We start from the raw sequence: 227548 nt of genomic DNA on the forward strand, positions 1-227548 counted from the left end.
CAGCTCATCGTCGAGTTCCAGAAGGCCAACCCTGATATCACCGTCAAGCAGGTCACTTTCCCTTACGCCGACTATCAGACACGCGTCATCGCCGCGAACATGTCCGGCAAGGGTCCTGATGTCATGCAGCTTTTTTATGGCTGGCTCGACAAGTTCGCCGCCGGCGGTATCCTTCAGCCGCTCCCGACCGACATGTTTCCGCATGACAAGATCGAAAGTGAGTTTTTCCCGATCGTCTCTGCCATGAAGCGCGGCGACGACTATTATGGCCTGCCGACAGCAGTGCGCTCGCTCGCCCTGTTCTACAACAAGAAGCTTTTCACCGAAGCGGGCCTGGACCCCAACAATCCGCCCAAAACACTCGACGAATATGTCGTTGCGGCCCAGAAAATTGCCAAGCGCGACGCGGCGGGCAACATCACCGTGGAGGGATCGACCCTCGATATGGGCGGTCAGGACCACCAGTGGTGGCGTGAGGTGTTGATCCGCCAGTTCGGCGGCGAGCCCTATAGCGATGGCGACAAGAAGGTTGCCTATGACAGCGAGGCCGGCCTGAAGGCGCTGCAATTCTACACCAGCCTGCAGCTTGAGAAGAAAATCGGTCAGGTTGGTTTCATGGACGAAGGGCAGGCTGCGTTCCGCGGCGGCAAGGCCGGCATGACCATCGACGGCACCTTCCGCCTGGGCTCGTTCAGGTCCATCAAGGATTTCGAGTGGGGCGTCACCGAACTGCCAGCCAATTCCGAAGGCGTGCGTTCCAACTATGCCAGCTATTTCGCCAACGGCATCAGCGCCAAGACCAGCGGTGAGGAACTGGAAGCGTCGAAAAAATTCCTTGCCTATATCTCTTCCCCGGAAGCGATGGACATCTGGCTGAAGACAGTCGGCGAACTTCCGGCACGGCGTTCGGCCGCGATGACGGAGGCAAACCTCAAGGATCCGGTCTTCGGACCTTTCCTGAAAGGCCTCGAATACGCCCATACGACGATGTTCTCGGACGAGGCGGCGCAGCGGCAGAACGCGATCGACATGGTCAACCGCGTGTTTCTCGAAAAGCAGCCGGTTGAGGAATCGCTGAAGCAGGCAGCTGAGGCCGAACAGGACATCATCGACGCGGCGAAGCCTTAAGCGACGGAGCCGGTCATGGCAATGATTGAACGGCAGGGGGCGGCGCCGGGCCGCTCCGGTGGTGGCTTTGGCGACCGCCTCTCCATGCAGACAAAGCGACTGCTTTGGGTCTGGGGCTTTCTGGCGCTCCCGATCCTGTTCTACACGGTCATTCGCTTCTATCCGACGCTCCAGGCGTTCTACCTGTCGTTCACAAACTGGGACCTGATGCGTCCTGCAAAGCTTATCGGCTTTGCCAACTACATAAAGCTTTTCAAGGATCCCCAGTTCTGGAAGGTGTTCAAGAACACCTTCACCTATCTGATCGTCGGCACGCCGATCAGCCTGGTGCTTGCGTTCAGCATCGCCTATTTCCTCGATCGCGTCCGCTTTATGCACAACTTCATCCGGGCGCTGTATTTCCTGCCGTTTTTGACGACGGCCGCCGCCATGGCCTGGGTCTGGCGCTGGTTTTACCAGCCGCCGCCGATCGGCATCATCAACGACATGCTCGGGCTTTTTGGCATTGCGCAGCAGCCCTTCATTCGCTCGACCGATCAGGCCTTGTTCTCGATCATGATCACGGCGATCTGGGCCGGCCTCGGTTTTCAGATCATCATCTTCATGGCCGGCCTGCGCGCCATTCCTTCGACCTTCTACGAAGCTGCCCGCATCGATGGTCTCGGCGAATGGGCGATCCTGCGCAAGATCACGCTGCCGCTGCTGAAGCCGACCACGGTCTTCCTCGTCGTCTTCTCGTCGATCGGTTTCCTGCGCATCTTCGATCAGGTCTACAACATGACGACCAATGATCCCGGTGGGCCGCTCGGATCAACCAAACCCCTCGTGCTGATGATCTACCAGACAGCCTTCAACTCCTATGCCATGGGCTATGCGGCCGCCCAGACGGTGGTGCTGTTCGTGATCCTGATGATCGTCTCGCTGCTGCAGCTCTTCATCCTGAGGGAAAAGAAATGAGCGAAGCCCCGACACTTCACCGCGCCAACATCCGCCCCGGCCGCATCGTCACCTGGACATTGCTGTTCATCGGCGGGCTGATCATGATCTCGCCGCTCGCATTCATGTTCTCGACCTCGCTGAAGACCGCCGACCAGGTCTATGATCTGCGCCTCATTCCGGCTGCTCCGACGCTTGCCAATTACGTGGCGGTACTGGCCGACGGCCGCTTCATGCGCTGGTTCTTCAACTCGACGCTTGTGGCGGTCGCCGTTACAATCTCGAACTGCTTCTTCGACAGCCTCGTCGGATATACGCTGGCCAAGTTCCAGTTCCGTGGCCGCCAATTCGTGTTCATCGCCATTCTTTCGACTTTGATGATCCCGACCGAGATGCTGGTCATTCCGTGGTACCTGATGTCGAGCCAGCTTGGCTGGCTTGACAGCTATTGGGGCATCATGTTTCCCGGCATGATGACGGCTTTCGGGACGTTCCTGATGAAGCAGTTCTTCGAGACCGTGCCCAACGATTTCATAGAGGCGGCGCGCGTCGATGGCCTCAACGAGTTCCAGATCTGGTGGAAAGTCGCGATGCCGCTGGTGACGCCGGCCCTTTCGGCGCTTGCGATCTTCACCTTCCTCGGCAACTGGACCGCCTTCTTCTGGCCGCTGATCGTCACCACCAGCAAGGAACTTTATACCCTGCCGGTCGGACTCTCCAGCTTTGCCGTCGAGCAGTCCATCCAGTGGGAGATGATCATGACGGGCGCCGCGATCGCCACTCTGCCCACACTTCTCGTGTTCCTCGTCCTGCAGCGCTACATCGTGCGCGGCGTGATGCTTGCAGGCCTTAAAGGATAATCTCATGGCGGACATCAACCCGCGCCTTTCCGACACCAGCCAGTTCCCCGACCCTATCTACAAGGATACGGTGCTGCGCCCGCTCTTCGATGGTGCCAAGGGTCATCACGTCGAGGCGTTTCGCCGGATCGACCGTGCTCATCTGGTGATGCTGGTGGAAACCGGCATTCTCGACAGCGACACCGCGGCCAAGATTGCCGGCGCGCTCGTCGCCATCGATCGGGAGATCGATCCATCTGCGCTGGTCTACACAGAGGAAGTCGAAGACTTCTTCTTCCTGATCGAGAAGGAACTGAAGGCCCGCATAGGCGTCGACATTGCGGGTCGTCTGCATACGGCGCGCTCCCGCAACGATATCGACCACACGCTGTTCAAGCTCGGCTTGAAGGAAAAGATCGACGCGCTGATGGTCAAGGCGCGGGCGCTCCTGTCGGCCATGATCGACGCCGCCGATCGGAACAAGGCCACCCTGATCGTCGCCTATACCCACGGCCAGCCGGCCCAGCCGAGCACGTTCGGCCATTACCTGTCGGCGGCGATCGAAGTGCTGATCCGCGACATCGAGCGGTTCGCCGAGGCCCGGCGGATAGTCGACCTGTCGTCCATGGGGGCTGCGGCGATCACCACGTCCGGCTTCCCGATCGACCGCGCCCGCGTGGCGCAACTGCTCGGGTTTTCGGCGGCCCAGCGCAATTCCTATTCCTGCATCGCGGCCGTTGACTACACGACCTCGACCTATTCGGCCATCGAGTTGATGTTCCTGCATCTCGGTCGTCTGATCCAGGACTTTCAGTTCTGGACGAGCTTCGAGGTCGGCCAGATCTATGTGCCGAACGCACTGGTGCAGATCTCCTCGATCATGCCGCAGAAGCGCAATCCTGTCCCCATCGAGCACCTGCGCCATCTGGCCAGCCAGACGTTTGGCCGCGCCCGCACGGTAATCGACGTGATGCACAATACGCCGTTCACCGACATGAACGATAGCGAGGGCGAGACGCAAGGCATGGGCTATGAAGCCTTTGCCTCGGCCTCGCGCGTGCTCGATCTCCTGGCAGCCCTGATTGCCCAGATCAGCATAGATCCGGAGCGGGTCGACCAGAACATCCGGCGCTCATGCATCACCATCACCGAACTTGCCGACTCGCTGGTGCGGATCGAGAACCTGTCCTTTCGCGAGGCGCATGAAATCGCCGCGGCGACCGCCAGAAGCGTGGTCGCGGCGAAGGGCGATCTTCCCAATGATGGCTACCAACCCTTTCTGCAGGCCTTCGAGCACTTGGCCGGCCGCAGGACCTCCGTTGACATCGAGAAATTCAGGCAAATCGTATCGCCCGAGCATTTCGTTGCCGTGCGCAGCCGGTTCGGCGGGCCGGCTCTCGAACCGATGCAGGCGGCCCTGTCGGCCTACCGGGAGCAGCTCTCGGCATTCGAAGCCGATGCAGCCAGGGCCGCCGCGCTGCAGGCGGCAGCGGACGCAGAACTCCAGCAGAAATTCAACGCGCTGACGGGAGCCGGTTGATGGCGACGATAGAACTCGAAAAACTGGTCAAGCGCTACGGCAAGGTCGAAGCCGTCAAGGGGATCGACCTGTCGATTGCCGACGGCGAATTTATCGTTTTCGTCGGTCCGTCCGGCTGCGGCAAGTCGACAACGCTGCGCATGATCGCCGGGCTGGAAGAGATCTCCGCCGGCCGGCTGAAGATCGGCCCGGACGTCGTCAACGAGCGCGACCCCAAGCAGCGCAACATCGCCATGGTGTTCCAGAACTATGCGATCTATCCGCACATGACGGTGCGGCAGAACATCGGCTTCGGCCTCTATACCTCCAAGCTGAACAAGCAGGAGAAGGACAAGCGGATCGAGGACGCCGGGCGCATCCTCGGCCTGGAATCCTTCCTCGACCGTCGGCCGGCAGCCCTGTCGGGTGGCCAGCGCCAGCGTGTCGCGATCGGCCGTGCCATGGTGCGCGACCCTTCCGCCTTCCTGTTCGACGAGCCGCTTTCCAACCTCGACGCCCAGTTGAGGGCCCAGATGCGCATCGAGATCAAGCGCCTGCACCAGCGCCTGAAGACGACGACCGTCTACGTCACCCACGACCAGGTGGAAGCGATGACCATGGCCGACCGGATCGTCGTCATGAAGGACGGGCACATCCTCCAGGTCGGCACGCCATCCGAACTCTACGACAGCCCGGTCGACGTGTTCACCGCCCGCTTCATCGGCAGCCCGTCGATGAACCTGATCGCTGGCCGGCGCAGCGGAACGGGCGTCGAGGCGGCAAGCGATGGCGATATCCTGATCGGCATCCGTCCCCATGATCTGACCGCCAATCCGCAGCCGCAAGGCGACGGTATCCGCCTCACCGGCACGGTGACGGCGGTGGAACCGCTGGGCCCCGAGACGCTCGTGCATCTGGATGTCGACGACACCCCGATGATTGCGACGGCCCGCGACAAGTTCATGCCAGCTGTCGGCAGCCAGCTCACCTGCGCCGCGCCATCCGGCAGCCTTTACCTCTTCGATTCCGGCACAGAGAGATTTCTGGGCCGATCATGATTGAAAGCGATGAGAAACGATCCGCAGTGCTCAGCATCGGGCGGATCTACTGCGACCTCATTTTCACCGGCCTCGACGAGATGCCGGTGCTTGGACGCGAACTGTTTGCGGGAAGCCTGGACATCGCCGCCGGCGGTGGCGCTTTCATCTCGGCCGCGCATGTGGGGCAGGTGGGGCGCAGGGTGGCACTCGTGTCGCGGCTCGGAACCGATACGCTGTCGCAGGGCATCGGCGAGCAGATCCGTGACAGCGGCATCGACATGCGTTTCATCGAGCATGCCGTCGACGCCGGCCCGCAGATCACGGTCGCGGCAGTGGTCGGCAAGGAACGTGCCTTTCTCACGCGCCGCGCCGGGCCAGCTCAGCCGTCAACACTTGCGGCGGCACTGGAGTGGCCGCAAGCACAGCATCTGCATATTGCCGAATACGCCACCCTGTACGAGATGCCCGATCTCGTGTCGCGGGCAAAGGCGATCGGTCTTACGGTGTCTCTGGATCCGAGCTGGGATGCGAGCCTCATCTATGATCCCGAGCTGTTGGGCGCCTGTCGCGGCGTCGACATTTTCTTTCCCAACCTGGAGGAGGCGGAGGCCATCACGGGTAGTTCCGAGCCGGAACGCGCGATCAAGATGCTCGCGAAGACCTTTCCCATCGTCGCTCTCAAGGGAGGGGATCGTGGCGCGTGGGTGGCGTCCGGCGATGTGCTGATCCATCTGCCCGCGAAGGGCGTGCCCGTTGTCGACACGACAGGCGCCGGCGATGCCTTTAATGCCGGCTTTCTCAATTGCTGGCTTGATGAAGGCGCCATGCCGTCCTGCCTGTTGGCCGGGATAGAGGCTGGAAGCCTTGCCGTGCAGACTGCGGGCGGCGCCCCGCTCTGGCGGTAGAGCCATGGGAATGACTTTGCAAAGATCTCGTCTGAAGATCGAACGTTGCGGCTGAGCTGACTGTGTTTAAACTTGGCCGTCCGCAGGCATCAGACCATACGCCGGGTCAGGGATCATCTCATCAAGATGAAGAAGAGGGGCAACTCGGACGCGACATGCTCCTCGCATGCGAGCCGGGCGGCTCAGTCTGCCCTGGAGCGTTTCCGCGCTTTTCCGAATCGGCTTGGATTGAACTAAGCCCGATCCTCTTTGTTGCTGTCGGCTCCTCATCCCACGCATCAGCCAAAATTGAAATCTCCAGAGCACCGGCCAGTGGTCCGCGGGTTGCGTTCTCGGGCACGCGTAAGCCTGCCTGCACCCGAAACTCTTCACGATATCGGACATCTCCGTTGACGCAACGAAGGCGCGCCAGGGCCGGCGGTGCAGGTGGAGCCAAGGCCAAAGCCTGCCGCGTGCCCGGCGGGTGAGGGGGGAGCCAATCTTGAGAAACGATAGTCGCAATCACAATTTTCTGAGGCGCGAAAGGGGAATTATTAAGAACCACGCCCTCAAGATCGGTGAGGTTTTTGCGTCCGCAGGTCAGGACCGCCGCAAACAAGGGGTATGATGTGCGTTACAGAGAGGCCGACGAGCTGTTCAAGACGTTGGTGTCGGAGCTCGCCTCTACGTTCACCCCGACGACAATCATGGGACTCACGATCCTGACTGTCGGTCTGTATGCCTATCAGAGCCTTGGCAACTCCATCCTCTTGCTCGCCACCATCACTGGCATCATTGCATCCATTGCCAAGATCGTCGTGACGGTGGCCCACCGGCGGTCTGATGCAACGAAGCATACCACTGCCAAGGATGCCGCCCGCTGGGAGATGGCGCATGGGCTGCTGATCTTCACCATCGCCGCCTGTGTCGGAACGCTGGCGAGTGTGGTGTTTAACCACCGCGACCTTTCGGTGCAAATTCTGGCAACAGTGCTCGTATTTGGATATTCTGCCGGTGTGGCCGTGCGGGTATCGGTTCGCCCGTTCATTGCCGTTGCTGCGATCATGATTGCAGGTCTGCCAACCACGATTTTCATCATGCTGTCTGACGATCCGGCCCACCGGATAATGGCGGCGCTCTGTGTCGCCTTTCTGGTGGCGGCGATGCAGAGCGTCTGGCATGTCTATCGGACGTCCGTCAGGCAAATCGGCCTGCGTCTCGACATGGAGCATCAGGCGCGCCACGATTCGTTGACAGGACTGCGCAATCGCACGGCACTCAATGAGGCATTCAAATCGACGGGCCGCCCCGAGGATTCGCTGACCGGCGTTCATTGCTTCGATCTGGACGGCTTCAAACATGTCAATGACCGCTTTGGTCACGCCGTCGGGGATGAACTGTTGGCCCGTATTGCCGCCAGACTTTGTGAAACCCTCGTCTCACCCAATATCGCCGTGCGCGTGGGCGGCGATGAATTTGCCGTGCTTCAGCCTGAAGTCCGGCATCCCGTGGAAGCCGACGCCTTGGCCAGAACGATCGTCGAAGCTTTGAGCCTGCCGTATCGGATCGGCGGCGAAGAGATCACCATTGGCATCAGCCTGGGCTATACGATCGCACTGTCCGGCTCCGCAAAGCTGGAACATATGATGGTGATTGCGGATAAAGCCTCCTATCGCGCAAAGCGCAATGGCGGCGGCATCGACCGCGAAATCCCGCCAGACCTGGCTCCCGACGCATCCCCTTTCGCCGCCTGACCGCCAAAAGCGGTCATGCGCGCTATGGGCCGGGAGCCGACGTCTGCCCATGGTCCAGATACGTCGAATGCAGGGTGAATTAGTCCGCGTTCATGCGGAAGATCTTGACGGCATCTGCAACCAAATTGGCGTTTCATGCGGCTTGTCCCCCGTTTTTGAGTTGCCGCCCATCCTCCATTCCGACGAGCCAATGCGCTGAAACTAAACCGAAACATCGGTTATGTTCTTTGTGCCATCAGTCTTACTGACGGATGACAATCAGCGGCCCGAGGCGTGTCGCTTTCACACCGAGGGCCTTCGTGACGAAGGCAAGCGCATCATCGGTATCTGCAACCTTGATCGTGCCGCTGACGCGGCGCTTGGCCAGCCTTGGGCCGGCAACGACGATCCGGCCGTAGAAATGCCGATTCATCTCCTCAACCACATAGGAAAGCGGCGCATTGTCCACCGCGATCTGCCCGCGCTTCCAGGCGAGAGCCACGAGGGCATCGACGGGTGAGATGGCTGCCTTTTCATTCGCGCGGTCCAGAATTGCCTGCTCGCCCTGCGTGACGCGAACGGAGTGGCTGCGTTGCCCTTCGACATCCACCTGGACGGCATTTTCCGTGACGGTCACTTCCGTTTCGTCATTGCCGTAGCGAACATCAAACGCTGTGCCGAGCGCCGTTACCTTTGTCTCCCCCGCCACGACCGTAAAAGGTCGTTCGGGCGCGTGCGCGACCTGAAAGAAAGCCTGACCTTGAAGAAGGCGGATGACGCGGCGCTCCGGCGAGAAATCCACGGCAATCGCCGAGGAGGCGTTGAGCTGCACCACGGAACCATCCTCCAGTGTGCGAACCGGCATCTCGTCGGTGCCTGCGATCATGTCCGCCTGCAGGCGCAGCGGGCCGTCGAGCGCAAAGAAGGCGCCGGTCGCAAGCCCTGCAAGCACTATCGCTGCGGAAATCGGTTTTGCAACGCTCCTCGGCCGGATGTCGATATCGGCTAAAGCAGGATCGGACTGAATCGCTTGCCGGGCGTCACCCATCAGGCGTTCTGCCGCACGATAGGTGCGACAGTTCTCCGGGTCGTCCTTCAGCCATTCCTGGAAGCGTGCCTGCTCGGACGATGACTGGTTCCGGTTGCCATTGCGCAAGAGCCAGTCGGCCGCTTCGCGGTTCCGCTTTTTCTGGGGCCGACTGTCTCCCTTGACCGGCATAGATATCTCCAGACGTGTCCTTTGACCTTCAGACGTTTGAGGTCGTCGCTTTGGGACTCTTCGTTAAAATCAATCCCGGACATATAGTGATTTGCGCCTGAGATGGATGATCTTTTGTCGGTCTAGAGAATACGGTCCAGGCAATGGGCGAAGGCGCGGCGCAGGTGTCGGTCCACCATGTTCCTGGAAATATTCAGCCTGGCGCTGATCTGGTCCGGCGTGAGATGATGAAGGCGGTGCAGAATGAAGACGACCCGGCGTCGTTCCGGCAGTTCCACGATCGCCTCGCGCAGGGCCGCGAGACGTGCTTCGATCTCGAGCATATGGTCCGGTGCGTGCCCGCTGCTCGCCACCGACAGCGCTTCGCGCTCGGAGCCCGAGAAGAGACGAGCTTCCTTCGTTTCTCGGCGCTGGAGGTCTATGCCGAGATTGATGGCAGCCCGGCAGAGGAAGGCCTTGATGGAGCGCTTGTTCTGCAGCACTTCGGGCTTGGCGGCGAGTTTGACATAAAGATCATGCACAAGATCGCGGGCGGTGGAACTGGGATGGCCTCGCCGGCGCACTGCGTTCGTAATGTCGGCATAGTAGGTTTCCATGGCCAGATTGAGCAGGGCATCGCTATCAACACCGTCCCAGGCCAGGGGTGAGGAGGAAGAGCTCGACATTGTTAAACCGTTTCCAAACCAGCATTCGGGTTCACGCAGATCTGCCCGACCCGCCATGATGAATGTCGCTAATGGATCTCGAAAAAACGTGCAAGCGCAATAGGTTAGAAGAATTCAAAGCTGGCGCGCAGCGTTGCAGTAAATCAAGACTAAAAATGTCATCTTTACGTCTGATTTTGTTGATCGAATCCGGCTCCGCGCTTCTGCAAAAGCGGAGATGACGCCTGCGTAATCAGGGCAAAAGCTCCGATGGTGTGATATTTAGGCAACTTCTATTGGTGGGCTCACAGCGGGACACAGAGCGGCGTGCCGGCAACCGGATCGCGGATCACCATGGTCTTCACGTTGAACACGGTAAAGATCGTCTCGGCGGAGATAACCGCATCGGGCTTTCCCGCAGCCGTGATCCTGCCGTCCTTCAAGATGACGATGTGTTCGGCAAAACGCGCCGCCTGATTGATGTCGTGCAGGACGGCAACAACGGTCTTCCCGTGTTTTGCGACGAGCATCTTGATGAGCTTCATCAGTTCTATCTGATGTTCGAGGTCGAGATAGGTCGTCGGTTCATCGAGCAGAAGCGCTTCGCCCTGCTGCGCCAGCGTCATCGCAATCCAGGCGCGCTGGCGCTGACCGCCCGAGAGGCTATCGAGCGCGCGGTCGCCGAGATCGGTCGTGCCTGTCAACATCAAGGCCTCGTCACAGGCTTCCTGGTCATGGGCAGACCACCGCCCAAACAGCTGTTGATGCGGATAGCGCCCCTGCCGCACGAGATCTGCAACCGTCAATCCCTCCGGCGCGACGGGACCTTGCAACAGGACGCCGACCTTTCGTGCGACATCACGGGTGGAGAGCTTGGTCAGGTCGCGGCCATCCAGCAGCAGGCTGCCGCCAGAAGGCTTCATGAGTGCTGCGAAGGTGCGCAGGATCGTGGATTTGCCACTGCCATTGGGGCCGATCAGTGCCGTGAAATGTCGTTCCGGAATGGCGAGGTCGAGGTTCTCGACGATGCGGCGTTTGCCATAGGCAATGCTGACACCTTTGCCTTCGATCTTGCCAAATCGCGTCGTCTTATCTGTGGTCATGGCGGCGTATCCAAAGCAGATAGGCGAAGAAGGGGGCTCCGAGAAGCCCGGTGACGATGCCGGCTGGAAGCTGGACCGGGGGCAGGATGATGCGGCCGGCAAGATCTGCTGCAACGACAAGGCAAGCGCCGATGAGGGCGGCGACGGGAAGCAAGCGACCATGTGCCCCCCCGACCAGCCGGCGTGCCATGTGGGGTGCGATCAGGCCGACGAAGCCGATGAGGCCGCAGGCGGCGACGGCCGCGCCCGAAAGCACCGTGACTAGCACGATCATCAGGCCCCGCACGAGATCCACCGGCTGCCCGAGGCTCTTGGCCGATAAGTCCCCGAAGCGAATGAGATCGAGTTCGCGGGCGAAGAGGAGGGCAAGCGCGACGGGAACGATAAGCCAGAGAGCGAGCAGGCGAACCTTGACCATGCTCGCATCGTAGACACTGCCCGCCAGCCAGATCATCGCCCGCTGCACGTCACCGATATCGCCGAACGCGGAGAGGAGGGTGGTGAAGGCCGTGGCGAGCGCTGAAAGACCGATGCCGATCAGGATGATGCGAAGCGAGGATGTGCCGCTGCGCCAGGCGAGCGCATAGACTGCAAGCGCCATCGTCGCTGCCCCCAGAAAACCGGCTGCCTGCAAGAGGCCGATCGGTGGATCCCGAACCAGCACGATGACGGCCATCGCTGCGGCCGCCGCGCCGCTGTTGATGCCGAGGACACCCGGTTCCGCCAGCGGGTTGCGCATGATGGCCAGCGTGATCGTGCCGGCGGTCGCGAGCGCCACGCCAACGAGGAGCGCAAGAAGCACGCGCGGCAGGCGCAGGTTGAACACTATCATTGCGCTCTGTGGGTTGGGGGCGCCCGTACCGGTGAGGGCGTCGAAGAGTTCCCGCCAGGTCAGCGAGACGTCGCCGAAGGCGAGGCTCGCGGCAACCAGAACGGCGAGCAGCAGCGTGAGGCTGACGGCAAGGCGGATCATGTCTCGCCTCTCAACCGTGTCCGGGCGAGATGGAGGAAGAAGGGTGCGCCGACAAGCGCGATCGTGACGCCAACCGGAAAGCTCTGACTGCCGAAAACGAGCCGCCCGATCATGTCGGCAATGACGACCAGCAATGCACCACCGAGTGCGGCGAAGGGAATGACCCAGCGATAATCCACGCCGATACACATGCGAACGATATGCGGGACCACGAGACCGACAAAGCCGATCGGTCCGGCCAGTGCGACAGCGCCGCCTGCCAGCAGAATGACGATGGCGACCGACGCACCACGCCAGACGACCGGGTTCTGTCCAAGCGAGCGGGAGGCATCTGCCCCGAGACTAAGCGTCGTGAGATGTCGGCCGACAAGCTGCGCGGCGACGAGGCCGACGACGATGAACGGCGCAACGGTTCTTGCCTGCGCCATGGTTCGTCCCGTCACCGAACCGGCGGTCCAAAGGCGCACGGCATCGAGTGTGCTCTGGTCGAAAATGAGCATCGCAGTGGTGAGCGATGTCAGGAAGGTTCCAACGATGACGCCTGCGAGCACGAGCCCGAGCGGCGAGTGCCCAACGGAACCCAGGGAGCCGAGCGCGTAAACGACGACCGCCGCGGTGGCGGCGCCGACAAAGGAGAACCAGACATAGATGTCCCCGACACCTTCACCGAAGAGGGTCATCACCGTGACGACAGCAAAGGCGGCACCCGCGTTGATACCGACGAGGTCTGGCGAGGCGAGAGGGTTGTTCGTGACAGCCTGCATGATGGCGCCGGCAACGGCTAGCGCGCCGCCGGCCAGGACGGCTGCGATGACGCGGGGCAGCCGGATGGTCATGATGAGCAGATGGTCGCGGGAGCCGTCGAACTGAAAGATTGCGGCTGCGATGCGGGAAAATGGCATCGTCACGGTGCCGATTGCGGTGGCGCTCATGGCTGTGACGACGAGAAGACAGAAAAGCACCAGGAGCGTCACCATCCTTGCGCCATTGGTCCTTGCAAGGCGGCCGGTCCTTTGACCCGTCATCGGTCCACCAGGATGTAGCGCTCAATGTCGTCAAGGATGCGGTTTGCAGACCTGATGCCGTGAAAACTTTGCCAGGGGCCGCGCTCCACCCGACGGGCGCGTCCAGCCTGAACAGCCGGCAGCAATTGCCAGAGCGGGTTTTCTGTTACCTGCTTTTCCAGGGCGTCGTCTTTTGTGCTTTCGAAGCCGCTGGCGGAAACATAGAGCAGCACGTCGCCGTCCAGATTGGCGAGTTCCTCCCAGTCCGGCCGCTTTACAATCGTGCCATCGGTCACCGTTTCGTAATCCGTCCGCGTCACGCCTGCCTCATGCAGCACGGCGAAGGGAGCGTAGGCATCCGGTCCATCGACAAAAACGACGAAGCGATCCGGTGCCAGACGGACACTGGAGACCGTGAGCTTCCTGTCCTTCATGCGCTCACGAATGGCCGCAACGCGGGCCTCGTAAGCCTGAAGCGCGGCATTGGCAGCACCTTCGCGGCCGGTCACGTCGGAGAGGCGCTGCAGATACTTCTTCCAGTCCATATGTTTGAACAAGACTGTCGGTGCGATCTTTGCGGCCTGCTCATAGATTGCCGAATGAACCTCGGCCGAGCCGATGATGAGGTCGGGCTTCAGCACCGCAAGGCGCTCCAGGCTCGGCTCTTTGGGATTGCCGAGATCGACCATCTTTTCGGTCTTCACCACGTCAAGGATCTCATCCTCGGTGATTGCCATGTAGGGGGTTGCAACAACAGACGCCTTCAGCTCGATCAGCATTCCGAGCGTGATCAGTGGATCGAGCGTGACAATCCGTTTCGGTTCGGCCGGAATGCAGACGGGTGGGTTGTACACATCCTCGGTGACGGCCTTGCCGGAGCAAGCCGCCTGCACAAGTGATGCCGGCAACAGGAAAACGAGAAGTATGAGACAGAAGCGCAAGATGGACACCATGAGGTCGCCAGGATTGAGAACGGCTGCGGAGCACGCGCCCCGCAGCCGCGGCAATCAGAACTTCGCCCGGACGTTCAACCCGAAGGAGCGGCGCTTGCCGGCCTGACCGAAGGGCAGGGAGTAATCGGGGTCGATGAGCGTGAAGTACTTTTCGTCGGTCAGATTTTCCGCGAAGGCAGTGACTTCCCAATTGTCCTTCTTGAAGCCAACCTGTGCATTCAGGATAAGGCGCGGGTCGATCTCGTACATGCCCTTCGTGCCGAAGCGCGAATTGTAGCTGGTGGTGTACTTGCCGTCCGCACCGACGAAAATGCCGTTCTCAAACTCATAACGCCCGCCAAAGCCCAACGTCCACTCAGGCGCCTCGGGGAAGGATTTTCCATCCTGCGGTTCGCTGAGTGCCGCATGGTTGAAGTCAATGAACTTGGTGTTCAGATAACCGATGGATGCGAAGGCGGTGAACTCGTCGGTGACCTGCATGGTCGGCTCGATTTCGAAGCCCCAGGCGCGTGACGTGGCGGCATTCGAAATGATTCTGTAGCCTGGAATATTAGTATCCGGGCGGATTTCAACCTGCTGATCCTCGTACTTTGTGTAGAAGAGGTTGGCGTTGAGGGTCAGCCTGTCATCCAGAAGGGTTCCCTTGTAGGAAAGCTCGATATTCTGGGAATATTCCGGATCATAGGAGCCAAGCTTATTGGCCACCCGATCATAGTAGGACGCGCCCGAACGGAAGCCCTGGCTATAGGTCAGGCCGACAGTCTGGTTGTCGCCAAACTCCTTTGAAATTCCGACCTTCGGTACGAAGTTCAACTCGCTCAGCGACGACGGGTCGCCGGTCAGCACCGCCGACGGGTCGATGAGGCCGAAATAGTTTTTCTGGAGGTCCTTGTCCTTCAGGTAATCCAGGCGTCCGCCGAGCGTTGCGAACCACGTCGGTGCGAATTCGTAGGTTGCCTCGCCGAAAACGGCAAGGTTGGAGGTCTGGCGGCGCTGCGTGTCGCTCTGCTGGTAGGTATTGAACGCAATGATGTCCGTGGCACCATCCCACTTTTCATAGCTGCCATAGATGCCTGTGACCCATTTCCAACGATCGCCTTCGTAGTTCAGGCGAAGTTCCTGGGTGAAGATGGAGTTGTCATCTTCGCCGGTGATACCGTTGATGACGCCGTCTGTTCCATAATCGATGGAGCGGCGGTTGTTGATGCCGTACTGGAAGCCGGTCTGCGAGGTAAAGCGCAGGGTGTCGGAAATGTCATGTGTGACCTCCAGTCCCAGGTTATGCACCTCGGTCCAGCGGTACTCGGTGTAGGTCACGGGCGAATTGTTGAAATCGCCACGCCCGGAATAAAGCCCGACAAGCGCATCATTTGGCCGATCCTTCGAGTAGGAATAGGTGAGTACGGCGCGGCTGTCCGGCAGTTCCGAGGGGGTCAGCAGCAGTTTTCCCCGCAAGGTTCCGCTCAAATCGGTGATCAGGTCGTGGTAATTGTCGTAACCGCTGAAGTTCGAATAATCCGGCTGGGCGCGTGAACGCTCAAACGCGCCCGAAATCCTGAGCGCAACCTCGTCTTCGACGATCGGTGTGTTGATCATGAAGGCGCTGCCAACCAGATGGTCGGTGCCAACAGTGCTGGACAGCTCGATTTCCTTCTCGAAGGTCGGGTCCTTAGACTTGATGTAGACGGCGCCGGTCATGGCAGCCCTGCCGGAGAGTGTGGATTGCGGGCCGCGATAGACCTCGACCTGTTCGACATCCCACAGGTTGCGAGCACCGAAGCGGGCATTGTACCGGGTCTGGAGGATGCCATCGATGTAGATCGATCCTGCAGGTCCACCGGATGCCACCAATCCTTCGGAACTCATGCCGCGGATGACGAAGCCGGCATTGACGGTGGCGCTGTCCATGACGTTCGCCATGCGGCGATAGGTGTCCTGCGTGGTGCGGATCTGGCTGTTCTGAAGATTCTGGGCATTCACAACTGCGACGCTGCTTGTCGTGCCGCCAAGTGTTGACGCGTTGCGCGCGCCATAGATCAGGACCGGTTCAAGCAAGGTTCCATCCTGCTCGGAAACGCCGGAAGCAGAAGGCGCATTCATCAATGTGACCTGATTTTCTCCGGCAAAGCGGGCATCGATGCCGGTTCCGGAAAGCATGGCCCGCAACGCCTGTTCTGATGTCAGCGTCCCATTCACGCCGCGCGTCACCTTTCCCTGCGCAACCGATGCGTCGAAGAGAATCTGCAGGCCTGTCTGCGCGGCCAGGCTGTTGAGGGCAGCGGTGAGGGGGCCGGCCGGCACGGAGATGGATTGCGCCACTGCCTGTGCCCGCGCCTCTAGCGTCATCGCCGGCAGGACAGGTGTGACCATCGCAAGTGCCATTCCCGTCAACTGAAGCGTCCGCCTGAAGCCTGCACTGGTTCCCGCCCACGCAGCAATAGTCTTAGTCATCGAAACCCCCAAAATCCTTACGGTGCTCAAAGCTCGGTCGTCCACCACTCGAAGCAGCAACGCATGCCGCCTGTGTGTTAGACGGTTGTCTTTCCGGTTTTGGGACTGTGACTTTGAGAAAATTCTCGGGAATTTACGGTCAGGCCAAACCAAGGTGTTGGGTAAGGCTTTCGCTGTAGCAGATTCATCCCGATCGGTTCTATTTCGGTCTGCTGGCGCCAATAATCCTAAAATCATCCCGATAGGGGTGATTATGGAAAAGATCAAAGATACGAAAAGCCTCGGCATGCTGATCCGTCAGGAGCGCAAACAGCAAGGGTTAACCCAGGAGCAACTCGCACGCACGGGTGATTGGTGTGGGCGTACGGTTTCTGCGTGAACTCGAGGCCGGCAAAGAGAGCTGCCAGATTGGCCGTGCGATGCAAGTCTTGGCCGGTCTTGGTCTTATTGTTTCGGTCGGGCGTCGTCAGAGTTTGCGATCATGACCCGCGTATTGGACGTCTATTTTCGCGACAATAAGGCGGGCGTACTCGGCCGGCTTGACGACGGGCTGCTGACTTTTGCCTATGATGGCGCGTATCTCCTGGATCAACGATCGCGTGCGATCTCGTTCTCCATGCCCCTGCAAGAAGAACCCTTTGGTGATCAGGTGGTGCGCCCGTTTTCCTCCGGTCTCTTGCCGGACGAAGGCGCGCGGCAACGCCTCGCTGGAGCGCTCGGCCTTTCGGCAGGCAATGCCTTCGGGCTACTGGAAGTTATAGGGGGCGAATGCGCAGGTGCCTTGTCACTCTATCCCACCGGCACGGCGCCCCCACCTTCTGGCCAGTCCCAAGCCGAAATTCTCACTTCGGAACGTCTGGATTAAATTCTCAGCAAGCTGCGCACCCGGCCTTTGCTTGGCGGAGACGAGGGCATCGCCTATCGCTCGCCGTCGCGCAGGATAAACTGGCGGTCATTGTCGATGGCGATTCCATTGCCTTGGCAAAAGAAGGCAAACCAACGACCCATATCTTGAAACCAGTCCATAGCGAGGATCGCGGTGCGTAGTGCATTACATTGGCGGAGCGGAGGCGGGCAGCGTTCCATGGGTAAAGTCGAAGCTTGCTGGCTGGTCACGACTATACTAGATTTGTCAAAACGATATAGAGGCCAACGTGATTAAAGAGATTGACCTCATGTTTCGCACCATGGTCGCGGAACTCCAACAACGGGCATTTGATGACGATTGGGCGGAAGACTTCCCCCCATCGGGTAGATTCGTGCCTGTGGCGGTTGATGGTCGACGTTACTGGTATTTCGACCAACCCAACGGTGAGGGTGGGCAGAAGCGTCGGTATGTCGGGCCTGCCGACGACCCCTTGATTTCGGAACGGGTCGAAACCTTCCAGGGTGAGAAGTCAGACTATAAGGCTCGCCGCAAGTACGTATCCACGCTAACGCGCGAAGCCGGCTTGATTGCCGCTGATCGCTTTACCGGCGATATCGTACAGGCGCTTGCCAGGGCCGGTCTCTTCCGGTTGCGCGGTATTCTCATCGGCACTGTCGCTTTTCAATGCTACTCGCCATATCTTGGCATTCGTCTGCCTTCGGCGGCGATCCTAACAGGTGATGCAGACCTAGACCAGGATCTCGCGATCTCCGCCGAGGTGGCAGATACGCTGCCGCCGATCCTCGATCTCCTAAAAGGGCTTGATCCAACGTTCTGCGCAGTGCCGCATATCAGCGGCAGCTCTCGATCTCATGCCTTCCGGAATCAGAGCGGTTACAGGGTCGAGTTCATGACGACAAACAGGGGAGCCGACGAATATTCGGACAAACCCGCCAACATGCCTGCTCTCGGCGGCGCGTCAGCCGAACCGCTGAGATTCATGGATTTCTTGATCCGCGATCCCGTTCGTTCGATCTTGCTACATGGTGCCGGCATCTCAGTTGTTATCCCTGATCCTTGCAGGTACGCGGTGCACAAACTTATTATTGCCGGTCGCCGCCAGAATGACGCCGGCGGCCAAGCCAAACGGGATAAAGACCTTAGACAGGCGGGAATACTATTCGACGCCCTGCCGGTCACGGGCCATGGGCCGTCACTGGCTGACGCTCTGGAAGAGGCATGGGATCGGGGACCTGCTTGGAAGCTGGCGATCTCGGAAGCAGCAGAAACCATGCACAAGGAATATTGGGGCGCTATCAATCGAATGGTTGGCGTTCTCAAGAGATAAAGGTTAGGCCTGCTCAAAAGGAAGGCCCTATGACAATACTCATTCGCATCAGGTTGCGCTCGGCCTAACCTCTATCTGACAAAGCTCTTCATGCTGCTTTTCAGCGTGGTTCAAAAATCTTGGCGACCAATGTTGCCTTGTCTTGCAGGAGAAAGCGACCACAGGGCTGTTGCACGACATCAGGCCCACCACTCCTTATGAAGCCGGAATTCGCTTTGCAGTTCGTCCAGATTGGCAATTGCGGCTCCCCCGTTGAGATCGACGAGGGATGGCTGCTGTTCACCCATGGCGTGGGGCCGATGCGGCGCTATGCGATCGAGGTGACGCTGCTCGACAAGCACGACCCGAGCATCATCTTGTCGCGCACGGTCGAACCCATGCTGCAGCCGGAACCGACGGAGCGGGAAGGCTATGTGCCGAACGTCGTCTACTCTTGCGGTGCCATGCGGCACGGCGATCTAATCGCCCTGCCATATGCGGTCTCGGATACCTATTCCAACTTAACCACGATCAAGATCAGCAGGCTTCTGGAAAGGATGCATCCCACCGGGACAGCCTTGTGAATGCGGAGGGCAGGTGGGTCATGTCACCCGGCGTCCGCCAATGAGCGTCCAGCAATTGAAACGCGTCTTCCTCGATGACATTCTGCCCACCTGGAGCAAATCCGGTTCGACGTGTCAATCGGCACGCAATTTTGGCTCTGACTTGTTGGTTTCCACGCAGAACTGAGCCGGTTAGGCGCACCGGCTCAGTTCTGTGTGAAAACCAACAGTGGGGCATACTCTGAACAATAGCGACCAAATCGGTCGTAGAAACTTTGCAGCAATTTATAAATTGGCTAACATTCAACTCAGGGTAGGTTCGGGCTGTGCCGAGGAATCGGGGAAGGGCGCAGAGGGGCTGTCCGTCGGCGAACTCGTCGCCGTGTCGCCATCGCGACGCTGCCGAACTAAGGGGGGCGCCGATCGCATCATCAACACGCGGAAGTGCCGGAGGCGCTCGGTGCCTATTCGCCTGGCAAGGGGGTGCGACATTCTCTATGAATGCTCAGGTGCTGTTGCATTGACTGGTGGTATTGCCGCGCTTCGTGCGTGTGGTATCATCGTGCAACTGGGTCTCAGCGGCGACATGATACTCCCGATGATGGCGATCACCGCCAAGGAGCTCGAACTGCCCGGCTCCTTCCGCTTCCATGAGGAGTTTGCAACCGGCGTCCCGTTGATGCGCAAGGGGCCGATCGACGTCAAGCCGTTGATCACCCACACGGTGCCTCTCGAAGACGCTCTTTTAGCCTCCGAGATCGGTTCTGACCGCGGTCAGGCGGTGAAGGGGCAGATCGCCTTTTCGTAGCAGCCGTCGATCATTTGCCTGCCGCGGTCACCTGCGGCAGGCAGGTCCAGTGGCCTTCCTGCGCAAGCCGCCCGACCACGCCGAGCAGGATCCTGCGCACTTCAATGACGGCGCGGGTCGGCGGATGATTGACCGGCATGTCGAGCACCAGCCGCCGCGTCAGGTTCGGATGCGACAGCGGGACAGCGGAAAGATTGCCGGTCTCGTGATCGGCATAGACGGCGCCGCGGCCGAAAATTGTCAGCCCGTGCCCGGCGCGGATCGCCGCCTTGGTGCTGGCAACTCCCTCGATTTCCCGAACGATGTTCAGTTCCCGCCCCAGCATCAGCGCCTGCCGTTCGAGCAGGATGCGGATGCCGTGCCGTCGTGTCGGCAGGATCAGCGGCAGGCCAAGGGCCTCCTCGACCGTCAGAACCTCACCGGTCGAAAATCGTCCCTTCGGCCCCAGCGCATAAAGGGTCTCGTCAAAGAGCGGGACTGCCGTCGACTTGGCGACACTCTCGAGTGTCACGGCAAGATCGTGAACGCGGGTTTCCACCGCGGCACGCAGCGCTTGGCTGTCGCCTTCGCTGACCGTCAGGCAGATCTTTGGGAAGCGCGCGGCGCATTCCTCGATCACGGGTACCGTCAGCGTCGGGCAGATGGAACTGAGAATGCCAAGGGAAACATCGCCGGTTGGATATTTCGCCTGCTCCTTTGTCGCCTGCTCGGCCTGGTCCATTGCGCGCAGAATTGCCTGCGCATGCGACAGCAGCGTTTGCCCTGCCTCCGTCACCACCGCGCCTCTTGGGGTTCGGTTGAGCAGTTGCACCCCCAGTTGTTCCTCCAGGGCGCGCATATGCGAGCTAAGCGCTGGTTGTGCGACACCGAGTTCGCTGGAGGCTCGTGTGAACGAGCCCAGTTCGGCGATCTTGGCGAAATAGCGCATTTTCAGAAGGTCGAGTGCCATTGAACGTTTCGCATTGATATAACGAAGCAGTATAACAGATATCTTCAATATCTATTTGTTTGAATAGGGGGTGGTGCCTACAAATGCGTTCTGCAGCGGGAGGATGCTGCGAGGAGGACCAACCATGAGACTGAAGCACATTCTGGCTACCGCCGTTTTTGCCGGCGCCGCTTGCCTTTCGACCCTAGCTTCCGCCGAGCAGCTCGATGACATCAGGGCGGCGGGCACGTTGAACTGCGGCGTGCTGACCAATTCACCGCCGCTCGGATTTCAGGATCCCAAAACGCGTGAGCCTGCCGGTTACGAAATCGAAATCTGCCAGATGCTGGCAAAATATCTCGGCGTCACCCCGAAACTGACCGCAGTCTCGCCGCAGACCCGTATGGCTGAACTCACACAGGGGCGCGTCGATATCCTGGCTTCGCTGTTGAGCTACAGCAAGCAGCGTGCCGAGCAGGTCGATTTCAGCGGTGCCTACATTGCCGAGGATTTCAACTTCGTGGTGCTCGACAAGTCCGACATTGCCAAGGTCGACGATCTTGCCGGCCAGCGCATCGGCCTCGTCAAGGGTTCGGTTCTGATCCCGATCACCGAAAAGCGCATTCCCGACGCGCGCGTGCTGTCGTTCGAAACCAGCGCCGCATCCTTCCTTGCGCTGCAACAGGGCAAGGTGAAGGCCACTGTTTACCGGTATTCCGAGGGCAAGGCCGTCGAGCGCAATGCCGGCGCCGAGATCAAGCCGCTGCGGTTTCTCGACGAACCGCTGCTGTCGATGCCATCAGGTTTTGCTTTCCGCAAGGGGGCCCCGGAATTGGTCAAAGCAACCAACACCTTCCTCGCCGAACTTGAAACCTCCGGTGAAGGCCAGAAACTCTATGACAAGTGGTTTGGCAAGGATTCCGAGTTGAAGGCCGAGCGCCGGTTCGAATTCGGCAAGCCGCAGGAAACCTGGTTCAAGGAATAGCCTCAAGCGAAAGCCGTCTGGCGGGCCGCAGTGCCTGCCGGGCCAAACCTCCGATGATGACCGGCATGAAGAGTGAGCGCGGATGCCGGCTGTTCGTTTGAACGGGGCGATGCGCGAGGGTGAGACTGTATCCCATGGGCTATCAACTTGATTTCAGCAAAGTCCTGCAGGGGGAGTATCTCGATCTCATCCTGCAGGGTCTGCAGACCACGATGATCCTGTTTGCGATCTCCTGGGTGCTCGGCTTGCTGCTGGCGGTGTTTCTCACCGTCGTTCGTGCGATCGACTTCAAGCCGACGCAGTTTCTGGTCGCCGCCTTCGTGGAATATCACCGCAATGTGCCAATCCTGATCCAGCTGTTCGTCTGGTATTTCGGCTTTGCCGTGGTTCTGCCCGATGCCGTCAACGACTATCTCAACGATATCGGTGCGGAGATCGGTTATGCGATCGTCGCGCTTGCGCTCAACAAGGCCGCCTATATGTCGGAGGATTTCCGCAGCGGTCTTCGCTCGATCCATCCGGCGCAGATGGAGGCCGCCCGTTCGATCGGGCTTACCTATCTCGGTGCTATGCGCTGGGTGATCCTGCCACAGGCTTGGCGGCTGGCGCTTCCGGCGCTGCTCGGCCAGACGCTCATTCTGTTCAAGGGCACAAGCCTTGCGGCCGGCATCGGCGTTGCCGAACTGAGCTACCAGGCGCGTTATGTCGAGGAGCAATCCTTCCGTATTTTCGAAGCCTATGGCCTCGTGACGCTGATCTACATGCTGATCTCATTCGCGATCATGTGGGGCTCCTCGGTCCTGTCCACGCGTTCCCGGCTGAGGGTGAAATAATGCTCGAGATCCTGCAGAACTACGGCATCCTCTTGCTGATCGGCGAATTTCCGCACGGCAAGCTCGGCGGCCTGGCCATGACGCTGATCATCTCTTTCGTCAGCCTGATCGTCACCTTTCCCTGCGCCATCCTGATCGCACTTGCGCGCACCGGCAATTCCAAGCGGCTGAAATCTCTCGCCAGTGGGTTCGTCCACTGTGTGCGCGCCATCCCGCTGCTGATGCTGATCTTCTGGGCCTATTTCGCGCTGCCGGTGGCGATCGGCTTTCCCATTGACGCGACCTATACGCTGATCATTGCCATCGTGATCTATCAGACCGCCTATCTCGGTGAGATTATCGCGGCGGGCATCGAAGGGCTGCCGAAAGGCCAGCTGGAGGCTGCGAAGTCGCTTGGCCTCGGCTACATCCCGACGACGTTCAAGGTCGTGCTGCCACAGGCGCTGTTCAACGTCGTTCCCGGCATCGTCAACCAGCTGACAACGATCATCAAGGAATCGTCGCTCGGTTCGATCATTGCGGTGCCCGAGCTGTCCTATGCCATGCTGCAGGTGAACTCGAACGAGGTGACCAAGCCGCTGCAGATCTTCGGCATCCTGGCCGCCACCTATTTCGTCCTCTGCTTTGCGCTCAGCCAGGCTACCGGCCTGCTTGAAAGGCGCATCGCCAACCGCCGCACCGGGCGGGTTATCGTGGAGGCCGTGGCATGATCGAGTTCCAGAACGTTTCCAAATGGTATGGCGCCCTTCAGGTCATCCACGACATCAGCGCCACCGTCGAAAAGGGCACGACCATCGTGCTGTGCGGCCCGTCCGGTTCCGGCAAATCGACCTTGGTGCGTACCGTCAACAGGCTGGAGCCGATCCAGAAGGGCCTGATCACGCTTGCGGGCAGGGACATCCACGCAAAATCCGTCAACGTCAACGCGCTGAGAACCGGCATCGGCTTCGTCTTCCAGCAGTTCAACCTGTTCCCGCATCTCTCCGTCATCGACAATGTCATGCTGCCACTGCGCCGCCTGCGCGGGCAATCGCGAAAGCAGGCCTTGGCGCCGGCCATGCTGATGCTGGAGCGCGTGGGCCTCGCCGACAAGGCAGCCTCCCTGCCGGCAGACATTTCCGGCGGCCAGTCGCAACGCGTGGCGATTGCCCGGTCGCTGATCCTGAAGCCCGACGTGCTGATCCTCGATGAACCGACCAGCGCGCTCGACCCGGAAATGGTCAGCGAGGTGCTGAAACTTCTCAAGGAGCTGTCCGGCGGCGGCATCACCATGATGTGCGTCACCCACGAAATGGGCTTCGCGCGTGAGGTCGCCGATCGCATCTGGTTCCTGAAGAAGGGCCGGCTGACCTTCGATGCGCCCCCGGACCTGTTTTTCTCAAAGGACACGCATCCCGACGTTCAGGGGTTCATGTCCGCCATTCACCGCCACCACTGACATCAAAAATCGATACGGAGATCACCATGATCCACATCAAGCAGGTTCCAGAGCGCCCGAGCAAGGACGACATCGCCGCATTGGCACCGTTCTCACCGGCCACCATCCATGAGGCGCAGGGTCGTCGCGGCGCGCTGTCGTCGCGCATCAAGCCGGTCGATTACCGGATGAAGTTGTGTGGTCCGGCGTTCACCGTGAAAAGCGCCCCGCGTGACAACATCATGCTGCAACTTGCCATCAACTATGCCAATCCGGGCGATATCATCGTTGTCTCCGGCGGCGAATACGAGGAGGCCGGCTCGTTCGGCGACGTTCTCGCCAATGCCTGCCTCGCCAAGGGCATCGGCGGCCTCGTCACCGATACCGGCGTACGCGATACCATGCAGTTGCGTGACCTTGGCTTCCCGGTGTTTTCGCTCAGCGTCTGCATCAAGGGCACGGTCAAGGAAACGCTGACATCCGTCAACGATCCGATCATCGTCGGCGACGAACTGATCTACCCCGGTGACATCATCGTTGGCGATGCCGATGGCCTGGTCGTCGTGCGCCGCGCAGAGGCACAGGAGGTCGCAAAGCTGTCGCAGGCCCGCGAAGATGCCGAAGCCGGCTTTATCGCCGCCTACAAGGCCGGCAAGTCGGTGATCGAGGTCAGCAATCTCGAGCCGGTGCTGAAGGCCAAGGGCTTCAAGTCCGACATCTGATTCCATACGAAAAGACGAGAACGCGTCAGGCTTCCTGGTTTGCCGGCGCGTTCTCGGCCATCCGCGTGGCGCAAAGCGTCGCTGGCACTGTGAGCCCTTTCTCCCAATTCCCCGCCGCGCAAACGGCGGGTCGAGAGAGACCCGGAAAAGCGCTCCATCAAAACTTCGTCTGACCCCATTGCCCAAGCACTGATGTACTCAGAATGGCGCCTGACGCTGTCTCTGCCAGCGGAAATACCGGCGGCCTTGTGCATGGGTGACGTATGGACCTCTCGAAAATCAAGACGTTGATCGACTTCGTCGGCCAATCGAACATCACCGAACTCACGGTCACCCAAAAAGACACGACCGTGCGGATCTTTCGCAACGGCAGTCCCGCAGAGGTGAAGCCTGCTGCCGGCCCGACCAAAAACTTAGCCAATACAAATACGTCTGTATCCTCGCCGATCTTCGGCCTGCTGCACACGGCGCCGGCACCCGGTGAAAAGGCCTTTGTGGCGCTCGGCGATGCCGTCGTGGCCGGCCAGACCCTGTTTATCGTCGAGGCAATGAAGGTGTTCAACAGTATTGCCGCGCCGCGAGCCGGGCGCATCGTCAGCCTGCCTGCCGCCGATGGCGCGGAAGTCGAGGTTGGCGATCTTCTGGCGGAGATCGCCTGATGTCGCAGGTTGCGCGCGAAAACACCGACAGCAAGCTCGGTTTCGACACTGTTCTGATTGCCAACCGCGGCGAAATCGCCCTGCGCATCCTGAAAGCCTGCAAGGAACTCGGGCTGAAGACGGTGATGGTCTGTTCCGAGGCAGACCGGCAGGCAAGTTATGGTGAACTTGCCGACACATTCCTCTGCATCGGACCTTCCAGCGCCGGCAAAAGCTATCTCAACAAGGATGCGATCCTGCTCGCAGCACGCATGACCGGCGCCGGCGCGGTGCATCCGGGTTACGGGTTTCTGTCCGAGAACTCCGCATTTTCCAAAGCCGTGGAAGATGCCGGCATGGTGTTCATTGGCCCGACGGCGCAGTCGATTGCGACGATGGGCGACAAGATCGCCGCAAAGACCGCGATGATCGCAGCCGGCGTGCCCTGCGTGCCCGGGCCGGATTCCGAACTGCCCGAAGACCGGGCTGCGGTCGAGGCCATCGCTGCCGGCATCGGCTATCCGGTCATCGTCAAGGCGGCCGGTGGCGGGGGCGGGCGCGGCATGCGCGTGGTGTCGGACGCAAGCGCCCTGCATGAATCGGTTTCGACGACGCGCGAGGAAGCGCGGCAGGCCTTCGGCACGCCTGCGCTCTATATGGAAAAATTCCTGGAGCATCCGCGCCACGTCGAAATTCAGGTCTTGTGCGATGTGCATGGCAACGCCGTCTGGCTCGGCCACCGCGATTGCTCGATGCAGCGCCGGCATCAGAAGGTCATCGAGGAGGCCCCGGCGCCGGGCATTCCGCGTGAGATCATCGGGCCTGTCGCGGATGCCTGCGTCACGGCCTGCCAGCAGATCGGCTATCGTGGCGTTGGCACGTTCGAGTTCCTCTACGAGGACGGCGGGTTTTATTTCATCGAGATGAACACCCGCCTGCAGGTCGAACATCCGGTTACGGAAATGACCAGCGGCATCGACATCGTGCACGCGCAGATTAGGGCGGCTCAGGGCATTCCGCTGACGCTATCACAAAATGATGTCGTGACTGAAGGCCACGCCTTCGAATGCCGGATCAATGCCGAAGACCCGGACACGTTTCTGGCGTCTGCCGGCACGATCACTGGTCTGCAACTTCCCTCCGGTCCCGGCATTCGCGTCGATACCCATGTGCATGCCGGCTACAAGGTGCCACCCTATTACGACTCTCTGATCGGCAAGCTGATCGTTCACGCGCCGACCCGCATGCAAGCAATTGTCCTGATGCGGGCAGCGCTGGTGCACACGCAGATCGAGGGCATTTCCACCAATCTGCCGCTCTTGCGATCGCTCTTCGAGGACGAAGGTTTTGCAGCCGGCGGTACGGACATTCACTATCTCGAAAAATGGCTGAAGCGGCGGAGCCTTTAATGACCGATCTCAATCTCAGTGATCCCGCCGTCATCGCCGCAATTTCCGAAGCCCTGACGAAGGCCGGTGTCGATGGCATCGAGATCGAGCACGACAGGCAGAAGCTGCGCATCGTGGTCGAACATAACGGCGTTGCGTCGGTACTGGCTCCGGTTGCAAGGAATGCGCAAACCAGTCTCGCCAAGGCGCCACTGGCCGGCATCTTTCAGGCGGTTGAAGGCACGTTGCCCCGTCATGTCGCGGCCGGCGAAAATCTCGGATTTGTCCGGGTCGGCCCGATCCTGCTGCCGCTCAAGGCCGCCAAGACTGGCGCGCTGACCCGCGCTCTGGCCGAAAACAATGCGCTTGTCGGCTATGGCGATCCCCTCTTCGAAATCGAGCTGAATTCATGAATTCCGCATTGCATTCCATGACCAGGTCGACGCTCGGCTCTCCTCTCGTGCGGGAGCGGGTCCATATCTCGCCGATCGGCGGCCGCGCCTTCCTTATCGAAGCGCCGGGTGGTTTCGATCTGGCGACACAGCGCCGGATCTGGGCGCTGACGCAAGATGTGGGCCATTGGGACGACGTCATCGAGACCGTGCCGGGTATGACCAATCTGCTGGCGATCTTCAGGGCTGTCCCGGAGGATCCGCAGTCCGTGGTGGCACGGCTTTCCAATGCCTGGGATCTTGCACAAAGCGTGGATCTCCAGGGCAAGACGATCGAGATTGCGGTGACCTATGGCGGTCAGCACGCGATCGATCTTGGCTCGCTCTGCGATCTTTCCGGCCTCAGCGATCGGGAAATCATTCGCATCCATCACGAGGGCACCTATACCGTGTTTGCACTCGGCAGTGCTCCGGGTTTCGGTTATCTGCATGGGCTTGATCCGCGCATTCACATGCCGCGCAAGACCGTGCCGTCGCTGAAGATGGAAAAGGGATGCGTCACCATCGGCGGCATGCAGACCGGCGTTGCCGTGCTCACCGGCCCGAACGGCTGGAACTCGATCGGTTTTGCCGACCTGCCGATGTTTGACCCGACTGCTGCAACGCCTGCCATCATGGCACCCGGCGATATCGTGCGTTTTATCCCGGAAAGGATCGAGCTGTGATCGAGGTGATCGACACCGGACCGCTGAACACCATCCAGGATCTCGGCCGTACGGGGTTTCGCGATATCGGCGTGACCGTCAGCGGTGCGATGGATCCACTGGCCTTGAAGGTCGCCAATCTTCTGGTCGGGAATGAAGAGGGTGCTGCGGGCATCGAACTGCAGACCTTCCCGTTCCGGGCTCGTTTTCGAAAACAGGTCGCCGTTGCCGTCACCGGCGGCGGCAATGCCACGCTGGATGGCGTTGCCATGCCACCCTGGTGGGTCCAGACGGCGCAGGCCGGTCAACTCCTTGAAGTCACGCCGGTTGCCGGATCGGCCCGCGGCTACATTGCCTTTGGCGGCGGTGTGGACGTTGAGCCCGTGATGGGCTCGCGCAGCACATCACTGCGGGGTGCCTTCGGCGGCTTGGAAGGTCGGGCGCTGAGAAAGGGCGATCTGCTTCCTCTAGGGGATGCGCCGGTCTCCGATTTGGCGATGACCGGCTTCGGTGTCGTTGCTCCGATGCGCGAAATGGCCGCGCTGTTTCCCGTGGCAGAGGATGGAACGATGCTGATCCGGGCGCTGCCCGCCGGCGAGCACGACCTGTTTGGCGCCGATACAGATCGGTTCTGGCGCCAGACATGGAAGATTTCTCCCCAGAGCGACCGCACCGGATACCGGCTTGCCGGCGATCCTATCCACCCCGTGTCGCCGGTCGAGATGCGCTCGCACGGCATTGTTGCCGGCGTTGTGCAGGTGCCGCCGGCCGGTGAGCCGATCATCCAGATGAGTGACGCCAATACCGCCGGCGGCTATCCGAAGATCGCTGGCATTGTGGAGGCGGATCTGTGGCGGCTTGGCCAGGCGCGCGCTGGCAGCGGCGTGCGCTTCGTGCGCTCCAGCCATGCCGAGGCGCGGGCCCTCGACAAGGCCGTGGCCGATTATCTCGAGGATGTGAGGGTGACATCGCAGATGGTCGCGCGTGCCCTGAAGACCATTGCCGGCCATTGAAATCCGGGGAGAGTGTGATGAAGATCGATTTGAATTCCGACATGGGCGAGGGCTTTGGTCCCTATAGCCTTTGCGATGACGAAGCGATGATGAAGGTGGTTTCCTCGGCCAATATCGCCTGCGGTTTCCATGCCGGAGATCCGGACACGATGGGGCGTATGGTGCGGCTCGCCAAAGCCAATGGCGTCGGCATCGGTGCGCATCCGGGTCTGCCGGACAGGCAGGGTTTCGGCCGCAGGGAAATTCCCTTCTCCAACGACGAACTGCGCCAGCAGATGCTCTATCAGCTGGGTGCGCTGACAGCCATTGCTAAGGCCGAGCAGGTGCCGCTTGCCCATGTCAGCTTTCATGCGGCCATGGGCAACATGGTCAACCGGGACCCCGTGCTTGCCGACCTGATGATGGATGCGATCCGCACCATCGACGCAGGCCTCATCGTGTTTGCCATGCCCGGCAGCATCATTGCCGATGCGGCAGCACGGGCGGGGCTGAAAATGCTGCTGCTTTTTCTGGCTGACCGCGCCTATGACGGGGAGGGCAGGCTTGTTGCCCGCGGCCTGCCGGGTGCCGTCATCAAGCAGGAAGAGGCCCTGCGCGCCCGCGTCCGGCAGTTCCTCAAGGACGGAACGGTTACCACCATCGAAGGCGCGACGCTTGCCGTACCGGCCCGGTCCATTCTCGTCCACAGCGATACGCCCGGATCGCTCGAGCTTGCGCGGATCGTCCGCAGCGAGATCGAGGCGACAGGGGCGGTTCTCGCCCCGGCCTCTCAGATCGTCGGTTAAGCCCTCGTATCCATCCTTTTATTCAACGCGACCGAAAGCCCAGTCCGATGCCAACAATCGCCGATCGTCTCAAGAACGTCTCCATCTCCGCTTCCGCCGCAATGACGCAGCGGGCGCGCGATCTCGCCGCGCAGGGCGTCAACGTTATCAGTCTGTCGGCCGGCGAGCCGGATTTTGCCACGCCGTCGAATGCAATAGAGGCCGCCCATGCCGCAGCGCTTGCCGGTGACACCAAATATCCGTCGATGGACGGCACGCCGGCCCTGAAGGCTGCGATCTCGCGCAAGTTCAAGCGCGACAACAATCTCGATTATGATGCAAGCCAGATCATCGTCTCCGGCGGCGGCAAGCAGGTGATCTTCAACGCCATGCTGGCGACCGTCAATCCGGGCGACGAAGTGGTGATCCCGACGCCCTCGTGGATCAGCTATGCAGACATCGTCAGGTTTGCCGGGGGCGTTCCCGTGCCTGTTGCCTGCCCGCAGCAGGCGGGTTTCAAGCTGCGCGCCGAAGATCTCGAAGCAGCGATTACCCCGCGCACCAAATGGCTGTTCCTCAACTTTCCAAACAACCCGACCGGTGCTGCCTGCTCGCGTGAGGAGATGAAGGCGATTGCCGACGTCATGCTGCGCCATCCGCATGTTTGGATCATGACCGACGACATCTACGAACACCTGATCTACGATGATTTCGAATTCTGCACCATCGCCGAGGTGGAGCCGCGCCTTTATGACCGCGTGCTGACCATGAACGGCGCCTCGAAAGCCTATGCGATGACCGGTTGGCGGCTCGGCTTCTGCGGCGGTCCGAAGGATCTCATTGCGGCGATCAGCAATGTCAACGGCCAGAACGGCGGTGGCACGGCAACCGTCGTGCAGGCGGCAGCCGTCGCCGTGCTTGACGGTCCGCAGGATCTTTTGAAGGAGCGCGCCGCCATCTACAAGCAGCGCCGCGATTTCGTGCTGTCGCAACTTGCCGGGATCGACGGCCTGCGTTGCCACAAACCGGAAGGCGCCTTCTATATTTTCCCGAACATGTCCGGCCTCATCGGCAAAACCTCGAAGGCCGGCCACAAGATCGAGACCGATACGGACTTTGTCATGGCGCTGGTCAACGAACATCATGTCGCGACCGTGCAGGGAGCAGCCTACGGTATGAGCCCCTTCTTCCGGATTTCCTACGCCACAAGCATGGAAAAACTGACCGAGGCCTGCGCCCGCATCAGCCAGTTCTGCGCCGAACTGCGCTAAGCGCTGCTATTGGCCGCGCGGCACCTTCAGGCGCGCGGTCAGTTCCAGCAGGATGTCGCGCACCGCAATGGCCGGTTCTGACAGCGACACACCGTCGGCCACACACAAGGACAGCGTCTCGTCGATCCGCGGCGAGACCATGCGGCAGATCAGCGGCTCGCCGGACTCGGTGAGGATACGGTCGGCAATCGCTCTGGGCATGATCGTCGCGCCAAGCCCGGCACTCACGGCCCGCGTCAAGGTCCGAACGATTTCGACCTCACCCACCACTTTCAGATTAACCCGGCTGCGGGTGAAGGCCGTATCAACCGCGCGCCTGACGAAATTATAGGCCGGCGGCATCAGCAGCGGCAGACCATCGAGTGCGGAGACGTTGATCGGCTTGTCGCCGGCCTCGATGGCAAAATCGGGATGCGCAACGAGAAAGAATTCCTCGCTGAGGATCGGCTCGAACTTGACGCCCTTGATCGGACCGGTTCCATGGATCAGCGCCATTTCCAGCCGGCCGGTCATGATCATCTGGCTATAGGTCTGCCCGACGCTTTCCGTGAGGTGGAGCAGGATGCCCGGATGGCGCTTGCGGGTTTCGGCAAGCAGGTCGACCGACAACGTCGCTGCGCTGCTGAACGGCACCAGACCCACCGAGACACGGCCTGCCAGTGAATTTCCGGCGGCCGAAGCGTCCGCCTGTGCCTGTTCCATCTGCCGCAGGATGATCTGCGCGTGGCGGTAAACGGCATGTCCGGCATCCGTCATACTGACGCCCTGCTGGCTGCGCAGCAGGAGTTTTTGGCCGAAATGTTCCTCAAGGGCGACGATCTGCTGGCTGAGAGCCGGCTGCGCGACATGCAGGATATCGGCGGCACGCGTAATGCTGCCGGTGTCGACAATAACGATAAAGGATCTGAGCCGTCTGATATCCATCGCGCTGCAGTCTGCCCTTCCATATAGCTCACTGGCCGGGAATCGCCGTTACGTCTTCGCTTAAGTTAAAATCAACATATTTCAAATGCTTACGAATGCTATGGGATTTTTCTGCAAAAATAACGGTCATCTTTGCGGTGCGACTGCACAACTCTTCGCCGCCATAAGGCTTGCTTATCGCTCCAAAGATAATCGGTCTTATTCAGGCTGCGCAAGTTCCAGTAGGGTACTGAAAACAGACGGGGAATAAGAATGTCATTTTCCGATTACAGGACCGCATTGGTCACCGGAGCGTCGTCCGGAATTGGTGCTGCTGTCGTTGAACGCTTGCGCCGGGAGAATATCGAGGTCCACGCTCTCGCCCGCAGCGCAGAGCCGCTGCAGAGGCTGGCGGAAAAGACCGGCTGCATTCCGCACGCGATTGATGTGACCGACCGCGCAGCACTGGCAGAACTTACCGGCCGCATCCAATTCGACATCCTCGTTAACAATGCCGGTGTCGACCGCCCGAAGAAATTTCTCGAGGCCGACGAGGGCGATATCGACCTCATCGTCGACGTCAACCTGCGTGCCGTTTTGCATCTGTGCCGCATGGTCGTGCCGGGCATGGTGGCGCGCGACAACGGTCACGTCATCAACATTTCGTCGATCGCCGGCGCTTACAATTTCGGCGGCAATTCCTCTTATCACGCCACCAAGGCGGCGGTCAGCATGCTCTCCAACCAGCTGCGTATCGATGCCTTCGGCAAGCGGGTTCGCGTGACGGAGATCTGCCCGGGTCGCGTCGCCACCGATATCTTCACCCATGTCCATGGCAACGACCCGTCGATCCGCGAACGCTTCATCGACGGTTTCGAGTTGCCGGAAGCCTCCGACATTGCCGACGCGATCGCCTATGCCATTGGCGCACCGATCGCCGTCAATATCGGCCATATGGAAATTACCCCGACGCTCCAGGTGATGGGCGGCCTGCAGACGGCGCGGCCGGAAACGCCACGCGCCACATCCGCGGTCTCAAAGCCGTGAGCGGGTTCGATCTCTCGGCAATCCTGACCAATCCCGAGTATATCTCGATGCTTCTCCACGGCATCGAGATGACCTTCGTGATTGCGATCGGTTCCTGGCTGCTGGCAATGGCGCTGGCGATCCTGCTTCTGGCCCTTAGATTTTCGCCCGGTCGTTTCGGCAACGCATTTGTCGCAGGTTACGTCTCCTACCACCGCAATGTGCCGACGCTTGTGCAGCTTATGCTCTGGTATTTCGGCATTTTCACGCTGATGCCGGATTGGCTGACCTTTTGGCTGGCCGGCCACAATGCCGAGGCGATCTTTGCCGTCATCGGGCTTGGTTTGTGCCAGGCGGCCTATTTCAGCGAGGACCTCCGGTCCGGCCTGCGCGCCGTTAGTCCCGGGCAGATGGAAGCGGCAAGGGCGCTCGGCCATGGTTATCTGTCGGCCATGCGCTTTGTGATGATGCCGCAGGGGGTGCGCAATGCGCTGCCGCCGCTGATCAACCATAGCGTCTCCTTGTTCAAGAACAGCAGCCTGGGCATCGTCATCGGTGCGTCGGAACTGACGCATGCGGTGAAGGAGGTCGAGAATCTCAGCTTCCGCACCTTCGAGATCTATCTGATCGGCACCGTGCTTTATCTGTTCTTCTCGCTCATCATCATGGGTCTCGGCGCCTTCCTGTCGATGCGCGCAGATCCTGTCCGGAGGGCACGGGCATGATCCACGACATGATTGCGATTTTCCAGGACTACTGGCTGCTGCTGTTGATCGGCCAATATCCCAATGGTCCGCTCGGCGGTCTTGCCAATACGCTGATCCTGTCGGCGCTCAGCATCGCGCTCGCCTTTCCGGTCAGCATCCTGATGGCGCTGGCACGGATTTCCAGGTGGCGCCTGCTGCGCTGGCCGGTGACCGTGCTGGTCTATGTGACGCGCGGCGTGCCGCTGCTGATGCTGATCCTGTGGAGCTATTTTTTGGTGCCGCTCGTCACCGGAGCCGATGTGCCAAGCTTCGTCACCATGCTGACGACGCTGGTCATCTACCAGGGTGCCTTCCTCAGTGAAGTGGTGCGGGCGGGCATCGTGTCCTTGGGCCATGGCCAGATGGATGCGGCAAAGGCGCTTGGCCACAGCTATCTGGGAGCAATGCGCTTCATTATCCTGCCGCAGGCGCTCTACAACATGATCCCGAGCATCCTCTCCACCTTCGTGTCGACCATCAAGGACACGACGTTGGGTTACGTGATCAACGTTCCGGACCTGACGTTTGCGGCCAGCCAGGTCAACAACCAGCTGCTGACCCAGCCCTTCCAGGTTTTTCTCATTCTGGCGATTATCTATTACGCGATCTGCTGGAGCATCACTTTCCTCGCCAATCGCCTGGAGCGCCGGATCACCCGCAAGCGCGCAGGTCTCGGGGGAGGCCGCGCTGCTGAAGCCCTGGCCATGCCCGCCAAAATCGCATCGGAGCAGCTATGACAGGCACAGCATCGCCGCAGGATCCAACTGCGATCCGGATTTCCAAGGTTTCCAAGACATACGGCACCTATCAGGTTCTCAAGGAGATCGATGCCGAGGTCGCTCGTGGTGAAGTGGTGGTCGTTTGTGGCCCCTCGGGGTCCGGCAAATCGACGCTGATCCGCACCATCAACCGGCTGGAAGAGATCAACAGCGGCTCGATCCTGTTTGATGGGCAGAATATTCATGCGCCGATGAAGACCAGCGCGCTCAACCAACTGCGCAGCCGGATCGGTTTCGTCTTCCAGAGCTTCAACCTGTTTCCGCATCTGTCGGTGGTCGAAAACGTCTCCATGTCGCCGATCCGCGTCAAGGGGGTGCCGGCTCATCAGGCGCATGACAAGGCGCTGCTCCTGCTCGACCGTGTCGGCCTGGCCGACAAGGCTTTTTCCTATCCGGGCCAGCTGTCCGGCGGCCAGCAGCAGCGCGTGGCAATCGCTCGCGCCTTGGCCATGGAGCCGCCGGTGATGCTGTTTGACGAGCCGACGAGCGCGCTTGACCCGGAAATGGTCGGCGAAGTGCTGGCGGTGATGAAGAGCCTTGCCGCTGAAGGCATGACGATGCTGTGCGTGACCCATGAAATGGGTTTTGCCCGCGATGTTGCCGACCGCATCTGGTTTATCGACGCCGGCCGTATCCTCGAAATGGCGACGCCGGAAGAGTTTTTCAGCAATCCCAAACATCCGCGAGCGCAACGCTTCCTCGCAGACCTCAGACACTAGAACTTCAATAATAATCAAAGGAGAACAGCATGAACATGAAAAGCATCAATCTGGGCTTGGCCCTTGCGGCAGCAGCCTCGGTTGCTCCGGCCCATGCCGACCAGCTTGCCGACATCCTGTCGAACAAGACGCTGCGTTGCGCCACTTTCGCTGACGTTCCGCCGTTTGCCGCGCCGGACCCGAAGACCCGCGAAATGGCCGGTTTCGACGTCGACCTCTGCAATGCCATCGCCAAGCAGCTCGGCGTAAAAGCCGAGGTCAAGCCCGTCTCCGTCGAAGCGCGCGTTCCTGAAGTCAAGCTCGGCCGCGTCGACATTACCGTTGCCAACCTTGCCTATACGCTGGGCCGCGCCGAGCAGATCCAGTTCAGCGATCCCTATTATCTCGCCAAGGAAATGCTGATCGTTCCGGACGAGGACCCCGGCAAGTCGAAGGCCGATTTCGCCGGCCAGCGTATTGCATCCACCAAGGGCTCGACATCGGAAATGTCGATCAAGCTCAACAAGTCCGAACCGCTGACCTTCCAGGACACAGCGTCCGCCTATCTCGCCGTCCAGCAGGGCAAGGCGCGCGGCATGGTCGCCAACACGATGACGACCACGAAGTTCGTCAACGAGTCGCAGACCAAGGGCAAGAAAATGCGGATGATCCAGGATCCCATGCTGTTCCAGCCGATCGGCATTGGCATGGCCAAGGATCAGCCGGCGCTGACCGCCAAGATCAACGACGTGCTGCACACGCTCGATACATCAGGCGAACTCGGCAAGATCTGGGACAAGTGGCTCGGCCCGGACACCGAGTACAAGATCGTCCGCAACGACAAGGTCGTTCCTCTGAGCGAGCTGAAATTCGATCCAATTCCCTGAATTCGTTCGGGGACTAGGCCGGATCCTTAGTAGTTGAAGGGCGCAGGTTTCTGCGTCCTTTTCTAGTGTTAAACCAATTCCCGGGTGCGATGCACTTCTGTGCGGTGATGTCACGGTAGCGCCTTGTGAGGAGCGGCTGCGGTAGACGCATATGCATGAACACCTCGCCATTAACCAAAAGCGGCATCGCTTCCCACCCCAGATCATCGCCCATGCCGCATGGCTCTACTTTCGGTTTCCGCTAAGCCTGCGCCTTGTCGAGGAAATGCTGCTGGAGCGCGGCATTGCGGTGTCCGGCACTGTAAACCTACCCCTTCGAAGGGCACTGTAACGTTGACCGGGCATCGATCAAAATGTGGGATTTGGCGGCATGACCAGATTTGTCCGTGATCCTCTTTATCGTCGCCATCGATATCCAGCCGACGTGATTGCCCATGCCATTTGGCTCTATTTCCGGTTTTCGCTCAGTCTGCGCATGGTCGAGGATATGCTGGCAGCTCGTGGGGTTATCTTCTCTCATCAGACCGTGCGACTCTGGGCTGAGAAATTCGGCAGGCACTTCGCCAAGGATATCCGGAAGCGATCGACCGACTAGCTCGGCGAAAAATGGCACCTTGACGAGGTGGTAATCACGATCGCCGGCAAGAAAGCTGGCTTTGGCGCGCAGTCGATCAGGACGGTTTTGTCCTTGACGTTCTCCGAATGAAGCCAACGGAGAACCTTGTTAAGCTTTGTCTGATGCAGTGCCGGCAGGACCAACCTGCCCCGCAAGCCGACCACAAAACCGTCGAACGGTATCTGAGTTCAGTGCAGAACGCGCCATGGTCATGTCCGCTGGGAGAGGGCTGAACCGGCCAGGATCACATCCACGCCAGCTGCGGCAAGTGCGGTAGCCATTTCCAGAGTGGGAGGGCTGTCAGTGACCAGTCGCGTCACCTCTGTCAGGCCCGCCACCTCGAAGACGGCCGGACGACCCAGTTTGTCATGATCGGCCAGAACGGTTACGCTCTGCGCCTGTGCAATCATGGCGCGTGCCATCTCGGTTTCCCGCAGGTCGTAGTCCATAATGGCGCTGGTGGTGATTGCACCGACGGTCAGAACGACGTGCTCGGCTTTGAAAAAAGCGGTCTGCGCGATTGCCATCGCCCCCAAAGTCTCACGGCCTTCTGCGGCCACTTCGCCGCCGACTAAATAGACTCGGTGGCGCATCTCCGCCTTTGCCAGAATCCGGGCGATCTGCGGAGAATTGGTAATCACCGTCATGTTGCGCCGCCTTGCCAGAGCCTCCGCAAAGGCGATCGTGGTCGAACCAGTGTCGATAAACAGCACAGAGCCCTCGGCGAACAGGGATGCGGCCTGTCGGGCGATGGCGGCTTTTTCCGCCTTCCGTTCATTCATGCGCGCGTCGAACTCGCTCTCGTATAAGGAGGCCTCCTTGAATTTCAGGGCGCGCGCGCCGCCATGAAATTTTCGGATGTGGCCGCCGATGTCGAGATCGGAGAGATCCCGCCTGACCGTCTCGCGCGAGGCGCCAAAGCGTTCGGCCAGGTCCTCGACGGTGACTTCGCCGATTTCTTCGAGAACCCGAAGAATTGCCTCACGTCTGGCTGCCGGTCTCATCGTCTATCCCTTCATGGTCGCAGGCGCTTGCAGCAACTGCCGTAGCAAGGAGACCGGGTGTTGCAGCTCGATGCCGGTGACATGCCTGGTCTGACATCGGCAGGAAAAGCCCGTGGCCAGGATGGCGTCTACGTCGGGCGCATTCGCCGCCTTCCAGCTATGGTGAAAAATCTCGTCCGACTTGGCACGATTGACAGTTTCATGGCCCCACATTCCCGCCATGCCGCAGCACCCGGTGGGAGGCATGTGAAGCGAGATGCCGAAACGATCGAAAATAGCGCGCCACTCGGCGGTGACGCCGGTACCGAGAACCCGTTCGCTGCAATGGGGAAGAAGCCGCACTGCCATTTGCGACGTCCGGGCCGGCAGAGCGGCAATCAGCGGCGCGAGCAGTTGCTGCGGCAGCGCCACGGCCGGCGTGTCATCGGGATAATCGGTGCGATAGGAGAGTGTCACCGGCGGCTCGAGCCCCATCAGCGGCACGCCGCTTGCAGCGATCGCCTTGAGGCTGTCCTTTTGCCTTTCCGCCTGGCGGGAAAATCCGGCCAGCCGTCCGAGGACCTTCCGGGCCTTGCCGGAAGGTCGATAAGGGGCCAGCCACAGTTTTTTCTGCAGGTGGGTCACGACGAAGTCGAGATCCGCAACGACCTGCGGCTCGAAAAATTGGGTAAAAGCGTCGGGCACCAAAACCACGTCGATCTTTGGGTCTAGCCCAGCGATATCGGCATGTTTCAGCCAGCGAAGCCCTCGAACCTGTTTCGGCATGCTTGGCAGCGCCGTCAGGCCGATGGCGGACATCAATGCCGCGCCGGGGCCCTCGGTCATCAGATTGAAACCCCAGCGGAATTTTGCGGCAAGCGGAAGCAGGCCTTCCAGATGGGCGAGCGCGGTGTCACGTAAGGACCGGCGATGGCGCCGATAAAAACTGTTGAGAAACAGCGATCGGATGGAGGGTACGTCGACACGCACCGGACATTGGCTGGTACAGGCCCCGCAGCTGAGACAGCCGTCGATCGCCTGCTTGACCTCGATTTCGAACTGCGGATCGGCGCGACCCTCCGGGCCGCCTTGCCGCAACCATTCGCGCACCAGCCCGACCCGCCCCTTCGGCGAATGTCGTCGGTCGCCGGTGACCTTGTAGGAGGGGCACATGACGTCATCGAGGGTGCGGTTGAAACAGGCACCATTGCCGTTGCAGCCGAACGCGGAGGAATATTCGATGCGCAGATCGGCCGGCACGGTGCGGTCGTTCTGGCCGCGCAGTGCGACCTCGTCGATCCTCCACAAAGGCTCGTTGTCGGGCGTCGCGATCTTGCCCGGGTTCATCTGGTTGCGCGGATCGAAGGCGGCCTTGATCCGCTGCAGCGACGGGTAGAGCGGGCCAAAAACCTCGGGCACGAATTCGGAGCGGACGCCTTTGCCATGCTCGCCCCAGAGAAGGCCGCCATGGCTGCGCGCCAGCGCTTCGACGGCTTCGGTCACGCGCCGGATCAGCGGTTCCTGGGCGGGATCGGTGAGGTCGATCGCCGGGCGCACATGCAGGACGCCGGCGTCGACATGACCGAACATGCCGTAGGCCAGTCCCTCGCGATCGAGAATCGCCCGGAAACCGGCAATGAAGGGCTCGAGGTTTTCGGGCGGAACGGCGCAGTCTTCGACAAAGGGGATCGGTCGCTTGTCGCCGACGGCGCGTCCTAGCAGGCCAACGGCCGCCTTGCGCAGTCCCCAGACCAGCTCGACCTCGCGGCCGTTGGCAACCGTCATTGCCAGCCGCGCGGGCAGGCCTGCAAGTTGTGTCACCAGCGCTGCAATCCGCTCGGCAAGCGTTGCCGGATCGTCGTCGGTGAATTCGACGATGTTGACCCCTTGCGCACCGGCCTGCGGAAAAAGATGTGCGACGGCAGAAAAGGTCGGCTCCTCGCGCGCCAGGCCGAGCACGCGGCTGTCGATGGTTTCGACCGACGTGGCGCCGAGCACGGCCATTTCGCGCGCATCCCGAAGAGCCGACTGGAAATCGGGGTAGAAGATCAGGATCAGCGAGGCTGCCTTCGGAATGGGCAGGACATTCAGCCTCGCCTGGGCAATCAGTGCCAGCGTGCCTTCCGAACCGCATAGGACCGCCGCTGGATCGATCGTGTCGCCCTCACGGATATGGGCAAGGTCGTATCCCGTCAGCGAACGGTTAAGTTTCGGAAACCGCGCCTCGATCAGCTCCGCCTGGCTGGCCGAGATATCGTCGAGACAAGCGAGAATCTCGCCGGCACGGCCGCTGATCGTCCGGTCGAGCGGCCCCCGGCGGGTTTCCAGGATCTCGCCACCAACCAGCACAGCACGCAGGTTGATGACATGGTTGGACGTCTTGCCGTAGACGCAAGACCCCTGTCCGCAGGCATCGGTGGAGATCATGCCGCCAAGTGTCGCGCGTGACGAGGTCGACAGTTCCGGGGCAAAGAACAGGCCGAGCGGTTTCAGTGCTGCGTTCAGCTGGTCCTTGATGACCCCGGGCTCAACCCGTACCCAGCCTTGTTCAGCGTTGATTTCGAGGATCCCGGTCATGTGGCGCGAACAATCGACCACCAGGCCATTGCCAAGCGACTGGCCGTTGGTGCCCGTGCCGCCGCCGCGTGGGCGCAAAACGATGCCGTGGAAACGCGGCTCGTCGAGCAAACGTGCGATCAGAACGAGATCGTTCTCGTCCATCGGCCAAGCCACGGCATCCGGCAGAAGCTGGTAGATCGAATTGTCCGTCGCCAAAACCACACGGTCCGATGCCGCGACGGTCGCGTCGCCACGGAAACCCTTCGATTTGAGGGTGTCTACGAAGGTGTTGTAATCCGCGGATTGCAGGAGGGCGGGAGACGTCACTTACGTTACCTCGGCACAAGAAATGCGATCACAGCGCCGCATGCGATAATTCATGAGCATCTGAATGTGGGCGATTTGACCCACCGATCTCCGTCACTATCACGATTAATCGGCACACAAAACAACACATTCAGTCAATAAAATGATCGAACGTACAATTTGTTCTCGTCAAACAGCGATGACGACGGTAATCATGGGCGACGTTCTCGGCTGACCGCCACTCTAAGGTGTGCGCTGACAAGGAGACCGCTTTTGGTTGCTTTCGGCAATCCTGTGGACACAGCCATTATCGGTGCCGGTGTCGTCGGCTGTGCCATGGCGCGCCGTTTCTCGTTGGAAGGTGCCAGTGTCGTCGTTCTCGAGCGGGCACCCGACATCCTATCTGGCGCATCGAAAGCCAACAGCGCCATCCTGCACACCGGTTTTGATGCGCCGCCCGGCAGCGTCGAGCTGCAATGCATGCAGGCAGGTTACCACGAGTACATGAAGATCCGCGAGGATTTCAATCTTCCGATCCTCGACACCGGTGCGATGGTTGCCGCCTGGAGTGACAGCGAGGAGGCCCGGCTTCCCGAACTGCTGGAGCAGGCGCTCCGCAACGGAGTTGCCGACGCCAGGCTTCTCAGCCGCGCCGAGGTGGTTGCACGCGAGCCGGCATTGGGTGCCCATGTGCGGGCGGCACTTCTCGTCCCGCGCGAGGTCATCATCGATCCGTGGTCGGCGCCACTCGCCTATGCGATGCAGGCCAAGGCATTGGGCGCGCGGTTTCACTTCAATGCCGGCCTGTTGGCGGCCCGTTTCGATGGCGATCTGTGGCATCTTCAGACGCCCATTGGCACGCTGACTGCCCGCAGCGTCATCAACGCTGCAGGTATTCAGGGCGATAGCGTCGAGCGCATGCTAATCGGCGGCTCGCAGTTTGAGATTCGTCCGCGAAAAGGGCAGTTCGTCGTCTTCGACAAGGCTGCCGCCAAACATCTCCGAACGATCCTGCTGCCGGTGCCGACGGCCCGCACCAAAGGTGTGGTGCTGACCCGAACGATCTTTGGTAACCTGCTGGTCGGACCGACGGCGGAGGAACAGGAAGAGCGCGAGCGCCCCGACGTCACCCGTCCGCAACTCGACATGCTGATCGCCAAGGCCGTCGAGCTGGTGCCAGCATTGGCGCAGGCCCAGGTGACGGCCGTTTATGCCGGCTTGCGACCGGCCTCCGAGGAAAAACACTATCGCCTCCACAGCCTTCCGGAAAAGGGCTATTTCTGCGTCGGCGGCATACGCTCCACCGGGCTGACTGCGGCGCTCGGGATTGCCCGCCATGTCCATGGATTATGGGCGCAAGACCGAACTGCCGGCGGCAAACCGATCACGGCGCCGCCGATCTTCCCGCTGCCCAATCTGGCCGAGCACCTGCCGCGTGACTGGCAGGTGCCCGGGCATCACGGCATCGTCTGTCATTGCGAAATGGTGACCGGGCGGGAGATCGAGGCCGCGCTCAGCAGCCCCCTGCCTCCCGGCGATTTTGGGGGGCTGCGGCGGCGCACGCGCTGTGCCATGGGGCGTTGTCAGGGGTTCAACTGTCTAGCCCGTCTGAACAGCCTCACCGAAGGCCGGCTATCGGTGCCGATCGCACCGGAGGCCGACCGTTGAGCGCGGACCTTTACGACGTTGCGATCGTCGGCGGTGGTCCGACCGGGCTTTCCGCTGCCATCGAATTGAGAGCCCGTGGCGTGGCGAAGGTCGCGCTCTTCGAGCGTGGAGACGAGGCCGGCGGCATCCCCCGACATTGCGGCCATCCGCCTTTCGGCATGCGCGAGTTCGGACGCATCCTTACAGGGCCTGCCTATGCTCGCCGCCTCGTAGCCGCAGCACTGGCTGCTGGCGTCACCATCCTGACGAAATATACCGTCGTCCATACCAGCTCCGGCGGCCGGCTGACAGTCGCGAGCCCCAACGGCATCGAGACGATCCAGGCAGCCCGCATCCTGATCGCCACCGGTGCACGCGAGACCACCCGGGCGCAGTTGCTGGTTCCCGGCCTGCGGCCCCTGGGCGTGATGAATACGGCAGCGCTTCAGGCCTTCATCTACCAGGAAGGGCGGGTGCCGTTTCGACGTCCGCTCATCGTCGGCAGCGAACTGGTGTCATTGTCGGCTGTCCTCACCTGTCGAAGCCATGGCATCCGCCCCATCGCCATGGTGGAGAGTGAACGCGACGTCCAGGCCCGGCGGGCATTCTTTGCCTTGCCCCGTGTGCTTCGCGTGCCCGTCATGACAGGCGCGCAGATCCTTGCCATCGAAGGTCATCCGCGGGTGACCTCTGTGCGGTTGCGGCTGGCCGACGGTACGGAGACGCTATTGGCGTGCGACGGCGTGATCTTTTCCGGCCGCTTCGTTCCGGAGGCGGCTCTGGCGGAAGCGAGCGCCCTCGTGCTCGATCCGGCAACCGGTGGTCCGCAAATCGACCAGCATGGTCGAGGTTCCGATCCCGGCATATTTTTCGCCGGCAACATGGTTCACCCAATCGAGACGGCAGGTCATTGCTGGGCCGAGGGTCGCCGCGTTGCCGGGCTGATTGCCGCGGAACTTGCGGATCGGGCAAAATCTGAACCGAAAGAGACGCCGGGCCGCCGCGTCATTGCCGGTGCCGGGCTGAAGTACGTGGTCCCGCAACGCCTGACGACCGAAGGCACGGTCACCGCACCGGTTTTGAATGTGCGCGCGCTCGGGGCTGCCAACGGGCAATTGATCCTGTCGAATGGCAGCGGCACCATCCTGCGATCACAAAGCATCAACGCCGCACCGCAGAAACCAATCCGCTTTTCTCTGGCTGGGCTGGACCTTGCTGGCGAGAGCAGCGATCTTAGATTGCGACTGGAGCCGAAGGCATGAGCATTTTCCTGGCCCTTGATCAGGGTACCACCTCAACGCGCGCCCTCAAGGTCGCAGCAGACGGTACGGCCAGCATCATCTTTTCCGCGGCGCATGCGCAGCATTTCTCCGGTACGGATCGGGTCGAACACGAGCCTGAGGAACTGCTCGCCAATCTGCGCGCGGCGCTCCTCGCCGCGGGCGAAGTCACCGCGATCGGTCTGTCCAATCAGGGTGAAAGCTGCCTTGCCTGGGATGCGATCGATGGAAGACCGCTCTCGCCCGTCATCGTCTGGCAGGATCGCCGGACGGCGGCGCAGGTCGCCGCCCTTTCCCCTGTGCAAGCCGAGATCATGGCGCTGTCCGGCCTGCCGCTCACCCCCTATTTTTCCGCCGCAAAACTGGCCTGGCTCTTGGAGAACAATGACGACGTCAAGGATGCGCGGCGTGCCGGAAGACTGATGCTCGGCACCACCGATGCGTTTTTCCTGCAGCGGCTTACCGGACGCGCGGCAACCGACATCACCACCGCCTCGCGCACGTCCCTGATGAACATTGCAACCGGCGACTGGGACAACAGGCTCTGCCAACTTTTCGGCGTTCCGATCGAATGCCTGCCCCCCATTCTGCCGACCGTCGGCGATTTCGGAGACATTGACGGCACACCGCTGACGGCATCGGTGGTGGATCAGCAGGCGGCCCTTTACGGTCATGGCTGCCGGGTCGCAGGTGACACCAAGATTACCTTCGGCACCGGCGCTTTCGCGCTGTCGCTCACCGGCCCGAACCGGCGACGGGCTGGCCAGACCGGACTGCTGCCGACGGTTGCCTGGTCGATCCGTGGCGAAACCAGTTATGCGACAGACGGTGGCGTCCATGCCGCTGGCGCCGCGATCAACTGGGCTCAGAGAATAGGGCTTCTGAACGAACCGGCCGAACTCAATGCCTTTGCAGCAGGCCCGGCCATCGACCGCGGCCTGGCCTTCGTGCCGGCGCTGGCCGGTCTCGGGAGCCCGCATTGGGATGACAGCGCCGCCGGGCTTTTCATCGGCATGACAGGGGCAACGACCCGCCAAGACATGCAGCAGGCGCTGATCGAAGGCATTGCGTTACGAGCCAGCGAAATCGTCGTGGCCATGGCGTCAGATGCGCCGATCACACGGATATCGGTGGATGGTGGCGTCAGCCGTTCGCGTTATCTGTGCCAGTTTCTTGCCGACACGACGGGGTGCACGGTGGTCATCCCCAGTGTCGACGAACTGACCGCCTACGGCACCGCCCAGCTTGCCGCCTGCGCTCTGGGCGAAACGTTGGAGACCCCGCGGCCTTTGCAAACCATTACCCCCGACCCGTGTGATGGGGCAGCGCGGCTCGCGCGGTTTGCGAAAGCGGTTGATCGGTCCAAAGACTGGCACACGTTAGCCGTCGGATAGCTCTGTGGAGATGGCAAGCCGCTTGATGGAATTGCATCGTTCAGGCTGAAAACGCGTCATGCCCTGCCGCTGCAAGCTCCGCACGCCGTGGCCGCTCAGACATGCTGGCCGCCATTGATGTGGATTTCCGCGCCATTGATGTAGGCGGATGTTTCGCTGCAGAGAAAGTGGATTGTCTCGGCCACTTCCCGCGGCGTGCCGAGCCTTTTCATCGGCACACTGGCTTCCACCAGAAGGTCCGTGCCCTCCGACAGGATCGCAGTGTCAATTTCACCCGGTGCGATGGCATTGGCACGAACGCCATGCGGGCCGAACTCATGGGCGATTTCCCGCGTCAAGGCCGCAAGGCCCGCCTTCGAGGCCGCATAGGCAACGCCAGCAAACGGGTGCACCCGCGAGCCGGCAATCGACGTGACGTTGACGATCGATCCTTTCGCAGCCTCCAGTTCGGGCAGAAGCGCCCGCGCGAGCAGGGCGATGGAAACGAGATTGACATTCAGCACCGTCGTCCAGGTGGCGGCGTCGGAACCGATGACGCCGAGGCGGGCGCCACCGGCACCTTTGGGCGAAATGCCCGCATTGTTGACCAGCGCATGCAGCCCCGCGCCATCCAGTCGCTCGCGAACGTCGGCCACCAGCTTGTCGATCTGCGTCAGGTCGGCGAGATCTGCCTGAATATGGCTTTCACGCGCCGAGGGCCAAAGGCACTCCTCCGAAAAAGGTTGGCGTGACACGGTGAGGACACGCCAGCCTTTTTCGAGGAACAGCTTGACCGTTGCATGTCCGATGCCACGGCTTGCACCCGTCAGAAGGATAGAGGGTTGTGTCATGGGACATCTCCTTGGGATGGGGCAGTCGACGTTGTCCTTGCGGTGGTTCGATCATTTAGGGGTCAACGGATTTTCTGTCGTGCGGTTTGACCCGCATCAATTCTGGGCAGGCTTTGCCGGCGCCTTGTCCGGCCAGAACCGCACGCCTGGACGGGCCAGTCCGCCACCGAGCGCGGCCACGGTGCCATCAGCGCGCCAGCAGGCGGCACCCGTCATCGTGTCGCCAAAGGCAATGGCGTTCATGCCACCGCCGATATGCGGCATGACACGAACCTCGTGACCGAGTTCCTCAAGCTTTTCCCGCTGCGGTGCATAGGCCTGCTCGATTTCCACTTCCTGGCCTTGCGTCCAGACCCGCGGCGCTTCGACCGCTTCCTGCAGGCTCATCCCGTGGTCGATCAGGTTGACGATCGCCTGCATGGCCGAGGGAAAGATCCTGAGGCCTCCGGGCAAGCCGAGTGCGAACACCGGTGCGCCATCCTGCATCAGGATCATCGGCGCCATCGATGTCGGCACGCGCTTGCCGGGCACGACGGAGAGAGCGTTGCCCGGATGCGGATCGAAATTGCTCATGTAGTTGTTGGGGATGATGCCGGTACCGGGCACCGCCAGGCGTGCGCCGAACAGTCCGTTGATTGTGTGGGTGGCGCTGACGACATTGCCGTCGCGGTCGGCAATGGTGATATGCGTGGTGTCCTGGCTCTCATAGCCCGATGCATAGGCGGCCGGCAGGCTTGCCGCCTGGCGGATCTGGGACCGGCATTCGGCGGCATAGGCCTTCGAGGTCAGCCGCTCGACCGGCACGTCGACAAATGCCGGGTCGCCGGAATGCGCGCGGCGATCCGCAAAGGCAATGCGGATCACCTCGACGAGAAGATGGAGGGAGGCAACGCTGCCGAAACCCAAGCCGGCAACGTCATAGGCTTCCAGCATGTTCAGCATCTGGGTGACATGTACGCCGGACGAGGCTGGCGGCGGCGGTCCGGCAATCTCGAAGCCACGGTAGCTGCCGATGATCGGCTGGCGCTCGATCGCTCGATAGGCGCGCAGATCGGCTTCGGTAACCCAGCCGGCATCATCGCCGCCCGTCTTCATTCTTGCGGCGAGTGCCGCGCCGAGCGCGCCACCATGCAGGGCGGCGGCGCCTTCGCGCTGGATCAGCCGCAGGCTTTCGGCGTAATCGCCCATCAGGAGGCGGTCGCCCGGAGCGGGTGCCGCGCCGTCGGGCATGAGGATCTTGGCGATTTCCGCGTCCTGCGAAAGCTCGCTGGCGGCCTCGCCGATCGCACCGGAAAGGTAGTGGGTAACGGCAAAACCGCGTGAAGCCAGCCTGATCGCCGGTTCTACGACGTCGGCAAAGGGCAGCTTGCCGTAGCGCGCATGCATGTCGCACCAGCCCGCCAGGTTGCCGGGAACGGCAACGGAGGAGGCGCCGATGATGTTGCGGCGCCCCTTGGCATCCATGTAGCGGGCCGGCTCATCCGAGACCGGCTCGTAGATTTCGGGGTGCATGGTCGCGGCTGCCGAAGACAGCGCGTCGATTACCACATGCGGGCCGCCGGCCATGCGGATATGCGAAAGGCCGCCGCCGGCAATGCCGACCATCATCGGTTCCACCACGGTCAGCGCCAGAAGCGACGCAACGGCGGCATCGACCGCATTGCCACCTGCCGCCAACATCTCGAAACCCGCCGCCGAGCCGAGGGGATGGTTTGTTACCACCATTCCGCCAGCACCACTGGCCGGGGATTTTTCGCAGGTGAATGGCAGGCGGGGAGCGGTCATGTCGGTTCTCAATTCGGTAGGTATGGCCGGGCGCAGCAGACTAGCCGGCGAAGATACCCCGGCTAGAAAGCATGGTTCAGATCAGATTGGCCAGAACTTTGGCCGTTGCACCCGAAAGATCGCCGAGCTTGACGCCGGTTCCGCGAACACTGGCCTCGCGCGCCTTGCCGCGGATCTGGATGTCGATGGCTTTCTGTGCCTCCGAGGCAACTTCCTCCGGGGGCAGCACGATGACGCCGCTCTCATCGGCCAAAACGGCATCGCCCGGCATGACGACGGTGTTGCCGACCGATACCGGAACATTGATCGCTCCGCCGAGATCGTAGATGCGCGTGGTGATCGGCGAAATGCCGCGGCACCACATCGGGAAATCTGACTGGACGATCTCTTCAAGGTCCGTGCAGGGGCCGTCGACCACCGCGCCGACGGCGCCCGCGGCCTTGGCACCGACCGTCACGCCGCCGCCCCAGCAGGCGTAACGGTCATCGTGCAGTCGGTCGACAATGACGAAATCGCCCGGCCGGATGAGGCTGAGGATATGGTGCAGCAGCGTGGAGTCCGGTCCGGGGATGGCGATGGTGACGGCGGTGCCGACAACGCGGCGGCCTGGGATCAGCGGCTGGATCTGCCGGTGCAGGAAGCCGAAATGCCGCCAGTGGCCGAGCGTCGCTGTTTCGACCTGCGCCAGCAGGTCCAGGTCCTGCTTGGCGATCTGTGCCGGCATCGGGTTGATTTTGTAAGCCATTTTCGAATCCAATCTGGGGGGTGGAAGTTAGCGGCCAAAGGCCTTGGCGAAACCGACGCTGCGTTCGACGACGAGGACGATGGCAAGCGAAAGGGCGATCATCAAAACCGCCAGCACGGCCACCATGGGATCGGTGCGCTCGTCCACATAACGGTAGAGCGCGACCGGCAGCGTCTGCAGCCGCGGCCCGACGATGAACAGCGACAGCACGATCTCGTCGAAAGACAGGATGAGCGCGATGGCGCTGGAGGCGATCACGCCGGGCGTCAGCCGCGGCAGGGTGATCTGCATGAAGACCTGAAACGGACGGGCGCCGAGCGTCATCGCCGCCTCGTCGACATCGGTGCCGAGATTGCTCAGCGACGTCTGCAGGATGCGGATGCTGAAGGGCAGCGTCATCACGAGATGCGCCAGCACCAGGCCGGGATAGGTTGCCACCAGTCCGGCCGGCGTGAACACCATCAGGATGCCAAGGCCCAGCATCATCGCCGGTAAAACGAGCGGCGCGATGACCAGGCTGCGGATCAGGGCGCGGCCGGGAAAGTCCAGACGCACCAACGCATAGGCGGCCGGTAGACCAAGAGCGAGGCTGAGCGCCGCAACGATCACTGCGATGATGGCGCTGTTGCGGAAGCCCTGCATGAAGCTGGTATTGCCGAGCACTGTTCCATACCATTTCAGGCTCCAGCCCGAAGGCGGGAAGGACAGGTAGCTGTCGGCGCTGAACGAGATGACGAGGATGATCGCCATCGGCATGAAGACGATGCAGAAGACCAGCGTGACATAGGTGCGAGAGATGAAGGAGAGGAATTTCGTCATGCCTGTGTCCTCCGGGTCAGCAGTCGCAGCACGAGGCCGGTCAATCCCATGGCGAGGACGAAAAACGCCAGCATGAGGAAGGACAGCGCCGCCGCCGTCGGCCAGTCGAGCGAAACGAGGGCAAGGTCGTAAACCTCGGTTGCCAGCAGAAACACACGGCCTCCGCCCAGCAGGGACGGTGTGATGAAAGACGAGACGCACAGCACGAAGCCGATCGTCAGTCCGGCAAGGATGGCCGGCAAGCTGAGTGGCAGCGTGACGTGCCAAAAGACCTTCTGGGGTGGTGCGCCGAGCGACATGGCGGCATCGTCGAGCCGTCTGTCGAGTTTGCCGAGCCCGGCCGCGATGGTCAGAAACATGTAGGGCATGATGCTTTCAGACAGGCCGATGATCACACCCGAATAATTGTTGACCATCCGCAACGGCTCGCTGATCAGTCCCAGTACCCGCAGCAGGTGATTGACGGGGCCGGCATCTCCCAGGGTCACCAGCCAGCCGAACGACCGCACCACAGCCGAGATCAGCAGCGGCGAGGCAGCCAGCACGGTCAGCGGCGTGCGCCAGCGCGACGTCATCCGCGACAGCGAAAGGGCCATCGGATAGGCTAGGAGCAGTGCGATCACGGAGCAGGTGATCGATAGCTGCAGTGTCCGGCCGAGCAGATCCAGATAGTAGCTGTCCTGGAGGATGCCGATATAGGTCTGCAGGCTAATGGCCTTGGTAATGGCGCCGTAGTCGGAAATGTTCAGCGACATGCGGAACAGCCACAGGATCGGGCCGATAAAGGAAATCGTCAGCACGAGCAGCACCGGTGCAAGAAGCAGCCAGGGTGTCATTCTCGTGCTGGTTCCGGGAACGGTGAAGCGGTTCATGCGGCAAAGATCCGCATGTCGGTGGTGCGCCAGGTGAGTGCGACTTCTGCACCCGGTTGCGCAAGTTGCGCTTCCTCGCTGCCGGGCCGAAGTTCGGCCACCAGCTTCTGGCCACCGGCGAGCTCAAGCTCGACCTCGATCACGCTGCCGACGAACACACTGCGGTTGACGCGTGCCGTCAGGCCATCGCCATCCGGCCTGGAAAGCTGAATGACGTGTGGCCGCACCATGGCAGCCATTTTGGCGCCATCACCAGCATCTCCGGGCAATTGCGTTAGGTCCGGTGCGGGCAGCGCCTGTCCTTCGTGATCGAGGCGCGGCCCGCCCGTGCCGAAACGCAAGGTTGCCGGCACGCTGTTGGCGCGGCCGATGAACCCGGCGACGAAGGGCGTTGCAGGCTTGTCGTAGATCTCGACCGGCGTTCCAATCTGTTCCAGCTTGCCGCCGTTCATCACCGCGATCCGGTCGCACATGGTCAGTGCTTCCTGCTGGTCGTGGGTGACGAACAATGTGGTGATGCCGGTGCGGGACTGGATGTCACGGATCTCGAAGCGCATCTCGTCGCGCAGGCGGGCGTCGAGGTTCGACAGCGGTTCGTCGAGCAACAGGATTTCCGGCTCGATGACGATGGCGCGTGCAATGGCGACTCGCTGTTGCTGGCCGCCAGACAACTCGACCGGGCGGCGATTGCCAAACCCTTCAAGCCGTACCGCACGCAGCGCCTCGGCAACCCGGGTTGCACTTTCCTCCTTGCCGACCTTGCGCAGCCGCAGGCCAAAGGCGACGTTCTGCGCCACCGTCATGTGCGGAAACAGCGCATAGGACTGGAAGACCAAACCGAGATTGCGCTCCCACGGGGGGCGAGACACGATGTCCTCGCCGCCCATGATGATCTGTCCGGACGTCGGTGCCAGAAGCCCGGCAACCATCCGCAGCGTGGTGGACTTGCCGCAGCCGGACGGACCTAAAAGCCCGATAAATTCGCCCTTGGCGATATCAAAGGACAAGGTGTCGACGGCCGGGCGTTCGCCGCCATAGTCGAAGGTCAGCTTGTCGATGCGGATATGGGCGGGCGTTGAGGCGAGGGACATGGGCTCGTCCTGCTGTTTCACTTGCCGGCCGAGATGATCTGGCGCTTCCAGAGCTGGTTCCATTCATCCGATTTCGTGGCGGCCCAGGCCCAGTCGAGCGGCAGTGTCTTGTCGAGCTGGCCGGCAACCGTACGGGCCCTGGCCTCGGCGCTGACCTTTGCCTTGGTATTCACCGGCGCGTAGAACATCGCTTCCGTAAAGGCTGCCTGTGCTTCCGGCGACAGCGCATAATCGATGAAGGCTTTTGCCGCGACCGGGTTCTTGGCGCCCTTTACAAGATTGATGGTATTGATCTGCAGGATAGTGCCTTCCTTCGGCAGCATCACGCCCAGCTTGCCCTTTGATTCGTCAGCATAATACTGACCGCGGGCATTCCAGCCGGTCCCCAGCACATCTGTCCCGTTGATGACCAGGGTGTAGGCGTCAGGCTTGGGGTCGAAGGTCTGCACGCCGGGCGCCATCTCGGCAAGCTTGGCAACGGACTGTTTGACGGACTTGGTATAGTCTTCACCCAGCATGGCAGACGTCATCACCATCAGGCCGGAGCCGAGGATGGAGGGCATCGAGGTGACGGCCATCTTGCCGGCATAGGCCTTGTCCCAGAGAACCTCGAGCGAGGTCGGCGCCGTCGGGAAGGCTTCCTTGTTGTAGATCACCACCAGATTGTCGAAGGTGACGGCGGGACCGTAACCTTCCTTGACGATGGCCTGCGGCAGCAGGTCGGCAAGGTTGGGGACATCGGTCTTGGTCAAGGGTGCCAGCAGGCCTTCCTTGTCGCCGATCAGCGACGTGGAAACGTCGAAGATCACTACGTCGGTCTGCGGGTCACCGGCTTGCGAACGGAGGTTGCCCAGCATTGCCGAGGAGGCGCCGGCAGGAAAATAGTTGACCTTCACATCGGGATATTTCGCCAGGAAGGGCTTGATCACCGCTTCGTTATATTTGTCCTGAAAGATCCCCGAATAGGCGGTGAGGGTGATCTCCCCCGAGACATCGGCTGAGTGGGCCGGAGCTGTGGTGGTGATCAGCGCGGCGAAGATGACGGGGGCAAGAAGGCGGGTGATCATCGGCACATTCTCCTGTCGGGTGAAGCGGCCCGGTTTGTCGAGGTGGCTGCCAGGATGGCAGGCAGCACGGTGAAATGTGAATCTGCTGGAGCCTGCTCCGCGACGGTTGGTCTTATCCCGGCAAAGCTGAAGGGCTTATCGAACGATCCACTGCGCCTGATGCAACGATCTACGGCCATCGTTGTCCAATCGAATTTTCTTGTGTTTTGCATCAGAAAAATTTTGGATGAAAAACGGCCAATTATTTAATCCGATTGCCGGACTAAGAGACTGGATTATGATGATTATTTGAACAAAATAGCCCTCCGGTCACGCAGGGGTAACCGAAGGGCTGAGAGGGGCATCCAAAGAAAATCTATGTGTTAGTAGCCGCGCTTGGCGTCCGCGAGATCGGCGACCGTACCGGTTTCCTGGAAGGTCCGGATGTTCTTGGCGACAATTTTGCTGCCTGTCGGCGCGTCGATCAACGAGGCGACATGCGGCGTGACGGTGATCTTCGGATTGGTCCAGAAGGGATGCGTTTTGGGAAGCGGCTCAACATGGAAGACATCGAGCGTCGCACTGCTGATCTGGCCCGAATTGAGGGCGTCGACAAGGTCGCTGTCGACCAGGTGCGGACCCCGTGCCGCGTTGACGATGCTGGCGCCGCGCTTCAAGCGATTGAACGTGTCGGCATTGAGAATGCCGCGTGTACTTTCGGTCAGGGGCAGCAGGCAGACAAGGATTTCCGTGCCTTCCAGAAACGCCCCAAAACCTTCGCTTCCGGAAAAGCACTGGATGCCGGGCAGATCCTTCGGGGATCGTGACCAGCCGCGCACTTCGAAGCCGATCTGTTTCAAAATGTCTGCGGCGACGGCACCGAGATTGCCCAGTCCCATCACGCCGACGCGGCGCTGGGGGGCGGGTGGCACGACGATCTGCTCCCAGAGCTGGCGGGCCTGGTTGGCCTGGATAGCCGGCAGTTCCCGGTGGTGGCGCAGGACGTGAAGGGCAACATACTCCTTCATTCGCTGCGTCAGATCGGTGCCGACGGTGCGGATGATTGGCACGTGAATCGGCAATTGCTCGTCTGCCAGGACGTGGTCGATGCCGGCCCCCAGCGAAACGATCGCCTTCAGGTTTCGGAACGGTTTCATGGAGCCGGTCGCCGGCCGCCAGAGCACCGAATAGGTCACGGCATCGGGATCAGGCACTTTGTCTATCGGGTAGACATTCCAGTCCGGCATCAGATCGCGCAGCATCTGGCACCACCATTCCGTCTTGTCTGCGGCTGGTAGCGAAACGACAATGTTCATGGAGCATCCTCATTGGCTCATGCGTCACGGTATGCCTCCCATTCACTGCAGGACGGGCGTGCGGGTCAAAGCAAAAATTCCTGTCGCTCTCATAGAATTTTTTTATGGAGTTTTCCGGTCGGTTTCCGTTAGGTTCCAGTCATGAATTTCAAACAGCTTGAAGCATTCTACTGGCTGACGCGTCTCAAGAGCTATCAACGCGTTGCCGATCATATCGGTTTGACGCAACCGGCTGTTTCGGCGCGCATATCAGGGCTCGAAGATAGTTTGGGCATACCTCTTATTGATCGTGCCCAATCCGATTTCACTCTGACTGAACAAGGGTATGAGGTCGCTGAATATGCCGAGACCTTTCTCAATCTTAGTGAGACGTTGACGAGCCGTCTGAAGTCGAAGCAAAAGCGACGTTATACGATCGGCGTTGTTTCCATGGTCACCCAGACGTGGGCGGTTACGCTGCGCCACAAGATTGCTGCCCTTCCGGACCCCCCGCTGGTCGATTTCTATTCAGGCTCCAATCTCGATCTGCGACCGATGGTCAAGTCTGGCGCGCTGGACATGGCGTTCGTTACCGGAGAGGCTGGGTTGCCGCAGATCGAGGATAGCTTCTCGGTCCAGTATCATGTCGGTTGGGTGGCTCGGCCGGACGTGGTCGGCGAGATCAAGCGCCCGCTGACACCGGATGAATTGCGTGAGTTGCCTCTGGTACTCTACCCGCATACATCGCCACTGTTCGGCCCTGTCGCCGACCTGATAGAAGAGACGAAACGACGCCCCAATTCTCGCCACACCGGAAATTCGCTCGCCACCATCTGTGAGATGGTCAAGGCCGGTTATGGCGCCTCGGCAATGCCGTTGGTATCGCTAGAGCCGGAAATTACCACCGGAATGCTGGTCGAGATCCCTACCACCGTTCAGCTTGCCCCTCTTGATATCCGCTGCGTCCATCAGAACAGAGCGCGCAAAGCCCAGACGGCGCAGATATTCCAGCTGGCCCGACAGGCTGCCGAGGAATGGGTAGCGGCCCATCCGCGTTATGTCAGCTTTCGCAAGACCTGAATTTCCTGCAGAGCGCATTGCTACCCCGGTCATGGCACGGATGTTTTCTTGGAGTGCGGCACCAACCGGTGCCGCACTCCAGACTGCAAGCCATCAGGCGGCATAGCGCTTGGAAACGTGATCGCGTATGAAGCCGGAGCCGATTTTGACCAAGCGCTCGGTCAGCGCCGCGCCGGTTTCGGCTGAACAAAATACCGGATCGCCGCCCCATACGCCATGCGGCGCTGTTTCCATGGCCTCGATCGGTGCCTGCAGGCGAGCGCCAGCATATTTCAGCGCGGCAAAGCCCGCCACATCCACACCCATCGCCTTCTGGTCCTTCGGCGGTGACTTTGCCAGGTCCATGCGCAGGATATCGGGGTAATAATGTAAGCCGACCGATGTCAGCGGATCACCGCCATGGCCGGAGGACTTTGCAGCCGCTTCCGGGCCGAGGATCTCTTTCAGCAGTTCATAGCTGATCTGCCACAGATACATCGAAGCCACGAACATGCCGTTGGTCTGGCGCCATTTCAAAGAGACCTCGTTGATCGCTCCAACATTGCCGCCATGACCGTTGATGACCAACAACTTGGTCAATCCGTGACGGGCCAGACTGGCAAACATGTCGTCCAGCAAGGCAACGAGCGTTGATTGGCTGAGCGCGATGCCCCCATGTGAAGAACCAAAATAGTCGGCGCCGCCGAACGGGATGACAGGTGCGATGAAGGTTGGGATGCCTTCGGCACGTGCGGCGCGGGCTATGTCGAGTGCGACGGCTTCGGCGGCGAGATAGTCGCCCATCGGCGCATGGGTTCCCTGGTCTTCCAGCGAGCCCATCGGCAGGAGGATGACGGCATCGTCGTTGAGAAACTGGCGGGCTTCCTCGCTGGTCAGTTCAGCGATCTTGATCTTTTCAGTCAGCATGTTGATTTCCTTACAGTATGTCGGTTCTAAGGCAGGCCGACTGGTGGTGATCGCCAACCGTTTGCAACGGCGGGACGGTCTCGGCACAGGCGGGCTGGGCATAGGGACAGCGGCTGCGGAAGATGCAGCCAGAGGGTAGGGCGAGCGGCGAGGGGATCTCGCCAGTCAGCCGGATGCGGCGGTTCTCGCGGTGCAGGCTTGGTTCGGCCGAAACAAGGGCCGCCGTATACGGATGTTTGGGTGAAAAATGCACCTGATCGGCAGGACCGACCTCCATAACGCGTCCGAGATAAAGCACCATCACCCGGTCAGAGATGTAGCGCACCACCGAAAGATCGTGGCTGATGAACAGCAGCGATACACCCGTCTTGGCACGCAGGTCGGCCAGAAGGTTCAGAACCTGCGCCTGGATGGACACGTCCAGCGCAGACACGGCTTCGTCGCAGACAATGAAGCTCGGCTCGACGGCAAGCGCGCGGGCAATGCCGATGCGCTGCCGCTGGCCGCCAGAGAATTCGTGCGGGCGGCGGTCCAGGAAGCTCGGATCCAGGCCGACCAGCGTGACAAGTTCGATCAGGCGGGGCTCCCGGGCAGCACCCTTGTGCAACCTGTGTGCGTCGAGCGCCTCCGACAGCACCGCCCGGATGGTCTTGCGAGGGTCGAGGCTGGCATAAGGGTCCTGGAAGATGATCTGCATCTTCTTGCGCAGGCTGCGCATCCGGACAGGCGAGATGCTGTTCAGGTCCTCTCCGTCGAAACGCATCACGTCGCTTCGCGACTCGATCAGCCTCAGGATCGCGCGGCCGATCGTGCTTTTCCCGGAGCCGCTTTCGCCGACGAGGCCGAGCACTTCGCCCGGTGCGACGCTGAAGCTGACATCATGCAGCACATTGAGCGATCGCTTGGAAAAAAGACCACTGCGTCCGATCGAATAGCTCTTCTTGAGATTGCAGACGTCGAGAAGGGGTGCGGCTGTCATGCGGCCTCCGTCTGGTGGTTCATCACGCCCGCCGGTGCTTCCGGCGCCCGCAGACAGCGCACGGCGCGTTCGCCGTCTGCGCTCGGATAAAGGGCCGGCCGGATGTCGGCGCAGGCCGGCACCGCGATTGGACAGCGGTCACGAAACGTGCAGCCCGAGGGGCGGGCAGACGGCAGCGGTGGCGTGCCTGAAATTGCTGGAAGCCGATCACCTCGGGCCGAGTTCAACTCTTCATGCGAGGACGGCATGCTTTCGATCAGGGCACGTGTGTAGGGGTGGTGCGGATCGCGTAGGATCTGGGCGGCGGGACCTTCCTCCACGATCAGGCCCGAGTACATCACCGCCACGCGGTCGGCTATATCTGCGACGACGCCCAGATTATGGCTGATGAACAGCAGGCTGAGCCCGTTCCCCTGATCCTGCCGCAGGGTTTGCAGCAGTTCGATGATCTCCGCCTGGATCGTTACGTCGAGCGCGGTGGTCGGCTCGTCTGCGATCAGCAGGCGCGGTTCGCAGCTCAGCGCCATTCCGATCATGACGCGCTGGCGCATGCCACCCGACATCTGGTCGGGGTAGCTATCGACCCGCCGCTCGGCGTCGTTCATGCCCACACGCTTCAGGAGCGCGATTGCATCGGCGCGGGCGTCGGACTTCGACATCGGCCGATGCGCGGTGATGGCCTCGATCATCTGGTCGCCGATCTTGTGGATCGGATTGAGCGAGGTCATCGGCTCTTGGAATATCATGGCGATGTCGTTGCCGCGGATGTCCTCGAGCGTGCGGGCATCGAGAAAGCCGAGGTCAACAACCTCATCAGACTTGCGTCGCAGCTGCAGCGTGCCTCCTACCTGCCGAATAGCGCCAGGCAGGAGGCCCATCAGCGCCAGAGAAGAGAGCGATTTTCCTGATCCGCTTTCGCCGACAAGTGCCGTGCATTGGTTGGCACGTAAAGTCAGGGAAACGTCCTCGATAACGGCAGGTGTTCCGAAATGCGCAGTCTCGAGCCGTAGGTTGTTGATGACGGCAACCACGTCCAGGTCTTTGATGGTCGGCGCATCCGCCTGCGCCTTCGGCTTGGAAACCTCGTCCATGCCGCTGCCGGAAGCGCCTTTCGGGTCCAGTGTGTCGCGCAGGCGGTCGCAAAAGAAGTTGATGGCATAGATTGTCAGCACCAGGGCGGCGCAGGGGATCATGATGCCGAGCGGATCCTGGTTCATGAATTGACGCGCACCGCGGATCATCTGGCCCCAGGAGGGGGCCGGCGGCACCACGCCGAGGCCGAGGAAGGACAGGCCGCTTTCGATCGTGATCGCTGCTGCTGCCGTCAGCGAATACTGAACCGACAGGGGGCCGGCGATGTTCGGCAGAACAGTTCCAAGCACGATGCGGTGCGAAGGCGTGCCAAGCGCGCGGGACGCTTCGACAAAATCAAGGGAGGTGACCCGCAGTGCCTCTGAAAAGGTAATGCGCGCAAAGGTCGGAAAATACAGGACCGAAAGCACGGCAACCAGCGTGACGCTGCCCGGTCCGAACAGGGTGACGACGAGCAGCGCCAAAAGGATCGGCGGGAAACAGAGCACGATGTCGGATAGCCGGCTCGTCACGAATTCCGAGGGTCCACGGAAATAGGCGCCGACCAGACCGAAAAACGTGCCGATGATGCAGGCAATGGTGGTCGCCACGAAAGCGACGGTCAGCGATACTTGGCCGCCGTACAGCACGCGGGCCAGCCGATCGCGGCCGAATTCATCCCGACCCAGCCAATGTTCTAGGTCAGGGGCGGCGAGCCGATAGCGAACGGCGATCTTGACGGGATCGTCGGCAGTGATCAGCGGGGCGGCAAAGGGAATGATGATCAAGGCTGCCAGAAACAGGCTGGGCAGGATCATGCGCTTGGGAAAGTTCCGGACTGACATCATTGCAGGCGGATCCTCGGATCAAGCAGCGAGGACAGGATATCGATCGCGAGATTGATACCGATGAATATGGCCGCGACGGTCAGGATGACGGCGCGGACCGTTGGGTAATCGCGTTGTTCGACTGCCGAAACCAGCAGGCCACTGAGGCCGGGCCAGTTGTAGATGAACTCGACGAGGACGGTAGAGCCGAGAAGGATGCCGAGCTGCAGGCCGACGACGGTGATGATCGGTCCGAGCGCATTGTAGAGGATGTGTCGGCGAACCACCCGCTTGCGGCGAAGTCCTTTGGCCACCGCGGTGCGCACCCAGTCGTGACCGCGCATTTCCAGCACGCTGGCCCGGGTCATACGAAACACGATCGTCGCCAGGTGCAGGCCGACGGTCAGTGCGGGCAGAACCAGCATCTGAAGATGCTGAATCGGATTGGTCGCGAAAGCGACATAACCGCCGGCCGGCAGCCAGCCCAGGACCTGTGCGAAGAAAAAGATGAACAGCGTGCCGAGCACGAAGCCCGGAATCGAGGTCAGAAGCGCATTGATGGCGGAGGCGGCAATGTCGAATTTTCCGCCTGCCCGCAATCCCGCCGCCGTGCCTGCGGGAATGGCCAGCAACAGCGCGAAAATCGTACCGGCGATAATGATTTCGAGCGTGCGCGGAAGGCGCAGGGCGATGACCGAGGAAATCGAGCCGTTGTCGACAATCGACGTGCCGAAATCCAGCCGCGCGGTATTGTAAAGGAAGGTCACGTATTGCGTGAGGACCGGCTTGTCGAGGCCCATATTGACCCGCAGATTGGCGATGGCTTCGGCGGAAGCGGAACCGCCGCCGGTCGACAGCAGCAGTTCGGCCGGGTCACCCGGTACGATGATGAGAAGCGAAAAGATGATCGTGCCGATGACCAGCAGCATGGCAGCGGCTGCTGCCATGCGACGAGAAATGAAGGCCAGCATGCAGCGCTCCTTATGCGAATTTCGTCTCGTCGAGCGCGTAACCCGATGAACCGCTGAGGAAGCCCGGCAATTGCTCGAACCCTTCGACCGACTGCTTCATGGCATAGGCCTGGATGCGCCAGTTCAGCGGAACCTGCGGCACCTCCTCGTAATAGGCGACGACCAGCTGTTGGTAGATCGCTTTGCGCTTGTCCGGATCGACCTCGTTGCGGCCCTGTTCCAACAGCCCGTCTATGCGCGCACTCTTGAAACCGAAGGATTGCAGATAAGACGGATTGCCGGAATAGAGCAGCGACCAGAGTGCATCGGGGTCGTTGTAATTGCCCGACGTCCCGTGGACTGCGATGTCATACTTGCCCTCCTTGCCAGCCGTGACGCGGGTGCCCCAGTCGGGCAGATCGAGTGTCGCATTGATGCCGATGGCGCCGAGATAGGCCTGGACGACGGATGCCGTGTCCTGGTGCATGCCGTAGGTGGCCGTTGCCAGAAGGCGGCATTCGAAGCCGTTGGCATAGCCGGCCTCGGCAAGCAGCGCCTTGGCTTTCTCGACATCGTATTTCCATTCATGGGCCGGATCGGCGAGATCGAATTTGGAGCCGCGTGGGTTCGGGAAACCAAAGAGCGGTTCGCCACGTCCGGCAAAGGCAGCATCGACGACATCCTGCCGTTCGATTGCGTAGCCGACCGCCTGACGCACCTTGGGATTGGCGAACGGGCCGCTGGTGACGTTGAACAGCAGGAACATGAAGGGTCCCAGCGTGGCCTTCATCTTCAGCGTCTTGGATGCCTCGACCGTGTCGAACTGCGTCCAGGGAAGATATTCGATCAGGTCGACGTCGCCGGCTTCGAGTGCTGCATAACGCAGGTTTTCGTCGGCATAGGCGACAAAGCGGATGCCCTCGACCCGCGGCTGGTCGGCCATGTAGAAGTCTTTGAAGCGCGCAACTTCGATATAGACGTTCTTTTCGCTGCCCTTCAACGTGAAGGGGCCGGCGCCGATCGTCTCGCCGTCGGTGCTCTTCTTCGAAATCACCGGGCAGCAATAGCTCGCCAGCAAGTCAAGAAAGATGGCGCTCGGCGCCTTCAGGGTGATCTTGACCGTTTTGTCGTCGACCGCCTCGACAGCAGAAATGATCTTGAGATCGCTTTTCAGAAAGGCTGTGGAGCCATTCTTGGTGATCTCATTCAGCGAGAAGGCAACGTCCGCTGAAGTCACCGGGCTGCCGTCGTGGAAGACGGCGTTCGGGCGCAGCTTGAAAACGACGGTGGTCGGGTCGGTCCATGAGAAGCTGTCAGCCAGTTCGGGCACCAGCTTGCCGCTGGCGTCGTAACCCATCAATCCGCGGTACAGCATCAGCTTGACGGTGTTGGCGGCGCCCCCGGTATTATCGAAAGGCTTGATGGTTGGCGGGAAGGTCGAGAGGCCGAACTTCAACACGGAGGCCGGTGTCTGGGCAAGCGTGCCCTGCGGCAAGGTCATCGCGACGATACCAGCGCCGAGGCTGATCAGTACACTGCGTCTGGTGGGGGACAGGCAATCGGAAGGTGTCACAGATACCTCGGGTTTGTTGGAGGGAAAATGCGGCTTCGGTTGTTCCATCAGTCCAACTTCGAAGCCGTCTGCTGTCCAATCGAAAAAATTTTGGTGGAATATAGATTTCTTTGCCGGCCATCATCAGACGAGTTTGCCTGTTAATTTGCCGATTGATTCTTATGCACAAATCGTAATCAGATCGCGCGCCCTGGCAAACAAGAACGCCAGCATTATTTTCCTCGACCCATAGTTTGATGGGCCAATCGGTGCCGATATCTCTTGGGGGTGCTCCCGAAACGGAAGGTCTCGCGGCGGCGCGTTGGTCAAAACACCTGCGCAGAGGCGTTTCCGATTTCATGGTTTGACGGACGAGGCGGCTATCGCAATCAGCCGCAACCGACAGGGGAACAACTGGCCCGTTCTTTGCTTCGCAGATGCCATGAAGACTTTGAAAAACCAGCGCCAGCAATCGGTCACGGATGTCACATGGCGGCGCCTGTTCGGTGCGTTGAACAAGGACGGGCAGGCTCTCAACCTGCAGATCCGCCGCATGATCGTCAATGCCATCGAGACCGGTGTGCTCAGTCGCAATACGAGATTGCCATCGACCCGACAGCTCGCGGCCCTTCTGGGCATTGCCCGCAACACGGTGACGACGGCCTACCAGTTGCTGACAGACGAAGGTTTTCTGATCTCGAAGGAGCGCAGCGGCATTTTCGTGGCGGCCGGCGGAGCGGCACCGGTGGTCAACCAGCCGCCGTCGGCTTCGTTCGGCCAGTGGCAGGCACGGTTTGCCATCCAGCCTTCCGCACAGCGGCAGATCTGCAAGCCGCGGGACTGGCTGGATTATCCCTATCCCTTCCTGTTCGGGCAATATGACCCGGCGCTCTTTCCGACCAACAACTGGCGCGAGGCCGTGCGCGCTGCCTCTAGTGTCAGGGAGATCCAGGGCTGGGCGGGAGACATGATCGATGATGACGACCCGGATCTGGTCGAACAATTGCGCAGCCAGGTCCTGCCACGTCGCGGCATCTTTGCCGGTGCCGGCGAGATCATCGTGACGATCGGCTCGCAGCAGGCCCTGTCGATGCTCGTGCAGCTGCTGGTCAGCCGCCGCACTGCGGCCGGCATCGAGGATCCGGGTTACCCGGATGTGCGCAACATGGTCAGCCTAGCGACATCGAACATCGTCTGCCTTAACCTCGACCGCCAGGGCGTGATTCCGGATGCGGATTTTGCGCGCAGCAACGTCGCCTTCCTGACCGTTAGCCACCAATGCCCGACCACGTCGGTGATGCCGCTCGAACGCCGCAAAATGTTGCTGCAGGCGGCACGTGTCGATGACGTCCTGATTGTCGAAGACGATTACGAGGCCGATCTTTCGATCGAAAGCGATGGTGACATCCCCTCCCTTAAGAGCCTGGATAGCGATGGTCGCGTCATCTATGTCGGCAGCTTTTCCAAGGTGCTCGCGCCGGGATTGCGGGTGGGCTACATCGTTGCGCCGCGCCCGGTCATTGACGAGCTGCGGGTATTGCGCCGCCTGATGCTGCGCCACCCGCCCACCAACAACCAGCGTGCGCTCGCAAACTTTATCGCGCTCGGTCACTACCGCCAGCACCTCAACCGCACCGGAACCGTGATGCTGGAAAGGGCGCGGATCATCTCCGAATGCCTTCCGCATCTGTTGCCATCCTGCACGGTGACGCGAGGCGAGGGAGCGACGAGCTTCTGGATAGAGGGACCGAAGGATTTTGACGCCCGCCGCATGATGGAGGCAGCCCGGCAGGCGGGCGTCCTGGTCGAAGCGGGCGACATCTTCTTCAGCGACCCGGCGCACGGCCGCCGCCTCTTCCGGCTCGGCTTCGGTTCGATTGCGGCAAACCGCATCGAGGCGGGTCTGTCGCGCCTGGCGCCATTCGTCGAGCCGTCCCGACCAACCGTCTCGTCATCCGTGCCACGTCGAGCGGTCGCCTCCATCCATCCGACCTTGAGTGCCCCCTGACACTGTGGGTCCAGAACGGACATTCCATGGTGCCAGAGCGGGTTGCGCCATCACTAGGCTGCGGGGCCGTGCTATGCGAACATTCCACGTTCAAGGAGATGCCCCATGAATTCGGCGATATTGCCCAACGATATCCAGGCCGTGATCGAAGCCGACCGCGCCCATGTCTGGCACCATTTGACCCAGCACAAGACCTTCGAGACGGCCGATCCGCGCATTTTCGTCGAAGGACGCGGCATGCGGGTATGGGATGCGACCGGACGTGAATATCTGGACGCGCTTTCCGGCGGCGTGTGGACAGTCAATGTCGGCTTTGGCCGGGAAAGTATTGCCGACGCGGTCCGCGATCAGCTGGTCAAGCTCAACTATTTCGCCAATTCCGCCGGCTCCGTCGCCGGCGCGCTCTTTGCGCAAAAGCTGATCGAAAAGATGCCGGGAATGACCCGCGTCTATTATTCGAATTCAGGATCGGAGGCCAATGAGAAGGTCTTCAAGATGGTGCGGCAGATTTCGCATCGTCATCATGGCGGCCAGAAATACAAGATCCTTTACCGCGAACGCGATTACCACGGCACCACGCTCGGCACGCTGGCGGCCGCCGGCCAGCCGGAACGGCGCGAACAGTACGGACCGCTGCCCGAGGGTTTCGTCGAGGTGCCGCATTGCCTCGAATACCGCAGCCAGTATGGTGACATCGACAATTACGGCGAGCGTGCCGCCGACGCCATCGAAGAGGTCATCCTGCGGGAGGGGCCGCAGACGATCGGCGCACTCTGCCTCGAGCCCGTCACCGCCGGCGGCGGCGTCATCGTTCCACCCGACGGCTATTGGCCCCGGGTCCAGGAAATCTGCCGGAAATATGACATTCTCCTCCATATCGACGAGGTTGTCTGCGGGATTGGCCGCACAGGAAAATGGTTCGGCTACCAGCATTTCGGCATCGAACCGGATTTCGTAACCATGGCGAAAGGCGTCGCCTCCGGTTATGCGGCGATTTCCTGCACCGTCACCCATGAAAAGGTTTTCAACCTCTTCAAGGACAACCCATCGGACCCGATGTCCTATTTCCGCGACATCTCGACGTTTGGCGGCTGTGTTGCCGGCCCGGTTGCTGCGCTGGAAAACATGCGCATCATTGAAGAGGAAGGGCTGTTGGAAAACACCACCCGCATGGGTGAACGCATGCGCGCCAACCTGCGGGAGTTGCAAGAACGCCATGCGGTAATCGGCGATGTCCGGGGTCTGGGTCTTTTCTGCGGTGCGGAACTGGTCAGCGACCGGCAGTCGAAGACACCCGTCGATGAAAAACAGGTTCAGGCAGTCATCGGTGCCTGCATGAGCGATGGCGTCATTATCGGCGCGACCAATAGGTCGCTGCCAGGCTTGAACAACACGCTGTGCTTCAGCCCGGCCTTGATCGCAACGGCTGCCGATATCGACGCGATCACATCTACTGTCGATCGGGCGCTGACAAAAGTGTTCGGCTGACAGCTGCGCGCGGTTTCCGTTCCAGACAAGGGCTCGCCATGATTGGCCGAGCCCTTGTTCATTGGCTGATCAGGCCGTCTGTTCGCGATGAACCTGGAACGGCGCCCAGGACTGGCTGACCGGCATGATCTCAAGGCTGTTGATGTTGACATGCGCCGGCAGGCTGGAGACCCAGTAGATGGTCTCGGCGATGTCCTCCGGCTGCAGCGGATTGGCGCCCTGATACAATCGGTCGTAGGACGCCTGGTCGCCGCCGGTGCGCACCAGGGTAAACTCACTTTCCGACAGCCCCGGCTCGATCGACGTCACGCGTACGCCCTTGCTCGAAAGGTCGCTGCGCAGGCCCAGCGAGAATTGGCGCACGAAGGCCTTGCTGGCTCCATAAACGTTGCCGCCGGGATAGGGCCAGTTCGCCGCGATCGACGCCAGGTTGACCACAAGCCCGCGGCGCGCGACCAGCGTTTCCAGCAGAAGCCGGGTAATGGTGACGAGACCGGTGATATTGGTGTCGATCATCGTTTTCCATTCGGCAAGATCGCATGTGTCGGCCATTCCGGTGCCGAGCGCCAGGCCGGCATTGTTGATCAGGGCATCGATCGCCTGGAACTCCAAGGGCAGCGACGCGAGTGCAGCGCGCGTGGCTGCCTCATCCCGGATGTCAAAACAGATACCGATGGCGCGTGCCTTTCCTCCCAGTTCAAGGACCAGCTGATCGAGACGATCCTTTCGCCGGCCGGTAACGATGACGTTCCAGCCTTCGGCAACGAAACGCCGGGCTATGGCCTCGCCGAAGCCCGCGGTGGCGCCGGTAATGAGGGCGGTTTTCTGCATGATAGGTTCCTTTCGAGGGATCAGAGATCAGACGGTGAGGAATGCGCCGATGGCTTGGACAAGGCCGATGGTGGCGATCAAAACCAGACCACCGGACGATAGTCTGTGCCAAAGGTCCGGTGACATTCGCTGTGACAGGAAAAAGCCGACACCAAAACCGGCGAGCGTCAGCGGGAAATAGAAGGCGAGCAGTTGCATGAGCTGCAGATCAATCGTGCCGAGGAAAAAACGGCTCACGAGGCTGGCGAGATCGACGACGCCGAAAAAGACCGCCAGTGTGCCGCGAACATATGGCCGGTGCGTTCCGCCGGCCAGCAGCCATGCGGCCGCCAGCGGCCCGCCGACGGCAAAGGCTGATAAGAGCAGCCCGACGGTAAAGCCCAACAGCATGCCGAAGGATCGGCCGGCCAGCCAACTGGGTGGATTGCGGATCATGGCTACGCAGGCCGTAAGCGCGACGATGATCGCGATCATCATCCGGGCCATGTCTCCGTCGAGCCGTGCTGCCAGCAATCCGCCGCAGATGGCGCCGCAGAGACCCGAGAGAAGAAGAATGCGGCCCGCAACCCAGTCAATCGCGCCATGCTTGCGATTGAGCAATGTGAAGCCTGTCAGAAGCAAATCGTTGAGCAGGATGAATGGCACGCTGACGGCCGGCAGCATCATCGCTCCCGAAATGCCAAGTGAGGCGACCATCGCGTAACCGAAGCCGGTCACGCCGCGAAATCCGCCCGCGCCGATCGTCACGATCGCAATTGCCAGCGCCTCCATTCCCCCTCCAAAGCCAGAGCGGCTGCCGAACCACTTCGGCGGAGTGGTCTAGGCAAACGGGGCAATGCCGGTGAGAGCCAGACGGCATCAATGATGGGGCCAGTGTGCATGCACAGGGCCAGATGACTGGCGAATCGCCGCAACTGGCTCTTTCGGCATGGCAATTGCTTCACGCTTAATGCGGGTAGTTTCCGGTCCTCTTTTAGGAGTGAAGTTCATGAAGCGCCTGAGCAAAGCATTCGCATCCGTGGCCATGGCCTGCAGCATGGTGTTCGGCGCATCCTTCACCGCCTCGGCGGCGGACAAAAGCCTGACATTCGCCTATCAGGACATGATGACCCCCATCCGCGTGCTGATGGAATCCGGCAAGCTCGAGGCCGAAACGGGCTACAAGATCAAATGGGTAAAATTCGGTGGCGGTGGCGACGTCATCCGCGCCATGTCGTCCGGCGACGTCAATATGGGCGAAGCTGGTTCCTCGCCGGTTGCCGCGGCAGCTTCCCAGGGCCTGCCGATCAAGCTGTTCTGGATCCTCGACGACATCGCCAATGCCGAGCAACTGGTTGCCCGCAACGGCAGCAACATCAAGACGATCGCCGACCTCAAGGGCAAGACGGTTGCCGTGCCGTTCGTATCGACCTCGCATTACCAACTTATGTATGCGCTCTCAGAAGCCGGCCTTTCGTCCAAGGACGTCAAGCTGCTCAACATGCGGCCGCCGGAAATCGCCGCCGCGTGGGAGCGCGGTGATATCGATGCGACATTTATCTGGGCACCGGTTCTGGATGTCGCCAGAAAAAGCGGCACCGTCATTGCCAGTGCCGGCGATTTCGCCGCCAAGGGCAAGGCGACCTTCGACGGGATCGTCGTCACCGACGAATTTGCCGAAGCCAATGCCGAGTTCATGACGACATTCGTCAAGCTCCTGGCCGCCTCCGACGCGGACTATGCCAAGAACAAGGCCGCCTGGACGCCGGACTCCACCGAGGTTCGTGCTGTCGTCAAATGGACCGGCGCTAACGCCGCCGACGTTCCGGCCGGCATGGCCGCTTACAAATTCCCGCCACTCGAGGAACAGGCGTCGGCGGCCTGGCTTGGCGGCGGTGCCGCCAAGGCTCTGCAATCGACCTCCGAGTTCCTCAAGGAACAGGGCCGTGTCACCGATCTCGCTCCCGACTATGCGGCCTTCGTGACCGACAAATATGTGAAGTCAGCCGCCAAGTAGGCGACGGTTCCCAACGGCCGGACCGAGGATTTCGGTCCCGCACAGCTTCTGACGGAGTGATCTCGATGCTTCAGATCCGCAATGTAAGCGTCCACTACGGAGAAGGCGAAGGCGGCACGGTCGCGCTGTCGCGTATCGATCTCGATATCGGACCAGGAGAGTTTGTTGTGGCGCTCGGTGCCTCCGGCTGCGGCAAGACCACGCTTCTTTCCTGCATCGCCGGTTTCCAACCGGTGACCGACGGCACGATCTTGATCGACGGCCAACCGGTGAGCGGACCGGGCCCCGATCGCGGCGTGGTATTCCAGCGCCACGCACTAATGCCTTGGTTGTCCGTCGTCGAGAACGTGGCATTTGGCTTGCGCATGCAGGGCATGCCGAAAGCGGAGCGGCTCCAGCGTGCCCGCCACATGCTCGATCTTGTCAGACTCGACGGTTCTGCCGACAAGAAGATCTACGAACTTTCGGGCGGCATGCAGCAACGCGTCGGAATCGCCCGCGCGCTGGCAGCCGATCCGCGCATGCTTTTGATGGACGAGCCGCTTGGCGCGCTTGACGCCTTTACCCGCGAGCAGGTGCAGGAGTTGATCCTCGGCGTTTGGGCAAAGACCAGCAAGATGGCTTTCTTCATCACTCATGACGTGGAGGAGGCCATTTTCCTTGCCACCAGGCTGATCATCATGACGCCGAGACCCGGCCGAGTAGCCAGGATCATGCCGCTGGAGTTCAGCAGGCGGTTCCTCGAAAGCGGCAATGCGCGGGCTTTAAAATCCTCGCCGGACTTCATCGCTGTTCGCGAGGAAGTTCTTGCAGCCATCCACCAGGGAGACGGGATGACACGGGATGCCGCAGCATGAACGATTTCTCGAAAAGTCATTCGGTAACGGCAGCCATCCCGGCCCGCAGGCAGGCTAGGAAAATGCGTCGCAGGAGGCCGCTCAGCGGCGTGCAGATCGGCCTGATCAGCATGCTGGTGGTGGCCTTCATGCTGGCCGTCTGGCTGGTCGTCACCCATCTCGGCCTGGTCAAGCCGCTGTTCCTGCCAAAGCCGGAGACGGTGCTCAGGGCGTTTTCCGATGCGATCGATGGAAGAATTGACGGGGCGCCGCTGACGGAACATGTGGCGATGAGCCTGTTCCGGGTCATTTTCGCCTTTGTGCTCGCGGCACTGATCGGCATTCCCGTCGGCCTGGCCATGGGCATCAGTCCGGCTATCCGTGCCATGTTCGACCCCTTCATCGAATTTTACCGGCCGCTGCCACCGCTCGCCTATCTACCGCTGGTGATCATCTGGTTCGGCATCGGCGAGACCTCCAAGGTTTTGCTGATCTTCCTCGCCTGTTTCGCACCGGTGGCGCTGGCCGCGCGCGCCGGCGTGCTGGCCGCCTCGTCCGACCAGATCAACGCTGCGCGTGCACTGGGCGCCAGCCGCCTGCAACTGCTGAGCTTCGTGATCCTGCCGGCAGCGCTTCCCGACATTCTGGTCGGTCTGAGGATCGGCATGGGTGTCGGCTGGACGACGCTTGTTGCCGCCGAAATGGTGGCGGCCTCGACAGGCGTCGGCCAGATGGTCCTTAACGCTTCGAACTTCCTGCGCACCGACATCGTGTTGATGGGCATCTTTGTGATCGGCTTCTTCGCCGTGGTCTTCGAATTTGCCATGCGCTGGCTGGAGAAGAAGCTGGTTCCGTGGCGTGGCATGGCCTAGAAAACGCACCTGCCAGAGACGGCGGTCAGATCGACGGCCTTTGTCTAAAACAGTATCTGCACGTCAGGCACTTAACCACCCGAGGCGGCCAGCGCTATCGCATCTGCAACCTCTCCATATCGATCGGTGAGGTTGCTGGTTGCCACCCGCAGATGGTGGGTGGGCTGAACCGCGAATTTCTTGCCCGGGTGTACGGCAATGCCTCGCGCCGCAAGCGTGACGAGAGCAAATGGCTCGGAGGCGACAGGAACCCAGGCGCATAGACCACCCCCGGACGGCACAAACACGTCACGGTCTGCCAGAGCCCTCACAAGATTGTCGCGGCGCGCCTGATAGATCCGGCGTGCCTCTTTTAGGCCTTGTGCCGTCGTCTCGTCTCGCAGCATCCAGGCAGCTGCCCCCTGCAGGATGCGACTTGTCCACCCAGAGCTGAAGCTCCGATAAGACTGGATCTGATCGATGATCGTGCGCGTGCTGGAAAGAACCGCCAGGCGTAGATCCGGCCCTAAGGTCTTCGAGTAGGACAGGATATGGATGACCCGATCGGGGAAAACGCGCCCCAGCGACTGGCGTGGCGCGTCGGAAATATCCGCTAGGCCGTCATCCTCGATGATCAGCACGTCGCTATCACGAAGTTCCTCGGCGAGTTCCGCCATTCGCTGAGGCGCCACGGTCTGGCCAGTCACTGAGTGCAGCCTTGGCTGGAAGATGAAGGCGACTGGCTTGCTGAGCATTGCCTGCCTTAGGGAAGCGGGCAGGGGGCCGTCGGCATCGCAGGCGATCGGCACGATTTTGGCCCCGTGATCTTCCAGGATATCGAGAAGCCGCATAGCTGTTGGCTCTTCTATGGCAACGGCGGCACCTGGCGGCACGAGCGCATGGATCAGCGTGTAGACTGCGTTATATCCGCCGTTTGTCGCCAGAAATGCCTCTGCCTCGTAAGGCCAGGTCCGGCGAACTTCTGCCTCAAGCTCCGGTAGGATGCGACTGCGCTCATAGCTATTGAGCCTTTCCGTCGATGCCGCATGAACCAATGCATTCTCGAGCCTCGGCAGCAGCGCCCGGTCGGGCACGGCCATTGTCAGGTCGAGCACCCCGGCACCGTAATGGCCGACACTGGCCAGTCTCTCCGGCTTGGCGACGAAGCGGTCGCCGCTGACACAGGTGCCGTTGCGGCCGCGCCCGGTGATGATCTTCTGGCGACGTAGCTCGCTCCAGGCCGCCGAAATGGTGGCCGGGCTCACGCCCAGCGAAAAAGCCAGATCGCGGATTGGAGGCAGCTTTGCGCCCACGGGCAACGCTCCGACTCGGATTAAGGCGCTGGTCTCTAACGCGATTCCGCGAATTGAGCGATCGCTCAATTTTTCAGCAAACCAGGCCGAATTATAGGCATCGATCATTTCGTCATCATTTAAATGTTCAATAACGTAATAACATTTGATCATTTGGAATTGAACATTTTATCTTTGGCCTATCAGCATTTCTGCCGTGAGTAACTCAAATGACACTGCGCCTTCGTATTGCACTGCGTGACTGGGACTACATGACGCCGCTTGTTCTGGGCGATGTCTCTTCCGACAAGCTTGATCTTCAGGTCGATCGCATCGGAACGCTGGTGTCGCATATCGGCAAGGACCCGGACCACGAGGCGGCCGAGGTTTCCTTCAGCCGCTACACCCAGCTCCGTTATGACGGCGATGAAACCGTCGTCGGCATCCCCAACTTCATCATGCGCGGCTTTCGACACCGCTGCATCATGACCATGGCCGGCAGCGACATCACCACGCTTGGCCAACTGGCCGGCAAGCGCATCGGTGTCACGGGTTGGCGCGACAGCGGTAACACCTGGACCCGCGCCGCCATCCGCCGCGAAGGTGTCGGGGTCACGGATGCCATGTGGTATGCTGGACGGCTGACCGAGGCGCATCCGAACACCGACCGACTCGATGGTTTTGGCCAGCCCGGTCTGATCGAGGCATGCCCCGGCGAACGCCCGATGGTGGACCTTCTGCGTGAAGGCGCACTGGATGCGATCTTCACGCCCTTCATGCCGAACGGCTATTTCGAACCTGGTTCGCCCTTTCGTCAGGTCCTGCGCGATTTCCGCAGTGAGGAGCAGCGTTACTTCAATGACGTCGGTTATGTTCCAGGCATGCATCTTATCGGTATCAAGGCCGAGGTTGTGGCCGAAAACCCATGGGTGATTGCCGAGATCAGCCGTCTGATCGATGAGAGCCAGAAAATGTGGACGGAGAAGCGCCGCAAGTATGCGGAAACCACGCCGTGGATGTTCGACGAGGTGCTCAAAACCTCTCGCGACCTCCCTGAAGGGTGGGACGCTAGCGGCTTTGCAGCAAACCGCAAGATGATCGGCGACTTCGCCAGGGAGCTCCATGCGCAAGGCATCATGAAGCGCGAGATGATGCCGGAAGAGCTTTTCCAGTTCGATACGGACGGCAGCCAAATCTGATCTGTGGCCGAAACTGCAAGTTCCAAACAAACACGCATTCGTAAAACAAGGGGAATGACCATGTCGCATAAGAAATTTATTGCTCTTACCTTCGCCGGCGTCGCTCTGGCCTGTGTCGCCCAGGCGCAGGACGCTATCCGGACATTGGACGTGAACAAGGAACTGCACGACAGACTGCCGGAAAACATCAAGACCGCCGGCAAGATGATCTCCGTCAACAACGGCTCTTTCCCTCCCTATGAAATTGTCACCGGCACGGAGATGACGGGTGCCAGCGCCGATCTCACGGACGCCCTGGGACAGGTTCTCGGCGTCAAGATCGAACATGCCACAGTGGGCGGCCTTCCGGCGCTGCTGGCGGGTGTGAACTCTGGCCGCTACCAGTTCGCTTTCGGTCCGGTCGGCGACTACAAGGATCGCGAGACTGCCAACGACTTTGTCGACTGGGTTCAGGAGTTCGTGGTTTTCGCGACGCTGAAGGGAAATCCCAAGGGCATCTCTTCGCTCGACACGGCCTGTGGCCAACGGGTCTCGGTCATGGCGGGCGGATCTGCGGAACGGGTGATCAAGGTCCAGTCGGAGAAATGCGTCACGGAGGGCAAGGGCGCGGTTGAAGTCCAGTCCTACACGGACCAGCCGGCATCCATCCTCGCCGTGCGCTCCAAGCGCGCTGACGCCTTCTTCTCCTCCCAGGCGCCTTTGACCTACTTCGTCTCCCAGGCGAATGGCCAGCTGGAATTGGCCGGCGTCGGCCAGAAGAACGGCTTCGAAGACATCTTCCAGGGTGCGGTCGTTCCCAAGGGGTCGCCTCTTGGTCCGCTCTTCGTTGATGCTATCAAGGTGCTGATGGACAACGGCACTTATGGCGCAATCATGAAGAAGTGGGGCCTCGAGAACAACATGATCAAGCAGCCCGGCATCAATCTGGGTGGGCAGCTTCCAAAATGATCAACAGCACACGAAGTGATGCGGCGCCTCAGGGGGCTGCAAACTTTCGCGATGTGGCGACGGCCCACACGCCTTTCAGAACCGGCCGTCTGCTTCTTTGGCTCGTGATCGCTTTTGTCGTCATAGATTTCGGCTGGATCATCGCCAACAACGAAGGCTTCGGTTGGCCGGTCGTCGCCCGGTACTTCTTCGACCCGACCGTGATCAGTGGCCTTTACGTCAGCCTCGGCCTGACCGTGGTCGCTATGATCATCGGGGTCGTGGTCGGCCTGGTGATCGCCATCATGCGCATGTCGAATGATGGGCTCGCCAAGGGTTTTGCCTCCCTTTTCATCTGGTTCTTCCGCGGTACACCGCTGCTGGTTCAGTTGATCTTCTGGTACAACATGTCGACGCTGTTTCCGGCGATTTCGATCTCCATTCCGTTCGGCCCGACGCTGGCCAGCTGGGACACCAATTCGGTGATCACCCCGATGACGGCTGCCATCGTCGGACTGGCTCTCAACGAAGCGGCATACATGGCGGAAATCATTCGTGGCGGCCTGATTTCGGTCGATCGCGGACAGGCCGAAACCGCAGAGGCCTTTGGCATGACCAAGGGGCGTGCCCTTTGGCGGATCATCATTCCGCAGGCGATGCGGTCGATTGTGCCGCCAACCGGCAACCAGCTGATCAGCATGATCAAGGCGACCTCCCTGGTCAGCGTGATCGCCATGGCCGATCTGCTCTACTCGGTCCAGTCGATCTACAACCGCACCTTCGAAATCATTCCGATGTTGCTGGTCGCGGTCCTTTGGTACCTGCTCATCACCTCGGTCCTCAATCTTGGCCAGAGTTATATCGAGGCCTATTACGGCCGCAGCGAGCGCCGCAATGCCGGTGTCGCGAAGGTCGAAGCAGCGACAGGGGAGGCGAGCCATTGACCGTGAACGACACAGCAAAGCCATTGGTGCAGGCCCGTAACGTCCACAAGGCGTTTGATCATCTCGAAGTGCTGAAGGGCATCGATCTCGACGTCATGCCGGGCGAAGTTGTCGTCATCCTTGGCCCATCCGGCTCCGGTAAGTCGACCTTCCTGCGCTGCATCAACCATCTGGAGGCCATCCAGAAGGGCTTCATCGAAGTGGATGGCGAGCAGATCGGCTACAAGCTGAAGAACGATCGGCTGGAAAAACTGTCCGCCAACGGCATTGCAAGGCAGCGCCGCAAGATCGGAATGGTGTTCCAGCAGTTCAATCTCTATCCGCACATGACCGTTTTGCAGAACATCATCGAGGCGCCGGTCGGCGTCCACGGCGAAAGCCGCAAGGATGCAATAGAGAATGCCAGGCTGCTGCTGCAGCGCGTCGGCCTCTCGGAAAAGGCGGATGCCTATCCCCGCCAGCTGTCCGGCGGCCAGCAGCAGCGTGTCGCCATAGCCCGGGCATTGGCGATCAAGCCGAAGCTGATGTTGTTTGACGAGCCGACCTCGGCGCTCGATCCCGAACTGGTGGGCGAAGTGCTGGCGACCATGCGGGATCTGGCAAAACAGGGCCTGACCATGATCGTCGTGACGCATGAGATCAGCTTTGCCAGGGAAGCCGCCGATCGCGTCGTGTTCATGGATGGCGGCGTCATCGTTGAGCAAGGCAGGCCCGAGGATGTGATCGGCAATCCGCAGCATCCGCGCACGCAATCTTTCCTGTCGCGCTTCCTCTGAGCGAAATCCGCTTTAAGCCTCCGGTCGAAGGCCGGGGGACTGTCCTCCTAAATTCGAAAAGTCTGGAATCCGCATGCCAAGTCAAGACAATCTCTACGCTCGCGTCTCCGATTTCGAGGCCATGGAAGCAGGCCTGAAGGCGACCCGCCATCACCTGCATGCCCACCCGGAACTCTCGTTTGAAGAAGCCGAAACCGCTTGCTACGTGGCCGACAAGCTGGAAGCCTGGGGTTACGATGTCACGCGCAATGTCGGCGGGCATGGTGTCGTGGCGGTGCTGAAGAACGGCACGGGCACCAGGAGCATCGGCATCCGGGCAGACATGGACGCCCTGCCGATCGAGGAAGAAACCGGCCTGACCTATGCCAGCACGGTTCCCGGCAAGATGCATGCTTGCGGGCATGATGGTCACACGACCGTCCTTCTCGGTGCCGCCGAATATCTGGCCAAGACAAAACGCTTCAACGGCACCGTGACCCTGATCTTCCAGCCGGCGGAAGAAGCCGGAAAAGTGAGCGGCGCTCAGCAGATGATCGCGGATGGCCTGTTTGAGCGTTTTCCCATCGATGCTATCTTCGGTTTGCACAATCATCCCGGCATGCCTGCTGGTGCGCTTCTTACGCGTCCAGGTCCTATCATGGCCGCCGGCGATACGGTCAGGATCACCATCAAGGGCAAGGGCGGACACGCATCGCGGCCGCATCTGACGGTGGACCCTGTCCTGATCGCCTGCAACCTTGTTATGACACTTCAATCGATCGTGTCGCGCAATGTCGACCCGACCCAGACCGCGGTCGTGACCGTCAGTACAATTCATGCAGGCGAAGCCTCGAACGTCATTTCGAACACAGCAAAGATCTCGATGAGCGTGCGATCCTTCGATCCCGCGATCCGTTCCTTCCTTGAAGAGCGGATCCGCAAGCTGACGGCAAGCGTTGCCGAAGGGCATGGCGCCACCGCCGAGATCGACTACGAGCACGGCTATCCTGTCGTGGTAAATTCCCAAAAAGAAACCGCGTTTGCCCACGCCGTCGCAGAGGAGCTGATCGGCGCTGAAAACGTATCGACGTGTCCGCTTCTGCCCGGCAGCGAGGACTTCGCCTACTTCCTTGAACATCGTCCAGGCAGCTTCCTGCGCCTCGGAAACGGCAAGGACTCAGCAATTCTGCATTCCTCGGGATATGACTTCAACGATGGCAGCCTCACCACCGGGGCCGCGATGTGGGCTAGGCTCGCAGAGCGGTATCTCGATCAATAGGCTAAGCCGGCCACTGCTCCCCGTGACTCATTTTTTGGTTGGAGAGAGGTTTTCTTCGTCGGCGTCGAGTTTAAATCGTATCTCAGAAGGTGTTCTTAAAAGCCTCATTAGTCGTTTTTCGGTGATGTTTACGAGTACCCCTACATCGCCCAAGTTGACTGGAGCGAGCTTTATGGAGGGGCGACGCTTCCCGCCCACGCTCTTCGCAACCTGTTTTCCCATGCGGCGGTCCATCTCGATGTCGAATGGCGCGATACCGAGGAAATGGTTTGGAACGCGGTGTTCGCCGATCCGACAGGGTTGCCAATTGCCTTAAGGGCGATACCATCTCAGCGCGCCATAACCCTCTGGAGCAACGCGTTGGACCTCAACGTAGGAGGGCGGGTAGAAGATTTGCCGATCGACTTGCGCCAATTCCTGGTGCTGGGTGGTTTGCGGATGCAGTCGAACCTCGGCGGCTGACGTTTTCGCCTTTCCGCGTCCTGACACGGCGCTTGGCAAGATACGGATATCGTTGAAACCTTTTCGAGTCACACTCTTAGCATGACTGCGGCAAGCGGGAGTCACTCGGACACTCCCCAGCCCGCAATCTTTATCTCGCACGGCGGAGGGCCATGCTTCTCCATCGAAATTCCTGGCGATCCTTTCGGACCTTTGCGGAACTATTTGGCAGGCATTATTGGAAGCTTACCGCAGTGCCCCGACGCGATCCTGATCATTTCAGCGCACTGGGAGACTGAAACTACCACCGTAAGCACGGCCGCCTTGCCCGACATGATTTACGACTACAATGGCTTTCCGCCCCATACATATACGATCCGCCACGATCCGCCACGATGCGCCGGGCCACCCAGTCTTGGCGCGCGGCATTGCGCAGCGACTGCGCGGGTATTTCCGTCGCTGAGGATCCACAGCGCGGCTTCGATCACGGAGTGTTCGTGCCTAAGATGGTTATCGACCCGTCCGCGGCTATTCCCATCGTCACAATGTCGCTCCAGCGAGACCTCGATCCTGCTGCACATCTGGCGATCGGCCACGCACTGGCACCGCTGCGCGCCGAGAATATTCTTATTGTTGGCAGCGGCAACAGCTTTCACAATCTGAGCACGTTTACGAATGGAAAAGACGGGGGTTCTGCTGCCTTCGACACTTGGCTTACGGCGGCGATGATCGCTCCCGACACGCGCGAAAAGATGCTCATCAACTGGCTCGAGGCTCCCGGCGCGCGCTTAGTGCATCCAGACGCTGAGCATTTGCTGCCGCTGATGGTTGTTGCAGGCTCGGCATCGGGTGCCACCGCGCAAGTCGACTTCCATGACGCCCCGTTCGGCAAAACAATCGGCGGATATCGCCTCTTTGAACGGTACGCTACTGTTTAATTGCAGAGGAATACGGAATTATCGCTGTCAAGTGTGGCGGTCTCACCTCTGTTTCATCACCCTGAAGTCTGTGGGGCTTGCCCCCATAAGTTGATGAAACTGAGTGGAGAAATGGAACGCGGAGTGAAACCCAAGAAGACCGGCTATCTCTTTTACCGATTTGTCGGTGTTCACAAGAAAGTCGCCAGCCCGCTGGATGCGGACCGTCATTTGATATTGCTTGGCCGACATGCCGGTCTGCTCGCGAAACAGCCGCCGGAAGTAGGGGTAGCTGACGCCAAGTTCCTCAGCGAGATGCTCGACCGAAAGCGGCTGACCGCAACGCTCCATCAGAATCATCCGCGCACGATCGACGAGCCTGCCGGAAGCGTTGCTGTTAATATCCTTGGGGCGGCACAAAAGGGCGAGCAATTGCAGGCCGAGGGTCGAGATCAGCGGCTGATCGCGTAAGGGATCATCCTGAGACAGCGCGTGGATCGCCGCGAATACGCCGGACATTTCTGGGCTGCTCTGGTGAATAGGTCTTTCCGACTGCAGCAGGCCTGCATCGCAGGCAAAGTCGAAGGCGCTTCCCCGACATTCGATCCAGTGCTCAACCCATCCGCTGCGCCGATCTGGAGAAAACCGGTGCCAGACCCCGGGAAAGAGCAGGAAAATCGAGCCTTCGCCGATTGTGACCTGCCGACGCTCTGTTCCGAATTCCAGCCGCCCGCTGCCGGCGCTGATCTGCACCACCTGATAAGCATTGAGGATGCGGCCGCGCGACCAGCTGAAATGGTGATCGTCGGGATGACGGCTCGGTGGATAGTCGGAATAGGGCGCGATTTCTGTATAGCCGGTGGAAACGGCTGTACATCCCCAGGCCGCGCAAAGACGATTGTCCGGCATGTAAACGAAATAGTTCTTCATGTTCCCTACTGCGCCAGAGGATCATTTTTTGAATGCAAAAGATCATTTTTGCGGAATATGCTGTCGTGTCAACGAAAATGCTAGATGTTAACGTCAGTGGGTAAGGTCAGTTTTCGGATGACCTGAACATCTGCGCTGAGATTATCAGCGGCTGCCGCTGCCAGGGAGGGCAGGGGCCGGGAGGAGAGAGATATGAAACATCAAGCCAGACTGCTGGTGGTTGCCGCGTGCCTTGCGGCGTCTGCTTCCTATGCCGAGGATTTCCACGGGTTCGATCCAGTGAAATTTGACGGCAACATGCTATCGGCCGACAATCTGAAGTCGATGGCGGCGGAAGCGGCGAAGGTCACGCCGCCGAAGAACGGCAAGGGCTACAGCATCGGCTTCGCCAATTTGCAGCGCGACATTTCCTTCGGCGTGCTCGTCGAAAAAGGCATCCAGCAGAATGCTGACGCCGCGGGCGTCGAACTTGTTATCGCGGATAACCGTCTCGACGGGCCGACCGCGCTTGCCAACGCCAAATCCTTTGCCGAACGCAAGGTCGATTACGTCATCGAATTCCAGACCGATGCCAATTTCGGTCGGACCGTCATGGACGTGTTCAAAGCGGACGGCACGAAGGTGACGGCGATCGACATCCCGATGCCGGGCGCGAGCTTCTTTGGCGTCAACAATCCGAAGTCGGGCTTCATGGGCGGGTCCTATCTGGCGACGGCGGCTGCCAAGAAATTCGGCGCCGATGTCGTCAAGACCGGTTATCTGGTCATCGGTGCCCTGCCGCAATCGGGCGTCATCCCGCGTATGCGCACGGAAGGCCAGCGGGCCGGCTTCATGGCGCTGACCAAGGACTTCCCGGCCGATCACATCATCGAGATCGATACCAAGAACACGCTGCAGGAATCCTTTGCGCAGATGAACAACGTCATCGGCCGCATTCCGCCTGGCGTGCCGATCCTTATCATCGCGATCAACGACCAGGCGACGATGGGGATGCTGCAGGCCGTGCGGGCTGCGGGCCGCGTCGATCAGGCGATGGCTGTGGGCAACGGGGCGGACGAGGCCGAGGCGCTCGCGACCGATCCCAACCTGGTCGCGGCAACCGGCTCCTTTCCCGGCAGCTACGGCAACTACCTGATCCCGATTGCGCTCTCGGCTCTCGCCGGAAAGCCCGTTCCGGAAGCGACGTTTGTTACCCACCAGATGGTCACAAAGGCCAATATCTGCCAGTTCTACAAGGAGTTTCCCTGTGTCGGCGAGGCGGATGGCTATGTGTTTCCGGAAACGGAATTCGCAGCCTACCTCGCAGACCTGAAGAAGCAGGACTGGCTGAAGGGCTACGAGGCCATTCTCCCTCAGCAGTGAGCGGGATGCCGTCAAGGGGAGCGTTACATGACCGACGAGCGAACCGAAGGGAGCCGCAATCCGCGGCTCCAGATTGCCAATGTCAGCAAAGCCTTTGCCGGCGTGACGGTCTTGAAGGACGTATCCCTTTCGGCCCATGCGGGTGAGATCGTCGCACTTCTCGGGGCGAACGGTGCTGGCAAGTCGACGCTGATGAAAATCCTGTCCGGCGTCTATACGCTGGACAGCGGACAGATCCGGATCGACGACACCATCAGGAGCATCTCCACACCGCAGGATGCGATCGCGGCCGGCATAAGGCTGATGCCGCAGGAGCTTTCGGTGCATCCGGACCTCTCGGTTGCCGAAAACATCGCGCTTGGCTCCATGCCAAAGCGACGGTTTGCGGGCATTCCTTTGATCGACCGGCCGGCGATGGTCGGACAGGCGGACGCGCTGCTCAAGCGGTTGCGGCTCGGTCATGTCGCGCCCGGCCGGCGCATGGGCTCGCTGCCTTTGTCCGAGCAGCGTATTGTCGAAATCGCCCGGGCGCTCTCCGGCAAGGCGCAGATTCTGATTATGGACGAGCCGACGGCGTCGCTGGGCGAGGCGGACGCCGACAATCTGTTCGAGGTCATCGAGGCCCTGAAAGCTCAGGGTGTCACCATCATCTATATTTCGCATTATCTGGACGAGGTCTTCCGGCTCAGCGACAGGATCGTCGTGTTGCGGGATGGCGAGGTTCGTGGCCAGTTCAAGACGGCAGAGACCAATCGCGACCAGGTTCTGACGGCCATGCTTGGCAGCGATCTCGGCGACCTTTATCCGGCCAAATCGACGATGGTTCCGGATGCAAAGACCGTCCTCTCCGTCGAAGGCTTGTCTCTTCCCGGATGGCTTGACGGCGTCTCGCTGTCCGTGCGGCGCGGTGAGGTGTTCGGCGTTTTCGGACTGATTGGCTCGGGTTCTGAGAAGATCGGGCGTGCCATCTATGGTGCCGAACCTTCCGCACGCGCCAAAGCCGTTCGGCTGAACGATATCGAGATCGGCCTGTCGAGGCCGCGAAAGAGTGTGCGCAGCGGTATCGGCTTTGTTGCCGCCGAGCGCAAGCGCCAAGGACTGATCGGAAATCTGTCCGTGCGCACCAACACCACGCTGCCCTATCTCAGCCTGTTCACAAAATCTGGCGTCGTCGATGAGAAGCGCGAGGACGCATGCACCAGGGACTGGATCAAGACACTGCGGGTCAAGACATCGGGCCCGGATCAGGAGATCCGCCTCTTGTCCGGCGGCAACCAGCAGAAGATCTGCCTCGCCCGCTGGCTGCTCGGAAGTCCGAGTTTTCTTATCCTTGAAGAGCCGACGCGGGGTGTGGATCTCGGCGCCCGGCGCGAGATTTACGCGGAAATCCGCCGTCTGGCAGATGAAGGACTGGCGATCCTGATCGTCTCCTCCGACGCCGAAGAAGTTGCGGGGCTCGCCGATCGCAGCCTCGTTCTGGAAGATGGAAAGGTCGTGGCCGAGCTTGGGCGCGACGCGACTGCGGCGGATCTGATGCGGGCGGCCGAGCCTCGGTCCGCCGTGCGCGATACGAATGAACTGGAGAAAGCATGAGCAAGTCGTCCTCCATTCCCGCAGCGCCGGGTGCTTCGAAGAAGCAGGCAAGTTCGCTGACCGACCTTCTCGGCCGCCCCGCTGCCGGCATCGTGCTACTCCTGGTGTTTTACATCCTGCTTCTGGCAGCGTTCACGCTGCTCTCACCCTATTTCCTGACGCTGAGCAACCTGTCCAATATCGGCACCAACATGGCGTTCATCGGCCTGATGGCCGCCGCCGGTACGCCACTGATCATCGGCGGCGGGCTCGATCTTTCGGTTGCCGCCGTTGCCGGTCTAGCCGGCGTCATCGTGGCGCTGATGCATGCCAACGGCATCAATATCTGGGCGGGCTGCTTTACGGCGCTGGTCATCGGCTGCGCGGTTGGTGTGCTCAATGGCTTCATCGTTACCCGGCTGAAGCTTAATCCGCTCATCGCCACACTTGGGACGATGAGTATCTTTTCCGGTCTCTCCATGGTGATGACCGGCGGCTTGTCGAAGCCTCTCTTCGTTCCGGCCTTCAACTGGCTCGGATCCGGCCGCCTGTTCGGCATCCCGTTTCCGATCATCCTGATGCTTCTCGTGTTCGCCGCGCTCTGGCTGATCCTGTCGAAGACACCCTTCGGACGCTTCGTCTACGCCACCGGCGGCAACCCGGAGGCCAGCAGCCTGCTCGGCGTGCCCGTCGAGCGGACCCAGATGGTGCTCTATATCGTCTCCGGACTTTCGGGCGCTGCGGCCGGCATAATCCTTGCTGCAATGCTTGGCGCTGCAGCGCCGAATGCTGCCGGACAGCATCTGCTGACAATCATTGCGGCCATCATCCTCGGCGGCACCAGCCTGTTCGGCGGGCGCGGCAGCGTCTGGGGCACCCTTATCGCCGTTCTGATCCTCGGCACGCTGAACAACGGCCTGACGCTGATGAACGTGTCGTCCTTCTGGCAGGACGTCACCCGCGGCGTCGTCCTTTTAATGGCAGTCGGCCTCGATCAGCTGCGCGTGCGCCTGCAGAGCTGACGCTTTTCAATATTGCATCGGAGAAACAGAAATGACTGAACGCCCCTTGAAGGCCGGCCTTTTCGGCATCGGTCTGGAGGCCTACTGGCCGCAGTTCAAAGGACTGGAAACACGGCTGCGCGGCTATGTCGATACTGTCGAGGAAAAGCTTGCGCGCCCCGGCGTCGAGGTCGTTAACCTCGGGCTGATCGATACACCCGAAAAGGCGCTCGAGGCTGGGCATCAGTTTCGCCAGGCGGACGTCGATATCATTTTTCTCTACATCACCACCTATGCCCTGTCTTCGACCGTTCTGCCGGTGGTACGCCGGGCAAAGGTCCCGGTGATCATCCTCAACCTGCAGCCGACCGTGGCCATCGACTATGCCACCTTCAACGCACTCGGTGATCGAACCGCGATGACCGGCGACTGGCTGGCGCATTGCTCTGCCTGCCCCGTCCCCGAAATCGCCAATGTCTTCCATCGGGCAGGCATCAGCTTTCATCAGGTGACCGGTGTTCTCACCGATGATCCGATCGTCGAGGAGGAAATCAACGACTGGATCGAGGCCGCGCGCGTCGCGCATGTGATGGCGCATAACCGGCTCGGCGTCATGGGCCGCTACTACAACGGCATGCTCGATATCTATTCCGATCTGACCGCGCAGGCCGCTGCCTTCGGCACCCATATTGAAGTGCTGGAAATTGATGAACTGGCGCGGCTGCGGGAGGATGTCAGCGAGGCGGATATCTCCGCCTGTCTGGCGACGATCGAAGCGGAATTCGATGTGCAGCCGGATTGCGACCCGAAGGAACTGGCGCGGGCGGCAAAAACCGCCGTGGCGCTGCGTAAGCTGGTGACCAAGAAGTCGCTCGGGTCGCTGGCCTATTATTACGAGTCCCAGCCCGGCCACGAATACGAGGATATCATCACCTCGGTTATCGTCGGTTGCTCCATGCTGACGGCCAATGGCGTGCCGGTTGCCGGTGAGTACGAGATCAAGAACGCCCAAGCGATGAAGATCATGGACAGCTTCGGTGTCGGCGGCTCGTTCACCGAGTATTATGCCATGGATTTTGCGGCCGACGTCGTGCTGATGGGGCATGACGGGCCGGGTCATACCAAAATTGCCGAGGGGCGCACCAAGATCCGGCCATTGCAGGTTTTCCACGGCAAGGTCGGTTCCGGCGTCAGCGTCGAGATGTCGGTCAGGCATGGACCGGTGACGCTGCTGTCGGTTGTCGAGAGCGCCGGCAAGATCAAGCTGCTCTGCGCGGAAGGGGCCTCCGTCGCAGGGCCGATCCTGGAGATCGGCAATACCAACAGCCGGTATCGGTTTCCGCTCGGCGCCCGGCGGTTCGTCGAGGCGTGGAATGCGCAAGGACCTGCCCACCATTGCGCCGTTGGCGTCGGACATATCGCCGGACGCATCGAGAAGCTGGCGAAACTGCTCGACCTTGAGGTCGTGAAAGTCTGCTGACCTAAAACGGGTGTAAATATGAGAGAAGCGTCTGCAATCTTTTAGACGCCAATGCGCAATGGCCTGCGAAAGTTGGCCATTTACAAAGGCTAGGAACGGACACCGCCGTGTATCTCAATGTCGAAACAGAGCTGGCTCGGGAAATCTGCACCGCGGGGATAAGTGGAATTTCTGGTGCGCCAGGAGAAGCTGGCGTGATCCAGCCGGTGAAAGTCCGGCCCAGGTAAGGAGTAGCGTCTGCCTGGTAGCGAGTGTTGCGTGAGCCGCCGGCGACGGCGGCCGCGAAGCGTACACAGCAATCGTGGGGGGTGGGTTATTGAGCCGCGATATCCACAATGTCGCAGAGGCCGAGACGGTCAGAAACGTCGAAGGCGAAATGTGCGGGGCCGTTATGCGAGGCCCTGACGCTCTGCCGCGGTCGGAGATCCTATCACGCACGAAAGGATTGCGTTGGAACCTGGGATATCTCGCGTGTGACCGAAGGTGGGAAACCGCCTCGGCCCGCATTGGGAAGGTGAGGAGCCGGAGCCGATGATGCACGGACGCGAGAAGTCGGACCCCGCCATAGTAGTGAAGAAGCCGACGAACAAGGCCGGGTCACCGGCGGCGGAGCCGGTGGAACGAAGGGCGGGGGCCAAGGGGAATGCGGAACAGCACGGCACACTCCGGACGCAGGGACGGTACAGTGTGGCACATGGGCTGGACCGCATACGGCAAGTGGCAAGGCACAACAAGGCGACAAAGTTCACCGCTCTTTTGCACCATGTCAGCATCGCCCAGATGCGGGAAGCCTTCTACGCCCTCAAACGGAAAGCTGCTCCGGGAGTAGACGGAGTGACATGGCAAAACTACGAAGCCGATCTCGAAAGCAACCTCGCCGATCTGCATGATCGGGTTCACCTAGGGGGACCGTATCACCCGCTTCCATCCCGCCGGCAGTACATACCAAAGGCGGATGGGCGACAACGGCCTCTCGCGGTGGCGGCTCTGGAAGACAAAATTGTCCAAAGGGCGGTGCTGGAGGTGTTGAATGCGGTCTATGAGGAAGACTTCCTCGGGTTCTCGTATGGGTTCCGACCTGGACGTAGCCAGCATGATGCGCTGGACGCCCTTGTAGTTGGGATTGGCAAACGGAAGGTGAGCTGGATTCTTGACGCCGACATCCGGTCATTCTTTGACTCGGTAAGCCAGGAATGGCTCATCCGGTTCCTGGAACATCGGATCGGCGACAAGCGCATCATCCGCCTGATCCAGAAATGGCTGAAGGCGGGCGTCCTGGAAGATGGGGTGGTGACGGTCAGTGAAATGGGGACGGGACAGGGCTCGGTGATCTCGCCGCTACTTGCCAACGTCTATTTGCACTACGTCATCGACCTGTGGGCCGAGCGCTGGCGTCGTCGTGAAGCATCAGGCGACATGATCGTTGTGCGCTATGCCGATGATCTGGTCGTTGGCTTCGAGCACGAAACTGACGCAAGGCGCTTCCTCGATGCGATGCGAACCAGGCTTGAGGAGTTCTCGCTATCGATGCACCCGGAAAAGACCCGCACTATCGAGTTTGGCCGCCACGCGGCGGCAAATCGCGAGAAGCGCGGGCTCGGAAAACCGGAGACTTTCAACTTTCTTGGCTTCACTTTTATCTGCGGCAGATCTCGCCAGGGTAAGTTCCTCGTCAAGAGGAAAACTCGGACCGACCGCATGCGGGCAAAGCTCAAGGAGGTGAAGGCCACGCTGCGACAGCGAAGGCACCAGTCGACCCCCGAACTGGGGAAATGGCTGGGGCAGGTTGTCCGAGGATTTATAAACTATCACGCTGTGCCGACCAACTACGAGGCTAACGTGGCGTTCCGCCGCCAAGTCATATCACACTGGCGCCGAGCTCTCATTAGGCGCGGCGATCGGGACCGAACGACCTGGCAGCGGATCGAGAAAATCGCCGACGACTATCTCCCCAAGGTTCGGATTATCCATCCTTGGCCCGAGCAGCGCTTCGCCGTCAGACACCCGAGGTGGGAGCCGTATGCGGGAAAGCCGCACGTACGGATCTGTGCGGGGGGCGCGCAGTAATGCGCGTCCCTACCGCGACCCTGACTTCGGCTTAGATGCCGGGAACAGGAGATACCATGACAAGACGACCGCGCCGGAACCATCGCCCGCCTTTCAAGGCAAAGGTGGCGCTCGCTGCGATCCGCGGCGAGCAGACGCTGGTGGAATTGTCCCAGCGGTTCGACGTGCGCGCGAACCAAATCAAGTAATGGAAAGACCAGCTCCTTGAGGGGGCGACAGGCGTTTTCGGCGATGAAGCGAAGGCGGAACCGACGGGTCCGGCCATCGATGTCAAAACGCTTCATGCCAAGATTGGCGAGTTGACATTGGAGAACGATTTTTTATCCGGTGCGGTCGGCAAGGCGGGATTGCTGCGCGAAAAGAAATGATCAATCGCGAGCACAAACTCTCCGTGTCGCGCCAGGCCAGGCTTCTCGGCTTCAGCCGTGGCAGTGTGGTGGCTGCATCGCGGCCGGACTCGCCTATCCTACATTCGGATAGGCGAGCCCGGCCGATTATATCAGCGACAGTGTGCCCTCAGATGGCATTCTCCAGCTTGTGTGCGATGTAGAGTTCCCGAAGTCGCAGGGTCAGGGCTCCCGGCTTGCCGTTTCCGACAGGTTGGCCGTCGATCATGGTCACGGGCAGTACGAAATTGGTGGCCGAGGTGATAAAGGCCTCGGCCGCGTTCAGGGCTTCCTCTGGCGTGAAGGCCCGTTCCTCGCAGGCGATGCCTGCTCTTTCGGCGATATCGAGCACGCTGGCGCGCGTGATTCCGTGGAGGATGGCGTTGGACAAGCCACGCGTCACCAGCTTGCCATCCGCCGTGATGATGTGGGCGGTGGCGGAACTGGCCTCGGTGACGAAGCCGTCCTCCACCAGCCAAGCGTCGTCGGCGCCTTTGGACATGGCTTCCATCTTCGCCATCGAGGGATAAAGCAGCTGCACGGTCTTGATGTCGCGGCGCCCCCAGCGCTCATCCGGTACAAAGGCCACGGAAATGCCGGTCGCGACTTTCGGGTTATCGAGCACCGACTTTGCCTGCGTGAACAGTGTCAGCGTCGGCGTTGGGTTCTCGGGGTAGGCGAAATCGCGGTCGGCGGGTCCGCGGGAGATCTGCAAGTAGATCAGGCCTGAGTCCAGCTGGTTGCGGCGGATGATGTCGCGGTGGACGTCCAAAAGCGCATCCGGTGTCAGCGGGCAGGTGATCCCGAGCTCCGCCGTGGAGCGCTGCAGGCGCGCTGCGTGGCCTGCATATTCCAGCAGTTTGCCGCCGACCACGGCAGTGACTTCATAGATCGCGTCGGCGAACAGAAAGCCGCGATCGAAGATCGACACCTTGGCTTCGGCTTCCGGCAACCAGTCGCCATTCAGATAGACAATACGGGTCAAGTCGTTTCTCTCGTTCAAGTTTTCGGTCTTGTGAAGGGTGCGATCTCAACGCCCATTCCGGTGAGTTTGCCGCGCAGTGCCGCGGCCGTCGCGGCGGCGCCGGGCGTGTCGCCGTGGATGCAGACAGTTGCCGCCTCGACGGGCAGAAAACCGCCGCCGATCGTCGGGATGCGCTTGTCGCAGATCATCGACAGGACCTGATCGACGCTCTGCTGCAGGTCGTGAATGACAGAGCCCTCCAACTGGCGGGAGGCGAGCATGCCCTTTTCGTCATAGCGGCGATCGGCATAGACCTCGCAGGCGACGGCAAGACCTGCTGCCTGCGCGGCCTCCATGGTTTGCGAATAGGGGAGGGTGATGAAGACGAGCTGCGGGTCGACAGCCTGGATGGCGCGTACGCAGACCTCGGCAAGATCGGCATCCTCGGCGGCCATATTGCCTAGCGATCCATGCGTCTTCACATGCGTGATCGGCCAGCCAAGCGAATTCGCCATGCCCTGGATGGCGGCAATCTGGTAGATCAGCTGGGCCTCAATATCTTCCGGACGCTCGCCGGAGATGCGCCGGCGGCCGAAACCGTAGAGATCCATGAATGAGGGATGCGCACCGATGGACACGCCCTTTGCTTTGGCCGCCAGGATCGTGTCGCGCATGACGCTCGGGTCGCCCGCGTGGAAACCGCAGGCGATATTGGCTGTCGTGATGGTATCCATCATCGCCGCGTCGTCGCCGATCTTGTAGGCGCCGAAACTCTCGCCCATGTCGCAGTTGAGGTCGATGGTCGGCATGGTGCACTATCCTCAAATGTGTCTTTAAAGCTGTGCCGTGGCGGCAAAATCCCAACGAGTATCTTGACATACAGATGGTGTACTGAAATGACAAGCGGGTTGCGACGTTGCTGGACGGGATGACGTTCAGACGCAGGCTAGCCGATGACGGTTCGTTTGTCGGCAGGTCTTATCCGGGCGCGCAGAACGTTTTGGGCGCTGGCATTGGTAAGGGACGCCGTTGGGAATGGGAACGATGACATGACGGGGCACGATTGTGCGCCACGGCGCTTCCCTTTTATCGCTGCCTGCGGTGACAGCGCTCTCGTCATCGAACTTTCCGATGAGATCGACGAAGAGACCAATCGGCGTGTCGTCGCGCTCGCCGACAGTCTTGCGGCAGAGGCGATCGACGGGGTTGTCGAAACGGTGCCGACCTATCGGTCGCTGCTTGTCGTCTACGATCCGGCGGTGGTGCGTGGCAACCTGCTGGCACCATTGCTGCAGGCACGTCTGGCGGGAATTTCCTCGGCAAACGTTGCGCAGAGGCGGATTGTCGTGCCGGTGCTTTACGGCGGCGCGGTGGGCATGGACCTCAATGAACTTGCCGATATGAAGCACATGGGTGCCGATGCCCTGATTGCCCTGCATGCGGCGGCGGAATACCGGGTCTATATGATCGGGTTTGCCCCGGGCTTTGCCTATCTCGGCGGATTGCCCGACCGTCTGCACACGCCACGCCTTGCGGTTCCCCGCCAGCGGATCGAGGCCAGTGCCATCGGCATCGGTGGCAAGCAGGCCAGCATCAATTCCGTGCCCGGCCCGAGCGGGTGGCGCTTTATCGGCCGTACGCCCCTCAAGCTTTTCGATCCGGCGCGCGCGGATCCCTTTCTGCTGCGTGCCGGCGACCGGGTCCGCTTTCGCCCTATCGAGGCGGATGAGGCCGTTTCTCTGGATGCAGCCTCGTCGCGGGGCACACTTGCCGCAGAATGGGAAAGCCCATGAGCAGCATCCTCATCAGACAGGCGGGTCCGATGCTGACGGTTCAGGATCTAGGGCGTGTCGGGCTACAGCATCTCGGTGTGTCGGGCTCGGGACCCATGGATGGTCCCGCGATGCGGATGGCCAACCGCCTTGTCGATAATGGCGACGGGCAGGCGGTTCTCGAGTTCGCGCATGTGGGCGGGCATTTCGAGGTGGCCGAGCCCGTGCGGTTTGCGGTCACGGGCGGCACCGTCGAGATCACCGTCGATGACGAGCGCCGGCATAGCTGGGAAAGTTTTACGCTTCTGCCGGGCCAGGTGCTCAAGATCGGCGCCATGCGCGATGCCGTATGGGGCTATGTGGCGCTGTCCGGCGGTATCGAGACGCTTCCGGTTCTGGGTGCGCGCTCGACGCATTTGCGAACCGGCATCGGCGGGCTGGATGGGCGCCGGCTTGCGGCCGGCGATCGTCTGCCGCTTGGGATCACGCGTCCGGCACCGACGCTTGCGCTGACGCAGGCTTTTCGCCGTCCGCTCGGTCCGGTGCGTGTCGTCAAGGGGCCGCAGGCAGACCATTTCGATCCGTCCGCCTGGCGGCAATTCCTTGGAACAGGTTTTGTCGTTTCCGGCCAGCGCGACCGCATGGCGCAAATGCTCGAGGGGCCGATGGTGCGCGCCGTTGGGGGGCACGATATCGTGTCCGACGGAACGGTCAGCGGGTCCATCCAGGTGCCGGCATCCGGGCGCCCGATCGTGCTGATGGCCGAGCGGCAGACAACCGGCGGATATCCGAAGATTGCCACCGTGGCCTCGATCGATCTGCCGCGGCTTGCGCAGGCCATGACCGGTGCGCCGGTGCGCTTCAAGGTGATATCGCAGGACGAGGCGGAAACGCTGTATATCTCCCAATCTCGGGCGCTGGCTGCCTCCCTGGTCGGACTTGAGAAGAAATCGGATATGGGCTGTCTTCAAGGAGATCCGGGCCATGAATAAACCGCTCGCCAAGCAGGCTTATGGCAGCATCATCGAGATGATCCTGGCCGGCACATTGAAGCCGGGCGATCTGCTGCAGGAGGGTAAGCTTGGCGACCAACTCGCCATGTCACGGACGCCCGTGCGCGAAGCGATCAAGCGCATCGAGGCAGAGGGGCTTGCCGTCCAAGAAGGACGCTTTCTCAAGGTTCGTACCCTGTCGGCCGCCGAAGTCGAGGAGATCTTCTTCCTTCGTCGCGTTCTGGAGCGTCAGTGCGCCCGCAATTCGGTGGCCATCGATCAGCGTATCCTCGACGGTCTGGAGCGTCGCGTGCTCGACCTGCAACGGGAAGGTCCCGGCGAAGAGGAGGCGCAGCGGCAGGTGGACGACGACTTTCATTTCGCGCTGGCGCGTGCAGCGGGCAGCCAGATGATGGTCCGCACCATCGGCGATCTGCGCCGCCGAACCTGCATGTTCGACCACAGTCAGGTTCCAGAACGTTTCGGCAAGAGTTGCGAGGAGCATCTCGACATTATCCATGCGCTGCGCAGCCGCGATGGCGAGCGTGCTGCGACGTTGATGGACGAACATATTGCCCATGCCCGCGACGCGATCCTTGGTCGTCTCAGCCTTTCGAACCAGGGACTAAAGCGATGAGATGCCTGATCGTGCAGCCGATCCATGCGGACGGACTGGCTCTCCTTAAAGCGGCCGGGATCGAGCCGGTATTTTGCCCGACACCGGATATGAAGACTGTCTCCCGGTGGATCGCCGGCTGCCATGCCGTCATCACCCGTGACGCCGGCCTGTCGGGAGAGGCCATTGAGGCTTCCGACGTCCTCAGGGCGATCGTCGTCCATGGCGCTGGTCACGACCCCGTCGACAAGGCGGCCGCAGCGCACAAGGGCGTGCTGGTCTGCAATACGCCCGGCGCCAATGCGCGCTCGGTGTCGGAGCTTGCGCTCGGACTTGCACTTGCCGCTGCACGGCTTATTACCGCCGCCGATCAGGCGGTCAGAAATGGCAAACGTGGTTTTCGCGAGGACCACGCATTCCAGGAGCTGTCCGGTAAGACGGCGCTTATAGTAGGCTGGGGTGCGACCGGCGCCGGGCTCGGGCAGATGCTTCACAGCGCCCTCGGCATGCGTGTGATCGTCTACTCACCGCGCAACCGGGATACAGGTTCGTTCGAGCGCATGTCTTCGCTGGCCGAGGGGCTGGCGATCGCCGATCTCGTTTCGCTTCATACGCCACTGCGGGACGAGACCCGTGGCATGTTCGATGCCGCAGCCTTTGCGTCAATGAAGAGAGGCGCCATCCTGGTCAATACGGCCAGGGCAGGGCTGGTGGACGAGGCAGCCCTTGCGCAGGCGCTGGCAGACGGCACCATCGCCGCTGCCGGCCTGGACGTCTATTCGCCAACGGCGCCGACGGGGGCGCTCGCGACCTGCAACCGAGTGATCTTCACGCCGCATCTGGGGGGCACAACCGAGGAGGCGCTGCAGCGGGTCGCCGTGGGGGCTGCCCGGCACGTCATCACGGCGCTCGAGGGAGGCCGCCCGTCGACCACAATCGAATTTCATCCGGAGGCCAGCCTATGAGCCAAATCGTCAAGGATACCGTCGAGCGGCTGCTGGACCGCATCAACGCGATTTCCGCGGGTGGTCCGGGCTTCACGCGCCCGTCCTACAGCCCGCTGGAAAGCCAGGCGCATCGTGTCATCGAGGACGAGGCGACCGCGCTTGGCCTGACCGTGACCCGCGATGCCGCGCTCAATCTCTTCGCTCGGTTGCCGGGCCGGGACCGGAGTGCTCCAGCCATCTACGTGGGATCGCATCTCGACACCGTTGCCATGGGCGGCGCCTATGACGGCCAGGCGGGCGTTGCCGGCGCAATGGCGCTTGCCGCAGCCTTTGTCGAAAGCGGCGAGCCGCCGCCGGTCGATCTCGTCGTCACCGTCACACGTGCGGAGGAAAGTGTCTGGTTCCCGGTGTCCTATGCGGGTTCGCGCGCAGCGCTTGGTCGCCTGACGGCGCAGGAACTGCAGGCGGTGCGCAGCGATACCGGCCGCACGCTGTATGATCATATCCTGTCGGAGGGTGGCCGGCCGGACGACATCCTGACGGATCTGCCGCTTCCACCGGGACGCTTCATCGAGCTTCATATCGAGCAGGGCACGGTGCTTCACGCAGCCCATGAACCCTACGGGATCGTCAGCGGCGTTCGCGGCGGTCTGCGCTACCGGCAGGCCCGGATCGAGGGCACCTGGGCCCATTCCGGCGGCCCGGCGCGGTCGGAGCGATCGGACGCCGTCTTTGCGCTTGCCGACCTGATCGTCGCCATGGATCGTCGTTGGGACGAGGCACTGCGGGCGGGTGACGACCTTGCCATCACTTTTGGCCGCGTCGATGCCGCAACGCCGGAACATGCCTTTGCGAAAGTGCCGGGACGGGTGGATTTCTGTGTCGATCTGCGCAGTGACGATGTGAACGTGCTCGACCGGATGGACGCGATGTTTCACGCCGAAGCCTCCGCCATCGAGACGGCCCGTGGTGTGCGCTTCGCGCTGGGGGAACAGTCACGCAGCCAGCCGACGAAGCTTTCGGCGGCGCTCGCAGACCAGATCCTTGAGGCAGCCCGCGCGCTCGGCCACAAACCCCGCCGCATGCTGTCTGGCGGCGGCCATGATGCGGCGGCCTTTGCGCAGGCGGGGTGGGACAGCGTGATGGTGTTTTTGCGGAACTGGAACGGCAGCCACAATCCTGAAGAGGCGATGGACCCCGCGGATCTGGTCGTGGCGGTCAAAGCATTGCAGAGAGCCCTCGTCGCCATGGGGAGCACGTCAAGATGATGAGCGACAAGGAAACCCTGGCCCAGCAGTTCTACCGGGATCTCAAACAGCGCATTCTCGAGGGGCGCTTCTCGCAAGACGAGATGCTGACGGAGCGTACGCTGGCCGTCGAGTTCGGCATTTCGCGAACACCGCTGCGCGCCGCGATCTCCCGCCTTGAGAAGGAAAACGTGATCTCGCGGCTTCCGAACGGCGCACTGATGGTTCGCCCGGTCACCGTCGAGCAACTGCTGGAGATCGTACAGATCCGCAGGCTGCTAGAGGGAGCGGCGGCGGCCAAGGCGGCAGCGATATCGGCGCTTACGCCGGAGCTTGCCCGCTCCCGCACCCGTATGCGCGCCTATGCGGAAGGCGGCGATACCGCCTTCGACAACTTCTGGCTGGACGACGACGCGTTTCACCTGGCCGTTGCCAAGGCTGCAGAACTGCCCTTGCTTGCCGCCATGCTGACGGAAATGCGCAGTGTCGCCCGCCGCTGCACGATTACCCGTACCCATGACCGCTTCGACCAACAGGCCCGCGAGCATATCGCCGTAGTCGACGCCATCGAGGCTGGGGATACAGCTGCCGCTCAGGCGGCAATGGAACTGCATTTCGACAGCGTCAGGGGACGTTTCCTCGGCTGGCTCGCCCGCGATTGAGAACCAGTTCATGACATTTGCCGCATTCCCCGAGGATCTCCAGCGCTTGCGTGGTTGCGAGGCAGCCTTCCCGGAGGCCGAATTCCTCGATCGCCAGAAACGGGCACAGGCCGCCTTGCAGGCAAGCGGACAGGAGGCGATCATCGTCTCTGGTCCCGAAACGATCTACTGGCTGACCGGTCGCCAGACGGCAGGTTACTTTGCCTTCCAGGCGCTCCTGCTTCCTGCGCAGGGAGAGCCGACCCTCATCGTCCGGCAGCTGGAGCTGTTCGGTGCGGTGGCCAATACCTGGCTCGACGATGTCGTCGCCTACCAGGACGGTGAAAATCCCGTCGATACCTTGCTAGCGGTTCTCAAAGCGAGGAACATCCGCAAGCCGGCGATGGAGCTTGGTGGCTGGTTTCTGTCGCCGCGCGTGGCAGCCGAAATTTCAGAGCGGCTGGATGTCGGCGAACTGTTTGACGGCTCGCATATACTGCCGCCATTGCGCATGCTGAAATCCGCCGCAGAACTCAAGGCCATTCGGGCGGCGGCGCGCTATGCGCAAGCCGGCATCCTTGCCGGGATCGACGCCTGCGCCTCTGGCACGGATGAGAATGCGATTGCCGCGGCGATGCTGTCGGCGGCAACGCAGGCCGGTTCAGAGGCTATGGCCATGGAGCCGCTGGTTTCATCCGGGCCGCGCAGTGGCCTGCCGCACATGACATGGCGCCGCCGAACCCTGCGCGAGGGCGATCCCGTCTTTCTCGAGCTTGCCGGCAGCCACGCCCGCTATCACGCCGCGCTGATGCGCACGGTCTGGCTCGGAGCGCCGCCCGTCGAAGCGCAACGGATGATGGATTGCTCGCTTCACGCGCTGGATGCTGCGCTCGCATCAATCCGGCCGGGCGTGCCCTGTTCCGTCCCGCACAATGCAGCGCAGGCCGTCATCGACGAGGCTGGCTATACCGCAGCCTTCCGCAAGCGGATCGGCTATTCCATGGGGGTCGCCTTTGCGCCGGACTGGGGCGAGGGGGCTATCCTTTCCCTGTTCTCCGATGTTTCCCGCCCGATCGAAGCGGGCATGGTATTTCACCTGCCGGCCACGCTGCGCAGCTATGGTCACTGGACTGTCGGCGCCTCCGAAACCGTGATCGTCACCGAGCAGGGTGCCGAACCACTGTCGAGCCTGCCGCGCGGCCTCACCCTTCGCTGATTTTCCACCTTCCCTTCACCAACGGAGCCTTGCGCATGCGTTCTCTCTTCCATCTCGCCTATCATGTCACCGACCTCGACGAGGCACGCCGTTTCTACGGCGACGTTCTCGGTTGCCAGGAGGGCCGTTCCACTGAAACCTGGGTGGACTTCGACTTCTTCAATCACCAGATCTCGCTTCATCTGGGCAAGCCGTTCGAGGTGACGCGCACCGGCAAAGTGGGCGACCATATGGTTATGATGCCGCATCTCGGCGTGGCGCTGGAACTGGCCGACTGGCTGGCACTGGCCGAACGCCTGAAGGAAAAGGGCGTGGCCTTCGACATTCCGCCTGTGGTGCGCTTCGAAGGCGAGCCGGGCGAGCAGCGCACGATGTTCTTCTTCGATCCGAGCGGCAACCCGATCGAGGTCAAGGGTTTCAAGGATTTCGACGGTCTGTTTGCCCGCTGAGCAGGACGTATTTACGAAGAAGCCGGTCAGATGGATGCGCTGCCCGGCTTCTCTAATGATCGGTTTTCTTGGCCGTCTGGCCGGTGTCAGAACAGGCTTGGCGAACGGGTGAGCAGCTCGTTGCCCTGTTCGCCGATGATGAGGATATCTTCGTAGAAGGCTGCCCCGACGCCGTCGAGCGACAGGAACGCCTCGACGCCGAACACCATGTTCTGCTCGACGATGTCCTGCGGCGTCGACATCGACGTCGAGATGCGCGGCAGTTCGAAGCCGAGGCCGATGCCGTGGCCGTAGAATGGGAAATTCTTCATGATCGCGGAGATGGAGCCGCCGAAGGCTGCGGTCATGCGGTCGCCTTCGGCTGCCACATCCAGCAAGGCGACGCCCGGCCGCAGCATGTCGGACAGGCGGTGGACGATGCCGGCGGCGGCTTCGATCAGGCGGAGCTGATCCGCGTTCGCCGAGCCTCGGACTGCGGTGCGGCCAGGATCAAGATAATAGCCCTGATAGAGCGGCCCATGCAGCGTTCCTGTGACGATGTCGCCAACGGCAGGGGTATCGGCGCTATATCCGGTCAGGGGAAAGCGCTGGTCAAACCCGAGCGTTGCACCGTGATTGGTGCCGATCATCTGGATACGCCCCCCGCGCCGGACCGTTTCGCGGGCAGCTTCGCCAGCCGCCTCGCGCTCCGACATGCCGCTGACGAGGCTCTCCATCAGTACGGTCATGCCTGCGGTCGCCGTTTCGCCTGCTGTGCGATAACAGTCGAGTTCCCGCGGGCTCTTGATGCGCCGCACGGAGCGAACGAGATCGTCTTGAGGGATCCATTCGATCTCGGGGGCGGTCGCCTCCAACTGGCGATAGTATTTCACCGGAATAAAATTGGTGCCAACCAGGGCAACGCGTCCCTTGATACCGCGGGCCACGAGGGCCTTGGAGACGCTTTCGAACGGATGGTTGCTACAGTGAACGTCATCGATCGACACGAGATCGCGCCGTACCTCCGGCTCGTCGATGTGCAGTTGCGGCGCGTGACCCTCCTGCAGGATGACGCCTGCAAACGAGCGTGCGGTCCAGATGGACGAGTCCATGCCGCTGCTGATCGCATAGTGGTTGGAGAGGTAGAGAACGTCGCCACAGTTGTCGGTGGTGCCGCCAGCGCGTGAAAACACCACGGCAGTCTCATAGCCGCGCGCCTTCATCTCACGATGCAGGAGATCCCAACGGTGCTCATACTCGTCGATCGGAAAATAACGAACCATCATTCGCTCCAGATGCCGCCGCTTACGTAAGCGTCATAACGTCTACGCGCTGTTACAGGAAAAGACCATAAACCGGCCCTTGATTTCGGTACACCGACAGTATCCGTCGGTCAATCGGCGGTCCACGCTGTTTCGGTGAGACTGTCTGCGATCCGCTGAGATCGGCAGCGGATGCCGAAAAAGCATGCGACCCAAGCCTAGTTTGTAATCAATGTGATTGCTTTATGTGCTCTAAATTGTTGAAATTGCTACTTGAACTCCAATGGTATACTGAATAAGGTCTGATGGACCCATAAGAGATCGGGTCTCATCGCCCGCCGATGTGCTTCGCACAGGGGCAGATCATGCCGTGAAGACGAGTTGGAATGGATTTGGAAACACAGGTTGTACCCGCGAGCCAGGGACGTGCGTTTCGGATGCGGGCCGGGCAGTTCGTCCGCATCACCAATACCTACGGGCATCAGGTCGTTGATACCTGGGCGGTCGCCGAAAGCGATGCCCTTGAGGTCTCGTCGATGGATCATAGCCGTTCGGTCAACAGCAACATCTTTTTCACAAAGGGCATGAGCGTTCAGAGTTCGCGTCGGCGCTCGATGCTGACCATGGTGGCCAGTGCCGCGGTTCGCCACGATACCCTGCTCTGCCCCTGCAGCGCAGAACTCTATCAGCAGCTGGGTTGCAGCGAGTATCACCGCAACTGCACCGACAATTTCCACGAAGCGCTCGCGCAGGTGGATATCGACCACCCCTTCACGCCGGCCTCGCTTAACCTCTTCATGAACGTTCCGGTCGGGCCGGACGGAACCGTGGATCGCTTGCCGCCGGAAACATCCGCAGGCGACTGCGTGGTCCTGCGGGCAGACATGGATCTTGTGCTTGTGCTGTCGGTCTGTCCGCAGGACATCACGCCCATCAACGGTGCAGCCCGCACGCCGAAGGACGTTACCGTCTCCATCACGGACACCTTTTCCCCGCAGGAGGCCGCATGAGCGATCCGCTTCTGAAACTGAGGGAGATCCGCAAGAGCTTCGGTGACAACGAGGTGCTTAAGGGCGTCTCGCTCGAGGTGGCGGCAGGCGAGGTTGTCTCGATCATCGGCGCCAGCGGCTCCGGCAAGAGCACCTTTCTGCGCTCGATCAACGCGCTGGAAATGCCGCAGTCGGGGTTCATGGAATTCGAGGGACTGTCATTCGATTTTCGCCCGGAATCGCGTCTCTTCCCGACGCCGGCACAACTGCAGTCACTGCGTGCCCGCGTCGGCATGGTGTTCCAGAGCTATAATCTCTGGCCCCATATGACCGTGCTCGAAAACGTCACGCATGCGCCAATCCGGCTGCTGAAACTGCCGCGGGCGCAGGCCCAGGAGGAGGCGGAAGCGCTTCTGTCGCGGATCGGGCTCTATGAAAAGCGCCACAGCTACCCCGCGCGGCTTTCCGGCGGGCAGCAACAGCGCGTGGCAATTGCTCGGGCGCTGGCGATGAAGCCGCGACTGATGCTGTTCGACGAGGTCACCTCCGCGCTCGACCCCGAACTGGTGCATGAAGTGCTGGTGCTGATGGCCTCGCTTGCCGCCGACGGCATGACGATGCTTCTGGTGACCCATGAGGTCGCCTTCGCGCGGGATGTGTCGTCGCGCGTGCTGTTCTTCGACAAGGGCGTGATCGCCGAGGAGGGGTCTCCGGAGATTCTGCGGCGCCCCGAAAGTGAAAGGTTGCAGCAGTTCCTGCACCGCATCCTGCACGACAGGGTGGGTCATACCCTGTCCAATACCAGCGGCGAAGGAGTGCAGGCGTGATGGTCAACGTCTTCGACGAGATCAAGATCTACGGCCCGGGATTTCTGGAAGCCTCCTGGACCGTGTTCTGCATTACCATCCTCACCATTGCCGTCAGCTGGGTCTGCGGTCTGGTGGCAGCGCTCGCACAGCGCTCCGACTGGAAGGGCGTGCGCATGGCCGCCGGTTTCTACATCTGGTTCATCCGCGGCACGCCGACGCTGATCCAGGTCTTCCTCATCTATTTCGGCCTGCCGCAGATCGGCATCCGGCCGTCCCCCTTTACGGCGGGGGTGATCGCGCTCGGCATCAACAGCGGCGCCTATGTCGCCGAGATCGTGCGCGGCGGCTTGACCGCGATCCAGCGCGGGCAGACGGAATCGGCGCTTGCTCTCGGCTTCAGCCCTGCCGAGACGATGCGCACCATCATCCTTCCGCAGGTCTTCCGCATCATCCTGCCCTCGATCACCAACGAAGCGATCTCGACGCTGAAAAACACCTCGCTTTTGTCGACCATCACGGTCGTGGAACTGACCCTCTATGCACAGACACTGATCGCTTCGACCTTCCGGCCGTTCGAATTCTACATCGCGGTCGCCTTCATCTATCTCTTCCTGACGACCATCCTCACCTTCGTCGCGTCGTGGCTGGAACGCCGCTACGCCAACCTTGGATGATGCGGCCATGAGCGTGCTGACGCCGGATTCACTTGAAACTCTGCGCTTCCCGTCGATCCTCCCCGCCGGGTTGAAACCTACCGATTACCCAAATGCCGAACGACCAAATCCATTATAAAAAAGGGAACTGAAACATGAAAATGAAGTCTTTCATCCTTGCCGCTGCCGCCTTCGCGGGTCTTGCCATCACCTCGATCGCCCATGCGGCCGACCTTGAACTGCTGCAGCCCGGCAAGCTCATGGTCGCCACCGAAGGCACCTACGCTCCCTTCAGCATGCGTGCGCCCGACGGCAAGCTCGACGGCCTTGAAATCCGTGTGATGAAGGAAGTCGCCAAGCGGCTGAACCTCGAATACACGCCTGTCCTGATCAAGTGGGATTCCCTGCTCGTCGGCCTTCAGGCGGACCAGTATGATGTGATCAGCGCCGCCATGGACATCACCGAGGCACGCCAGAAGCAGGTCACCTTCTCCAACGGCTGGCTCGAATCCGGTGGTCGCGTCGTCACCGCCAAGGACAGCAAGATCACGAGCGCTGCCGACATAAAGGGCAAGGCCGTCGGCGCGCTCGTTGCTTCCAGCTGGACCAAGATCGCTGAGGAAAAGGGCGCAACGGTCAAGGGCTACAAGGCCGAGTCCGACGCTATGCAGGACCTGGTCAACGGCAATATCGATGCGGTGATTACCGATTCGATCGCGGCCGCCTATGCCATCACATCGGCCAAGATGCCCCTCAAGATGACCGATGATTACGTCAGCCACGTCCAGAAGGGATTTGCCTTCAAGATGGGCAAGCCGAACCTTGTCGATGCCGTCAACAAGGCGCTTGCAGACATGAACGCCGATGGCACCTATGCCAAATTGACAAGCGACCTGGTCGGCTTCAATCCGGCTCCGAAGGACCCTATCAAGACCATCAAGTAAACCCCGGGCATCCCGGAATGTTCGAGACGTCATCCGCGCCGGCAACGATCATCACGATCGCTGCCGGCGCAATACCTGGCACGGACATGAGACCGCACGACCTTGCCCGGTCCTGTGTTTCGCCGACGGGACCATTCTGACATCGCAAGGCTTCCCCGCATTCTGAGTGTGACCTCAGGTGGAACTGTATTGTTCTGGCTTGTGCTTGTTCAAGTACTGCAGAAATTCGATGACATCCGTAGCTTGACCAATACGCCTGCTCTGGGGTCGGGCGTCTGCCGGAGCGCGTCGCAAACGTCTGGCCTTTTCCCATGTGGAGTTGGATGACCGACCCTTATCAAGTCGTCGGTGTCACCCGAACAGTCTCGAGCGGTGAAGTCCGCAAGGACTACTGGCCTGTGCTCGTCTTCCGACACACCAACGGGATTGTGGGGCACAGACATTCAAGGGTAGCCGATTTTACACGCCTCCACGCCATCAGGCCCCCGCAACCAAATCAAAACAAAAAATCTCCCATCTTGGGGGCAGTTTTTGCGTTGAGGGAATGGACGGGTGCTGGCCGAGGTAGGGCGGCATACGCAGACGAGAAGTGGTCCTTCCAGGGCCTGAGGACGTGCCCAATCGTCCGCCTGCATGGATCAGCCAACGCTAATCACCGTTTTTCACAAAACGAGCGATGTCTGCGTGCGTACCGAACCAGACATCGTCATGATCCTGGATATGGCGGATCAGCTCTTCGAGGATGAAGATGCGCGAGCGGTAGCCGGTTACATGCGGATGCATGGTAAGCAGAAAGAGGCCGCCCTCCTTGTAGGCGCGGTCGAATTCGCGCTTGAAGATGTCGAGCACCGCCGGTGGCGGGGTATAGGGCCTGTGGGCGGTGAACCTGTTCATGTTGAAATAGACCGCGTCGTCGCGGATCCATTCGACCGGCAATTCAACCATGCCTGTCGGCTCGCCATTCTCTAAAAGCTCGTAAGGGTCGTCGTCGGCCATCAGTGAGCTGTCGTAGAGCAATCCGAGTTCGCGCTGGATCTGCAGCGTCACAGGTGAAAAATCCCAGGAGGGGGTACGCATACCGACGGCGCGTACGCCGGTGATCTTCTCCAGCGTGTCGGCGGCGCGCAAATGCAGCTCACGCTCCTTGTCCGCGGGCACCTTGGTATTCACTTCATGAATCCAGCCATGCAGGCCGATTTCGTGACCTTCGGCGATCACCTGCCGCTGTTCATCCGGGTAGAGGAGGGCAGCGACGGCGGGCACGAAGAAGGTGGCGGGAACGCCCGCCGCCCGCAGCGTCTCGAGTATGCGCGGCACGCCCACCCTGTTGCCGTATTGCCCCTGCGACAGGCGGCCGATGGATTCGCCGCCGTCGCGCAACTCGTTCGTCTCGTGGTCGCTGTCGAAGGAGAGTGCCACGGCACAGCGGGCGCCATCCTTCCATTCGTTCGGCTTTAGCGACCGGCCGGCGCGCACCTTGTCGATCTTGCCGCGCCAGGTCGCCTCGTCCCATTCCCAGGGTTCCATCGGTCTCGTCCTCTCGTTATTCGGCGGCCTGCGGCAGTACCGGTACCGCCGCCAGCAGGCGTTTGGTGTAGTCGTGCTGCGGATCGGCATAGATCGTGCCGGCTTCGCCCTCCTCGACGATGCGGCCGCGATACATGATGGCGACCCGATCACAGAGATGGCGCACGACCGACAGATCGTGGCTGATGAAGATCAGCGACAGGTCCAGTTCCGACCGCAACCGGATCAGAAGGTTGATGATCTGCGCCTGGATCGATACGTCGAGGGATGCCACCGGCTCGTCGCAGACGACGACATCCGGCTGCATGGCGAGCGCGCGGGCAATGGCGATGCGCTGCCGCTGGCCGCCGGAAAACTGATGCGGGAAGCGGTTGGCAAAGCCCGGATCAAGCCCGACGGCCGCCAGCCAGTCCCCGACATAGCTCGATGCATCGGACCGTGTCACCAGCCTGTGGGCAATCGGGCCTTCCGCAACGATGTCGCCGATGCGCATGCGGCCGTTCAGCGACGCGAACGGATCCTGGAAGATCGTCTGCACCCGCGTTGTGATCTTGGAGGGGCTGCGCCCGGCGCTCATCACCGGCTGCCCGTTGAGACGGATGGTGCCGGAGGTCGGAACGGTAATGCCGGCCGCCATGCGCCCGAGCGTCGACTTGCCGGAGCCGGACTCGCCGACAAGGCCGAGCACCTCGCCGCGCTTCAGCACCAGGCTGACGCCGTCCACCGCCTGAACCGAGCTTAACGGTTGGGCAAGACCCGATTTGATCGCCAGGTTGCGCATGAAGCCGGCCGGCTTCTCGAACCGCTTCATCACCTGGTTGATGGCGAGATAGGGACTGCCGAGCGGCGGCAGGTTGGCAGTCGCCGCCTTGCGCGGCGGCGGGGCGGCATCGGCAATGCCGCTTCCGCGCAGCAGCAACTGGCCGGGCTTTGCGCGCGACGGCAGGGCGTCGAGCAGCGCACGGGTATAGTCGTGCTGCGGCTTCGTCAGAACCGCCAGTGCCGGGCCGATCTCGACGATCTTGCCGGTCTTCATCACGGCGACGCGGTCGGCGATCGAGGAGACGATCGCAAGGTCGTGACTGATCCAGATCAGCGCCGTGCCAAGTTCGCACACCAGCTCCTTCATCTCGGTCAGGATTTCCGCCTGGATCGATACGTCGAGCGCTGTCGTCGGCTCATCGCAGATGATCAGTTTCGGACGGTGGAGTAGGGCGATGGCAATCGCCACGCGCTGGCGCATGCCGCCGGAGAACTGGTGCGGAAAGAAATCCACCTTGCGTTCGGGATCGGCAATGCGCACCTGCGTCAGCGCCTTGATCGCCCGCTCGCGCGCATCGGCAGCACTGATCGCCTCATGCGCGTCGAGCGCCAGCTTGATCTGGGTGCCGATGCTGAGCACCGGGTTCAGCGTCATCATCGGATCCTGGAAAACCATCGAGATGGTCTTGCCGCGGATGGCGCGCAGGTCATGCGCCGGAAGGCCGATCAGTTCACGCCCTTCCAGCTTGATCGAGCCTTCGACGATACGTCCGGGTTCGTCGATCAGCCCGATGATGGAGAAGCCGGTGATCGACTTGCCCGACCCGGATTCGCCCACGATCCCCAAAACTTCGCCGGGCGCCACGGAAAAGGACACGCCGTCGACGGCCTTGATCTCGCCGCGGGCGGTCGGGAACCATGTGACGAGATTGGTGACCTCGAGCAAGGGTGTGGTCTTTTGTGGCAGCGTCTCGGTCATCGGCGGAGCCTCGGGTTGAGCTGGTCGCGGATCTGGTCACCGACGAGGTTCAGCGACACGATGAACAGGATGAGCGCCACGCCGGGATAGATGGAGATCCAGTAGCGGCCTGACAGCAGGTACTGGAAGCCGTTGGCGATCAGCATGCCGAGCGATGGTTCCGTCGGCGGTAATCCGACGCCGAGGAAAGACAGTGTGGCTTCCAGCGAGATCGCACTTGCGACCTGTACGGTGGCGACCACGATCAGCGGCGGCAGCGAGTTTGGCAGGATGTGGCGGATCACGACCCGCAGCGGCGACAGCGGAATGGACAGGGCCGCCTCGACATAGTCCTTCTGCCGTTCTGCGGATGCGGCCCCATGCGCGGTGCGGGCGAAGTAGGCGTATTGAGCAAAGATCAGCGCCATGATGAGCTGGTAGCGGCCCTGACCGAGCATGGCGGCGATGACGAAGGCGAGCAGGATGGCCGGGAAGGACAGTTGCAGGTCGACGATGCGCATGACCAGGTTCTCGTAGCGCCCGCCGATATAGGCGGCCGAGCAGCCGACCATGGCGCCGATGACGAAGGCGATGGTGCCGGCGATCACGCCCATCTGCAGCGAGATGCGCAGGCCGTAGATGATCGCCGAAAGGAGATCGCGCCCTTGCGAATCCGTGCCGAGCCAATGGGTGTAGCCGCCCGTGCCGACATAGCCCGGCGGGCGGCGGGCATCGCGCAGCACGAGGTTGGCAAGATCGTAAGGATCCTGCGGCGTGACGAGCGGTGCAATGAGTGCGATCAGGACGATCAGGAAGACGATGATCGCGGCTGCGGTGGCAACCTTGTTGCGGGTGAATTCTTCGAGGAAGCGGCCAAACAGAGTGTCGCGCATGTCAGGCACGTCCCTTTCTCAGGCGCGGATCGAGCAGCGCATAGGTGAGATCGACCACGAGGTTGATGACGATGAACAGGAGCGCGACGAGCATGAGGTAGGCCACCATGACAGGACGATCGAGCGAGGTGATGCTGTCGATGATCAGCTTGCCGAGGCCCGGCCAGGAAAAGATCGTTTCCGTGACCACGGCAAAGGCGAGTGTCGAGCCCAGTTCCAGCCCGAAGACGGTGACGAGCGGGATCGAGATCAAGCGCAACACGTGGCGGCTGAGGACCGTAAACTCCGACAGGCCGGCGGCACGTGCGAATTTTACGGTATCGCTGAGCATCAGCTCGCGCGTACCGGCACGGGCAAGCCGGATCATCAGCGAGAACTTGAAGAGCGCGAGGTTGAGCGCCGGCAGGACGAGATGCTGCAGGCCGTTAGCGGTCAGGAAGCTGAAGTCGACGCCGAAGAGGCTGACCGTCTCGCCGCGTCCGCCAGCCGGCATGACCCCGAACTGCACGGCGAACACCATGATCAGCATCAGGCCGAACCAGAAGGTGGGCACCGAAAAGCCGAGGATGGAGATCGCCATGATGGCGCGTGATAGGAAACTTTGCGGCTTGTAGCCGGCATACATGCCAATGGGTATGCCGACGAGGCTGGCAAACAGAACAGCAGCCAGCGTCAGTTCCAGCGTTGCCGGGAGGCGCGAGAGGATGAGTTCGCTGACCGGCATGTTGTAGACAAGCGAGCGGCCAAAGTCCCCCTCGAACACGCGTCCGACAAAGGAGAAGTACTGGCGCCACAAAGGCTGGTCCAGCCCGTATTGGGCGATGACAGCAGCCCTGATATCCTGTGTCGCATCAGGCGAGATCAGCACGTCGATGGGATTTCCCACCGCATAGACGCCGGTAAAGACCAGCGCCGACATGGCAAAGACCACGATGACGGCCTGCCACAGGCGCTGCAAGATGAAGCCGAACATATATCCCCGTCCTTATAAGATCGTCCCGTCTTGGCGCGGGTTTGAATGGCGTGTGTGAAGCGAGGCGCAGCTAGAACCAGTCGACCTCAAGAAGCTCCCGCGTTTCGGCGACTGCGACCTCCCAGATCGCCAGCATGTCCTCATCCGGCCGCTGGTAGAGGCCGTGGTAGTTGCCGTCACCGAGCATCTCGCGCTTGCGCGCCGCATCGATTCGCGCCAGCCGGGCATAATCCGCCTGCGGCTTTGAGCCGGTTGGTTGACGCTGGTCGGTCGTGCGCGTCCACGGGAAGTTTTCCATCCAGGACGCATGCGAGGCAGCAGGATCCACCGCCTGCACCTTGGCCAGCGTCTTGGGCGCGCGCCACCAGTCGTGGAACTTCACCGAACTGTCGGGATGGGCATTCAGCCATTCCGAGATCACCACGGTCGCCGGCGCATTGCCGCCATGCCCGTTGACGATCAGGATGCGGCGGAAACCGGATCGGTGGATGCTGTCCATCAGGTCTCGGATGATGCCGATATAGCTGGAAAGCGACAAGGTCAGCGTGCCGGGATAGGTCGCGAAGGAGGAGGCAAGTCCGTACGGCAGAACCGGGAAAACCGGAACGCCTGATGGCTCGGCCGCATCGAGGGACACTTTCTCGGCAAGGATCATGTCTGTCGCAAGGCTGAGATAGGCGTGCTGCTCGACGCTGCCGATCGGGAGAATGCAACGGTCGTCCGTGGCGGCGCGCTCCTCCACCTGCATCCAGTTCATGTCGGCAATCTTCATCAAGAACTCCTGTCTTGCGGTGGCGGTCAGCTCAATCAGAGCCGACGCATATGCATAAAAAATAGGCTTCCGAACGCGCTGCATCATAGGAATGATGCAGTTCCATACGGAACTAAAAAAAGAGATTGACAGGCAAATATCAGCCGGTCAAGTTCCATACGGTACAAAAAAACAAGTGGAGACTGACGCGAACATGACGGTGCAGCTGGAACAAGCGTCCCTCGAAACGCTCCTTCGTCAGGGTGGAAAGACCTTGTCGGGATCCGAGCCCGTCGATGCACTGGTGGGCGTGAAGCTTTGGGAAAATCCATGCTGGCTTTCCTTCCGCATCAACTTCCTCGCACTGCAGTTCAATGTGCCGATCTACCGCTGGACGGAGAAGGAATTCGGTCTGCCGCGGCCGGAATTCGTCGTGCTCTATTCGCTTGGCCTCGCGGATGGGCTGACCGCAAGCGCGATCTGCATTTCCTCTGGCTTTCCGAAGAACACGATCAGCCGGGCCATCCAGAAGCTGATCGACAAGGACATCATCCGCCGCGAGGTCGATCCGGCGGATCTGCGCAGCTTCGTCCTCTACATCACAGATGAGGGCAAGCGCATCGTCGATGCGGCCATGCAGCCAATGGTCGAACGTGAGAGAGCCATGGTCTCCGCCCTGACCCCGGCCGAAATGCTGATGCTGTCCGAGCTTCTGGCAAAGGTCGTCGTGAATTCACCTGTCTCGCCACCAACGATAAATATAGAGGAGAACGAAGAATGAGAATTTCCAAGCTTCTGCATACCGTCGCGCTGGCTTCTGCCCTGCTTGGCGGCGTATCTTCCGCGGCACTTGCCGCCGATCTGACGATCGGGGTGCGGGCTGGCCCGCTCTCGGTCGACCCGCATTTCACGGCCGCCGGCACCCATGCCGAGGCTATGAAGCACATCTTCGACTCGCTGGTGAAATCCGGCAACAATCTCGAGCTGGAGCCGGGTCTTGCCACCAGCTGGACTGCCGTCGACGCCACGACCTGGGAATTCAAACTGCGCCAGGGCGTCAAATTCCACGACGGTTCGGACTTTACTGCCGAGGACGTCAAGTTTTCCATCGAGCGCATCCCGGCCGTGACGGGTCCTAACCCGACAACCATCTATGTGCGGCGCGTGCGGGGTATCGAGATCGTCGATCCCTATACGATCCGCATCAAGACTGACGGCCCTGCACCGACCCTGCCCAACGACTTCATCCGCCTGTTCGTTGTCTCGCACACGGCAGCCAAGGACTTTTCCGCCAGCGCCGACAAGGCGGCGGAAGGCTTCAATTCGGGCAAGGCAGCGATCGGCACCGGCCCCTACAAGTTCGTCTCCTGGACGCCGAAGGAACAGCTCGTCGTCGAGAAGTTCGACGGTTACTGGGGCGAAAAGGAGCCCTGGGACAAGGTGATCCGCAAGGAAATCCCCAATGACGCGGCCCGTGTCGCGCAGCTGAAGGCCGGCCAGGTCGATCTGATTGCCCGCATTCCGTCCTCGGACGTTCCGACGCTCGAAAAGGACAGCAAGCTTTCCGTCATCCGCCAGGACAGCGTCTACCTGTTCAACATGGCCTTCGACTTCCGCGACAAGCCTCCGCAGGTCAGCGCCAAGGACGGGTCGCCGCTTCCCAAGAACCCCTTCCAGGATGCCAAGGTGCGCGAAGCCTTCGATCTGGCGATCGACCGCGAGACACTCACCGAAATCGCCATGGAAGGCATGGGCACTGTTCAGTCGCAGCTGGTGACGCCGAATATCTTTGGCTGGAACCCGGATGTGAAACCGACCAAGTCCGATCCCGCCAAGGCCAAGGCGCTGCTCGCCGAAGCAGGTTATCCGAATGGCTTCAAGGTTACGTTCTCCTTCACAAATGACCGCCTGCCAGGCGACAAGGACGTCGGAACGACGATCGCCCAGATGCTGACGGCCGTCGGCATCCAGGTCGAAGCCAATGCCCAGCCGGGCGCGGTGTTCTTCCCGGCCAATACCCGCGGCGACTATTCCATGACCATGTCCGGCTGGGGAACGCTGACGGGCGAGGCGAACTACACGCTGTCGTCGCTGACGCATTCCAACGATCCGGCCAAGAAGCTCGGCGCCTTCAATCTGCGTGGCTACGTCAACCCGACGATGGACAAGCTGATCGAAGACGCGGCTGTCGAGATGGATACGGCAAAGCGGGAAAAGTTCCTGATGGATGCCAATGCGCTCGTCGCGAGTGATCGCCCATACCTTGCGATCGCATCGACGATTACCGCCTGGGGGATGAAGAAGAACATCAGCATCGTTCCCCGTTCGGACGAGGATACGCTGGCGATGAACATCCGCCCGGCCAAGTAAGGGCGGACGTCGAACTGCAACAATCGGCCGGGCGCGTTGCCCGGCTTTTTTGCTGGAAAGAACACAGACATCAATGGGAGGATACCGATGGGAAAGATCGCTCTTGCAATTCACGGCGGCTGCGGCGTCATGGCAAAACTCGACCTCAGCGACGATGATTGGGCGGCGGCGCGCATCGATCTCGGGCGCGCGCTGAAGGCCGGTTGGCAGATCCTTGAGGCTGGTGGTTCGGCGCTCGACGCGGTTCAGGCCGCAGTCGTCATCATGGAAGACAGCCCTCAGTTCAATGCCGGCTACGGCGCAGCTCTAAACACCGAGGGCCGGCACGAACTCGATGCGTCGATCATGGACGGAAGGACGCTGGAAGCCGGCGCCGTTACACTCGTTCAGCGCATCCGGAACCCGATCAAAGCCGCCCGCGCCGTCATGGAAGCCGGAGACGCTGTCCTTCTGGGCGGACCGGCAGCCGACGCCTTCGCCGAGAAGTCGGGTCTCGACATGGTCGAGCCCGACTACTTCACCACCGAGCGACGTACCAAGGCGCTTGCGGCCATGAAAGCGCATGCGGTGGCCGGCACTGCTGCGAAGGCGAGCGAAGCAGAGAAACATGGCACCGTCGGCGCGGTGGCGCTCGATGCCGACGGGCATTTGGCGGCCGCCACCTCCACGGGCGGCTATAACAACAAGCCGGACGGTCGCATCGGCGACACTCCCATCATCGGCGCAGGCACCTATGCGCGTGACGGGGCCTGCGCCGTGTCCGGTACCGGCAAGGGTGAGTATTTCATGCGCTATGCCGTTGGCCACGAGATTGCCAGCCGCTTCGCCTACCTCGGCGAAAGCCTGGAAGCTGCGGCCGCCAAGGTCGTCCAGCAAGACTTGAAGCAACACAATATCGGCGCGGGCCTAGTCGCCGTGGGGGCGGATGGGTCGATCACCGCCCCCTACAATACCGATGGCATGTTCCGTGGCTGGGTGACGCCAGAGGGCGAGTTCTTTGTCGGCACCCATTCGGACGTTTTCAGGATCCAGCCCGACTGACAGCTTGCGACAACGACACCGAGATCACCCTGCTCGGGTGGCACCGAGCATTCTACTTGCCGCCATCGACGCTGATGATCTGGCCGGAGATCCAGCTCGCATGCTCCGAGGCGAAGAACATCACCATGGCGGCAATGTCCTCGGCGCTGCCAAGGCGCTTCAGCGCGATGTTGTTCAAGAGCCGCTGCTGTCCGTCTTCGCCCATCGCCTCCCACTGGCGTTCCGTCGCGGGGTTGGACCGCACAAAGCCCGGCGCAACATTGTTGACGGTAATGTTCCAGGGTCCGAGCTCATGGGCGAGCTGGCGGGTCAGGCCGATCTGGCCGGCCTTGGCACTGGCATAGGACTGGATGCCCGTGAGCGAGATGCCAAGCCCTGCGCCGCTGGAGATGTTGATGATGCGGCCGGCCCGCTTCTTCTTCATGGCGGGTGCAATCGCCTGCGCCATGAAGAAGGCGCCCGACAGGTTGACGTCGAGAATGGCCTGCCAGTCGCTTTCGCTGATCTCCTCGATCGGGCGCCCGATCTGGCCACGCACGCCACCGGCATTGTTGACGAGAATATCGACGGCGCCGAAGGAGGGGACCAAGGCCTGGACGTCGGCACGATTGCCGACATCGAGATTATGGGCGATGGCATGGCCGCCGCACAGCGCGATCGTCTCTTCAAGGCCGACTTCGTTCACGTCGCATGCGTGGACGCGGGCGCCACGGCTCGCAAATCCGTGGGCGATCGCGCGCCCGAACCCGTGTGCCGCACCGGTCACCACGACGATCTTGTCCTCGAATGAAATGTTCATGCGCCGGCCTTTCCAAGCTCTTCCAAGTTGGCGAGGTCGAGCGGACGCCGACCCTCTTCGATCTCGTGGATCATCTCCACCAGTCTTGCCACCATCGGCGTCGGAACCTTGGAATCCTGGCCGATCGATACGACCGGCAGTACCTGGGCGTCCACTTCTGTCTTGCGCTTGCGCACCGCCAGATCGCGCCAGATACCGGAATGGGATTTCAGCGAGCGACGATTGTGCGCGACCATGTCGTCGAAGGAGCGATCGGTCTGCTGCTGTTGTGCAAGCGGACCGAAGGCCGAGGGATCGAAACCGTCAAAAGCTTCTGGTGTGATGTTGTTGATCGCCGCGACGGTTGCCACCTCAAGCGCGAGCTTGCGCAGGACCGGACGCGCGGCTTGGTTGTCCAGTACATCGGCAATGCTGTCATTGGTCAGCGCCGTGCCGAACAGCAGCGCCCCGTAGATCATCTTTCCCCACAGGAAGCCCCAGATGTTGTTGGTGATCAACGCCTTCGGCTCGAACTGCTTCAGCAGCTCATAGATCGCCTCGGCGCGATCGGAGAACCGACCATCGAGTTCGCCGATGACGACGGCGCCATGGCCGCTGTAGTGGACCAGGCCCGGCTCCAGGTAATCTGCACCGAAGTTGACGAAGCAGCCGACGACGCGATGCTCGCCGACGATACGGGCAATTACCTGCTCGTTCAAGCCGTTCTGGGCGGAGACCACGTAACCGTCCGATGACAGATGCTGCACCAGCGCCTGTGTGGCATCTTCCGTATGATGCGCCTTGACGCAGAGATAGATGCGCGAGAATTCTCCATGGAGGTCCTGGGGCAGGCAGGCCTTGGCCTTGAAGGCGCCCTCGAAGATCGGCCCGGCGATGCGAAGGCCGCCAGCGTTGATGGCATCCACATGGTCCTTGACGGTGTCGACGAAAATGACATCCTCGCCGGCCCGCAGGAAGGCGGCTCCAAGCGTGCCGCCAATGGCGCCCGCTCCCCAGATCACGATCGGCTGGCTCATTACGTCGTTTCCTTCTGCACAAGATCTTTATTGTGTTGGTCGGTCGCGTCCGACCGTGGCTCCTGGCCGACCAGACGCAGGGCCGGCACGATGATCCGCTCGATATCGGCGGTATCGGGGGCGTGGCGGTATTCGATGCTCGGCATGTCATGGGGGATCTCCGCCAGTATGGCTTCGGCCCCCGTGGCAAACACCAGAACAGTGGCCTGCGAGACCCTCGCCAGCAGCCCGGGACTGTCGATCGTGTCTGCGGCCACGTCGGCGACATGCGGTGCAAACCGCGTCACGCCGCTCTTCAGGATCGGAAGGAACTCGGCAAAACGGGAGACGGCTGCAATTCGTGCAAGCGAATCCAGCGACGCGAGCGATCGCCGGGTTTCCTGTGAGGGTGTAAATCGGATAGCCACCACGCGGGTCTCCGGCAGGAGCGCCTCGACCTGCTTCAGCCGGCTCATGATCGTCACCGCAAGATCCGCCGCGCGGGCACGCGCCCGTGTCGCCAAATCACTCTCTAGGGCGCCAATCGTCACCGGCTCGACGATCACCTCAGGTCCCAGGCGTTCGGCGATGAACCGGGCGTAGCTTTCCGTCGCCTCGCCGAACAGGCCGATCATGAGGATGCGCCGCTTGCGGTCTTGGGAGGTGCTGTGCGAAACGCGCCCACCGATGACCGCTAGCAGGTCGACCGATCGCATGCCCAGCTTGCGGCTCTGGTCGATCAGAGCGTCGATCTGCCTGTAGAGGGTCGACATTGCGCCCTGCGGTAATGCCTGCACCTGCTGGTGATTGCTGACAAAGGTGCCGGCTCCCGGGCGGGTTTCGACGAGGCCTGCGGCCTTCAGGTCGGCATAGACCTGAGCGACCGTCATCGGAGCAACGCCGAGCGTTTCCGCCAGCTCCCGCACGGATGGAAGTGCCTCTCCAGGCGCAAGATCGCCGCAGCTGATCCCATACTCGATCAGGCCGTGAAGCTGGCTGCGCAGGGAGACCGGCAATGTACGATCGATGGCGAGCTGCATGGCGAGCGTCGATATCCGTATTAAGAGAATGATACGATCTTTTCACTCAGACTGACCTCAGTCAATAGATCGCGTGGAACCGCAGGCAGCAGCCGCTATGTCCCAGGGAATCGTATCAATCTAATAGAACAATTAAAGAGTTTTGCCGGATCTCATAGTCCAATGGCCGTGACGTATGGACCATTCAGGCCCTATGCCGCCATGACCAGCCGACAGGATCAGTGCCCATGAGTTTCGATGCCTTCGAACAGCAGATCGCCAGGCTCAACGACGTTCTGTGTGCCGTCAACCTGCTGACCTGGGGCAGCCGCACGATGATGCCGCCCGGCGGCCTGGACGCCCGGAGCAAGCAGATTGCGACCCTCGTCGGTATGACTCGCGACATGGCCACAGGTGAGGGGCTGCAGCGGGCGATCGAAGATGCACGGGCGGAACTGGCCGGGAACGATCCCCACGACGCGCGTCTCCACGCCGTGGAACAGGCAGCGGCGGCGACAGCGGTTCTGGCGCGCATCCCCGCGTCGCTCGTCAGTGCGTCCGCCGAACTGAAAACGGTGGCGCAGGGCGCTTGGAGCCGGGCGCGTGGACGCCTCCGCGTCCACCGTTTTAAAAGGCCACCCGCACTGTCAGACTTGCATTGAACGGCTGGCCAACGGCAACACCATAGGCCGAATTGCCGATCGAGGATGTGTAATAGACCTTGTCAAAGATATTGTTGAGGTTCAGCTGGATCTCGACCGGGTGCTCTCGTTCGATCCGGTATGTCGCAAACAAATCGGCGACGCCGTATCCGGGCAGGTGGAAGCTGTTGGCGGCGTCCCCGGCCCGTTGGCCGACCGCGCGCACGGCGCCACCGAAACGCAGGCTGCCGCGGCCGCCGAACACCGCGCCGTAATCATAGGCCAGACGCAAGGCGGCCGTGTTGCTTGCGACGTTTGCTAAGCTGTTGCCGGCGTATTTGGGATCGTCCACCACCTCTGCATCGGTCAGGCCATAGCTTGCGATCAGTTGTACGTCATCCGTCAGCTGGCCGGCGAGATCAAGTTCGATGCCCTTGGAGCGGACCAGCCCGGCGGTGCGATAAACCGTCTTTCCGTTCACTGTTTCCGAATAGGCGACGTTCTTCTTTTCGGCGGAGTAAACCGCCAGCGTGCCACTCAGCCAGCTGTTGAAATCCACCTTCGAGCCGATTTCATAAGAAATGCCCTTTTCCGGATCGAGACTGCCATAGGGGCTGTTGATCGAGCTGTTGGGCCTGAAGGTCCGTGCAACATTGGCGTAGAGCGACGCTTCAGGGCTGAGGGACCAGACAAGCCCGGCATTGGGGATCAGCGCCAGCCCGTCCGTATCGCTGTTGACCGTGCTGCCGCTGCCGGCCACGACGTCATAATGTTCCAGGCGCAGGCCGGCAACGGCGATCCACTCGTCCGAAAGGTGGATACGGTCCTGGGCGTAGACGGACTGTGTGCGCAGGCGCTGATATTCCCGCGTCGAAGTCGCCGCATCGTAGGTGCAGGGCGATATGGTGTCGTAGACGGGCTGATTGACATTGAATCGGGTGCTGTCGTTGCACTGCTGCAGGGCCGCGCGGGAAATGCGCTCGTCCCGCACGGCCGCGCCGAACAGGAACTCGTTATTGAAGCCGAAAAGTTCCTCGCTACCCGTCAGGTCCGCCCGCAGCGAGTGGACGGTGGTATCGTAGTAGCCGCGCACGTCCGAGCGGCGGGTCAGCACACCGGTCGTTGCGTTGTAGGCGATGGCACGGGTCTGGTCGGCGGAAAAGCTGTCCTTGCTCCACCCGTAGTTCAGCGCCAGGTTCCAGTCGTCGCCCAGCTCTCGGTCCAGCGAAAGCTTGAACAGATCGGAATCGCCATCCACCTCCGACCAGTCTTCGTCCAGGCGCTGCCGGCGGCTGATGTCGAGGAACTGCCGGTTGGCGGTGTCGTAAACAGTGCCGCGATCATAGGGATTGAGGTAGTGCTGATGCGTGTAGGATATGCCTATCTTTGTGTCCTCGCCTTCCCATGACAGCGATGGTGCGACGAGCCAGTTGCGGTTCTTGCCGAAATTGCGCCAGTAATCGCCATCCTCGCCCTCGACGATCAGGCGGTAGGAAAGATCGGTATCCGTGATCGGCCCCGTGATGTCGAAGCCGGCCTTCTTGGAATATTGCCCGGCGCCATAGGCGGAGAATTTCGTCCAGGCTTCGGCGGCAAAGCTGTCTTGCGGCTTCTTCGTGACCACATTGATCATGCCGCCCGGATCAAGCACGCCGTAGAGCGTGGAGGCCGGCCCCTTCAGCACGTCGACATAGTCCGTCGTGGCGTTGAAGCTGTGGGGCAGGGCCGTGTTGAGGCCGTCGGTCAGGATGGAACCATCCCGGCTTTCGCCGAATCCGCGGCGGATGATGGCGTCGTTGGCCCCGGCAATGGTATTTCCCTGGGTGATCCCGCTGACATCCGACAGCGCGTCGTCCAGGCTGTTGGCCGCCTTGTCCTGGATGACTTGCGGGGCAACCGTGGTCACCGCCTGCGGTATGTCCTTGACCGGCGTCTGCGTGCGGGTTGCGGTTGCGGTGCGGGAGGTCTTGTATGCCGCCTTGTCATTCTCGCCATTGATGAAGATTGGGTCCAGTTGAAGCGCTGCACCGTCCTGCGCCAGGGCGCCAGGGCCGAACGTATTGAAGGTGAGGCCAAGCGACAGGGTCGTGCAAAGCAGGGCGATATGGTGGCGCATTCTCATCAAAAGTCACGTGTGGTTTGAATTGGGTTGACCGGTCATTCGATAGTGGAATGTAGTAGTCAAGTTTTTGTGCGCGACGACCGGGGAAACGGCGAGGCGAGCATGGAGGCGGCAAAGGGCCCGATCTGTCGGATGGACTGGTGCGATGCCTGGTCAAAACTACAGATTTTCCCAATGAAAACAAAAGACCTAATCGGAGGCGGGCAGGGCTGACGATTGCAGGACGGGCTGCAGGGTGCTGCAGACGACACTTCCAGCCTTGCATCGAAAGGGCAGCCTAACGGCCGCAAGGACCGGCGATGATGGGCTCTGACACAAAAAGCATGGGCGCTTATAGTTGACTACTACATTCAACTATGCAGACAAACCCGCTTCCGCAACGCGAGCATTTTCGAGCATGACCAGCAGATTCGGCGAAACGCCGACCAGAAGCAGGCTTACGGCAGAAGCGCTTTCCGTCGGACATGGCGGGCAGGCTGTGGTCCAGGATATCGAACTTGATATTTTCGAAGGCTGCATGACGGCTCTGCTGGGGCCCAATGGCTCTGGAAAATCGACCCTTCTTGCGGGTTTTGTCCGCCTGCTGCCGGCGCTTGACGGATGTGTGCGTCTCGACGGTTGCGACCTCGCGACGTTTCCTACCCGCCATGTGGCGCGCGTGCTGGGCCTGTTGCCGCAGCAGCCGCCCGTTCCGGAAGGTCTCAGCGTGTTCGACCTGGTTGCCCGTGGCCGTTTTCCCCATCAGGGCTTTTTCAGCCAGTGGAGCCGCCAGGATGAAGTGGCCGTTGGCGAAGCGCTCGCTCTCGCCGCCATCGCCGATCTGGCCGACAGGCCGGTGGAAACCCTGTCCGGCGGGCAAAGGCAGCGGGCCTGGATTGCGATGGTGCTGGCTCAGGAAACCCCGCTGCTTTTGCTCGATGAACCGACCACCTTTCTCGATGCCGCCCATCAGGTCGCCATTCTCGATCTGCTGCGCGATCTGGTTCGCCGTCATCGTCGCACGGTGGTCTGTGTCCTGCATGACCTCAACATGGCGCTTCAATATGCCGACCGGCTGGTTTTCCTGAAGGGGGGCAGGATCCGCCACGTCCTGACGCACCCGTCGCAATGCGATGGCCGGATCATAGAAGAGGTGTTCGAGATGCCGGTGGTCAGCCTGTCGCACCCGCAAAACGGGCTGCCTGTTTTTCTGCCCTGCACGTCGCGGCAGCCGGAAACCCAGCCATGATTGCCATGAGCCGCGCCGGTCATGGCCGCGAAAGGTACGTTCTGTTGCCGATGCTGACCGTTCTGGCGGTGCTGGCCATCCTCCACATCCAGCAGGGTGCGCGGCCCATTCCGGCCTCTGTCATGCTCGATGCCATCCTTTCCCCGGATCGCGACGCTTTCGACCATTTCGTGATCCTGTCCCTCAGGCTGCCGCGTGCCATCGCCTGCATCGTTGCGGGAGCAGCGCTCGGGGCGGCGGGTTTTCTGCTGCAGGTGGCGATGCGCAATCGTCTGGCGGAGCCGCATGTTCTCGGCCTCAATGCGGGAGCAAGCCTTGCCGTCGTACTGGTGACCACCTACCAGCCGGTCGGGCTGCCGGACATCCTGATGCCGCTTGCCGCAAGCCTCGGCGCAGCCGGGCTGTTCGGTCTTGTCCTCGCCCTGTCTGCGGTGGGATCAGGCAGGTTCGACCCCGTCAGGATGGTCTTCTTCGGGATTGCGCTTTCCGCACTTGCCAGTGCCCTTGTCTCCGCAATCCTCATCCTGAACGAGGATACGCTGGAGCAGTTGCGTTTCTGGCTGGTGGGAGACGCTGCCGGCGTTGGCGCCGCCGCCGTCTGGTCAACCTTACCGGCCGTCGCGCTCGGGCTTGTGGCTGGCTGCCTGCTGATGCCGCAACTTGCCACGTTCAGCCTTGGCGAGAGCATTTCCGTCGCGCTCGGCGCTTCGGTGCGCAAAACCCGTGTCGCGGCGCTCGTCGTGACGGCGTTGCTGTGCGGTTCTGCCGTTTCCCTTGTCGGCCCGATCGGCTTCGTCGGCCTGATGGCGCCGGCCCTCTGGCCCCGCCTGCATCAGCGTCCCTCATGGGGGGCCTTCCTGCTGGTTGCCGGTTCAGGAGCCGCGATCCTGCTTGCGGCAGACATTCTGGCCCTCGGACTTCTGGCGCCGACCGAACTGCCGACCGGGGCCTTGACCGGACTTGCCGGCGCCCCCGTCTTCATCTGGTTGGTGGCAAGGAGGCTCACATGAGCCGCTTCCTTATGCCCCCGCCCGCAAGGAATGCACGACGCCTTGCCCTGCGCCTCGGTCCGTTTTCCACCCGCCTTGCCGTGCGCGGGCTTGCGGCAAACCTTCTTCTTGCATTCTGCCTGCTTCTCGTCGTCTGGCTCGGCCTATCGCTCGGCAGCCGCCCGATCCCGCTTGCCACGATCCTTGCCTGGCTGCGACTGGAACAGGTCAACGAGACCGACAGCATCATCCTTGGCAGCCTGCGCGCGCCACGACTGTGCCTATCCATGCTGAGTGGCGCCATGCTGGCGCTATCAGGCGCCTTGACGCAGCATGTGACGCGCAATGGCCTTGCCGATCCAGGCCTCATGGGCGTGCGATCGGCTGCCGCCCTCCTCATCGTCGCCCTCATTCTCGCATGGCCTCAGGCGCCGCTCGCATTGCGGCCGGTCGTTGGCCTTGCCGGCGGCCTGCTTGCCGGGCTGGTGGTCAGCCTCCTTGCACGGGGTGCAAGTCCCCTCAAATTCGTGATGATCGGTTTCGGCATCTCCTGGTGCCTGTCCTCGGCGCTCGTCATCCTGCTGGCATCTGCCGATATCCGCAGCCTTCAACGCGCGATGATATGGCTTGCGGGGAGCCTGGAAGGAGCGGATTGGCCGGCCGTGCGCCTTGCCCTGGTCGTGTTCGTTCCGACAGCCATCGCATGCCTTGGCCTTGCCCGGCAGGCGGAGCTTCTGGACCTCGGGGCGGCCACCGCGTCTGCGCTTGGGATCAATCAGACACGGCTGCATGTTGCATGCCTTGCGATAGCCGTTCTTCTGGTGGCAACCAGCGTGTCGGTCGCGGGCGGGCTCGGCTTTGTCGGCCTGGTTGCGCCACACATGGCACGCTTACTGCCAAGGCAGGGGCTGGCGGGCCGACTGATCTGTGCCACGCTCATCGGGGCGCTGCTGGTCATGGTTGCCGATCTTGCCGGCAGCATCGCCTTTTCGCCCACTCGCCTGCCGGTCGGTATTTCGCTGGCAGCGATTGGCGCGCCGGTCCTGATCCTTCTTCTTTGGCTCCGTGGAAACAGGATATGAAGCCGTGATACGATCCGGCCTCCTTACGTTGATCCTTATCGCATTGGTGATCGCGCCGACTGTCGCAAGGGCGGTGACGATCGTCGACGACCTCGGGCGCTCGGTCACGCTGACGCGCCCTGCAGAAAGGATCGTCTCCAATTACGACATCGACGTCACGATCCCGCTCATCGAACTCGGCGCCATGCCGATTGCCAGCCACGGGCGGCTTACAGGCGACGGCAAGCCCTATCTGCGCTCGTCGAAACTGCTGACGGGCATCGATTTCGACAACAGCGACATTGCTTTCATCGGTGCCGCCGAGACCGATCTGGAGGCCGTTGCCGCGCTGAAGCCGGATCTGATCGTCACGGAGATTTCGCGTGCCACGCCGGTGGAGGCGCTCGAAAAACTCGCGCCGACCATTGTGATCAATTCCGATCTCGGTGCGCCGCATGTTTATGCCCTGCTTGCCGCTGCCACCGGAAGAGAAGCCGAATTCAGGCGGCTGGACAGCCGTTACCGCGCGCAGCTCGCCCTGATGAAGGCAGAGGTGCAGCCGGAAAAGCACCTGGTTTCCGTTTTCCAGCCCCTTCGTGGCAAGCTCAATGTCTACCAGAGCTACCGCGCGATCGGACAGGTGCTGCGCGATGCCGGCTTCCGCTTCCCGCCGCTGATCGATGACATTCCCGCAGGCCAGAGCATTGTCGTCAGCGTCGAGCGACTGCCGGATCTCGATGCCGACGTGATCTTTGACCCCTACCGATCCGACCGCAAACAGGGCGCCAGGGCAGAGATTGCCGCCATGGAAAGAATGGTGCCGGGCTTTTGCAGGTTTCTGTCCGCCTGCCGCAACGGGCGCTATATCCTGATCCCCCGCGAAGAGGCAATTTCGAACTCTTATGCGGCCCTGTCGCGCATGGTCGCCATCGTGCAGACAGCGTTTGGCCCCAGGCCGCCGGGTTCTGGAACGTCGCCGGAGCCATCCGGCCTCGCCATGCCGGCGCGATGACGGCGCAAGGCAAAACCGGCTGCCGGGCTTCGCTCTTGTCTTGGCTTTGCGGTCTGTTCTAAACGATGGACCACAGTGAAACGCAGGAGCGGTGAAAGACCGGATCGTCCCATGTCATCGCAGGAAAGACCCGTTCGCTTCAAGGACCGTTTCGCAGACCAGCTCGCAAAACGCCGCGCGCGCCTGTCTCCAAGCCTCCTGAAGGTTGTCGAGTTCATCGACGCCCACCGCCACCGGGTCCTCGGACTTTCCGCACTCGAGATCGGATTCGAGACCGGGGCGTCGGACGCGACCGTCATTCGCGCCATCCAGTCGCTGGGCTTCAGCGGGCTGCGCGAACTGAAGGATGTTCTGGAAGCCTGGCTCGGAGAAACGGATTCGCCGATCGAGAAGATGGCGGCAACGCTTCGTGATGTGGACGGCCACGTCAACAAGGCGCTGGACTTCGTGCTCCAAGCGACATCGACGACCGTCGATGCGCTTTCGTCTGCGCAGAACCGGCGTGCCATTGCGGCCATCGCGCAGCATCTGGGGGCCGCCGAGGGCCTGGGCGTTTTCGGTATCGGAGCCTCGGGCATCATCGCGGATTACGGTGCGCGCCTGTTTTGGCGCTCCGGCTTGCCAAGCTATTCGCTGAATGCAACCGGCATTGCACTTGCGGAACAGCTTCTGGCCATGCGCAAGGGGCACATGCTGATCATGCTTCTGCACGGCAGGGCTCACCGGGAGGCAATGGCCGCCATTGCCGAAGCGGAACGGCTTGAGATCCCCATCATGATGGTGCTTGGAAAAAGCGATACGCCACTGCGCAGTCACGCGACGGAGGTTGTTGTTCTTCCGCGCAGCAAGACGGAACTGATCGCCCTGCATGCGCCTTCCGTCTTCGCGATCGAATTGCTGCACATCGCCTATTGCGCAACACAGCCCGAGCCGACGCTCCAAACGCTTGAACGTCTTGTCGAGCTTCGAAACGTGATCCGTCCTCATTCAAAATAAGGCACTGGTTCGGACCGCAAGAATGCGCCATCTAGTTTATATCCCGCGGATATGACCCCGAGTAACGTGGACACGCTCTGGATGAGTTGGCAGGCCGGACAACCTTGCCGGTTACAATCGGCCACCGGCTGGAATCGGCGAAGATCATTGCGGATGCTGGCTCCAATCCCAGTAACCTTGCCGTTCGCTTCGCGTTAATCGTGGTCTCGACGCCGGCACTGTCCCAGCCAAGCTCTACGCCGGAGTGCAGGCCGCCACTGCCAAACATGGCAGCAGCCGTGGTGGCGGTCTGAGCCGCAGCCAAGTACCTTGCGTATGATGGAGGAGAGGAAGAGCGACCGCAGCAGGACTGGTGCGCAATCAGCCCTCATTTCTCACCCGCCTCCAATCAACTGTGCTCCTTGGCAACAGTAGCAGCCGGGTGCCTTTGCTTTTCGGACGTGGTCGAAAATCCTGGCCGGATCAAGAGGTCCGATTGCGGTTTTCCTCTGGCTGGCAGCCAAAACCGCTCAAGCGCAATTGGCACCGATCATCGACACTTGTTAATAGCCGGCCGATTTCTGTCCAGCCGCCCAGCTTCTTCAAACGGATAGGTGCAATAAAGAATTTGACCGCCTGACTCAGAATGATTAAACATGAATTTTATACTCATATTAAATCTGAACGATATGCTGTTCCACGCCAACAACCATGGATAGACTTGATGCAGTCTATCTGTCTCTCAGAGCGAGCCTTTCCCGCAGTATCGCCGCCATCATCGGTGATCGGGTGATGGCTGATGATCTTACGCAAGAGATCTATGTGCGAGCGCGCAAGTCGCTGGAGACGCGCACCCCTGATAATCTCGAAGCCTTTCTGTGGAAGATTGGGAGTAATCTGGCGCTGGACCATCTTCGCCGCAGCAAGACCGCGGCGCGCCGGATCTCGTCCGGCGTTGGCGTAGATCATCTTGAGGAAATTGCCGACACAGGGCCAACCGGTGAGCAGCGGTTGAACGCCCGTGATGAACTGCGGATAGTTATCCAGCACATGGAGAAGCTGCCGGCGCGGGCGCGTGAGGTGTGGCTGCTAAGCCGCCTGGAGGGCTGGTCCTATCCGAAGATCGCTCAGCATCTCGATGTCTCTCCCAACACGGTTTTCAACGACATGAAAATGGTCATGGGCCTTTTTGTGGATCTAAAAAGGCGAATGAATCGAGATGCGTAGAGAAAAACGTTCAGCTTATGGGGAAAAAATTGGGCGAATCCTTCGTCCCAAACGTCACCTACATGAGGCGCATTATGTCGTCCGATGCGTGTGGAGGCTGAACAATGAGTGAGACTGCTGTCGGCTCCGGCTCACCTGAGAGCTACTGTCATGCCGACCCTGATCTGGATGCAGCACTCGAGTGGTATGTGCGTCTTCACAGCGGGGACGCGGTGTCCGGCGACCTTGATAGGGCCTATCGCACCTGGCTGGCTGCGTCACCTGCCAACCGGGCAGCCTTCCAGGAGGTTGAGGCAATCTGGGGCGATCAGACCATTCTGGAAGCCTCCCGCCTGTGGCCGGTCTGTCCCGCCCAGCCGGAACCGGTCAGACGAAAACGGCAATGGATGCCGATACGCACGCGTCGCTGGCACTGGCAGGCGGCTGTCGCTTTCCTGCTTCTCACGATGGGTCTGCAGCTGTTTAGCCCTGACCTCTTCGTGTGGTTGCAGGCCGACTACCAGACAAGGGTTGGGCAAACCACAGACATCCGGCTGCCCGACGGGTCTCGGATGGTTCTCAACAGCAAGAGCGCCGTCAAACTGGATTTTAACAATAACCAGCGTGGCGTTAAGATACTTGCTGGCGAAGCATGGTTCGATGTCGTTCACGACGCGGCACACCCGTTTCGCGTCGAGGGACGTTTTACTGACACCTTCGTTCTGGGAACACAGTTTGCCGTAAAGGTCGAACCTGGCGACGACGTGATCTCTCTGGAAGCCGGTCGGGTTGATGCGGCCCATCACGATCCGTCTTTACCCCGCAGACATCTTTTGCCTGGTCAAATGGTCAAAGCCGATCGGATGATGATATCGGACGTATCTGAGTTCGATCGCGATGAAGTGCTTGGCTGGTTGGAAGGGCGCTATGTGTTCGCTGACAAGCGGCTGGAGGATGTTCTCGATGATCTTGCAGACAAGGTGCCGGAGCGCATCATAGTCCTCAACCGCACGCTCTTGAATGTCCCCATCAGTGGCAATTTCCGTCTTGAACGGTCACAAGCCATGATGACCGGAATAGCCGCCGCCGCAGGCGGTCGCGCCATCAGCCTTCCCGGGGGCTATATAATCATTCGTTAGTTACTCAACTTTCTTTGTGAGGTTTTGCAGGGTCGAACGTCATTGCTTGCGTAGGCAGTCGGAAGCTGCCGCCACCCCACAGGAAACGGGGTGACCAGAAGGGGGTGTCGCCATGAGGGATGGCGACGCATGCAGGAGACGGACATGCTGACCATGGGGATTTGCTCAAAGCGCGCAGGCCGGATGACAGCCTTGCTGGCGACATCGGCGCTGGCCACTTTGATTGCTTTGGCAGGGGATGCACTCGGCCAGACGGGGCCGCAAGCAACCAGTTCCAGCAGCCAGCGGGACTTTCTCATACAGTCTCAGCCCCTCGATCAGGCATTGAAGGCCTTCATCCGTGCGACGGGCTGGCAGATCGGTTATCCGGCAGGCTTAACCGCCGGAAAGCGCTCGCACGCCATCACGGCGACGGTGTCACCTGAACGCGCGCTTCAGATGCTGCTCGAAGGCACAGGTATCGGGTTCAGGCAGACGGGCACCGATGCAGGCGTCCTCTTTGATCGTGATACGCGCACTGATGCTTCAGGTGTCAATGATGGGGCTACGGTCCTGGATACCGTCCTCATTCAAGCCAATTCCAATGGCGTCATTCTCGGCACCGACAGCTTGGCAGATACCGGCACCAGCACCGTCGCCGGAGGCCAGATCGCGCTGCGCAGCCAGGGCGGCGACGCAAACGGCATCCTGCGAAACCTGCCGAACGCCCAGTACCAGAACGACATCAGCACTTCGGCAGGCGCAACCGACCAGACCGTGATCGACCTTCGGCCCAAGGAAGTTTCGATTTCCGGCGCGCGCATCTATGAGAACAATTTCATCCTGAACGGCATGGATATCAATACCGTGACCGGTAGCCAGGATCGCTATGGAACGAGCGCTGATCTGGAAGACGACAAATCGCCGCCCAATGCCGACCGCATGTTCGACCTGCACTCGCAGACGATCTATGTGCCGAGCGATTTCGTGGAAAGCGTTACGGTCATCGACAGCAATGCCTCGGCAAAATACGGCAATTTCCAGGGGGGCGTTGTTTCCTACGACCTGAAAAATGCCAGCAAGGACCGGTTGCGCGGCAGTGTCAGCACCGATTTCACGACAAGTGACTGGAGCGGCTTCATCCTCGGTACGGATGACGGGCTGAATCCGGCAAACGTGGCCAGAAACGAATATCTGCAGCGGCGGAGCGCGTTCACGCTCACCGGCCCGCTCACGGACAATATTGCGGTGCTCGGCGAATACAGCCGTTCGTCTGGCGTGACGAACAAGGAGCGCAACTATATCTACACACAGGACCGTGACATCGAGGAGAATTCCAAAAATGAATTCTATCGCGGTCAGGCTGTCGCTGAGAGCGATTTCGGCGATTTCACGCTGGAAGGGGTCTACACCCGTTACAACCGGAGCTGGGACAACACTGATTGGCGTGACATGGCGATCGATCTCAGCAAGCGTTCCTTTGTCTCCAAGCTTCAGAACGATTACGAGTTCGAGGATCTTGAACTGGGCGGTCTGGCGCTCTCCAACGTCAAGCTGCAATCCAAGCTGGGCTTCAGCACCTCCAATTCGCTGAACGATAAAAGCAGCAATATTGGTTACGTATATGATCAGGCGCTCTGGCGCGCGGGGCAGTTGATATGGCAGGCAACCGAACAGTCCAGTTGGTGCCAGACGGGCCTTCCGATGACGAGCGGCACGCAGGTTTGTTATGAAGGTGCCACTGGCGGGGATCTGGAACAGGGGCAGGAGAGGTGGGACTGGTCACAGGAACTGAACGGGGATGTGGGGAACGGCACGTTTCTGCTAGGCGCCGACTATTCTCATGTGACAGCCCATCGCCGTCGACCGGAAGAAGCCGTCTACTTCTCCAATTACACCACGCTTGGCGAGGTGACGGGTATCTCCGCGTTCAACTGCGGGAATGCCGAAGCCTGCTCACCGGAGCAATTTGCTGTCAGCAAGACGATCTACAAGGCCTTCAACACCAAGGCTTCTCTGAACAGCTTTAACACCTACGGCGAAGTCGAGCAAAAATGGGACTGGTTCACACTGCGCGCCGGTGCCCGCCTTTCCTACGACGACTACATGAAAAATCTGGACATTGCGCCGCGTGTGGTCGCAACGGTCACGCCATGGCAGGATTTTGCGGTTTCTGCCGGTTACAACCGGTATTACGATGCAAAGTCGCTGGCTTTCGCCATTCGTGACGGACAACCGCGCCCGCAGACATTTACGCGCTCCCGCACCGGTGCGACGGTTCCGGATACCTGGAAGCCAACCACTGCCACCTATTACGTCAACAGCGCCTCCGGTCTCGACACCCCCTATACCGACGAGTTCACCCTGTCCCTATCCGGCACGGAACCGCTCCTGGATGGCGACTGGCGTATCCGCTATCTCGACCGACGAGCGAAGGACCAATACGCGACGCAAAACCCCACCTCGTCGGGCCCGGCTATTCTCACCAATGATGGAACCGGTGCCTATCAGTCTGTCTCGGCGGAATATACCAGGGAACTCGCGACGCCCGGCATTGCCGGTCTGGACGGGCTTTCCGTCAATGCGTCGGTGACGTGGTCACAGCGCGAAGTGTCCAACAACAGTTATTTCGAGAGTGATCTGGACGACGATTATGTCTGGTACAAGAACCAGTCCTACACCAAGGAGGGGTTCAACGTCGTCACCGGCAACATGGATATTCCCGTGCGCCTGCAGGCGGGGCTTGCCAGTGCCTGGCTTGAGGAGCGGCTGGACGTCAATCTCTCCGCCAACTACAACTTTGCCTATACGGGCGTGAAGACGACCAACCAGAACATCAACGTGAACGGAATTTCCCACGAAATCTACGAGGATTTCGACTTCGATGGTCTGGTTACCTTCGATCTGGCCGCCAGCTACATTGCCTATAAAAAGGACGACCGTAGCTTCTCGGTGAACATCAAGGTCGAGAACCTGTTCAACGAGATCGGCAATTCCACTGCGGATGAAGATCACCCGTGGATCATCGGTCGCACGGTCTGGGTCGGCGCGAAGGCGACCTTTTGATGAGTATTGTACGCTTCTTCGCCGGGCGAAACTTGTGTTTTCTGTTGGTGGCAATCTTAACGGTGGCCACGAATGTGCCGGCCCATTGCAGTCCCGCGCATGAGCCTGAGTGGGATCCACGTCTGGTTCAAGGGCAGCTCCCCAATGGCCTGACGTATTACATTTACGACAGCGAGAAGCCGGCAGACCCATACAATATCCGCCTGATCGTTCGCGCGGGCTCGGTTGATGAGGAGCAGCCGAGCGGCATCGCTCACATCATCGAACACATGGTGTTTCAATCGACGGCATCCCATCCGGAAACTGTCCACCGCTATCTGGATCGGATCGGCTGGCGCACAGGGCGGGAGATCAATGCGATGACCCGCGAGACCGAGACCCAGTTCATGATCCGCACCCGCCCGGGCGATCGCAGCGGCGCAGACGTTGCGTTGTCGTTGCTGGCCGACATGGTTCTGTATCCAAGCTTCAAGCGGTCTGACTGGGAGAAGGAGCGGCTCGTCATTCTGGAAGAGTTGAGGCTTGGGGAAGGAGCGGCTGACCGTATCAATCGACAAAAGAAGGCCGTATTGCGGGCAGGTTCCCGCTATGTGGACAGACCGACGATCGGTACCCGCGAAGGGATCATGGCGGCAAGCGTGCACACGATGCAGGACTTCCATGATCGTTTCTATACCGCGTCGAACATGGTGTTGATCGTATCGGGTCAGGTTGATGCGCAAGCCGTCCGTTCCGCAATCGAACAGTCTTTCGGGCGCGCCCAAGCTCGTCCAAAACCGGACCGCAGCTATGTCGCCTTTCCCTTGAAAAACGAATTGAGTGGCGGCGTTGTCCAGGATGAAAAAGGTTCGACCTCGCAGGTCACTTACGCCTTTCGCCTGCCGATGCCGGACCGTGCCAGCAGTGCTGGTTCCAAGGCTTATCTCGAAAAGTATCTGCTGGACCGGCTGATCCGCCAAAAGATCGGAAGGCTTGCCACCGCCTATTCTGACAAACTGGATGGCCTTAGCTTCGTACTCCAGGAGCCGACCGAGAATCGACTGATTCTTGCTCTCAACGGAAAGACCAAGGATCATCAAAACGCCGCTGAACTGCTCATGGACGTCGCCGAGCGCCTTCGGCGAGAGGGTATCGCGCAAGCGGATTTCGAGGCTGTGATGGCCGATGCCAGAGCCATCAATGCGCGCAATCCAGACGCTGCCCGAACGCGCACCTTCACCGAGTGGGAAGACCGCATCGCTTCGGCCGTTCTCATGCAAGGCATCCTGTCTGATCCGCAACGACGTACTGAGCGCACAGGCGAACTGCTTGAACAGATCAGCCTTCAGACAGTGAATGACAGACTGGCTTGGATGCTGGGCGCACCCGATCAGGTGATGCTCTATCAGTTTCCCGGCGCGCAGCGCGCCATCGCGCCTGATCCTGCCGTCCTGTCGGCACAACGCGAGCGTCTTGCGCGTTTGGCGCAGCTGCCGCCTCTGCCCATGCCTGATAAACCGCTGCCAGCGGCAATGCCGGCGGCCATTCCCGATTGGCCGCAGAAGGGGGCAGCGCTGCCCTCTGGCGGGGTGATCAGCGTCGAGCAAGAGCCTCATTCGACGGTAACCGAGTGGCGTCTGTCAAATGGCGACCGCTTCGTCTGGCTGGATCATCAGACACCCGCGTCAAAAATCTATCTGTCCGGGCGTTCGTCCGTCGGCTACCGCAACCAGCAATTCGGCAGCCTGCTGTCTCAGGCGGCACTCCAGCTGTGGACGCAGAGCGGTTTTGGCTTCTGGTCGCAGGCCGAGTATGACCGGTGGCAGGAAAAACAGACGCAGACCTGGTCCTGGGCCCTGCATGCCGGCCATCTGGATGTCGGCGCTGTGGTCGAGCCTCAGCACTTGCCGGACCTGATGAGGAACTATGCGGCCACGGTTGAGCACGGTCTGGTGCGCGATGCGGCCGTTCCTGCCTTTGCCGAGTCTAGAGCGAATCTCAGCGCGAGGACCGACGCCTTCAGCGATCTGGTCTATGGTCCCGATACTGACGAACAGGACGACACGCAGGCCGTCACGGGTGAAAGGCTGGAGGCGGCTGCACAGGCCTTGCTGCGTCAGCCCGTAATCTGGTTTGCAGTTGGCCCCAAACCGGATGATGCGGCTCTTGACAAGGTCTTTGCAATGGCAGGCGGCCTGGACAGGCGGGCCGTTCTGACGGCATCTGCACCCCAGCAGAAGAGCGATATCAAGTGGCAAAATCTTCACACGAAGGGCGATGATCGGGCGCAGGTTCGGATCAGCTTTTCCTCGCGACACGACTGGACGCCGGAGGCCGGTTTCATCCTGTCGACATTCAACCTGCCGACCCAACAAGCGCTGAAGGCAGAGCTGCGGCACCGCCTGAGTGGCGTCTATTCTGTCAACTTTGACCTGAAGCTCGATAAAGATACCGACCGTGTTGTGGGGGAGCTGTCTTTTTCCTGCGCTCCGCAGCGTGCCAACGAGTTAAGCCATGCAGCCCTTGAAACGCTGAAACGCATGCCAGAAATTCTTGGCGATGCTGATATAGCAGCTTTGCGCAAAGATATTGCCGATGCCGAGCAGCAGCGAAAGACCGATCCAGCCACCTTGTTGCGCAGACTGGCGCTCAGCTACGAGCGATACGGGGACGCCGGTTATCTGAGGCGCGTGCAAGCGCTGGGTGACAAGCTGACCGCCGATGGAATGAGCCGTCATGCCCGGCATGTTTTCGATCTCACCAACCTTGTGGTGCTTATCGAAACTCCGGAATAACGGATGCCATGACGCTGGGCGTGCCCTGATCTGGGTGCGCGCTCGGCAATCTCTGAGGTCTATGCCAGGGAGGTGGCAACGTGACTTTGGCCCATGATCGTCGCTATTCAACATCAAGTTCCAAATTCCGCTAAGTTGACGATGCCTGCGTGCGGCGGTCGACATGAGCTGCCTGTGGGAACTTGGGTTCAAGATTGCATTTTTCGGCTTCAGTGCCAGTGACGGCACTTGGAGGTTTTACCGATCCCGGGATTGAAGGTGTTTGTGGGATCAAGGCTGCGGTAGAAGTCTCGCAAGGCTGACTTTGCCTCATAGAGGTGGCCGACATTGTGTTCGGCGGGGTATTCCGCGCCGCGCGCATCCAGCAGGGCGCAAAGCTCATGTTCGAGCGCCTCGCAGTCCTCGCCTTTCCGGACCAGATATTCCTGATGCATCACGTGGCAGAGAAAATGCCCGACATAGATCTTCAGCATCATCTTGTCGCAAATCGATTGTGGCAGGGTCTCGAACCAGTCAAGCGTGTCGCGCGGCAGGGCAACGTCGAGAGCGACGATATCCTCGACGGTGCGCCGGTGAACGGCCCGATAACGCACCACGGCGCTGCCCACGGTGAAGCGATTGAGGAACGCAGCCTTGCCTTCGGCCTCGCTGCATTCGATGAAATTGCCGCGGGCGCTCGGAAAGATCGAGGAAAGGTAATGTCGCATCTCGGCGATGCAGGCATCTCCCGCCCGGATCATCAGGTGATGCGGATAGGTGTTCCGGTAGTCGATCAACCGTTTGGGCATGTGTTCAGGCAGCAGGCGGCTGGCGAACTGGAGCAGATGGTCGGAAATGGTCTTGCCCAGGCCAAAGCGCTCCGTCAGGCCGTCGAACCAGCTTTTGGCGGCAAAGGCGCGCGGCACGTTGAGGGTGCCGAACGCGCGAATGAAGAGATAGAGATCCTTGCCCCAGACCTGTGCTGCCCGGAAGGCATCGGCATGCATGTATTCTCCGGCAATCGGCAGATTCTGGAGGTTTGCCAGAATGTGCCTGCGGATTGCCTCCAGTTCGGCGGGATCGCTGGTGCCGATGTAGAAGACTTTTTCCTGCTCTGCCAAGGCAAACGTGTCCAGCCGCACGGCGAACACGCCGATTTTTCCCGCCGAGCCAGAGGCCTCGTAGTGGCGGCGCGGGTCTGCGTTGAAGCGGGCAGGGGTGGAGGCGCGAATGTCGCGCACGTGGTTCTTGTATTCGATGTCCGATGCCTGCGCCCCTTGGGGAAAGTCCACTTCGGCGGCACTATAGGCACCACAATCAAGCCGCTCGAGGATTTCCGCCGGATTGCTGCCAAGGCGGATGCCGAGATGGTTTACCAGATGCAGACGGCCTTCGGCATCCACCTGGGCGAACAGGGAAAGTTCGGTATAGGCCGGGCCGCGCTGGACGAGCGAACCGCCGGAATTGTTGCAGATGCCGCCAGTGACGGAAGCGCCGATACAGCTTGAGCCGATGACGGAATGAGGCTCGCGGCCCAGCGGCTTCAGGCACCGTTCCAACTGGTCGAGTGTGGCCCCCGGCATGCAAAGCACCTGCCGTCCGTGATCCAGCAGATCGATCCGCTTGTTGCGAAGGGTGGAGACGATAACGATGGGCCGGTCATAGCCTTCGCCAAAGGGTGTCGAGCCGCCGGTCAGGCCGGTGTTCGCCGCCTGGAATATGATGACGACATCGGCGATGACGCAGGCTTGCAACACCTGCCATTGCTCAAGCAGCGTACCCGGTTCGACAGCTGCCAGCACCTCGCCGTCACCGTAGCGGTATCCTCGCCGGAAACGGCGGGTCCGGCGCGCACCGGTGTGGACGAAACGGTGGCCGACGATTTCCTGTAACTGGTGGATCAGGGATCCGCTCATGGCAGCGCAACTCTTGTTTTCGTGGGCATGGAGACCCGCCCCGCAAACGGGGCAGGTGATTTTCGACGGATGGGTGGCGTCAGTTTCCGATCAATGCCGGCAATGTCATGCTGATGGCGGGCACAAAGGAGATCACCATGAGGCACAGTACAATGACCGAGACGAATACCAGCAAGGGTTTTAGCATCTGGGTGAGGGAGCAATTGGCAATCTGGGCCGCCGCAAAGAGATTGACACCGAGCGGTGGCGTAATCATGCCAAGCGCGAGGTTGACGACCATCACCGTTCCGAAGTGCACCGGCGCGATGCCGACGCGGGCAGCGGCATCCTGGAGAATCGGCGCAAGCACGATGATGCTGGCTCCGGTCTCGATGAACATACCGATCACGAAGAGCATGGCATTGATCGCCAGCATCAGTGAAACGGGACCATCGAAGGTGCTGGTCAGCCAAAGGGCGGCGGCATCGGGAACGCCTTGCCGGTTCAGCAGGTAGCCCATCAGACTGGCCGTACCGATGATAAACATGATGACGGCCGAGGTGATGACGGATTTGCGGAAGGCGTTGAGCAGATCCTGCCAGGACATTTCCCGGTGCAGGAACAGACCCACGAGCATGGCGTAGACCACTGCAATGACGCTGGCCTCCGTCGGGGTGGTGATGCCGCCATAGATGCCGCCCATAATCAGCACCGGCATCAGAAGTGCCCAGACGGCACGCCGCGTTGCAGTGGCGCGCGGCAGGCTACCTTCGCCATCGCGTTTGCCCCAACCCTTGACCCTGCACCAGATAACCGCCGTCAACAGCAGCGCCCCGGCAATCATCAGGCCGGGCATGATGCCCGCGAGGAAGAGCTGCGGAATGGAGGTCTGGGTGGCAACGCCATAGAGGATCATCGGAATGGAGGGCGGGATGATGACGCCCAGCTCCGCCGACGTAGCCATGAGTGCCGCGACAAAGCCGACCGGATAGCCAAACTTGCGCATGGCCGGGATGAGAACGACGCCGACTGCAAACGTGGTCGCGACGCTGGATCCGGAAATGGCGGAAAACAGCATGCAGGTCAGCACGCAGGTGGCGGCAAGACCGCCCTGGATCTGCCCCACAAATGCGCGAGCAAATTCAACGAGACGGCGGGAAAGGCCGCCCACTTCCATCAGATTGCCAGCCAGAATGAAGAACGGAATCGCCGCCAGGGGAAACTTGTCGAGGGCGATATAGATCTGTTGGGGTATCACGATGGCTGGCAGGCTTGTGAAGCCGAAGAGCCCGATCATCGAGGCAAGGCCGATAGAGATAGCGATGGGCACCGAAATGGCGAAGAACACCAGCATCGCGGTGATAATTGCACCGGTCATCGCGCAGCATCCTTTCCGGTTTCGACGAAGTGAACGATTGCGCCAAGGGCTGCAAACAGTGCCCCTATGGGAATGGCGGCGTAGCCCCAGGCCATCGAGATCTCAAGCCCCGCCATTTCCTGCATACGCACGCGCTGGGCCGTGGCAATGCCGAACCAGAACAGCGTTGCAAACATGATGAGGCAGGAGATGAGCGTCGTCGTTTCCAGGCTTCGGCGCAGCCTGCCGGTTGCTGCTTCCCGGGCCAGGTCGATTGCGACCAGCGCGCCCTTGCGTATGGCCATCGAAATGCCAAGCAGCACCATCCAGACCAGTGCCAGACGGGTCAAGGCTTCGGACCAGCTTGCCGGTGCGTGAAAGACAAAGCGACCCAGTACCTGCCAGAAGCTTGCCGCCACGGCGATGGCCAGTGCAAGAGAGGCGGCAGCTGCCACCCCTCCTGCGATAATTGCGTCTGCGCGACGGATCAGTCTGGCCACTGAACTCATTGCGCTTTCCAGTCACGGATGCGCTTGATGAGGTCCGCGCCGAACTGCTTTTCAAAGCCTGCATTTGCAGAGGCCATGGCTTCACGATAAGCATCGCGGTCGTTGACTTCGATCACCTCGATGCCGCGCGAGCGCAGGGTCTCTATGCCCGCATTTTCGTCCTGCTCAACGCGCGCGCGGTTGGCGGCCGTTGCGGCTTTTCCACCCTCTTCCACCGCCTTCTTCTGTTCCTGCGTCAGCCCGTCAATGAAGCTCGGATTGCAGACGAAAATACCGGGCGAATAGACGTGGCGCGTGAGGTAGAGGTGCTTCTGCATCATGTCGAGATTGTTGGCGAGGATGACTGGAATGGGGTTTTCCTGTCCGTCGACCGTGCCTTGCTGAAGCGCCGAAGGCAGCTCGGAAAAGGCCATTGGCGTTGGCAGAACACCGGCTGCCTGCCATGCCTGCATATGCACCTGATTTTCCATGGTGCGGATCTTCATGCCACGCAGATCCGCGGGCGCATTCACGCTTTTGGCACCTGTCGTCAAGTTGCGGAAGCCGTTTTCCAGCCAGGAAACGCCATAGAGACCGCGTGCCGGGAAGAGCGCCAGCAATTCGCCTCCAACATCCGAATCCAGCACGCCGCGCGCATGTGCGTAGCTGTCGAACAGGAATGGAACGTCGAGAACACGGGTTTCGGGCACGAAGTTGCCGAGCGGACCGGCAGATCCCATGGCGCATTCCTGCGAGCCGAATTGAACGCTTTCGATCGCCTCGCGCTCGTTGTCCACACGTTGAATGACGACATCCAGCGTGCCGCCTGATTTCTCTTCGGCGATCTTCTTGAAGGCGGCAGCGCCAACGCCGAAGTGGCTATCGGCGGGCGAGGAATGGGTAAGCGTCAGGGTGGTCTGGGCCGATGCGTTTGAAACGCCGACAGCCAGCACCATACCCGCCAACACTGCTGTCCGGGCCAAGTCTCTGGATTTCATGAAAATTTCCTCCTCCGTTTTGGGTGCATGCCCCGTTGGGGCATGCGATTGATTGGGCAGTGCCGGAGGCCGTAAAGGCTACAGCACGCCTTCTGGCAGCAATTCTGCCGGGAAGTTCTGGTAGCTGACCGGGCGCAGGAAGCGCCGGATGGACAGCGTGCCAACGCTTGTGGCTCCGAAATTGGTGGAAGCCGGGTAGGGACCGCCATGCACCATGGAATCGACCACTTCCACGCCGGTCGGGAAGCCATTGACGAGCACGCGTCCGGCCTTTCTCTCCAGCACGGGAAGCAGCGTTTTTGCCAGCGGCAGGTCAGCGTCGTCCATGTGCAGCGTGGCCGTCAGCTGTCCCTGGAAGCTCAGGGCGATGCTGCGCATTTCTTCGGGCGTTGCCACCCTCACGACGAGCCCGAGCGGCCCGAACACTTCTTCGGACAGGCTATGATCGGCGAGGAACTGGCTGGCCGTGGTTTCATAGAGGTTGGGATTGGCGCTGCGGCCCTGCGAAACCGTTTCGTAGACTGGCTGAGCCGTGTCGCAGCCTTTCAGCCGGGCCTGACCGGCCTGATAGGCACGGGCAATGCCTTCGGTGAGCATCACCTGCGGCCCGGTCTTGCTCAGGGCTTCCTTTGCGGCTGCAACGAAGCTGTCGGCGTCGGCACCGGCAATCACCACTGCAATGCCGGGATTGGTGCAGAACTGGCCAGCGCCCATGACAAGCGATGCGGCCCAGCCCGCCCCCATGGCCGCCGCGCGTGCCTTAGCGGCTTCGGGAAGAACGAACATCGGATTGACGCTGCCCAGTTCGCCGAAGAAGGGGATGGGCTCGGGGCGGCTTGCGCACAGGTCGAACAGGGCACGTCCGCCCGAAAGCGAGCCGGTAAAGCCCACAGCCTTGATGAGCGGATGGGTGACAAGCGCGCTTCCAACGTCCCGATTGCCGCCCTGCACAAGGCTGAATACGCCCGGATCTATCCCGAGCTTGCCGATGGCTGCATGGATGGCCTCGGCGATGATCTCGCCGGTTCCCGGGTGGGCCGAATGACCCTTCACCACGACAGGGCAACCGGCAGCAAGAGCCGCTGCCGTGTCACCGCCCGCCGTTGAGAAGGCGAGGGGGAAATTGGAGGCTCCGAAGACGGCGACCGGCCCGACCGGGCGCTGCATCAGGCGAATCTCCGGACGCGGTGCCGGTTGACGCTCCGGCAGCGCAGCGTCGATGCGCCGGTCAAGATAGTCACCCTTCTCGATATGGCTGGCAAAAAGCCGGAGCTGAGCCGTGGTGCGGCCTCGCTCGCCTTCCAGGCGGGCAGCGGGAAGGCCGGTTTCAATGCAGCCGATGTCAGTGATGGCGGCACCGCGCGCCTCGATTTCGTCGGCAATGGTGCGCAGCAGGGCCGAACGTTCTGCCACAGAAGAGTAACCGTAGGACCAGAAAGCCTTTTCAGCGGCTTCTGCGGCAAGGTTGACCAATTCGACAGTTCCCAGCGAGAATGCCGTTGAGGCACCGGAAACGGGTTCGTTGGTGAATGTATCGGCTGTTGCCAGCCATTTCCCCGCAATGAGGTGCTTGCCGTGCGGCGTGTAGGTCATGCGTTTGCTCCAAGCGTTGTTGCGCTTACAGCGCTGCCTGTAACATGGCGTGATAGTCTTCGGCAGACGCCTCACGCGGGTTGGTGCGATGACTGTGGTCGGCCAGCGCACCTTTCACCACCCGGTCGAACAGGTCTGCGGTGACACCCAGTTCGCAGAGGCGGGCCGGCAGCCCGATGGCGCGGGTCATTTCCTCTATGGCGGCTCCAATGTCTGCGTTGGCGGCAAGCCCTATCGCATCGGCAAGGCGCGCATATTTGCCTTCCTCCACGCTCGTCCGGGCGCTCTGGTTGAAGGCAAGTACAGGCGGCATGAAGATGGCATTCAAAGTGCCGTGGTGCAGCTTGGGATTGATGCCGCCCAGCGCGTGACTGAGGCTGTGGACGCAGCCAAGGCCCTTCTGGAAGGCCATGGCGCCCATGGTCGCCGCAATGGCCATGTTGGCGCGGGCATCGCGATTGCCTGGTTCTTCTACCGCAAGGCGAATATTGGCCCAGCCGCGACGCAGGCCTTCGAGCGCAATGCCGTCGGCCGGCGGGTTGAAGGAGGGGGCGAGATAGGTTTCGATGCAATGGGAGATCGCATCCATGCCCGTCGCAGCGGTCAGCATCGGCGGCAGGCTCAGCGTCAGTTCGGGATCGACAATGGCCGCCTTGGGGATCAGGAAGGGGGAGAGTAGCCCCACCTTGCGGCCGTCTTCCAGGATGATGATCGCCGCCCGACCCACTTCGCTGCCGGTTCCTGCGGTGGTGGGGATCGCAATGGTCGGGAAGGTGCGGGAAGTGATCTTTTCCAGCCCGCCTTCGATGGCGGCATAGGTCTTTAATGGTCCTTCATGCGCCGCCATCACGGCCACGGCTTTCGCAAGATCGAGGGCCGAGCCGCCGCCAATGGCAATGATGCCATCGCCGTCAGCCTCACGGAAAACAGCCGTTGCCTTAATGGCAGCCGCTTCATTGGGGTTGCCGGGTGTCTCATCGAAAATGGCTGCAGGCGTTATACCCGTCGCCGCTTCGACCCGCTCCAGCATGCCAAGCGCGCGCACACCCTTGTCTGTGACAATGACCGGGCGGGTGATGCCTGCAAGAGCGAGTTCCGCTTTCAGATTTGCGATTTCGCCGTATCCGAACTGGACCCGCGTCACGTAGTTGATCAGGCTCATACGGTCCTCCTGCGTTGCTATTCCAATTTGATAACCCGCTTGGGCAAAACTTCACGTTTTACGGCGGTATTTTCATTTGTCACGGCAAAATAACGGCGGAAAGGCCGCTGTAAATACGCTATTGTTGGATACGGGTATAACAAAAAGGAAAATATGACGTCGATGCCGCGTACCCATTCCATGCCGATGTTCCGCCTTTCCATGCGGCAATTGCTGCTGATTTCCGCAATCGACGATAACGGTTCGTTGAAACGGGCATCCGAGCTGATCGGCATGAGCCAGCCCCGGGCCACCAAGGCCTTGCAGGAGGCTGAGGGTCTGACGGGAACGAAGCTTTTCAACCGCACCAATCGCGGCCTTATTCCGACGCCTGCCGGTGAATGCATGATCCGCCATGCCAAGACCATGCTGTCGCAGTTGACGGCCATGGCGCAGGAGATTCACACCGCTTCGGATGGAGAGTGGAGCAGGCTGCGCATCGGCACGATCATGGGCGCCGTGCCCTATGTAACGGAGACGATCAGCAATTTCCTGAGGCGTTTTCCCCGTACGTCGATTGAGATTCTGGAAGATACCAGTGTCGAACTGCTGCGCCAGCTGGACCGCGGACTGCTGGATCTGGTGATCGGGCGCAGTTCCATGAGCGCGACCCCGCAACTCTATAACGTCACCGCCTTTCACGACGAGTTGCTGGCCGTGGTCGCCAATCCGGCCCATCCGTTGATTGACCGCAAGCGGGTGCGCCTCAAGGATCTCGCGGATTCGCGCTGGATCGTCTACACCGCCTCCATGCCGATGCGCCTGTCGCTTGAGCAGGAATTCCGCCAGGCCGGGCTTGAAATGCCGCGCGCCCTGCTGGAAACCCGCTCGGCGCTGACCACGATGTCACTGATGCAGGCGGAACCGAACACCGTGGCCCTGCTTTCCAGCGACGTGGCGGCCTTTTTCGTCAATTTCGGCATGGCCAGCATCCTGCCCATGCACCTGCGCTCAAAGAGTGAGCCCTATGAAGCTATCACACGCCGTTCGGCGGAGCAGGCACCCCATACGCAAGCCTTTATCAAAGATCTCGTGGCCGGTACGACAAGACGTCTGTGAAAATCGACAAACCCATGGCCTGCCATTCTTGTCTTCTGATCAGTTCATGAAGATCCAGTTTCCCAAGACGCATCTAGGCCAGCAATCAAGGGTCCCCGGGTCAATACCCGTCAAGGCGAAGGCATTTACAAGTCTCCATGCGCTCAGGCCCCCGCAACCAAATCAAACATAAAAGTCTCACCGCTTCCATTTGATGAGGGCGGTTTTTGTGTTTCTGGGGCTAATTGACGGTGTGATGGCTGTGACCTCACGAAACGCGCACGAGACCGAAGCGGTGTTGGCAAAACCGAACTCGGAAGGAACGCGGGCACTGCATCCTCTCGTGCCAGCCTGTTCATGACCTGCACGATCCTTACAAGCTTTCGCCAGGCCTTCAGCGTCAGCCTCGTTTCCAATGGAAAAAGTCGGCTTACGGTCCGGACCGAGGTCGCGGCGCGTGACGCCAGGTCGTCGATGTTCAGCCGGTTCTGGCGGTCTTTGAAGGCTAGATCAGCAACGCGCCGCTCGATGGAGCTTATCGGCAGGAGCAAGACGGTCTGCGCATGAACTGTTTCGGTCAGTTCGTCGAGCATCAGCCAGGCGACAAGTTCGGCCTTGCCCGATCCGATGTTTGCTGGGAATGCCGCCTCAACGAGGGTGTGCATCAGCGGCGTGACCCGTTGCGTGAACGGTCGGTCTCTGCGTTGGGGACTTCGCCTGTCGTCTGACAAGGGGCGAAGCCGCCTTGCCTGTCGCCGCCCGTCCGTGCTTTGAGTAGCGCATGGCCTTCACATTCCGTCAGTTGCAGTATTTTGTCGCCGTTGCCGAGCAGGGTTCGGTGACCCGCGCGGCGCAGAACCTGTCCATTTCCCAGTCCTCCGTGACCGAAGCGATCAAGGAGCTGGAGGGCGATCTTGGCGTCGAGCTGTTCGAGCGTCACCCGCGCGGCCTTTCGATCACCCATAACGGCCACCAGTTCCTGCGCCACGCGACAAAAATCCTCGCCACCGTCTCCGATGCCCGCCATGTCTTTGCCGAAACGAAGAGCAATACCGGCGGCACGCTCAACATCGGCGTCACCTCGCTCGTTGCCGGTTATGTGCTCTCCGACCTGCTCGCCCGTTACCGCCGCGCCTGCCCCGGCGTCGAGGTGTCCGCCATCGAGGACAACGGGTCCTATCTCGAACATCTGCTGATCGGCGGCGAGTTGGACGTGGCCGTGATGGTGATTTCCAACCTGCGCGACCGCTTGGCGCTGCAGGCCGAAATCCTCGAAACCTCGCCCTACCGCCTCTGGCTGCCGATCGGTCATCCGCTGGTCTCGGCCGACATCATCTCGATTGCCGACATCGCCAAGGAGCCGCTGATCATGCTGACGGTGGATGAAATCGAGGAAAACACCGGCAAGCTCCTGTCGGCGCTCGGCGCCCGCCCGCATGTCGCCTTCCGCACCCGCTCGGTGGAAGCAGTGCGCAGCCTGGTGGCAACAGGCGCCGGCGTGTCACTGCTCCGATCTCGTCTACCGCCCGTGGTCGCTGGAAGGTGACCGCATCGAAAGCCGCGACGTATCTGGCGCACTGCCAGTGGTTCAGGTCGGCATGGTCTGGCGCAAAGGCTCAAGCCTGTCCCAGGCGGCACGGGATTTCGTCGGGATTGCCGAGGCGAGCCGAAGTGGGCGAGTGCGGTAGTCGCCGCTCTTAGACAAATGCTTCCGCCGCCGCTGCCATCGGAAAAACCGATAGCGGCATTCTGACGAATGAATTTGCGAAGGCAGGTCATTCGCGGCACCTTTCTCGCCGGGAACATAAGGCTGCGAAAACGCGGCCGCTCACAACGGGGAGATCTCGCGATGAAGTCGATATTGAAATCCTGCACCGTCCTTGCCTGCGTACTCAGCCTTGCCACCGCCGCCGTCGCCCAGGAACCTTTGAAGACGCTCGGCCCTGGCGAAGGCGCGCTCTCCATTGTCGCCTGGGCCGGTTATATCGAGCGCGGCGAAACCGACAAGAATTACGACTGGGTCACCGATTTTGAAAAGAGCACAGGCTGCAAGGTCTCGGTGAAGACGGCCGCCACCTCCGATGAAATGGTCGCCCTGATGAACGAAGGCGGCTTCGATCTCGTCACCGCCTCGGGTGACGCGTCTCTGCGGCTCGTTGCCGGCAAGCGCGTCCAGCCGATCAATACCGCCCTTATCCCCTCATGGAGCACCATCGACGAGCGCCTGCAGAACGCTCCCTGGCACACCAAGGACGGCGTCCATTACGGCACGCCTTATGTGTGGGGCGCCAATGTGCTGATGTACAACACCGATGCCTTCAAGGGCGAAGCGCCGAAGAGCTGGAAGGTTGTCTTCGAAGAGCAGACCCTGCCCGATGGCAAGTCGAACAAGGGCCGCGTTCAGGCCTATGACGGCCCGATCTATGTCGCCGACGCTGCCCTCTATCTGATGGCGCACAAGCCGGAACTGGGCATCAAGGACCCTTACGAGCTGAACGAGGACCAGTACAAGGCAGCCCTTGAGCTGCTGCGCGGCCAGCGCCAGCTCGTCGGCCGTTACTGGCACGATGCCATGATCCAGATCGACGACTTCAAGAACGAAGGCGTCGTCGCCTCAGGTTCCTGGCCCTTCCAGGTCAACCTGATGAAGTCGGAAGGCGCCAAGATCGCCTCGACCTTCCCTGAGGAAGGTGTGACCGGCTGGGCCGACACGACCATGCTGCATGCCGAAAGCGAACACCCGAACTGCGCCTATATGTGGATGGAGCACTCGCTCTCGCCAAAAGTCCAGGGTGACGTTTCCGCCTGGTTCGGCACGGTTCCCTCCGTTCCCGCCGCCTGCAAGGGCAATGCGCTCTATGGCGACGAAGGCTGCAAGACCAACGGCTTTGAGAACTTCGACAAGATCAAGTTCTGGCGCACTCCGACTTCGAAGTGCAGCACGGGCGAATGCGTGCCCTACCACCGCTGGGTTTCAGACTATATCGGCGTGATCGGCGGACGGTAATCTCTTCCCCTTCTCCCCAGCGGGGAGAAGGTGGTCCGCAGGACCGGATGAGGGGGAGGCGAAGCCTCTGGTCTCTCGTGGGGCCTCATGGTCTTCGGCCGCCCTCATCGCCTCGCTACGCTCGGCACTTCTCCCCGCTGGGTAGAAGAGGCCGCCTGTCGGCGACACATCCCACATACCTCTGGAGCCCCCATGACCGAAGCCGTCTCCTTCTCGAAGGTCTCGCGCCATTTCGGCAGCGTCAAAGCCGTCGACAGCGTCGATCTGACCGTTGCACCCGGCGAGTTTTTCGCCATGCTCGGCCCCTCGGGCTCTGGCAAAACGACCTGCCTGCGGCTGATTGCCGGCTTCGAGCAGCCGACCGATGGTCATATCGAAATCTTCGGCGAAACGGCCGAGGGCGTGCCGCCCTATCGCCGCAACGTCAACACGGTTTTTCAGGATTACGCCCTCTTCCCGCATCTCAATATTCTCGACAATGTCGCCTATGGCCTGATGGTCAAGGGTCTGGGCAAAGCCGAGCGCTGTCGTGAGGCCGAAAAGGCGCTCGAACTGGTGAAGCTCCCCGGCTACGGCGCCCGCAAGCCCGGCCAGCTTTCCGGTGGCCAGAGGCAGCGCGTGGCGCTCGCCCGGGCGCTGGTCAACAAGCCGAAGGTGCTGCTGCTCGACGAACCGCTGGGTGCTCTGGACCTGAAGCTGCGTGAGCAGATGCAGGAAGAGTTGAAGAGCCTGCAGCGCGCGCTCGGCATCACCTTTGTCTTCGTCACCCATGATCAGGGCGAAGCGCTGTCAATGGCCGACCGGGTCGCCGTCTTCAACGATGGCAAGATTGTTCAGGCCGGCACGCCTGAGGACATCTACAACCGCCCGAAGACCCGTTTCGTCGCTGATTTCGTCGGTTCCTCGAATGTGATTGCGCCTGCCGACATGAAGGCGCTGGGCGGCGAGGCGCGCTGGACGAGCCTGCGCCCCGAAGCCATCCGCATCGCAAGTGACGGAGGTGTACCGGCTCTCGTCCGCTCGACCAGCTTCCTCGGTGCTGCCACCCGCCTCTTCGTTAATGCCGGCGCGACGCCGCTGTCGGTGACGATCCCGGCCGGCCATCCCGTGCCGAAACCCGGCGAAACAGTTGGGCTCACCTGGGGCGCGACTGATGCCCACACCATGGAGGATGATGCATGAGCGCGTCCGCCTCCACCGTCATCCTCGATGGCCGTCAGGGCCTGATGGGGCGGCTCTCGGATCTGTTCTGGCGGCGGCCCAACCTGCTGCTGGCGCTGATGCTGGTGCCGCCCCTGCTCTGGCTCGGCATCATCTATGTCGGATCGCTCCTGGCTTTGCTCCTGCAGAGCTTCTTCTCGATCGACGAATTCTCCGGCCTGATCAATTACGAGTTCACGCTGTCGACCTACGGTCAACTGCTGGCGCCGGCGAATTTCGATATCATCCTGCGCACGCTTCTGATGGCCGCCGCCGTCACGGTCGCCTCGGTGGCGCTGGCCTTCCCCATTGCCTATTACGCCGCCCGTTACGCGCAAGGGAAATGGAAGGCCGTCTTTTATCTCGGCATCATGCTGCCGCTCTGGTCGAGTTATCTGGTCAAGGTCTATGCCTGGAAGCTGATCCTTGCCAAGGAAGGCATCCTCACCTGGATTTTTGCAAAGCTGCACCTGACATGGCTGCTCGATGGACTGCTCGCCATCCCGGTCATCGGCGGAAGCTCGCTGTCGATCAGTTATATCGGCACCTTCATCGTCTTCGTTTATGTCTGGCTGCCCTTCATGATCCTGCCGATCCAGGCCTCGCTGGAGCGCGTGCCCGGCAACCTGATCGAAGCCTCCGGCGATCTCGGCGCCGATCCGCGCCAGACTTTTCGCCACGTGCTTTTGCCGCTGTCGCTGCCCGGCATCGTGGCCGGATCGATCTTCACCTTCTCGCTGACGCTCGGTGACTACATCATTCCGCAGATCGTCGGCACCTCGCGCCTGTTCATCGGCCAGGCCGTTTATGCCCAGCAGGGCACGGCCGGCAATATCCCGCTCGCCGCTGCCTTCTCGGTCGTTCCGATCGTCATCATGGGCATCTATCTCACCATCGCCAAACGCATGGGGGCCTTCGATGCGCTCTGACCGTCCCCAATCCGCAAGCATCCCGCTGAAGATCGCAGCCGGCCTCGGCCTCGCATTCCTGCATCTGCCGATCCTGCTGATCTTCGTCTACGCCTTCACGACGGAGGAAAAGAGTTTTCAGTGGCCGCCGCCGGGCTTCACCACAAAATGGTTCGCCGTTGCCTGGAACCGCCCGGACATCTGGGAAGCGTTGGGCCTCTCGGTCCGCGTCGCCAGCATCGCGACCCTGATTGCGCTCGTGCTCGGCACGCTGGCGGCTGCTGCCGTAGCGCGTACAAAATTCTTCGGCCGCGAGGTGGTTTCGCTGCTCGTCATCCTGCCGATTGCGCTGCCCGGCATTATCACCGGCATTGCGCTGCGCTCCGCATTTTCGCTCGCCGAGATCCCCTTTTCGGTCTGGACGATCATCCTGGGCCACGCCACCTTCTGCGTCGTCGTCATCTACAACAATGCCGTCGCCCGCTTTCGACGTACCTCCGGCTCGTTGATCGAGGCCTCGATGGATCTCGGCGCCGATGGCTTCCAGACGTTTCGCCATATCATCCTGCCGAACATTGCGACGGCGCTGCTTGCTGGCGGCATGCTTGCCTTCGCTTTGTCCTTCGACGAGGTCATCGTCACCACCTTCACCGCCGGTCAGCAGACAACGTTGCCGATCTGGATGCTGGAAGAACTGATCCGCCCGCGCCAGCGCCCGGTCACCAATGTGGTGGCGATGGTGGTCGTTATCGTCACTTTCCTGCCGATCCTGGCCGCCTATTATCTGACCCGTGATACCGACCAGGTGGCCGGCAGCGGCAAATAGACCATCGAGAACAATAAGGGAGAACGACATGGACACCCAGATGCTGATCGGTTCGAAATTCGAAGCCGGCACCGAGACGGACGAAAAGATCCTCAACCCGAAGACAGGCGAGATGATCGTCGAGCTGCCGGAAGCCTCGCTCGCCCAGGTCGATGCTGCCGTCGATGCCGCCGACAAGGCCTTCGACAGCTGGTCCTCCACCACGCCCGGCCAGCGCTCGGCCTATCTGCTCGCCATTGCCGACGCGATCGAGAAGGATGCGGCCGGTTTTGCAGCGCTCGAAAGCCTCAACTGCGGCAAGCCGATCAATGCCGTGTTGAATGACGAGATCCCGGCGATTGTCGACTGCTACCGCTTCTTCGCCGGCGCGATCCGCACGCTGCAGGCGCCTGCGTCAGGCGAATATCTGCCCGGCTTCACCTCGATGATCCGCCGTGACGCGGTCGGCATCATCGGCTCGATTGCGCCGTGGAACTATCCGCTGATGATGATGGCCTGGAAGCTGGCCCCGGCGCTCGCCGGCGGCAACACGGTTGTCTTCAAACCCTCCGAGCAGACGCCGCTTTCGGCCCTGAAACTTGCCCGCACCATGGCGGAAATCCTGCCGGAAGGCGTAGTCAATGTCGTGCTCGGCCGCGGTGAAAGCGTCGGCAATGCGCTGATCAATCACCCGAAGATCGCGATGGTCTCGATCACGGGCGATATCGCCACCGGCAAGAAGGTGCTGACGGCAGCGGCCAAGACCGTCAAGCGCACCCATCTGGAACTCGGCGGCAAGGCCCCTGTCATCATTTATGACGATGCCGATGTCGACGCGGTCGTCCAGGCGATCCGCACCTTCGGCTTTTACAATGCCGGCCAGGACTGCACGGCCGCCTGCCGCATCTATGCGAGTGACAAGGTCTATGACCGCTTCGTCGCCGATCTCGCGTCCGCCGTCTCGACCATCAAGTTCAACCAGGCCGACGACACCGAAAACGAGATCGGCCCGCTGATTTCCAAGCGTCAGCGCGACCGCGTCGAAAGCTTCGTCACGCGCGCCGCCGAACACAAGCACATGGAGATTGTCGCCGGCGGCAAGATCGGCTCCGACAAGGGTTTCTTCTACACCCCGACGGTGATTGCCGGCGCCACCCAGGACGACGAAATCGTCCGCCGCGAAGTTTTTGGGCCCGTCGTTTCCGTCACCCGCTTCAAGGATGTCGGCGATGCCGTCACCTGGGCAAACGACAGCGACTATGGCCTGGCATCCTCCGTCTGGACCAAGGACATCTCCCGCGCCATGCAGACCGCCGCCAAGCTGCGCTACGGCTGCACCTGGATCAACACCCACTTCATGCTCTGCAACGAAATGCCCCATGGCGGCATGAAGCAGTCGGGTTATGGCAAGGACATGTCGGTCTACGCGCTGGAGGACTACACGGCCGTGCGCCACGTGATGATCAATCATGGTTGATTGAACGAAGAGGAGACTCGAGTCTCTTGTCTTGCTCAAAAAATGCCAGATGGCTGGGTCCCGGATCTCCCTCCCATGACAATCGAATCTGGTCTCCAACCGGGCATTCTCTTCAAGTTGCCCAGTTGGAAAGCTTCGAGACGGCAGCCTTCAGCGCAACGCCACTGACATTTGTGCGCAGCATGTCGCGCACGAGAGATGCGATGATGTCGGCGGCCTCGTGGATGGCAAGGCCGCCGTCGCGGATATTGGACACGCAGTTGCGGCTGGAATCGCTGGTGCCGGGCTTCGGATCGAGGGTCACATAGGCGCCGAGGCTGTCTGCGGCGGAAAGACCGGGGCGTTCGCCCACCAGAACGATCGACAGTTTTGCGCCAAGGGCCGCGCCCACCGGATCCCCGATCGCAACCCGCGCCTGGTTTGCCAGAACGACCGGTGCGGGTTTCAGCCCAAGGCTCACAAGCTTCGGGATCAGTGCTGCGATCAGCGGCACAGCATTGATATCGACAGCGCTCGATGACAAGCCGTCGGCAACGATGATGGCAATGTCATAATCTTTTCCCGCCACAAGTCCTCTCAGGCGCTTTTCGGCGTCCTCAGACAGGAGCCGCCCGAGATCGGGGCGGCGGACATAGATGCTGCGGTTTTCTGCCAGACTGTCGGCCCGAACGACGGCAAGCCCCGCCTGTTCCAGCCGCTCGGTGAGCACGGTCCACTCGACACTTGCCCAGACCGCTTCGCGGGCCCTTGCATGATCGAGCAGGAAGGACAGTTGCGCCTGCGTCGGAAGCCCCCCGCCATGGCGGCCAAGCGAGACGCGGGCATCCGTCATGCTGCGCAGGTCAGGAACCCGCCGGTCGTCTCGCGCTTCGGTTTCCACCGTGAGGACTGGTGCGGAATTAATCGGCTTTGTCATCTTACGCCCCGATCAATACGCTGCTGCGCACATAGTTTGACAGGGCAGCCGGCTCGCCAACCAAGGTGCCTTCACGATCCGTCAGACCTATCTCGGCAAGCCATGTCTCGAATTCCGGTGCCGGCGGCCGCTTTAATGTCTCGCGGCAGTAGACGGCATCGTGATGGGAGAGCGATTGATAATTCAGCATGATGTCATCGGCGCCGGGCACCGTGATGACGAAGTTCACATTGGCCGCACAGAGCAGCGTCAGCAGCGTATCCATGTCTTCCTGATCGGCATCGGCATGGTTTGTGTAGCAGACATCGACACCCATCGGCAGGCCGAGCATCTTGCCGCAGAAATGGTCCTCGATGCCGGCGCGAATGATCTGCTTGCCGTTGAACAGATATTCGGGGCCGATAAAGCCGACGACGGTGTTGACGAGCATGGGATTGAACTCGCGCGCGACCGCGTAGGCGCGCGTCTCCATGGTCTGCTGGTCGATGCCGAAATGCGCATCCGCCGAAAGCGCTGCACCCTGGCCGGTTTCGAAATACATGATATTCGCGCCCGGCATGCCGCGCTTCAGCGAGCGACCCGCCTCATGCGCTTGCCTCAGAAGCGCCAGATCGACGCCAAAGCCCCTGTTGGCCTTTTCCGATCCCGCCACCGACTGGAACACGAGGTCGACGGGAGCATGTCTTTCCATCGCCTCGATCGCCGTCGTCACATGGCCGAGGCAACAGGTCTGGGTTGGGATTGCGAGCTTTTCGCGCAGCTCGTCGAGCAGGGAGACGATGCGGATATAATCTTCGGTGCTGTCGGTTGCCGGGTTGACGCCGATCACGGCATCTCCCGAGCCCATCAGCAATCCATCGATTGCCGATGCAATGATCCCGCGGCTGTCATCGGTCGGGTGGTTTGGCTGGTTGCGGGTCGAAAGCCTTCCGCCAAGCCCGACGGTATTGCGAAAGCGGGTCACCACGCGGCGCTTGGCTGACACCGCAATCATGTCTTGCAGCCGCATGATTTTCGAGACGGCCGCCACCATTTCCGGCGTCAGCCCCCAGCAGACCGCTTCCAGGCGATCCTGCGTCGTCTCCGGCCTCAGCAACCATTCCCGCAATTCTCCGACGGTCAAGGTCGAAATCGCGGCAAATGCACGCGGATTATGCTGCTCCAGGATCAGCCGGGAAACCTCGTCCTCATCGGCTGGAATAAGCTCCTCGTTCAGGAACGCCTTGAGCGGCAGATCGGCCAGCGCCATCTGCGCTGCCAGCCGTTCCACCGGTCCATCGGCGGCAATGCCGGCCAGCTGATCGCCGGAACGTTCCGGCGTGGCCTTGGCCAGCAATGTCTTCAGGTCATCGAAGCGGAAAACCGTCTGTTCGATTGTCGTCTTGTAGGTCATGTTACGGCTCACCCGTTGATCAGCGCCAGCGCTGCGTCATGCAGTTTCGAGTTGGCCGATGCAAGAACCCGGCCATCTGAATGGACCGACAGAGCCCTTCCATCCCAGTCGGTAATGCAGCCGCCTGCACCCTCCACGACAGGCACAAGCGCCAGGTAATCATAGGGTTGCAGTCCGGTCTCCAGAACAAGGTCACAGTGTCCGGAGGCGAGAAGGCCGTAAATGTAGCAGTCGCCGCCGAAGCGGCGCAGCCGCGTTGCCCGTGAAAGCCGCTCGAAGCGTTCGGCATCGGTGCCGATGAACATGTCGGGCGAGGTGGTGTAGAAGCGGGCCTCCGACAGGCTTTCGCAGCCGCTGCTGCGGGCGATGCTTCCATCAAACAGTGTCTCGCCCGGTGAACCGATCCACCGCTCTCCGGTTGCCGGCATATCGATCAGGCCGCAGAACGGCTTTTCCTCATGGGTCAGCGAAATCAACGTGCCGAAAAGCGGAAATCCGGTGATGAAGCTCTTGGTGCCGTCAATGGGGTCTAGCACCCAGGTAAAGGCGTCACCCGGCTTGATGCCCATTTCTTCGCCATGGATGCCATGGCTCGGGAAATGGTCTTCGATCATGTCGCGAAGCCGCTTTTCGATTGCACGGTCAGCCACCGTGACGGGGCTTTCATCGAGCTTGGAGATGACGTCCAGCGGTGTGCGGAAATAGGAGAGGGCGAGGGGACGTGCGGCGTCTGCCAGTTCAACGGCAAAGGAAAGATAGGTCGCGGCATCCGCCGGCCTGATTGGATCGATGGGCATCAGAGAGCCTTCAGGAAAAGCGGCCAGCGGGGATCGTGGATGATGGAGCGGGCACGCATGTGCTTCCAGATCCCGTATTTGTAAAAGTCGAAGTCGAGCGTCGAGATGCGGTTCTGCACCATGGCCCAGGTGCTCCACTTGATATCGGCAAGCGCCTTGTGGACGATAAAGCGGGCATGCCGGGATTTGTCGTAACGGCCGAAATATTCCTCGATAATGGCGCAGTCGATGTCTTCGGAGAAAAACATCTCGCCGCTCCAGATCGCGAGATCGTAGAGGCGCTCGTTGTTCGAGGCATATTCGAAATCGATCAGCTTGATCGACTTGTCGTCGCCGATCAGGAAATTGCCCGGCATCGGGTCGTTGAAGCAGGCAACGAGATCAAGGCCTGAGGCTTCCAGCGCTGCGCGCGCCTGCTTGTAGGAGCGATAGAGCCAGTCGTGATCCAGCGGCCAGTAGCCACCGAGTTCGCGCACCTGGGCGAAATGTTCCTCGATCATGTCGAACACGGTCTTGGTGAGCGGCAGGGCCGGGGCCTGATGGAAATGGCGATAGACCCGCACGGCTTCGTTGCGGATGGCCGGATCTGCGAAATCGCGGTGGGTGGACGGTCGCCGTCCCTCGATGAACTCGGCAATTTCGATGTCGAGATGGTTGAGGTAGTCGAATGTTCGTGGGCCGACGCCAATGGTTTCCGCTTGCTTGCTTGCGGCGGCCGCTGCCTTGCGATCGATGAACATTTCCGTGCCGCGGCCGGGTATCTTCAGAAAGTAGCCGAGGTCTTCTCCCTCGACATCGATGCGGAAATTCGTGTTGCTGATCCCGCCGGATACGGCGCGGTAGCTGAGGCGTCGCCCCTTCCATGGCTCCACCTGCACGATGGCAGCTTCCACCGCCCGCTCGGCATCGGATCGCGCCATTCCCAGTTCCTTCATCACCATGTTCCCTTTTTTGTATTTTTTTAGAGAGCCCGCAGCTTTGCCTCGAAATCCGGATGGCCAAGCAACATCCGGCATCGAAGAAACCGCCAGCCGGCATATTTGAGGAATTCGATGCCGCGCGGTGGCAAGCGCAGTTCAAGAACCAGGCTGCGCAGCGCCCAGTAAAAATCGTCGGCGGCGGCATAAGCGCGGCATCGGTTGAAGGCGCGCTCGCTGAAGGTTCCGTCGTGCATGTCGAGCAGCGGCTTCATCTGGCTTTCGAACTGGTAAAGTTCGTTCATCTGCACGCCCAGCTGGTAATAGGGATCAATGTCTGCGGCCATGTCGAAGTCGACAAGCTGGATCGCGCCGTTCGGACCCAGCATGACATTCGATGAATGGGGATCGCCATGGGCGGGCTTCAGATCGATGCCGGAGGCTTCGATGGCCTGACGGATCGGCCCCATCCAGGACAGCAGCCACTCGGCATCGCCGGGCAGATCCATCGCGCCCTCCGTGACGATTTCCCAGAGCTGTGTGATCCCATCGAAAACGGACCAGTTGCGGCCGAACGATACGCCTGCGGCAATCTCTTTTTGCACACCGATAAGCCGCGCGACGGTTTCCGACGGCATCAGGTCGTCGATCTTCGCCGCTTTCCAATCCTCGCCGAGACCGGTGAAAAGCGTGCTGTGGCTGGCGGCGTCGTAGCCAAGCGGTTGTGGGGCAAAGCCCAGCTGATGAAGGCGCACCGCCGCGGCAAAGGCTGCCTCGCCGTCCACGAGATCGGCAACTTCATCCAGACCCAGCCGCAGAAAGAAAGGCGTCTCGCCATCCTTGGCTGAAACGAGGAAACTTTGCGATTCCACGGCGTGATAAGAGGGTGAGGCGACAGCCGGCATGGCCGGTGCGCAGGAGGGGGCGTCTCCCAGCCTATCGGCGAAGGCGGCAAGCGCCTTCTCGACCCGGCTTTGCACCCCAGTTACGGCAGATCCCGGTTTCGTCATTCGGCCGCCTCGCTGACTTCCATCACCTGAAGGCCCTCGCAGGCAATCCTGTAGAGCATGTCCGCCAGGATTTGCGTTCCCAGCGCCTGATCTTCCGGCGAGGTGAATTCGGTCGGATGATGGATGACGCCGTCACGGCTGTGGACGGCCAGAACCACCGAGGGGCAGGTATCCGACATGGCCACCGCATCATGACCGCCGATTGTATCGAGCGGGCGAGCCGTCTCGCCAAGCCGGGCGGCTGCATCTTGCGCCAACGCGATCAGGCCGGAGGAAAACGAGCCTGCCTTGCGGCGATCAATGGACCGTACCAGCGATGTCACGCCAGCCTTCAGCGCGGCGTCCTCGATCCGGGCCAGCATCTTGCGCTCGGCCTCTGCCAGAACCTCAGGGACGGCGGAGCGCAGTTCGATGAAAAGCACGGCTTCCGCCGGGACCACGTTGGGAGAATTGGGGTAGACCTCGAGGCGGCCGACTGACGTGTGCAGTTCAAGGCCATGTTCGGTAGAGATCTGCTTGAGATCGGCAATCAGATAGGCCGCGGCCAGCAGGGCATCTTTCCGGTCTGCCATCGGGGTCGCCCCGGTATGGGCCTGGCGGCCAAGGAAGGCGAGACGATATTTCGTCGCCCCCCAGAAGCGCGTGAAGATGCCGAACCGCTCTCCGGCATTGCAGAGCGTCGTGTCGCCTTCGATATGCAGTTCGATCAGCGCCTCTGGAATTTCCACTTGGTCGGTTCCGGCATAGCCGATCTCGTTCAGCGCCTCGCGCACGGAAATGCCATGGCCATCGGTGCGATCCAGTGCCCATTCCAGATCGGCGGCACCGGAAAAGACGCTGCTGCCGAGAAGGCTCGGCTGAAAGCGTGCGCCTTCCTCATTGGTCCAGTTGACGATCTGGAAATTGCAGGCCGAAAGGCGGCCTTCCGCCTTCAGCCGTTCCTGAACGGACATCACGGCCTCACAGGCAGCGATCACGCCGAGTGCGCCATCAAAACGGCCACCGTTCGGCTGGCTGTCGAGATGCGATCCGACCATGATAACAGGCGCGTTCTGGCCGGCGAGCGTCAGTTTGCCGAACTGGTTGCCGATGGGGTCCACGGCCTGTTCGAAGCCGTTTTCGGCAAACCAGCGGCCCAGCCAGTCGCGCGCCATGCCATCCTCGCGGGAAAGCGTCTGGCGGTTCATGGAGCCATCCGGTCCACCTCCGAAGGTGGAGACGGTTTCCATGAGTGACTGGAGCCGTTCGGCGTTGATCGGGGTCGGGGAGGCGGGGACGTCAGGCATGTATGATTTCCACATTGGATTGATTGAACTGGTCGGAAAATTCCCGGGCCATCACACCGCTCGTCACGACGGCATCGATATCGGTGAGGCCAAAGGTATGGATGGAACCGAGCCGTCCGAACTTGGAGCTGTCGGCCACCACGACGGAACGTTTCGCCTGCGCCTTGGCGACGCGGCGCAGGATCGCCTCGTCCTCACCGAAATCCATGAAGCCCCGCTCGCTGTGAATGGTGCTGATGGCGATGATGGCGAGATCGAAGAAATGCTCCTTCAGCGCGGTCACTGTCTCGTGTCCGTAGGTCGCCTGATATTCGGGGCGCATTCTGCCGCCGAGCACGCGGATGCTGGCCTGCGGCATGTGGAAGAAATGGGCGGCAACGGCCAGCGAATTGCTGACGATGGTGATGTCCTTGCGCGCTTCCAGGTGCTTTAGGCAGGCAAGCGTCGTTGTTCCGGTATCGATGAACACTTTCATACCATCCTGAACCAGCGCGGCGGCGGCTTCGCCGATCCGGGCTTTTTCCCGCGCGCCGAGGCGCAGGCGGTCCGAAAAGGGTTGGTCGCTTTCCTGCAGTTCAAGAACCGCCCCGCCGTACACGCGCCGAGCATAGCCGCGCGTCTCCAGTTCCTTGAGGTCGCGCCGGATCGATTCCTGGCTTACCTGCAGATGGTCGGCAAGCGCATTCACATGCACACGCTGCTTCTGCTTAAGCATGTCCAGAATGACCTTGAGGCGATTTTCCGTGAAACTCATGAATGCACCTTGGATGAGCAGTGGCGCGGCACCGGCAAACCGGGGCGCGACGATTTTCAGGCCGAAGCCAATTTCGGAGCGGGTGGCACGTCCCCGCCGGCAACGGATGGAACGAGATGACAGGCTGCGAAATCCTGGCTGCCGCGAACGGTGAGCACAGGTTGCAGGCTGCCGCATTTCTCCATGGCACGCGGGCAGCGGGACTTGAAGCTGCAACCGTCGGGAATGTTGATCGGGCTTGGGGGCTCGCCTTCCAGCAGGCAATCCTGCGGCTGGTATCGACGTTCTTCCAGCGTCGGCATCGCGCTCAGCAGGGCCATCGTGTAGGGATGGCCTGGGTCGAAGAACAGGCGCTCGTTATCCGCGAGTTCGAACACTTCGCCCAGATACATCACCGCGACTCGGTTGCAGACCTTCCGGACCATGGCAAGATCGTGCGAGATGAATATGTAGGTGAGATTGTATTCCTTCTGTAGTTTCTGGAAGAGATCCAGCAGCTTGAACTGCTCCGTCTGGTCGAGCGCCGAGAGCGTTTCATCCATGATGAGGATTTCTGGCTCCAGAACCAGCGCACGGGCGACATTGATGCGCTGGCGTTGCCCGGCACTCAGGCCCAGCGGCAATTCCTCGTAAAGATCGGCGGAAAGCCCGACCTCACCCATCACCTTCAGGATACGCTCGCGGATCTTTGCGCCGTCTTTCCAGCCATGCGTACGCAGCGGTCCCTCCAGCATCTTGCCAACCGAGGTGCGTGGCGGCAGTGAACCGAACGGATCCTGAAGCACCATCTGGAGCCTCTTGCGAAAGGCCAGAAGAGCCTTGCCGCCGAGCCCTGCGATATCATCCCCGCCGCACAGGATCTGGCCGGCACTTGGCGTTTCAAGCCGGCTCAGAAGTCGCATGAGCGTGGACTTGCCACAGCCGGATTCGCCGACAATCGCAAAACTGTCTCCGCGGCGGATATCGAAGGTCACGTTGCGCACGGCGCGCACGTGGTTGAAGCCGCCGAAGCCGGTGCGCTTGCGGACCTTGTAGACCTGCGAGACGTCGCGCAGGCTCAAGACCACGTCACGCTTGTCGTCAAGGCGCGGCATTTTGGTCTTGCCGCTCCATATCTTCGGCGTCTGTTCGACAAGTTCGCGCGTGTAGGGATAAAGGGGAGAAGCAATCAGCTGCTCCGTTTCCTGCTCTTCGACAATCCGGCCTTCCTCCATCACGAGGATGCGGTTGCAGGCTTCGCGCGCGACGGGCAGCGACGATGATACGAAAAGAACCGCCGTATCGAAACCGGCAGAAAGCTCCTTCATCAGCCGGATGACCTGGGCCGCAACGGTGACATCAAGCGGCTGGGTGACGTTGTCGGCAACCAAAAGGGCAGGATTGGTCGCCAGCGCATCGACGATCAGGGCCCGTTGCATCATGCCGCCGGAAAACTGCGAGGGATAATCGCCGAAGCGGCTGGCGGCCGAGGGAATGCGCACGGCATCCAGCAGTTCTATCGTGCGCTGCCGTGCCTCCTGCCGGGACGTGCCCGGCACCACGGCACAGATCTTTTCGACGATCTGCACGCCGACCGGCAAGGTCGGGTCAAGCGCGCCCATGGGGTTTGCCCCGACATAGGCGACGCGCCGGCGCAAGGTGCGCATCTCCATCTCGGAAAGGCCGTAGATGTCCTTGCCTTCGAACAGCACGGTGCCGGAGGAACGGGCAAGCGGCGCGTCCAGCCAGTTGACGACCGCCTTCGACAAGACGGTCTTGCCCGAACCGCTGGCGCCGACGACGCCGACGATTTCGCGGGGGGTGAGCGTGAAGGAGATGGCGTCCAAAATAGTCCTTGCCGTGCCGGCTCGACCGGCGGCAACGGACAGGTTTTTCAATTCGAGAAGCGGCTGGCTCATTGGTCGGACCCTCCGTGAATGGTGTTGCGGGCACGTTCCAGCGAGGCGCCGACAAGGTTGATGCTGGTGAGCGTCAGGCCGAGGAAAACGCCGGGCATGGTGGCAATCCACCAGGCATTGAGAAGGTATTTTCGGCCATCCGCGATAATGTTGCCAAAGGTGGGCGTGGGCGGCTGAACGCCGAGGCCGAGAAAACCGAGGATCGATTCGAAGATCATCATGCGGGCAACATCCAGCACCGAGGTGAAGATAACCGGCGGCAGAAGCAGCGGCAAAAGCAGGCTGAGGATGATGCGGATGTCCGTCGAGCCCCCGAGCTTTGCCGCGCGCACATATTCGCGCTGTCTTTCGGTCATGACGATGCTGCGCATGATACGGGCATAGACCGGCCAGCTCGACAGCCCGAGAACCAGAATGATGGCGGGAATGGTCGGCCGGGATACGCCAAGCACGGCGATAGCAAGGATAATCATCGGGATCGACAGCTGCGCATCGGTGAGGCGCATGATCAGCATGTCGATCCGCCCGCCGAAATAGCCAGCGATCGTGCCCAGTGCGCAGCCGATAAACAGCGTGACGGCGACCGAGGACACGCCGATCAGGAAGGAGTAGCGAAGCCCGACCAGCGAGCGAACCAGCATGTCGCGGCCGATCTGGTCGGTGCCGAGGGGGTGGAGCCAGCTCCATTTGTCGCCAAGGAAGAGGGGCGGCAGAAGCCGGGCGCGGACATCCATCTTCGTCGGGTCGATGCCGCTGATTTCCGGATAAAGGGCAGCGGCAAGCGCCAGAATGAGAAATATCGCAAGGCCGACGCGGAAGCCGGGCGCCGACACGGCGCGATCAAGGATACGCCGCGAAATGGAGCGGCTGGCAGCCTTGGTCACGACAGGGGTTTCCAGTGCGGATGTAAGGGCCATCAATATTCAAGCCTCGGATCAATGGTGGTTGCGACGAGATCGACGGCAATGTTGATGAGCACGAAGATGGCGCTCGTGACGATGGCGATGCCCTGGATGAGCGGGAAGTCGCGCTGGAGCACGGCATTGATGGTCAAAAGCCCAAGGCCCGGATAGTCGAAGATATATTCGACGATGATCACGCCGCCGAGCAGGCTGGAAAACTGCACGCCGAGCAGGTTGAGAAGTGGCACCGATGCATTGCGCAGGGCATGGTTGACGATGATGCGCGAACGCGACAGGCCGCGCACGCGCCCGACCGAAACATAGGGCTCCATCATCTGTCCGGATACTGAGCTTACCAGCGTGCGGATCAGCACCGGCGACAGTTCGACCGCAAGAACGATGGCGGGCAGGATTGTATAGGCAAAGCCCTGATATCCGATGGCAGGCAGCCAGGCGAGCTTGACCGAAAACAGCAGCGCCAGCACGATGCCGAGCCAGAAATTCGGCAGTGAGATGAAGATCGAGGATATGTAGAAGGCGAGCTTGTCGGGCCAGCGGCCGATGGCCAGCCCACCTGCAATGCCGATGATTGCGGAAAACACAAGCGCGATCACCAGCGTGACGGCTGCCAGCTGAAGGGTCATCGGCAGAGCGTCGAAGATCAGGTCGAACACTTCTGCCCGTTCGCCACGGGTGGTATCGTTGAAGTTCGCGCCGCCGGTCGAGGCGCCATTTGCGGGTCGCACGAAGGACTGTCCGAGGTCGCCGTGGACAACGCCGCCCATATAACGGCCGAATTGCACGAGGATCGGGTCCCGCAGGCCCATGTCGGTGGCAATCTTTTCGATCAGGGCTTCAGGCGCCATGCCGCCCGCCATCAGGCGCACCGGATCTCCCGGCACGACCCTCAAGAGGGTGAAGATCAGCAGGGAGACGAGGAAGATGATGATAATGCCCTGAAAAAGGCGCCGCAGCAGGAAATTCACGGTGAACATTCTATCGCTCCCCTCGAGGATTCACGGGAAAGACCGCACGCCGCGATGGCGCGGCGTGCGGGCGAGAAGCGTCTCAGGCCGCGGGCTTGGAGGCGTCGATCGACCCGTCCGGGTAGATGTACATGCCCTCAAAGTCCTTCTGCATCGCGTGAATCATGACGGAGGTGAACAGCGACAGGCACGGCATCTTGGAGGCGATAAGCGGCATCGTCTCTTCCTCAAGAACCTTCTTTCGCTCTTCGAGCGTGGGTGCATTGCGTTCCTTGTCGAGGCTGGCGTCGAGGTCCTTGTCCTCGATGCCGCAAATGCGGTGCGATGAGGAATGGAAATGCGTGCGCAACACGAGGTCGGGTTCCGGAGAGGCCGTCGACCAGCCGCAATCGACCATGTGGCCGGGACCACCGCCTGGGCGATGATAAAGCTGCTCGTTCCAGGCTGCCGGTTCAAGCACCGTCAGGCTGACGTTGAAGCCCTGCTCCTGAAGCATGGCGGTGACCAGTTCGCCATATTCCTTGGTCTTCGGATAAAAGCCGACGGAGGTGATGTATTCGAGCGCCGGCAGGCCCTTGCCCTTGGGAAAACCCGCTTCGGCCAGCAGGGCCTGCGCCTTTTCCGGATCGTATTTCGGGTAGTTCGGCAGGTCAACATAACCGAACTTCACCGGCGAAACGAAGTTGGACGAGGCGTGGCCGGCCGAGCCCATCAGTTCCATGATCATCTCACGGTCGATGGAGTGGCAGGCGGCGAGGCGAATGCGCGGATCGTCGAAGGGAGGCTTGGAGCAGCGGAACCACAGATACTTGTTTTCGACCGAGACGACCTTGTTGATGTAGATCGCCGGATTGTCCTTGATCGAATCCACCTGTTCCGGCTCTAGACGCTCCACGATGGAGGCCTGTCCGTTCATCAGCGAGAGCATGCGCGTGGTGGAATCGCCCGTGAAGGTGAAGTTGATGCCGGGTATGGCCGGCTTGCCTTTGAAGTAGCCGTCGAAGGCTTCCATCACCGTGTCATTGCCGCGCTGGGCGACGAACTTGAACGGGCCGGTGCCGTTGAGACGCTGCGACAGCGGGCCGCCGGGACCGCCGGCCACATCCTTGGCCGACATGATCGGCAGGAAGGAAGCGAGGAAGATGAAGAGGTGTGCCGGATAGCCGCCCTTGGAGGTGTCCACGATGACTGTGTAATCGTCGGGTGTCTCCACGGTCAGCGTTTCGCTTGGCCCCGGATACCACTGGGCCGGCCGGTCGGTGCGGGAGCCGTATTCGAACGTCGCCTTGACGTCCTCGGCCTTGAACGGCTTTCCATCGTGAAACACGATGCCCTGGCGCAGCTTGATCTGGAGGCGATGCGGGTCCAGCAGCTTGATCTCGGTTGCCAGCTCGTAGACGACCTCGCCGGGGTTGTCGAGCTTCATCGGCGTGCGGGTGAGAAAACCCATGACGAAGCCTTCGATATTCTTCTGCGACAGCGTCGTGTGGGCCGTCGGATCCCAGTTGCCCGTGATGTTTTCAGCCGACAGGAAGGTCATGGTCTTGCCGGTCTGTGCAAAGGCCGACGAAATGAAAAAGTCAGGATTGATCTGCATGTAACCTGCAACGGCGGCTGCACCCGCGGAGCCTTGCAGGAAGCGACGACGATTAAATTCCGAACCCATTGAGTTCCCCTTTTTCTTTTGGAAACCGTCAGATCACTCAAAACGGTCAAAACAGTCATTGCAAAAGACGTGCCAAATGGAAGAATTGGGGGATTTGCGATCTATCGTGCAATAGCAGCTGTGGTTTTTGACTGCTTAAGTGGCCGTATGACGTTTTTTTAAGCGGTGCAGCAGATCGACCTGCGCATGACGGGGGGCAGGAGCGTGCTTCGTCATCGGACTACGCCCGAGTGCTGTGCGAGGCATGATCCTGGCTACAACTCAGACAGCACCGGTTGCCCGTCCATGGAAAGGCGATCACGGATTAAGGCGGCGAGGACAACGTGGAAGCGGAACATCGGTTACCCTTCAATGCCAGCCAGCTCCATTGCGAGAGCAAGGAGCATCGGTTCAACCCACATCTCTTCATATGAAGGATAGCGCCATACCCGCTAGACGCCTCGCCGAAGAAACTTCCGGTCCTGCTGAGTACCGCCTTCGCAGCGTCGCAGATGCGCAATTACCCGGAAACATGCACGGTGGGACCAGTGATGACGATTTGAAAGCCGACATCAACAACCGGACATATGCGACGCCGGATGAAGCCTATCACGCGCTGCTCCTTACGCTTTGACCGGTTGATCGGGCCTGCTCAACACGGGAGGCGTGCGATGCGCCCATGGGCTCGCCTGTTCCAGTTGCGCCGCAAGCGCATACAGCCTGTGCTCGCCTGCAAATGGTGCGGCAAAATGCGAGCCGATCGGCAGGCCGGCAGCATTCCAATGCAGGGGAACGGACATGGCGGGCTGGCCGCTTGCATTGAACAAGGCGGTGAAGGGCGAAAACGAATGGAACGTCTCGATGAGATCGGACAGGCACTGGTCATCCTCGACGGTCAGTGTTCCGATCAATGCCGGCGGTTTTGCCATCGTCGGCGTCAATATGAGATCATATCTGTCCATCAGGGCTGCCATGCGACGGCCGAAGGCGTGAATATAATCAACCGCCGCCGCATAGTCCGCGCCTGACCGATCGCCCTTTTCGCGCAGGATGACGCGGTGGCGCGGCTCCAGCGCTTGCTCGTCCATCGGCTGGCCCGCCATGCGCGCCATCATGGACAGGAGGCTGCGGGTCTGGCAGCCGATAATGGTGAAGACGGTATCGTAAAATTCAAGAGCATCGACCGGCAGTGTAACTTCTTCCACATGATGGCCGAGATCCTCGCAAAGCGCCGCCGTGTTCATCACCGCCTGCACGCAATCGGGATGGCTGGCCCAGGGTGTCAGGTGCGTGACAAGGCCAATCCGCAGCCCCTTTGGCGCAGCGCCGGTCGCAGCGTTCAGGAAGCTTCCGTCGTAAAGCGGCGCGGCATAGGGCGCGCCTGGATCGGCGCCGGCCAGTTGGTCGAGCGCCGCGGCGCTGTCGCGCACCGAAAGCGTGATCACATGGCCGGTGCTCATTCCCGCCCAGCCCTCGCCAATGGCAGGTCCCATCGGCATCAGCCCGCGGGAGGGCTTCAGGCCGAACACGCCGCAGGCGGATGCGGGCACGCGCAGCGATCCGCCGCCGTCATTGCCATGCGCGACGGGAATGACGCGGGCGGCAACCATGGCGGCCGCACCGCCGCTCGATCCGCCGCAGATGTGATCGAGCGACCAGGGATTGCGCGTCGCACCGAACAGCCGCGATTCCGTCGTATACGAACTGCCGAATTCCGGCGAGGTGGTCGTGCCGAAGATCGTGAAGCCGGCCTTGCGGATGCGCGTGACAATTTCGGCATCGAAGGGCATCACGACCTGCTCCGACAGAAGCGACCCATTGGTCATCCGCGCGCCCGCAACCGGCGTGAACAGATCCTTGATGAGGATGGGAACGCCTGCGAAGGGGCCAGTGGGCGTGGGCGCGGACAAGTCTGCAACAGCCCGGTCCGACAGATCCTGCGCGAGTGCATTCAGCTGCGGGTTGACCTTGCTTGTCCTGCCGATGGCATCGGCAAGCGCTTCACCGGCACTGAGCGTGCCCTTTTTGATTTCTTCGGCAAGCGCCAGGCCATCGAGAGGTGGGGTCAGTTGCGACATATTCAGTCACCCATTCATTTGTTCATTGATCGGCCGCGCCGGCACCCCGGCGAGAGGATGCTGGCGTCATTGACGGTATGATCAGGACGCCGTCGCTCCATCGACCGGCCGTCCGCCCTTCGTAAGCCCAACCACCAGCCATGCGGCTGCAATCAGAAGCGTAAAGCTCGACCAGGTCATGATGCCAGCCGGAAGGCCTTGCGGCATGCCCCCGAAGGGAGCGGCGAGCGCCAGGACGATGAAAGGGCTGGCGAACTGCCCGAGATAGAGGAAGGATGCAAAACCACCGACACCGCGGGCGCGCAATCGGGGTGGAAGCTTGACCAGCAAGGGCAGCGATGCATTGGCAACCAGAAAACCGGCTCCAAAACCCTGGACGACCATTGCCAGCAAGACCACCGGATAGGAGGGGGCAAGCGCCAGGATGAACAATCCCGCCGCCATCGTCGCGACCAGAAAGGCATTGACGCCGGCGACACCGATGCGATTGCGCAGGATAGGCCAGGCAATGGAGCCGCCCAAGGTGGACAGGATCGACAAGCCGGCGGCAGCGCCGATCAGTGATGTGGACGTCACCCCCATGGCAACCAGCACGTTCGGTGTCATCACGGCAGCGATAAAGCTGGTGACCATTCCGGTAAAGATCAGGAAATAGGCCCCGGTCACGGTCAGCCAGAGACCGCTCTCTGCGCGGCCAGGCCCTTCGACATCCTCCTTGCGGCGTTCGGGCTCCCACAGCAGCAGCATGATCGCGGGAAGCATCAGGATGGGCGCGAGATACAGAAAGAAGGGTGTTCGCCAGGAGCCTTCTCCGGCGACCCCGCCAATGACGAAGAACAATGCACCGACGATACCAATCGTTACCACCTGACGGGAAATGTAGCGCATCCGCTCAGCCGGTTGCCAGTAATCGGCAATCAGCGTCGTGCAGCAGGTCATGATGATGGCTTCCGCGCAGCCAAACAGCAGGCGCGAGATGAGAATGAGGTTGATGTCGGCCAGAAGGGCCGGCATGACGCCGAAGAGGGCGTAGAGGACAGAGCCTATCAGCAGCATGGTCTTGCGCCCGACGCGGTCGGCAAGCAATCCGGCCAGCGGCGCAAACAGCGCAATCGCAAGCGCCGGCCCTGCAACGACAAGCGGGATCAGCTCGACCGACTGCGGGTTGATGGCGGCAAATTCGGCGGTGATTTTTGGCAGCATCGGGGCGATCATGACGGAGCCCATGATGGTGAGACTGCTGGCCAGTTGAATAATCAGCCCCTGCAGATGACCGGCCTGTTTGAGCGTGACGGAATGATGATCCATGATGCACTCCCTCAAAAAGACATGGCCACGCGCAGGGCAACGCTATAGCCTTCCGCATGGTTTTCGGCGCCGAATTCCTTGTAGGCATGCAGCGAAACCAGCGGCAGTCCAGGCTGGAAGAAGTTGATCGCAGGACCCGCCGCAAACACCCGTGACCGATTGCCATCCACGACACCTGGCCCCTCGTCGTCGGTCAACTGCTGATAGGCGTAACCTGCAAGCCCGATCGTCCAGGCATTGATATGCTGGCCTATGGCAAATTCCTGCATATATTCGACACCGCTCCGGTAATCGGTCGCCGGGTTGACGGTATTGAAGTTGACGCTCGCTTGCGTCGACACTTCAAAGCCGCTGTCGGAGAGATAAGTAGCGCCGACAAAGGGCGTGATTGTCCAGTGATTGACGCCACCGTTGAAGGCATTGGACGTATCGTAATGTCCGGTTGGCATCTGGACCTGCAGGCCCGCATTGACAAAGAGGTTCGGCGGCGCCTGCCAGCCGAGAAGGATCGGGATGATCTGCGCATCGCCCATCGAAAAGTCTTCGCCTGAGATATCCAGCGGACCAATCGGCGTTGAGACCGACAGGCTGCCATTGATCTTGATCATGGGAAGGACCCCGCCAAAGCCGACCTTGGCGCCGAGCAGTTCCAGGTCTGTCATGTAGAAATAGGCAAGACCCAGCGTTTCGACATCGAGGTTCAGATCGTTGTTCACGGTATGCCCGGAGGCATCCTTCGATTTGGTCGCGGAATAGTAGGTCGCGCGAAGACCGAAGGTGCCGTAGGGTGTCGAAGGTGGGGTCATGCCCGCACCAAAATCGGTGACACCCATCGGCGTGATGTTGCTACCCTGCTCGACGGCGTGCGCCGGCGAGACGGCAAAGGCGGTCACGGATAGAGCAGACACAAGCAGTGTGGTCGCGCACAGGGCTGTGCGTTGCAATTGAGACATCATCGTTCCCCAGGTTTCTTAAATGAACCGATGGAACAATTGTAGAAACGCAAATGCGCGAAGCGTTATCCGTTTTGGGAAGTCGTAAGGCTGTTGTCGAACTTTTTTCTCAGTCTTGTGCCTGGCGGACCGTTTCTGAGGGAAGTTCGCCGAACATGTCGCGGTAATAGCCTGCAAACCGGCTGAGATGCCAGAAACCCCAGTGGGCGGCGATATCACCGATTGAGGGGACACGACCGGCGTCTCGAGCCGAAAAGAGTTCGCGACGCACCAGGTTCAGCCGCTCGGCCTTGACGAATTCCGTTGCGCCAATACCGACGGACAGATTGAAGCAGGTCTGCAGATGCCGGCGGCTGATGCCAAGTTGCGCTGCGACATCGGCAACCGTTACCTGTTCGCTGGCCGTGGACATGAGCATCATCCGGGCGCGATCGATCAACTGCTTGCGGCTGCTGTCTGCCACCGGCTCCAGCTTCCGCGCCGATGTGAATGCGAGCAAAAGCTTGTCGAGGATCGCATTTTGCGTTGAAGCGCGCCCGGGATCTGTTTGACTGTCGCCTGCCAAGAGAGGTGTAAACATCTGGTCGAGCCGAATGCTGTGATCATGCCACAGCGCAATCGAATGGTGCTGCTGGAGATAGCTGGCGAGCTGTTCAAACCCGCGCGTCGCGATCTGCTCGATCAGCCATCGCCGGTCGACGGTCAGGTAGAGGAGATCGAAGGCGCGCGGTGTGAGGATTTCCGGAAGCCGCTGCCCGTCCATGAGAATGCTGACCCGTGGCGCCATTTCGTGACCGAAGAGCCAGCCCGTGCCGTCGGCCTGGACGGCAATGCTGAGCACCAGCACGCCCGGCGGGCCGCTGCCGCGCTTCAGAAGCGTCTTGTCGGTCGTCTCCCTCAGCATCTGAATGGCGCCGAACCTTTGCATGGTCAGCGAATAATTGATCTTGCCGGGCGACATCTGGAGCGTTTCCAGCTGCCAGTCCTTCATCATGCGCGCGGCCGCATCGAGGGAATGAACGGTTGTCGCACCAGCCTGGCCGAGGCCTGGATGTCCGACAACCTGCGCGTCGCCTGCATTCACGAATGCCTCCACTTGACGAGGAAGGGAACAGCTTGGGCTTTATAAGAGCATCGGCAAGGATCTTGCACGGGGTTTGGCTGTCTGCCGGCGCATTCCGTGCGTGCGGTCGAAGAATGGCCGGTGCCGCCATACACGACACCTTGATTATGTGAGAGGAAGCCCGTGGCCTTGCCACGCGCTTCCAGGCTTCCGGGCGTCGCCTCAGCGGCAGCAACCGCTCTTCGTTTCCGGTTTGGCAGCGCAGCAATCTGCCTCGCGATTGTCCTTGCTGTGGCCGTTTCTGTCGGCCGGCAGGTCCATGGCGATGTTGGCTGCAAAGAAGCCGTTCGGCTTCAGCGTGAAGCCCGCATATTCAACCGGCATGATCGGAAAATCCTCCGGCTTGCAGACATGGGTGTGACCGAAGGAATGCCAGAGGACGATGTCGGCATTTTCGATAGTGCGGTTCTGGGCCACATATTTCGGCAGGCCGTCACCGCCGGCATGGACGTTCGGATAGTCGCCGGAGGCGTATTTTTCCGCCGGGTCGAAGGCCGTCACCCAGATGTGCTTCTTGGCAAAACCGCCACGCTGGGCAACGGTCGAGCCTTCCTGCGCCAGCATCAGCGGGCTCGGCATCACCACCATCTTGTAGCCCGGTGCCTTGCCGACGGAATTTTGCACATTCGGGTTCTGCACCTTCCAGTAGCGCCCGGTCTCGCCATTGGCCACGGCGGGTGAATCCAGCTCGCGCTTCAACACCTTGGTCTTGGTGTCGAAGACATTGCCATAGGGGTTGTCATCACCCCATGGGCGGGGAGCGAATTCATGCTCGGTGACGGTATTGCCGCCGCCATCGACATCCATGTGCAGGCGGGCGTTGAAGAAATGCTGGTGGGTCGGGCCGCCAAGATTGTCATCGACCATGCCGCCCCAGGGATAGGTCTCGCCCGGTGCCACGGCTGCCGTCTGGATGATGCCGGTGAGCTTGGCTTCGAGCTGGATCGTGCCGTCCTGATAGAGATACCAGTAAAAGCCGTAGTCGTAATTGCCGACCGTGGCGAAGAAGGAGATGACGAGGCGGCGGGACCGGCGGACCTCGAAGATGCCATTGCGGAATTCGTAATGCTTCCAGAGGATGCCGTAATCCTCCTCATGCATGCAGATGGCATTCTTCATCACCATCGGCTGGCCGAAATCGTCGGCCGAGGGCACGTCGAAATAGTGGATGTGGCCGAGGCAGTCGCAGCCGAGTTCGAGGCAATTGGCGAGACGCCCGAGCCCATATTCGCCGGCGTCGAAGGCGCTCTTCCAGAAGTGGTTGGCGGTCGGGTCGGCGTAAGGCACGACCATTTCCGTCACCGAGGCGCGAAAGATGATCGGGCGGATCTTGCCGCCGTCCTTGATGCCCAGTTCATGCAGAACGAGGCCTTCGCGCGGGGTAAAACCGACGCGGAAGGACCAGTTCTGCCATTCGACCTGCCAGCCATCGACGGTGAAACTCGGCCCTTCCGCCTGGACGATATCGAGCGGCTTCAAACCCTGCCGCGTCTCCGGAAAAGCCTCCTGACCGTAATTGCGCTTCTTCTTTGGCACCGGAATGATGCGACCGTCATCAACGAGATCGACCACCTGGTTCTTCACCAGATCGACCACGGCAACGACCCCTTCGATTGGGTGGGAATAGCCGTTGTCGCGCTCGTCACCACGCCAGTAGGAGACCGCACGCACGATACGCTGGCCCTTTTCAAATTCCAGGCCGAAATAACCGGATGAGAAGGGGTCGATCTGGACGAGCGGAATGTCCTCGTCGGTGATGCCGCGCTTCTTGACCGCTTCAACCCAGCGGGGATCGGATTTCACCGTCGCCTCGACGGTTTCGAATTCGCACAGCATGACCGGCGGCTGGCCATAGGGCAGTTCGTCATGGGCCAGCCGCTTGTGGTCGGCAACGGTCTTTGCCGACAGGTCAACGATGCTTTCAAACGTCGCACCGCTCGAAATGTCGAGCGAGAGGACGAAGGCCAAACGCGCCAGCGGCTGGCCGGCCCGAAATGCCGCGAGATCCGCCTTGGTCGGCTCTTCCAGCCGGATGATCGGGAAGCGGATGGTGTCAGTCAGCGCCTTCTCTTGCCGGAGGATGGCAATGGCTTGCGCGATCTCGGAAAGGCTCAAGGGATCGAGCGGGTGGAAAATGGTGTCGACGACGGCGTCCATGGAACGGTCCTTTGGCAATCAGGCGGGAGGAGAGGGTGGCGCTCATCACGCGCCACCCGGAAATGTCAACCGCGGCTGGCGCAGATCTCGGTATCGACGACAGGCATGCCGTGGATGCAGAAGAGGGTGCAGAAGGCGTGTGCCTCGCCGGCGAGCAGGAGCGTCGATACGGTGAGGGCGACGAGCACGGCCTTGAGCAACCGGTCCGTCGGGCGAAAAGTCGAGAGCGCAGTCATTCGAAGGCCTTTCCGAGAGAAGCGTAGAGGGCAGGTTTTGCCTTCCTGATCTTGATGGCGAAGGCTGCCCCCAAGAGGCCGACCAGCACGATCAGAGTGGGGAAGGCTTTGACAACAAGGCTTTCGGACCCCGACAGCAGCGACAGGTTGTTGATGACCAATCCAAGGGCGCCAAGGAGGCCGATCAGCCCGAGTGACGGGGCGATCACCGTGGTCCAGAGACTGTAGCCGGTCTTCACCTTGCGGAAGAAGAGAAGGATAGCGACCGAAACCAGGGCCTGCACGGCAAGGATGCCGATGACGGCGAGGGCCGACATCCAGGAGAAAACGACCGTATAGGGATCGGCGCCGGCGAGGATGAAGAGGACGAGAACGAGCGCGGCAATCGCGCTCTGCAGCATGCCGGCGACATAGGGCGAGCCATGCATCGGATGCACCTTGCCGAGCAGCTTGAAGGCCAGGCCTTCGCGGCCCAGCGCAAAGAAATAGCGGTTCAGTGTGTTGTGGAAGGAGAGGATGCAGGCAAACAGGCTGGTGATCAGAAGGATGTTCATCACCTGCGAGGCCCAGGTACCGAGCACGCTGTCGGTCGCGGCGAAGTAGAAGCTCTCCAGACCGGCTGCTGCCGTCGGCTGCACGGCGGCCGGGCCGTAGAACTGGACTATTGCCCAGGTGGAGAAGGCATAAAAAACTGTGATCAGGAGCACGGCCAGATATGTGGCGCGCGGGATTGTCTTTTCCGGGTTCTCGGCTTCTTCGCCGAAGATCGCGGTTGCCTCGAAGCCGATATAGGAACCGACGACAAAGACCAGCGCCACGCCGAGGCCGGGCGCAAAGACGGTGGCTGGCGAAAACGAGGTGAAGCCGAACCCTTCCGGTCCGCCGCCGGCCACCACGATGCCGATGTCGAGCAGCAGCAGGATGGCGATCTCGGCGATCATGCAGACACCGAGGATGGCGCCGGAAAAGGCGATGTTGCGCTGGCCGCAGGCATGCACGATGACGAGCGCGGCAAAGGACCAGACCCACCAGGGCAGATCGGCGACCGGCGTCATGGCACCGGTCATGAAGACGCCGAAGAGCCCATAGACGGCGATCTGCACGGCGAAATAGGTGACGAGCGCCATCAAGGCGCCGCCGACACCGGCCGGCTTGCCGAGGCCCTGGGTGATATAGGTGTAAAAGGCGCCGGCGCCGCCGACATGGCGGCTCATGGCCGTGAAGCCAATCGAAAACAGCAGGTAAAGAATGCCGGCGAGCACGAAGGCACCCGGCACACCGGCGCCGTTGCCGAAGGCAAAGGCCGCCGGTGTCGCACCGACCACGGCGGTTAGCGGAGCGGCTGCGGCCACGACGAAAAAGACGATATGGGCAAGGCCAACGGAATTCTTCGCAAGGCGGTCGGGCGGACCATCCGCAATGGATTGTACTGTCATGGGAACCCCTCTTGTGCTTGATTTTGATCAAGAGGGTAGGTGCGGGTTTCTGGCACCGGAATTGCTAGTTATGCCAATGAATCGATAATTTGCGCCAGCAATGGCCTTCGGGGCGCTGAAAATGGCATATGCACCGCAATTGACCAGCCGAATGCCTGCAATTGCATCCATTCGCGCCTCTGTTCTTGCCCCGCTTGTCGAACAAATCGACAGGCGCAGCGGCAAGACCGACCTTTTACTTGCCGCGCACGGACTTCTGCGCAGCCAGCTCGACGATCCCTATGCGATGATCCCCATGGCGCGTTACATCGAGATCTTCGAACACGCCGCGCTGATCACCGAGGAACCATCGCTCGGGGCACGGCTGGGAACCCTGTTCAAACCGAGCGATATCGGGCCGATCGGCATCCTGTTTTCAATTTCCGGCACAATCCGGGCGGGCTTCGAGCGGCTGGCCAAATATGTCAATGCCGTGCAGAGCGCGACCAGTTCCGGCGTGTTCGAGGAGAACGGCAATCTCGTCTGGAGCTACAGGCTCGAGGATGACCGGATGTGGCCGAGGCGGCAGGACAGCGAGTTTTCCGTTGCCGCCTCCTGCCAGCTGGTGCGCTCGTGTTTTACCAAAAGCTGGAAGCCGCTCGAAGTCCATTTCGAGCATCTTGCGCCCCGCGATCGTTCGCTTCTTGAGCGCATCTTCCGCTGTCCCTTGAAGTTCGGAGAGTCTGCCAACCGCATTATCGTTGCCGGCAGCAACGCATCCCGCCTCTATCGCCACGAAGACCCTGCGCTGTCGGCCGTGATCGAACGGCATGTGGTCGAACTTATGAGCAATACGCCGCCTCCCACCAGCACCCGTGAGCGGGTCTGCGCCCTGATCGGCATCTATCTCGGGCACAAGCCGATCACGTTGCCAGCCATTGCGGCAGAGTTCGGCATCTCAGTGCGCACCTTGCAACGACGTCTGTCTGAGGAGGGCACATCGCTTCGCGACCTTGTCCGCGATGTGCGCCAGTCCATCGCGTCCACCCAGATCGAAGCCCATGTGCAGAAGGCCCGCATTGCCGAAGTGCTGGGCTATGCGGATTCCACCGTGCTCTGGCGCGCCCGCCGGGGATGGAGCAACCACGAAGGTTAGCAGCATCGCTCTTCGGCCGAGGACGCGCTGCTCTTGTTGCCGCCTTGGCCGCCGGTCAGCCACCTGGTGATCAAGACAGCAATGGGCGTCTATAGAAGTCTACAGAATATCGCGGCTTTTCCGGATGTGTTTCACGCCGCTTATCACGTTGGTCGCGGATCACCGTCTTGGCGCCCTTGGCATCTTTCACCAGTACAAGTTCGAAAAGCAGCTTGTGATCGCCGGCCACAGCTGTCCACGAACACTTTCAGCCAGCACGTGATAGCGCAGGAACCGGTCGAAGACCGGGGACAGGCTGGCCATCCGCGTTGCGGAATTACAGGTCGAAACGACAGCTGTGCTCACATCTTCTCCTCGGCAATTTGCATCGCCGCTACCGCCACCTTCTGGCTCTGATCAAGTGGGTCTGAGTTGGCTTTCGATCAAGATCCATCGCACGCTTGGCCCGTCCACGAGGCGCCCGTAGCCTCCAAGGACAGCCTCCCGACGGGGGCCGTCGGGCGCGTTTATTATTGCGAATTTTGAAATGAAATCCCCAATATTAATGCAGTTGTTGTTTCCCCGTTTCACCCGCAATATCTCCCCATCAGACGAACACACGGATCGTCTGACAGCTAAAAACCGAGACAGCGGGTTACGCACATGATCGAGAACAGCTTTTCCATCACCCGTCGCAGCGTCCTGCTCTCCGGAGCTGCAGCGGCCGCTACAGCAGTATTTCCCACCACTTTTTCTCGTGCAGCAACAGCTGCCGCCAACCCCGATGAAGGAACCAGGACAATGAGCACGATCACAACCAAGGACGGCGTCGAAATCTTCTACAAGGACTGGGGCTCGAAGGATGCTCAGCCCATCATGTTCCATCACGGCTGGCCGCTCTCGTCGGACGACTGGGATGCGCAGATGCTGTTCTTCGTCTCGAAGGGCTACCGCGTCATCGCCCATGACCGCCGTGGTCACGGCCGCTCTGCCCAGGTTGCGGACGGTCATGACATGGACCATTACGCTGCTGATGCCTTCGCCGTTGTCGAGGCACTCGATCTGAAGAACGTCGTGCATATCGGGCATTCGACCGGTGGTGGCGAAGTGGCCCGTTACGTTGCCAAGCACGGTCAGCCGGCCGGACGTGTTGCCAAAGCTGTCCTCGTTGCAGCCGTGCCGCCGCTGATGCTGAAGACGGCATCCAATCCCGGTGGCCTGCCGATGGAGGTTTTTGATGGCATCCGCCAGGGCGTTGCCGAGAACCGCGCGCAGTTGTTCATCGATTTCCCGGCAGGACCGTTTTATGGATTTAATCGCCCCGATGCGAAGGTCTATCCCGGCGTCATCCAGAATTGGTGGCGGCAGGGCATGATGGGCAGCGCCAAGGCCCATTACGATGGCATCAAGGCATTTTCCGAAACAGATCAGACGGAAGATCTGAAGGCGATCACCGTTCCTGTTCTGGTCATGCATGGCGATGACGATCAGGTTGTGCCGATCGACAACGCCGGCAAGCTTTCCGTCAAGCTTGTCAAGAACGGCACGCTGAAGGTCTATCCCGGTTACCCGCACGGCATGCTGACAACGCATGCAGATGTTTTGAACGCAGACCTGCTAGCCTTCATTCAAAGCTAAACCTCCCAAGGGCCAAGGCCGCGACAGGTGTCTGTCGCGGCCATACTCTTTGATCCTTGCTTCAACTTTTGAGACGATGATGCTGCTGACCTCCGAACTTGTTGCCCTGACGATCAGGGACATCCGTGATGATGGGCCGGAGCCGGGCTGGACGCCTCTTTCCGACCAGGAGCTGGAGGCGCTCGTTGAGCAGATCGAAGGCGAAGCGGGTAACGATCCCCTGCTGATCTTTGCCTATGGTTCGCTGATCTGGAATCCGGAGTTTGAACCGGTCGACCGGCAACGGGGCACGGCTTATGGATGGCACAGATCGTTCTCCCTCAAGATCGAGCGGTGGCGGGCAACTAGCGACGCGCCGGGCCTGATGATGGCGCTGGAGCGGGGCGGTCAGTGCGATGGCATCGTGTTCGAGCTTTCGCCCGAGCGGCGGCGTCAGGATCTGCGTGCGCTTGTCGCGCGGGAAATCAGGTATCGCGAGGTCAGGGACATGGTGCGGTGGCTGTCTGTGCGAACCGCACACGGCACGCGCAGGGCACTGACATTCTGGGCGAGTACGAGGCGGCTCGGGCTGACCCGTCCTTTGCCCGCCGAAGAGGCATCCGCGCTGATCGCAGCGGCATGCGGGCAGGGAGGCTCCTGCGCCGAGTATCTTCATAAGACTATTGTCGATCTTCAGGCGGAAGGCATCCGCGACCGCAACCTGTGGCATCTGCAAGCCCTGGTCGCCGCAGACATCATCGCGCGCAAAAAAGCGTAAGATCAGCCCTTGCGGGGTCTTTGCCGATGGCTTTTACCTTCGCCAGCATCGGCGTGCTTCGAACGCCGACGCCGACCTGCAGAGCAAGGTGCTGGCCTACCACGATGGCCCTCAGAAGCCTGTTGTCCGCCACTTCCTGACGATCAATCGGCCAGGCGCGGCGTAAACAAATCAAAACTCTGCCACTTTGCCCCATGCGGATTGTGAGAAGCGGTTGGGATGATACGGGCGCGGATCGACCAGCGGGTCCGCTCCCGTGACGATATCGGCGATCAGATGGCCAGCACCGGGGCCAATGCCAAAACCGTGGCCACTGAACCCGGCGGCCAGGATGAAGCCGGGAACGGTGGGTGTCTCCCCGATAGCGGGCACACCGTCAGGGGTGGAATCGATATAACCGGCCCAGCTTGCGGCGATGCGGCGCCCCTTCAGGGCCGGCAGCAGGTCTGTGGCGCGCTCATAGGTCAGCCGGATCGTGCCGTGATCGACGGCCGGATCGAGGATCCGCATGTGTTCCATCGGGGTCGGACGGTCGAGCCGCCAGCGCGAACGGCTCTCATGGCCGCTGCGCATGCCCTCAAGGCCGCCCGGCGAGAGGGAACGCCAGCGGCGCAGGAACATCGGCAGGAATTGTGGTGCAAAGCGGATCTGTTGCGGCGTCAGGTCCACCCGGCCACGGCCGCTGATGGCAAGCGTATGTCCACCGTCGCCCCGACGGGTCACCGAAACGTCGGCGGTATGGAGCGCATCGGGAAGTGCTGCGTCACCCGCAGCCACAGAGAGAATCGACGACCGGATAGACGCCTGGGGAAACCGGATGCCGAGTTGGCGGCAGAAGGAGGACGCCCAGGCACCGCCGGAGAGGATTGCGGTTCCGGTGCGGATCGTACCATGCTCGGTGACAACGGCTGAAAGCCGGCCGCCTTGGGTCTCGATGCCGCGGGCTGCGCAGTTTTGAAGCACCGTTCCGCCGAGCTTGATGATGGCGCGCGCGACGGCCGGTGCGGCGCGCGACGGATCGGCTGTGCCGTCACTTGGCGAAAATACGCCGCCTTGCCAGGCGCGCCCGGTCGCCATCCCTCGTTCCGTGGCAGAGACGCTGTCCAACATATGGGTGGTGACGCCGACGGTGCGGGCGAAGTCCCGCCACTTCGACCAACCGGCCAGTTCTTCCTCATTATTGCTCAGATAAAGGAGCCCGCAGCGGCGAAATCCGGTGTCTTCCCCGCTGTCCTGGCCGAATTGTTCCCACAGGTCGAGGCTTTTCGTTGCCAGGGGCAGTTCGCGCGCATCGCGGTTCTGCTGGCGGCACCAGCCCCAATTGCGGCTCGACTGTTCGGCGCCGACACGGCCCTTTTCCAGCAGGACGACCTTCATCCCTCTTCTTGCGAGATAATAGGCGGTAAAGACGCCGACAATGCCGGCTCCGATGATGACGGCATCGGCCGAGCGGGGCAGTTCATCTGGGCTTTCCACAAGCATAAGCGGCGCTGGCATGGCTGTCGGTCTCCTTGTCGCGCCACAAGCATACTGTCTCGTCCCTTCCAAGGATGCCGCATGTTCCCGTTGCGCAGCAGAAGATTCCGTAGCGGCGCATCAATGCCGATGATCGTGCGGCAAGCCTCTGGGCAGAATGGAATCGACAAGCTTGCCCATAGTGTTAAGCTCGTTCGAGAATTTCTGCAGCATATAATTCCGCAGCCTTTTCGGCGCCTATCGGAGACGAGCGTAGATGAAACTCGACAGGATCGACATCAAGATTCTCTATGAGCTGCAGAAAAATGGCCGCATCACCAATGTCGAGCTTGCCGACCTGGTCAACCTGTCGCCCAGTCCATGCCTGATGCGCGTCAAGAAGCTTCAGCAGGAAGGTTATATCGTCGGCTATTCCGCGCAGATCAATATTGGCAAGCTCGGTCAGACGCTGACGGTCTTTACCGAAATCACCCTGAAGAACCACCGCCAGATCGATTTTGCGCGGTTCCTCTCCGTTGTGGAGAAGATCGATCAGGTGATCGAATGCCATCTCGTGTCGGGCGGATACGACTATCTCATCAAGTTCGTCACCGCCGGCATCGGCGAATATCAGGGGATCATGGAACGGCTGACCGACATGGATATCGGTATCGACAAATACTTTAGCTTCGTCGTGCTGAAGTCGCCGATCGTCAAGGCGCATATGCCCTTGACCAGCCTGTTCCCGCTATAGGGTCTTTCGGCTCGATCTACAGAGTGCAGACGGCCGCAAATGGCTGCCCATGTCAGGTGTGGCCATATGTCCTGACCAGCTCCGGATCAAGTTCGAGCGCATCCAGCCAGGCCGGATCGAGTTTCGGAACCGAAGAAAACAGCAGTTTCGAATAGGGATGCTGCGGTGCCTTGAGCTGTGCCGGTGTGATCTCCTCGACCTTTCGGCCTCCATACATCACGACGATCTCGTCGCAGATTGCTTCGACCACCGACAGATCGTGGCTGATGAAGATATAGGACAGCGAAAGCTCGCGCTGCAGCTCCTTCAGAAGACTGATGATGGCTGCAGCTACCACCGTGTCGAGAGCTGACGTGATTTCGTCGCAAATGATCAGCTTCGGTTCGGCGGCAAGCGCGCGCGCAAAGTTGACGCGTTGTTTCTGACCACCTGAAAGCTCTTGTGGCCGCCGGTGGCGAAGCGATTTCGGCAGATGCACCATATCGAGCAACTGGTCGATGCGGGCGTCTTTCTGTTTGCCCTTGAGGCCGTGGTAAAATTGCAGCGGCCGGCCGAGGATCTCTTCAATCGACTTTTCCGGATTAAGCGCCGTGTCGGCATATTGGAAAACGATCTGCATTTCGCGCAATTGATCGCGACTGCGTTGCCGTACAGTGCCTGCAAGCTCTCGGTTGTCGAAAAGGAGATTGCCGGAATACGCAGGCAGGATCCCGGCAATCGTGCGGGCAAGCGTTGATTTCCCGCAACCGGATTCCCCGATGATACCGAGATTGCGGCCCTTTTTGACTGTCAGGCTGACGTCCTTTACGGCCTGAACGAGCGGTAGTCCGTCCGGCTGGATCGGGCCGTAGCCCGAAACGAGATCACTGACCTCGAGAAGGACTTTTCGGTCTTCCACCCCAATCTCATGGTCACGCGGCTTGGGTTCGAAGGCCGCCAACAGTTCGCGCGTATAGGGATGCTGGGCGCGCGACAAAATATCAGCCGTTGTGCCGGCTTCCTGCACTTTACCATTGCGCAGGACGACGATGCGGTCGGCAATCTGCGCGACGACGGCAAGATCGTGCGACACGTAAACACCCGAAATGCCGCCCGCCTTCATCACCGACTTGAAGGCCCGCAGCACCTCGATCTGGGTGGTGACATCGAGGGCGGTTGTCGGCTCGTCGAAGATGACAAGCTTCGGGTCGCCGATGAGCGCCATCGCGGCCGATAGGCGCTGGAGCTGGCCACCGGACACCTGGTGGGGGTAGCGGCTGCCGATCGTTTCTGGATTGGGCAGCGAGAGCGCGCGAAACAGGTCGATGGCTTTGTGTCGCGCTTCATCGACCGGCATCAGGTGATGGATGCGGGTGACTTCGATCACCTGGTCGATGATGCGTTTGGCGGGATTGAACGCCGCGGCTGCCGACTGCGGCACATAGGCGACCTGCGTGCCCCGGATGCCGGCGCGTTCACGTTCGCTCAGCGTCACCATGTCCTTGCCGGCGATCCGGACCTGGCCGCCGCAAATGCGGCAACCCGAGCGGGTATAGCCCATGAGCGTCAAGGCGATGGTGGTCTTGCCCGATCCGCTTTCGCCAATCAGCGCAACGATTTCCCCGGGCGCGATATCCAGGCTTACGCCGTTGATAATGTCGACGCGACGGCCGGAATCGGTGGTGGCCTCGACTTTCAGATCACGGATTTCGACGAGATTTTCCATTCAGGCGCTCCGGTCGCGGATTTTTTGCGGCAGGTTGTCGATCAGGAGGTTCACGCTGATGGTCAGGCTGGCGATTGCCAGAGAGGGAACTATGACGGCAGGGGCGCCGAATGGCAGGCCGCCGACATTTTCATGCACAAGCGCGCCCCAGTCTGCATAAGGCGGTTGTACGCCGAGACCGAGAAAGGACAGTCCGGACAGCAGCAGCACGATGAAGACGAAGCGAAGACCGAGATCCGCAAGCACGGGCCCGATGATGTTCGGCAGGATTTCCGAGCCGATGATGTAGACCAGCCCTTCGCCGCGGGTGCGCGCGACGGTGATATAGTCCATGGTGTTGATGTTGACGGCGAGCGCACGGGCAAATCGATAGGCGCCGGGCGTGTAGATGACGGCAAGCGTGACGATCAAAACGGTAATGGATGAGCCGACCGCTGCAACAACAACCAGGCCTGACAGCTTGCCTGGGATGGAGTTCAGGGCATCGAGAAACCGGCTCACTGCCGCATCGAACCATCCGCCCACCACGGCCGCAGTCATGCCCAGCACGACGCCTGAAAAGCAGGCGATCGAGACGGCGGCAAGCGATATGCCGACGGTATAACGGGCGCCCATGAGGATCCGGGACAGCATGTCACGGCCCAGATAGTCCGAACCCAGCCAGAACCTGCTGCTGATGGCACCGAAATAGTCCTCGTCAACGATTTCGCCAACCGGGTGGGGAATGATATGTGGCGCAATCAGCGCCATGATCCCCCAGAAAAGCATGATCGACAGGCCGATCATGCCGACCCAGCTGAACCGGTAACCGAACTTTTGTGCAAGGGTGACGGATGGGGTCATGATCAACGCAGCCTCGGGTTGGCCAGGATGGCAATGATGTCTGCAAGCGTGATCAGGCTAAGATAGCCGACACAGAAAATCATCGCGCAGGTCTGGATGAGCGGCAGGTCACGGGTGGCCACTCCGTCGACCATCAGCTTGGCAATGCCTGGATAATTGAAGATGGTCTCAACGATGATCACGCCGCCAACAAGATAAGACAGCGAAAGAGCAACGGCATTCACGATCGGCCCAACGGCATTTGGCAAGGCGTGACGCAGCACCATACGGGGACGGGAGGCGCCCTTCAGAAGCGCAGTTTCCACATAAGGCGTATTGATTGTATCGATGACGGCAGCGCGGGTCATGCGGATCATCTGTGCCGCGACAACGAATGTCAGGCTGATCACCGGCATGGCGAAGACTTTCAGCATTTGGCCGACCGACGTCACATCATTGGCGAAAGAGAGCGCCGGTAGCCATTTCAGATAGACCGAGAACACCAGCACCGCCGAGGTGGCAACCATGAATTCCGGGATCGAGATGATACCGATCGTCAGGATCGTGACAGCGCGGTCATAAAGCGAACCGCGAAACATCGCCGCCGTGATGCCAAGCGTCAGCGCCAGCGGTACGGAGAACAAGGCGGTGATGCCGGCAAGCCTCATCGTGTTGACAAAACGGCCGCCAATCAGGTCGGCAACTGCGACATTGTTGACGTAGGAAGTGCCGAGATCACCACGGAACAACCCGAAAAGCCAGCGCAGGAAGCGCAGGTAGGCGGGGTCATCAAGGTGCATGGCACTGCGCAGCCCGGCAACGGCTTCGGGTGTTGCTGCTTGGCCGAGCAGAATGGTTGCCGTATCGCCCGGCAACATGGCTGTGGCAAAGAAGACTGCAAATGACACGATCAGCAGTGTCAGGGCAGCGATCAGCAGTCGAACCGTAATGAGGTTGAGGACATACGTGCTCAAGAATGGGCCCCCTGCTGGATAGAGTTTTAACATGGCGGACAATGCCGCGGCGCGAAAGTCCGGCGGATGGTGATTTGTCGGCCAAATGCCGATCCGCTATGGACGAAGGAGGCAAGGCGCCTTGGGGCACCTTGCCATCCCGTTGCGTGTCAGGCGTCCAGCCAGACATATTCGGCAAAGGCATAACCCATCTGGCCACCCAGCGGGTTGGCTTCCAGGCCTTTTACCTTTGCCGAAAGCGCGTCGACGTTGGACAGGAAGACGGGGATCACAGTGCCGGCTTGCTCGGAAATCATCACCTGCATTTCGTCATAGATCGCCTTACGCTTTGCCTGGTCGAGAAGGCCGCGCGCCTCTACCAGCATTGCGTCGAATTTCGTCGACTTGAACTGGCTCTCGTTCCATGGCGCATCGGACGAATAGAGCAGCGAAAACAGGATATCCGGCGTCGGGCGGGGGTTGATATTGCCGAAATGCACGGGCGCCTTCAGCCAGTAGTTCGACCAATAGCCGTCGGATGGCACGCGCTGCACGTCAAGTTTCATGCCTATGTCAGCGCCCGCCTGTTGAACCAGTGTGGCCATGTCGACAGAAGCGGTTGCCGCATCGGACGCGACGACCGGGATCGACTGGCCGATCAGTCCAGCCTTCTGGAAATGGAACTTTGCCTTTTCCGGATCGTAGGCCTTCGGTTTCAGGTCGGCATTGTAGTATATGCTTGCTGGCGATATCGGCTGGTCATTGGCAAGTTCAGCAAGGCCGCGCATGACCGATTTCTGGATCTGCTCGCGATTGACCAGGTTCTTCATGCCGGCCACGAAATCGGCCTTGTTGCCCGGCTCCATGTCGAGACGCATGTTGAGGTTGGTATAGTTGCCGGACGTGGTCTGCGACAGCGCAAAACCGGGCTGGCTTTCCACCAGCTTCATCGAACGCGGCTTGATGGACGCTGCCAGATGAATGTCTCCCGAAAGGAGCGCATTGACTCGGGCATTGTCATCGCTGATGGCGAAATATTCAAATGACTCGAGATATGGGCCTTGGGATTTGAAGTAGTTGGGGTTCTTGACCGCAACGGACTTGACGCCCGGCTGGAAGCTCTCAAGCTTGAAGGCACCGGTGCCGATGCCCTTGGAAAAGTCCGTCGTACCGTCCTGAACGATCATGAAATGGTGCATCGCCAGGATGGTCGGCAGGTCGGCATTGGGGTTGGCCAAGGTGATTTCCACCGTCAGCGGGTCGACAGCCTTGACGCTGGTGATCTGCTTGGCAATCGAGTTGACCTTGGAGCCGACGTCGGGGTTCAGGTGTCTCATCAGCGAGAACACGACGTCTTGCGACGACAATGTCTTGCCGTCATGGAAGGTGACGCCCGAGCGCAGCTTGACCGTCCAGACCTTGGCATCCTTGCTTTCGACGCTTTCGGCCAGCTCCATCTGGGTCACGCCGCCTTTATCGAGGAAAGTCAGGCGATTGTAGAGTGCGCAGCAGCGTACGTAGTCGGTCGAAAGAGACGCCTTTGCCGGATCGAGCGTGTCGGCCGTCGATGCCGACCAGCCCGCAGCCTTGAGGTGGCCACCCGATGTCGGCGTGGCGGCGAGCGCACCGGTGGCACGTCCGAGGATAGCGCCGCCGGCAGACAGCGCCACGCCGCCGGCCAGCAGCATGTGGAGAAGCTCGCGGCGCGTGGCGCCGCGGCGAATGGCATTTTCAACCATCGCGTCGTCGGATGGGGTCCAATTGAGAGTTCTATCGGTCATGTCATTCCCCTTTTTTGTGGTCTGGTTATCGCGCCGCCTGTCTTGACGCAGGCTTGGCTCGTCTTTGTGATAATGGTCGGTCAGCTCCGTGCGGCAGTCGCGGCATCGGCAAGGCCGGCCATTGAGGTGAAGTGGTAGTCCGGCTTGGTGAACTGCGCCGGTTCGATCGTTCCGCCATACCCCTTTTGGGCGTGGCGCCGTTCGATCCAGCAATTGGTCATGCCGAGGTCACGCGAGACGCCGATGTCGTGGTACTGGCTCTGGGCGACGTGCAGGATATCGTCCTTGCTGGCCCCTTCACCGGAAACGAAATCGAAGACGTGATGAAAGAAGGCCGGATCGGGCTTTTCGGTGCCGGTATCGTCGGCGGTGAACGCGGCATGGAAGGGATTGCCGAGTTCTGCCGAAAAGTGATCAAACGCCCAGCGGCGGGCATTGGTCATGGCGATCAGCCGGTAGTCGCGGGCAAGCCGCGCCATGGCCTCGGCACTGTCTGGAAAGGCTTTCCACTTTTTTGCGGAATCGCGCAGACGCTCGCCATGGGCCGTATCAGCCGGCAGGCCGAGCTTCGGTGCGATGGCCAGGTAAACGCGCACCAGATCGTCCGGAAACAGATCGGCATCTTCGGCATAACGGGCAGCCCGGTAGAGGCTCAGTGCTTCTTCGTCGTCAATCGTCACGCCCGCTTCCGCCGCCATCTCATTGAGGCAGGAGGTCAGCCCGCCTTCGAAATCGATCAGCGTTCCGACGACGTCGAAACTCATGTATTTGAATTCTGGCAGCGACTTGCTCAAGTTCAGATCCCCAGTTTCGGACGCTTGAATGCGCCATCTCGGCATGCACGACGAAAGATTATGCTGTTCCCGGTCCCGAACGTTGCCGGGCTTGTCTCAAGGCCCTGAAATCAAGGGGGCTGGGCCTTTGTATTGCTGAGAGCTTGCCACGTCGGCCGTATTGTTTGCGCCGAATCGAGGCCACGGCACGGCACAAAATTCTAAAATGCAGGGCGCCGCGATATTTCGGGACAAACTGCCAAGCCCCCATCAGTCCTTCAACGCCCGGCGGACATCCGGATCCTCAAGCGTCTGGTCGAGGGTCTCGACGGTCCGCTCGAGAATGGCGTCGATATCATCATCGGTGCAGCACAGCGGCGGGGCATAACCCAGCACGCCATTGGCGAAAGCACGGATGATAAGCCCGTTGTTCCAGGCCCGGTCGAAGATGCGCCGTGCCGGCTGGGCTTCGACCGGCAGGGGCGCCTTCGTCTTCTTGTCGCAAACCAGTTCGATGGCTGCCAGCAAGCCCCGGCCGCGCACGTCGCCAACCAGAGGGTGATCGCGCAGTGCCTCAAGACCGGCCATCAGCCGCGCACCGGCCTTTACGCCATTTTCCAGCAGGCCGTTTTCGTAAAGCCGGAGCACTTCCAGGCCAACGGCGGCGCTCACGGGATGTGCCGAATACGTATAGCCGTGGCCGACTGCCGATGCGCCGGCGCCATCCGCAATCACCTGATAGACATGGTCGGCCATGAACACGGCACCCATTGGCACATAACCGGAGGTCAGGCCCTTGGCCGTCGTCATGAAATCGGGAACGATTTCATCTTCCGAGCAGGCAAACAGCGGACCAGTACGGCCAAAACCGGTGATCACTTCGTCGGCGACGAAGAGAATATCGAGTTCGCGGCAGAGGTCCCGCATGGCCTTGAGCCATCCCTTCGGGGGAACGATGACGCCGCCAGACCCCTGGATCGGCTCGGCATAAAACGCTGCGACCCGGTCCGGGCCGATGGCCTCGACCTTGGCGCGCAGGGCTGCAAGCGACGCCTCGATAATCGTCTGTGCATCCTCGCCCGCGGGATTGCGATAGGGATAGGGGGAAGGAATTTTATGCTGCCAATCGAACGGAATACCGAACCCGGCATGAAAATTCGGAAGGGCCGTCAATCCCGCGCCGACCGTGGAGGAGCCGTGATATCCCTGTTCGATGGAAATAAACTGGTCGCGTTGGGGTTGGTGCTTGGCAATCCAGTAATAGCGGATGAATCGGATCGTGCTGTCGATGGCGTCCGAGCCGCCAAGGGTAAAGTAGATATGGTTGAGGTCGCCGGGCGCGCGGTCGGCAAGTTCTGAAGCAAGACGGATCGCCGGTTCGCTGCCGAGGCCGAAATAAGCCGTCGCATAAGGCAGTTCCCGCATCTGGCGCGCTGCCGCCTCGACGATCGATTCATGCCCATAGCCAGCGTTCACACACCACAGGCCGGCGAAGCCGTCGACGAGTTGCTGACCGGATGCATCGGTCACCGTCGCACCCTTGGCGCAGGTCAGGACACGCACACCTTGCTGTTCATGTCCCCGGTAGGAGGCGACCGGATGGATGAGGTGAGCGCGGTCAAGCTCGATGAGGGAATTGTTCAACATTGTCATCTCCGGGTCAGCCGAGTGCTTGATTGGCAAGGGCAAATGTGGTGACCGCCGACGTGGCGGGTCGAGCGATCGCAGGCCGGGCCATGGCAATGCCGCCGCCGACAGGGGCAAGGCCCAGATCGGTAAGCCAGGGGGCAAGGCCGGTTTCAACGCCGGTATCGACGCGCAGGAAAGCGCCTGTCCGGCTGCTGATGAAATGGGAGACAAGGGACTTGGCGTCATCGAGATTTGCAGCGACCACAGGGCCGATCACGTCGCCCCGACCGAAGCTGCGAACGGCGGCAAATGCCGAAATCTGGCTTTCGCGGCGGATCACGGCATATTGGCCGACATCTGCCAGTTTGCGAATGAGCGAGGTGCGGTCGGCGCCGTAGGCCTGCCTGTCGAGGTCGATAATGCTCGAAAGGTCTCCGGCATTTGCAACCTGAATGTTTTGAGGCGCAGCGATGGCAAGGGCAGTGCCCTGATGCTGGACGATGGTGCCGGTTTCCCGAAACCCCAACCGTTCATAAAGCGGCAGTCCATCAGCCGTGGCGACAAGGCGCAACGGCCGGTCACCGGCAAGCGCCATTGCCGCTTCCATGAGCCGTCGCCCAAGGCCGCGTCCGCGCATGTCCTCATCGACGATCACCATGTTGATCGTTGCACAGTCACGACCGTAGGACGTGAGCAGGATTGTGCCAACGACATCGCCGGAGCCCGTGATCGCGACGAATCCATCGCTCAGTGCCAAGGCCAGTTGCCAGTCTTGCGGCCGATGCGGCCAGCCGGCCTGTCGCGACAGCCGGACGGCATCCTCAAGATGCTCCACGCCGATGGGCGCAATGGCGATGTCGATAATCTGCATGGGGTCGTACCTTCATTTCCTGAACACAAGTGTTGCGTTCAACGGGCCGGTGGATTGTCTGAAGGCAGCACCGGCAGCGATATCTTCAGCCGTAGGAGCAGGTGGTCGCCGCATCTTATGCTGTGAGCCGCGCATAAGCGCCGCTCGAAAGGAATTTCCAAACCCGATTGGGTGCTCCGTGCCCAACCAAATGCCATTCCGGCCGACAGATACGGAACTTTCTGCTTTCAAATCCCGCGATTCAGTCGACGCGGTCGCCGGAAGACGACCTATGATCCAGTCATCAGCAAACCGGCTCCAAGGCCCCGCCCTATCGAGGACGACGCGCATGACAACCTTCCGCCCGAAATACATCACCTTCGACTGCCACGGCACCCTGATCAATTTCCAGATGGCGGAAGCAGCGCGCGACCTCTATGGAAACCGTCTTGATGAGCCGAAAATGCTGGAATTCATCAAGAATTTTGCCGCCTACCGTCTGGACGAGATTATGGGCGACTGGAAGCCCTATGCGGACGTGGTTCACAATGCGCTGGAGCGGGCCTGCAAGCGCAATGGTGTCGCCTTCAGGGACGAGGACGCCCGGTTCGTTTATGAGCGGGTACCAGGCTGGGGGCCGCATGCGGATGTGCCGGCGGGTCTTGCCAAGGTCGCCAAGGAAATCCCGCTGGTCATTCTCTCCAATGCGATGAATGCGCAGATCATGTCGAATGTCGAAAAGCTCGGCGCACCCTTTTATGCCGTCTACACGGCCGAGCAGGCAAATGCCTACAAGCCGCGCTTTCAGGCTTTTGAATATATGTTCGACATGCTCGGCTGCGGTCCAGACGATATCCTGCATTGCTCCTCTTCCTTCCGTTACGACCTGATGTCCGCCCATGATCTCGGGATCAAGAACAAGGTCTGGGTCAACCGCGGACATGAACCAGCCAATCCCTACTACGGCTATGTCGAGATCGCTGACATCTCTGGTCTGCCTGGTGTCGTCGGGCTCTGAGGAAAGACAAAACCATGAAATACCTCTCCTACTGGCACGATACGGCATCCGCCTTCGATGGCGCTGTCGAAGGGCCTATCGAAGGTCACTACGACGTCGCGGTGATCGGCGGCGGCTTCACCGGGCTTGGCGCGGCACGGCAGCTTGCCAGGGCCGGGACCAAGGTGATCGTGCTGGAGGCGGAAACCGTCGGTTACGGCGCCTCCGGTCGCAATGGCGGCCATCTCAACAATGGCCTGGCGCACAGCTATCTTGCGGCAAAGGCGGAGATCGGCAAGGAGCGCGCCATTGCGCTCTACCAGGCGCTGGATGCTTCCATCGATACGCTGGAGGTCATCATTGCCGAGGAGGGTATCGACTGCAATTTCCGCCGGGCAGGCAAACTGAAGCTTGCCTCCAAGCCGCAGCATTTCGACAGCATCGCGAAGAATTTCGAGGCTGTTCATGCCGAAGTGGACCCCGATACGGCACTGCTTTCGTCCGCAGACCTCAAGAATGAGGTTGGCTCGCCTTTCCATGGCGCGATGTTGTCGAAGAAGAGCGCGATGATGCATATGGGCCGTTATGTTGTCGGCCTGGCCGGGGCGGCACGCCGCAGCGGTGCGGTCATTGCCGAGAAGGCGGCGGTCACGGAGCATACCCAGCCGGGCGGCCGGCATGTTCTGAAGACGGCAAGGGGAATTGTGACGGCGGATCAGGTTCTGATCGCCACCGGCGCCTATACCCGCCCGAGTTTCCGCTACTTCCGCCGCCGCATCATCCCGGTCGGCAGCTTTATCATCGCCACACGGCCGTTGACGGATGCCGAAGTCGCAGCGACCATGCCGGGCAACCGCACCTGCGTGAACTCGATGAATATCGGCAATTACTGGCGCCTTGCGCCGGATAACCGGCTGATCTTTGGCGGCAGGGCGCGTTTCTCCGCCACGTCCGACCAGCGATCCGATGCCAAGGGCGGCGCGATCCTGCGCGACAGCCTCGTCCGGCTCTTTCCGCAACTGGCCAAGGTCGAGATCGACTATTGCTGGGGCGGGTTGGTCGACATGACCAGCGACCGGTTTCCGCGGGCGGGTTATCACGATGGGGTGTGGTTTGCGATGGGTTATTCAGGCCATGGCGCACAGCTGTCCACCCATCTCGGCATGACCATGGCCGATGCCATGCTCGGACGGCCGGATCGCAATCCGCTGAAGGGCCTCGACTGGCCGGCGGTTCCCGGCCATTTCGGCACACCCTGGTTCCTGCCGCTGGTGGGGCTCTATTACAAGGCGCTCGACCGGTTCCAGTAACGCCAAGTATGGTCTGGGGCTGGCACGCAAAAGGAGGAGTTGCATCGGCAACTTCCCCTTTGCTTTCATGAAGATTATAAAAGGCTCAGGCGAGCCCGCCGATGTGCAAGGATTTCATTTCCAGGTATTCCTCGATGCCGGCCCTTGCACCTTCACGGCCGAGGCCTGACTGTTTGACGCCGCCAAAGGGGGCGACTTCGGTGGAGATGGCGCCGGTGTTGAGGCCGATCATGCCGAATTCCAGCGCTTCGCCGACACGCCAGGCGCGCTTCAGGCTTTCCGTGTAGAAATAGGCGGCAAGGCCGTAGGGCGTGCCATTGGCGATTGTCAGCGCCTCTTCCTCGGTTTCGAAGCGGAAAAGCGGCGCCACCGGGCCAAAGGTCTCCTCACTGGCAAGCAGCATGTCCGTTGTGGCACCTGTCAGGACCATGGGCGCGGCATAGTGTTCGCCGGCCGGCATGTCGGTGCGGCTGGTCACAATCGTCGCGCCCTTGGCGAGCGCGTCTTCGACATGGCGGTTGATCTTGGCGATGGCGGCTTCGTTGATCATCGGTCCAATGGAAACACCCGCTTCGGTGCCGGGTCCGACCTTCATGGCGTTGACGCGGCTGCTGAGTTTTTCGGCAAAGGCCTCATAGACGCTGGCCTGCACGAGAATACGGTTGGCGCAGACGCAGGTCTGTCCGCCATTGCGGAATTTGGAGACGATGGCACCTTCAACCGCCAGATCGAGGTCGGCGTCATCAAAGACGATGAAGGGCGCATTGCCGCCAAGTTCGAGCGAAAGCCGCTTCACGCTGTCGGCTGCGCCGCGCATCAGCAGCGAACCGACACGGGTTGAGCCGGTAAACGAGATTTTTCGCACCATGTCGTTCGCCATGATTTCGGTGCCGATGTCTGTGGGCATGCCGGTGACGATATTGATGACGCCGTGAGGTATGCCGGCCTTTTCGGCGAGCCAACCAAGTGCCAGCGCTGAAAAGGGCGTGAATTCGGAAGGCTTGATCACTACGGTGCAGCCGGCGGCAAGCGCAGGGGCGATCTTGCGGGTGATCATCGCATTGGGGAAGTTCCAGGGCGTGATGATGCCGCAAACGCCGACCGGCTCCTTCAGGACGACGATTCGCCGGTCCGGGGTGGGCGAGGGGATGGTGTGGCCCTCGATGCGCCGGGCTTCCTCGGCGAACCATTTGACGAAGGAGGCGCCGTAGCGGATTTCACCGCGGGCCTCGTCCAATGGCTTGCCCTGTTCTGTCGTCAGGATCAGCGCAAGGTCATCGATGTGCTCAAGCATCAGCCCATGCCAGGCTTCCAGCAAGGCGGCCCGTTCGGCATGGGTTTTCTTCTTCCAGGGGGCATAGGCGGCAGAGGCTGCGTCGATGGCCGCGCGCGTCTCGGCCGTGCCCATGTCCGGCACGGTGCCGACCGCGGATTGGGTGGCCGGATCGATCACGTCGATCGTGTTGCCTGACGCCGCCGGCATCCACTGGCCGCCGATCAAGGCGTGTTGCCGAAAAAGCCCGGGTTCTTTCAAGGTCTGCATCGTTTTGTCCTGTCCCAATGGATCAAAGTGCCGCGAGAATGGCGGCGGTAATCGCTTCTGTCCGGTCCTTGCCTGGAATGGTGCCGATGCCGCGCGCCGTGGTGCGTTCGATGGCCGCCATGATGGCAGCGGCCGCGTCGGTTTCGCCCAGGTGGTCGAGCATCATCGCTCCAGACCAGATGGTGGCGATCGGGTTGGCAATGCCGAGATGGGCGATGTCGGGCGCAGACCCATGCACCGGCTCGAACATTGACGGTGCGCTTCTGTCCGGATTGATGTTGGCGGATGCGGCAAAGCCCAACCCGCCCTGGATGGCGGCGCCAAGGTCGGTGAGGATGTCGCCGAAGAGATTGGAGGCAACGACGACGTCGAGGCTTTCCGGCGCCATGACCATGCGCGCGGCCATTGCGTCTATGTGGTAGCTCGTCACTTCGATATCCGGATACTCGGCTGCGAGCTGATGGGTGACATCGTCCCAGAAAACCATCGAGTATTTCTGCGCGTTCGACTTGGTGACGGAGGCAAGTGTTCCGCGGCGGTTGCGCGCCTGTTCGAAGGCGAAACGCAGGATACGTTCAACGCCTGTGCGGGTGAAGATCGAGGTTTCGACCGCCACTTCATCGGCTGTGCCCTGATGGATGCGGCCGCCGGCGCCTGAATATTCGCCCTCGGTGTTTTCACGGATGCAGAGGATGTCGAAAGCGTCGGCCCTCAGCGGCCCCTCAACCCCCGGCAGCAGGCGATGGGGGCGGATATTGGCATATTGCACGAAGCTCTTGCGGATCGGCAGCAGGAGGCCGTGCAGCGAAACCGCATCCGGCACCTGCTGCGGCCAGCCAACCGCGCCGAGCAGGATCGCATCGAAACGGCGCAGTGTCTCGATACCATCTTGCGGCATCATCGCGCCGGTTTCCTTGTAGAAGGCGCAGGACCAAGGAAATTCGGTGCCATCAAGTACAAAACCGGCCGAGCCGGCAGTCTTTTGCAGCACGGACCAGGCAGCAGCGGTGACATCGCTTCCGATGCCATCGCCTGGAATAAGGGCAATCCTGTGGGTTTTCATCGTGGGCATGTCCTCAAAGTCTGATCAAGACGCTTTTGCTTTTGCGGTTGGCCAGGAAGGCTTCGCGGCCCAGATCCTTGCCGATGCCGGATTGCTTGTAGCCGCCGGTCGGCAGGATATGGTCGCGCGAGCGGCCGTAACGGTTGACCCAGATGGTTCCGGCCTGAAGGCTGCGGGTGAGCCGGATCGCCCTGGAAAGGTCGCGGGTGAAAAGCCCGGCGGCAAGTCCGTAGGTGGGATGCGCGGCCAGCGACAGCGCTTCGTCTTCCTCGCGAAAAGTCTGGAGCGTCAGCACAGGGCCGAAGATCTCCTGCGTCACGGCCGGCGATTTTTCGTCGACGCCCGCAATCAGCGTCGGTGCATAGAAATAACCGGGCGCATCCAACGGCGCGCCGCCAGTCAGACATTCACCACCAGCGGCAACGGCTGCCGACACAATCGAATGGATGCGCTGACGCTGCGGGTCTGAAATGATGGGCGAATATTGCGCTGCCTCATCCCAGGTCGGCAGGGGATGAACGGCATTCATGTGGCGCAGGATTGCGTCGACAAGCGGCGCTGCGACGCTCTCTTCGACGATGAGGCGTGATCCGGCAACGCAGGCCTGTCCGGCATTGCTGATGATGCTCGTGGCAATTGCGGCCGCCGCCTTGTCAAGCTCGGCATCGGCAAACACCAGTTGCGGGCTCTTGCCGCCGAGTTCCAGCGTCATGGGTTTGATGCCGGTGCGGGCGACGTTTTCCATGATGGCCGAGCCTGCACGCGTCGAGCCGGTGAAGCTGATCTTGGCGATGTCGGGATGGCCGGTGATGGCATTCCCGGTCACCTGGCCATCACCCAGGACAACATTGATCAACCCGGCCGGCAGGCCGGCGCGCACGGCAAGGTCGGCGAGATAGATGGCGGAAAACGGCGTCATCTCGGAGGGCTTCAACACCACGGCATTGCCGGCAGCAAGCGCCGGTCCGAGCTTCCACGCGGCCATGGAAATCGGGAAGTTCCAGGGCGTTATGGCGCCGACCACTCCGTAAGGCTCGGTCATGGTCATGCCGAGATTGCCGTCATCGGTCGGCACGAGGTCGCTGCTTTCCTTGTCGGCAAATTCTGCAAAGAAGCGGATCTGCTCGGCGGAAATGGCAATATCGCCTTCGATCAGGTGGCCGACCGGCCGGGTCGAGGACAGCGCTTCGAGCCGGGCAAGCGTCACCGCTTCCTTCTCTATCATATCGGCCCAACGATGCATCACGTTCAGCCGCTCGCGGGGGCGAACGCCGCCCCAGTTGCTTGTCTTCAGTGCGGCCTTGGCCGTCTCGACCGCATGGTCGACCATGTCAGCGTCTGCCCGCGGGCAACCGGCATAGGACTTGCCATCGGAGGGCCGGTGCATCGGGATGACGCCATCGGCCGGGATGAGGGTATCTCCGATGAAATGCCCGATCGGAAGGGACAGGCTGGCTGGATCGAAACTCAGGGTCATCGGAAGTACCTCGGATCGCTGTCTTGCGAGGCTAACGGATCGGCTGGAGTAGCTTGCCCCGATCACGGCAGGGGCGACGGATGAAAACCCTGTTTTGCGGCCGCCGCGCAGCGTATTCTTCGGCGCTCCGTTGTTGCAGCGGCGTGTCGGGATGACCGCCGCTGCCCCACGCCATCAAGCCGTTACGTAAATCTTGCGGACGGTTTCAATCGTCCGCCATGTACCAACGAAGCCGGGCTTCATGACGAAACTGTCGCCAGCCCTGTAGGTCACTGGCTCGCCGCCTTCCGGCGTGATTTCCACCAGACCGGAGAGGATATGGCAAAACTCGAAGGTCTCGCCCTTGATCGAGTGGGTGAGCCCCGGGGTGGCTTCCCATACACCGGTGCGAATGGTCTCGTTGCGAGCGGCGTCCTGCGCCCAGGTCTTGAAGCTGGGGTTTCCGGAGATCAGCCGGTCCGGGGCCGGCACGGCTTCGCGCGGAGCAAAGGACGGGGTTGGGTCGATGGTTTTCAAAAGCGACATGGTTTTCCTTTCGGGTTGAAACTTCAGTATCCTCGGCGGCGGTCGACAAGGCCTGTCGGATCAAGACCGGCGTGCAGGCGTTTGATGTTGTCGATGACGGCCTTCGCCGCAGAATGCGGCTGCGTGACGCTGGCCACATGGGGTGTCAGCAGGATGCGGGGATGGCTCCACAAGGCATGGCCGGCCGGAAGCGGTTCGGGATCGGTGACATCGACGACGGCCCCAGAGAGTTGGCCGCTGTCGAGGGCCAAGATCAGGTCCTCGTGGTCGAGCTGTGGTCCCCGGCCTGTATGAACGAGGCCGGCCCCACGCGGCAGGCAGCGGAAGAGATCCGCATTCAGCAAACCGCGCGTTTCGGGCGTCAGCGGAAGCAGGCAGATCAGAATGTCGGTTTCAGACAGCATATCGGCCAGGCCATCGCGTCCCGCATGGCACGTCACGCCTTCAATCGCGTGGGGCGATCGGCTCCAGCCCGAAAGCGGAAAACCGAAGGGCTTCAACCGCTCGAGCACGGCCTGTCCGAGAATGCCAAGGCCAAGCACGCCGACACGCCGTTCAGGCGCCTGTGCCGGGGCAAGAGCCTGCCATGTGCCTTGCCGCTGCTGGTCCAGATAGGCGGGCAGGTCGCGGTGGAGCGAGAGGACGGCAAGCGAGACATATTCCTGCATCATGCGCACGATGCCTTCTTCCACCATGCGCACGACTTTCACATGGTCTGGCACGTCTGCAATGCGAAACTGGTCGACGCCGGCGCCGATGGAAAACAGCACTTCGAGATTGCGATAGCGCTTGAGGTCTTGCGGGACGGACCATGTGATCAGGTAACGAACGGTTTCCGGATCAACCGTGCCGGGGTCCATGGAAAAAGGCAGGTCCGGCAGATCGCGCGCAAAGGCCTCTCGGAAGATGGCGCCGCGGCGGACGTCGGAGTGAAAAAGGAAGGTCATGGGCAGGGGTCCGTTCATTTTCTGTCGAGAAGTCAGGCGCAACAATGCTTGCCGAGCGACACGATCATGGACTGGCATGCGGAAAGTTCGCTTGCCCCTCTGTATTCGAGTGGCTTGCGGGCGCGGCCGATAGTGGCGAAGAGATTGGCCCTGCCGCCCTCGGGGCAGGGGAGACCATGCACGGTGATGCCGAAGTCCTCAAGAAAGACCCTGACCCATTTGACGATGGCTGCAGTGGATGTGCCGACGATGGACGGGAAGCGCACCAACGCTGTCGGGATATCGGTGGCATTCATTGCGCTGTTCCTCATGCGGTTTCTGCCACCCGCTTGCGCTCTTGGTTGCAGTTCGGCTTGAATGATCAGGCGCGAACGGCATGAATGGCTGCCGAAAGCGATCGCCATACGGTCAATTCTTGTGCCGGATGTGGTCGCTGAAGCGGAATGTTCTGCAGGGACCGGCTAGAATGCACGTAAAAGAAAATATCGAGCAGCTGGCGGCAGGCTCGCCTGGCGCCAGGGAGGCGGACGATGGATCTGAAAATACCCGACACCTTGCATGTCGACGCATACCAGATGCGTTTCGCCGACGTGGCCGATGTCGATCTGGAGCAGTTGCATGCGCTGTCGATCGCGGTCGGCTGGCCGCATCGGGCAGAAGATTGGCAATATCTGCGTGAACTCGGTCATGGTTTCGTCGCTCTCGACGAGATCGACCGCGTGATGGGGTCCGCCATGTGGTTCCCCCACGGAGAGCATTTTGCAACCCTCGGCATGCTGATCACATCGCCGCGGCTGCAGGCCAATGGGACGGCGAAATGGCTGATGCAGCGTGTTCTGGCCGAATGCCCCGGCATGGGCCTGCGGCTCAATGCAACGCGCGCTGCGCGCCGCCTCTATCGTTCGTTGGATTTTGTTGCGCAGCAGACGGTGTTCCAGTGCCAGGGGGAGGCCCGCCAACCGGTGGAGACGATTGACCTGCCCGCAGGGCATGAGATCAGGCAGTTGCGGTCAAGCGATCTCGACGCGGTGATCGCACTCGATGCGCCAGGATTTGCGGTTGCTCGCCCTCTCCATCTCGCCCGCCTGTTCGAGAGTTCGCTCTCTTATGGGCTGTTTCGGGGCGACGAACTGTCGGCATATTCCATGAGCCGTGCCTTTGGACGGGGCCACGTACTGGGTCCGGTTGCCGCATTGTCCGTTGAAGACGCGATTGCCGTTTCGCGGCCCCATATGGAAGCTCACGCGGGTCGTTTCCTGCGTGTCGATACCCATTTCAAGACAGGCCCCTTCGCCAGCTTTATCCAGCAATGTGGCCTGCCGATCTTCGACACCGTGACGACCATGACGTTCGGCGAAGGTGTCGATTACGGAACGGCCGGCAACGGCAATGGCGCTCTATTCGCTCTCGCCTCGCAATCGATGGGCTGACAAGGCACAACCTCGCTTGTTGCGGGAAATACGGATCATGAACGGCATGTGGATGCTGTCGAAATGATCTTTCGCCGGGCGCTGGCAGATGCTGGCAGAAAAGTTTGCAGCCGGCATGAAATGACATGAATGCGCCGCGTGGAGCACTCTCTTCCCGGCGTTTTCTCCCATATGCATTGCGCGGTTTGCGCCATCAGTCCTTGAGCAGGTTCATCTTGGCAAGCGGGCCGGAAAACTGCTGCATCGGGGCTCCGAGACGCAAGGGACCCAGATCGACGGGAAAGAACCCGAGTTGATCGATGAGGTTTGAAATCGCCTGGTTCGCCTCTGGATGATCGCCGGAGAGGAAAAGCACCCGCCGGCCCGCTGCCGTGTTGGGCTTCGTTGCCAGCACGGGCGCTTGCAGCGTGTTAAAAGCCTTGACGACCCGGGCGCCGGGCACGAGTTCGGATACCACCTCGGTCGATAGTCTTCCGTTCAAGTCGCGTGGTGTGAAGTCAGGAAAATTGATGGCGTTCGTCGCGTCGACGACGATGCGTCCTGCCCACCTGCTGCTCTTTTCCACGGCTGAGGCCACGGCATCGAAATGCATGGCGAGGATCACAATATCGGACTGCAGGGCCTCTTCAACGTTCACCGCGCGGATGCTGCCGCCGAAACGCACGGTGAATTCGATCAGTGAGGAGGGACCGCGGCTGTTGGCGACCATTGCCGTCATGCCGGCGGCATGAAAGCGCTCTGCCAGTGCCGATCCGATCTTGCCGGAGCCAATGATTGCAATGCTCGTCATGGCGAATATCTCCTTGTTGTCAGCTGACGTTGGGGCGTGAGCATGTGCCGGCAAAAAGGGCGGACTGTTCATGCAAGCGTTTCCCGGCCTGACGGAAACTCGAAATCACAATCAGGGCCTGCTGGGACGATGCCACCTGGGTTAAGCCAGGGGTGACTTTTGTAATAGTGGCTTTTGATATGCTGAAAATCCACCGTCGGGCGGATGGCGGGATGGCTGAAAAGATCACGCGTATAGGCCCAGAGGGCAGGGTAATCGACGAGCGCCCGGATATTGCATTTGAAATGCCCGTGATAGACCGGGTCGAAGCGCACGAGTGTCGTGAACAGGCGGATATCCGCTTCGCTGAGCGCAGCACCAACAAGATAACGTTGCCGCTTCAGGCGCTGTTCCAGCCAGTCCAGCGTTGCGAAGACCTCGCCAACCGCCGTCTCGTAAGCCTCTTGCGTCGTTGCAAAACCTGCGCGGTAGACCCCGTTGTTCAGTGTTGAATAAACGCGGTCATTGACACTGTCGATTTCGTCACGAAGCTCTGCGGGGTAAAAGTCTCTGGCCGCAGCACCACAGCCATCAAAGGCTGAATTGAACATGCGCAGAATATCGGAGGATTCGTTCGAGACGATCCGCCGATGGTGCTTGTCCCATAAAACCGGAACCGTGACGCGCGAGGTGCAGGATGGATCCGAGCGTGTGTAGATCTCGTGCAGGAATTTTGCGCCATTCACGGCATCAGGCACAACGCCCGGGGCCGGATCGAAAGTCCAGCCGTTCTCACCCATCAGCCAATGCACCACGGAAACATCGATCAGTCCGTTCAATCCCTTGAGGTTGCGCATGATCAGGGTGCGGTGCGCCCAGGGGCAAGCCAGCGACACATAAAGATGATAGCGACCTGGCTCGGCTTTGTACGGCGTGTCATCAGACGCCGTGATCCAATCGCGGAACACCGAGGGCGGACGGCGCAGTTCGCCATGGACCAACACGTTTTCCATGCCGCTTTTCTGCCAGATGCCGCCGATCAATTCACCCATTGGATCGGCCGCCAAGCTCCGCCCGGATGGCGGGCGCAACGTCCGAACCCAGAAGCTCGATGGAGCGCTGCATTGCCTCTGTCTCCAGCATGGCCGAACTCATCTGGAAGGTCAGGCGGGAAATTCCGCCCAAGGCCTTGTCCGCGGCCAGGATCTTTTCACGAACCGTCTTGGGACTGCCGATCAGAAAGGCACCATGAGGGCTGCGCATGGCATCAAACTGTGCGCGCGTGGCTCTGGACCAGCCGCGCTCGCGACCGATTTCGGTAAACATATAGGCCCAGCCCGGAAAGAAGGCATCGGCAGCACTCTCATCGGTATCGCCAACAAAGCCCATCGCATGAACCCCGACCTTCAGCGTTTCCGGTGCATGGCCGGCGCGCTGGCCTGCCTCGCGGTAAAGATCGACAAGCGGACGGAAGCGGTCGAAGGACCCGCCGATAATGGCAACCATCAGGGGAAGGCCAAGTGCACCGGCACGGGCGAAGGATTGTGGCGTTCCGCCGACCCCGAGCCAGATCGGCATTTGTGCCTGGAGCGGGCGCGGATAAACGCCTTGGCCGGAAAGTGCCGGCCGGAAGCGACCTTTCCAGGTCACGTTGGTCTCGTCGCGAAGCTTCATCAGCAGATCGAGTTTTTCGACGAAGAGCGCGTCGTAGTCGTTCATGGCAAAGCCATAAAGCGGGTAGGCTTCGCCAAACGAGCCGCGCCCGACCACGATTTCCGCGCGGCCTTTCGAAATGAGGTCGATCGTCGCAAAATCCTGGAAGACGCGGACCGGATCGGCTGCACTCAATACGGTGACGGCACTTGCCAGGCGGATCTGCTTCGTGCGGGCCGCTGCTGCTGCCAGAATGATCGCGGGCGCAGAATCGAGAAACTCCTTGCGATGATGTTCGCCAATGCCGAACACATCAAGACCGACCCGATCGGCGGTTTCCACTTCCGCCAGAAGTGCCTCCATCCGGTCGCTTGCCGGTACGGTCAGGCCCGTGGCGGGGTTGGGGATGGTGGCTGCGAAACTGTCGATGCCGATTTCCATGTTGTGTCCATTCAGATCGTGAGGGGGATGAGTGGTTCCGCCAGCGGGGGGTGGCGGTGGACAGCAGAACCACTCCTCGACTTACGCGGCCCGAAGGCGGCGTGCGTCAAGACTAAAAGAGCCTGCACCGAATGCAGCCACCTGCAGAAGGCCACCGATGATCGAGATGTTCTTCATGAAGTGGATCATCTGGTTCTGATCGGCGAAATCTGTGTGGAAGACCACGGCGGTAACAAAGGTGAAGGCTGCAAGAGCAAGGCTCACCAGCTTTGTCTGGAAACCGAGCACCAGCAGGATGCCGCCGCCAAGCTCAACCACGACCGCAACCAGGTAGGACAGAAGCGGGAAGGGGAGGCCGACAGAAGCGATAAACCCCTGCGTGGCGCCCGGTGCTGCGATCTTGCCGAGACCACTGAGGATGAACATGAGGGCGAGCAGAAGGCGGCCGGCAGATGCCAGCAGATTGATGTTGGCCATGGGGGAAGAGCCTTGAGAGTGGGTGGATCGGGAGAGGGTGCGGCTGGACCGCACCCCTGAATTGATCAGGCCGCCAGAGCCTGAATTTCTGCCTTTGCGCCCGCAATTGCAGCCGTTTTTGCCTCCTCGCCAAGGGCGAGGCCTTCCGCACGAATGACCGTCACGTCCGTGATGCCGATGAATGCAAGGACCCCCTTCAGATAGGATTCATGGTGTTCCATCGCGGCTGCCGGGCTGTTGCCGGTATAGATGCCGCCACGTGCGGAGGCGATGAAGACCTTCTTGCCTGTGACCAATCCTTCCGGACCGTTCGCGCCATATTTGAAGGTGCGGCCGGCCACGCAGACGCGATCGACCCAGGCCTTCAACTGCGTGGGGATGGTGAAATTGTACATCGGCGCACCGATGATAATGATGTCGGCTGCAAAAAGCTCGTCCACATAAGCGCCACCGGTTGCCAGATCCTGGCCAAGTGCTGCATTGCCGACTTCGCCGCCCTGGAAGACCGCCATATGGGCGTCCGACAGGTGCATGGCGGCATCGACCACCAGGTCGCGGCGGATGACGCGGGCGCCCGGATGCAGCGCCTGCTGCTTTGCGACAATCTCTGCCGTCAGGCTGCGGCTGACCGAGTAGCCGCCGAGGATGCTTGAATCGATGTGAAGGATTGTCGTCATTGGAATTGTTTCCAGTGGTTTTGCCAGGCTGGCGTTACGGATAAAGCGGTTGAGGAAGCTTTGAATTGTTTTGATCATGATCATCTGATTGCCATGGCCGGTTCATCACCGATAGCCAGTATGTTCGAATGGTATCTATCGGTGTGCCCGATGGGTCGAATGGGCGCGGTGGTCATCAATGACTGCAGGATAATTGCGCAGGTATTCGTAAGGGCCTCGCGCCCTTCCAGCCGCCTGGGCGATCCCTGAGGCGCAAAGGGAAACTCGGCGACGACATTGCCAGCGCAAAGCTCCGACCAGCCCTTCATGTCACTGTCCGTTCCCAGGGTTCGTGTGTGCTATTTCGTCGGGTGAAGCAGCAATTGCGTGGATGTGTCAGTGCCACGCTTGCATTAACGGTAGAAGCCGGTATTTTTCGATGTTATCCATCGGTTCTGGCGATAGAGGAGGCTTGGATGCTTGACGGCGTGTCTCTGGACCAATTGCGCACATTCGTGGCCGCGGCAGACGAGGGGAGCTTTTCGGCGGCCGCACGGCGCCTTCGCCGGACACAGTCGGCTGTCAGCGAAACGATCGCCAATCTCGAAGGACAGTTATCCGTCGTTCTTTTCGATCGCTCAGCCCGCTACCCCAAGGTGACCAAGCAGGGCGAAATCCTGCTTGCCGATGCGCGCTCCGTGGTGCGCGCCGTTGATGGTATGAAGGCGCGCGCAAAAGGCATCGCTGGTGGGCTTGAGCCGGAGCTTGCCGCCGTCATCGACGTCTTTTTCCCCATCAGTACGATTGCAGACGTCTCCCACGAGTTCCGCCGGGAGTTTCCGGCAACACCGTTGCGGCTTTATGTCGAGGCATTGGGGGGAGCGGTGCAGCCGGTGATCGACGGCCGTGCGAGTTTCGGGCTTGTCGGTTCACTTCCCACTTTGCCGCCGGGACTGGTGGCGGAACGGATTACAAGTGTCGAATTTGTGATGGTGGCCGCTGCCCGGCATCCTCTTGCCGCGCATCAGGGCCTCATTCCCCGCGAGGAACTTGCCCGCCATGTGCAACTGGTCCTGACAGATCGATCGGATCTTTCGCAAGGACGGGAATTTGGCGTCATGTCGCCCTCGACCTGGCGGCTCGCCGACCTGTTTGCCAAACACGCCTTTCTTGTCAGTGGCCTTGGATGGGGTGGAATGCCTCTCCATGCCGTGGAAAAGGACATTGCCGAAGGGCGGCTGATCGAATTGCCCATCGAGGATACGGCCGGCGGTTTGAAACTGCCGATGTCAGCGGTCTACCGGGTTGATGCGCCCCCTGGTCCCGCCGGCCGCTGGATGATTGATCGTCTCAAACACTGCTCGGAAGAAAATTCGAAACTTGCTGATTGACAGGATCATGAGTGTGTAATAGTGATGGCTACACACAAGCGGAGAGCGTCATGCCAACCAGCACTCGATTTGTTGTCGCCGTTCATATCCTCACCGGCCTTGCCGTCAGCGACGGCAAGCCGATGCGCTCGGAGGATCTTGCCTACTCCGCCAATACCGGAGCTGTCGTCATCCGCGGGCTGCTCTCGCGGTTGAATGATGCAGGGTTGACGCGGTCGCAGCTTGGGGCAGGGGGCGGCGCTTTGCTGGCAAAACCTGCGGAGAAGATCAGGCTGCTCGATGTTTATGAGGCGGTCGAGGATACGGAACTGTTTTCCACACATCGCACGCCACCTTGCGAGAACTGCGCGGTGGGCGGCAACATTCTGGAGGCCATGCAACCTGTCCTGACAAGGGCCCGCGTGGCCTTGGAAGCCGAACTGGCCAAAACCACAGTCGCTGATATGGCAGCGGACGTTGCGCGACTGGGGAAATTCTCCATCCCGCTGGTCTGGTGATTTTTTGCCTATAAATGTCACTATAACAACGACACAATGACATAAACTGCAGCCCTGCAGTCATCGTTCGGATCTGTTCAGCCTCAGGGGCGCTGACGGTTCTCATCTTACCAGCCCCCCCCAAAAAAACCTGGAGTACATTATGAGCATTGGTATCATCGGTTCTGGCGCGCTTGGCTCAAACCTTGCCCGCATCTTCGCCAAGGCCGGCATCGCCGCCACGATTTCCAACAGCCGCGGTCCGGCTTCGTTGGCATCACTCGTTGAAGAGCTTGGCCCTTCCATCACGGCCGGCACTGTCGAAGCCGCCGCGAGCGCAGACATCGTTTTTGCGGCCGTGCGTTGGGTCGATGCCGAAAAGATCATGACCAGCTTGCCTGCCTGGAATGGCCGTATCGTCGTCGACGGCACCAACCCGGTTGAATTCATCGATCCGAATTCACCGGATGCCAGTGATCCGACCAATCCGCTTGCCGCCTACGGCATCAAGGCGGTGGATCTCGGCGAAAAACACTCGAGCGAAGTCTTCAGTCAGTATGTGCCCGGCGCGCGCGTCGTGAAGGCCTTCAATCATCTTGACGTCAACGTTCTGCCGGAACCTGCAACGGCAGGCGGCCAGCGTGTTCTGTTCTACTCCGGCGATAATGCCGATGCCAAAGCCGAGGTGCGCAAGCTCATCGAGGCAACAGGCTTTTTTGCCGTCGATCTTGGTTCGCTTGACGTCGGTGGTCGGCTTGCATCGCTACCTTTCGGAGCACTGTCCGCGCATAACTTCATCAAGATCTGACGGTCAGCAGAGGGATGGGGGCGGCAAGAGCGGCCTCCAGCCCTCCTGTCATCTGCCCGCGAAAGGAGGCGCACAACGCATGGCGCCTCACGTTCTGAGGCTTTCGACCAGCATTTCGACGAATGCTGTCACCTTTGGCGGGCGAAACCGGGCCGCCGGATAGACCGTGTAGACTCCACCTTGCGGCAGATGCCAGTCCGTCAACACAGGGATCAATTCGCCGGTGGACAAGCCTGAAGCTGCGAGAAAATCGGGCAGGACGGAAAGGCCGGCGCCGCCCATGACAGCCCTCATCACAGCCGGCGTCATGTTGATTGCAATGCTCGTCTCGAAGCGGATTGTCTGGGTGGTTCCGTCGCGGTGCGTAAACGTCCATTCAAGCGGTTCCCGCAAGGCGTTGTTGGAGACAAACGGCAGGCCCATGCAGTCTGCCGGTTGCCGCAGCGCCGCAATCTTGGCGGCAAACTCCGGCGAACCGACGAGAAGCTGGCGAAATCCGCCAATTCGTCTCGCCTGCAGGCTGGAATCTTCGAGCCAGCCGACCCGGATGGCGATGTCGAGATTGTCGGCAAGAAGATCCACCATCGTGTCGCTGAGGTTCAGTTCAACCCGGCATTCGGGATAACGGCGCGTGAATGCGGTGACCACGGGCACGATGACCGAGGTTCCATAGTCGTGGGGTGCGGTCATTCGCAGCGTACCCTTCGGCTCCGCTCTCGATTGCGCCAGTTCTGCCAGGGCTTCTTCGGCCGCACGCAGGATCGAGACGCAGCGGGTGTGGAAAATTCTGCCCGCTTCCGTGGTCTGCAATCGACGGGTGGTGCGCAGGAGAAGCGTGGCGCCAACCTCCTGTTCCAGCCTTGCAACCTGCTGGCTAACAACGGCCTTCGTGATGCCGAGACTGGCCGCTGCCTTGGTGAAAGATCCCGCATCGACCACCGCAACAAAATAGGCAAGGCGATTGAGATTGGTGGCGTCCTGCATGGGCATCTCCGATTTGATTGTCATCTCCTAGCATACATTCTGTCTGTTTCATCGATCTTCTCATGCCAATGCCCGCATGACATCTATGCTGCACCAAGGAGCCAGACATGACCGACACGACACAGATCATCTATCTCTTCGATCCGCTTTGCGGCTGGTGTTACGGTGCATCACCCCTGATGGCGCAGCTTGCAGCGGCCCCCGGCGTGACGGTTGTCGCGCAGCCGACGGGGCTGTTTTCCGGCGTCGGCGCACGACCGATGGACGCCTCCTTTGCCGCTTACGCCTGGTCGAATGATGAGCGGATCGCCGCCCTGACCGGTCAGCGTTTTACTGAAGGCTACCGCACCAACGTGCTGTCCAAGGGCGGCAGGCTGGATTCAGGTCCGGCAACGCTTGCACTGTCTGCCGTGGCACTGACAGCGCCGGATCGGGAACTCGATACCCTCCGGGCGATCCAGGAGGCCCGATATGTCTCCGGTCTCGATGTAACAGCCGTGCCGGTGCTCGTTGCAGTGTTGGAAGGGTTGGGGCTTGAGGCTGCGGCATCGCACCTCTCGTCGCCGACTGGCCAGCTCATTGCCTTTCACGAGGATCGCTTGCGCGCGGCAGAGGCTCTGATGCGAGAGTTTGCAGTCCGGGGTGTGCCGGGTGTCATCGTCGATAAAGCCGGCAGCAAGACGCTTCTGAAGGCGCAGGACCTGTTCGGCAACAGTGCGCTTTTCTCCAGGCTGATCGGTTCCGGCACTGCCCCTGCACATCTCGCGAACCAAGGGTAACGTCAAATGCCGATCCGTATGATCCGCAAGTCACTGTTCATTGCCGCTGTTGGCGCGATCCTGGCGACGCCAGTTTTCGCCCAGAATGCACCGCCCTACGGAGCGCCAATCAGCCTGCAACAGGCCCGGCAGGTTGCCGCAGCGGCCGTTGCAGCGATGCAGAAGGGCGGCTTCGACATGACCATTGCGATTGTCGATTCCGGCAGCAACCTTGTTTACCTCGAGCGTGCGGATCAGGCCGGCATCGGCACGATTGATGCGGCTCTTGGCAAAGCCAAGGCCGCCAACGGCATCAAGACACCGACCAAGCTTATCGGTGACCTGATCCTTCAAAACAACCAGCTCAATCTGCTGGCGGTGCCCGGTGCCTTTCCCGTCGAAGGCGGTGTTCCGCTTGTGCTGGACGGCAAGGTTATCGGCGCAATCGGGGTCAGTGGTGCAATGCCCGCCGATGATGGCGCAATCGCCAATGCCGGCGCTGCCGGGCTTTGAACCACGCCTCTATCCCCTCCAGACGTCTTGAAAAACATCGAAAGGACTGATCATGTTCACCAGGAGAACCATCATGAAGACCACGCTTGCTGCCGGCGCAACCGCCGTCCTTGCTCCCGCCGGTCTCGGCCATGCCGCCGGCTCGAGCCTTGCCTGGAAACATTTCCCCGCCGGCCCGAACGGTTTTTTCCGCGCACCTGTTCTGGTGTCCGGTGCCAAAGAAGCAACCCTCATCGACGGTGGGTTCACGCTGTCCGATGGCAAGGCTCTCGCCGATGCGATCAAGGCGACCGGCAAGACATTGACCACGATCTATGTCAGCCAGTCCGATCCCGACTATTACTTCAGCCTTGGCCCGATCAAGGCGGCCTTCCCGGATGCGAAAGTCATTGCCGCAAGCGAAACTGTCGAGGCCATCAAGGCAAGTGTCGAGAAGAAGCTTGCCGTCTGGGGCCCGCAGCTGAAGGAAAACGGCCCGCAGGCATTGGCCGACGTCGTCATCCCCACTGCCTTTGACGAAAAGACGCTGACGGTGGACGGTGAAATCATCGAGATTGTTCCGGCCGAAAACCTGCCCAACCGGCGCTTCCTTGTCGTTCCGTCGCTCAACGCCGTGTTTGGCGGCGTGATGATCTTCAACGGCGTGCATGTCTGGACGGCAGACACCAACAGTGCCGAATTGCGGGCGTCCTGGATTGCCAATCTCGAAAAGCTTGCAGCGTTGAAGCCATCGGTTGTGGTTGCAGGGCATATGGCTCCCGCTGCTGCAACCGACTTTTCGGGTGTCGAGCATACGATCGCCTATCTGAAGGCGTTCGAAGAAGAGCTGGCCAAGGCCAAGGGTTCGGCCGACTTGAAGGCTGCCATGGAAGCGCGTTTCCCGGGGCTCGGCATGGGCGTGGCGCTGGACATCGGCTCCAAGGTGGCGACCGGCGAAATGAAGTGGGGCTGATGACCATGGGTGCCAATCTTGAACTCATCCGCGCGACCTATGAGGGGTCCTCCGAAGACAATGGCCGCAACCTGCTTGCGGCTCTTGCGCCGGATGCCACGTGGACGGAGGCCGAAGGCTTTCCCTATGCCGGCACCTATGTCGGTCCGGATGCGATCGTCGCTGGCGTGTTTCAACGGCTTGGCACCGAGTGGATCGGTTACCGCGCCGATGTTCACACCTTCATGGAGGACGGCGACCGGGTCGCTGCCTTCGGTGTCTATCACGGCACCTACAAAACAACGGGCAAGTCGATGACAGCCAGTTTTGCCCATCTCTATCACCTCAGAGACGGGAAGATTGCCAGCATGGTGCAGTATGTCGATAGCCATATGGTCATGCAGGCGCTCAGCGCCGACTGATGCCCCGGCTTGTTTCGGCACGGCCAGGTGCTGTGCCGAAACAATATCAGGTGCGTGCTGCATTGTCCTCACGCCGCGAGCGCCTCTAATCACCCTGAATCCTGATCGTCACCTTGCCGGGACGGTCAAAGATCGAGACATCGCCCTGGACCTTGCCCAGTATGACGATGCCGGGCGACGGCACGCGTCCATCACGGTAATAAATGACGAAGTCTCCCGAACTCCAAAGACCAAGCGTGCCTGCCGAAAATTCGCGCTGGCGTGACGCTGCCGGCAAGGCAGCCGGCAGCTTGCCTGTCTTTTCCTGGCGCAGATGATCGTCCATCTCGATCGTGAGCGGCAGCATTTCCGACAGGGCGCGAGCAGCCACGTTATCAGCCAGTTCGGCTGTAACGTTGCCCCAGTCGGAGGAAATCGAAATGCGATCTTGGGCCAAAGCGGATCCTTCCATTGGCATTGCAAGCGAGGCGGCAACGAACGCTGCTTTTGCAAGATATTTCATGTCCCACCATTCCTTGATCGAGAACGACTTGTTCGGCGGAGTTCAGACCGGCCATTGGATAATAGGAGAGAACGGCGGCACCAGCGACGGCCGCCGTCCAATGTGAAAAATAGCGTCACCGACGTAGTGAAGTCAGTTCCGCTACCTGCTCAAGCAAGGTGCTGATCGAAGAAACCCTTCAGCCTGTCGAACGGGATAAGATCAACGCGATCGTAGAGATCGACGTGGCCGGCACCCTTGATCCAGACCAGTTCCTTTGGTTCCGCAGCACGGTTATAGGCGTCCTGGCTGAATTCCTTCGAATGCGCCTGATCGCCGGAGATGAACAGCATCGGGCGAGGGGAGATCGTCTCGATGTCGTTGAACGGGTAGAAGTTCATGAACTTGACGGCGCTGCTGAGGGTCGGTTTCGTCGTTGTTTCTCTGGCAACCCCTGCAGGCGTGAACTCACCGCGCGGCGTGCGGTAGAAGTCATAGAACTCACGCTGGATCGGATCCGTTTCGGCCGTCAGTTCGAGCGTGGTGCCGCCAATGTATTGAATGTCTGCGCCATCGACCTCTGCCCAGCGCTGTTCGGCTGCCGTTGCGATGAAGGCTTTGCGCTGCTCGACCGTCTGGGACTTGTTCAGGGCGTCGCGGAAGGCCGCGCCCATATCGTACATGCTGACGGTTGCGACGGCCTTGATACGCGGATCGATCTTGGCTGCGCTGATGACGAAACTGCCGCTGCCGCAAACGCCGATGGCGCCGATATTGGCGCGATCAACGAAAGCCTGAGAGCCGAGGAAGTCAACGCCGGCGCTGAATGCTTCGGCATAAATTTCCGGCGAAACAAGGTTGCGGGACGCGCCTTCGCTTTCACCCCAGAAAGGCAAGTCGATGGAGATAGTGACAAAACCCTGTTCCGCCATCTTGGTTGCGTAGAGATTGGCGCTCTGCTCCTTCACCGCACCCATCGGATGGCCAACGATGATGGCCGGGTTCTTCACTGCGCGGTCGAGGTTTCTGGGAAGGAAGAGATTGCCAGCGACAGTCATCTGGTACTGGCTCTTGAACGTGACCTTCTGCAGGCTAACACGATCGCTGGTATAGAAATTGGACGCGCCGTTGGACATGTCTTGCGCCTTTGCAGTTGTGGAATCGAACATGGACAGTGCTCCAAGGGCGGCAACGCCGGCGCCCGTCATTTTGAGCAGGTTTCGCCGATCAATGCCGGGCTTCAACGGTTGAGTGTCATTTTGAATGTGGTTGGTCATCTGCATGTCTCCTTGAGTGGTGATGCAACGGGATTTGAGCTGGATGGAATGGCCGCCGGTTTCATCGGCGGGTTGAAAGCCGCCATGCGGCGACGGCGAACAGGAACGATCCGACAAGCAGCGCTGCAGCGAGCAGGAATGTGCTCCACCAGCCGTAGCCGTCGAACAGCATGCCTCCGATGGATGCGCCAAGGGTGATCGCAAGCTGGATAATGGCCACCTGGAGCCCGCCACCGGCCTCCGCATCATCGGCCATGGTCCGGCTGAGCCAGGTCCCCCAGCCAACGGGAGCAGCCGTGCTGAACAGACCCCAGCCGATCAGAAGGACGGCAGTGATGTTTGGGGATGATCCGAATGCGATCAGGCCCAATGCAATCACGGCCATGATCAGCGGGATTGTGCCAAGAATGACGAACAACCGCTGTTGAAGCAGGTGGCTTATGATTGTGGTCCCGGCGACGCCCGCCAGGCCCATCAACAGAAGAAGCAGCGAGAGGGTCGAGATCGAGACGGACGTGACGGTTTCCAGGAAGGGGCGCAGATACGTAAACAGCGCGAACTGGCCCATGAAGAGAAACATGATCGAGGCCATGCCGATAGCCACCGGTGGCCGAAGCAGCAGACGGAAGACATTCGACGAGCCCTCGCTGCGACGCGGCGGGAGAGACGGCAGGCTGATCCACTGCCAAACGAGCGCCAGCAGTGCCAGCGGAACGACGGCAAAGAACGCGCCGCGCCAGCCAATGTAGCTGCCGAGCAGGCTTCCCAGAGGCGCTGAGATCGTCGCGGCGATGGCGTTGCCGGCGTTGAGCATCGCAAGGCCCTTTGGCACCGAGCCTTCCGGAACCAGCCGCATAACGATCGAGGTGGACATCGACCAGAAGCCGCCGATCGCGATACCCAGCAAAGCGCGGCCGATCATCAATGCGAGATAGTTCGGGGCGAATGTGACGATCGTTCCCGAGATCACCAGGATCAGTGAAAACGAAGCAAGAACCAGCCGCTTGTCCAGCCGACGCGTCAGTCCAGCCACGCAAATACTGGTGACAACTGCAAAGATGCCGGAGATCGAAATCGCCTGGCCGGCGCGGCCTTCCGTTACACCCAATTCCAGTGCGATTGGAGAGAGAAGGCTGACGGGCATGAACTCGGACGCGATGAGGACGGATACGCATAAGGCCATCGAGACAACAGCGCCCCAGGCGGCAATCGGCACATCCGAGGTGGGAGTAATCGCGGCCGCATCTTCGATGTCGGGTGTGTTGACGTCAGATCGGGTGGGAGCTTGTTGTGTCATGGCGGCAAGATATGCCGATCACAGTTCGAAGATTAGCCATCGTAATCCGCTTGGACTTATCGATCTGAGCCATCAATCGGGGACGATTGCAGGAGGCCATGAGGCGGGAAGACGTCATCCGTTTTCGCGGGGCAGAAGACGTCTATCGGGCTACGCAGATTGCGGATTGCAAAAGTTCCCACGCGCGTCAGGGGAGGGGAACCCCTTATCTGCTGTGCAGTCGTGCCACAGATCAGGCAGGATGTACCGGTTTCCTTGTTGAGTTCCTGCAATCTCTGAGCAAGATTTACGGCATCACCATAAAGGGTATAGGTCTGGCGAGCGCCTGCGCCGACCGTACCGGCTGCGATCAGCCCTGTTGCGATGCCAATACGCAGGCGCATCTTTTGCCCGTCGAATTCCCGCTGCTCTATCATTGCCAGAATGTCTTGTGCGGTTTTTACTGCTGATGCAGCGTGATCCTCCTTGGACAGCGGCGCGTTGAACGAAATCAGCAACGCATCCCCAAGGTAGTTGATGACCACGCCGCCGTGCTCATCGACGATGTTTGTTACGGCACTGAAAAACTCGTTCAGCAAATGGACGAGTGTGGTGGGGTGCAGCCCCTCTGACAGACGTGTGAAACCTGCAATATCGGCAAACATCAATGTCGCCTGGCGGGCCTGAGGAATAAGATGCCCCTCGTCCAGCAGTTCGCGTAATATCGGTGCCGGCACGTAGCGTCCGAAAAGGCTTTGCAATCTATGCCGGTTGGCTTCTGCTTGTGCATGCTCGCTCACCACACGACGTGCGCGATGAACCGTCAAGGCCGCGATCGCCGTGACAAGTGTCAGGATAAGAGCTTCCTGCAGGCGGGAGGCGATGCCTAAAAAGTCAGGATCGAGGACTGTCTGAATGTAAATGTCCGGGGATGGAGAGATCGGGAGACTGTTGTAGCTCACCACCTTCTCCATGCTCGACAGGATCCACCCGGTGGCAAAAAGCAGTCCGATGGCTGCCCAGGCACCCGTCCACAGCACCAGTGGCGGCGACAGCGTTAGAACCGCCGCTGCAATCACCACATAGTAATACTGGACGGAACTGGTGAGAAATACCATGTTTTGCGGCACGTCCCCGCCACTGCTGAGCGGGATGAAGGCCAGAAGCACAGTTACCACTGTCGCATCAAAGGCGAACACGGCATAGCGAGCATGGCGTTCGTAGCGGGTGCGGACGGCTGCCAGCGATAACAGCCCGCCCAAGGCGATCAAGGATGTGATCGCAGCAATGCCAATATTGATGGGAAAGTAGTAGCTGAGCAACAGCGCAAAAGCGATCATCATCACGGCGACCGTTCGGCCGATCATCGCAATCCGGAACCCTTTTCTCTCCGCGTTGGATAACGCAGTCGCTATGGTACTGGCGTGTTGCGCAACCGCGCCATCAATAGCCAAAGTCGCTCCTTCCGCGATAGTCGTTGGCAATATCGGATCCTGGGACAGTGTCATGGACCCTTGAAACTGCGGACACGCTCTGCGTCCTCCGCTCAGCGTGCAATCGAATAGTCCGCCGGGCCGCATATCCGCGCTTCCAAGCAGACATGGGCCCGGCCTGACGTGTCGACCTGCCGGCTTGACCAGGGTCACCTCTGTCCCGCCGGGAGAGCAGTTCAGTCAGCGCGTCGCGAGGAAGTCAATGATTGCCTGGCGTTCGTCAGCCTTGGCAAAACGCTGGGTCATGCGCGTCCCCTTCACCAGTCCACCCGGATTGGTGAGGAATATGTCGAGCTGGGCGGCATCCCAGGTGATGCCCGCGCCCTGCATGGCGGGCGAATAGCGGAAGCCTTCGACGCTTCCGGCCGCTCTGCCGATCACCCCTTGCAGATGCGGGCCGACGCCGTTGCGGGTGCTGTCGATCTGATGACAGGCACCGCAGCGCTGTTGGAACAGCTTCTGTCCGTCTGCCGCATCCTGGGCATGAGCCTGAAGTGCCAAGACAACGGTGGCGATCACTGCGGCGGCGATCTGCTGGATAAACCTCATCATCCCTGCTTCTCCTGGAATGTTGTCTTCGACAGCGGCAGGCTGCGCGGTCGTTCTGTGGCAAGGACGGCCACGGCATTGGCGATGGCGGGAGGTACGCCCGGCAGGCCGGGTTCACCAATACCGCCGATCGGCGCACCGCTTTCGATGATGCGGACATGCACTCTCGGCATGCGGTCCGGCGTCAGGATCGGATAACCGTCGTAGTTGCGCGCCTGGGGAAGACCATCGACATAGACGACCTCTTCCAGAAGTGCGGAGGAAACGCCGAGTGCAACGGCGGAGTTGACCTGATGCTCGATCACCCTCGGATTGACCACCGTGCCCGGATCGATGGCGACCCAGACGTCATGCACCACGACCTGACCATCCGAAAGCGAGACTTCCGCAATCGTCGCCACTTCGCTTCCGAAGGGAGAGGCCATGGCGACGCCGCGGGCGCGGCGTGTGCCATCCTCTGCGGCGAAGGGCCCGCGTTTCCAGCCACCGGAAAGCGCGGCCACAGCCTGCAGCAGCGTGAGATGGCGCGGGCTGTTTTGCAGGAGCGCAAGGCGGAGTTCATAGGGGTCCTTCGTGCCGGCATCCGCCATCTCATCGAAGAAGGTTTCCGAGAAGAAGTCGTTCATCGAATGACCGACCGAGCGCCAGAATCCGATGATGGCGGGATCGTCGACATGGATCTGGGCGATCCGCTTGTTGGGGATCGCGTAGACCTTGCCGGCAATGCCCTCGACGGCAGAACTGTCGACCTTGTCGGGCTGGCGGCCATACCAACGTCCCGTCGCACCTTCGCCCACCGCAACCGCTGAAAACGCCGTCGGATTGCCGTTCTGGTCGAGGCCTGCGCGGAAGCGAACCGCTGCCATCGGCCGCAGCGTGTCGCGCAGAAATTCCTCCTCGCGGCTCCAGACGAGCTTGATCGGACGCCCGACCGCCTTTGAAAGCAGGATGGCCTGCGGATAAGGATTGGCGCTCTGGTAAAGGAAGTGACGACCGAAAAAGCCACCCAGCATCGGCGAGTGGACGATGACCTTCTCAGGCGCGATGCCCGCCACCTTGGCCGCATCTGCCTGAAACATTTCCGGCGCCTGGTTCGGTATCCAGAGTTCGAGCGTACCGTCCTCGTTCCAGCGGGCCACCGCCGATGGCGGTTCCAACTGGCCATGGACGAGATGCGGCGCGTCATAGGTCGCTTCCACCACCTTGGCAGCCGATGAAAGCGCAGCGGCTGTATCCCCTTCTTCCTCGAAGGTTACACCGTCGCCGTTGGTTGCCTTGAGCTTTTGCATGTGGTCGGCGCTGGAGAAACTGGCAGGCATGGCATGAGGCGTCCCTGCAGCCGCTTCCGTCCAGGTGACTTGCAGGGCCTCGACTGCCATGCGTGCGCGCCACCAACTGTCGGCGACCACGGCGACAGCACCGGGCAGCGTGTGCACCGAATGCACACCGTTGCGACCCTTCACTTCCGCCTCATTGGCGAGGCTGCCGGGCTCACCACCAAGCCTTGGACTGTGCTGGACGGCGGCAAAGAGCATGCCCTCGACCTTGGTATCGATCGCATACTGGGCCTTGCCCGTCGACTTCGCCCGGATATCCAGACGTTCGACCGGTTTTCCGATCCAGCGAAAGTCCTTCGGCGCGCGGAGCGTGACGGTTTCCGGAACCGAAAGCAGCGCCGCAGCCTCTGCGATCTCGCCATAAGCAAGGCTACGGCCCGACGCCCCATGCAGCACGTGACCCGGCTCGGTCGAAAGCTCTGCAACCGGTACCGACAGTCTCTCGGCGGCAGCCTGCAGCAGCATGGCACGCGCCGACGCACCGAGCTTGCGCATGAGGTCATAGCTTGAGCGAACTGAAAAACTGCCGCCGGTGAAGCGGAAACCACCGATCAGGCCATAGTCCGGACCGGGCGGTGCCGCCTCGACCATGAAATTGGCGGGGTCGACATCGAGTTCTTCGCCAACGATCTGTGCCATGGCGGTGAAGATGCCCTGACCACCCTCGATGAAGGCGCTCCGGAAAAACACCGTGCTATCGGGGCGGATCTCGATGAAGGCGGGGACGCGGGTTCCCGGAGCCGCTGCTGCAGTGGCGGCCTGAGCGAGCGCCGGGCGGATCGCGCCGGGGAGGGTCACGCCGAGAACAAGTGCGCCGGCCACCGAGCCGAGGAACCCACGGCGCGAGACCTTGAACGGTGTGTCATGGCTCGTGGCATTGCCGGCAGCGTCAATATGGACCTGGTTCATGGTGATCCTCCCGATCAAGCCTGCGCCGCTTCGCGCACGGCAGCAGCGATGGCGTTATAGGTTCCACAACGACAGAGATTGACCATGGCGGCGGCAATGTCGTCGTCCGTCGGCTGGGGCGTCTCTTTGAGCAGTGCGGTCGCGGCCATGACCTGGCCGGACTGACAGTAACCGCATTGCGGCACCTGATTTGCGACCCAAGCCTCGACCACCTTCTGGCCAACCGGATCATTGGTGATCGCCTCGATCGTGGTAATTTGCGTGCCCACCAGCGCGTCGACCGTCATGACGCAGGAGCGGGTCGGCTGCCCATCGACGAGAACCGTGCAGGCGCCGCATTGCGCAACGCCGCAGCCATACTTGGTTCCGGTCATTCCCAGCGTATCGCGAAGCACCCAGAGCAAAGGCGTATCAGCTTCGATATCGACAACGTGCTGTCTTCCGTTGATGTTGAGTTCCATGCTGTCGTCCTTCGATCGGTTCCTGGGGGCGTGGGGACAGTGCAGGACTGATCCATGACACAGCCTATCAAGTACTTTTGATATGCATTAGTGGTCTGCAATCGCTTAGATTTATCGACCTGCGCCATAAATGGCTGTCGACATGCGGAGTGACGAATGCCCAGGGAAGATTTCAACGACTTGCTCTGGTTTCTGGCGGTTGCCGAAGACCGCAGCTTCACCAAGGCGGCGGCAAAGCTTGGGATTACGCAGTCGACGCTCAGCCACACCATCAAACGGCTGGAAAATCGCTTGGGATTGCGCCTTTTTACGCGCACCACGCGAAGCGTCTCACTGACAGAAGCCGGCGACAGGCTGTTCTACGCGCTGCTGCCGAGCATCAAGGAAATCCGAGATCAGCTCGAGGCGCTTTCGGATCTTCGCGACAAGCCTTCGGGCACTGTCCGGATTACCTTGTCTGACCACGCCCTGGAAACGGTCGCCTGGCCCAAGCTCGAACCCGTTCTTAAAGCCTATCCGGAAATCCGCGTCGAACTCAGTCGAGACAACGGCTTGCGCAATATCGTCGAGGACGGTTTCGATGCAGGTGTCCGCTTGGGCGAGAGTATCGAGAAGGATATGATCGCTGTCCGTATCGGTCCGGACTGGCGGATGCTGGTGGTCGCTTCGGCGCAATATCTTGCGGACAAGTCGGTGCCGCAGCACCCGCAGGATCTACTTTCGCATAATTGTATCAACATGCGTCAGGCAACCGCGGGCGGTCTCTACGCATGGGAGTTCGAGAAATCCGGGCAGGAGCTCAGGGTTCGCGTTGCCGGTCAGCTGACATTCAATAGCTCATATCCGATGGTCCAGGCAGCAGTGAAGGGCCTCGGGATCGCCTATGTGCCTGAAGATCTCGTCGGCACCCAACTCGCTTCCGGGGAACTGGTAACCCTTCTGGAAGATTGGACGCCAGCTTTTCCTGGCTACTATCTATACTATCCGAGCCGTCACCAGAATTCTCCAGCCTTTCGCATCGTCGTCGAGGCGCTCCGTCAGCGGTAAGCCATCCCGAATGACTTTCGGCGAAAGCAATCCTCGACGCAGTGCCAGTTCGTTGTCAATAGCCTTCCGAGGAGCTGGATCCGCAACGGCATTCACAGGGTGTGCTGTCCCAGACCATTGCACTGGAAAGCCTTCCCTGCCTGCCGAATGTTCCTGTAAGGACCGCATGATGCCTGAAGTTTTGCCCGGTGGTGAGCTCGATGCCTTTCTCGTACGTCGCATTGCAGCGCTGACGAAGCAGGACGAGGCGTCCATCGGCCTTGAGACCTTTCTCGAGGATTGGGGCTTGCAGTCCATCGATGCGGTGCTGTGATGCGGTGAGGTGGAGGACGCATTTCAGGTGGAGCTCGACCCGGGGCTGATCTTCGACCACGAGGACGTCGGTAGTTTTGCTGCGGCGGTGCCTGGTTCTCACCGCTCTCCGACGCCCTGGCCCTTGTTCTGGATGGGGAAGGGGATGTTGGAACCGTCTTGGCCTATGTGATTGAGGATCGATTGCTGAAACGCCGTTGGCGGTTTTGGGGGCCAGGCAGTTTGGACGCCTTCTATGGCTGACTGACCTTTCGTTGCGATGCGGCTTGACGTGCACACGCCTTCAGAGGACGGCGCTATTGCGTACTGAGCGCGTTTCTCCAGGTGCATATTCGTCTGACGCCGCCAACCGAGTTGCGTCTGATCGAATAGGCGTGCCTGTCGGGGAAGATGTTCTTCTGAATGTCTCGGACGATTGCCCTGACGTCGCCCGCAGGCGCTACCAGATCGGTGAACCAGAGGTTCGAGCCTGAATTCCATGCACTGGCAGGCGGGTTGATCCCCTCGTCGTGCAGGGCGCGATGATGCTGCTCATCGACCAGGGCCCAGGTAACGAACGCGGCCGGCCGGCCCCTGCTGTCGAGATAGACCTTGAACTGGTGCGCATCCAGCGGCGGAATAAGGTAACTGCCCAACTGTTCGACGCTATAATGGCGATAGTGAGAATCGAGAGAGATCGCGGCCATCATTCCGAAAATCTCGAAAAAGCCGTACACGCGCCCCTCTGGCGCCCCTTCGACCAACCTCATTCCATGCTCCAATGTCTATTGCCGGTGTCGCGGCGCCGCACCGGGCAGAGGCGCGTCGGCATCGCACGCAAACACGAAGAATTGCGTTTTGCCTGGAACTTTAGGGCGCCCCTCGGCTTTATCCAGCATGATGCATATCAAATATGCATCATATCGATGACCTAACTGGAATTACGCTCGCATTTTTGAAGAGGAGAATTCGAATGGGAAGCGGAAACTCAAGTGGTGGTGGCGATAACGTCAACCAGAGAGACAAGACCGGCCGGCTTGGCAACAACCGCGACGGCATGACCGATACGGGGAGAAGCGCCAGAGACCGCGATCCCGACGGCAATTTTGGTTTCAATGATCACACGTGGAGTTCGTTGAACGGCAATGGCTGCAGCAGTTGCCACTCAAGCGATCCGGGGCAGTTCTCGCAAGGCGGTTATAGCCGCTTTGACGGAGGAAGATAATTCTCATCTTGACCAGTTTTGGTGCCCGGGCGGCGGTTTTCGCCCGGACGCTTTTCAGGAGGTGGGACTATCGCCATACAAAAAACGATCATCGCAATATCTGCTGTCATCGGTGCGGTGTTTGTGGCCGTAGCGGCTGTGCATCTTTCGTCGGTCAGATCCAGTTACAACCGTTTCGTCAATCGCGCCCTTTTCGAGAATGGCGTGCAGATCAACATGATCACCAGCAGCGCATTTTCGCGCGAGGAGGCGCCGCAGGTCATCCGCGTTGGCATTAACGGGGATGCATCTGCAGAGAGCAAAACCCTTGTACGGTCGGCTTATGGCTTTCTTGGCGATCTCAGCGGCCGCACAGTGGACCTGACAGAAGACGCCGGAAATATGTTCGGGCAAGACCGGTTTGTCTATGTGGCCTCGCCCTCGAGGACGCTCGACAGCGGCGTCATTGATTTCGTCAGCAAATTGCAGGGCACCGTCCGCCAGGTCTATCCCAATGAACGCGCGGAAGCCTTCTGGGCTTATCTGTCTGCCACCCTGCGCAATTTCAATGGAACACCGTTTTTCTTCAATTCCGAATTTGCCAAGATCGACTTCGATAACGTCATCCGGAACGGTGCGGCGCACCGGCTTGCCGATACGAAAATCGAGCGCTCCGTCGTTTATGTAAACACGCCGTTTCTCCAAGGCCTGTCCGCGCCTCAAAACCAGCGTTTCACCAACTCCGTGACGCTCCAGGAGATCTTCCAGGAGTACAATCTTGCGTCCGACGTCAACGATCCGGAATTCAAGCTGAAGACCATCCTCTATGATCATGACGAAGCGCTGGGAAACCTGACCGGCGCTGCAAGGCGCGACGAATTGCAGAAGAACGCCGCAAGCGGACTATGTCCGTTCGACGTCATGCTGACCAGGCAGATCGGCCAAAGTGGCGGCAGCAATCCTGCCCCGGTCGGCCTCTTCGGGTTCCTGAAACTGCAGATGTCGGCCTACTACCACCGCTGGGGCAGCAACGACGATCTGTTTGACGAACGCTGCTGGTAACTTCGCCTTGCTGCCAATGGCAGGCAACCCGGGAGGCCGAAATGATCGATTTCACCGCTGCGCTCATCACGCTGTCGTTGTACATCCTGATCTGGGAAAAGCTGCCCTACTGGGGCACCTGGTTCAACACGCTTCTCGACAGAAGCCCGCGCTGGCTCCACACGCTGTATGGACAATGGCGATGCGCTTTCTGCGCTGCGTTCTGGATTGCCCTCCTCCTGCATCTGCTCCCCGGCCTGTCGACGCTCACCGGTTTGCAGGCGACCACAGCGGATGCGGTATGGCCGGTCCACGTCCTGATGATCTTCCTCGACAGCCTCAGTTGCGCCACCCTGGTCTATATCGGCAACCTGTTTATCAGTGCCATCCTTGCCGCTACCCCGCGTGGCCATGAACTGCGGATCGATTACGCGCGGAAGGTTTCCCCTCGAACGTACGGCGATGATGCCGGGCTGCCGCCAGGGCATCCGTCGGCGGCGGCGTCCGGGGCCTGAGCATGCAGCACGCCCAGTCCCACACCAAGGCCGAGGTGCCGCTGAAATGGTTTGCCGATGCGATATGGAATTATCGCTCGATCTATGCCGAACTGCTGGGACTGGCGATATGCCTGAGGCTGATCGCGCTCGTCGAACCCTTTATATTCCAGGTGATCATCGACCGTGTTCTGCCCTTTCAGCGCGAGACGACGCTGACCGTCGTACTTTTGATCTTCACCGCTGTCAGCCTTTTCCAGGTGGGATTTCAGATGCTCTCGGCCTATCTGGGGATTATCGGGTCCAACCGCGTGACGCAGGAGCTTGGAAGCCGGATTTTTCGGCATCTGTTCAGCCTTCCCTATTCCTACTTCCGGAAATGGAACATCGGCGAAACGCTCTCGCGTCTGTCGGAAACCGATACGATCCGGAACTTTCTGATTGCGGCAACGGCCGGCGTCTTTCTCGACGTTCTGTTCGTCGCGATCTATCTGGCCGTGCTTTTCTCCCTCTCCGCGCCACTGACCTGGCTCATCATCGCAGCACTGCCTATTCAGGCCGCCGTCTATTTCGTCTTCGGACCGTTTCTACGACGGCATCTACGGGCCCGCTTCGATGCCTCCGCCCATCACCAGTCGAAGATGGTCGAGTCACTGACGGGTATTGCAACCGTGAAGTCGCTCGGCGCCGAAAGGCAGGCAATCGACCAGTTGAACACCACATTGAGCCGGCTGCTGGCGACGGGGTTGAATGCCGGCAAGATCGACATCTATTCGGCGCAGCTGAATTTCGTCGTCAACCGCGGCCTGACGATCCTCGTTTTGCTGATCGGGTCCAAGCTGGTATTTGCCGGAAGTCTCACGCTTGGTCAGTTGGTGGCCTTCTACCTGATATCAGATAAGGTTCTCGGTCCAATTGCCACCTTTTCCGAACTGTGGGAGCGCTGGCAGAATGCGCGGGTGTCCCGCCAGCGACTGGCAGACGTCCTCAACGCGCCGACGGAACCGTTCGACACCCTGCCGAGGCTGCCCGACACGGTGGAACCGAGCCTGACCCTGTCCTCGGTTTCCTTCAGCTATGTGGACGGCGTGCCGGTTCTCAGCGACTTCGCGTTCCATGCCGAAGGCCGCAGCCTGAACCTCGTTGTCGGCCCGTCCGGGACGGGAAAATCGACATTCGGCCGCCTTGCCGCCGGTCTCGAAATACCCTCTTCCGGCAGCGTCACCATCGGCGGACTGAACCTTCGGGATCATGACCCCCACGACGTCCGGTCCAAGATCGCCTATGTCCCGCAGGAGGCCTATCTTTTCGAGGGCTCGATCCTCAGCAACTTGCGGATGGCGTCAGATGACGTCAGCGACGACGAGATCAGGGCCGCCCTTAAATCCGCCGCCGCGCAAGAGCTTGTGGATTCGCTCCCCAAGGGCATTCACACCGAAGTGGGTGAACGGGGAAGCGCCCTGTCCGGCGGCCAGCGGCAGCGACTGGCGATTGCGAGAAGTATTCTCACCCGGCCGAAAGTTCTCATCCTGGATGAGCCGACCAGTGCCGTCGACAACGATACACAGGCTCGGCTGGCAAGGGAGTTCGCCGCGCTCAGTGCAAGCGTCACCATCATCATCATAACCCACAGGCCGCAGGCATTTCCCAATCCCAGCCAGATCATCGAGTTCCAGTGAGATGCGAAACAACCCAATCCAGCCAACGGTCTCGCCCACCATACACATCACGGTTCTTTTGCTCATCGCGGCCTTTGTCACGGCCATTGTGCTTGCCTTCGTCCTGAAAATCGAGATTACCGCCAGAGGCAAAGGCCGGATCGTTCCGTTGACACGGGTCCAGCAGATCCAGCCGGATACGCCCGGCAAGGTCGTCGCCATTCATGTCAAGAATGGCGATCGCGTCGCTGCCAACACCGTCCTGATCGAATTCGATGCGACCCAGGCGGCCGCGCAACTGGCGATGCTTTCCCGCGAGATGAGGCATCTGGAGATCGAACGCTTCCGTCTCAAGGCGCTGACGGGTTTCATCGACAGATTGGCAGCGGATGACAATGCGGATGCCGGCGCGGCGCTTAGCGAATTCACCGGCGACAATGCCTCAACCCGCGAACCCAGCTATTTCGAGGAACAAAAAAAGCTGCTGGCGGCCGAGGTCGGAGAGTTGAAAGACAAGATCCGGCAGCAGTTTTCGAAGCGGGACGAAAATCTCAAGAGCCAAGCTGTGAGCCGGGCGAACCTGGCGCAAATCGAGGCGTCGTTGCCGATCAGGCAGGAACGCCTCAATACGTCGGAGCAGCTGCGGCAGCAGGGGGCCGCAAGCGGAACCTCCTACCTCAACTACCTCGAGGAGTTCGTCAGCCTGGAGAAGCAGATCGCCGTCCGCCGCAGCGAACTGGAGGAAAAGGCCTCCCATCTCGCCCGTCTTTCTTCGGAAAGAAGCGAGTTGCTATCGAGCGCCTTGAGCCGCAGCAGGCAACGGCTTGCGGAGATCGAGAGCCGGATGCTGGCAGCGACCGAAGAGCTTCGGGTTGCCAACCTGAACTTTAAGAACAAGACGCTCGTCGCCCCGGTCGATGGCATCGTCGACGGCCTTAATGTCCATACGATTGGCGGGGTTTCCGATACCGGCGATGAATTGATGCGCATCGTCCCCCATGCGGCAGGCCTCGAAGTCGAGGCAGTCTTTGCCAATGAGGACATCGGATTTTTGCAGATAGGGCAGGATGCCAAGCTGAACCTTGCCGCTTTTCCGGCGGAACGCTTCGGCTTTTTATCCGGCAAGGTGACCTATGTCTCCGCTGACGCAGTGCGCCAGGCGGACGACACATGGGGTTATATCGTCAAGGTTAGTCTGGACCGGAACGTTCTCGATGTCGCAGGTTCGCAGTATCTTCTTCAACCGGGCATGACTGCGTCCATCGACGTGGTTACCGGAGAGCGACCCTTGATCGGATATTTCTTCGCGCCGATCGTCGAGTCTGTTCAGGGCAGTCTCGGCGAGCGTTAGCCATCAGCGACCTGTGCCGATTTCCCGCAGCAGATCACGCCCGCGCCCGGATTAATGACATCGTAGAAGCGTTTATCGTGTGCCCGCCATTCTACGCAGCAGCACGTCAGACAGCTAAGCCTTATCTCGGTCAGCCGGCGGCTTGGTGCTCATGCTCGGGGGGGCGACGGCAGGTGCTGTCTATAGAGGACTGATCTTCGTCACGAAGCGCAGACCGCTTCTACTCGCCGTCGGCCATAACGTTATAGCGATAGGGGCGATATCCGGCTGTCGGTGTGGAATTGCGTTGATAGGCCGCAAGGTGGGGAATAAGGGCATGGACCGCATCCCAGGCCAGCTGTTCGCCCTGCGTCTCCGGTTGATCCAGACGCTCACCGATTTCCGCAAGAACCGCTTCCCGGTCGATCGTCACAACCTTTCCGTCATCAACGACCAGCCGACCGCCGACGAATACCTGCGTGATCGCATGGCGTCCGCCGCGATGCAGCACGCTCTCCGCCACCGGCGTCCGGGAGTTCACATGCGGTCGTCCAATTTTGCGGCGGTCCATCAGCACGATATCGGCCTGCTGGCCCGGTTCGAGCCGACCCGTAAAGCCACCGAAGCCGACAGTTGCTGCGCCGTGTTCCGTCGCCATCTGCAGCACGGCCGCCGCATCGGGTCGATCGTTCCACAGACCTGTTTCCCGGTGAAGCGCCCAGACCAGCTTCATTTCCAGCGTCATGTCGCGATCGTCGGCGATGTTGGATTGGTCTATGCCAAGGGCGACCGGAATGCCGCGGCGACGCATTTCGTTGACGGGGGCGATACCGCTGCCGAGCCTGAGGCCGGATGAGGCATTGTGGCATATGCGGCAGCCGCAGTCGGCGACGATATCGAGATCCGCGCGGCTCATCCAGTTGCCGTGTCCGAGCGTGACGTTGTGCCCGAGACATTCAAGCGCCTTCAAATGCTGGACGGCACTGTGGCCAAATTTATTATGCGCGAAGTGCGATTGGCGCTCGGTCTCCAGAAGGTGCATATGGACCTGCGCGTCGGTTTCGCGGGCCGTCGCGAAAATCGTCTGCAGGCATTCATCCGTACACCAGTGCAGATTGGCAGGGGCGAGATTGATGCGAACATGATCCGGCCGGGCATCGAGCCAGCGTTCCCTGAGCGCACGGTAAAATGTCATCAGGTCTGCAATCGGGATGTTCGATGCCGCGAGTTTTGGCGCAATCCAGGTGCGCAGCCCCTCCGGGAGGCTGGCCAGGAACGTGGCATCGTCGTCATAGGTCAGAATGTTGCGGTCGCGGATCATGAAGGAAAAGCCGGCCCGCATGCCGATCTCGCCATAGGCCTCCAATGTGGCGTTTGCCGTCGCCATCCAGTTTTCCGGGGCGCCGACCATTCCGCTGTTGATATGCTGCACCGTCGTCGTTCCGCTTTCCAGCATTTCGATGGCTGAGTAGAGCGTATCGAGGCGAACATCGATCTGGCGCATCGCCCGAAATTGCGGCAGCCATAATTCCAGCGGGGCAAACGGTACGCCCTGCATCAGGGGCGTAATTCCGAAATGGTGATGGCTGTTGACGAGACCCGGCATGGCGATCATGTCGCGAGATCCGAAACGGGGCAGATGATCGTTGCCATAACCAACAGCAGTAAGAGGGCCAATCTGGGCAATCATGCCGGACGCGACACGGATGCCCACATCGTGACGCATGGACATGCTGCCGTCAGGCATAACGCCACACAAAACGGTTCCGGCTTCAATGATGCAATCGGCAGGCGTCTGCTCTTCCGGGCTCATTTCGTGTAGTCTCCGATCAGGCCGAGGCGGCGGGCGACCACGACCCGATAGAGCGGATCGCCATAGATTTTCATTTCTTCACAGGCAGAAAACGCAAGGCTGATATCGTGTTCGTCGTAGCTTTGCGCGGCGATCGCATGAATCTCTCGCCAATCGGGCACCTGTATGTGGCGCCAGCGATCGACGGCTTCTCTGTCCGGCATCTCGGGAAATCCAAGCTCGCCCATCAGTGCGGCGATCCCTTGCCAGAACACCCGTAACATCCGATGGAGGGTTGCCTCATCGCAATGCGGTTGAAGCAGACGGATCCAGTGTAGCCCCGTGATGATATGCAATGCGGCGAAATGCTGGGTTGCCGCAAAGATGACGAGCGCGGTTGCCGCCATTTTTTCCATCGTGTCCGGCCCAATGCCCAGCCAATCGACGACCGGCGCAAATTCGGGCACGTTGCCGGCATCGCGCATGTTCTGCCAGAGAAGATCGTGAAGTTTCAGGCCATGCAGCGGCTGGATAGCTGCAGTCATGGCCAGGACTTCCGCCGGGTCGTTCGTGATCGGCGAGGCTCCCTGCGGCTCCGGAAGCTGCAGATAAGTGGCCGCCCAGTAGGAGAGCGCAATGGCGATATCGGTCTCGTCGGCACGAAGCACACCATAGGCTGTTCGCATCAGCGCGTGAAAGGCGCTGGCTGCAATGCCGCCTGCCAGATGCGGCAGATAAAGTTTCAGAGCGGCATGGTGCCCAAGCCGCGCCACCTCGCCGGCAAAGAACAGACGCAGGTCCGGCTCGCGCTCGCGCTTGCCGATGGCGGTTTTCCAGTTGCTTCCATCGAGTAGCTCTTGCGGCTGGGCGAAGGGCAGGAGCCGCTTTGCGTCCCGGTAGTGATGGAAAAACCGCCGGAGCTGCACCGGCGCACCGCCGATCCGGTGCAGAGCAACAAGGACCATCGGCGCATGGTTGGCGAATGTGTGCGAAAATTCGGATCCCCATTCCGGCATGCCTGCCAAAAGGGTGTTCAGTTCGTCCGAAGTGCTTTCGTTTGGAACCATGGATCTCAACTCCTCCTTGAAACCGGAATGCCCGCAGGCTTTCACGCGCTTGTTTGCCAGGCATCCAGGTGAACAGCCTCGGCTTCCGCCTCAATCAAGGGTCCGATGACCTCGATGCTCTTTTGGCCAGCCGCAAAAACATCGCGGCATGGCAGGTCCATGGTCGGGTTGTCCGGGTGATCGCCGGTCATGACCTTCAGCCGATGTTCGGAAAGGCCATAAACGACCCGGCCGATGCCAACCCAGTAAATGGCGCCAGCGCACATGGCGCAGGGTTCCGCCGAACTGTATAGGGTACATTCGGCCAGAAACGGCTCCCGGTAGAGCTTTGAGGCGCGCGTCGCCAACAGGCGTTCTGCGTGGGCTGTCGCATCGAGATCGGGAAAATATCCGTTTTCTTCCTCGAGAAGAATTTCACCGTCGGGACCGGCCAACAGCGCGCCGAATGGCATATTGCCGTGCGCTTTTGCCCGATGGGCAATTTCGAACGTCAATCTGAGGAGATTTTCGTGATCAAGGCTCATGTCCGTTTTCCTCTCCGGTGTTGGATCGGCTGTCTTTTCCATCGGCTTGCCGCATCATGGGCAAGTGCAGAGTGGAGCTGTCGCCATCGCCTGAGCGGAGCACCAGGGTCGTGACCAGTCGATCCGTCACACTTGCGTCCTCTGGACGCGCGCCGGTTCCAGGATTGACGGGAAAAGCGGGGAAGGACGCCGCTTGGATAGACAGACGCAGGCAATGCCCTGCCGGTACCGTGACATGGATGGGCCGCAATGTGACGCAAATCGGTGATCCTGCCTCGCCCGCCCGCACGGTTTTATGTCCCGACGTTACGCTGATCGCGGCACCATCCGGGGTGACGACACTCAAGGTGCAATCCAGATCAAAACTCGGCCTGTCGGCTGTAATCGAGAGGGTTACTCTGGCGGCTCCTGCCAAAAGCAGCGCGCGGTCGAGCGGATTGCAGGTATAGACCAGCACATCGCCCCTGTCGTCCACGGCCGCCCTGTCGGCGAAATCTGATGGCGTCCCGAGATGCAAGCCGACGCCCGGGGCCGGTCGCCAGGGGTCGTGGACGAGATAGTCCGTGCTCGCAGGTCCCGGCGTCTCAGAAAGCATGCCATCGACACTCGTTGCCGCCGCCCTGCCACCTGATGAGAGATGAAACACCCGCGCCTCGGCTGTCGGCAGCCTTTCGAACCCGGCCCATGCCTTTTTGACAACATCGTAGAGCCGGACCGTCGGATAAGGATTTTCACGGCCTTTGAGCGCTTCGTCGAAGAATGCGAGGATCTCGCGATCGATACCGTCTGCCGCGTCTGGTCCGGCGTCCAGCGCTCCGACCCGTCGTCCCCACGGAATGTGCGACCACGGACCCACGGAAAGCCGCTGCAGGCCGCTGCCGGCGGAAAATGCCTCGAAGGCGGCGAACGTGCCCTCGAGCATGATGTCGTTCCATCCCCCGATATGCAGGACGGGAATATCGAGGTCCACGCCCTCAAGCAGCGAATGCGGCGAGCGTGCCTGCCAATAGAAGGGATCGTCAGCCAGCCATTCATGATAATGCGTATAGCGCGCCGCTTGCTCCAGCACCTCCGGCCGGGCCGGCACCGGGCCGGAATGCAGAGAAGGCAAAGCCGCCAGCAACCTATGGGCGGCATCGAGGTCGCCGGCCCACCGGGCATTTTCGACGGCCATCTGGCAGGCCCAGAACTGATTGGACTGGAGACGGAACCCGTTGCCTTCAAAGGCCCAGTGATTGCGCACATCGAAAGCCGCCATGGCGATCGTCATCGCATCCGGCATTTTCCCGCCGGATTTTTGAGCGCCGGCAAGAGCCAGGAACTGGTTCATGCCATGGTAGCTGAAGCCATAGCTCGCCACCTTGCCATTGCCGCCGTCAAGGTCGGCCGCCAGCGACAGCGTCTCAGCGCCATCTGCGACATCGTCCTCCAGAACTCTGAAGATCCCTTCCGAATCCCCACGGCCGCGAACATCCTGCACCAGAACGACATAACCTTGGGCCGCATACCATGCGGGGTGGGCCAGAACGACCGTCGAGGCAACTTTTCGCCCGTAGGGCAGACGCATGACGAGAACGGGATAGTGCTCCGGGCCGACGGGGCGATAGACGTCTGCTGTCAGATGCACGCCGTCCGTCATGGGCATCCGAAGCGTTTCGATGTCGCGAAGTGGCAGCATGATTACCTCGTGACCGAAAAGCGGGTTTCAGAGGTGAACCTCGTCATGTCGAAATTGCGCGTTGCCGCGATCAGGCGCAGCAACCCGGTTGCTGCCCGATCCAGAACCAGGGCGCCTTTGGTGGCATCGGCATTGGCGGCATTGCCGCTGACGCCTGAGGGATGAAGATCCTGCGCCTGCCAGCCGAAACCGACCGCACCTTCCGCCGTCAACGGGCTACCGGAATTTTCGATCTCGACGGTCAGCGGCACGAAATCCTCGGCCTTGTCCATGGCGACCAGTTCAGGTGCAATGGCCAGCATCATGCTGGTTTCGATATCGCCGCCGTGAATACCGTGGGTGATTTCCGTCGCAGAAAACAGATCGTCGACAGGTGCAATCCTGAACCAGGAACACGCAACGGCCAACATGTCGAGTTCGACGCGAATATCGCGGCACGTCATCTCCATCAGAGAGATCTGCCCGCCATGTGAATTGAACAGGATCATCTTTCGCACACCAGCGCGCTTGACGCTTCTGGCGATGTCGAGCCAGACGAGGCGAAGAGTTTGCGCCGAGATGGTGAGTGTCCCCGGAAAGGCGAGATGCTCATCCGATTTACCGACACCGAATGCCGGCAGGATGAGGACGTCAGCGTTTGCCTCCAGCAACGGCACCATTCGCTCGATGATGGCAGCGTTGATGGCGGCATCGACCTGTACGGGGAGATGGGGGCCGTGCTGCTCGACTGCCGCAATCGGCAGGATCACGACAGTCTCGCTGAGGTCACGGGATGCAAATTCGGCGGTCGAATAATCGGCCCAGTAGAAAGAGTGTGTCATGTGCCGCTCCTGACGGCCGGCATGTCTGTCTCGGGCGTGCTTTCCGATTGCCTGTTGGCCTCGGCGATCGCGCTCTCGAAATCATCCGGAATAGGCAGATCCGGTGACATGTAGGATTCAAGTTCCGGCACGATATCCACTTCCCGATCGAGCAGAAGCCGGCGCAGGACACCACGCACGAGCCGTGGAACGGCATGCTTGTGCCCGCTAATCGAGGTGGAGTGCGGACCATGACTGACGAAACTGCTGCTGTTGAAAGCAAACACCCGGCTGACCCATGTCTCATCCGGATGTTTGGGGATGAAACCGTAGAATCCATCGAGATAAGGATACCGTGCAAGGCGGGCATCCGCAGTTCCATCCAGCGGCGTGTAACGCTCGCCCCAAAGCGCGATTTGGTCCGCTATGGTCTTCAGTTCAGGCCTGACGGCGAGATCGACATCCATGCCCGTCGCAAGAAGCAGGTGATCGAATTCCAGAATGCCGTCCGGTGTGGTGACATGGATCGCATCGGCCTTTTGCGAGACGTCCAGCCATGGCGTTGCGGGGCGGAGCCTGAACTTTTCAAAGCGCATCGCGGTCTCGAAACTGCGCACTGGCGGCGGCTGGTCGGCACTTCGGAAGAACCGGGCGATATCCCAGCGCGTGGTGTCGGAGAGGTCGGGATAATGCGTCATCATGCCGGGCGTTTCGATGGCACGATGGGGATTGGTGCGCGGCAGGCGCGCACGCCGGAAGCAGAGATCGACGGAGGCAGCACCGGCTTCCAGCGCCTTGATCGCATTGTCGAACGCAGAGGCGCCGTGGCCGAGCATGCCGACGCGCAATCCCTTCAATGCGCCGAAATCGACCGGACCATTCGTGTGATCGAATTTTTCAGGTGCAAGGGCTGCGGAAACAAGTGGCGGCACACGCCATGCGCCAGCACCATCATATCCCGTAGCCAAGACGACGGTTCGCGCTAAGGCTTTTTCGATTTTACCGCCAATCATCGTGGTAACGGCGATCAGGCCGCCTTCCGGGGCAACGTCCAGCACCTCGCAATGATTGGTGATTTTGATCTCGAACACATCGGCATACCAGTCGAGATAGGCCTTCCAGTCCGTGCGCGGAATGCGAGACAGGTCTGCCCACGCCTGGTGCCCATAGCGGGTTTCGTACCAACGGCGAACGGAGAGGTTGACGACATTGAACTCGTTGCCGACTGTTGTCTTCGGGGTGCGCAACTCCTCCATGCGGGCGAATGTCAGCCATGGCCCTTCTTCACCCGCTGCGCCACGGTCGAGCACGCGGATATGGCCCAGCCCGTCCCATTTCAAGGCCGCAGCAATCGTCACGCCGGACTGACCACCACCGACAATGATGACATCGGCAATGTCAGCCGCGTCGGGTCTCTGCAGAACGCTCAGCCAGGGTGCGGCGGGGTAGCCAAGCGCTGCAAGATCCCCAAGTGCCTCCTGCTTCAGGTCGTTTAGCGTCATGCGCGGTGCTTCCAGTGGGGCAATCATCATCGGTCATCTCGTCCATGGGCCAACCGTCCGCGCAGGCGGCGTCGGCGATTGAATTCGGTCAGTGCCACGATGAGGGCCGTCAAGACGAGAACGGCAACCTGCATGGCATTCAAGTCTGGCTTCAGCTCGCGCCGGAATTCAGATGCGACGATGAGCGACAGCGGCTGCGTGCGACCGGCGAGGAACATCGAGACGGTCAGATCGGCCAGCGACAGGATGACCCCGATGGAATAGGCAGCACTGAGCGCCGTGCTCAGCTGTGGCAGCAGAACGCGCCGGAAACTCTGCCATGGGGTTGCGCCGAGGTCCCGTGCCGCTTCCTCAAGCCGCGGATCGAGCCGTATCATGACGGCCGCGATGATTGTGGTGGTGAACGGCACGGCGACCAAAGTCTGCGCCAGGATCAGCGCCGTTGCCCCACGCCCCAGTCCCACCCAGTTCATCAGCATGGCCTGCGCAATGGAAAGCACCGTCTTCGGCACCAGAAATGGAACGAGGATCAGAACGGCAAATGCGACACGAAACTTCAGGCGCGGCGATGTCACGGCCAATGCCGCCATCAGTCCGATCAGCGCGCCGAGCACGCCGACGGGCTGAGCGATCAGAAAACTGGTGATGAAGCCGCTCAGAAACGCTTTGTTGCCGAAAAGATCGGCGTACCAGGAGAGGGTAAAACCGCTCAACGGGAAGGCCATCGTACTTGCGGCGTTGAAGGAAAAGATCCCGAGAACGACGATCGGCAGATAGAAGAAAGAGCCCGCCAGACCGAGCGTGAGGATGACCAGACGGCTCATCGCGCCCCCCGCCGAAAGACGGCCCGCGCACCATCAAACCGAAGTAGGACGCCCACGAACCCGGTGGCAAAGACGAGCAGAACGACAAGCAGGCTGAGCGACAGTGCCGAGGCCAGCGGCCAATCGAAGGCGGTGCCGAACAGGTTGTCGATCATGGCCATCGGGGTCGCGCCCGACGTCCCGCCCAAAAGGCTTGGCGTCATCATGTCGCCGGCGGCAAGCGCAAAGACCGTAAAAACGCCGACGGCCAGACCAGGCGTGGTCAAAGGCAAAATGATCTTGAAGAACGCATCTATCGGGCGAGCGCCGAGATCGCGCGCGGCTTCGATCAAACGTTTGTCGATCAGTTCCGCAGAGATCCAGATGGCCAGCACCATAAAGGGCAGATTGTTGTAGAGAAGCACGAGATGCGTGGTGAACGGTGAAAACAGCAGGAATTTCAATGGCTCCGAAATTGCTCCCAGCCATTTCAGAGTGGCGTTGACCAGGCCTTCGGAGCCCAGAACAACCCGCCAGGCGTAAATTCGGACAATCTCACCGGTATAGAGCGGTGTGAGAAGAACGATGCTGCCGACCCCCTTCCACAGAACGGGAAGGCGCGTCATCGAAACGGCGATCGGGTATCCGATGATTGCTGCCAACACCGCCGTACCCGCGCCGGAAACGACCGCCTTGCCGATCAAAAAAGCGAAAACCGGGTTGGCGAACATCTGCACCCAGTTCTGCCCGGAAAAGGCCGGGACGAGCGTGAACGCATCGAGATCCACCTCGAAAACGCTGAAGACCGCAAGCAGGGCAAGCGGAAAAATACATCCCAGCATCAGAATGCACGCGACGGGGATAGCAAGTTGCCCCCGGTGAAAAGCCGGAGCCATCAGTCTATCCTTGTGATGAATGCGCGGTCCTGATCGATGACAAGCCCGACAGTCTCTCCAGATGTCAGAGGATTATCCGACATGAACCGCAAGATGACACCGTTGACCTCGGCCTCGACGAGGTAGCGGTCGCCTTTGAACACCACATGCCGGATTGTCGCCTTGAGACCGTGGGCACCTGTGCGCACATGTTCTGGCCGAATGGCAAGCACTGCCTTGTCGCCTTTGGATAGGCCCTCAACCGCAGGACATTGCACGATACCGATGGCCGTTTCTATCGAAGCCAGGCCGGCGGCTCCGCCATCGATGATGTCGCCGGGAATGAGCGTTGCTGCGCCAATGAAATCGGCAACGAAGGCGGTGGCCGGACGCGCATAGATCGTCAGCGGCGCAGCCTTTTGCACGATGCGCCCCTTGTTCATGACGACGACGATATCCGAGAGTGCAAAGGCCTCTTCCTGATCGTGCGTGACGTAGACGAAGGCGATGCCGAGGCGTCGCTGCAAGTCCTTCAGCTCGATCTGCAGGTGCCCGCGCATCTTCTTGTCCAACGCGGACAGAGGCTCGTCCAGCAGAAGCAGATGCGGCTCGGCAATGATGGCGCGGGCGACCGCGACCCGCTGCTGCTGGCCGCCTGAGAGTTGGTGTGGATAACGATCGCCGAATTCCGCCATATGCACGGCATCCAGGGCTCTTCTGACCCGCGCTGCCACATCGACATTGCTTTGGCGGCGCAGGGTCAGGGAGAACGCAACATTTCCGAATACGGTGAGATGTGGAAACAGTGCGTAGCTCTGAAACACGGTGTTGACGGGACGCCGCTCCGGCGGAACACCGGAAAGCGACCGTCCGTCCAGCACGATCGAACCCGCGTTTGGTGTTTCGAAGCCGGCTATCATGCGCAAAATCGTCGTCTTGCCGCATCCGGAAGGGCCGAGAAATGTCGTGAAGGCCCTTTCCGGAATGTCGAGATCGATGCCATCGACCACGCGCTGCCCACCATAGTTTTTGGTCAGCCCGCGAGCGGAAAGCAACAATCCCGATCCAGAGACATCTGGCGCCCTGTCAGGCGTATTCACCATGATCAGCTTGCCTTGACTTCATTCCAGATCTTCAGCCACTCGGAGTAATTTTCCGGTGCGACGGGCCACATGAACGACTTCATCACATCCATGTCGTCGACGAAGATCGCTTCCTGCTCTTCCTTTGACAGCGTGTCGCGGATGATCGGGGACGTCGTCGCATAATTGCCGATCTTGGCAACCTGTGTCGCGTATTCCGGGCCCAGCAGATAATTGATGAATTTGTAGCCGATCTCGCTTTTCTCAGCAGACAAAGTGGCCGGCATGGCAAAGCAGTCGCACCACCCCATGATGCCGGCCTTCGGTTTTGCCATTCCCATCGGCAGCTTGTCTTTCAGGACGTCGAACGGAACCCGCCATGAAAAGGCACAGGAGACCTCGCCGGTCGCAAACAGGTTGGTGAGGTCGCCGATCGTCTGCCAATAGGTGCGCAAAAGCGGCTTTTGCGCAATCAATAGCTTCTTGGCCTCCGCCAGTTCCTTGGTCTCCATGACGAACACCTTGTCACGCGGCACACCGGCAACCAGACCCGCAATGGCGATAGACTCCAGCGCATAGTCGCGCATGGCAAGCTGGCCCTTATATTTTGCGTTGAACAACGTCGTGTAGTCGGGCTCGCTCTCGAACTTGTCCTTGCGGTAGACGATGGGATTGAGGCCCCAGAGATAGGGGACCGCGAACTGCTTGCCCGATGCATCGAGAACCTTGGGGGTTGTCTTGAAAACATCGTACATCTTGGCGGCGTTCGGGATCTTGCTCATATCGAGTTGTTCGAGCAGACCTGACTTGATGTAGCGCCAGCTTCCGTTCAGCGATGGGTTGATCATGTCCCAGTCAGACGCCGTACCGGTTTTCAGCGCAGCAAATTGTGCATCCTCGCTGGAGAGATAGGAGAGCTTCACTTTGACGCCCGTCTGCGCTTCGAAGGCAGCGACGTATTCCGGATGCCCGTTCGAATCCCAGGTTGCCCAAACCATCTCGGCAACCGCAGCCCTGGCGCTGCTTGACGAACCGAATATCCCTGCCGCCGTGCCAGCGGCCATTCCTGCAAGCACGTCACGTCGGCTAAATCCTGAACCTGCCATCATGCCCTCATCTGGTTGGGATTGAACAGCCAGCAGTGTGGTATGTTTGGGCGAGGATGCCTATAACGGAACTCCAATAGACTATATTGCGCTTTGTCAGTTTTGTGCTGATTGACGGCTTCAGGCGCCCTGGAGCGTCGCTCAATTGTAGACCGGCGCCTGGGGAACAAAACGTTCGATCGTCGCCGGTTTCTGATCATAAACGCGTATTGCTGCGGCGACTGACTTGATCATTTGCCGCAGCCAGATGTGGTCAGGAGACTGGTGCTTGCATTCGTGCCAGAGCATGTAAAACTGCATCTGACCAAGCTCGCGTGGGGCTTCCAGAATCTCGAGCGGAAATGACTGGGCAATCTGCTCGGCAAATATTCGACCGGTGGTGAAGACGAGATCCGATTGCGTCAGAACGTAAGGCGTGATGGCGTATTCAGGCACGGACACGGCGATACTGCGTTTGAGCCCAAGCTCTATTAATCGCCCGTCAATCGGGCTCAGTTGTGCGCGCTTGTCGGATGTCGGAGAAAGATGCTTTTCCTTCAGGAATGCGTCCATCGTGATCGGCCCGTCATGACTGGCCAATCGGTGATCTGAGCGAACGACGCAGACGATGTCTGTCGTCAACAACGGCGACATCCGCAGATATTCGGGCGGATGCGGCCAGTTGCCGATGACAGCATCGATGGATCCATCCGACAGTTGGCTGATCAGGTCCTCGTAGCTCGGCATGTGCGATGCATCGACGCCGACACTGGGCGCTCCTTGTGCAATTTTTCCGACGAGTTGCGGCAGAAAAACAGCTCCGAGGCAATTGTCGGCGACGATACGGAAGTTTCGCTTTGCGGTCGCCGGGACAAAGGTGGCATGGGGCGCAAGATGGGCGTCGATCTGACCGAGAATGTCGCGCAGCGTATCTTTCAGGGCAAGACCTCGCTCCGTTGGCACCAGCGCCCCTCCGGACCTCACCAGAAGCGGATCGTCCAGCAGTTCCCGCAGCCGTTTCAGCGTCAGGCTGACCGTTGGTTGGGCCTGCCCCAGAATGTCGGCGGTTTTCGAAACGCTGCATTCCGTCAGCAAGGTCAGGAGCGTGCGCATCAAACGCACATCCATCATCCCATTCGCCTGTCGCGTCATGATCCGCTTTCCCCTTGTTGAACGATGCAACAAGCTTGGAAAGACGCATATTTCATGCCAGCTGAGTGGCAGGTATACCGTGATGCATGATCATTGCAGTCGAGACAGTCGAAAGCCAGCCGCCAGGCGGCTGATGGGCTCTGCTCTCCATCGCCATTAGCGGACATTGCCATTTATCGCAGCACTCAGGTGCGATCTTTTCGATGCTCCATGGGCTCTCAACGGTCCGATCCATGCCAACGCTTTGCTGACCTATGGGGAAAAGGAACGGATCAAGACTTTGTCGCCCAACGACATCGTCGTCCTCGACAACTTTGGTCGCCACGCAGGCCAGGCCGCTTGCTTCGGGAGAGGCTTTTCAATCAGTGACAGGATTCGTCGGTTGTGGGCCCCCCGCAACCAAGTCCTGCATCGAATTGGCGTTGAGTGACGTCCCCAAATGAAAAGGAAGTGCGTTGGTGAGCGCCCTGCGCGGGGCCGGCAAGGTCGGTTCAGCCGGCAAACGGTAAACGCGCCACTTCTTTCTGCGGCTTTGCAGTCTGCAATCTCTGGCGCTGGATTAAGACATCGGCGATCATCGTCATGAGGGTGTGCCCGTCGCAGTCACGGAACGCCATTCGCACATCACATTCCCCATCCGAGAATCGACCTGGCCGGGCGCATCATTTTAACGGACGCGCGCACCACACCGTGTCACGGCATGAAGCCGCCGCCGTTTACCCAGAGTACCTGTCCGGTCATGAAACCGCTCGCAGGCGACAGCAGGAAATCGATCGGGCCGACGATATCTTCCGGCAGCGCCAGCCGCTTCATCGGCGTCATGGCGCGATAGGCCTCCAGCGGCACGAGGGACGCCTCGTCCTCATCGGAACGTCCCGTGCCGCCGCGCAGGAAGGCCGTATCGACGAGACCGGGTGCCACGACATTAAAGCGGATGCGCGGTGCGTTTTCCACGGCGAAAGTCTTGGTCAGCGCGATCACGCCGGCCTTGGAGGCTGAATAGGCGCCGTAGCCCGGCCGGATGTTGGAGGCGAGGCCCGAGGCGACATGGACCACCGCCCCGCCTTGTGCCATCAGCGGCAAGACTGCCTTTGCGGCAAGAAAGACACCGCGCAGATTGCCAGTTGTGATTTCGTCGAAATAGTCTGCATCGGTTTCTGCAAGAGGCTGCAGTTTGCTGTTGTAGCCTGCAAGATTGACGAAACCATCCATTTCACGCCACAGGCCAGCCAGCTCTAAAAATGCAGAGCCGACCGCTTTCTCGTCGCGGACGTCGATCGGGATTGATTTCACCCCGCCTGGCTGTGCGTGCCGGTCCAGCGAACCCGCAAGATCAAGCACGATGACGTCGTCGCCTCTGGCCTTGAGATGGGCGACGAGCGCGCGGCCGATGCCACCGGCACCGCCCAATATGGCGATGCGGCGACGCTTTTCAGTGTCGACCATCAGGTAACCTTTCCCGCATCAAGCGACCGGAAGAAGGCGACGATCTCCTCTTCGGAGACGACATCGGCGTATTTCGCGTTCATATCGAAGAGGTTTGCCTCGTGTGGTGCAGGATGCCGATCCCCGCAGGCCTCGCGCACCACGCTGGTGATGAAGCCATGCGACATGGAATCGACGCAGGATGCCCGCACACAGCCGCTGGTGGTGAGGCCCGTCAGCACGACATTGTCGATCCCCATCGCCGTGAGCGTTGAGGCGAGAGAGGTGCCAAAAAAGGCCGAGGGATACTGTTTCGAGACGATGATCTCAT

Annotated in this window: 204 protein-coding genes and 9 pseudogenes (2 of these 213 cut by a window edge); 106 read left to right on the forward strand and 107 right to left on the reverse strand. The window is 60.7% G+C overall.

Features of this window, described 5'->3' with window-relative positions; all coding sequences use genetic code 11:
- The 7 genes from AC4CWH_RS21230 to AC4CWH_RS21260 form a co-directional block, all read left to right on the forward strand.
- Positions 1 to 1128: the 3' portion of a sugar ABC transporter substrate-binding protein gene (locus tag AC4CWH_RS21230; RefSeq protein WP_491322204.1), read on the forward strand. 126 nt of this gene lie to the left of the window's left edge; the window shows 1128 of its 1254 coding nt (coding positions 127-1254); its start codon lies off the left edge, out of view; its stop codon occupies positions 1126 to 1128.
- Positions 1129 to 1143: 15 nt separating this feature from the next.
- Positions 1144 to 2085, forward strand: coding sequence for a carbohydrate ABC transporter permease (locus AC4CWH_RS21235; protein WP_491286694.1), 942 nt, complete (start codon positions 1144 to 1146; stop codon positions 2083 to 2085).
- On the forward strand, positions 2082 to 2924 hold the full coding sequence (locus AC4CWH_RS21240) for a carbohydrate ABC transporter permease (protein WP_491322205.1): 843 nt from the start codon (positions 2082 to 2084) through the stop codon (positions 2922 to 2924). The genes AC4CWH_RS21235 and AC4CWH_RS21240 overlap by 4 nt, the downstream gene beginning before the upstream one ends.
- Before the next feature lie 4 nt (positions 2925 to 2928).
- Positions 2929 to 4443: an argininosuccinate lyase gene (gene argH / locus AC4CWH_RS21245; protein ID WP_491322206.1), complete on the forward strand. Its 1515-nt coding sequence runs from the start codon at positions 2929 to 2931 to the stop codon at positions 4441 to 4443.
- Positions 4443 to 5480 (forward strand): ABC transporter ATP-binding protein, encoded by a 1038-nt coding sequence (locus AC4CWH_RS21250; RefSeq protein WP_491322207.1) that lies wholly within the window; start codon positions 4443 to 4445, stop codon positions 5478 to 5480. The genes argH and AC4CWH_RS21250 overlap by 1 nt, the downstream gene beginning before the upstream one ends.
- A complete protein-coding gene (locus tag AC4CWH_RS21255; RefSeq protein WP_491322208.1) occupies positions 5477 to 6367 on the forward strand; it encodes a carbohydrate kinase family protein in 891 nt (296 codons plus the stop codon). The genes AC4CWH_RS21250 and AC4CWH_RS21255 overlap by 4 nt, the downstream gene beginning before the upstream one ends.
- 608 nt (positions 6368 to 6975) lie before the next feature.
- Entirely contained in the window at positions 6976 to 8100 is a 1125-nt protein-coding gene (locus AC4CWH_RS21260; RefSeq protein WP_491322209.1) for a diguanylate cyclase domain-containing protein, read from the forward strand.
- A gap of 241 nt (positions 8101 to 8341) precedes the next feature.
- Here AC4CWH_RS21260 and AC4CWH_RS21265 read toward each other — a convergent pair whose 3' ends face one another.
- The 7 genes from AC4CWH_RS21265 to AC4CWH_RS21295 all read right to left on the reverse strand — a co-directional run bounded on the left by AC4CWH_RS21265 (position 8342) and on the right by AC4CWH_RS21295 (position 16426).
- Positions 8342 to 9298 (reverse strand): FecR family protein, encoded by a 957-nt coding sequence (locus tag AC4CWH_RS21265; RefSeq protein WP_491322210.1) that lies wholly within the window; start codon positions 9296 to 9298, stop codon positions 8342 to 8344.
- 122 nt (positions 9299 to 9420) lie between these two features.
- The gene (locus tag AC4CWH_RS21270) at positions 9421 to 9963 is read right to left on the reverse strand and encodes an RNA polymerase sigma factor (RefSeq protein WP_491322310.1); all 543 of its coding nucleotides are present in this window, start codon (positions 9961 to 9963) and stop codon (positions 9421 to 9423) included.
- A 284-nt stretch (positions 9964 to 10247) separates the two neighbouring features.
- Complete coding sequence (locus AC4CWH_RS21275; protein WP_491322211.1) at positions 10248 to 11045, reverse strand: ABC transporter ATP-binding protein; 798 nt, start codon at positions 11043 to 11045, stop codon at positions 10248 to 10250.
- Complete coding sequence (locus AC4CWH_RS21280) at positions 11032 to 12018, reverse strand: FecCD family ABC transporter permease (protein ID WP_491322212.1); 987 nt, start codon at positions 12016 to 12018, stop codon at positions 11032 to 11034. Before AC4CWH_RS21280 ends, AC4CWH_RS21275 begins: the two co-directional genes overlap by 14 nt.
- Positions 12015 to 13043, reverse strand: coding sequence for a FecCD family ABC transporter permease (locus AC4CWH_RS21285; RefSeq protein WP_491322213.1), 1029 nt, complete (start codon positions 13041 to 13043; stop codon positions 12015 to 12017). The genes AC4CWH_RS21280 and AC4CWH_RS21285 overlap by 4 nt, the downstream gene beginning before the upstream one ends.
- Positions 13040 to 13975, reverse strand: coding sequence for an iron-siderophore ABC transporter substrate-binding protein (locus AC4CWH_RS21290; RefSeq protein WP_491322214.1), 936 nt, complete (start codon positions 13973 to 13975; stop codon positions 13040 to 13042). The genes AC4CWH_RS21285 and AC4CWH_RS21290 overlap by 4 nt, the downstream gene beginning before the upstream one ends.
- Positions 13976 to 14029: 54 nt before the next feature.
- Complete coding sequence (locus tag AC4CWH_RS21295) at positions 14030 to 16426, reverse strand: TonB-dependent receptor (RefSeq protein WP_491322215.1); 2397 nt, start codon at positions 16424 to 16426, stop codon at positions 14030 to 14032.
- 253 nt (positions 16427 to 16679) lie between these two features.
- Here AC4CWH_RS21295 and AC4CWH_RS21300 point away from each other — a divergent pair.
- The 5 genes and pseudogenes from AC4CWH_RS21300 to AC4CWH_RS21320 form a co-directional block, all read left to right on the forward strand.
- Positions 16680 to 16911: pseudogene (locus tag AC4CWH_RS21300) on the forward strand (helix-turn-helix domain-containing protein).
- On the forward strand, positions 16908 to 17291 hold the full coding sequence (locus AC4CWH_RS21305) for a HipA N-terminal domain-containing protein (protein ID WP_491322216.1): 384 nt from the start codon (positions 16908 to 16910) through the stop codon (positions 17289 to 17291). The pseudogene AC4CWH_RS21300 and the gene AC4CWH_RS21305 overlap by 4 nt, the downstream one beginning before the upstream one ends.
- Before the next feature lie 292 nt (positions 17292 to 17583).
- Positions 17584 to 18642 carry a nucleotidyltransferase family protein gene (locus AC4CWH_RS21310; RefSeq protein WP_491322311.1) on the forward strand — a complete coding sequence of 353 codons (1059 nt, stop codon included), beginning with the start codon at positions 17584 to 17586 and terminating at the stop codon, positions 18640 to 18642.
- A gap of 191 nt (positions 18643 to 18833) precedes the next feature.
- Positions 18834 to 19205: pseudogene (locus tag AC4CWH_RS21315) on the forward strand (glycoside hydrolase family 130 protein); the annotation flags it as partial.
- 388 nt (positions 19206 to 19593) lie between these two features.
- Positions 19594 to 19992, forward strand: a pseudogene (locus AC4CWH_RS21320) (MDR/zinc-dependent alcohol dehydrogenase-like family protein); the annotation flags it as partial.
- 10 nt (positions 19993 to 20002) lie between these two features.
- Here AC4CWH_RS21320 and AC4CWH_RS21325 read toward each other — a convergent pair.
- On the reverse strand, positions 20003 to 20941 hold the full coding sequence (locus AC4CWH_RS21325; protein ID WP_491322217.1) for a LysR family transcriptional regulator: 939 nt from the start codon (positions 20939 to 20941) through the stop codon (positions 20003 to 20005).
- 124 nt (positions 20942 to 21065) lie between these two features.
- Between AC4CWH_RS21325 and AC4CWH_RS21330 the strand changes: the two genes are divergently transcribed.
- From AC4CWH_RS21330 to AC4CWH_RS21385, 12 genes are all read left to right on the forward strand, one after another.
- Positions 21066 to 21905: a transporter substrate-binding domain-containing protein gene (locus AC4CWH_RS21330; RefSeq protein ID WP_491322218.1), complete on the forward strand. Its 840-nt coding sequence runs from the start codon at positions 21066 to 21068 to the stop codon at positions 21903 to 21905.
- Positions 21906 to 22039: 134 nt separating this feature from the next.
- Positions 22040 to 22738 carry an amino acid ABC transporter permease gene (locus AC4CWH_RS21335; RefSeq protein ID WP_491322219.1) on the forward strand — a complete coding sequence of 233 codons (699 nt, stop codon included), beginning with the start codon at positions 22040 to 22042 and terminating at the stop codon, positions 22736 to 22738.
- A complete protein-coding gene (locus AC4CWH_RS21340) occupies positions 22738 to 23448 on the forward strand; it encodes an amino acid ABC transporter permease (RefSeq protein ID WP_491286677.1) in 711 nt (236 codons plus the stop codon). The genes AC4CWH_RS21335 and AC4CWH_RS21340 overlap by 1 nt, the downstream gene beginning before the upstream one ends.
- The gene (locus tag AC4CWH_RS21345) at positions 23445 to 24176 is read left to right on the forward strand and encodes an amino acid ABC transporter ATP-binding protein (RefSeq protein ID WP_491286676.1); all 732 of its coding nucleotides are present in this window, start codon (positions 23445 to 23447) and stop codon (positions 24174 to 24176) included. Before AC4CWH_RS21340 ends, AC4CWH_RS21345 begins: the two co-directional genes overlap by 4 nt.
- Positions 24177 to 24202: 26 nt before the next feature.
- A complete protein-coding gene (locus tag AC4CWH_RS21350; RefSeq protein ID WP_491286675.1) occupies positions 24203 to 24877 on the forward strand; it encodes a 4-carboxy-4-hydroxy-2-oxoadipate aldolase/oxaloacetate decarboxylase in 675 nt (224 codons plus the stop codon).
- Between the two features lie 263 nt (positions 24878 to 25140).
- On the forward strand, positions 25141 to 25536 hold the full coding sequence (locus tag AC4CWH_RS21355) for an acetyl-CoA carboxylase biotin carboxyl carrier protein (protein ID WP_491322220.1): 396 nt from the start codon (positions 25141 to 25143) through the stop codon (positions 25534 to 25536).
- A complete protein-coding gene (locus AC4CWH_RS21360; protein ID WP_491322221.1) occupies positions 25536 to 26924 on the forward strand; it encodes an acetyl-CoA carboxylase biotin carboxylase subunit in 1389 nt (462 codons plus the stop codon). The genes AC4CWH_RS21355 and AC4CWH_RS21360 overlap by 1 nt, the downstream gene beginning before the upstream one ends.
- Entirely contained in the window at positions 26924 to 27316 is a 393-nt protein-coding gene (locus tag AC4CWH_RS21365; RefSeq protein WP_491322222.1) for an acetyl-CoA carboxylase, read from the forward strand. The genes AC4CWH_RS21360 and AC4CWH_RS21365 overlap by 1 nt, the downstream gene beginning before the upstream one ends.
- Before the next feature lie 17 nt (positions 27317 to 27333).
- A complete protein-coding gene (gene pxpB, locus AC4CWH_RS21370; protein ID WP_491322223.1) occupies positions 27334 to 28020 on the forward strand; it encodes a 5-oxoprolinase subunit PxpB in 687 nt (228 codons plus the stop codon).
- Complete coding sequence (locus tag AC4CWH_RS21375; RefSeq protein WP_491322224.1) at positions 28017 to 29012, forward strand: 5-oxoprolinase subunit C family protein; 996 nt, start codon at positions 28017 to 28019, stop codon at positions 29010 to 29012. The genes pxpB (AC4CWH_RS21370) and AC4CWH_RS21375 overlap by 4 nt, the downstream gene beginning before the upstream one ends.
- 17 nt (positions 29013 to 29029) lie before the next feature.
- Positions 29030 to 29797, forward strand: coding sequence for a 5-oxoprolinase subunit PxpA (locus AC4CWH_RS21380; RefSeq protein WP_491322225.1), 768 nt, complete (start codon positions 29030 to 29032; stop codon positions 29795 to 29797).
- A gap of 47 nt (positions 29798 to 29844) precedes the next feature.
- Entirely contained in the window at positions 29845 to 31047 is a 1203-nt protein-coding gene (locus AC4CWH_RS21385) for a pyridoxal phosphate-dependent aminotransferase (protein WP_491322226.1), read from the forward strand.
- Positions 31048 to 31053: 6 nt separating this feature from the next.
- On the opposite strand, the gene nac is transcribed toward AC4CWH_RS21385, so the two are convergent.
- On the reverse strand, positions 31054 to 31971 hold the full coding sequence (nac, locus tag AC4CWH_RS21390; protein WP_491286666.1) for a nitrogen assimilation transcriptional regulator NAC: 918 nt from the start codon (positions 31969 to 31971) through the stop codon (positions 31054 to 31056).
- 252 nt (positions 31972 to 32223) lie between these two features.
- Between nac and AC4CWH_RS21395 the strand changes: the two genes are divergently transcribed.
- The 7 genes and pseudogenes from AC4CWH_RS21395 to AC4CWH_RS21425 form a co-directional block, all read left to right on the forward strand.
- Entirely contained in the window at positions 32224 to 32997 is a 774-nt protein-coding gene (locus AC4CWH_RS21395; RefSeq protein WP_491322227.1) for an SDR family oxidoreductase, read from the forward strand.
- Entirely contained in the window at positions 32994 to 33701 is a 708-nt protein-coding gene (locus AC4CWH_RS21400) for an amino acid ABC transporter permease (RefSeq protein WP_491322228.1), read from the forward strand. The genes AC4CWH_RS21395 and AC4CWH_RS21400 overlap by 4 nt, the downstream gene beginning before the upstream one ends.
- Positions 33698 to 34459: an amino acid ABC transporter permease gene (locus AC4CWH_RS21405; RefSeq protein ID WP_491322229.1), complete on the forward strand. Its 762-nt coding sequence runs from the start codon at positions 33698 to 33700 to the stop codon at positions 34457 to 34459. The genes AC4CWH_RS21400 and AC4CWH_RS21405 overlap by 4 nt, the downstream gene beginning before the upstream one ends.
- Complete coding sequence (locus AC4CWH_RS21410; protein ID WP_491286658.1) at positions 34456 to 35220, forward strand: amino acid ABC transporter ATP-binding protein; 765 nt, start codon at positions 34456 to 34458, stop codon at positions 35218 to 35220. The genes AC4CWH_RS21405 and AC4CWH_RS21410 overlap by 4 nt, the downstream gene beginning before the upstream one ends.
- Before the next feature lie 29 nt (positions 35221 to 35249).
- Positions 35250 to 36086, forward strand: coding sequence for an ABC transporter substrate-binding protein (locus AC4CWH_RS21415; protein WP_491322230.1), 837 nt, complete (start codon positions 35250 to 35252; stop codon positions 36084 to 36086).
- A 151-nt stretch (positions 36087 to 36237) separates the two neighbouring features.
- Positions 36238 to 36381, forward strand: a pseudogene (locus tag AC4CWH_RS21420) (IS6 family transposase); the annotation flags it as partial.
- Between the two features lie 75 nt (positions 36382 to 36456).
- Positions 36457 to 36830 (forward strand): annotated as a pseudogene (locus tag AC4CWH_RS21425) (IS6 family transposase); the annotation flags it as partial.
- Between the two features lie 81 nt (positions 36831 to 36911).
- On the opposite strand, the gene AC4CWH_RS21430 reads toward AC4CWH_RS21425, so the two are convergent.
- Together AC4CWH_RS21430 and AC4CWH_RS21435 are read right to left on the reverse strand one after the other, a co-directional pair.
- Complete coding sequence (locus AC4CWH_RS21430) at positions 36912 to 37706, reverse strand: DeoR/GlpR family DNA-binding transcription regulator (RefSeq protein ID WP_491322231.1); 795 nt, start codon at positions 37704 to 37706, stop codon at positions 36912 to 36914.
- A 3-nt stretch (positions 37707 to 37709) separates the two neighbouring features.
- Positions 37710 to 40571, reverse strand: a complete 2862-nt coding sequence (locus AC4CWH_RS21435; RefSeq protein WP_491322232.1) for an FAD-binding and (Fe-S)-binding domain-containing protein — start codon at positions 40569 to 40571, stop codon at positions 37710 to 37712.
- A 315-nt stretch (positions 40572 to 40886) separates the two neighbouring features.
- On the opposite strand from AC4CWH_RS21435, the gene AC4CWH_RS21440 reads away from it, so the two are divergent.
- Genes AC4CWH_RS21440 through AC4CWH_RS21450 form a run of 3 tightly spaced genes read left to right on the forward strand, consistent with a single transcriptional unit; the run spans position 40887 to position 44871 of the window.
- Positions 40887 to 42218, forward strand: coding sequence for an NAD(P)/FAD-dependent oxidoreductase (locus AC4CWH_RS21440; RefSeq protein WP_491322312.1), 1332 nt, complete (start codon positions 40887 to 40889; stop codon positions 42216 to 42218).
- Positions 42215 to 43459, forward strand: coding sequence for an NAD(P)/FAD-dependent oxidoreductase (locus AC4CWH_RS21445; protein WP_491322233.1), 1245 nt, complete (start codon positions 42215 to 42217; stop codon positions 43457 to 43459). Before AC4CWH_RS21440 ends, AC4CWH_RS21445 begins: the two co-directional genes overlap by 4 nt.
- A complete protein-coding gene (locus tag AC4CWH_RS21450; RefSeq protein WP_491322234.1) occupies positions 43456 to 44871 on the forward strand; it encodes an FGGY family carbohydrate kinase in 1416 nt (471 codons plus the stop codon). Before AC4CWH_RS21445 ends, AC4CWH_RS21450 begins: the two co-directional genes overlap by 4 nt.
- Positions 44872 to 44966: 95 nt before the next feature.
- On the opposite strand, the gene AC4CWH_RS21455 is transcribed toward AC4CWH_RS21450, so the two are convergent.
- The 8 genes from AC4CWH_RS21455 to AC4CWH_RS21490 all read right to left on the reverse strand — a co-directional run bounded on the left by AC4CWH_RS21455 (position 44967) and on the right by AC4CWH_RS21490 (position 53375).
- Positions 44967 to 45701: an SDR family NAD(P)-dependent oxidoreductase gene (locus AC4CWH_RS21455; protein ID WP_491286647.1), complete on the reverse strand. Its 735-nt coding sequence runs from the start codon at positions 45699 to 45701 to the stop codon at positions 44967 to 44969.
- Between the two features lie 96 nt (positions 45702 to 45797).
- Positions 45798 to 47486, reverse strand: a complete 1689-nt coding sequence (gene ggt / locus AC4CWH_RS21460) for a gamma-glutamyltransferase (RefSeq protein WP_491322235.1) — start codon at positions 47484 to 47486, stop codon at positions 45798 to 45800.
- A gap of 76 nt (positions 47487 to 47562) precedes the next feature.
- Entirely contained in the window at positions 47563 to 48231 is a 669-nt protein-coding gene (locus AC4CWH_RS21465) for an RraA family protein (RefSeq protein WP_491322236.1), read from the reverse strand.
- Between the two features lie 27 nt (positions 48232 to 48258).
- Complete coding sequence (locus AC4CWH_RS21470; RefSeq protein ID WP_491286641.1) at positions 48259 to 49050, reverse strand: ABC transporter permease; 792 nt, start codon at positions 49048 to 49050, stop codon at positions 48259 to 48261.
- On the reverse strand, positions 49047 to 49922 hold the full coding sequence (locus AC4CWH_RS21475) for an ABC transporter permease (protein ID WP_491322237.1): 876 nt from the start codon (positions 49920 to 49922) through the stop codon (positions 49047 to 49049). The genes AC4CWH_RS21470 and AC4CWH_RS21475 overlap by 4 nt, the downstream gene beginning before the upstream one ends.
- Positions 49919 to 51013, reverse strand: a complete 1095-nt coding sequence (locus AC4CWH_RS21480; RefSeq protein ID WP_491322238.1) for an ABC transporter ATP-binding protein — start codon at positions 51011 to 51013, stop codon at positions 49919 to 49921. Before AC4CWH_RS21480 ends, AC4CWH_RS21475 begins: the two co-directional genes overlap by 4 nt.
- Positions 51014 to 51030: 17 nt before the next feature.
- On the reverse strand, positions 51031 to 52080 hold the full coding sequence (locus AC4CWH_RS21485; RefSeq protein ID WP_491286636.1) for an ABC transporter substrate-binding protein: 1050 nt from the start codon (positions 52078 to 52080) through the stop codon (positions 51031 to 51033).
- Between the two features lie 362 nt (positions 52081 to 52442).
- Complete coding sequence (locus AC4CWH_RS21490) at positions 52443 to 53375, reverse strand: 2-hydroxyacid dehydrogenase (RefSeq protein WP_491286634.1); 933 nt, start codon at positions 53373 to 53375, stop codon at positions 52443 to 52445.
- A 141-nt stretch (positions 53376 to 53516) separates the two neighbouring features.
- Between AC4CWH_RS21490 and AC4CWH_RS21495 the strand changes: the two genes are divergently transcribed.
- Positions 53517 to 54434: a LysR family transcriptional regulator gene (locus tag AC4CWH_RS21495; protein ID WP_491286632.1), complete on the forward strand. Its 918-nt coding sequence runs from the start codon at positions 53517 to 53519 to the stop codon at positions 54432 to 54434.
- 93 nt (positions 54435 to 54527) lie between these two features.
- Here the strand turns inward: AC4CWH_RS21495 and AC4CWH_RS21500 are convergent, their stop codons facing one another.
- From AC4CWH_RS21500 to AC4CWH_RS21520, 5 genes are read right to left on the reverse strand one after another with little or no spacing between them, the layout of a single operon-like run.
- Positions 54528 to 55397, reverse strand: coding sequence for a creatininase family protein (locus tag AC4CWH_RS21500; protein ID WP_491286631.1), 870 nt, complete (start codon positions 55395 to 55397; stop codon positions 54528 to 54530).
- Positions 55351 to 56319 carry an ABC transporter ATP-binding protein gene (locus AC4CWH_RS21505; protein ID WP_491286629.1) on the reverse strand — a complete coding sequence of 323 codons (969 nt, stop codon included), beginning with the start codon at positions 56317 to 56319 and terminating at the stop codon, positions 55351 to 55353. The genes AC4CWH_RS21500 and AC4CWH_RS21505 overlap by 47 nt, the downstream gene beginning before the upstream one ends.
- Positions 56316 to 58238, reverse strand: coding sequence for a dipeptide/oligopeptide/nickel ABC transporter permease/ATP-binding protein (locus AC4CWH_RS21510; RefSeq protein ID WP_491322239.1), 1923 nt, complete (start codon positions 58236 to 58238; stop codon positions 56316 to 56318). Before AC4CWH_RS21510 ends, AC4CWH_RS21505 begins: the two co-directional genes overlap by 4 nt.
- The gene (locus AC4CWH_RS21515; RefSeq protein WP_491286627.1) at positions 58235 to 59188 is read right to left on the reverse strand and encodes an ABC transporter permease; all 954 of its coding nucleotides are present in this window, start codon (positions 59186 to 59188) and stop codon (positions 58235 to 58237) included. The genes AC4CWH_RS21510 and AC4CWH_RS21515 overlap by 4 nt, the downstream gene beginning before the upstream one ends.
- Before the next feature lie 10 nt (positions 59189 to 59198).
- Positions 59199 to 60788: an ABC transporter substrate-binding protein gene (locus AC4CWH_RS21520; RefSeq protein WP_491322240.1), complete on the reverse strand. Its 1590-nt coding sequence runs from the start codon at positions 60786 to 60788 to the stop codon at positions 59199 to 59201.
- 373 nt (positions 60789 to 61161) lie between these two features.
- On the opposite strand from AC4CWH_RS21520, the gene pdxR reads away from it, so the two are divergent.
- Both pdxR and AC4CWH_RS21530 read left to right on the forward strand, forming a co-directional pair.
- Positions 61162 to 62727 carry a MocR-like pyridoxine biosynthesis transcription factor PdxR gene (pdxR, locus tag AC4CWH_RS21525; protein ID WP_491322241.1) on the forward strand — a complete coding sequence of 522 codons (1566 nt, stop codon included), beginning with the start codon at positions 61162 to 61164 and terminating at the stop codon, positions 62725 to 62727.
- 105 nt (positions 62728 to 62832) lie between these two features.
- Positions 62833 to 64215 (forward strand): aminotransferase family protein, encoded by a 1383-nt coding sequence (locus tag AC4CWH_RS21530; protein ID WP_491286621.1) that lies wholly within the window; start codon positions 62833 to 62835, stop codon positions 64213 to 64215.
- A gap of 69 nt (positions 64216 to 64284) precedes the next feature.
- Here the strand turns inward: AC4CWH_RS21530 and AC4CWH_RS21535 are convergent, their stop codons facing one another.
- The gene (locus AC4CWH_RS21535; RefSeq protein ID WP_491322242.1) at positions 64285 to 65046 is read right to left on the reverse strand and encodes an SDR family NAD(P)-dependent oxidoreductase; all 762 of its coding nucleotides are present in this window, start codon (positions 65044 to 65046) and stop codon (positions 64285 to 64287) included.
- A gap of 27 nt (positions 65047 to 65073) precedes the next feature.
- Positions 65074 to 65817 (reverse strand): TSUP family transporter, encoded by a 744-nt coding sequence (locus AC4CWH_RS21540; RefSeq protein ID WP_491322243.1) that lies wholly within the window; start codon positions 65815 to 65817, stop codon positions 65074 to 65076.
- Between the two features lie 217 nt (positions 65818 to 66034).
- Between AC4CWH_RS21540 and tauA the strand changes: the two genes are divergently transcribed.
- The 3 genes from tauA (at position 66035) to AC4CWH_RS21555 (ending at position 68750) form a co-directional block, all read left to right on the forward strand.
- Positions 66035 to 67042: a taurine ABC transporter substrate-binding protein gene (gene tauA, locus AC4CWH_RS21545; RefSeq protein ID WP_491286614.1), complete on the forward strand. Its 1008-nt coding sequence runs from the start codon at positions 66035 to 66037 to the stop codon at positions 67040 to 67042.
- 59 nt (positions 67043 to 67101) lie between these two features.
- On the forward strand, positions 67102 to 67899 hold the full coding sequence (locus AC4CWH_RS21550; RefSeq protein ID WP_491322313.1) for a taurine ABC transporter ATP-binding protein: 798 nt from the start codon (positions 67102 to 67104) through the stop codon (positions 67897 to 67899).
- A gap of 62 nt (positions 67900 to 67961) precedes the next feature.
- Positions 67962 to 68750, forward strand: a complete 789-nt coding sequence (locus AC4CWH_RS21555) for an ABC transporter permease subunit (protein ID WP_491322244.1) — start codon at positions 67962 to 67964, stop codon at positions 68748 to 68750.
- A 71-nt stretch (positions 68751 to 68821) separates the two neighbouring features.
- On the opposite strand, the gene AC4CWH_RS21560 is transcribed toward AC4CWH_RS21555, so the two are convergent.
- Positions 68822 to 70150, reverse strand: a complete 1329-nt coding sequence (locus AC4CWH_RS21560) for an aminotransferase-like domain-containing protein (RefSeq protein ID WP_491322245.1) — start codon at positions 70148 to 70150, stop codon at positions 68822 to 68824.
- Positions 70151 to 70251: 101 nt separating this feature from the next.
- On the opposite strand from AC4CWH_RS21560, the gene AC4CWH_RS21565 reads away from it, so the two are divergent.
- The 6 genes from AC4CWH_RS21565 (at position 70252) to AC4CWH_RS21590 (ending at position 76504) form a co-directional block, all read left to right on the forward strand.
- The gene (locus AC4CWH_RS21565; protein WP_491322246.1) at positions 70252 to 71220 is read left to right on the forward strand and encodes a substrate-binding domain-containing protein; all 969 of its coding nucleotides are present in this window, start codon (positions 70252 to 70254) and stop codon (positions 71218 to 71220) included.
- Positions 71221 to 71280: 60 nt separating this feature from the next.
- Positions 71281 to 72168, forward strand: a complete 888-nt coding sequence (locus AC4CWH_RS21570) for an ABC transporter substrate-binding protein (RefSeq protein ID WP_491322314.1) — start codon at positions 71281 to 71283, stop codon at positions 72166 to 72168.
- Positions 72165 to 73091 carry an amino acid ABC transporter permease gene (locus AC4CWH_RS21575; protein ID WP_491322247.1) on the forward strand — a complete coding sequence of 309 codons (927 nt, stop codon included), beginning with the start codon at positions 72165 to 72167 and terminating at the stop codon, positions 73089 to 73091. Before AC4CWH_RS21570 ends, AC4CWH_RS21575 begins: the two co-directional genes overlap by 4 nt.
- The gene (locus AC4CWH_RS21580; RefSeq protein WP_491322248.1) at positions 73088 to 73867 is read left to right on the forward strand and encodes an amino acid ABC transporter ATP-binding protein; all 780 of its coding nucleotides are present in this window, start codon (positions 73088 to 73090) and stop codon (positions 73865 to 73867) included. Before AC4CWH_RS21575 ends, AC4CWH_RS21580 begins: the two co-directional genes overlap by 4 nt.
- 73 nt (positions 73868 to 73940) lie before the next feature.
- The gene (locus AC4CWH_RS21585) at positions 73941 to 75125 is read left to right on the forward strand and encodes a M20 aminoacylase family protein (RefSeq protein ID WP_491322249.1); all 1185 of its coding nucleotides are present in this window, start codon (positions 73941 to 73943) and stop codon (positions 75123 to 75125) included.
- Between the two features lie 836 nt (positions 75126 to 75961).
- Positions 75962 to 76504, forward strand: a complete 543-nt coding sequence (locus AC4CWH_RS21590; protein ID WP_491322250.1) for a DODA-type extradiol aromatic ring-opening family dioxygenase — start codon at positions 75962 to 75964, stop codon at positions 76502 to 76504.
- A 42-nt stretch (positions 76505 to 76546) separates the two neighbouring features.
- Here the strand turns inward: AC4CWH_RS21590 and AC4CWH_RS21595 are convergent, their stop codons facing one another.
- Positions 76547 to 77413, reverse strand: a complete 867-nt coding sequence (locus AC4CWH_RS21595; RefSeq protein WP_491322251.1) for a helix-turn-helix domain-containing protein — start codon at positions 77411 to 77413, stop codon at positions 76547 to 76549.
- A gap of 192 nt (positions 77414 to 77605) precedes the next feature.
- On the opposite strand from AC4CWH_RS21595, the gene AC4CWH_RS21600 reads away from it, so the two are divergent.
- From AC4CWH_RS21600 to AC4CWH_RS21625, 6 genes and pseudogenes are all read left to right on the forward strand, one after another.
- Positions 77606 to 78775 (forward strand): sugar ABC transporter substrate-binding protein, encoded by a 1170-nt coding sequence (locus tag AC4CWH_RS21600; RefSeq protein WP_491322252.1) that lies wholly within the window; start codon positions 77606 to 77608, stop codon positions 78773 to 78775.
- 27 nt (positions 78776 to 78802) lie between these two features.
- Positions 78803 to 80368 carry a sugar ABC transporter ATP-binding protein gene (locus tag AC4CWH_RS21605; protein ID WP_491322253.1) on the forward strand — a complete coding sequence of 522 codons (1566 nt, stop codon included), beginning with the start codon at positions 78803 to 78805 and terminating at the stop codon, positions 80366 to 80368.
- Positions 80365 to 81369 carry an ABC transporter permease gene (locus tag AC4CWH_RS21610; RefSeq protein ID WP_491322254.1) on the forward strand — a complete coding sequence of 335 codons (1005 nt, stop codon included), beginning with the start codon at positions 80365 to 80367 and terminating at the stop codon, positions 81367 to 81369. Before AC4CWH_RS21605 ends, AC4CWH_RS21610 begins: the two co-directional genes overlap by 4 nt.
- A 31-nt stretch (positions 81370 to 81400) precedes the next feature.
- Positions 81401 to 82828, forward strand: coding sequence for an arabinose isomerase (locus tag AC4CWH_RS21615; RefSeq protein WP_491322255.1), 1428 nt, complete (start codon positions 81401 to 81403; stop codon positions 82826 to 82828).
- 531 nt (positions 82829 to 83359) lie between these two features.
- The gene (gene ltrA, locus AC4CWH_RS21620; protein ID WP_491322256.1) at positions 83360 to 84895 is read left to right on the forward strand and encodes a group II intron reverse transcriptase/maturase; all 1536 of its coding nucleotides are present in this window, start codon (positions 83360 to 83362) and stop codon (positions 84893 to 84895) included.
- 35 nt (positions 84896 to 84930) lie between these two features.
- Positions 84931 to 85346: pseudogene (locus AC4CWH_RS21625) on the forward strand (transposase); the annotation flags it as partial.
- A gap of 65 nt (positions 85347 to 85411) precedes the next feature.
- Here AC4CWH_RS21625 and AC4CWH_RS21630 read toward each other — a convergent pair.
- Together AC4CWH_RS21630 and AC4CWH_RS21635 are read right to left on the reverse strand one after the other, a co-directional pair.
- The gene (locus tag AC4CWH_RS21630; protein WP_491322257.1) at positions 85412 to 86266 is read right to left on the reverse strand and encodes a D-amino-acid transaminase; all 855 of its coding nucleotides are present in this window, start codon (positions 86264 to 86266) and stop codon (positions 85412 to 85414) included.
- A gap of 14 nt (positions 86267 to 86280) precedes the next feature.
- Positions 86281 to 87054 (reverse strand): LamB/YcsF family protein, encoded by a 774-nt coding sequence (locus AC4CWH_RS21635; RefSeq protein ID WP_491286597.1) that lies wholly within the window; start codon positions 87052 to 87054, stop codon positions 86281 to 86283.
- Positions 87055 to 87294: 240 nt separating this feature from the next.
- Between AC4CWH_RS21635 and pxpB (AC4CWH_RS21640) the strand changes: the two genes are divergently transcribed.
- From pxpB (AC4CWH_RS21640) to AC4CWH_RS21675, 8 genes are read left to right on the forward strand one after another with little or no spacing between them, the layout of a single operon-like run.
- Complete coding sequence (gene pxpB, locus AC4CWH_RS21640) at positions 87295 to 88038, forward strand: 5-oxoprolinase subunit PxpB (RefSeq protein ID WP_491286595.1); 744 nt, start codon at positions 87295 to 87297, stop codon at positions 88036 to 88038.
- The gene (locus AC4CWH_RS21645; RefSeq protein WP_491322258.1) at positions 88035 to 89009 is read left to right on the forward strand and encodes a 5-oxoprolinase subunit C family protein; all 975 of its coding nucleotides are present in this window, start codon (positions 88035 to 88037) and stop codon (positions 89007 to 89009) included. Before pxpB (AC4CWH_RS21640) ends, AC4CWH_RS21645 begins: the two co-directional genes overlap by 4 nt.
- Entirely contained in the window at positions 89002 to 89646 is a 645-nt protein-coding gene (locus tag AC4CWH_RS21650; RefSeq protein WP_491286591.1) for a GntR family transcriptional regulator, read from the forward strand. Before AC4CWH_RS21645 ends, AC4CWH_RS21650 begins: the two co-directional genes overlap by 8 nt.
- The gene (locus tag AC4CWH_RS21655; RefSeq protein WP_491322259.1) at positions 89643 to 90590 is read left to right on the forward strand and encodes an NAD(P)-dependent oxidoreductase; all 948 of its coding nucleotides are present in this window, start codon (positions 89643 to 89645) and stop codon (positions 90588 to 90590) included. Before AC4CWH_RS21650 ends, AC4CWH_RS21655 begins: the two co-directional genes overlap by 4 nt.
- Positions 90587 to 91840, forward strand: coding sequence for a hydantoinase/carbamoylase family amidase (locus tag AC4CWH_RS21660; RefSeq protein ID WP_491322260.1), 1254 nt, complete (start codon positions 90587 to 90589; stop codon positions 91838 to 91840). Before AC4CWH_RS21655 ends, AC4CWH_RS21660 begins: the two co-directional genes overlap by 4 nt.
- On the forward strand, positions 91840 to 92481 hold the full coding sequence (locus AC4CWH_RS21665) for a GntR family transcriptional regulator (RefSeq protein ID WP_491287815.1): 642 nt from the start codon (positions 91840 to 91842) through the stop codon (positions 92479 to 92481). The genes AC4CWH_RS21660 and AC4CWH_RS21665 overlap by 1 nt, the downstream gene beginning before the upstream one ends.
- 10 nt (positions 92482 to 92491) lie before the next feature.
- Positions 92492 to 93676, forward strand: a complete 1185-nt coding sequence (locus tag AC4CWH_RS21670) for a M24 family metallopeptidase (RefSeq protein WP_491322261.1) — start codon at positions 92492 to 92494, stop codon at positions 93674 to 93676.
- Positions 93677 to 93711: 35 nt separating this feature from the next.
- Positions 93712 to 94125 (forward strand): VOC family protein, encoded by a 414-nt coding sequence (locus AC4CWH_RS21675; RefSeq protein ID WP_491286585.1) that lies wholly within the window; start codon positions 93712 to 93714, stop codon positions 94123 to 94125.
- Positions 94126 to 94211: 86 nt separating this feature from the next.
- Here AC4CWH_RS21675 and AC4CWH_RS21680 read toward each other — a convergent pair whose 3' ends face one another.
- Positions 94212 to 95387 carry a M24 family metallopeptidase gene (locus AC4CWH_RS21680; protein ID WP_491322262.1) on the reverse strand — a complete coding sequence of 392 codons (1176 nt, stop codon included), beginning with the start codon at positions 95385 to 95387 and terminating at the stop codon, positions 94212 to 94214.
- 365 nt (positions 95388 to 95752) lie between these two features.
- Between AC4CWH_RS21680 and AC4CWH_RS21685 the strand changes: the two genes are divergently transcribed.
- The 4 genes from AC4CWH_RS21685 to AC4CWH_RS21700 all read left to right on the forward strand — a co-directional run bounded on the left by AC4CWH_RS21685 (position 95753) and on the right by AC4CWH_RS21700 (position 98761).
- Positions 95753 to 96376: a DUF1989 domain-containing protein gene (locus AC4CWH_RS21685; protein WP_491322263.1), complete on the forward strand. Its 624-nt coding sequence runs from the start codon at positions 95753 to 95755 to the stop codon at positions 96374 to 96376.
- Positions 96373 to 97182 (forward strand): amino acid ABC transporter ATP-binding protein, encoded by an 810-nt coding sequence (locus AC4CWH_RS21690; protein ID WP_491322264.1) that lies wholly within the window; start codon positions 96373 to 96375, stop codon positions 97180 to 97182. Before AC4CWH_RS21685 ends, AC4CWH_RS21690 begins: the two co-directional genes overlap by 4 nt.
- A complete protein-coding gene (locus AC4CWH_RS21695) occupies positions 97182 to 97838 on the forward strand; it encodes an amino acid ABC transporter permease (RefSeq protein ID WP_491322315.1) in 657 nt (218 codons plus the stop codon). The genes AC4CWH_RS21690 and AC4CWH_RS21695 overlap by 1 nt, the downstream gene beginning before the upstream one ends.
- Positions 97839 to 97972: 134 nt before the next feature.
- The gene (locus AC4CWH_RS21700; RefSeq protein WP_491322265.1) at positions 97973 to 98761 is read left to right on the forward strand and encodes a transporter substrate-binding domain-containing protein; all 789 of its coding nucleotides are present in this window, start codon (positions 97973 to 97975) and stop codon (positions 98759 to 98761) included.
- Between the two features lie 648 nt (positions 98762 to 99409).
- Here AC4CWH_RS21700 and AC4CWH_RS21705 read toward each other — a convergent pair.
- The 5 genes from AC4CWH_RS21705 to AC4CWH_RS21725 form a co-directional block, all read right to left on the reverse strand.
- Positions 99410 to 100288, reverse strand: a complete 879-nt coding sequence (locus tag AC4CWH_RS21705) for a polysaccharide deacetylase family protein (RefSeq protein ID WP_491322266.1) — start codon at positions 100286 to 100288, stop codon at positions 99410 to 99412.
- 16 nt (positions 100289 to 100304) lie between these two features.
- On the reverse strand, positions 100305 to 102029 hold the full coding sequence (locus tag AC4CWH_RS21710) for a dipeptide ABC transporter ATP-binding protein (protein ID WP_491322267.1): 1725 nt from the start codon (positions 102027 to 102029) through the stop codon (positions 100305 to 100307).
- Entirely contained in the window at positions 102026 to 102901 is an 876-nt protein-coding gene (locus AC4CWH_RS21715) for an ABC transporter permease (protein ID WP_491286574.1), read from the reverse strand. Before AC4CWH_RS21715 ends, AC4CWH_RS21710 begins: the two co-directional genes overlap by 4 nt.
- A gap of 1 nt (position 102902) precedes the next feature.
- On the reverse strand, positions 102903 to 103874 hold the full coding sequence (locus tag AC4CWH_RS21720) for an ABC transporter permease (RefSeq protein ID WP_491322268.1): 972 nt from the start codon (positions 103872 to 103874) through the stop codon (positions 102903 to 102905).
- Positions 103875 to 103944: 70 nt separating this feature from the next.
- Positions 103945 to 104646 (reverse strand): creatininase family protein, encoded by a 702-nt coding sequence (locus AC4CWH_RS21725; protein ID WP_491286570.1) that lies wholly within the window; start codon positions 104644 to 104646, stop codon positions 103945 to 103947.
- A 91-nt stretch (positions 104647 to 104737) separates the two neighbouring features.
- On the opposite strand from AC4CWH_RS21725, the gene AC4CWH_RS21730 reads away from it, so the two are divergent.
- From AC4CWH_RS21730 to AC4CWH_RS21740, 3 genes are all read left to right on the forward strand, one after another.
- Entirely contained in the window at positions 104738 to 105406 is a 669-nt protein-coding gene (locus tag AC4CWH_RS21730; RefSeq protein WP_491322269.1) for a MarR family winged helix-turn-helix transcriptional regulator, read from the forward strand.
- The gene (locus tag AC4CWH_RS21735; RefSeq protein WP_491322270.1) at positions 105403 to 106995 is read left to right on the forward strand and encodes an ABC transporter substrate-binding protein; all 1593 of its coding nucleotides are present in this window, start codon (positions 105403 to 105405) and stop codon (positions 106993 to 106995) included. The genes AC4CWH_RS21730 and AC4CWH_RS21735 overlap by 4 nt, the downstream gene beginning before the upstream one ends.
- Before the next feature lie 87 nt (positions 106996 to 107082).
- On the forward strand, positions 107083 to 108036 hold the full coding sequence (locus AC4CWH_RS21740) for an isoaspartyl peptidase/L-asparaginase family protein (RefSeq protein WP_491322271.1): 954 nt from the start codon (positions 107083 to 107085) through the stop codon (positions 108034 to 108036).
- Positions 108037 to 108088: 52 nt separating this feature from the next.
- Here the strand turns inward: AC4CWH_RS21740 and AC4CWH_RS21745 are convergent, their stop codons facing one another.
- From AC4CWH_RS21745 to AC4CWH_RS21755, 3 genes are read right to left on the reverse strand one after another with little or no spacing between them, the layout of a single operon-like run.
- Positions 108089 to 108835 (reverse strand): SDR family NAD(P)-dependent oxidoreductase, encoded by a 747-nt coding sequence (locus AC4CWH_RS21745; RefSeq protein ID WP_491322272.1) that lies wholly within the window; start codon positions 108833 to 108835, stop codon positions 108089 to 108091.
- Positions 108832 to 109851 carry a ketopantoate reductase family protein gene (locus tag AC4CWH_RS21750; RefSeq protein WP_491322273.1) on the reverse strand — a complete coding sequence of 340 codons (1020 nt, stop codon included), beginning with the start codon at positions 109849 to 109851 and terminating at the stop codon, positions 108832 to 108834. The genes AC4CWH_RS21745 and AC4CWH_RS21750 overlap by 4 nt, the downstream gene beginning before the upstream one ends.
- Entirely contained in the window at positions 109851 to 110870 is a 1020-nt protein-coding gene (locus AC4CWH_RS21755) for a GntR family transcriptional regulator (protein WP_491322274.1), read from the reverse strand. Before AC4CWH_RS21755 ends, AC4CWH_RS21750 begins: the two co-directional genes overlap by 1 nt.
- A gap of 227 nt (positions 110871 to 111097) precedes the next feature.
- Between AC4CWH_RS21755 and AC4CWH_RS21760 the strand changes: the two genes are divergently transcribed.
- The gene (locus AC4CWH_RS21760) at positions 111098 to 111511 is read left to right on the forward strand and encodes a hypothetical protein (RefSeq protein WP_491322275.1); all 414 of its coding nucleotides are present in this window, start codon (positions 111098 to 111100) and stop codon (positions 111509 to 111511) included.
- On the opposite strand, the gene AC4CWH_RS21765 is transcribed toward AC4CWH_RS21760, so the two are convergent.
- Entirely contained in the window at positions 111477 to 113612 is a 2136-nt protein-coding gene (locus tag AC4CWH_RS21765; protein ID WP_491322276.1) for a TonB-dependent siderophore receptor, read from the reverse strand. The genes AC4CWH_RS21760 and AC4CWH_RS21765 overlap by 35 nt on opposite strands.
- A 397-nt stretch (positions 113613 to 114009) precedes the next feature.
- Here AC4CWH_RS21765 and AC4CWH_RS21770 point away from each other — a divergent pair, with 397 nt between their 5' ends.
- The 9 genes from AC4CWH_RS21770 to AC4CWH_RS21810 all read left to right on the forward strand — a co-directional run bounded on the left by AC4CWH_RS21770 (position 114010) and on the right by AC4CWH_RS21810 (position 127041).
- Positions 114010 to 114840, forward strand: a complete 831-nt coding sequence (locus AC4CWH_RS21770; protein WP_491322277.1) for an ABC transporter ATP-binding protein — start codon at positions 114010 to 114012, stop codon at positions 114838 to 114840.
- Positions 114837 to 115850 carry a FecCD family ABC transporter permease gene (locus tag AC4CWH_RS21775; RefSeq protein WP_491322278.1) on the forward strand — a complete coding sequence of 338 codons (1014 nt, stop codon included), beginning with the start codon at positions 114837 to 114839 and terminating at the stop codon, positions 115848 to 115850. The genes AC4CWH_RS21770 and AC4CWH_RS21775 overlap by 4 nt, the downstream gene beginning before the upstream one ends.
- Positions 115847 to 116911, forward strand: a complete 1065-nt coding sequence (locus tag AC4CWH_RS21780) for a FecCD family ABC transporter permease (protein WP_491322279.1) — start codon at positions 115847 to 115849, stop codon at positions 116909 to 116911. The genes AC4CWH_RS21775 and AC4CWH_RS21780 overlap by 4 nt, the downstream gene beginning before the upstream one ends.
- Before the next feature lie 7 nt (positions 116912 to 116918).
- Positions 116919 to 117902 carry an ABC transporter substrate-binding protein gene (locus AC4CWH_RS21785; RefSeq protein ID WP_491322316.1) on the forward strand — a complete coding sequence of 328 codons (984 nt, stop codon included), beginning with the start codon at positions 116919 to 116921 and terminating at the stop codon, positions 117900 to 117902.
- A 111-nt stretch (positions 117903 to 118013) separates the two neighbouring features.
- A complete protein-coding gene (locus tag AC4CWH_RS21790; protein ID WP_491322280.1) occupies positions 118014 to 118898 on the forward strand; it encodes a MurR/RpiR family transcriptional regulator in 885 nt (294 codons plus the stop codon).
- 690 nt (positions 118899 to 119588) lie between these two features.
- On the forward strand, positions 119589 to 120104 hold the full coding sequence (locus AC4CWH_RS21795; RefSeq protein WP_491322281.1) for an RNA polymerase sigma factor: 516 nt from the start codon (positions 119589 to 119591) through the stop codon (positions 120102 to 120104).
- Between the two features lie 104 nt (positions 120105 to 120208).
- Positions 120209 to 121222: a FecR family protein gene (locus AC4CWH_RS21800; protein WP_491322282.1), complete on the forward strand. Its 1014-nt coding sequence runs from the start codon at positions 120209 to 120211 to the stop codon at positions 121220 to 121222.
- A 129-nt stretch (positions 121223 to 121351) separates the two neighbouring features.
- The gene (locus AC4CWH_RS21805) at positions 121352 to 124267 is read left to right on the forward strand and encodes a hypothetical protein (protein WP_491322283.1); all 2916 of its coding nucleotides are present in this window, start codon (positions 121352 to 121354) and stop codon (positions 124265 to 124267) included.
- A complete protein-coding gene (locus AC4CWH_RS21810; protein WP_491322284.1) occupies positions 124267 to 127041 on the forward strand; it encodes a M16 family metallopeptidase in 2775 nt (924 codons plus the stop codon). Before AC4CWH_RS21805 ends, AC4CWH_RS21810 begins: the two co-directional genes overlap by 1 nt.
- 209 nt (positions 127042 to 127250) lie before the next feature.
- Here the strand turns inward: AC4CWH_RS21810 and dld are convergent, their stop codons facing one another.
- The 6 genes from dld to AC4CWH_RS21840 form a co-directional block, all read right to left on the reverse strand.
- On the reverse strand, positions 127251 to 128936 hold the full coding sequence (gene dld, locus AC4CWH_RS21815; RefSeq protein ID WP_491322285.1) for a D-lactate dehydrogenase: 1686 nt from the start codon (positions 128934 to 128936) through the stop codon (positions 127251 to 127253).
- 79 nt (positions 128937 to 129015) lie between these two features.
- Positions 129016 to 130293, reverse strand: a complete 1278-nt coding sequence (locus AC4CWH_RS21820; RefSeq protein ID WP_491286536.1) for a TRAP transporter large permease — start codon at positions 130291 to 130293, stop codon at positions 129016 to 129018.
- Entirely contained in the window at positions 130290 to 130781 is a 492-nt protein-coding gene (locus AC4CWH_RS21825) for a TRAP transporter small permease (RefSeq protein WP_491286534.1), read from the reverse strand. Before AC4CWH_RS21825 ends, AC4CWH_RS21820 begins: the two co-directional genes overlap by 4 nt.
- The gene (gene dctP, locus AC4CWH_RS21830) at positions 130778 to 131758 is read right to left on the reverse strand and encodes a TRAP transporter substrate-binding protein DctP (protein WP_491286533.1); all 981 of its coding nucleotides are present in this window, start codon (positions 131756 to 131758) and stop codon (positions 130778 to 130780) included. The genes AC4CWH_RS21825 and dctP overlap by 4 nt, the downstream gene beginning before the upstream one ends.
- Before the next feature lie 78 nt (positions 131759 to 131836).
- Positions 131837 to 133351, reverse strand: a complete 1515-nt coding sequence (locus AC4CWH_RS21835; protein WP_491322286.1) for an aldehyde dehydrogenase (NADP(+)) — start codon at positions 133349 to 133351, stop codon at positions 131837 to 131839.
- A gap of 25 nt (positions 133352 to 133376) precedes the next feature.
- Positions 133377 to 134513 carry an iron-containing alcohol dehydrogenase gene (locus AC4CWH_RS21840; RefSeq protein ID WP_491322287.1) on the reverse strand — a complete coding sequence of 379 codons (1137 nt, stop codon included), beginning with the start codon at positions 134511 to 134513 and terminating at the stop codon, positions 133377 to 133379.
- 162 nt (positions 134514 to 134675) lie between these two features.
- Here AC4CWH_RS21840 and AC4CWH_RS21845 point away from each other — a divergent pair, with 162 nt between their 5' ends.
- On the forward strand, positions 134676 to 135611 hold the full coding sequence (locus AC4CWH_RS21845; protein WP_491286528.1) for a LysR family transcriptional regulator: 936 nt from the start codon (positions 134676 to 134678) through the stop codon (positions 135609 to 135611).
- 143 nt (positions 135612 to 135754) lie between these two features.
- Here AC4CWH_RS21845 and AC4CWH_RS21850 read toward each other — a convergent pair whose 3' ends face one another.
- A complete protein-coding gene (locus tag AC4CWH_RS21850) occupies positions 135755 to 136255 on the reverse strand; it encodes a hypothetical protein (RefSeq protein ID WP_491322288.1) in 501 nt (166 codons plus the stop codon).
- Between the two features lie 116 nt (positions 136256 to 136371).
- Here AC4CWH_RS21850 and AC4CWH_RS21855 point away from each other — a divergent pair.
- The 6 genes and pseudogenes from AC4CWH_RS21855 to AC4CWH_RS21880 all read left to right on the forward strand — a co-directional run bounded on the left by AC4CWH_RS21855 (position 136372) and on the right by AC4CWH_RS21880 (position 142987).
- Positions 136372 to 137278 (forward strand): annotated as a pseudogene (locus tag AC4CWH_RS21855) (LysR family transcriptional regulator).
- 161 nt (positions 137279 to 137439) lie between these two features.
- Positions 137440 to 138597 carry an ABC transporter substrate-binding protein gene (locus AC4CWH_RS21860; RefSeq protein WP_491286524.1) on the forward strand — a complete coding sequence of 386 codons (1158 nt, stop codon included), beginning with the start codon at positions 137440 to 137442 and terminating at the stop codon, positions 138595 to 138597.
- Positions 138598 to 138789: 192 nt separating this feature from the next.
- On the forward strand, positions 138790 to 139779 hold the full coding sequence (locus tag AC4CWH_RS21865) for an ABC transporter ATP-binding protein (RefSeq protein ID WP_491322289.1): 990 nt from the start codon (positions 138790 to 138792) through the stop codon (positions 139777 to 139779).
- Complete coding sequence (locus tag AC4CWH_RS21870) at positions 139776 to 140726, forward strand: ABC transporter permease (RefSeq protein ID WP_491286520.1); 951 nt, start codon at positions 139776 to 139778, stop codon at positions 140724 to 140726. The genes AC4CWH_RS21865 and AC4CWH_RS21870 overlap by 4 nt, the downstream gene beginning before the upstream one ends.
- Positions 140716 to 141531, forward strand: a complete 816-nt coding sequence (locus tag AC4CWH_RS21875) for an ABC transporter permease (protein ID WP_491286518.1) — start codon at positions 140716 to 140718, stop codon at positions 141529 to 141531. The genes AC4CWH_RS21870 and AC4CWH_RS21875 overlap by 11 nt, the downstream gene beginning before the upstream one ends.
- A gap of 28 nt (positions 141532 to 141559) precedes the next feature.
- A complete protein-coding gene (locus AC4CWH_RS21880) occupies positions 141560 to 142987 on the forward strand; it encodes a gamma-aminobutyraldehyde dehydrogenase (RefSeq protein ID WP_491286517.1) in 1428 nt (475 codons plus the stop codon).
- A gap of 112 nt (positions 142988 to 143099) precedes the next feature.
- On the opposite strand, the gene eutC is transcribed toward AC4CWH_RS21880, so the two are convergent.
- From eutC to AC4CWH_RS21970, 18 genes are all read right to left on the reverse strand, one after another.
- On the reverse strand, positions 143100 to 143819 hold the full coding sequence (eutC, locus tag AC4CWH_RS21885; protein ID WP_491322317.1) for an ethanolamine ammonia-lyase subunit EutC: 720 nt from the start codon (positions 143817 to 143819) through the stop codon (positions 143100 to 143102).
- 85 nt (positions 143820 to 143904) lie between these two features.
- Positions 143905 to 145296 (reverse strand): ethanolamine ammonia-lyase subunit EutB, encoded by a 1392-nt coding sequence (locus AC4CWH_RS21890; protein ID WP_491286515.1) that lies wholly within the window; start codon positions 145294 to 145296, stop codon positions 143905 to 143907.
- 8 nt (positions 145297 to 145304) lie between these two features.
- Positions 145305 to 146093, reverse strand: a complete 789-nt coding sequence (hisN, locus tag AC4CWH_RS21895) for a histidinol-phosphatase (protein WP_491322290.1) — start codon at positions 146091 to 146093, stop codon at positions 145305 to 145307.
- Complete coding sequence (locus tag AC4CWH_RS21900) at positions 146093 to 147028, reverse strand: phosphotransferase (protein WP_491286511.1); 936 nt, start codon at positions 147026 to 147028, stop codon at positions 146093 to 146095. Before AC4CWH_RS21900 ends, hisN begins: the two co-directional genes overlap by 1 nt.
- A gap of 26 nt (positions 147029 to 147054) precedes the next feature.
- A complete protein-coding gene (locus tag AC4CWH_RS21905) occupies positions 147055 to 148020 on the reverse strand; it encodes a phosphotransferase (protein WP_491286509.1) in 966 nt (321 codons plus the stop codon).
- Positions 148017 to 149306: a Zn-dependent hydrolase gene (locus AC4CWH_RS21910; protein WP_491286507.1), complete on the reverse strand. Its 1290-nt coding sequence runs from the start codon at positions 149304 to 149306 to the stop codon at positions 148017 to 148019. Before AC4CWH_RS21910 ends, AC4CWH_RS21905 begins: the two co-directional genes overlap by 4 nt.
- Positions 149299 to 150060 (reverse strand): DeoR/GlpR family DNA-binding transcription regulator, encoded by a 762-nt coding sequence (locus AC4CWH_RS21915; protein ID WP_491287809.1) that lies wholly within the window; start codon positions 150058 to 150060, stop codon positions 149299 to 149301. The genes AC4CWH_RS21910 and AC4CWH_RS21915 overlap by 8 nt, the downstream gene beginning before the upstream one ends.
- Positions 150061 to 150116: 56 nt before the next feature.
- The gene (locus AC4CWH_RS21920) at positions 150117 to 151958 is read right to left on the reverse strand and encodes a dipeptide ABC transporter ATP-binding protein (protein ID WP_491321483.1); all 1842 of its coding nucleotides are present in this window, start codon (positions 151956 to 151958) and stop codon (positions 150117 to 150119) included.
- Positions 151955 to 152875 (reverse strand): ABC transporter permease, encoded by a 921-nt coding sequence (locus AC4CWH_RS21925; protein ID WP_491286504.1) that lies wholly within the window; start codon positions 152873 to 152875, stop codon positions 151955 to 151957. Before AC4CWH_RS21925 ends, AC4CWH_RS21920 begins: the two co-directional genes overlap by 4 nt.
- On the reverse strand, positions 152875 to 153855 hold the full coding sequence (locus AC4CWH_RS21930) for an ABC transporter permease (RefSeq protein WP_491286501.1): 981 nt from the start codon (positions 153853 to 153855) through the stop codon (positions 152875 to 152877). The genes AC4CWH_RS21925 and AC4CWH_RS21930 overlap by 1 nt, the downstream gene beginning before the upstream one ends.
- A gap of 73 nt (positions 153856 to 153928) precedes the next feature.
- Positions 153929 to 155512, reverse strand: coding sequence for an ABC transporter substrate-binding protein (locus AC4CWH_RS21935; protein ID WP_491286499.1), 1584 nt, complete (start codon positions 155510 to 155512; stop codon positions 153929 to 153931).
- Between the two features lie 602 nt (positions 155513 to 156114).
- Entirely contained in the window at positions 156115 to 157569 is a 1455-nt protein-coding gene (locus AC4CWH_RS21940) for an amidase (RefSeq protein WP_491321484.1), read from the reverse strand.
- Between the two features lie 81 nt (positions 157570 to 157650).
- Positions 157651 to 158877: an MFS transporter gene (locus AC4CWH_RS21945; RefSeq protein ID WP_491286495.1), complete on the reverse strand. Its 1227-nt coding sequence runs from the start codon at positions 158875 to 158877 to the stop codon at positions 157651 to 157653.
- An 11-nt stretch (positions 158878 to 158888) separates the two neighbouring features.
- On the reverse strand, positions 158889 to 159830 hold the full coding sequence (locus tag AC4CWH_RS21950) for a SphA family protein (RefSeq protein WP_491321485.1): 942 nt from the start codon (positions 159828 to 159830) through the stop codon (positions 158889 to 158891).
- 109 nt (positions 159831 to 159939) lie between these two features.
- A complete protein-coding gene (locus AC4CWH_RS21955; RefSeq protein ID WP_491286493.1) occupies positions 159940 to 160914 on the reverse strand; it encodes a helix-turn-helix domain-containing protein in 975 nt (324 codons plus the stop codon).
- A 201-nt stretch (positions 160915 to 161115) separates the two neighbouring features.
- Positions 161116 to 163110: a primary-amine oxidase gene (locus tag AC4CWH_RS21960; RefSeq protein ID WP_491321486.1), complete on the reverse strand. Its 1995-nt coding sequence runs from the start codon at positions 163108 to 163110 to the stop codon at positions 161116 to 161118.
- Positions 163111 to 163175: 65 nt separating this feature from the next.
- Positions 163176 to 163346, reverse strand: coding sequence for a hypothetical protein (locus AC4CWH_RS21965; RefSeq protein ID WP_491286490.1), 171 nt, complete (start codon positions 163344 to 163346; stop codon positions 163176 to 163178).
- Entirely contained in the window at positions 163343 to 164782 is a 1440-nt protein-coding gene (locus AC4CWH_RS21970; RefSeq protein ID WP_491321487.1) for an APC family permease, read from the reverse strand. The genes AC4CWH_RS21965 and AC4CWH_RS21970 overlap by 4 nt, the downstream gene beginning before the upstream one ends.
- 121 nt (positions 164783 to 164903) lie before the next feature.
- Between AC4CWH_RS21970 and AC4CWH_RS21975 the strand changes: the two genes are divergently transcribed.
- Complete coding sequence (locus AC4CWH_RS21975) at positions 164904 to 165917, forward strand: AraC family transcriptional regulator (RefSeq protein ID WP_491286487.1); 1014 nt, start codon at positions 164904 to 164906, stop codon at positions 165915 to 165917.
- Positions 165918 to 166016: 99 nt separating this feature from the next.
- Here AC4CWH_RS21975 and AC4CWH_RS21980 read toward each other — a convergent pair.
- Positions 166017 to 166253, reverse strand: a pseudogene (locus tag AC4CWH_RS21980) (GntR family transcriptional regulator); the annotation flags it as partial.
- A gap of 444 nt (positions 166254 to 166697) precedes the next feature.
- Here AC4CWH_RS21980 and AC4CWH_RS21985 point away from each other — a divergent pair.
- The 3 genes and pseudogenes from AC4CWH_RS21985 to AC4CWH_RS21995 all read left to right on the forward strand — a co-directional run.
- Positions 166698 to 167534 carry an alpha/beta fold hydrolase gene (locus tag AC4CWH_RS21985; protein ID WP_491286486.1) on the forward strand — a complete coding sequence of 279 codons (837 nt, stop codon included), beginning with the start codon at positions 166698 to 166700 and terminating at the stop codon, positions 167532 to 167534.
- 79 nt (positions 167535 to 167613) lie between these two features.
- Positions 167614 to 168291: a gamma-glutamylcyclotransferase gene (locus AC4CWH_RS21990; RefSeq protein ID WP_491321488.1), complete on the forward strand. Its 678-nt coding sequence runs from the start codon at positions 167614 to 167616 to the stop codon at positions 168289 to 168291.
- Between the two features lie 34 nt (positions 168292 to 168325).
- A pseudogene (locus AC4CWH_RS21995) lies at positions 168326 to 168457 on the forward strand (MFS transporter); the annotation flags it as partial.
- Positions 168458 to 168462: 5 nt separating this feature from the next.
- Here AC4CWH_RS21995 and AC4CWH_RS22000 read toward each other — a convergent pair.
- Positions 168463 to 169788: an NAD(P)/FAD-dependent oxidoreductase gene (locus tag AC4CWH_RS22000; RefSeq protein ID WP_491321489.1), complete on the reverse strand. Its 1326-nt coding sequence runs from the start codon at positions 169786 to 169788 to the stop codon at positions 168463 to 168465.
- Positions 169789 to 170023: 235 nt separating this feature from the next.
- On the opposite strand from AC4CWH_RS22000, the gene AC4CWH_RS22005 reads away from it, so the two are divergent.
- Positions 170024 to 170500: an Lrp/AsnC family transcriptional regulator gene (locus AC4CWH_RS22005; protein ID WP_491286483.1), complete on the forward strand. Its 477-nt coding sequence runs from the start codon at positions 170024 to 170026 to the stop codon at positions 170498 to 170500.
- Positions 170501 to 170552: 52 nt separating this feature from the next.
- On the opposite strand, the gene AC4CWH_RS22010 is transcribed toward AC4CWH_RS22005, so the two are convergent.
- From AC4CWH_RS22010 to AC4CWH_RS22040, 7 genes are all read right to left on the reverse strand, one after another.
- Positions 170553 to 172205 carry an ABC transporter ATP-binding protein gene (locus AC4CWH_RS22010; protein WP_491321490.1) on the reverse strand — a complete coding sequence of 551 codons (1653 nt, stop codon included), beginning with the start codon at positions 172203 to 172205 and terminating at the stop codon, positions 170553 to 170555.
- Complete coding sequence (locus AC4CWH_RS22015) at positions 172206 to 173048, reverse strand: ABC transporter permease (RefSeq protein ID WP_491286479.1); 843 nt, start codon at positions 173046 to 173048, stop codon at positions 172206 to 172208.
- A 2-nt stretch (positions 173049 to 173050) separates the two neighbouring features.
- Positions 173051 to 174001 (reverse strand): ABC transporter permease, encoded by a 951-nt coding sequence (locus AC4CWH_RS22020; protein WP_491321491.1) that lies wholly within the window; start codon positions 173999 to 174001, stop codon positions 173051 to 173053.
- A gap of 149 nt (positions 174002 to 174150) precedes the next feature.
- On the reverse strand, positions 174151 to 175761 hold the full coding sequence (locus AC4CWH_RS22025; protein ID WP_491321492.1) for an ABC transporter substrate-binding protein: 1611 nt from the start codon (positions 175759 to 175761) through the stop codon (positions 174151 to 174153).
- An 80-nt stretch (positions 175762 to 175841) separates the two neighbouring features.
- The gene (locus tag AC4CWH_RS22030; protein ID WP_491321493.1) at positions 175842 to 176555 is read right to left on the reverse strand and encodes an HAD-IA family hydrolase; all 714 of its coding nucleotides are present in this window, start codon (positions 176553 to 176555) and stop codon (positions 175842 to 175844) included.
- A gap of 249 nt (positions 176556 to 176804) precedes the next feature.
- Positions 176805 to 178181 (reverse strand): aspartate aminotransferase family protein, encoded by a 1377-nt coding sequence (locus AC4CWH_RS22035; RefSeq protein WP_491321494.1) that lies wholly within the window; start codon positions 178179 to 178181, stop codon positions 176805 to 176807.
- A gap of 13 nt (positions 178182 to 178194) precedes the next feature.
- Positions 178195 to 179034: a GNAT family N-acetyltransferase gene (locus AC4CWH_RS22040; protein WP_491321495.1), complete on the reverse strand. Its 840-nt coding sequence runs from the start codon at positions 179032 to 179034 to the stop codon at positions 178195 to 178197.
- Between the two features lie 328 nt (positions 179035 to 179362).
- Here AC4CWH_RS22040 and AC4CWH_RS22045 point away from each other — a divergent pair, with 328 nt between their 5' ends.
- Both AC4CWH_RS22045 and AC4CWH_RS22050 read left to right on the forward strand, forming a co-directional pair.
- Positions 179363 to 180031 carry a haloacid dehalogenase type II gene (locus AC4CWH_RS22045; protein WP_491321496.1) on the forward strand — a complete coding sequence of 223 codons (669 nt, stop codon included), beginning with the start codon at positions 179363 to 179365 and terminating at the stop codon, positions 180029 to 180031.
- 14 nt (positions 180032 to 180045) lie between these two features.
- Entirely contained in the window at positions 180046 to 181320 is a 1275-nt protein-coding gene (locus AC4CWH_RS22050; RefSeq protein ID WP_491321497.1) for an NAD(P)/FAD-dependent oxidoreductase, read from the forward strand.
- Positions 181321 to 181405: 85 nt separating this feature from the next.
- Here the strand turns inward: AC4CWH_RS22050 and AC4CWH_RS22055 are convergent, their stop codons facing one another.
- From AC4CWH_RS22055 to AC4CWH_RS22080, 6 genes are all read right to left on the reverse strand, one after another.
- Positions 181406 to 182863, reverse strand: a complete 1458-nt coding sequence (locus tag AC4CWH_RS22055; RefSeq protein WP_491321498.1) for an NAD-dependent succinate-semialdehyde dehydrogenase — start codon at positions 182861 to 182863, stop codon at positions 181406 to 181408.
- Positions 182864 to 182885: 22 nt separating this feature from the next.
- Complete coding sequence (locus tag AC4CWH_RS22060; RefSeq protein WP_491321499.1) at positions 182886 to 183926, reverse strand: tartrate dehydrogenase; 1041 nt, start codon at positions 183924 to 183926, stop codon at positions 182886 to 182888.
- Positions 183927 to 183939: 13 nt separating this feature from the next.
- On the reverse strand, positions 183940 to 185403 hold the full coding sequence (locus tag AC4CWH_RS22065) for an aldehyde dehydrogenase family protein (protein WP_491321500.1): 1464 nt from the start codon (positions 185401 to 185403) through the stop codon (positions 183940 to 183942).
- Between the two features lie 174 nt (positions 185404 to 185577).
- Positions 185578 to 185928 carry a cupin domain-containing protein gene (locus tag AC4CWH_RS22070; protein ID WP_491286461.1) on the reverse strand — a complete coding sequence of 117 codons (351 nt, stop codon included), beginning with the start codon at positions 185926 to 185928 and terminating at the stop codon, positions 185578 to 185580.
- A 23-nt stretch (positions 185929 to 185951) separates the two neighbouring features.
- The gene (locus tag AC4CWH_RS22075) at positions 185952 to 186875 is read right to left on the reverse strand and encodes a 2-hydroxyacid dehydrogenase (protein WP_491321501.1); all 924 of its coding nucleotides are present in this window, start codon (positions 186873 to 186875) and stop codon (positions 185952 to 185954) included.
- Positions 186876 to 186907: 32 nt separating this feature from the next.
- Positions 186908 to 187279, reverse strand: coding sequence for a hypothetical protein (locus AC4CWH_RS22080; protein WP_491321502.1), 372 nt, complete (start codon positions 187277 to 187279; stop codon positions 186908 to 186910).
- A gap of 126 nt (positions 187280 to 187405) precedes the next feature.
- On the opposite strand from AC4CWH_RS22080, the gene AC4CWH_RS22085 reads away from it, so the two are divergent.
- Positions 187406 to 188305: a GNAT family N-acetyltransferase gene (locus AC4CWH_RS22085; protein ID WP_491321503.1), complete on the forward strand. Its 900-nt coding sequence runs from the start codon at positions 187406 to 187408 to the stop codon at positions 188303 to 188305.
- Between the two features lie 193 nt (positions 188306 to 188498).
- On the opposite strand, the gene AC4CWH_RS22090 is transcribed toward AC4CWH_RS22085, so the two are convergent.
- The 5 genes from AC4CWH_RS22090 to AC4CWH_RS22110 form a co-directional block, all read right to left on the reverse strand.
- Complete coding sequence (locus tag AC4CWH_RS22090; RefSeq protein WP_491321504.1) at positions 188499 to 189095, reverse strand: NADPH-dependent F420 reductase; 597 nt, start codon at positions 189093 to 189095, stop codon at positions 188499 to 188501.
- Between the two features lie 68 nt (positions 189096 to 189163).
- Positions 189164 to 190126, reverse strand: coding sequence for a glutathione S-transferase family protein (locus AC4CWH_RS22095; RefSeq protein WP_491321505.1), 963 nt, complete (start codon positions 190124 to 190126; stop codon positions 189164 to 189166).
- Positions 190119 to 191168 (reverse strand): LLM class flavin-dependent oxidoreductase, encoded by a 1050-nt coding sequence (locus AC4CWH_RS22100; RefSeq protein WP_491321506.1) that lies wholly within the window; start codon positions 191166 to 191168, stop codon positions 190119 to 190121. Before AC4CWH_RS22100 ends, AC4CWH_RS22095 begins: the two co-directional genes overlap by 8 nt.
- A gap of 81 nt (positions 191169 to 191249) precedes the next feature.
- A complete protein-coding gene (locus AC4CWH_RS22105; RefSeq protein ID WP_491321507.1) occupies positions 191250 to 191645 on the reverse strand; it encodes a DoxX family protein in 396 nt (131 codons plus the stop codon).
- A 65-nt stretch (positions 191646 to 191710) separates the two neighbouring features.
- Entirely contained in the window at positions 191711 to 192322 is a 612-nt protein-coding gene (locus AC4CWH_RS22110; protein WP_491321508.1) for an FMN-dependent NADH-azoreductase, read from the reverse strand.
- Between the two features lie 455 nt (positions 192323 to 192777).
- On the opposite strand from AC4CWH_RS22110, the gene AC4CWH_RS22115 reads away from it, so the two are divergent.
- The 3 genes from AC4CWH_RS22115 (at position 192778) to AC4CWH_RS22125 (ending at position 194976) form a co-directional block, all read left to right on the forward strand.
- On the forward strand, positions 192778 to 193692 hold the full coding sequence (locus tag AC4CWH_RS22115; RefSeq protein ID WP_491321509.1) for a LysR family transcriptional regulator: 915 nt from the start codon (positions 192778 to 192780) through the stop codon (positions 193690 to 193692).
- Positions 193693 to 193742: 50 nt separating this feature from the next.
- Positions 193743 to 194189 carry an Rrf2 family transcriptional regulator gene (locus AC4CWH_RS22120; RefSeq protein WP_491321510.1) on the forward strand — a complete coding sequence of 149 codons (447 nt, stop codon included), beginning with the start codon at positions 193743 to 193745 and terminating at the stop codon, positions 194187 to 194189.
- A gap of 142 nt (positions 194190 to 194331) precedes the next feature.
- Positions 194332 to 194976, forward strand: a complete 645-nt coding sequence (locus AC4CWH_RS22125) for an NADPH-dependent F420 reductase (RefSeq protein WP_491321511.1) — start codon at positions 194332 to 194334, stop codon at positions 194974 to 194976.
- An 87-nt stretch (positions 194977 to 195063) separates the two neighbouring features.
- On the opposite strand, the gene AC4CWH_RS22130 is transcribed toward AC4CWH_RS22125, so the two are convergent.
- Complete coding sequence (locus AC4CWH_RS22130) at positions 195064 to 195960, reverse strand: LysR family transcriptional regulator (RefSeq protein ID WP_491321512.1); 897 nt, start codon at positions 195958 to 195960, stop codon at positions 195064 to 195066.
- Positions 195961 to 196067: 107 nt separating this feature from the next.
- Between AC4CWH_RS22130 and AC4CWH_RS22135 the strand changes: the two genes are divergently transcribed.
- The 4 genes from AC4CWH_RS22135 to AC4CWH_RS22150 are packed head-to-tail and all read left to right on the forward strand — an operon-like array spanning position 196068 to position 198584.
- Positions 196068 to 196739, forward strand: coding sequence for a DsbA family protein (locus tag AC4CWH_RS22135; protein ID WP_491321513.1), 672 nt, complete (start codon positions 196068 to 196070; stop codon positions 196737 to 196739).
- A 6-nt stretch (positions 196740 to 196745) separates the two neighbouring features.
- A complete protein-coding gene (locus tag AC4CWH_RS22140; protein ID WP_491321514.1) occupies positions 196746 to 197231 on the forward strand; it encodes a GlcG/HbpS family heme-binding protein in 486 nt (161 codons plus the stop codon).
- A 52-nt stretch (positions 197232 to 197283) separates the two neighbouring features.
- Positions 197284 to 198183 carry an MBL fold metallo-hydrolase gene (locus tag AC4CWH_RS22145; RefSeq protein WP_491321515.1) on the forward strand — a complete coding sequence of 300 codons (900 nt, stop codon included), beginning with the start codon at positions 197284 to 197286 and terminating at the stop codon, positions 198181 to 198183.
- Positions 198184 to 198188: 5 nt separating this feature from the next.
- Positions 198189 to 198584: a nuclear transport factor 2 family protein gene (locus AC4CWH_RS22150; protein ID WP_491321516.1), complete on the forward strand. Its 396-nt coding sequence runs from the start codon at positions 198189 to 198191 to the stop codon at positions 198582 to 198584.
- 85 nt (positions 198585 to 198669) lie between these two features.
- Here AC4CWH_RS22150 and AC4CWH_RS22155 read toward each other — a convergent pair whose 3' ends face one another.
- From AC4CWH_RS22155 to AC4CWH_RS22185, 7 genes are all read right to left on the reverse strand, one after another.
- Positions 198670 to 199086, reverse strand: a complete 417-nt coding sequence (locus tag AC4CWH_RS22155) for a cyclophilin-like fold protein (RefSeq protein ID WP_491321517.1) — start codon at positions 199084 to 199086, stop codon at positions 198670 to 198672.
- A 149-nt stretch (positions 199087 to 199235) separates the two neighbouring features.
- Positions 199236 to 200273, reverse strand: a complete 1038-nt coding sequence (locus AC4CWH_RS22160) for an alpha/beta hydrolase (RefSeq protein ID WP_491287801.1) — start codon at positions 200271 to 200273, stop codon at positions 199236 to 199238.
- A 130-nt stretch (positions 200274 to 200403) separates the two neighbouring features.
- Positions 200404 to 201525: an MFS transporter gene (locus AC4CWH_RS22165; protein ID WP_491322318.1), complete on the reverse strand. Its 1122-nt coding sequence runs from the start codon at positions 201523 to 201525 to the stop codon at positions 200404 to 200406.
- A 170-nt stretch (positions 201526 to 201695) separates the two neighbouring features.
- Complete coding sequence (locus AC4CWH_RS22170) at positions 201696 to 203126, reverse strand: adenylate/guanylate cyclase domain-containing protein (RefSeq protein ID WP_491321518.1); 1431 nt, start codon at positions 203124 to 203126, stop codon at positions 201696 to 201698.
- A 165-nt stretch (positions 203127 to 203291) separates the two neighbouring features.
- Positions 203292 to 203663 carry a c-type cytochrome gene (locus AC4CWH_RS22175; protein ID WP_491321519.1) on the reverse strand — a complete coding sequence of 124 codons (372 nt, stop codon included), beginning with the start codon at positions 203661 to 203663 and terminating at the stop codon, positions 203292 to 203294.
- A complete protein-coding gene (locus AC4CWH_RS22180; protein ID WP_491321520.1) occupies positions 203660 to 205906 on the reverse strand; it encodes a xanthine dehydrogenase family protein molybdopterin-binding subunit in 2247 nt (748 codons plus the stop codon). The genes AC4CWH_RS22175 and AC4CWH_RS22180 overlap by 4 nt, the downstream gene beginning before the upstream one ends.
- A 14-nt stretch (positions 205907 to 205920) precedes the next feature.
- Complete coding sequence (locus AC4CWH_RS22185; protein WP_491286419.1) at positions 205921 to 206367, reverse strand: (2Fe-2S)-binding protein; 447 nt, start codon at positions 206365 to 206367, stop codon at positions 205921 to 205923.
- A 156-nt stretch (positions 206368 to 206523) separates the two neighbouring features.
- Here AC4CWH_RS22185 and AC4CWH_RS22190 point away from each other — a divergent pair, with 156 nt between their 5' ends.
- Positions 206524 to 207414 (forward strand): LysR family transcriptional regulator, encoded by an 891-nt coding sequence (locus AC4CWH_RS22190; RefSeq protein WP_491321521.1) that lies wholly within the window; start codon positions 206524 to 206526, stop codon positions 207412 to 207414.
- A 169-nt stretch (positions 207415 to 207583) separates the two neighbouring features.
- A complete protein-coding gene (locus tag AC4CWH_RS22195) occupies positions 207584 to 207727 on the forward strand; it encodes a hypothetical protein (RefSeq protein ID WP_491286416.1) in 144 nt (47 codons plus the stop codon).
- Positions 207728 to 208022: 295 nt separating this feature from the next.
- On the opposite strand, the gene AC4CWH_RS22200 is transcribed toward AC4CWH_RS22195, so the two are convergent.
- Entirely contained in the window at positions 208023 to 208475 is a 453-nt protein-coding gene (locus AC4CWH_RS22200) for a toxin-activating lysine-acyltransferase (protein ID WP_491321522.1), read from the reverse strand.
- 203 nt (positions 208476 to 208678) lie between these two features.
- On the opposite strand from AC4CWH_RS22200, the gene AC4CWH_RS22205 reads away from it, so the two are divergent.
- Genes AC4CWH_RS22205 through AC4CWH_RS22225 form a run of 5 tightly spaced genes read left to right on the forward strand, consistent with a single transcriptional unit; the run spans position 208679 to position 213453 of the window.
- Complete coding sequence (locus AC4CWH_RS22205) at positions 208679 to 208930, forward strand: hypothetical protein (protein ID WP_491286411.1); 252 nt, start codon at positions 208679 to 208681, stop codon at positions 208928 to 208930.
- A gap of 21 nt (positions 208931 to 208951) precedes the next feature.
- Positions 208952 to 209971 carry a hypothetical protein gene (locus AC4CWH_RS22210; protein ID WP_491321523.1) on the forward strand — a complete coding sequence of 340 codons (1020 nt, stop codon included), beginning with the start codon at positions 208952 to 208954 and terminating at the stop codon, positions 209969 to 209971.
- A 41-nt stretch (positions 209972 to 210012) separates the two neighbouring features.
- Positions 210013 to 210465, forward strand: coding sequence for a hypothetical protein (locus tag AC4CWH_RS22215; RefSeq protein ID WP_491321524.1), 453 nt, complete (start codon positions 210013 to 210015; stop codon positions 210463 to 210465).
- Positions 210466 to 210467: 2 nt separating this feature from the next.
- On the forward strand, positions 210468 to 212123 hold the full coding sequence (locus AC4CWH_RS22220) for a peptidase domain-containing ABC transporter (RefSeq protein WP_491286405.1): 1656 nt from the start codon (positions 210468 to 210470) through the stop codon (positions 212121 to 212123).
- 58 nt (positions 212124 to 212181) lie between these two features.
- Positions 212182 to 213453 carry an HlyD family type I secretion periplasmic adaptor subunit gene (locus tag AC4CWH_RS22225; protein WP_491286403.1) on the forward strand — a complete coding sequence of 424 codons (1272 nt, stop codon included), beginning with the start codon at positions 212182 to 212184 and terminating at the stop codon, positions 213451 to 213453.
- Positions 213454 to 213673: 220 nt separating this feature from the next.
- On the opposite strand, the gene AC4CWH_RS22230 is transcribed toward AC4CWH_RS22225, so the two are convergent.
- The 13 genes from AC4CWH_RS22230 to AC4CWH_RS22290 form a co-directional block, all read right to left on the reverse strand.
- Complete coding sequence (locus AC4CWH_RS22230) at positions 213674 to 215164, reverse strand: amidohydrolase family protein (protein ID WP_491321525.1); 1491 nt, start codon at positions 215162 to 215164, stop codon at positions 213674 to 213676.
- A 77-nt stretch (positions 215165 to 215241) separates the two neighbouring features.
- Positions 215242 to 216291 (reverse strand): questin oxidase family protein, encoded by a 1050-nt coding sequence (locus tag AC4CWH_RS22235; RefSeq protein ID WP_491321526.1) that lies wholly within the window; start codon positions 216289 to 216291, stop codon positions 215242 to 215244.
- A 41-nt stretch (positions 216292 to 216332) separates the two neighbouring features.
- Positions 216333 to 216815, reverse strand: a complete 483-nt coding sequence (locus AC4CWH_RS22240) for a nucleoside deaminase (protein ID WP_491321527.1) — start codon at positions 216813 to 216815, stop codon at positions 216333 to 216335.
- On the reverse strand, positions 216805 to 218493 hold the full coding sequence (locus tag AC4CWH_RS22245; RefSeq protein ID WP_491321528.1) for a CocE/NonD family hydrolase: 1689 nt from the start codon (positions 218491 to 218493) through the stop codon (positions 216805 to 216807). The genes AC4CWH_RS22240 and AC4CWH_RS22245 overlap by 11 nt, the downstream gene beginning before the upstream one ends.
- A gap of 2 nt (positions 218494 to 218495) precedes the next feature.
- On the reverse strand, positions 218496 to 219314 hold the full coding sequence (locus AC4CWH_RS22250; RefSeq protein ID WP_491321529.1) for a creatininase family protein: 819 nt from the start codon (positions 219312 to 219314) through the stop codon (positions 218496 to 218498).
- Complete coding sequence (locus AC4CWH_RS22255) at positions 219311 to 220825, reverse strand: NAD(P)-binding domain-containing protein (protein ID WP_491321530.1); 1515 nt, start codon at positions 220823 to 220825, stop codon at positions 219311 to 219313. Before AC4CWH_RS22255 ends, AC4CWH_RS22250 begins: the two co-directional genes overlap by 4 nt.
- Complete coding sequence (locus AC4CWH_RS22260) at positions 220822 to 221619, reverse strand: ABC transporter permease (RefSeq protein WP_491321531.1); 798 nt, start codon at positions 221617 to 221619, stop codon at positions 220822 to 220824. The genes AC4CWH_RS22255 and AC4CWH_RS22260 overlap by 4 nt, the downstream gene beginning before the upstream one ends.
- Positions 221616 to 222494, reverse strand: coding sequence for an ABC transporter permease (locus tag AC4CWH_RS22265; RefSeq protein WP_491321532.1), 879 nt, complete (start codon positions 222492 to 222494; stop codon positions 221616 to 221618). The genes AC4CWH_RS22260 and AC4CWH_RS22265 overlap by 4 nt, the downstream gene beginning before the upstream one ends.
- Positions 222494 to 223576, reverse strand: coding sequence for an ABC transporter ATP-binding protein (locus AC4CWH_RS22270; protein WP_491286385.1), 1083 nt, complete (start codon positions 223574 to 223576; stop codon positions 222494 to 222496). Before AC4CWH_RS22270 ends, AC4CWH_RS22265 begins: the two co-directional genes overlap by 1 nt.
- Before the next feature lie 2 nt (positions 223577 to 223578).
- Positions 223579 to 224661 carry an ABC transporter substrate-binding protein gene (locus AC4CWH_RS22275; protein WP_491321533.1) on the reverse strand — a complete coding sequence of 361 codons (1083 nt, stop codon included), beginning with the start codon at positions 224659 to 224661 and terminating at the stop codon, positions 223579 to 223581.
- 141 nt (positions 224662 to 224802) lie between these two features.
- A complete protein-coding gene (locus AC4CWH_RS22280; RefSeq protein ID WP_491321534.1) occupies positions 224803 to 225792 on the reverse strand; it encodes a LysR family transcriptional regulator in 990 nt (329 codons plus the stop codon).
- A gap of 693 nt (positions 225793 to 226485) precedes the next feature.
- The gene (locus tag AC4CWH_RS22285; protein ID WP_491321535.1) at positions 226486 to 227238 is read right to left on the reverse strand and encodes an SDR family oxidoreductase; all 753 of its coding nucleotides are present in this window, start codon (positions 227236 to 227238) and stop codon (positions 226486 to 226488) included.
- Positions 227238 to 227548, reverse strand: the 3' end of a protein-coding gene (locus tag AC4CWH_RS22290; RefSeq protein WP_491321536.1) for an isochorismatase family protein. The gene runs 331 nt beyond the window's last position; only the last 311 of its 642 coding nucleotides appear in the window; its start codon lies off the right edge, out of view — the gene reads right to left on this strand; its stop codon occupies positions 227238 to 227240. Before AC4CWH_RS22290 ends, AC4CWH_RS22285 begins: the two co-directional genes overlap by 1 nt.

This window comes from Neorhizobium sp. PAMB6716, assembly GCF_058242805.1.

What these genes read in the sequence shown, in the direction of transcription:
- AC4CWH_RS22240 (WP_491321527.1), bottom strand. Translation starts at nt 216,815, where the DNA reads ATGAGCCTTGATCACGAAAATCTCCTCAGATTGACGTTCGAAATTGCC.
- AC4CWH_RS21590 (WP_491322250.1), top strand. Translation starts at nt 75,962, where the DNA reads ATGCGCCGGGCCACCCAGTCTTGGCGCGCGGCATTGCGCAGCGACTGC.
- AC4CWH_RS22175 (WP_491321519.1), bottom strand. Translation starts at nt 203,663, where the DNA reads ATGATGAGGTTTATCCAGCAGATCGCCGCCGCAGTGATCGCCACCGTT.
- AC4CWH_RS21800 (WP_491322282.1), top strand. Translation starts at nt 120,209, where the DNA reads ATGAGTGAGACTGCTGTCGGCTCCGGCTCACCTGAGAGCTACTGTCAT.
- AC4CWH_RS21540 (WP_491322243.1), bottom strand. Translation starts at nt 65,817, where the DNA reads ATGGAGGCGCTGGCAATTGCGATCGTGACGATCGGCGCGGGCGGATTT.
- AC4CWH_RS21475 (WP_491322237.1), bottom strand. Translation starts at nt 49,922, where the DNA reads ATGAACCGCTTCACCGTTCCCGGAACCAGCACGAGAATGACACCCTGG.
- AC4CWH_RS21360 (WP_491322221.1), top strand. Translation starts at nt 25,536, where the DNA reads ATGTCGCAGGTTGCGCGCGAAAACACCGACAGCAAGCTCGGTTTCGAC.
- AC4CWH_RS21655 (WP_491322259.1), top strand. Translation starts at nt 89,643, where the DNA reads ATGAGATGCCTGATCGTGCAGCCGATCCATGCGGACGGACTGGCTCTC.
- AC4CWH_RS21275 (WP_491322211.1), bottom strand. Translation starts at nt 11,045, where the DNA reads ATGACCACAGATAAGACGACGCGATTTGGCAAGATCGAAGGCAAAGGT.
- AC4CWH_RS21925 (WP_491286504.1), bottom strand. Translation starts at nt 152,875, where the DNA reads ATGGCCCTTACATCCGCACTGGAAACCCCTGTCGTGACCAAGGCTGCC.
- AC4CWH_RS22070 (WP_491286461.1), bottom strand. Translation starts at nt 185,928, where the DNA reads ATGTCGCTTTTGAAAACCATCGACCCAACCCCGTCCTTTGCTCCGCGC.
- AC4CWH_RS21985 (WP_491286486.1), top strand. Translation starts at nt 166,698, where the DNA reads ATGAGCACGATCACAACCAAGGACGGCGTCGAAATCTTCTACAAGGAC.
- AC4CWH_RS22045 (WP_491321496.1), top strand. Translation starts at nt 179,363, where the DNA reads ATGACAACCTTCCGCCCGAAATACATCACCTTCGACTGCCACGGCACC.
- AC4CWH_RS21450 (WP_491322234.1), top strand. Translation starts at nt 43,456, where the DNA reads ATGAGCATTTTCCTGGCCCTTGATCAGGGTACCACCTCAACGCGCGCC.
- AC4CWH_RS21935 (WP_491286499.1), bottom strand. Translation starts at nt 155,512, where the DNA reads ATGGGTTCGGAATTTAATCGTCGTCGCTTCCTGCAAGGCTCCGCGGGT.
- AC4CWH_RS22160 (WP_491287801.1), bottom strand. Translation starts at nt 200,273, where the DNA reads ATGACGGGCGCCGGCGTTGCCGCCCTTGGAGCACTGTCCATGTTCGAT.
- AC4CWH_RS21240 (WP_491322205.1), top strand. Translation starts at nt 2,082, where the DNA reads ATGAGCGAAGCCCCGACACTTCACCGCGCCAACATCCGCCCCGGCCGC.
- AC4CWH_RS21840 (WP_491322287.1), bottom strand. Translation starts at nt 134,513, where the DNA reads ATGAGCCTGATCAACTACGTGACGCGGGTCCAGTTCGGATACGGCGAA.
- AC4CWH_RS21295 (WP_491322215.1), bottom strand. Translation starts at nt 16,426, where the DNA reads ATGACTAAGACTATTGCTGCGTGGGCGGGAACCAGTGCAGGCTTCAGG.
- AC4CWH_RS21875 (WP_491286518.1), top strand. Translation starts at nt 140,716, where the DNA reads ATGCGCTCTGACCGTCCCCAATCCGCAAGCATCCCGCTGAAGATCGCA.
- AC4CWH_RS21290 (WP_491322214.1), bottom strand. Translation starts at nt 13,975, where the DNA reads ATGGTGTCCATCTTGCGCTTCTGTCTCATACTTCTCGTTTTCCTGTTG.
- AC4CWH_RS21870 (WP_491286520.1), top strand. Translation starts at nt 139,776, where the DNA reads ATGAGCGCGTCCGCCTCCACCGTCATCCTCGATGGCCGTCAGGGCCTG.
- pxpB (WP_491286595.1), top strand. Translation starts at nt 87,295, where the DNA reads ATGACGGGGCACGATTGTGCGCCACGGCGCTTCCCTTTTATCGCTGCC.
- AC4CWH_RS22040 (WP_491321495.1), bottom strand. Translation starts at nt 179,034, where the DNA reads ATGCAGATTATCGACATCGCCATTGCGCCCATCGGCGTGGAGCATCTT.
- AC4CWH_RS21645 (WP_491322258.1), top strand. Translation starts at nt 88,035, where the DNA reads ATGAGCAGCATCCTCATCAGACAGGCGGGTCCGATGCTGACGGTTCAG.
- AC4CWH_RS21555 (WP_491322244.1), top strand. Translation starts at nt 67,962, where the DNA reads ATGCGTCGCAGGAGGCCGCTCAGCGGCGTGCAGATCGGCCTGATCAGC.
- AC4CWH_RS21720 (WP_491322268.1), bottom strand. Translation starts at nt 103,874, where the DNA reads ATGTTCGGCTTCATCTTGCAGCGCCTGTGGCAGGCCGTCATCGTGGTC.
- AC4CWH_RS21415 (WP_491322230.1), top strand. Translation starts at nt 35,250, where the DNA reads ATGAACATGAAAAGCATCAATCTGGGCTTGGCCCTTGCGGCAGCAGCC.
- AC4CWH_RS21715 (WP_491286574.1), bottom strand. Translation starts at nt 102,901, where the DNA reads ATGCGCGACACTCTGTTTGGCCGCTTCCTCGAAGAATTCACCCGCAAC.
- AC4CWH_RS22080 (WP_491321502.1), bottom strand. Translation starts at nt 187,279, where the DNA reads ATGGCGATCGCTTTCGGCAGCCATTCATGCCGTTCGCGCCTGATCATT.
- AC4CWH_RS21745 (WP_491322272.1), bottom strand. Translation starts at nt 108,835, where the DNA reads ATGAACATTTCATTCGAGGACAAGATCGTCGTGGTGACCGGTGCGGCA.
- AC4CWH_RS21605 (WP_491322253.1), top strand. Translation starts at nt 78,803, where the DNA reads ATGACCGACGAGCGAACCGAAGGGAGCCGCAATCCGCGGCTCCAGATT.
- AC4CWH_RS21405 (WP_491322229.1), top strand. Translation starts at nt 33,698, where the DNA reads ATGATCCACGACATGATTGCGATTTTCCAGGACTACTGGCTGCTGCTG.
- AC4CWH_RS22055 (WP_491321498.1), bottom strand. Translation starts at nt 182,863, where the DNA reads ATGCAGACCTTGAAAGAACCCGGGCTTTTTCGGCAACACGCCTTGATC.
- AC4CWH_RS21970 (WP_491321487.1), bottom strand. Translation starts at nt 164,782, where the DNA reads ATGACAGTACAATCCATTGCGGATGGTCCGCCCGACCGCCTTGCGAAG.
- AC4CWH_RS21860 (WP_491286524.1), top strand. Translation starts at nt 137,440, where the DNA reads ATGAAGTCGATATTGAAATCCTGCACCGTCCTTGCCTGCGTACTCAGC.
- ggt (WP_491322235.1), bottom strand. Translation starts at nt 47,486, where the DNA reads ATGACCGCTCCCCGCCTGCCATTCACCTGCGAAAAATCCCCGGCCAGT.
- AC4CWH_RS21780 (WP_491322279.1), top strand. Translation starts at nt 115,847, where the DNA reads ATGAGCCGCTTCCTTATGCCCCCGCCCGCAAGGAATGCACGACGCCTT.
- AC4CWH_RS22060 (WP_491321499.1), bottom strand. Translation starts at nt 183,926, where the DNA reads ATGAAAACCCACAGGATTGCCCTTATTCCAGGCGATGGCATCGGAAGC.
- AC4CWH_RS21890 (WP_491286515.1), bottom strand. Translation starts at nt 145,296, where the DNA reads ATGACCTACAAGACGACAATCGAACAGACGGTTTTCCGCTTCGATGAC.
- AC4CWH_RS21455 (WP_491286647.1), bottom strand. Translation starts at nt 45,701, where the DNA reads ATGACACAACCCTCTATCCTTCTGACGGGTGCAAGCCGTGGCATCGGA.
- AC4CWH_RS21905 (WP_491286509.1), bottom strand. Translation starts at nt 148,020, where the DNA reads ATGACGAAACCGGGATCTGCCGTAACTGGGGTGCAAAGCCGGGTCGAG.
- AC4CWH_RS22050 (WP_491321497.1), top strand. Translation starts at nt 180,046, where the DNA reads ATGAAATACCTCTCCTACTGGCACGATACGGCATCCGCCTTCGATGGC.
- AC4CWH_RS22220 (WP_491286405.1), top strand. Translation starts at nt 210,468, where the DNA reads ATGCAGCACGCCCAGTCCCACACCAAGGCCGAGGTGCCGCTGAAATGG.
- AC4CWH_RS21530 (WP_491286621.1), top strand. Translation starts at nt 62,833, where the DNA reads ATGAATTCGGCGATATTGCCCAACGATATCCAGGCCGTGATCGAAGCC.
- AC4CWH_RS21940 (WP_491321484.1), bottom strand. Translation starts at nt 157,569, where the DNA reads ATGTCGCAACTGACCCCACCTCTCGATGGCCTGGCGCTTGCCGAAGAA.
- AC4CWH_RS22190 (WP_491321521.1), top strand. Translation starts at nt 206,524, where the DNA reads ATGCCCAGGGAAGATTTCAACGACTTGCTCTGGTTTCTGGCGGTTGCC.
- AC4CWH_RS22205 (WP_491286411.1), top strand. Translation starts at nt 208,679, where the DNA reads ATGGGAAGCGGAAACTCAAGTGGTGGTGGCGATAACGTCAACCAGAGA.
- AC4CWH_RS21535 (WP_491322242.1), bottom strand. Translation starts at nt 65,046, where the DNA reads ATGCAGAAAACCGCCCTCATTACCGGCGCCACCGCGGGCTTCGGCGAG.
- AC4CWH_RS21960 (WP_491321486.1), bottom strand. Translation starts at nt 163,110, where the DNA reads ATGGACGCCGTCGTCGACACCATTTTCCACCCGCTCGATCCCTTGAGC.
- AC4CWH_RS22170 (WP_491321518.1), bottom strand. Translation starts at nt 203,126, where the DNA reads ATGACACTGTCCCAGGATCCGATATTGCCAACGACTATCGCGGAAGGA.
- AC4CWH_RS22005 (WP_491286483.1), top strand. Translation starts at nt 170,024, where the DNA reads ATGAAACTCGACAGGATCGACATCAAGATTCTCTATGAGCTGCAGAAA.
- AC4CWH_RS22285 (WP_491321535.1), bottom strand. Translation starts at nt 227,238, where the DNA reads ATGGTCGACACTGAAAAGCGTCGCCGCATCGCCATATTGGGCGGTGCC.
- AC4CWH_RS22010 (WP_491321490.1), bottom strand. Translation starts at nt 172,205, where the DNA reads ATGGAAAATCTCGTCGAAATCCGTGATCTGAAAGTCGAGGCCACCACC.
- AC4CWH_RS21920 (WP_491321483.1), bottom strand. Translation starts at nt 151,958, where the DNA reads ATGAGCCAGCCGCTTCTCGAATTGAAAAACCTGTCCGTTGCCGCCGGT.
- AC4CWH_RS21765 (WP_491322276.1), bottom strand. Translation starts at nt 113,612, where the DNA reads ATGAGAATGCGCCACCATATCGCCCTGCTTTGCACGACCCTGTCGCTT.
- AC4CWH_RS21515 (WP_491286627.1), bottom strand. Translation starts at nt 59,188, where the DNA reads ATGCTGGCCTTCATTTCTCGTCGCATGGCAGCAGCCGCTGCCATGCTG.
- AC4CWH_RS21330 (WP_491322218.1), top strand. Translation starts at nt 21,066, where the DNA reads ATGAGACTGAAGCACATTCTGGCTACCGCCGTTTTTGCCGGCGCCGCT.
- AC4CWH_RS21335 (WP_491322219.1), top strand. Translation starts at nt 22,040, where the DNA reads ATGGGCTATCAACTTGATTTCAGCAAAGTCCTGCAGGGGGAGTATCTC.
- AC4CWH_RS22165 (WP_491322318.1), bottom strand. Translation starts at nt 201,525, where the DNA reads ATGGCCTTATGCGTATCCGTCCTCATCGCGTCCGAGTTCATGCCCGTC.
- AC4CWH_RS21255 (WP_491322208.1), top strand. Translation starts at nt 5,477, where the DNA reads ATGATTGAAAGCGATGAGAAACGATCCGCAGTGCTCAGCATCGGGCGG.
- AC4CWH_RS22000 (WP_491321489.1), bottom strand. Translation starts at nt 169,788, where the DNA reads ATGCCAGCGCCGCTTATGCTTGTGGAAAGCCCAGATGAACTGCCCCGC.
- AC4CWH_RS21385 (WP_491322226.1), top strand. Translation starts at nt 29,845, where the DNA reads ATGCCAACAATCGCCGATCGTCTCAAGAACGTCTCCATCTCCGCTTCC.
- AC4CWH_RS22115 (WP_491321509.1), top strand. Translation starts at nt 192,778, where the DNA reads ATGCTTGACGGCGTGTCTCTGGACCAATTGCGCACATTCGTGGCCGCG.
- AC4CWH_RS21440 (WP_491322312.1), top strand. Translation starts at nt 40,887, where the DNA reads ATGGCGCGCCGTTTCTCGTTGGAAGGTGCCAGTGTCGTCGTTCTCGAG.
- AC4CWH_RS21835 (WP_491322286.1), bottom strand. Translation starts at nt 133,351, where the DNA reads ATGACCTACACGCCGCACGGCAAGCACCTCATTGCGGGGAAATGGCTG.
- AC4CWH_RS22255 (WP_491321530.1), bottom strand. Translation starts at nt 220,825, where the DNA reads ATGATGATTGCCCCACTGGAAGCACCGCGCATGACGCTAAACGACCTG.
- hisN (WP_491322290.1), bottom strand. Translation starts at nt 146,093, where the DNA reads ATGCCCATCGATCCAATCAGGCCGGCGGATGCCGCGACCTATCTTTCC.
- AC4CWH_RS22110 (WP_491321508.1), bottom strand. Translation starts at nt 192,322, where the DNA reads ATGACGACAATCCTTCACATCGATTCAAGCATCCTCGGCGGCTACTCG.
- AC4CWH_RS21345 (WP_491286676.1), top strand. Translation starts at nt 23,445, where the DNA reads ATGATCGAGTTCCAGAACGTTTCCAAATGGTATGGCGCCCTTCAGGTC.
- dctP (WP_491286533.1), bottom strand. Translation starts at nt 131,758, where the DNA reads ATGAAATCCAGAGACTTGGCCCGGACAGCAGTGTTGGCGGGTATGGTG.
- AC4CWH_RS21350 (WP_491286675.1), top strand. Translation starts at nt 24,203, where the DNA reads ATGATCCACATCAAGCAGGTTCCAGAGCGCCCGAGCAAGGACGACATC.
- eutC (WP_491322317.1), bottom strand. Translation starts at nt 143,819, where the DNA reads ATGACGGATGCCCGCGTCTCGCTTGGCCGCCATGGCGGGGGGCTTCCG.
- AC4CWH_RS21900 (WP_491286511.1), bottom strand. Translation starts at nt 147,028, where the DNA reads ATGAAGGAACTGGGAATGGCGCGATCCGATGCCGAGCGGGCGGTGGAA.
- AC4CWH_RS22260 (WP_491321531.1), bottom strand. Translation starts at nt 221,619, where the DNA reads ATGAGCCGTCTGGTCATCCTCACGCTCGGTCTGGCGGGCTCTTTCTTC.
- AC4CWH_RS22075 (WP_491321501.1), bottom strand. Translation starts at nt 186,875, where the DNA reads ATGACCTTCCTTTTTCACTCCGACGTCCGCCGCGGCGCCATCTTCCGA.
- AC4CWH_RS21250 (WP_491322207.1), top strand. Translation starts at nt 4,443, where the DNA reads ATGGCGACGATAGAACTCGAAAAACTGGTCAAGCGCTACGGCAAGGTC.
- AC4CWH_RS21395 (WP_491322227.1), top strand. Translation starts at nt 32,224, where the DNA reads ATGTCATTTTCCGATTACAGGACCGCATTGGTCACCGGAGCGTCGTCC.
- AC4CWH_RS21650 (WP_491286591.1), top strand. Translation starts at nt 89,002, where the DNA reads ATGAATAAACCGCTCGCCAAGCAGGCTTATGGCAGCATCATCGAGATG.
- AC4CWH_RS21505 (WP_491286629.1), bottom strand. Translation starts at nt 56,319, where the DNA reads ATGACAGCCGCACCCCTTCTCGACGTCTGCAATCTCAAGAAGAGCTAT.
- AC4CWH_RS22130 (WP_491321512.1), bottom strand. Translation starts at nt 195,960, where the DNA reads ATGCAGGACGCCACCAATCTCAATCGCCTTGCCTATTTTGTTGCGGTG.
- AC4CWH_RS21710 (WP_491322267.1), bottom strand. Translation starts at nt 102,029, where the DNA reads ATGACCGAGACGCTGCCACAAAAGACCACACCCTTGCTCGAGGTCACC.
- AC4CWH_RS21770 (WP_491322277.1), top strand. Translation starts at nt 114,010, where the DNA reads ATGACCAGCAGATTCGGCGAAACGCCGACCAGAAGCAGGCTTACGGCA.
- AC4CWH_RS21380 (WP_491322225.1), top strand. Translation starts at nt 29,030, where the DNA reads ATGAAGATCGATTTGAATTCCGACATGGGCGAGGGCTTTGGTCCCTAT.
- AC4CWH_RS22250 (WP_491321529.1), bottom strand. Translation starts at nt 219,314, where the DNA reads ATGACACACTCTTTCTACTGGGCCGATTATTCGACCGCCGAATTTGCA.
- AC4CWH_RS21880 (WP_491286517.1), top strand. Translation starts at nt 141,560, where the DNA reads ATGGACACCCAGATGCTGATCGGTTCGAAATTCGAAGCCGGCACCGAG.
- AC4CWH_RS21685 (WP_491322263.1), top strand. Translation starts at nt 95,753, where the DNA reads ATGGATTTGGAAACACAGGTTGTACCCGCGAGCCAGGGACGTGCGTTT.
- AC4CWH_RS21365 (WP_491322222.1), top strand. Translation starts at nt 26,924, where the DNA reads ATGACCGATCTCAATCTCAGTGATCCCGCCGTCATCGCCGCAATTTCC.
- AC4CWH_RS22200 (WP_491321522.1), bottom strand. Translation starts at nt 208,475, where the DNA reads ATGAGGTTGGTCGAAGGGGCGCCAGAGGGGCGCGTGTACGGCTTTTTC.
- AC4CWH_RS22105 (WP_491321507.1), bottom strand. Translation starts at nt 191,645, where the DNA reads ATGGCCAACATCAATCTGCTGGCATCTGCCGGCCGCCTTCTGCTCGCC.
- AC4CWH_RS21760 (WP_491322275.1), top strand. Translation starts at nt 111,098, where the DNA reads ATGAGTTTCGATGCCTTCGAACAGCAGATCGCCAGGCTCAACGACGTT.
- AC4CWH_RS21575 (WP_491322247.1), top strand. Translation starts at nt 72,165, where the DNA reads ATGATCAACAGCACACGAAGTGATGCGGCGCCTCAGGGGGCTGCAAAC.
- AC4CWH_RS21915 (WP_491287809.1), bottom strand. Translation starts at nt 150,060, where the DNA reads ATGAGTTTCACGGAAAATCGCCTCAAGGTCATTCTGGACATGCTTAAG.
- AC4CWH_RS21585 (WP_491322249.1), top strand. Translation starts at nt 73,941, where the DNA reads ATGCCAAGTCAAGACAATCTCTACGCTCGCGTCTCCGATTTCGAGGCC.
- AC4CWH_RS21660 (WP_491322260.1), top strand. Translation starts at nt 90,587, where the DNA reads ATGAGCCAAATCGTCAAGGATACCGTCGAGCGGCTGCTGGACCGCATC.
- AC4CWH_RS21975 (WP_491286487.1), top strand. Translation starts at nt 164,904, where the DNA reads ATGGCATATGCACCGCAATTGACCAGCCGAATGCCTGCAATTGCATCC.
- AC4CWH_RS21470 (WP_491286641.1), bottom strand. Translation starts at nt 49,050, where the DNA reads ATGACGAAATTCCTCTCCTTCATCTCTCGCACCTATGTCACGCTGGTC.
- AC4CWH_RS22270 (WP_491286385.1), bottom strand. Translation starts at nt 223,576, where the DNA reads ATGGTGAATACGCCTGACAGGGCGCCAGATGTCTCTGGATCGGGATTG.
- AC4CWH_RS22280 (WP_491321534.1), bottom strand. Translation starts at nt 225,792, where the DNA reads ATGACGCGACAGGCGAATGGGATGATGGATGTGCGTTTGATGCGCACG.
- AC4CWH_RS22145 (WP_491321515.1), top strand. Translation starts at nt 197,284, where the DNA reads ATGTTCACCAGGAGAACCATCATGAAGACCACGCTTGCTGCCGGCGCA.
- AC4CWH_RS21680 (WP_491322262.1), bottom strand. Translation starts at nt 95,387, where the DNA reads ATGGTTCGTTATTTTCCGATCGACGAGTATGAGCACCGTTGGGATCTC.
- AC4CWH_RS22135 (WP_491321513.1), top strand. Translation starts at nt 196,068, where the DNA reads ATGACCGACACGACACAGATCATCTATCTCTTCGATCCGCTTTGCGGC.
- AC4CWH_RS21595 (WP_491322251.1), bottom strand. Translation starts at nt 77,413, where the DNA reads ATGAAGAACTATTTCGTTTACATGCCGGACAATCGTCTTTGCGCGGCC.
- AC4CWH_RS21490 (WP_491286634.1), bottom strand. Translation starts at nt 53,375, where the DNA reads ATGAACATTGTCGTTTCGCTACCAGCCGCAGACAAGACGGAATGGTGG.
- AC4CWH_RS21965 (WP_491286490.1), bottom strand. Translation starts at nt 163,346, where the DNA reads ATGACTGCGCTCTCGACTTTTCGCCCGACGGACCGGTTGCTCAAGGCC.
- AC4CWH_RS21270 (WP_491322310.1), bottom strand. Translation starts at nt 9,963, where the DNA reads ATGTCGAGCTCTTCCTCCTCACCCCTGGCCTGGGACGGTGTTGATAGC.
- AC4CWH_RS21790 (WP_491322280.1), top strand. Translation starts at nt 118,014, where the DNA reads ATGTCATCGCAGGAAAGACCCGTTCGCTTCAAGGACCGTTTCGCAGAC.
- AC4CWH_RS21725 (WP_491286570.1), bottom strand. Translation starts at nt 104,646, where the DNA reads ATGAAGATTGCCGACATGAACTGGATGCAGGTGGAGGAGCGCGCCGCC.
- AC4CWH_RS21730 (WP_491322269.1), top strand. Translation starts at nt 104,738, where the DNA reads ATGATGCAGTTCCATACGGAACTAAAAAAAGAGATTGACAGGCAAATA.
- AC4CWH_RS21700 (WP_491322265.1), top strand. Translation starts at nt 97,973, where the DNA reads ATGAAAATGAAGTCTTTCATCCTTGCCGCTGCCGCCTTCGCGGGTCTT.
- AC4CWH_RS21355 (WP_491322220.1), top strand. Translation starts at nt 25,141, where the DNA reads ATGGACCTCTCGAAAATCAAGACGTTGATCGACTTCGTCGGCCAATCG.
- AC4CWH_RS21325 (WP_491322217.1), bottom strand. Translation starts at nt 20,941, where the DNA reads ATGGCACTCGACCTTCTGAAAATGCGCTATTTCGCCAAGATCGCCGAA.
- AC4CWH_RS21520 (WP_491322240.1), bottom strand. Translation starts at nt 60,788, where the DNA reads ATGGAACAACCGAAGCCGCATTTTCCCTCCAACAAACCCGAGGTATCT.
- AC4CWH_RS21865 (WP_491322289.1), top strand. Translation starts at nt 138,790, where the DNA reads ATGACCGAAGCCGTCTCCTTCTCGAAGGTCTCGCGCCATTTCGGCAGC.
- AC4CWH_RS21945 (WP_491286495.1), bottom strand. Translation starts at nt 158,877, where the DNA reads ATGGATCATCATTCCGTCACGCTCAAACAGGCCGGTCATCTGCAGGGG.
- pxpB (WP_491322223.1), top strand. Translation starts at nt 27,334, where the DNA reads ATGACCAGGTCGACGCTCGGCTCTCCTCTCGTGCGGGAGCGGGTCCAT.
- AC4CWH_RS22155 (WP_491321517.1), bottom strand. Translation starts at nt 199,086, where the DNA reads ATGAAATATCTTGCAAAAGCAGCGTTCGTTGCCGCCTCGCTTGCAATG.
- AC4CWH_RS22245 (WP_491321528.1), bottom strand. Translation starts at nt 218,493, where the DNA reads ATGCTGCCACTTCGCGACATCGAAACGCTTCGGATGCCCATGACGGAC.
- ltrA (WP_491322256.1), top strand. Translation starts at nt 83,360, where the DNA reads ATGATGCACGGACGCGAGAAGTCGGACCCCGCCATAGTAGTGAAGAAG.
- AC4CWH_RS22150 (WP_491321516.1), top strand. Translation starts at nt 198,189, where the DNA reads ATGGGTGCCAATCTTGAACTCATCCGCGCGACCTATGAGGGGTCCTCC.
- AC4CWH_RS21235 (WP_491286694.1), top strand. Translation starts at nt 1,144, where the DNA reads ATGGCAATGATTGAACGGCAGGGGGCGGCGCCGGGCCGCTCCGGTGGT.
- AC4CWH_RS21670 (WP_491322261.1), top strand. Translation starts at nt 92,492, where the DNA reads ATGACATTTGCCGCATTCCCCGAGGATCTCCAGCGCTTGCGTGGTTGC.
- AC4CWH_RS21410 (WP_491286658.1), top strand. Translation starts at nt 34,456, where the DNA reads ATGACAGGCACAGCATCGCCGCAGGATCCAACTGCGATCCGGATTTCC.
- AC4CWH_RS21340 (WP_491286677.1), top strand. Translation starts at nt 22,738, where the DNA reads ATGCTCGAGATCCTGCAGAACTACGGCATCCTCTTGCTGATCGGCGAA.
- AC4CWH_RS22095 (WP_491321505.1), bottom strand. Translation starts at nt 190,126, where the DNA reads ATGGGTGAATTGATCGGCGGCATCTGGCAGAAAAGCGGCATGGAAAAC.
- AC4CWH_RS21695 (WP_491322315.1), top strand. Translation starts at nt 97,182, where the DNA reads ATGGTCAACGTCTTCGACGAGATCAAGATCTACGGCCCGGGATTTCTG.
- AC4CWH_RS22085 (WP_491321503.1), top strand. Translation starts at nt 187,406, where the DNA reads ATGGATCTGAAAATACCCGACACCTTGCATGTCGACGCATACCAGATG.
- AC4CWH_RS21560 (WP_491322245.1), bottom strand. Translation starts at nt 70,150, where the DNA reads ATGATCGATGCCTATAATTCGGCCTGGTTTGCTGAAAAATTGAGCGAT.
- AC4CWH_RS22215 (WP_491321524.1), top strand. Translation starts at nt 210,013, where the DNA reads ATGATCGATTTCACCGCTGCGCTCATCACGCTGTCGTTGTACATCCTG.
- AC4CWH_RS21775 (WP_491322278.1), top strand. Translation starts at nt 114,837, where the DNA reads ATGATTGCCATGAGCCGCGCCGGTCATGGCCGCGAAAGGTACGTTCTG.
- AC4CWH_RS22065 (WP_491321500.1), bottom strand. Translation starts at nt 185,403, where the DNA reads ATGACCCTGAGTTTCGATCCAGCCAGCCTGTCCCTTCCGATCGGGCAT.
- AC4CWH_RS21750 (WP_491322273.1), bottom strand. Translation starts at nt 109,851, where the DNA reads ATGAGCCAGCCGATCGTGATCTGGGGAGCGGGCGCCATTGGCGGCACG.
- AC4CWH_RS22100 (WP_491321506.1), bottom strand. Translation starts at nt 191,168, where the DNA reads ATGGAAATCGGCATCGACAGTTTCGCAGCCACCATCCCCAACCCCGCC.
- AC4CWH_RS22120 (WP_491321510.1), top strand. Translation starts at nt 193,743, where the DNA reads ATGCCAACCAGCACTCGATTTGTTGTCGCCGTTCATATCCTCACCGGC.
- AC4CWH_RS21495 (WP_491286632.1), top strand. Translation starts at nt 53,517, where the DNA reads ATGAATTTCAAACAGCTTGAAGCATTCTACTGGCTGACGCGTCTCAAG.
- nac (WP_491286666.1), bottom strand. Translation starts at nt 31,971, where the DNA reads ATGGATATCAGACGGCTCAGATCCTTTATCGTTATTGTCGACACCGGC.
- AC4CWH_RS22180 (WP_491321520.1), bottom strand. Translation starts at nt 205,906, where the DNA reads ATGAACCAGGTCCATATTGACGCTGCCGGCAATGCCACGAGCCATGAC.
- AC4CWH_RS21570 (WP_491322314.1), top strand. Translation starts at nt 71,281, where the DNA reads ATGTCGCATAAGAAATTTATTGCTCTTACCTTCGCCGGCGTCGCTCTG.
- pdxR (WP_491322241.1), top strand. Translation starts at nt 61,162, where the DNA reads ATGAAGACTTTGAAAAACCAGCGCCAGCAATCGGTCACGGATGTCACA.
- AC4CWH_RS21675 (WP_491286585.1), top strand. Translation starts at nt 93,712, where the DNA reads ATGCGTTCTCTCTTCCATCTCGCCTATCATGTCACCGACCTCGACGAG.
- AC4CWH_RS22185 (WP_491286419.1), bottom strand. Translation starts at nt 206,367, where the DNA reads ATGGAACTCAACATCAACGGAAGACAGCACGTTGTCGATATCGAAGCT.
- AC4CWH_RS21795 (WP_491322281.1), top strand. Translation starts at nt 119,589, where the DNA reads ATGGATAGACTTGATGCAGTCTATCTGTCTCTCAGAGCGAGCCTTTCC.
- AC4CWH_RS21510 (WP_491322239.1), bottom strand. Translation starts at nt 58,238, where the DNA reads ATGATGTCAGTCCGGAACTTTCCCAAGCGCATGATCCTGCCCAGCCTG.
- AC4CWH_RS21690 (WP_491322264.1), top strand. Translation starts at nt 96,373, where the DNA reads ATGAGCGATCCGCTTCTGAAACTGAGGGAGATCCGCAAGAGCTTCGGT.
- AC4CWH_RS22235 (WP_491321526.1), bottom strand. Translation starts at nt 216,291, where the DNA reads ATGGTTCCAAACGAAAGCACTTCGGACGAACTGAACACCCTTTTGGCA.
- AC4CWH_RS21810 (WP_491322284.1), top strand. Translation starts at nt 124,267, where the DNA reads ATGAGTATTGTACGCTTCTTCGCCGGGCGAAACTTGTGTTTTCTGTTG.
- AC4CWH_RS21665 (WP_491287815.1), top strand. Translation starts at nt 91,840, where the DNA reads ATGAGCGACAAGGAAACCCTGGCCCAGCAGTTCTACCGGGATCTCAAA.
- AC4CWH_RS21430 (WP_491322231.1), bottom strand. Translation starts at nt 37,706, where the DNA reads ATGAGACCGGCAGCCAGACGTGAGGCAATTCTTCGGGTTCTCGAAGAA.
- AC4CWH_RS21705 (WP_491322266.1), bottom strand. Translation starts at nt 100,288, where the DNA reads ATGGAACCCTGGGAATGGGACGAGGCGACCTGGCGCGGCAAGATCGAC.
- AC4CWH_RS21735 (WP_491322270.1), top strand. Translation starts at nt 105,403, where the DNA reads ATGAGAATTTCCAAGCTTCTGCATACCGTCGCGCTGGCTTCTGCCCTG.
- AC4CWH_RS21845 (WP_491286528.1), top strand. Translation starts at nt 134,676, where the DNA reads ATGCCGCGTACCCATTCCATGCCGATGTTCCGCCTTTCCATGCGGCAA.
- AC4CWH_RS21740 (WP_491322271.1), top strand. Translation starts at nt 107,083, where the DNA reads ATGGGAAAGATCGCTCTTGCAATTCACGGCGGCTGCGGCGTCATGGCA.
- AC4CWH_RS21850 (WP_491322288.1), bottom strand. Translation starts at nt 136,255, where the DNA reads ATGCACACCCTCGTTGAGGCGGCATTCCCAGCAAACATCGGATCGGGC.
- AC4CWH_RS21305 (WP_491322216.1), top strand. Translation starts at nt 16,908, where the DNA reads ATGACCCGCGTATTGGACGTCTATTTTCGCGACAATAAGGCGGGCGTA.
- AC4CWH_RS22140 (WP_491321514.1), top strand. Translation starts at nt 196,746, where the DNA reads ATGCCGATCCGTATGATCCGCAAGTCACTGTTCATTGCCGCTGTTGGC.
- AC4CWH_RS22015 (WP_491286479.1), bottom strand. Translation starts at nt 173,048, where the DNA reads ATGACCCCATCCGTCACCCTTGCACAAAAGTTCGGTTACCGGTTCAGC.
- AC4CWH_RS21950 (WP_491321485.1), bottom strand. Translation starts at nt 159,830, where the DNA reads ATGTCTCAATTGCAACGCACAGCCCTGTGCGCGACCACACTGCTTGTG.
- AC4CWH_RS21600 (WP_491322252.1), top strand. Translation starts at nt 77,606, where the DNA reads ATGAAACATCAAGCCAGACTGCTGGTGGTTGCCGCGTGCCTTGCGGCG.
- AC4CWH_RS21910 (WP_491286507.1), bottom strand. Translation starts at nt 149,306, where the DNA reads ATGCCTGACGTCCCCGCCTCCCCGACCCCGATCAACGCCGAACGGCTC.
- AC4CWH_RS22265 (WP_491321532.1), bottom strand. Translation starts at nt 222,494, where the DNA reads ATGGCTCCGGCTTTTCACCGGGGGCAACTTGCTATCCCCGTCGCGTGC.
- argH (WP_491322206.1), top strand. Translation starts at nt 2,929, where the DNA reads ATGGCGGACATCAACCCGCGCCTTTCCGACACCAGCCAGTTCCCCGAC.
- AC4CWH_RS21820 (WP_491286536.1), bottom strand. Translation starts at nt 130,293, where the DNA reads ATGACCGGTGCAATTATCACCGCGATGCTGGTGTTCTTCGCCATTTCG.
- AC4CWH_RS22125 (WP_491321511.1), top strand. Translation starts at nt 194,332, where the DNA reads ATGAGCATTGGTATCATCGGTTCTGGCGCGCTTGGCTCAAACCTTGCC.
- AC4CWH_RS21265 (WP_491322210.1), bottom strand. Translation starts at nt 9,298, where the DNA reads ATGCCGGTCAAGGGAGACAGTCGGCCCCAGAAAAAGCGGAACCGCGAA.
- AC4CWH_RS22230 (WP_491321525.1), bottom strand. Translation starts at nt 215,164, where the DNA reads ATGTCCATGCGTCACGATGTGGGCATCCGTGTCGCGTCCGGCATGATT.
- AC4CWH_RS21825 (WP_491286534.1), bottom strand. Translation starts at nt 130,781, where the DNA reads ATGAGTTCAGTGGCCAGACTGATCCGTCGCGCAGACGCAATTATCGCA.
- AC4CWH_RS21635 (WP_491286597.1), bottom strand. Translation starts at nt 87,054, where the DNA reads ATGCCGACCATCGACCTCAACTGCGACATGGGCGAGAGTTTCGGCGCC.
- tauA (WP_491286614.1), top strand. Translation starts at nt 66,035, where the DNA reads ATGAAGCGCCTGAGCAAAGCATTCGCATCCGTGGCCATGGCCTGCAGC.
- AC4CWH_RS22025 (WP_491321492.1), bottom strand. Translation starts at nt 175,761, where the DNA reads ATGACCGATAGAACTCTCAATTGGACCCCATCCGACGACGCGATGGTT.
- AC4CWH_RS22035 (WP_491321494.1), bottom strand. Translation starts at nt 178,181, where the DNA reads ATGTTGAACAATTCCCTCATCGAGCTTGACCGCGCTCACCTCATCCAT.
- AC4CWH_RS21480 (WP_491322238.1), bottom strand. Translation starts at nt 51,013, where the DNA reads ATGTCCCTCGCCTCAACGCCCGCCCATATCCGCATCGACAAGCTGACC.
- AC4CWH_RS21280 (WP_491322212.1), bottom strand. Translation starts at nt 12,018, where the DNA reads ATGATCCGCCTTGCCGTCAGCCTCACGCTGCTGCTCGCCGTTCTGGTT.
- AC4CWH_RS21465 (WP_491322236.1), bottom strand. Translation starts at nt 48,231, where the DNA reads ATGGCTTACAAAATCAACCCGATGCCGGCACAGATCGCCAAGCAGGAC.
- AC4CWH_RS21755 (WP_491322274.1), bottom strand. Translation starts at nt 110,870, where the DNA reads ATGCAGCTCGCCATCGATCGTACATTGCCGGTCTCCCTGCGCAGCCAG.
- AC4CWH_RS21285 (WP_491322213.1), bottom strand. Translation starts at nt 13,043, where the DNA reads ATGACGGGTCAAAGGACCGGCCGCCTTGCAAGGACCAATGGCGCAAGG.
- AC4CWH_RS22275 (WP_491321533.1), bottom strand. Translation starts at nt 224,661, where the DNA reads ATGGCAGGTTCAGGATTTAGCCGACGTGACGTGCTTGCAGGAATGGCC.
- AC4CWH_RS21565 (WP_491322246.1), top strand. Translation starts at nt 70,252, where the DNA reads ATGACACTGCGCCTTCGTATTGCACTGCGTGACTGGGACTACATGACG.
- AC4CWH_RS21990 (WP_491321488.1), top strand. Translation starts at nt 167,614, where the DNA reads ATGCTGCTGACCTCCGAACTTGTTGCCCTGACGATCAGGGACATCCGT.
- AC4CWH_RS21485 (WP_491286636.1), bottom strand. Translation starts at nt 52,080, where the DNA reads ATGATCACCCGCCTTCTTGCCCCCGTCATCTTCGCCGCGCTGATCACC.
- AC4CWH_RS21930 (WP_491286501.1), bottom strand. Translation starts at nt 153,855, where the DNA reads ATGTTCACCGTGAATTTCCTGCTGCGGCGCCTTTTTCAGGGCATTATC.
- AC4CWH_RS21610 (WP_491322254.1), top strand. Translation starts at nt 80,365, where the DNA reads ATGAGCAAGTCGTCCTCCATTCCCGCAGCGCCGGGTGCTTCGAAGAAG.
- AC4CWH_RS21615 (WP_491322255.1), top strand. Translation starts at nt 81,401, where the DNA reads ATGACTGAACGCCCCTTGAAGGCCGGCCTTTTCGGCATCGGTCTGGAG.
- AC4CWH_RS22195 (WP_491286416.1), top strand. Translation starts at nt 207,584, where the DNA reads ATGCCTGAAGTTTTGCCCGGTGGTGAGCTCGATGCCTTTCTCGTACGT.
- AC4CWH_RS21805 (WP_491322283.1), top strand. Translation starts at nt 121,352, where the DNA reads ATGCAGGAGACGGACATGCTGACCATGGGGATTTGCTCAAAGCGCGCA.
- dld (WP_491322285.1), bottom strand. Translation starts at nt 128,936, where the DNA reads ATGAGCGGATCCCTGATCCACCAGTTACAGGAAATCGTCGGCCACCGT.
- AC4CWH_RS22090 (WP_491321504.1), bottom strand. Translation starts at nt 189,095, where the DNA reads ATGACGAGCATTGCAATCATTGGCTCCGGCAAGATCGGATCGGCACTG.